217 protein-coding genes, 2 tRNA genes, 2 pseudogenes and 2 riboswitches (2 of these 223 running past the window's edge) are annotated in these 227,845 nt (G+C 70.0%); of the genes and pseudogenes, 84 read left to right on the forward strand and 137 right to left on the reverse strand.

Annotated elements, in window-relative coordinates:
• From ligA to U5K29_10500, 3 genes are all read right to left on the reverse strand, one after another.
• Positions 1–1,955, reverse strand: partial view of an NAD-dependent DNA ligase LigA gene (gene ligA, locus U5K29_10490; GenBank protein MDZ7678967.1) — the 5' portion only. The gene continues 121 nt to the left of window position 1, outside the view; the window shows 1,955 of its 2,076 coding nt (coding positions 1–1,955); the start codon lies at positions 1,953–1,955; the stop codon falls past the left edge of the window.
• 47 nt (positions 1,956–2,002) lie between these two features.
• The gene (locus U5K29_10495) at positions 2,003–2,749 is read right to left on the reverse strand and encodes an FkbM family methyltransferase (protein MDZ7678968.1); all 747 of its coding nucleotides are present in this window, start codon (positions 2,747–2,749) and stop codon (positions 2,003–2,005) included.
• A gap of 102 nt (positions 2,750–2,851) precedes the next feature.
• Positions 2,852–3,880, reverse strand: a complete 1,029-nt coding sequence (locus U5K29_10500; GenBank protein ID MDZ7678969.1) for a hypothetical protein — start codon at positions 3,878–3,880, stop codon at positions 2,852–2,854.
• Between the two features lie 101 nt (positions 3,881–3,981).
• Here U5K29_10500 and U5K29_10505 point away from each other — a divergent pair, with 101 nt between their 5' ends.
• Positions 3,982–4,845: a hypothetical protein gene (locus tag U5K29_10505; protein MDZ7678970.1), complete on the forward strand. Its 864-nt coding sequence runs from the start codon at positions 3,982–3,984 to the stop codon at positions 4,843–4,845.
• A 9-nt stretch (positions 4,846–4,854) separates the two neighbouring features.
• On the opposite strand, the gene mnmA is transcribed toward U5K29_10505, so the two are convergent.
• From mnmA to U5K29_10520, 3 genes are read right to left on the reverse strand one after another with little or no spacing between them, the layout of a single operon-like run.
• Entirely contained in the window at positions 4,855–5,904 is a 1,050-nt protein-coding gene (gene mnmA / locus U5K29_10510) for a tRNA 2-thiouridine(34) synthase MnmA (GenBank protein ID MDZ7678971.1), read from the reverse strand.
• Between the two features lies 1 nt (position 5,905).
• The gene (locus U5K29_10515) at positions 5,906–7,057 is read right to left on the reverse strand and encodes a cysteine desulfurase family protein (protein MDZ7678972.1); all 1,152 of its coding nucleotides are present in this window, start codon (positions 7,055–7,057) and stop codon (positions 5,906–5,908) included.
• A 42-nt stretch (positions 7,058–7,099) separates the two neighbouring features.
• Positions 7,100–7,693, reverse strand: a complete 594-nt coding sequence (locus U5K29_10520) for a superoxide dismutase (GenBank protein MDZ7678973.1) — start codon at positions 7,691–7,693, stop codon at positions 7,100–7,102.
• Positions 7,694–7,777: 84 nt separating this feature from the next.
• Here U5K29_10520 and U5K29_10525 point away from each other — a divergent pair, with 84 nt between their 5' ends.
• A complete protein-coding gene (locus tag U5K29_10525) occupies positions 7,778–8,539 on the forward strand; it encodes a class I SAM-dependent methyltransferase (GenBank protein ID MDZ7678974.1) in 762 nt (253 codons plus the stop codon).
• Positions 8,540–8,564: 25 nt separating this feature from the next.
• Here the strand turns inward: U5K29_10525 and U5K29_10530 are convergent, their stop codons facing one another.
• Positions 8,565–8,846 (reverse strand): hypothetical protein, encoded by a 282-nt coding sequence (locus tag U5K29_10530; GenBank protein MDZ7678975.1) that lies wholly within the window; start codon positions 8,844–8,846, stop codon positions 8,565–8,567.
• Between the two features lie 106 nt (positions 8,847–8,952).
• Between U5K29_10530 and galT the strand changes: the two genes are divergently transcribed.
• Positions 8,953–9,963 (forward strand): galactose-1-phosphate uridylyltransferase, encoded by a 1,011-nt coding sequence (gene galT / locus U5K29_10535; protein ID MDZ7678976.1) that lies wholly within the window; start codon positions 8,953–8,955, stop codon positions 9,961–9,963.
• A gap of 45 nt (positions 9,964–10,008) precedes the next feature.
• On the forward strand, positions 10,009–10,494 hold the full coding sequence (locus U5K29_10540) for an SRPBCC family protein (protein MDZ7678977.1): 486 nt from the start codon (positions 10,009–10,011) through the stop codon (positions 10,492–10,494).
• Here U5K29_10540 and U5K29_10545 read toward each other — a convergent pair.
• Both U5K29_10545 and U5K29_10550 read right to left on the reverse strand, forming a co-directional pair.
• Positions 10,479–11,372, reverse strand: coding sequence for a rhomboid family intramembrane serine protease (locus U5K29_10545; GenBank protein ID MDZ7678978.1), 894 nt, complete (start codon positions 11,370–11,372; stop codon positions 10,479–10,481). The two genes, U5K29_10540 and U5K29_10545, sit on opposite strands and share 16 nt — an antisense overlap.
• 9 nt (positions 11,373–11,381) lie before the next feature.
• Positions 11,382–12,161 carry an enoyl-CoA hydratase-related protein gene (locus U5K29_10550; GenBank protein ID MDZ7678979.1) on the reverse strand — a complete coding sequence of 260 codons (780 nt, stop codon included), beginning with the start codon at positions 12,159–12,161 and terminating at the stop codon, positions 11,382–11,384.
• A gap of 60 nt (positions 12,162–12,221) precedes the next feature.
• Here U5K29_10550 and U5K29_10555 point away from each other — a divergent pair, with 60 nt between their 5' ends.
• Positions 12,222–13,340, forward strand: coding sequence for a hypothetical protein (locus tag U5K29_10555; protein ID MDZ7678980.1), 1,119 nt, complete (start codon positions 12,222–12,224; stop codon positions 13,338–13,340).
• A gap of 150 nt (positions 13,341–13,490) precedes the next feature.
• Here U5K29_10555 and U5K29_10560 read toward each other — a convergent pair whose 3' ends face one another.
• The 6 genes from U5K29_10560 to U5K29_10585 all read right to left on the reverse strand — a co-directional run bounded on the left by U5K29_10560 (position 13,491) and on the right by U5K29_10585 (position 18,298).
• Complete coding sequence (locus U5K29_10560; GenBank protein ID MDZ7678981.1) at positions 13,491–14,624, reverse strand: serine hydrolase domain-containing protein; 1,134 nt, start codon at positions 14,622–14,624, stop codon at positions 13,491–13,493.
• Positions 14,621–15,598, reverse strand: a complete 978-nt coding sequence (meaB, locus tag U5K29_10565; GenBank protein ID MDZ7678982.1) for a methylmalonyl Co-A mutase-associated GTPase MeaB — start codon at positions 15,596–15,598, stop codon at positions 14,621–14,623. The genes U5K29_10560 and meaB overlap by 4 nt, the downstream gene beginning before the upstream one ends.
• A gap of 60 nt (positions 15,599–15,658) precedes the next feature.
• Positions 15,659–15,913: a NifU family protein gene (locus tag U5K29_10570; protein ID MDZ7678983.1), complete on the reverse strand. Its 255-nt coding sequence runs from the start codon at positions 15,911–15,913 to the stop codon at positions 15,659–15,661.
• Between the two features lie 122 nt (positions 15,914–16,035).
• On the reverse strand, positions 16,036–16,599 hold the full coding sequence (locus tag U5K29_10575; protein ID MDZ7678984.1) for an alpha/beta family hydrolase: 564 nt from the start codon (positions 16,597–16,599) through the stop codon (positions 16,036–16,038).
• On the reverse strand, positions 16,596–17,321 hold the full coding sequence (locus tag U5K29_10580; protein MDZ7678985.1) for a hypothetical protein: 726 nt from the start codon (positions 17,319–17,321) through the stop codon (positions 16,596–16,598). The genes U5K29_10575 and U5K29_10580 overlap by 4 nt, the downstream gene beginning before the upstream one ends.
• 95 nt (positions 17,322–17,416) lie before the next feature.
• A complete protein-coding gene (locus tag U5K29_10585) occupies positions 17,417–18,298 on the reverse strand; it encodes a hypothetical protein (GenBank protein MDZ7678986.1) in 882 nt (293 codons plus the stop codon).
• Positions 18,299–18,377: 79 nt separating this feature from the next.
• On the opposite strand from U5K29_10585, the gene glpX reads away from it, so the two are divergent.
• A complete protein-coding gene (glpX, locus tag U5K29_10590; protein ID MDZ7678987.1) occupies positions 18,378–19,388 on the forward strand; it encodes a class II fructose-bisphosphatase in 1,011 nt (336 codons plus the stop codon).
• On the opposite strand, the gene U5K29_10595 is transcribed toward glpX, so the two are convergent.
• Complete coding sequence (locus tag U5K29_10595) at positions 19,364–20,344, reverse strand: GNAT family N-acetyltransferase (GenBank protein MDZ7678988.1); 981 nt, start codon at positions 20,342–20,344, stop codon at positions 19,364–19,366. The two genes, glpX and U5K29_10595, sit on opposite strands and share 25 nt — an antisense overlap.
• Before the next feature lie 62 nt (positions 20,345–20,406).
• Here U5K29_10595 and U5K29_10600 point away from each other — a divergent pair, with 62 nt between their 5' ends.
• Both U5K29_10600 and U5K29_10605 read left to right on the forward strand, forming a co-directional pair.
• Positions 20,407–21,216, forward strand: a complete 810-nt coding sequence (locus U5K29_10600; GenBank protein ID MDZ7678989.1) for a PPK2 family polyphosphate kinase — start codon at positions 20,407–20,409, stop codon at positions 21,214–21,216.
• A 79-nt stretch (positions 21,217–21,295) separates the two neighbouring features.
• Positions 21,296–21,691: a four-helix bundle copper-binding protein gene (locus U5K29_10605; protein MDZ7678990.1), complete on the forward strand. Its 396-nt coding sequence runs from the start codon at positions 21,296–21,298 to the stop codon at positions 21,689–21,691.
• A gap of 12 nt (positions 21,692–21,703) precedes the next feature.
• Here U5K29_10605 and U5K29_10610 read toward each other — a convergent pair whose 3' ends face one another.
• Genes U5K29_10610 through U5K29_10625 form a run of 4 tightly spaced genes read right to left on the reverse strand, consistent with a single transcriptional unit; the run spans position 21,704 to position 27,811 of the window.
• Positions 21,704–22,414, reverse strand: coding sequence for a TetR/AcrR family transcriptional regulator (locus U5K29_10610; GenBank protein MDZ7678991.1), 711 nt, complete (start codon positions 22,412–22,414; stop codon positions 21,704–21,706).
• Positions 22,411–24,171: an acyclic terpene utilization AtuA family protein gene (locus U5K29_10615; GenBank protein MDZ7678992.1), complete on the reverse strand. Its 1,761-nt coding sequence runs from the start codon at positions 24,169–24,171 to the stop codon at positions 22,411–22,413. The genes U5K29_10610 and U5K29_10615 overlap by 4 nt, the downstream gene beginning before the upstream one ends.
• Positions 24,168–26,162, reverse strand: a complete 1,995-nt coding sequence (locus tag U5K29_10620) for a biotin carboxylase N-terminal domain-containing protein (GenBank protein MDZ7678993.1) — start codon at positions 26,160–26,162, stop codon at positions 24,168–24,170. Before U5K29_10620 ends, U5K29_10615 begins: the two co-directional genes overlap by 4 nt.
• Entirely contained in the window at positions 26,159–27,811 is a 1,653-nt protein-coding gene (locus tag U5K29_10625) for a carboxyl transferase domain-containing protein (GenBank protein MDZ7678994.1), read from the reverse strand. Before U5K29_10625 ends, U5K29_10620 begins: the two co-directional genes overlap by 4 nt.
• Before the next feature lie 49 nt (positions 27,812–27,860).
• Between U5K29_10625 and U5K29_10630 the strand changes: the two genes are divergently transcribed.
• From U5K29_10630 to U5K29_10640, 3 genes are read left to right on the forward strand one after another with little or no spacing between them, the layout of a single operon-like run.
• Positions 27,861–28,658: an enoyl-CoA hydratase-related protein gene (locus U5K29_10630; protein MDZ7678995.1), complete on the forward strand. Its 798-nt coding sequence runs from the start codon at positions 27,861–27,863 to the stop codon at positions 28,656–28,658.
• Positions 28,655–29,482, forward strand: a complete 828-nt coding sequence (locus U5K29_10635) for a TIGR03084 family metal-binding protein (protein MDZ7678996.1) — start codon at positions 28,655–28,657, stop codon at positions 29,480–29,482. The genes U5K29_10630 and U5K29_10635 overlap by 4 nt, the downstream gene beginning before the upstream one ends.
• Positions 29,483–29,489: 7 nt before the next feature.
• Positions 29,490–30,638 (forward strand): nitronate monooxygenase, encoded by a 1,149-nt coding sequence (locus U5K29_10640; protein MDZ7678997.1) that lies wholly within the window; start codon positions 29,490–29,492, stop codon positions 30,636–30,638.
• 39 nt (positions 30,639–30,677) lie between these two features.
• Here U5K29_10640 and U5K29_10645 read toward each other — a convergent pair whose 3' ends face one another.
• The 14 genes from U5K29_10645 to rpiB form a co-directional block, all read right to left on the reverse strand.
• Entirely contained in the window at positions 30,678–32,228 is a 1,551-nt protein-coding gene (locus U5K29_10645; protein MDZ7678998.1) for an acetolactate synthase large subunit, read from the reverse strand.
• Positions 32,225–33,457 (reverse strand): FAD-linked oxidase C-terminal domain-containing protein, encoded by a 1,233-nt coding sequence (locus U5K29_10650; GenBank protein MDZ7678999.1) that lies wholly within the window; start codon positions 33,455–33,457, stop codon positions 32,225–32,227. The genes U5K29_10645 and U5K29_10650 overlap by 4 nt, the downstream gene beginning before the upstream one ends.
• 65 nt (positions 33,458–33,522) lie before the next feature.
• Entirely contained in the window at positions 33,523–33,915 is a 393-nt protein-coding gene (gene atpC, locus U5K29_10655) for an ATP synthase F1 subunit epsilon (protein ID MDZ7679000.1), read from the reverse strand.
• Positions 33,916–33,917: 2 nt separating this feature from the next.
• Positions 33,918–35,354, reverse strand: coding sequence for a F0F1 ATP synthase subunit beta (gene atpD / locus U5K29_10660; GenBank protein ID MDZ7679001.1), 1,437 nt, complete (start codon positions 35,352–35,354; stop codon positions 33,918–33,920).
• A gap of 19 nt (positions 35,355–35,373) precedes the next feature.
• Positions 35,374–36,342 carry a F0F1 ATP synthase subunit gamma gene (locus tag U5K29_10665; GenBank protein MDZ7679002.1) on the reverse strand — a complete coding sequence of 323 codons (969 nt, stop codon included), beginning with the start codon at positions 36,340–36,342 and terminating at the stop codon, positions 35,374–35,376.
• A complete protein-coding gene (gene atpA, locus U5K29_10670) occupies positions 36,342–37,979 on the reverse strand; it encodes a F0F1 ATP synthase subunit alpha (GenBank protein ID MDZ7679003.1) in 1,638 nt (545 codons plus the stop codon). The genes U5K29_10665 and atpA overlap by 1 nt, the downstream gene beginning before the upstream one ends.
• Before the next feature lie 27 nt (positions 37,980–38,006).
• A complete protein-coding gene (gene atpH, locus U5K29_10675; protein ID MDZ7679004.1) occupies positions 38,007–38,537 on the reverse strand; it encodes an ATP synthase F1 subunit delta in 531 nt (176 codons plus the stop codon).
• A gap of 37 nt (positions 38,538–38,574) precedes the next feature.
• Entirely contained in the window at positions 38,575–39,273 is a 699-nt protein-coding gene (gene atpF / locus U5K29_10680; GenBank protein ID MDZ7679005.1) for a F0F1 ATP synthase subunit B, read from the reverse strand.
• A gap of 16 nt (positions 39,274–39,289) precedes the next feature.
• Positions 39,290–39,559: an ATP synthase F0 subunit C gene (gene atpE, locus U5K29_10685; GenBank protein MDZ7679006.1), complete on the reverse strand. Its 270-nt coding sequence runs from the start codon at positions 39,557–39,559 to the stop codon at positions 39,290–39,292.
• 111 nt (positions 39,560–39,670) lie between these two features.
• On the reverse strand, positions 39,671–40,438 hold the full coding sequence (atpB, locus tag U5K29_10690; GenBank protein MDZ7679007.1) for a F0F1 ATP synthase subunit A: 768 nt from the start codon (positions 40,436–40,438) through the stop codon (positions 39,671–39,673).
• 8 nt (positions 40,439–40,446) lie between these two features.
• Complete coding sequence (locus U5K29_10695; GenBank protein ID MDZ7679008.1) at positions 40,447–40,896, reverse strand: ATP synthase subunit I; 450 nt, start codon at positions 40,894–40,896, stop codon at positions 40,447–40,449.
• Positions 40,893–41,210: an AtpZ/AtpI family protein gene (locus tag U5K29_10700; GenBank protein ID MDZ7679009.1), complete on the reverse strand. Its 318-nt coding sequence runs from the start codon at positions 41,208–41,210 to the stop codon at positions 40,893–40,895. The genes U5K29_10695 and U5K29_10700 overlap by 4 nt, the downstream gene beginning before the upstream one ends.
• Positions 41,211–41,332: 122 nt before the next feature.
• Positions 41,333–42,526 carry an MraY family glycosyltransferase gene (locus U5K29_10705; protein MDZ7679010.1) on the reverse strand — a complete coding sequence of 398 codons (1,194 nt, stop codon included), beginning with the start codon at positions 42,524–42,526 and terminating at the stop codon, positions 41,333–41,335.
• 7 nt (positions 42,527–42,533) lie between these two features.
• Positions 42,534–42,989: a ribose 5-phosphate isomerase B gene (gene rpiB / locus U5K29_10710; GenBank protein ID MDZ7679011.1), complete on the reverse strand. Its 456-nt coding sequence runs from the start codon at positions 42,987–42,989 to the stop codon at positions 42,534–42,536.
• A gap of 59 nt (positions 42,990–43,048) precedes the next feature.
• Between rpiB and U5K29_10715 the strand changes: the two genes are divergently transcribed.
• Complete coding sequence (locus U5K29_10715; protein MDZ7679012.1) at positions 43,049–44,545, forward strand: acetyl-CoA acetyltransferase; 1,497 nt, start codon at positions 43,049–43,051, stop codon at positions 44,543–44,545.
• 11 nt (positions 44,546–44,556) lie between these two features.
• Here U5K29_10715 and U5K29_10720 read toward each other — a convergent pair whose 3' ends face one another.
• From U5K29_10720 to U5K29_10750, 7 genes are all read right to left on the reverse strand, one after another.
• Entirely contained in the window at positions 44,557–44,967 is a 411-nt protein-coding gene (locus U5K29_10720; GenBank protein ID MDZ7679013.1) for a cyclic nucleotide-binding domain-containing protein, read from the reverse strand.
• A 58-nt stretch (positions 44,968–45,025) separates the two neighbouring features.
• Positions 45,026–45,922, reverse strand: coding sequence for a peptide chain release factor N(5)-glutamine methyltransferase (gene prmC / locus U5K29_10725; protein MDZ7679014.1), 897 nt, complete (start codon positions 45,920–45,922; stop codon positions 45,026–45,028).
• A 4-nt stretch (positions 45,923–45,926) separates the two neighbouring features.
• Entirely contained in the window at positions 45,927–47,000 is a 1,074-nt protein-coding gene (gene prfA, locus U5K29_10730; protein ID MDZ7679015.1) for a peptide chain release factor 1, read from the reverse strand.
• 9 nt (positions 47,001–47,009) lie between these two features.
• Positions 47,010–48,032 (reverse strand): hypothetical protein, encoded by a 1,023-nt coding sequence (locus tag U5K29_10735; protein MDZ7679016.1) that lies wholly within the window; start codon positions 48,030–48,032, stop codon positions 47,010–47,012.
• Between the two features lie 22 nt (positions 48,033–48,054).
• Positions 48,055–48,264, reverse strand: coding sequence for a 50S ribosomal protein L31 (gene rpmE / locus U5K29_10740; protein MDZ7679017.1), 210 nt, complete (start codon positions 48,262–48,264; stop codon positions 48,055–48,057).
• 62 nt (positions 48,265–48,326) lie between these two features.
• Positions 48,327–50,129, reverse strand: a complete 1,803-nt coding sequence (gene rho, locus U5K29_10745) for a transcription termination factor Rho (protein ID MDZ7679018.1) — start codon at positions 50,127–50,129, stop codon at positions 48,327–48,329.
• A gap of 266 nt (positions 50,130–50,395) precedes the next feature.
• Positions 50,396–51,478 (reverse strand): phosphotransferase, encoded by a 1,083-nt coding sequence (locus U5K29_10750; protein ID MDZ7679019.1) that lies wholly within the window; start codon positions 51,476–51,478, stop codon positions 50,396–50,398.
• A 45-nt stretch (positions 51,479–51,523) separates the two neighbouring features.
• On the opposite strand from U5K29_10750, the gene U5K29_10755 reads away from it, so the two are divergent.
• Positions 51,524–52,645 carry a hypothetical protein gene (locus U5K29_10755; protein MDZ7679020.1) on the forward strand — a complete coding sequence of 374 codons (1,122 nt, stop codon included), beginning with the start codon at positions 51,524–51,526 and terminating at the stop codon, positions 52,643–52,645.
• Positions 52,646–52,690: 45 nt separating this feature from the next.
• Here the strand turns inward: U5K29_10755 and thrC are convergent, their stop codons facing one another.
• The 5 genes from thrC to U5K29_10780 all read right to left on the reverse strand — a co-directional run bounded on the left by thrC (position 52,691) and on the right by U5K29_10780 (position 59,138).
• On the reverse strand, positions 52,691–54,076 hold the full coding sequence (gene thrC / locus U5K29_10760; GenBank protein MDZ7679021.1) for a threonine synthase: 1,386 nt from the start codon (positions 54,074–54,076) through the stop codon (positions 52,691–52,693).
• Positions 54,076–55,377, reverse strand: coding sequence for a homoserine dehydrogenase (locus U5K29_10765; GenBank protein MDZ7679022.1), 1,302 nt, complete (start codon positions 55,375–55,377; stop codon positions 54,076–54,078). The genes thrC and U5K29_10765 overlap by 1 nt, the downstream gene beginning before the upstream one ends.
• A 65-nt stretch (positions 55,378–55,442) precedes the next feature.
• A complete protein-coding gene (lysA, locus tag U5K29_10770) occupies positions 55,443–56,765 on the reverse strand; it encodes a diaminopimelate decarboxylase (protein ID MDZ7679023.1) in 1,323 nt (440 codons plus the stop codon).
• Positions 56,762–58,366 (reverse strand): arginine--tRNA ligase, encoded by a 1,605-nt coding sequence (gene argS, locus U5K29_10775; protein ID MDZ7679024.1) that lies wholly within the window; start codon positions 58,364–58,366, stop codon positions 56,762–56,764. The genes lysA and argS overlap by 4 nt, the downstream gene beginning before the upstream one ends.
• 40 nt (positions 58,367–58,406) lie before the next feature.
• Positions 58,407–59,138, reverse strand: coding sequence for a YceH family protein (locus U5K29_10780; protein ID MDZ7679025.1), 732 nt, complete (start codon positions 59,136–59,138; stop codon positions 58,407–58,409).
• Positions 59,139–59,197: 59 nt separating this feature from the next.
• Between U5K29_10780 and U5K29_10785 the strand changes: the two genes are divergently transcribed.
• On the forward strand, positions 59,198–59,932 hold the full coding sequence (locus tag U5K29_10785; GenBank protein MDZ7679026.1) for a DUF5995 family protein: 735 nt from the start codon (positions 59,198–59,200) through the stop codon (positions 59,930–59,932).
• Positions 59,933–59,942: 10 nt separating this feature from the next.
• Here the strand turns inward: U5K29_10785 and U5K29_10790 are convergent, their stop codons facing one another.
• Entirely contained in the window at positions 59,943–60,833 is an 891-nt protein-coding gene (locus U5K29_10790; GenBank protein ID MDZ7679027.1) for a cobalamin-binding protein, read from the reverse strand.
• 73 nt (positions 60,834–60,906) lie between these two features.
• Between U5K29_10790 and U5K29_10795 the strand changes: the two genes are divergently transcribed.
• Positions 60,907–60,978, forward strand: a tRNA-Arg gene (locus U5K29_10795).
• Between the two features lie 84 nt (positions 60,979–61,062).
• On the opposite strand, the gene U5K29_10800 is transcribed toward U5K29_10795, so the two are convergent.
• Positions 61,063–61,482 carry a PPOX class F420-dependent oxidoreductase gene (locus U5K29_10800; protein ID MDZ7679028.1) on the reverse strand — a complete coding sequence of 140 codons (420 nt, stop codon included), beginning with the start codon at positions 61,480–61,482 and terminating at the stop codon, positions 61,063–61,065.
• 108 nt (positions 61,483–61,590) lie between these two features.
• Between U5K29_10800 and U5K29_10805 the strand changes: the two genes are divergently transcribed.
• On the forward strand, positions 61,591–62,382 hold the full coding sequence (locus tag U5K29_10805) for a thioesterase family protein (GenBank protein ID MDZ7679029.1): 792 nt from the start codon (positions 61,591–61,593) through the stop codon (positions 62,380–62,382).
• Between the two features lie 42 nt (positions 62,383–62,424).
• On the opposite strand, the gene U5K29_10810 is transcribed toward U5K29_10805, so the two are convergent.
• On the reverse strand, positions 62,425–63,225 hold the full coding sequence (locus U5K29_10810) for an SDR family NAD(P)-dependent oxidoreductase (GenBank protein ID MDZ7679030.1): 801 nt from the start codon (positions 63,223–63,225) through the stop codon (positions 62,425–62,427).
• Between the two features lie 64 nt (positions 63,226–63,289).
• Between U5K29_10810 and U5K29_10815 the strand changes: the two genes are divergently transcribed.
• A complete protein-coding gene (locus tag U5K29_10815) occupies positions 63,290–63,826 on the forward strand; it encodes a J domain-containing protein (GenBank protein ID MDZ7679031.1) in 537 nt (178 codons plus the stop codon).
• A 19-nt stretch (positions 63,827–63,845) separates the two neighbouring features.
• On the opposite strand, the gene U5K29_10820 is transcribed toward U5K29_10815, so the two are convergent.
• The gene (locus U5K29_10820) at positions 63,846–65,345 is read right to left on the reverse strand and encodes a long-chain-fatty-acid--CoA ligase (protein ID MDZ7679032.1); all 1,500 of its coding nucleotides are present in this window, start codon (positions 65,343–65,345) and stop codon (positions 63,846–63,848) included.
• A 43-nt stretch (positions 65,346–65,388) separates the two neighbouring features.
• Between U5K29_10820 and cobA the strand changes: the two genes are divergently transcribed.
• Positions 65,389–66,102 carry a uroporphyrinogen-III C-methyltransferase gene (gene cobA, locus U5K29_10825; protein MDZ7679033.1) on the forward strand — a complete coding sequence of 238 codons (714 nt, stop codon included), beginning with the start codon at positions 65,389–65,391 and terminating at the stop codon, positions 66,100–66,102.
• Between the two features lie 36 nt (positions 66,103–66,138).
• On the opposite strand, the gene U5K29_10830 is transcribed toward cobA, so the two are convergent.
• Genes U5K29_10830 through U5K29_10840 form a run of 3 tightly spaced genes read right to left on the reverse strand, consistent with a single transcriptional unit; the run spans position 66,139 to position 70,012 of the window.
• Positions 66,139–67,800, reverse strand: coding sequence for a YdiU family protein (locus U5K29_10830; GenBank protein MDZ7679034.1), 1,662 nt, complete (start codon positions 67,798–67,800; stop codon positions 66,139–66,141).
• 50 nt (positions 67,801–67,850) lie between these two features.
• A complete protein-coding gene (locus tag U5K29_10835) occupies positions 67,851–68,582 on the reverse strand; it encodes an SDR family NAD(P)-dependent oxidoreductase (protein ID MDZ7679035.1) in 732 nt (243 codons plus the stop codon).
• Between the two features lie 29 nt (positions 68,583–68,611).
• Positions 68,612–70,012, reverse strand: a complete 1,401-nt coding sequence (locus U5K29_10840; GenBank protein MDZ7679036.1) for an amidase family protein — start codon at positions 70,010–70,012, stop codon at positions 68,612–68,614.
• A gap of 59 nt (positions 70,013–70,071) precedes the next feature.
• Here U5K29_10840 and U5K29_10845 point away from each other — a divergent pair, with 59 nt between their 5' ends.
• Together U5K29_10845 and U5K29_10850 are read left to right on the forward strand one after the other, a co-directional pair.
• The gene (locus U5K29_10845; protein MDZ7679037.1) at positions 70,072–70,662 is read left to right on the forward strand and encodes a rhomboid family intramembrane serine protease; all 591 of its coding nucleotides are present in this window, start codon (positions 70,072–70,074) and stop codon (positions 70,660–70,662) included.
• A 23-nt stretch (positions 70,663–70,685) separates the two neighbouring features.
• Positions 70,686–71,099 (forward strand): DUF1992 domain-containing protein, encoded by a 414-nt coding sequence (locus U5K29_10850; GenBank protein ID MDZ7679038.1) that lies wholly within the window; start codon positions 70,686–70,688, stop codon positions 71,097–71,099.
• Between the two features lies 1 nt (position 71,100).
• On the opposite strand, the gene U5K29_10855 is transcribed toward U5K29_10850, so the two are convergent.
• Both U5K29_10855 and U5K29_10860 read right to left on the reverse strand, forming a co-directional pair.
• Positions 71,101–72,213 carry a hypothetical protein gene (locus U5K29_10855; protein ID MDZ7679039.1) on the reverse strand — a complete coding sequence of 371 codons (1,113 nt, stop codon included), beginning with the start codon at positions 72,211–72,213 and terminating at the stop codon, positions 71,101–71,103.
• Between the two features lie 19 nt (positions 72,214–72,232).
• A complete protein-coding gene (locus tag U5K29_10860; protein ID MDZ7679040.1) occupies positions 72,233–73,942 on the reverse strand; it encodes a phospho-sugar mutase in 1,710 nt (569 codons plus the stop codon).
• A gap of 49 nt (positions 73,943–73,991) precedes the next feature.
• Between U5K29_10860 and U5K29_10865 the strand changes: the two genes are divergently transcribed.
• Positions 73,992–74,972 carry a queuosine salvage family protein gene (locus U5K29_10865; protein ID MDZ7679041.1) on the forward strand — a complete coding sequence of 327 codons (981 nt, stop codon included), beginning with the start codon at positions 73,992–73,994 and terminating at the stop codon, positions 74,970–74,972.
• 19 nt (positions 74,973–74,991) lie between these two features.
• Here U5K29_10865 and U5K29_10870 read toward each other — a convergent pair whose 3' ends face one another.
• Positions 74,992–75,831, reverse strand: a complete 840-nt coding sequence (locus tag U5K29_10870) for a purine-nucleoside phosphorylase (protein MDZ7679042.1) — start codon at positions 75,829–75,831, stop codon at positions 74,992–74,994.
• Positions 75,832–75,835: 4 nt separating this feature from the next.
• Positions 75,836–76,150, reverse strand: a complete 315-nt coding sequence (locus U5K29_10875) for a hypothetical protein (GenBank protein MDZ7679043.1) — start codon at positions 76,148–76,150, stop codon at positions 75,836–75,838.
• A gap of 23 nt (positions 76,151–76,173) precedes the next feature.
• On the opposite strand from U5K29_10875, the gene U5K29_10880 reads away from it, so the two are divergent.
• Positions 76,174–76,827, forward strand: a complete 654-nt coding sequence (locus tag U5K29_10880; GenBank protein MDZ7679044.1) for a hypothetical protein — start codon at positions 76,174–76,176, stop codon at positions 76,825–76,827.
• 5 nt (positions 76,828–76,832) lie between these two features.
• A complete protein-coding gene (locus U5K29_10885) occupies positions 76,833–77,429 on the forward strand; it encodes a hypothetical protein (GenBank protein ID MDZ7679045.1) in 597 nt (198 codons plus the stop codon).
• Between the two features lie 155 nt (positions 77,430–77,584).
• Here U5K29_10885 and U5K29_10890 read toward each other — a convergent pair whose 3' ends face one another.
• Positions 77,585–78,313, reverse strand: coding sequence for an RHS repeat-associated core domain-containing protein (locus U5K29_10890; GenBank protein ID MDZ7679046.1), 729 nt, complete (start codon positions 78,311–78,313; stop codon positions 77,585–77,587).
• Between the two features lie 132 nt (positions 78,314–78,445).
• On the opposite strand from U5K29_10890, the gene istA reads away from it, so the two are divergent.
• The 4 genes from istA (at position 78,446) to U5K29_10910 (ending at position 82,843) form a co-directional block, all read left to right on the forward strand.
• Entirely contained in the window at positions 78,446–79,927 is a 1,482-nt protein-coding gene (istA, locus tag U5K29_10895) for an IS21 family transposase (protein ID MDZ7679047.1), read from the forward strand.
• Positions 79,924–80,166: a hypothetical protein gene (locus U5K29_10900; GenBank protein MDZ7679048.1), complete on the forward strand. Its 243-nt coding sequence runs from the start codon at positions 79,924–79,926 to the stop codon at positions 80,164–80,166. Before istA ends, U5K29_10900 begins: the two co-directional genes overlap by 4 nt.
• On the forward strand, positions 80,163–80,936 hold the full coding sequence (gene istB, locus U5K29_10905) for an IS21-like element helper ATPase IstB (protein ID MDZ7679049.1): 774 nt from the start codon (positions 80,163–80,165) through the stop codon (positions 80,934–80,936). Before U5K29_10900 ends, istB begins: the two co-directional genes overlap by 4 nt.
• 368 nt (positions 80,937–81,304) lie before the next feature.
• Positions 81,305–82,843: an IS1182 family transposase gene (locus U5K29_10910; protein ID MDZ7679050.1), complete on the forward strand. Its 1,539-nt coding sequence runs from the start codon at positions 81,305–81,307 to the stop codon at positions 82,841–82,843.
• Positions 82,844–83,566: 723 nt separating this feature from the next.
• Here U5K29_10910 and U5K29_10915 read toward each other — a convergent pair.
• On the reverse strand, positions 83,567–83,809 hold the full coding sequence (locus tag U5K29_10915) for an Imm27 family immunity protein (GenBank protein MDZ7679051.1): 243 nt from the start codon (positions 83,807–83,809) through the stop codon (positions 83,567–83,569).
• Positions 83,810–84,344: 535 nt separating this feature from the next.
• On the opposite strand from U5K29_10915, the gene U5K29_10920 reads away from it, so the two are divergent.
• Entirely contained in the window at positions 84,345–85,448 is a 1,104-nt protein-coding gene (locus tag U5K29_10920; GenBank protein MDZ7679052.1) for an IS630 family transposase, read from the forward strand.
• 10 nt (positions 85,449–85,458) lie between these two features.
• Here U5K29_10920 and U5K29_10925 read toward each other — a convergent pair whose 3' ends face one another.
• The 11 genes from U5K29_10925 to U5K29_10975 all read right to left on the reverse strand — a co-directional run bounded on the left by U5K29_10925 (position 85,459) and on the right by U5K29_10975 (position 100,777).
• Positions 85,459–86,913, reverse strand: coding sequence for an IS1380 family transposase (locus U5K29_10925; protein MDZ7679053.1), 1,455 nt, complete (start codon positions 86,911–86,913; stop codon positions 85,459–85,461).
• A gap of 6 nt (positions 86,914–86,919) precedes the next feature.
• Positions 86,920–90,318 carry an RHS repeat-associated core domain-containing protein gene (locus tag U5K29_10930; GenBank protein MDZ7679054.1) on the reverse strand — a complete coding sequence of 1,133 codons (3,399 nt, stop codon included), beginning with the start codon at positions 90,316–90,318 and terminating at the stop codon, positions 86,920–86,922.
• A complete protein-coding gene (locus U5K29_10935; protein MDZ7679055.1) occupies positions 90,308–90,541 on the reverse strand; it encodes a hypothetical protein in 234 nt (77 codons plus the stop codon). Before U5K29_10935 ends, U5K29_10930 begins: the two co-directional genes overlap by 11 nt.
• Complete coding sequence (locus U5K29_10940; protein MDZ7679056.1) at positions 90,504–93,494, reverse strand: hypothetical protein; 2,991 nt, start codon at positions 93,492–93,494, stop codon at positions 90,504–90,506. The genes U5K29_10935 and U5K29_10940 overlap by 38 nt, the downstream gene beginning before the upstream one ends.
• A complete protein-coding gene (locus U5K29_10945; GenBank protein MDZ7679057.1) occupies positions 93,439–95,688 on the reverse strand; it encodes a PKD domain-containing protein in 2,250 nt (749 codons plus the stop codon). The genes U5K29_10940 and U5K29_10945 overlap by 56 nt, the downstream gene beginning before the upstream one ends.
• Before the next feature lie 178 nt (positions 95,689–95,866).
• Positions 95,867–96,493: a 2OG-Fe(II) oxygenase gene (locus tag U5K29_10950; GenBank protein ID MDZ7679058.1), complete on the reverse strand. Its 627-nt coding sequence runs from the start codon at positions 96,491–96,493 to the stop codon at positions 95,867–95,869.
• Positions 96,494–96,512: 19 nt separating this feature from the next.
• Positions 96,513–97,649 carry a ferritin-like domain-containing protein gene (locus U5K29_10955; GenBank protein MDZ7679059.1) on the reverse strand — a complete coding sequence of 379 codons (1,137 nt, stop codon included), beginning with the start codon at positions 97,647–97,649 and terminating at the stop codon, positions 96,513–96,515.
• A 33-nt stretch (positions 97,650–97,682) separates the two neighbouring features.
• Positions 97,683–98,177 carry a nitroreductase family protein gene (locus U5K29_10960; GenBank protein MDZ7679060.1) on the reverse strand — a complete coding sequence of 165 codons (495 nt, stop codon included), beginning with the start codon at positions 98,175–98,177 and terminating at the stop codon, positions 97,683–97,685.
• Between the two features lie 38 nt (positions 98,178–98,215).
• Positions 98,216–98,596, reverse strand: a complete 381-nt coding sequence (locus tag U5K29_10965) for an FKBP-type peptidyl-prolyl cis-trans isomerase (GenBank protein ID MDZ7679061.1) — start codon at positions 98,594–98,596, stop codon at positions 98,216–98,218.
• Positions 98,589–99,773, reverse strand: coding sequence for an MFS transporter (locus tag U5K29_10970; protein ID MDZ7679062.1), 1,185 nt, complete (start codon positions 99,771–99,773; stop codon positions 98,589–98,591). Before U5K29_10970 ends, U5K29_10965 begins: the two co-directional genes overlap by 8 nt.
• A gap of 20 nt (positions 99,774–99,793) precedes the next feature.
• Entirely contained in the window at positions 99,794–100,777 is a 984-nt protein-coding gene (locus U5K29_10975; protein ID MDZ7679063.1) for an adenosine kinase, read from the reverse strand.
• Positions 100,778–100,861: 84 nt separating this feature from the next.
• Here U5K29_10975 and U5K29_10980 point away from each other — a divergent pair, with 84 nt between their 5' ends.
• From U5K29_10980 to U5K29_10995, 4 genes are all read left to right on the forward strand, one after another.
• Positions 100,862–103,447, forward strand: coding sequence for a M1 family metallopeptidase (locus tag U5K29_10980; GenBank protein MDZ7679064.1), 2,586 nt, complete (start codon positions 100,862–100,864; stop codon positions 103,445–103,447).
• Between the two features lie 90 nt (positions 103,448–103,537).
• A complete protein-coding gene (locus U5K29_10985) occupies positions 103,538–104,584 on the forward strand; it encodes a metallophosphoesterase (protein MDZ7679065.1) in 1,047 nt (348 codons plus the stop codon).
• 48 nt (positions 104,585–104,632) lie between these two features.
• Complete coding sequence (locus tag U5K29_10990; GenBank protein MDZ7679066.1) at positions 104,633–104,887, forward strand: type II toxin-antitoxin system prevent-host-death family antitoxin; 255 nt, start codon at positions 104,633–104,635, stop codon at positions 104,885–104,887.
• Positions 104,884–105,231 carry a PIN domain-containing protein gene (locus U5K29_10995; protein ID MDZ7679067.1) on the forward strand — a complete coding sequence of 116 codons (348 nt, stop codon included), beginning with the start codon at positions 104,884–104,886 and terminating at the stop codon, positions 105,229–105,231. The genes U5K29_10990 and U5K29_10995 overlap by 4 nt, the downstream gene beginning before the upstream one ends.
• Before the next feature lie 44 nt (positions 105,232–105,275).
• On the opposite strand, the gene U5K29_11000 is transcribed toward U5K29_10995, so the two are convergent.
• The 7 genes from U5K29_11000 to U5K29_11030 form a co-directional block, all read right to left on the reverse strand.
• Complete coding sequence (locus U5K29_11000; protein MDZ7679068.1) at positions 105,276–106,058, reverse strand: SRPBCC domain-containing protein; 783 nt, start codon at positions 106,056–106,058, stop codon at positions 105,276–105,278.
• A gap of 5 nt (positions 106,059–106,063) precedes the next feature.
• Complete coding sequence (locus tag U5K29_11005) at positions 106,064–106,843, reverse strand: PIN domain-containing protein (protein MDZ7679069.1); 780 nt, start codon at positions 106,841–106,843, stop codon at positions 106,064–106,066.
• Positions 106,840–107,094, reverse strand: a complete 255-nt coding sequence (locus U5K29_11010) for a type II toxin-antitoxin system prevent-host-death family antitoxin (GenBank protein MDZ7679070.1) — start codon at positions 107,092–107,094, stop codon at positions 106,840–106,842. The genes U5K29_11005 and U5K29_11010 overlap by 4 nt, the downstream gene beginning before the upstream one ends.
• Positions 107,095–107,328: 234 nt before the next feature.
• Positions 107,329–108,768 (reverse strand): glycine hydroxymethyltransferase, encoded by a 1,440-nt coding sequence (locus U5K29_11015; protein MDZ7679071.1) that lies wholly within the window; start codon positions 108,766–108,768, stop codon positions 107,329–107,331.
• Between the two features lie 22 nt (positions 108,769–108,790).
• A riboswitch (ZMP/ZTP riboswitch) is annotated at positions 108,791–108,893 on the reverse strand.
• 157 nt (positions 108,894–109,050) lie between these two features.
• Positions 109,051–110,247: an FAD-dependent oxidoreductase gene (locus U5K29_11020; protein MDZ7679072.1), complete on the reverse strand. Its 1,197-nt coding sequence runs from the start codon at positions 110,245–110,247 to the stop codon at positions 109,051–109,053.
• A 15-nt stretch (positions 110,248–110,262) separates the two neighbouring features.
• Complete coding sequence (locus U5K29_11025) at positions 110,263–110,463, reverse strand: ferredoxin (protein MDZ7679073.1); 201 nt, start codon at positions 110,461–110,463, stop codon at positions 110,263–110,265.
• Positions 110,464–110,533: 70 nt separating this feature from the next.
• Positions 110,534–111,007 carry a hypothetical protein gene (locus tag U5K29_11030; GenBank protein MDZ7679074.1) on the reverse strand — a complete coding sequence of 158 codons (474 nt, stop codon included), beginning with the start codon at positions 111,005–111,007 and terminating at the stop codon, positions 110,534–110,536.
• 82 nt (positions 111,008–111,089) lie between these two features.
• Between U5K29_11030 and U5K29_11035 the strand changes: the two genes are divergently transcribed.
• Both U5K29_11035 and U5K29_11040 read left to right on the forward strand, forming a co-directional pair.
• The gene (locus tag U5K29_11035; protein MDZ7679075.1) at positions 111,090–112,679 is read left to right on the forward strand and encodes a molybdopterin-dependent oxidoreductase; all 1,590 of its coding nucleotides are present in this window, start codon (positions 111,090–111,092) and stop codon (positions 112,677–112,679) included.
• Positions 112,680–112,699: 20 nt separating this feature from the next.
• Positions 112,700–113,725 (forward strand): glycosyltransferase family 2 protein, encoded by a 1,026-nt coding sequence (locus U5K29_11040; protein MDZ7679076.1) that lies wholly within the window; start codon positions 112,700–112,702, stop codon positions 113,723–113,725.
• On the opposite strand, the gene U5K29_11045 is transcribed toward U5K29_11040, so the two are convergent.
• Positions 113,722–114,894: an amidase gene (locus U5K29_11045; protein MDZ7679077.1), complete on the reverse strand. Its 1,173-nt coding sequence runs from the start codon at positions 114,892–114,894 to the stop codon at positions 113,722–113,724. The genes U5K29_11040 and U5K29_11045 overlap by 4 nt on opposite strands.
• A gap of 339 nt (positions 114,895–115,233) precedes the next feature.
• Between U5K29_11045 and map the strand changes: the two genes are divergently transcribed.
• Positions 115,234–116,160 carry a type I methionyl aminopeptidase gene (gene map / locus U5K29_11050; GenBank protein MDZ7679078.1) on the forward strand — a complete coding sequence of 309 codons (927 nt, stop codon included), beginning with the start codon at positions 115,234–115,236 and terminating at the stop codon, positions 116,158–116,160.
• Between the two features lie 19 nt (positions 116,161–116,179).
• Here map and U5K29_11055 read toward each other — a convergent pair whose 3' ends face one another.
• The 5 genes from U5K29_11055 to moaC all read right to left on the reverse strand — a co-directional run bounded on the left by U5K29_11055 (position 116,180) and on the right by moaC (position 120,429).
• A complete protein-coding gene (locus U5K29_11055) occupies positions 116,180–117,181 on the reverse strand; it encodes an L-threonylcarbamoyladenylate synthase (GenBank protein MDZ7679079.1) in 1,002 nt (333 codons plus the stop codon).
• Positions 117,178–118,971, reverse strand: a complete 1,794-nt coding sequence (locus U5K29_11060) for a glycoside hydrolase family 15 protein (GenBank protein MDZ7679080.1) — start codon at positions 118,969–118,971, stop codon at positions 117,178–117,180. The genes U5K29_11055 and U5K29_11060 overlap by 4 nt, the downstream gene beginning before the upstream one ends.
• Positions 118,972–118,995: 24 nt before the next feature.
• Positions 118,996–119,072 (reverse strand) — tRNA-Ala (locus tag U5K29_11065).
• Positions 119,073–119,167: 95 nt separating this feature from the next.
• Positions 119,168–119,776 (reverse strand): hypothetical protein, encoded by a 609-nt coding sequence (locus U5K29_11070; GenBank protein MDZ7679081.1) that lies wholly within the window; start codon positions 119,774–119,776, stop codon positions 119,168–119,170.
• Positions 119,777–119,925: 149 nt separating this feature from the next.
• Complete coding sequence (gene moaC, locus U5K29_11075; protein ID MDZ7679082.1) at positions 119,926–120,429, reverse strand: cyclic pyranopterin monophosphate synthase MoaC; 504 nt, start codon at positions 120,427–120,429, stop codon at positions 119,926–119,928.
• Positions 120,430–120,604: 175 nt separating this feature from the next.
• Here moaC and U5K29_11080 point away from each other — a divergent pair, with 175 nt between their 5' ends.
• A complete protein-coding gene (locus U5K29_11080; protein MDZ7679083.1) occupies positions 120,605–120,976 on the forward strand; it encodes a hypothetical protein in 372 nt (123 codons plus the stop codon).
• 76 nt (positions 120,977–121,052) lie between these two features.
• Here the strand turns inward: U5K29_11080 and moaA are convergent, their stop codons facing one another.
• From moaA to U5K29_11100, 4 genes are read right to left on the reverse strand one after another with little or no spacing between them, the layout of a single operon-like run.
• Entirely contained in the window at positions 121,053–122,045 is a 993-nt protein-coding gene (gene moaA, locus U5K29_11085) for a GTP 3',8-cyclase MoaA (GenBank protein ID MDZ7679084.1), read from the reverse strand.
• A 54-nt stretch (positions 122,046–122,099) separates the two neighbouring features.
• Positions 122,100–123,338, reverse strand: coding sequence for a gephyrin-like molybdotransferase Glp (glp, locus tag U5K29_11090; protein MDZ7679085.1), 1,239 nt, complete (start codon positions 123,336–123,338; stop codon positions 122,100–122,102).
• The gene (gene galU / locus U5K29_11095) at positions 123,335–124,222 is read right to left on the reverse strand and encodes a UTP--glucose-1-phosphate uridylyltransferase GalU (protein ID MDZ7679086.1); all 888 of its coding nucleotides are present in this window, start codon (positions 124,220–124,222) and stop codon (positions 123,335–123,337) included. The genes glp and galU overlap by 4 nt, the downstream gene beginning before the upstream one ends.
• A complete protein-coding gene (locus U5K29_11100) occupies positions 124,219–124,902 on the reverse strand; it encodes a glycerol-3-phosphate acyltransferase (protein MDZ7679087.1) in 684 nt (227 codons plus the stop codon). Before U5K29_11100 ends, galU begins: the two co-directional genes overlap by 4 nt.
• Before the next feature lie 130 nt (positions 124,903–125,032).
• Here U5K29_11100 and U5K29_11105 point away from each other — a divergent pair.
• Positions 125,033–125,173: pseudogene (locus U5K29_11105) on the forward strand (FmdB family zinc ribbon protein).
• 14 nt (positions 125,174–125,187) lie between these two features.
• On the opposite strand, the gene U5K29_11110 reads toward U5K29_11105, so the two are convergent.
• On the reverse strand, positions 125,188–125,373 hold the full coding sequence (locus tag U5K29_11110; GenBank protein ID MDZ7679088.1) for a hypothetical protein: 186 nt from the start codon (positions 125,371–125,373) through the stop codon (positions 125,188–125,190).
• 206 nt (positions 125,374–125,579) lie between these two features.
• Here U5K29_11110 and U5K29_11115 point away from each other — a divergent pair, with 206 nt between their 5' ends.
• The gene (locus U5K29_11115; GenBank protein ID MDZ7679089.1) at positions 125,580–126,158 is read left to right on the forward strand and encodes an SAF domain-containing protein; all 579 of its coding nucleotides are present in this window, start codon (positions 125,580–125,582) and stop codon (positions 126,156–126,158) included.
• A 16-nt stretch (positions 126,159–126,174) separates the two neighbouring features.
• On the opposite strand, the gene U5K29_11120 is transcribed toward U5K29_11115, so the two are convergent.
• From U5K29_11120 to U5K29_11145, 6 genes are all read right to left on the reverse strand, one after another.
• Complete coding sequence (locus tag U5K29_11120) at positions 126,175–127,017, reverse strand: undecaprenyl-diphosphate phosphatase (protein MDZ7679090.1); 843 nt, start codon at positions 127,015–127,017, stop codon at positions 126,175–126,177.
• A gap of 3 nt (positions 127,018–127,020) precedes the next feature.
• Entirely contained in the window at positions 127,021–127,746 is a 726-nt protein-coding gene (locus U5K29_11125; GenBank protein MDZ7679091.1) for a PHP domain-containing protein, read from the reverse strand.
• A gap of 175 nt (positions 127,747–127,921) precedes the next feature.
• Positions 127,922–128,377 carry a hypothetical protein gene (locus U5K29_11130; GenBank protein ID MDZ7679092.1) on the reverse strand — a complete coding sequence of 152 codons (456 nt, stop codon included), beginning with the start codon at positions 128,375–128,377 and terminating at the stop codon, positions 127,922–127,924.
• A 158-nt stretch (positions 128,378–128,535) separates the two neighbouring features.
• Positions 128,536–129,879: a TldD/PmbA family protein gene (locus U5K29_11135; GenBank protein MDZ7679093.1), complete on the reverse strand. Its 1,344-nt coding sequence runs from the start codon at positions 129,877–129,879 to the stop codon at positions 128,536–128,538.
• Complete coding sequence (locus U5K29_11140; GenBank protein MDZ7679094.1) at positions 129,880–131,226, reverse strand: TldD/PmbA family protein; 1,347 nt, start codon at positions 131,224–131,226, stop codon at positions 129,880–129,882.
• Between the two features lie 11 nt (positions 131,227–131,237).
• A complete protein-coding gene (locus U5K29_11145; GenBank protein MDZ7679095.1) occupies positions 131,238–132,629 on the reverse strand; it encodes a TldD/PmbA family protein in 1,392 nt (463 codons plus the stop codon).
• A gap of 85 nt (positions 132,630–132,714) precedes the next feature.
• Here U5K29_11145 and U5K29_11150 point away from each other — a divergent pair, with 85 nt between their 5' ends.
• Entirely contained in the window at positions 132,715–133,092 is a 378-nt protein-coding gene (locus tag U5K29_11150; protein MDZ7679096.1) for a hotdog domain-containing protein, read from the forward strand.
• Between the two features lie 16 nt (positions 133,093–133,108).
• Here the strand turns inward: U5K29_11150 and yaaA are convergent, their stop codons facing one another.
• From yaaA to sigK, 3 genes are read right to left on the reverse strand one after another with little or no spacing between them, the layout of a single operon-like run.
• A complete protein-coding gene (yaaA, locus tag U5K29_11155) occupies positions 133,109–133,855 on the reverse strand; it encodes a peroxide stress protein YaaA (protein MDZ7679097.1) in 747 nt (248 codons plus the stop codon).
• A gap of 53 nt (positions 133,856–133,908) precedes the next feature.
• Positions 133,909–134,607: an anti-sigma factor gene (locus U5K29_11160; protein ID MDZ7679098.1), complete on the reverse strand. Its 699-nt coding sequence runs from the start codon at positions 134,605–134,607 to the stop codon at positions 133,909–133,911.
• Positions 134,604–135,206 carry an ECF RNA polymerase sigma factor SigK gene (sigK, locus tag U5K29_11165; GenBank protein MDZ7679099.1) on the reverse strand — a complete coding sequence of 201 codons (603 nt, stop codon included), beginning with the start codon at positions 135,204–135,206 and terminating at the stop codon, positions 134,604–134,606. Before sigK ends, U5K29_11160 begins: the two co-directional genes overlap by 4 nt.
• 167 nt (positions 135,207–135,373) lie before the next feature.
• Between sigK and U5K29_11170 the strand changes: the two genes are divergently transcribed.
• From U5K29_11170 to U5K29_11190, 5 genes are all read left to right on the forward strand, one after another.
• The gene (locus U5K29_11170; GenBank protein MDZ7679100.1) at positions 135,374–136,135 is read left to right on the forward strand and encodes a hypothetical protein; all 762 of its coding nucleotides are present in this window, start codon (positions 135,374–135,376) and stop codon (positions 136,133–136,135) included.
• A 111-nt stretch (positions 136,136–136,246) separates the two neighbouring features.
• The gene (locus U5K29_11175; GenBank protein MDZ7679101.1) at positions 136,247–136,639 is read left to right on the forward strand and encodes a cupredoxin domain-containing protein; all 393 of its coding nucleotides are present in this window, start codon (positions 136,247–136,249) and stop codon (positions 136,637–136,639) included.
• A gap of 98 nt (positions 136,640–136,737) precedes the next feature.
• A complete protein-coding gene (locus tag U5K29_11180; GenBank protein MDZ7679102.1) occupies positions 136,738–137,325 on the forward strand; it encodes a DUF1353 domain-containing protein in 588 nt (195 codons plus the stop codon).
• Positions 137,326–137,555: 230 nt separating this feature from the next.
• Positions 137,556–138,491 (forward strand): ABC transporter ATP-binding protein, encoded by a 936-nt coding sequence (locus tag U5K29_11185; protein ID MDZ7679103.1) that lies wholly within the window; start codon positions 137,556–137,558, stop codon positions 138,489–138,491.
• Entirely contained in the window at positions 138,488–140,110 is a 1,623-nt protein-coding gene (locus tag U5K29_11190; protein MDZ7679104.1) for a hypothetical protein, read from the forward strand. The genes U5K29_11185 and U5K29_11190 overlap by 4 nt, the downstream gene beginning before the upstream one ends.
• Before the next feature lie 15 nt (positions 140,111–140,125).
• Here U5K29_11190 and cofH read toward each other — a convergent pair whose 3' ends face one another.
• From cofH to U5K29_11205, 3 genes are read right to left on the reverse strand one after another with little or no spacing between them, the layout of a single operon-like run.
• Positions 140,126–142,477 (reverse strand): 5-amino-6-(D-ribitylamino)uracil--L-tyrosine 4-hydroxyphenyl transferase CofH, encoded by a 2,352-nt coding sequence (gene cofH, locus U5K29_11195; protein MDZ7679105.1) that lies wholly within the window; start codon positions 142,475–142,477, stop codon positions 140,126–140,128.
• Positions 142,474–142,932, reverse strand: coding sequence for a winged helix-turn-helix transcriptional regulator (locus tag U5K29_11200; GenBank protein MDZ7679106.1), 459 nt, complete (start codon positions 142,930–142,932; stop codon positions 142,474–142,476). Before U5K29_11200 ends, cofH begins: the two co-directional genes overlap by 4 nt.
• A 58-nt stretch (positions 142,933–142,990) precedes the next feature.
• Positions 142,991–143,902: a hypothetical protein gene (locus U5K29_11205; protein ID MDZ7679107.1), complete on the reverse strand. Its 912-nt coding sequence runs from the start codon at positions 143,900–143,902 to the stop codon at positions 142,991–142,993.
• A gap of 366 nt (positions 143,903–144,268) precedes the next feature.
• Here U5K29_11205 and U5K29_11210 point away from each other — a divergent pair, with 366 nt between their 5' ends.
• The 5 genes from U5K29_11210 to U5K29_11230 all read left to right on the forward strand — a co-directional run bounded on the left by U5K29_11210 (position 144,269) and on the right by U5K29_11230 (position 149,805).
• Entirely contained in the window at positions 144,269–145,228 is a 960-nt protein-coding gene (locus U5K29_11210) for a lysylphosphatidylglycerol synthase transmembrane domain-containing protein (GenBank protein ID MDZ7679108.1), read from the forward strand.
• Positions 145,225–146,157 carry a phosphatase PAP2 family protein gene (locus U5K29_11215; GenBank protein ID MDZ7679109.1) on the forward strand — a complete coding sequence of 311 codons (933 nt, stop codon included), beginning with the start codon at positions 145,225–145,227 and terminating at the stop codon, positions 146,155–146,157. Before U5K29_11210 ends, U5K29_11215 begins: the two co-directional genes overlap by 4 nt.
• 70 nt (positions 146,158–146,227) lie before the next feature.
• Entirely contained in the window at positions 146,228–148,117 is a 1,890-nt protein-coding gene (dxs, locus tag U5K29_11220) for a 1-deoxy-D-xylulose-5-phosphate synthase (GenBank protein MDZ7679110.1), read from the forward strand.
• A gap of 45 nt (positions 148,118–148,162) precedes the next feature.
• Positions 148,163–149,068: an ABC transporter ATP-binding protein gene (locus tag U5K29_11225; protein MDZ7679111.1), complete on the forward strand. Its 906-nt coding sequence runs from the start codon at positions 148,163–148,165 to the stop codon at positions 149,066–149,068.
• Positions 149,065–149,805: an ABC transporter permease gene (locus U5K29_11230; protein MDZ7679112.1), complete on the forward strand. Its 741-nt coding sequence runs from the start codon at positions 149,065–149,067 to the stop codon at positions 149,803–149,805. The genes U5K29_11225 and U5K29_11230 overlap by 4 nt, the downstream gene beginning before the upstream one ends.
• A gap of 6 nt (positions 149,806–149,811) precedes the next feature.
• On the opposite strand, the gene U5K29_11235 is transcribed toward U5K29_11230, so the two are convergent.
• Entirely contained in the window at positions 149,812–150,477 is a 666-nt protein-coding gene (locus U5K29_11235; protein MDZ7679113.1) for a NifU family protein, read from the reverse strand.
• A gap of 130 nt (positions 150,478–150,607) precedes the next feature.
• Between U5K29_11235 and U5K29_11240 the strand changes: the two genes are divergently transcribed.
• Together U5K29_11240 and U5K29_11245 are read left to right on the forward strand one after the other, a co-directional pair.
• On the forward strand, positions 150,608–151,435 hold the full coding sequence (locus U5K29_11240; protein MDZ7679114.1) for an enoyl-CoA hydratase-related protein: 828 nt from the start codon (positions 150,608–150,610) through the stop codon (positions 151,433–151,435).
• Between the two features lie 55 nt (positions 151,436–151,490).
• Positions 151,491–152,918: an MBOAT family protein gene (locus tag U5K29_11245; GenBank protein ID MDZ7679115.1), complete on the forward strand. Its 1,428-nt coding sequence runs from the start codon at positions 151,491–151,493 to the stop codon at positions 152,916–152,918.
• Positions 152,919–152,941: 23 nt separating this feature from the next.
• Here U5K29_11245 and U5K29_11250 read toward each other — a convergent pair whose 3' ends face one another.
• The 9 genes from U5K29_11250 to U5K29_11290 all read right to left on the reverse strand — a co-directional run bounded on the left by U5K29_11250 (position 152,942) and on the right by U5K29_11290 (position 161,937).
• Positions 152,942–154,012, reverse strand: coding sequence for a DUF459 domain-containing protein (locus U5K29_11250; GenBank protein MDZ7679116.1), 1,071 nt, complete (start codon positions 154,010–154,012; stop codon positions 152,942–152,944).
• 24 nt (positions 154,013–154,036) lie between these two features.
• A complete protein-coding gene (gene mnhG, locus U5K29_11255; protein ID MDZ7679117.1) occupies positions 154,037–154,408 on the reverse strand; it encodes a monovalent cation/H(+) antiporter subunit G in 372 nt (123 codons plus the stop codon).
• Positions 154,405–154,671 (reverse strand): monovalent cation/H+ antiporter complex subunit F, encoded by a 267-nt coding sequence (locus U5K29_11260; GenBank protein MDZ7679118.1) that lies wholly within the window; start codon positions 154,669–154,671, stop codon positions 154,405–154,407. Before U5K29_11260 ends, mnhG begins: the two co-directional genes overlap by 4 nt.
• Complete coding sequence (locus tag U5K29_11265; GenBank protein ID MDZ7679119.1) at positions 154,671–155,204, reverse strand: Na+/H+ antiporter subunit E; 534 nt, start codon at positions 155,202–155,204, stop codon at positions 154,671–154,673. Before U5K29_11265 ends, U5K29_11260 begins: the two co-directional genes overlap by 1 nt.
• Positions 155,201–156,685 (reverse strand): proton-conducting transporter membrane subunit, encoded by a 1,485-nt coding sequence (locus U5K29_11270; GenBank protein MDZ7679120.1) that lies wholly within the window; start codon positions 156,683–156,685, stop codon positions 155,201–155,203. The genes U5K29_11265 and U5K29_11270 overlap by 4 nt, the downstream gene beginning before the upstream one ends.
• On the reverse strand, positions 156,682–157,167 hold the full coding sequence (locus U5K29_11275) for a Na(+)/H(+) antiporter subunit C (GenBank protein MDZ7679121.1): 486 nt from the start codon (positions 157,165–157,167) through the stop codon (positions 156,682–156,684). Before U5K29_11275 ends, U5K29_11270 begins: the two co-directional genes overlap by 4 nt.
• Positions 157,164–157,658, reverse strand: coding sequence for an MnhB domain-containing protein (locus U5K29_11280; protein ID MDZ7679122.1), 495 nt, complete (start codon positions 157,656–157,658; stop codon positions 157,164–157,166). The genes U5K29_11275 and U5K29_11280 overlap by 4 nt, the downstream gene beginning before the upstream one ends.
• Entirely contained in the window at positions 157,655–160,003 is a 2,349-nt protein-coding gene (gene mbhE, locus U5K29_11285) for a hydrogen gas-evolving membrane-bound hydrogenase subunit E (protein ID MDZ7679123.1), read from the reverse strand. The genes U5K29_11280 and mbhE overlap by 4 nt, the downstream gene beginning before the upstream one ends.
• 131 nt (positions 160,004–160,134) lie before the next feature.
• Positions 160,135–161,937 (reverse strand): ABC-F family ATP-binding cassette domain-containing protein, encoded by a 1,803-nt coding sequence (locus U5K29_11290; protein ID MDZ7679124.1) that lies wholly within the window; start codon positions 161,935–161,937, stop codon positions 160,135–160,137.
• A gap of 68 nt (positions 161,938–162,005) precedes the next feature.
• On the opposite strand from U5K29_11290, the gene U5K29_11295 reads away from it, so the two are divergent.
• Complete coding sequence (locus U5K29_11295; GenBank protein MDZ7679125.1) at positions 162,006–162,836, forward strand: DUF3097 family protein; 831 nt, start codon at positions 162,006–162,008, stop codon at positions 162,834–162,836.
• Positions 162,837–162,873: 37 nt separating this feature from the next.
• Here U5K29_11295 and U5K29_11300 read toward each other — a convergent pair whose 3' ends face one another.
• Positions 162,874–164,478 (reverse strand): alpha/beta hydrolase, encoded by a 1,605-nt coding sequence (locus tag U5K29_11300; protein MDZ7679126.1) that lies wholly within the window; start codon positions 164,476–164,478, stop codon positions 162,874–162,876.
• A gap of 142 nt (positions 164,479–164,620) precedes the next feature.
• Here U5K29_11300 and U5K29_11305 point away from each other — a divergent pair, with 142 nt between their 5' ends.
• Entirely contained in the window at positions 164,621–165,811 is a 1,191-nt protein-coding gene (locus U5K29_11305) for a site-2 protease family protein (GenBank protein MDZ7679127.1), read from the forward strand.
• A gap of 30 nt (positions 165,812–165,841) precedes the next feature.
• Positions 165,842–166,543 (forward strand): crotonase/enoyl-CoA hydratase family protein, encoded by a 702-nt coding sequence (locus tag U5K29_11310; protein ID MDZ7679128.1) that lies wholly within the window; start codon positions 165,842–165,844, stop codon positions 166,541–166,543.
• Between the two features lie 22 nt (positions 166,544–166,565).
• On the opposite strand, the gene U5K29_11315 is transcribed toward U5K29_11310, so the two are convergent.
• Positions 166,566–167,183: a phytanoyl-CoA dioxygenase family protein gene (locus U5K29_11315; GenBank protein MDZ7679129.1), complete on the reverse strand. Its 618-nt coding sequence runs from the start codon at positions 167,181–167,183 to the stop codon at positions 166,566–166,568.
• 75 nt (positions 167,184–167,258) lie between these two features.
• Here U5K29_11315 and U5K29_11320 point away from each other — a divergent pair, with 75 nt between their 5' ends.
• Positions 167,259–168,065, forward strand: a complete 807-nt coding sequence (locus tag U5K29_11320; protein MDZ7679130.1) for a maleylpyruvate isomerase family mycothiol-dependent enzyme — start codon at positions 167,259–167,261, stop codon at positions 168,063–168,065.
• A 25-nt stretch (positions 168,066–168,090) separates the two neighbouring features.
• On the opposite strand, the gene U5K29_11325 is transcribed toward U5K29_11320, so the two are convergent.
• A complete protein-coding gene (locus tag U5K29_11325) occupies positions 168,091–171,192 on the reverse strand; it encodes a hypothetical protein (GenBank protein ID MDZ7679131.1) in 3,102 nt (1,033 codons plus the stop codon).
• Positions 171,189–171,575 carry a hypothetical protein gene (locus U5K29_11330; protein ID MDZ7679132.1) on the reverse strand — a complete coding sequence of 129 codons (387 nt, stop codon included), beginning with the start codon at positions 171,573–171,575 and terminating at the stop codon, positions 171,189–171,191. Before U5K29_11330 ends, U5K29_11325 begins: the two co-directional genes overlap by 4 nt.
• Positions 171,576–171,755: 180 nt before the next feature.
• On the opposite strand from U5K29_11330, the gene U5K29_11335 reads away from it, so the two are divergent.
• The 4 genes from U5K29_11335 (at position 171,756) to U5K29_11350 (ending at position 179,739) form a co-directional block, all read left to right on the forward strand.
• Positions 171,756–174,164 (forward strand): DNA topoisomerase (ATP-hydrolyzing), encoded by a 2,409-nt coding sequence (locus tag U5K29_11335; GenBank protein ID MDZ7679133.1) that lies wholly within the window; start codon positions 171,756–171,758, stop codon positions 174,162–174,164.
• Entirely contained in the window at positions 174,165–176,222 is a 2,058-nt protein-coding gene (locus U5K29_11340) for a DNA topoisomerase IV subunit B (GenBank protein ID MDZ7679134.1), read from the forward strand.
• Between the two features lie 11 nt (positions 176,223–176,233).
• Positions 176,234–179,005, forward strand: coding sequence for a phosphoenolpyruvate carboxylase (ppc, locus tag U5K29_11345; protein MDZ7679135.1), 2,772 nt, complete (start codon positions 176,234–176,236; stop codon positions 179,003–179,005).
• 101 nt (positions 179,006–179,106) lie between these two features.
• Positions 179,107–179,739, forward strand: coding sequence for a hypothetical protein (locus U5K29_11350; GenBank protein MDZ7679136.1), 633 nt, complete (start codon positions 179,107–179,109; stop codon positions 179,737–179,739).
• An 85-nt stretch (positions 179,740–179,824) separates the two neighbouring features.
• On the opposite strand, the gene U5K29_11355 is transcribed toward U5K29_11350, so the two are convergent.
• The 8 genes from U5K29_11355 to U5K29_11390 all read right to left on the reverse strand — a co-directional run bounded on the left by U5K29_11355 (position 179,825) and on the right by U5K29_11390 (position 188,128).
• Positions 179,825–180,949 (reverse strand): M15 family metallopeptidase, encoded by a 1,125-nt coding sequence (locus U5K29_11355; protein ID MDZ7679137.1) that lies wholly within the window; start codon positions 180,947–180,949, stop codon positions 179,825–179,827.
• Positions 180,950–181,066: 117 nt separating this feature from the next.
• Complete coding sequence (locus tag U5K29_11360; protein MDZ7679138.1) at positions 181,067–181,864, reverse strand: amino acid ABC transporter ATP-binding protein; 798 nt, start codon at positions 181,862–181,864, stop codon at positions 181,067–181,069.
• Complete coding sequence (locus U5K29_11365) at positions 181,861–183,129, reverse strand: amino acid ABC transporter permease (protein MDZ7679139.1); 1,269 nt, start codon at positions 183,127–183,129, stop codon at positions 181,861–181,863. Before U5K29_11365 ends, U5K29_11360 begins: the two co-directional genes overlap by 4 nt.
• Positions 183,126–184,325, reverse strand: a complete 1,200-nt coding sequence (locus U5K29_11370; protein ID MDZ7679140.1) for an ABC transporter permease subunit — start codon at positions 184,323–184,325, stop codon at positions 183,126–183,128. The genes U5K29_11365 and U5K29_11370 overlap by 4 nt, the downstream gene beginning before the upstream one ends.
• Before the next feature lie 105 nt (positions 184,326–184,430).
• Positions 184,431–185,564, reverse strand: a complete 1,134-nt coding sequence (locus U5K29_11375; protein MDZ7679141.1) for an amino acid ABC transporter substrate-binding protein — start codon at positions 185,562–185,564, stop codon at positions 184,431–184,433.
• A 226-nt stretch (positions 185,565–185,790) separates the two neighbouring features.
• A complete protein-coding gene (locus tag U5K29_11380; GenBank protein ID MDZ7679142.1) occupies positions 185,791–186,150 on the reverse strand; it encodes a CBS domain-containing protein in 360 nt (119 codons plus the stop codon).
• 141 nt (positions 186,151–186,291) lie between these two features.
• Positions 186,292–187,809 (reverse strand): AarF/ABC1/UbiB kinase family protein, encoded by a 1,518-nt coding sequence (locus tag U5K29_11385; GenBank protein ID MDZ7679143.1) that lies wholly within the window; start codon positions 187,807–187,809, stop codon positions 186,292–186,294.
• Between the two features lie 10 nt (positions 187,810–187,819).
• Entirely contained in the window at positions 187,820–188,128 is a 309-nt protein-coding gene (locus U5K29_11390; protein ID MDZ7679144.1) for a WhiB family transcriptional regulator, read from the reverse strand.
• A gap of 139 nt (positions 188,129–188,267) precedes the next feature.
• Here U5K29_11390 and U5K29_11395 point away from each other — a divergent pair, with 139 nt between their 5' ends.
• Complete coding sequence (locus U5K29_11395) at positions 188,268–189,290, forward strand: hypothetical protein (protein MDZ7679145.1); 1,023 nt, start codon at positions 188,268–188,270, stop codon at positions 189,288–189,290.
• 193 nt (positions 189,291–189,483) lie between these two features.
• The gene (locus U5K29_11400; protein MDZ7679146.1) at positions 189,484–190,377 is read left to right on the forward strand and encodes an EAL domain-containing protein; all 894 of its coding nucleotides are present in this window, start codon (positions 189,484–189,486) and stop codon (positions 190,375–190,377) included.
• Positions 190,378–190,681: 304 nt separating this feature from the next.
• On the opposite strand, the gene U5K29_11405 is transcribed toward U5K29_11400, so the two are convergent.
• Together U5K29_11405 and U5K29_11410 are read right to left on the reverse strand one after the other, a co-directional pair.
• Complete coding sequence (locus tag U5K29_11405; GenBank protein ID MDZ7679147.1) at positions 190,682–191,482, reverse strand: ParA family protein; 801 nt, start codon at positions 191,480–191,482, stop codon at positions 190,682–190,684.
• 68 nt (positions 191,483–191,550) lie between these two features.
• The gene (locus U5K29_11410) at positions 191,551–193,194 is read right to left on the reverse strand and encodes a bifunctional diguanylate cyclase/phosphodiesterase (GenBank protein MDZ7679148.1); all 1,644 of its coding nucleotides are present in this window, start codon (positions 193,192–193,194) and stop codon (positions 191,551–191,553) included.
• 133 nt (positions 193,195–193,327) lie between these two features.
• Between U5K29_11410 and U5K29_11415 the strand changes: the two genes are divergently transcribed.
• On the forward strand, positions 193,328–193,849 hold the full coding sequence (locus tag U5K29_11415) for a DinB family protein (protein MDZ7679149.1): 522 nt from the start codon (positions 193,328–193,330) through the stop codon (positions 193,847–193,849).
• Between the two features lie 40 nt (positions 193,850–193,889).
• Here the strand turns inward: U5K29_11415 and U5K29_11420 are convergent, their stop codons facing one another.
• Both U5K29_11420 and U5K29_11425 read right to left on the reverse strand, forming a co-directional pair.
• Complete coding sequence (locus U5K29_11420; GenBank protein MDZ7679150.1) at positions 193,890–197,066, reverse strand: AAA family ATPase; 3,177 nt, start codon at positions 197,064–197,066, stop codon at positions 193,890–193,892.
• Between the two features lie 13 nt (positions 197,067–197,079).
• On the reverse strand, positions 197,080–198,354 hold the full coding sequence (locus U5K29_11425; protein ID MDZ7679151.1) for a DNA repair exonuclease: 1,275 nt from the start codon (positions 198,352–198,354) through the stop codon (positions 197,080–197,082).
• A 67-nt stretch (positions 198,355–198,421) separates the two neighbouring features.
• Between U5K29_11425 and U5K29_11430 the strand changes: the two genes are divergently transcribed.
• Together U5K29_11430 and U5K29_11435 are read left to right on the forward strand one after the other, a co-directional pair.
• Complete coding sequence (locus U5K29_11430) at positions 198,422–199,024, forward strand: isochorismatase family protein (GenBank protein ID MDZ7679152.1); 603 nt, start codon at positions 198,422–198,424, stop codon at positions 199,022–199,024.
• Positions 199,025–199,046: 22 nt separating this feature from the next.
• Complete coding sequence (locus tag U5K29_11435) at positions 199,047–200,405, forward strand: nicotinate phosphoribosyltransferase (GenBank protein ID MDZ7679153.1); 1,359 nt, start codon at positions 199,047–199,049, stop codon at positions 200,403–200,405.
• A 12-nt stretch (positions 200,406–200,417) separates the two neighbouring features.
• On the opposite strand, the gene U5K29_11440 is transcribed toward U5K29_11435, so the two are convergent.
• Positions 200,418–201,191 carry an enoyl-CoA hydratase-related protein gene (locus tag U5K29_11440; GenBank protein ID MDZ7679154.1) on the reverse strand — a complete coding sequence of 258 codons (774 nt, stop codon included), beginning with the start codon at positions 201,189–201,191 and terminating at the stop codon, positions 200,418–200,420.
• An 87-nt stretch (positions 201,192–201,278) separates the two neighbouring features.
• On the opposite strand from U5K29_11440, the gene U5K29_11445 reads away from it, so the two are divergent.
• From U5K29_11445 to U5K29_11465, 5 genes are all read left to right on the forward strand, one after another.
• Positions 201,279–201,620 carry a hypothetical protein gene (locus tag U5K29_11445; GenBank protein MDZ7679155.1) on the forward strand — a complete coding sequence of 114 codons (342 nt, stop codon included), beginning with the start codon at positions 201,279–201,281 and terminating at the stop codon, positions 201,618–201,620.
• On the forward strand, positions 201,620–202,156 hold the full coding sequence (locus tag U5K29_11450; protein MDZ7679156.1) for a hypothetical protein: 537 nt from the start codon (positions 201,620–201,622) through the stop codon (positions 202,154–202,156). The genes U5K29_11445 and U5K29_11450 overlap by 1 nt, the downstream gene beginning before the upstream one ends.
• Positions 202,148–202,305, forward strand: a riboswitch (cobalamin riboswitch). (Overlaps the previous gene by 9 nt.)
• An 80-nt stretch (positions 202,306–202,385) precedes the next feature.
• Positions 202,386–203,414, forward strand: coding sequence for an ABC transporter substrate-binding protein (locus U5K29_11455; protein ID MDZ7679157.1), 1,029 nt, complete (start codon positions 202,386–202,388; stop codon positions 203,412–203,414).
• A gap of 4 nt (positions 203,415–203,418) precedes the next feature.
• Positions 203,419–204,519 carry an iron ABC transporter permease gene (locus tag U5K29_11460; protein ID MDZ7679158.1) on the forward strand — a complete coding sequence of 367 codons (1,101 nt, stop codon included), beginning with the start codon at positions 203,419–203,421 and terminating at the stop codon, positions 204,517–204,519.
• Positions 204,516–205,343, forward strand: a complete 828-nt coding sequence (locus tag U5K29_11465) for an ABC transporter ATP-binding protein (GenBank protein MDZ7679159.1) — start codon at positions 204,516–204,518, stop codon at positions 205,341–205,343. The genes U5K29_11460 and U5K29_11465 overlap by 4 nt, the downstream gene beginning before the upstream one ends.
• A 27-nt stretch (positions 205,344–205,370) precedes the next feature.
• On the opposite strand, the gene U5K29_11470 is transcribed toward U5K29_11465, so the two are convergent.
• Positions 205,371–205,700, reverse strand: coding sequence for a hypothetical protein (locus U5K29_11470; GenBank protein MDZ7679160.1), 330 nt, complete (start codon positions 205,698–205,700; stop codon positions 205,371–205,373).
• Positions 205,701–205,784: 84 nt separating this feature from the next.
• Between U5K29_11470 and U5K29_11475 the strand changes: the two genes are divergently transcribed.
• From U5K29_11475 to U5K29_11485, 3 genes are read left to right on the forward strand one after another with little or no spacing between them, the layout of a single operon-like run.
• Positions 205,785–206,828 (forward strand): ferrochelatase, encoded by a 1,044-nt coding sequence (locus tag U5K29_11475; GenBank protein MDZ7679161.1) that lies wholly within the window; start codon positions 205,785–205,787, stop codon positions 206,826–206,828.
• A 37-nt stretch (positions 206,829–206,865) separates the two neighbouring features.
• Positions 206,866–207,276, forward strand: coding sequence for a universal stress protein (locus U5K29_11480; GenBank protein MDZ7679162.1), 411 nt, complete (start codon positions 206,866–206,868; stop codon positions 207,274–207,276).
• 60 nt (positions 207,277–207,336) lie between these two features.
• Entirely contained in the window at positions 207,337–208,857 is a 1,521-nt protein-coding gene (locus tag U5K29_11485) for an MFS transporter (protein ID MDZ7679163.1), read from the forward strand.
• On the opposite strand, the gene U5K29_11490 is transcribed toward U5K29_11485, so the two are convergent.
• A complete protein-coding gene (locus U5K29_11490) occupies positions 208,843–209,190 on the reverse strand; it encodes a hypothetical protein (protein ID MDZ7679164.1) in 348 nt (115 codons plus the stop codon). The two genes, U5K29_11485 and U5K29_11490, sit on opposite strands and share 15 nt — an antisense overlap.
• A 35-nt stretch (positions 209,191–209,225) precedes the next feature.
• On the opposite strand from U5K29_11490, the gene U5K29_11495 reads away from it, so the two are divergent.
• Entirely contained in the window at positions 209,226–209,498 is a 273-nt protein-coding gene (locus U5K29_11495) for a hypothetical protein (GenBank protein MDZ7679165.1), read from the forward strand.
• Here U5K29_11495 and U5K29_11500 read toward each other — a convergent pair.
• From U5K29_11500 to U5K29_11530, 7 genes and pseudogenes are all read right to left on the reverse strand, one after another.
• Positions 209,471–210,085, reverse strand: a complete 615-nt coding sequence (locus U5K29_11500) for a class I SAM-dependent methyltransferase (GenBank protein ID MDZ7679166.1) — start codon at positions 210,083–210,085, stop codon at positions 209,471–209,473. The genes U5K29_11495 and U5K29_11500 overlap by 28 nt on opposite strands.
• Before the next feature lie 22 nt (positions 210,086–210,107).
• A complete protein-coding gene (locus tag U5K29_11505; GenBank protein ID MDZ7679167.1) occupies positions 210,108–210,731 on the reverse strand; it encodes a VOC family protein in 624 nt (207 codons plus the stop codon).
• 49 nt (positions 210,732–210,780) lie between these two features.
• Positions 210,781–210,981, reverse strand: coding sequence for a DUF3096 domain-containing protein (locus U5K29_11510; protein ID MDZ7679168.1), 201 nt, complete (start codon positions 210,979–210,981; stop codon positions 210,781–210,783).
• Between the two features lie 172 nt (positions 210,982–211,153).
• Positions 211,154–213,205 carry an elongation factor G gene (fusA, locus tag U5K29_11515; GenBank protein MDZ7679169.1) on the reverse strand — a complete coding sequence of 684 codons (2,052 nt, stop codon included), beginning with the start codon at positions 213,203–213,205 and terminating at the stop codon, positions 211,154–211,156.
• Between the two features lie 63 nt (positions 213,206–213,268).
• Positions 213,269–214,930 carry a glucose-6-phosphate isomerase gene (pgi, locus tag U5K29_11520; protein ID MDZ7679170.1) on the reverse strand — a complete coding sequence of 554 codons (1,662 nt, stop codon included), beginning with the start codon at positions 214,928–214,930 and terminating at the stop codon, positions 213,269–213,271.
• Positions 214,931–215,012: 82 nt separating this feature from the next.
• Positions 215,013–216,248: pseudogene (locus U5K29_11525) on the reverse strand (MFS transporter).
• Positions 216,249–216,269: 21 nt separating this feature from the next.
• Positions 216,270–216,716 (reverse strand): MarR family transcriptional regulator, encoded by a 447-nt coding sequence (locus tag U5K29_11530; protein ID MDZ7679171.1) that lies wholly within the window; start codon positions 216,714–216,716, stop codon positions 216,270–216,272.
• 118 nt (positions 216,717–216,834) lie between these two features.
• Here U5K29_11530 and U5K29_11535 point away from each other — a divergent pair, with 118 nt between their 5' ends.
• The 11 genes from U5K29_11535 to U5K29_11585 all read left to right on the forward strand — a co-directional run bounded on the left by U5K29_11535 (position 216,835) and on the right by U5K29_11585 (position 227,212).
• Positions 216,835–217,203: a metallopeptidase family protein gene (locus tag U5K29_11535; protein MDZ7679172.1), complete on the forward strand. Its 369-nt coding sequence runs from the start codon at positions 216,835–216,837 to the stop codon at positions 217,201–217,203.
• 56 nt (positions 217,204–217,259) lie between these two features.
• Positions 217,260–218,012 carry an SDR family oxidoreductase gene (locus U5K29_11540; protein ID MDZ7679173.1) on the forward strand — a complete coding sequence of 251 codons (753 nt, stop codon included), beginning with the start codon at positions 217,260–217,262 and terminating at the stop codon, positions 218,010–218,012.
• A gap of 7 nt (positions 218,013–218,019) precedes the next feature.
• The gene (locus U5K29_11545; GenBank protein ID MDZ7679174.1) at positions 218,020–218,313 is read left to right on the forward strand and encodes a Dabb family protein; all 294 of its coding nucleotides are present in this window, start codon (positions 218,020–218,022) and stop codon (positions 218,311–218,313) included.
• Positions 218,314–218,374: 61 nt separating this feature from the next.
• Entirely contained in the window at positions 218,375–219,289 is a 915-nt protein-coding gene (locus tag U5K29_11550) for a PD-(D/E)XK nuclease family protein (protein ID MDZ7679175.1), read from the forward strand.
• Positions 219,290–219,413: 124 nt separating this feature from the next.
• The gene (locus U5K29_11555) at positions 219,414–220,013 is read left to right on the forward strand and encodes a sigma-70 family RNA polymerase sigma factor (protein MDZ7679176.1); all 600 of its coding nucleotides are present in this window, start codon (positions 219,414–219,416) and stop codon (positions 220,011–220,013) included.
• A gap of 7 nt (positions 220,014–220,020) precedes the next feature.
• A complete protein-coding gene (locus tag U5K29_11560; GenBank protein ID MDZ7679177.1) occupies positions 220,021–220,836 on the forward strand; it encodes a hypothetical protein in 816 nt (271 codons plus the stop codon).
• Positions 220,837–221,157: 321 nt separating this feature from the next.
• Positions 221,158–222,225, forward strand: coding sequence for a M48 family metalloprotease (locus U5K29_11565; protein ID MDZ7679178.1), 1,068 nt, complete (start codon positions 221,158–221,160; stop codon positions 222,223–222,225).
• Between the two features lie 6 nt (positions 222,226–222,231).
• Positions 222,232–223,035 carry a bifunctional DNA-formamidopyrimidine glycosylase/DNA-(apurinic or apyrimidinic site) lyase gene (gene mutM / locus U5K29_11570; protein ID MDZ7679179.1) on the forward strand — a complete coding sequence of 268 codons (804 nt, stop codon included), beginning with the start codon at positions 222,232–222,234 and terminating at the stop codon, positions 223,033–223,035.
• A gap of 63 nt (positions 223,036–223,098) precedes the next feature.
• On the forward strand, positions 223,099–225,693 hold the full coding sequence (locus U5K29_11575; protein ID MDZ7679180.1) for a circularly permuted type 2 ATP-grasp protein: 2,595 nt from the start codon (positions 223,099–223,101) through the stop codon (positions 225,691–225,693).
• Positions 225,690–226,571, forward strand: a complete 882-nt coding sequence (locus tag U5K29_11580) for a transglutaminase family protein (GenBank protein ID MDZ7679181.1) — start codon at positions 225,690–225,692, stop codon at positions 226,569–226,571. Before U5K29_11575 ends, U5K29_11580 begins: the two co-directional genes overlap by 4 nt.
• A complete protein-coding gene (locus U5K29_11585; GenBank protein MDZ7679182.1) occupies positions 226,568–227,212 on the forward strand; it encodes a bifunctional precorrin-2 dehydrogenase/sirohydrochlorin ferrochelatase in 645 nt (214 codons plus the stop codon). Before U5K29_11580 ends, U5K29_11585 begins: the two co-directional genes overlap by 4 nt.
• Before the next feature lie 16 nt (positions 227,213–227,228).
• Here U5K29_11585 and ald read toward each other — a convergent pair whose 3' ends face one another.
• On the reverse strand, positions 227,229–227,845 hold the 3' portion of the coding sequence (gene ald, locus U5K29_11590) for an alanine dehydrogenase (GenBank protein ID MDZ7679183.1). The gene runs 511 nt beyond the window's last position; only the last 617 of its 1,128 coding nucleotides appear in the window; its start codon lies off the right edge, out of view; its stop codon occupies positions 227,229–227,231.

Below are 227,845 nucleotides of genomic sequence, written 5' to 3' on the forward strand. Positions count from 1 at the left end.
CCCGGGCCCTCCCCCACCACCACCGCGTCGGTCTTGTTGGAGACACTTCCGGGCGACTTGCCACCCCGGCTGGTGATGGCCTGTTCGGCCTCGTCGCGGGTGTAGCCGTGGAGAGTGCCGGTGACCACGATGCTCTTGTCGTCGAGGATCGGCGTCACGGCGGGGGTGGCGGGACCCGCCAGGTTGAGCCCCGCAGCGCGCAGCTTGGCCAGCACCGCCTGGTTCCGTTCGGACGCGAAGAACTCGTGCACGCTCTCGGCGATGGTGGGACCGATCCCCTCGATGGCGGCCAGCTCGTCGACCGATGCGGTCTCGATGGCGTCGAGGTGACCCAGCTTGGTGGCGAGCAGCCGCGCCCCGGTGGGTCCGAGGTGGCGGATGTTGAGCCCGACCAACAGGTTGGCGAGGGGACGGTCGCGGCTGGCGTCGATGGCGTCGCGCAGGTTGTCGACCGAGGTCTGCCCGAACCCCTCGAGCTCGCCGATGCGGTCGTAGTCGAGCGAGTAGAGATCGCCGATGTCGTCGAGGAGCCCGAGCTCGACGAACAGCTGCACCCGCTGCTCGCCCAGGCCCTCGATGTCCATCGCCGCCCGCGAGGCGAAGTGCTCGATGCTTCCCGTGCGCTGGGCGGGGCAATCGATGTTGGTGCAGAAGTGGTGGCCCTCGCCCTCGAGGCGCACCAGCGGCCCGCCGCAGCGCGGGCAACGGTCGGGGAACTGCCAGCGGGCCAGACCCTCGGGCCGTTCGGAGAGCACCGGCCCCACGACCTCGGGGATGACGTCGCCCGCCTTGCGCACCACGACGGTGTCGCCCGGACGCACGTCCTTGGCTTCGACCTGGACCTGGTTGTGCAACGTGGCCATGCCGACCGTCGAACCGCCCACGAAGACCGGTTCGAGCACCGCGAAGGGGGTGGCCTTGCCGGTGCGGCCGATGGAGACCTCGATGTCGCGGAGCACGGTGGTGCGCTCCTCGGGCGGGAACTTGTAGGCGATCGCCCATCGGGGAGCCTTGGCGGTGAACCCCAGCGCCTCACGCCGGGCCAGGTCGTCGACCTTGACGACCACGCCGTCGATCTCGTAGTCGAGATCGTGGCGGTGCTGTTGCCAGTACAGACAGAGCTCGGCGACCTCGTCGAGGCCTTCGACGGTGGTGATCTCGGGGTTGACCGGCAATCCCAGCGAGGCGATGTAGTCGAGGGTCTCGGAGTGGCGGGAGAGCTCGGGGCCGCCCTCGACCGCGCCGAGTTGGTAGCACCACAGCGCCAGGCCACGGGTGGCGGTGATGGAGGCGTCCTTCTGGCGCAGCGACCCGGCCGCGGTGTTGCGGGGATTGACGTAGCGGCGGAGCCCGGCCTCTTCCTGCTGGTCGTTGAGCGCCTCGAAGATGCGCACCGGCAGATACACCTCGCCGCGCACCTCGAGCAGGTCGGGTGGCTCGCCGTCGAGGTGTTCGGGGACCTGTTCGAGGGTACGAACGTTGTCGGTCACGTCCTCGCCGACACGACCGTCGCCCCGCGTGGCCGCGCGGGTGTAGCGACCCTGCTCGTAGGTGATGGAGATGGCGACGCCGTCGATCTTGAGCTCGCACACGAACGACACGGGGGGACGATCAGCGCCCTCGAGCTCGGTGAGGCGGCGCTCGAGGCGGGCGCCCCAGGCGACGAGCTCGTCGCGGTCCATGGCGTTGTCGAGCGACATCATGGGGATCAGGTGCTCGACCGGGCTGAAGGCAGCCGATGGCGCACCACCGACGGTCTGGGTGGGGGAATCGGCGGTGACCAGGCTGGGGTGCAGCGCTTCGAGCTCGTTGAGCTGGCGCACCAGCGCGTCGTACTCGGCGTCGGGGATCTCGGGCGCGTCGAGCTGGTGGTAGAGCCGGTTGTGGTGCCCGATCTGGTCTCGGAGCGCCTCGACCTCGGCGACGACCTCGTCAGGGACCTCGTCAGGGATCACGGAGTCGAGCCTACGCAACCCCACCGACACCGAGAACGGGGGTGGGCCTACGAGTGGTGGTCCGCGAGCACCGCCCGCAACGCAGCGGAGCGCTCGTGTGGGACCAGCAGCACGTTGCGGGCGTCGACGGCGGTGGTCGCATCGGACAGGTCGACATAGCCGTGGTGCTCCATCTGGGCCAGGAACTCGTCGCGGGACGACCCGAAGCGCCGGGAGTGGCGGTCCTCGACCTCGCAGAGGATGACGGGTCGGTGCGTGCTCAGCACCTCGTGCCCGCCGGCCATCACCAGCAGTTCGGCCCCCTCGACATCGCACTTCATGAAGTCGACGACCCGGCCCAATCGGACCGCGACCTGATCGAGGGTGGTGGCCCAACACTGCTCGGGCTCGCTCGACCTCAATCCATCGTCGAGCTCCAGGATCGCCGTTCCCGCCACTGCGGGCTGGATGAACGAGCGACCGGGGACGGCGAACCGGCGGCGGGGCACCACCACCGTCATCGGCCCGGCGATGGCTGCCAGCGCGGCCCGACGTACCTGGAGGTGGGCGAGGTTGAGCGCGCGAGCCAGCCAGGCGAGGCGGCGGGCGGCGCTGCGGCGGGGTTCGACCGCCACGACCGAGCCTGCTCGTCCCACCAGGACGGCCAAGGGCAGCGAGTAGATGCCGTTGGAGGCCCCGATGTCGATGACGGTGCCACCCGACTGGACGAGCAGCGGGAGCAGGCGTAGCTCACGCTCGAACCCCGGCAGGACGCTGAGCACCGAGAGGACCCGGGGAAGGATCAGCGACAGCATCGCCACATGCCGAACCGGATCGAGGATGAAGCGGAGCGAGCCACAGAGGTGAGCGTAGCGTGCCGCCGCGTCAGGACTCCCGTCCGAGCCATGCCACGCCCGTCAGGCGCCGACCGACAGCCGCACCCCAAGGGCCTGGTCGTGCACCCGGCTCGCCACCTCGCGCGTGAGCAACAGCACTTGCTCGGCCTGGGGAACACCGTGGGTCGCCAGGCCGCACGCCGGTGTCACCAGCGACTGGAGCCGCAGCGCCACGGGGTCACAACCGCCGCGAACCAGGTCGCACCAGGTTGCCGACAGCTGCCGCCACGACCGGCCCGGCGAGGATCCGATGGGCGCGTCGGTCGGGATCGCACCCCACGCCACGCGACCCCCGTGGTCGAGGAAGCGCCCCAACGCCTCGGGCGCATGCTCGAGCCCCTGACCGAGCGGGGCCGAGATGATCTGGGGTCCAGCCTGCAGGACCAGCTTCCAGTCGGTTGGTCCGCAACAGTGCAAGCCGGTGATCGCTTCGCGTTCGAGCACCGCCAACGCACCCGAGGTGAGATCGATCGCCGCCTCGGGATCGAGTGGGAACTCGGGATGCAAGAGCCCGGTCAGCCCGGGCTCGTCGAGGAAGGCCACCAGCGGTGTGCCCGGCGCCCTCCGCTCGGCCAGGGCCACCAAGCCAGCCGCTCGTGCCCGTACGGCGGTGCCGGCGACAGCGAAGGCCGGGCCCACGTCGGCCCCCGCAGCGTGGAGCGCAAGTCCGAGGGTCACCGGCCCGGTGAGCTGGACCTTGACGGGCTCGGTCCTGCCTCGCACGGCGTCGAGGAAGGTACGAAGCGTGAGGAAGGGCTCACCCTCGAGGTCGGGGTCGGCCAGCGAGCACTGCGGGTCGAGGAGATCGAGGCGCAGGTCGAGCGAGCCGTCGTCGGCGACGACGACACCGGGGACCCCCCAGGCGGCCTGGGCCACCATGGCCTCCAGAGCAGAACGCTGAGGCAGCGATGGGGCCGCAGGAAGCCGGTGCTGGCGGGCGAGCACGAACGCCACCGCCTCATCGGGATCGCGGTGCGGCAGACTTCCGATGGTGGTGTCGGTTCCGGGCGCGAGAACGGCCACGTCGTCGACCAGCGGTGCAGTTGCCACGGTTGCTCCCCCTCTTGCTGCGGTGCTGCGTCCCCCCGGATCGCGGTTCGATCCCCTACTGGAATAGCCAGCGGAGGCTCCCATGAGCAAATCTCGGAGTCGTGGACTTCGCTGGCCCTTGGCCCATCCGTGTGGCGTGGCTGGTCCAGCCCCTCGCCCTGAACCCCGTCCTGGGCGACGCGCTCGACCCGCACAGCACGGCGGTGCAGGCCCTGATGCTCGCCCTCGCGTGGGCAGCCTGGACCACGGGACTGGTCGCGGTGCTGGTGCCGCGAACCGTGGGCCTCACCACCGTGCGGATCCTGGCCCCCACCGGGTTGGCGCTGGCGATGTGGGCCGCGGTCGTCGCCGACGGTGTCACGTGGGGCGCCGTGGCGGTCGTCGCGTCGGCGGTGACCGCCACCATCGCGCTGTCGCCGACGACCGGCGACGTGTTCGTGAACGGTTCCGCCTACGGGGCCGAGCGGCGCTTCGCGCTCCGACCTCCTGCGGTGCTGCTGCTGGGACCGGTGCAGCTCATCTGGGCCTTGGTCGTGGCCGGCACCGTGGCCGGTCCCCTGCTGCTGGCCACCGAGCAGTGGATCGCCGGGGTGGTGCTCACCCTCGTCGGGCTGTCCGTAGCGGCGCTCGGTTGCCGGTCGCTGCACCAGCTGTCGCGCCGCTGGCTGGTCATGGTGCCCGCGGGGGTGGTCATCCATGATCCCGCCGCGGTCGTCTCTCAGCTGTTCCGCAGCCCGACGGTCGTCTCGATCGGTCCCGCCCCCGCCGACTCGGGGGCGCTCGATCTCACCGCCGGAGCCCCCGGCCTGGCCCTCGAGCTCCAGCTGCACGAGGCCGCAACCCTCGAGCTGCGCAAGCGGGGGTCGAAGGCGAAGGTGGTGCACGCCACCGCGGTGATGTTCACACCCTCGAGACCGGGCGAGGTGTTGCGCGAGGCGGCCGATCGGTCGCTGGTCGTGCGCTGAGCAGCCGACTCAGCTCGTGGCGGGGCTGGCGGCGATGGCGCTGCCGACCACCTCGTCGTTCTCGTAGAACACCACAGACTGGCCGGGGGCGACCCGACGCCGGGGTTCGACCCATCGCAGCTCGCGACCGACGACGCGTCCCGGTGAAGGTCGGCCGTGGGCCGAGACCTGGGCCTCGACCGGCCCGGCAACCGGTCCGGCAGCCCACCGAAGGTCGTCGAGTGCCACGGTGGCCGACAAGAGATCGGACTCGTCGCCGATGGTGACCCGTCGACGGGCCACATCGACCGCCACGGCGAAGCGGCGGTCGCCGGAACCCGCGACTCCGAGGCCTCGACGCTGGCCGATGGTGACGAGCTCGACCGCGGGCACCTCGCCCACCGTCTGGCCCGCCCCGTCGACGACCGTTCCCGGATGCAGGTCGATGCGTTCGGCGAGGAACCCGGCTCGACCCGCTCCGGTGGTGATGAAGCACACGTCCTGGCTGTCGGGCTTGGTCGCGGTGCGCAGGCCCAACTCGTCGGCCAGGGTCCGCACGTCGTCCTTGGTGCGGTCGCCGACGGGGAACACGATCCGAGCCAGCTGATCCTGGTCCAGCATGTGCAACACGTAGGACTGGTCCTTCGCCGGATCGGCACCCCGGGCAACCCGGTTGGAGCCGTCGGCCCGGGTGGCGATCCGGGCGTGGTGGCCGGTGGCGACGGCATCGAACCCCAGCGCCAGAGCCCGGTCGAGGAGCCGGTCGAACTTGAGGTGCCGGTTGCACTCGACGCAGGGGTTGGGGGTGCGGCCCGCGGCGTGGTCGGACACGTAGGGCTCGACCACGTGGCGGGTGAAGTCGTCGCCGAAGTTGAACACGTGATGGTCGATGCCGAGCTGCTGAGCGACCCGACGGGCGTCGTCGACGTCGGACACCGAGCAGCAACCGGTGTCGGACTCGCCACCCCACAGCTTGAGGGTGACCCCGACCACCTCGTGTCCGGCGTCGCGCACCAGCGCGGCGGCGACCGAGGAGTCGACGCCGCCCGACATCGCCGCCATCACCTTCACGATCGGCACCTCATCGGTGGCTCCGGAGCCGGTCGACGGCGTGGACGATCGCGTCGACGGCGTGGTCGACCTCGGCGTCGGTGGTGGTGGCCCCGAGTGAGAGCCGCAGCGAACCGCGGGCGCGATCGCGGGGTACCCCGAGCGCGGCGAGCACGTGCGACGGGTCGAGTGCCCCGCTCGAACACGACGAGGCGGCAGAAGCGGCGACGCCCGCCTGGTCGAGCATGAACAGCAGGGCCTCGCTCTCGACGCCGTCGATGCAGACGTGGCAGGACGCCGCCACCTTGTTCGACCGGTCGGGGCGCCCGTCGGGGCCCACCCCGACGGCGGTCTCGACCACGTCGGGGATCCGGGTCGACAGGCCGTCGGCGAGCCGGTCGCGCAGGCGGGCGACTCGTTCGACCGTGGTGGCCCGCTCGGCCACCACGGCGGCAGCGGCCGCAGCCATCGCACCGATGCCCGCGACGTTGTGGGTACCGCTACGCAGGCCGCGCTCCTGACCACCGCCGAGCTGCTGGGGGGCGAGCGGGGTTCGGTTGCGCACGACCAAGGCGCCGACCCCCTGGGGTCCTCCGAACTTGTGGGCGCTGATCGAAACGAGCCGGGCGGGAGCGGCGAAGGTGGCGACGTCGAGCCAGGGGAAGGCCTGGACGGCGTCGGTGTGCAGCACCGCGTGCGGCGCGTGCTCGGCGATCACCGTGGCAACCGCCTCCAGGTCCTGGATGACGCCGATCTCGTTGTTGGCCAGCATCACCGACACCAACCCCACGCTGTCGTCGAGCATCGCGGCGAGGGCGTCGAGGTCGATGCCGGCCCACCGGTCGACCGGCAGGGCGCGCCCACCGAGGGCGACGACGGGATCGAGCACGGCATGGTGCTCGATCGCCGAACACAGCACCGTCGTTCCGGTCGCCTCGACGACCCCCCGCACGGCGAGGTTGTCGGCCTCGGTGCCACCACTGGTGAAAACGACCTCGCCAGGCGCACAACCCAGCGCGGCAGCCATGACGTCGCGCGCCTCGTCGACGACCTTGCGGGCGGCGCGTGCGCCCCGGTGCGAGCCGGTGGGGTTGCCGAGCGGGTCGTCGAGCAACTCGGCCATGGCCGCGCGCGCCTCGGGGCACATCGGCGTGGTGGCCGCGTGGTCGAGGTAGGCGTTCACCCGACCCAGGCTAGGCCCTGGGTCGGGGGGCGCCTCGTGGGATCAGACCTCGGAGAGGTTCTGGGCGACGAAGTCCCAGTTGACGAGCTGGTCGAAGAAGTTGTCGATGAAGCCCGGCCGCGAGTTGCGGAAGTCGAGGTAGTAGGCGTGCTCCCACACGTCGAGGGTGAGCAGCGCCTTGGCCTCGTGGTTGACGGGGGTGTCGGCGTTGAGGGTCTTCATGACCTTGAGACCACCCCCGTCGTGGGCCAACCAGGCCCAGCCCGACCCGAACTGGGTCTTGGCGGCGTTGGTGAACTCGTCGCGGAAAGCCTGGACCGAGCCGAACGCGCTGTTGATCTGCTCGGCCACATCGCCCGAGGGCTCGCCGCCCCCGGTGGGGCTGAGGCAGCTCCAGAAGAATGTGTGGTTCCACACCTGAGCGGCGTTGTTGAACAGACCCGAGTGGGTCTCGGCCTCCTTGATGATCTGCTCGAGGGAGTTGTCGGCGTTCTCGGTTCCCTCGACCAGACCGTTGAGGTTGTTGACATAGGTCTGGTGGTGCTTGCCGTAGTGGTAGTCGAGGGTCTCCTCGCTCATGCCACGGCTGGCCAGGGCGTCCTTGGCAAAGGGAAGGGGCGGCAGTTCGAAGGCCACAGTAGGGGTCCTTTCACGTCGTCGAAGCTCAACAGTTCTGCTCTCGGGAGGCTACCTCCATCTGCTTCGAGCGAAACTTGGGTGATGGACGAACCCACACCGACCCCCGACTACGGGGAGTCCTTCGCTGATGTGTACGACGACTGGTACGGCGAGATCACCGATGTGGGCGCGACCGCCGACCGGGTCGCGGCCCTGGTCGTGGACGCCGGCACCGACCGGGTGCTCGAACTGGGGATCGGCAGCGGTCGCCTGGCGCTGCCGATGGCCGAGCGGGGGCTGCGCGTCGTCGGCATCGATTCGAGCCCGCCGATGCTGGACCGGTTGCGAGCCAAGTCCGGAGCCGACGCCATCGAGGTGCACGAGGGCGACATGGCCGAGGCCGACACCTTGGTCGACGGCCCGTTCGGGGTGGTGCTCATCGCGTTCAACACCCTGTTCAACCTGGCCGGCGAGGACCGCCAGCGGGCGTGTCTGACGGCGGTCTCCTCACTGCTCGACCCCCGGGGATCGCTACTGGTCGAGACCGCGGTGTGGGGCGACCCGCCCGATCGGGTCGAACGAGGGCTGTCCACCACCAGGGTCGATCACGACCGGGTGGTGCTGAGCGCAACCGAGCACGACCCGGCCACCCAGGTCGTGACCGGCCAGCACATCGACATCACCGCCGACGGCACCCGCCTGCGCCCGTGGCGCATCCGCTACCTGACCCCCGATCAGCTCGACACCATGTCCGCCGCAGCGGGCTTGGTGCTGGTCGAACGTCACGCCGACTGGACCGGCGCGCCGCTCACCGCACACGACACGGTCCACGTCTCCCGATACCAGCCAACTACCACCCGGTGAGGCGACAGCGGCGCTCGGCGACCGCTCAGTCCTGCTTGGCGATCCTGGCGCGGATCTCGGCGACGCTGGTGTTGGCCGCGGTCGCGAGCGCTTGGGCGACGCCTCTGACGTCCTCGCGCACCGCTGGGTCCCGAGACGCGTCGCCGAGCGCCGAGATCACCTCCTCCATCGACTCGCGCAGGCGCTCCAGGGTGCCGTCGCCCTCATCGCGCTCGGACGCCTCTTCCTCGACGTGCATCTTCAGCTTGAGGCCAAGGGCCGAGAGACGGTCACCGACCTCGTTCCACGACTCTCTGGTTGTGCTCATGGGCACCAGCATGGACCTGTCACCCCGAACGCGCCACCGTCAAAGGTCCCGACTCACCGGTCCCGGCCTCACCCCCGTCGCGTCCGGCGACCGCTAGCGTCGGGACGTGGCCTCACCGGCGACCCACCAGCTTCGGCGCAATCCGCTCACCGGCCGGTGGGTCACCATCGCCGCGGCCAGAGCCAGCCGCCCCCAGGACTTCCTCACCCGGGTGCTCGAGGTCGAACCGGTCGGCGACCGGCCCTGCCCGTTCTGCCCCGGCAACGAGGAGGCCACTCCCCCGGCGCTGGAGAGCTACGGTCCCGACGGCGGGTGGCTGGTCCGGGTGGTGCCCAACCTCTATCCCGCGTTCGTCGGCACCGAGCCCATGCAGCTCGAACACGTCACCCCGTTGCACGTGCAGGCACCGGCGAGCGGGCTGCACGAGGTGCTCGTCTTCGCCCCGGAGCACGACCTGCGCCTCGACCAGCTCGACTCGCGGCGCATCACGCTGGCGATGGCCGCGCTCAGGGATCGGTTCGAGGATCACTCCCACCACCGCGAGATCGCCTACACCCAGGCGATCGTCAACTACGGCCGCGAGGCCGGTGCCTCGCTCGAACACCCCCACGCCCAGCTCCTGGGCATCCCCTTCGTCCCCGGCGAGATCGACGACGAGTACCGCGGCATCGACGAGCACCCGTCGTCGTGCCTGCTGTGCGACACCACCCGCGTCGAGCTGGCCGAGGGTGAGCGTGTCGTCCTCGCCGACGAGCGCGCGGTGGTGATCGCTCCGTGGTGGAGCGGCGCACCCTATGAGATGCTGATCCTCCCCCGGGCCCACGCCGCTCGGGCCCCCGACGCCGACCCCTTCGATGTGACCGGGGTCGGCAGGGCCTTGCGCGACGCGCTGCGCCGGCTGCGTCACGTGCTCGGTGACGTCGCCTACAACGTCATGGTCCACACCGCTCCCCACCAGGCCCGTGGCACCTACCACTGGCACGTACACCTCCTGCCCCGCACCTCGACCGCCGCCGGCTTCGAACAGGGCACCGGGGTGCTGATCAACACGGTCGCCCCCGAGACGGCGGCCGCCCAGCTCCGCCACCCGGAGGCCGTGGCCAGCGCGGGACGCTGAACCAGAGCCGGTGCGAACGATCGTGCCGCTGCCTAAGGTGAGCCGGTGACCGAGATCCGCACTGCTGTCACCATCGCTGCGCCACCGGCGGCGGTCTGGGCCGACGTGCGCGACATCGCGAGCCACGTCGAGTGGATGGCCGATGCCGTCGAGATCCGCTTCACCTCCGACACCACCGACGGCACCGGCACCACCTTCGAGTGCGACACCAGGGTCGGGCCGTTGCGGTTGACCGACCTCATGGAGATCACCGAGTGGGAGGACGATCGCCGCATGGGCGTTCGCCACGTGGGGCTGGTGACCGGCACCGGCGTCTTCACCCTGGAGCCGCTGGACGAGGTCGCCACGGTGTTCACCTGGACCGAGCGGCTGCAGTTCCCCTGGTGGTTGGGGGGCCCGCTCGGAGCGGCAGCGAGCCGCCCCGTGATGCGCTGGATCTGGAGGCGGAACCTCGCCCGGCTCAAGGCCCGGATCGAGGGCGCGGCCGGGGGCGGCGACCACCCGGTCCAGCACGATCAGCCGAACGCCTGATCCACCCAGTTGCCCGCGGCCCACAGCGAGCCGACGAAGCACGCCACCCCGAAGAGCGCGACCAGGGCGGAGGCCACGATGGTCGCCTGGCGCCGGTCGCCGAGCTTCACCCGCCGCGGCAGCTCGATGAACAGGGCGGCGATGACCGCACCTCCCACAAGGCCGCCCAGGTGCCCGCCGATGGAGATGTTCGGCACGAGGAAGGTGAACACGAGGTTGATCGCGACGAGGCCACCGATGCCGCTCTGCCACGGGTTGACCCCCACCGCCCGCTGGGCGATGAGCAACGCCCCCATCAACCCGAACACCGCGCCCGACGCGCCGACGGTCGGCTGAACGGGATCGAGCAGCAGGACACCGAACGATCCGGCGAGCAGCGAGACGCCGTAGAGCAGCCCGAAGCGCACACGGCCGAGGACCGGCTCGAGCTCGGACCCGAGCAGCCACAGCAGGAACATGTTGAACCCGATGTGCATGAGGTTGGCATGGAGAAACCCGCCGGTGACGATGCGCCACCACTCGCCGGCGTCAACCCCGATGAAGCCCACGTCGCTGAAGATGCGGCCGCCGATGAGCAGACCGTCGATGTACAGCGACCCGCCGGTCTGGCCGAGGCCGCCGCCGCCGAACGAGGTGGCGAGGAACGCCACCACGTTGGCGGCGATGAGCACCTTGGTGACGATCGGGTCGGTACCGGCCCGGATGCTGGCCATGGTGCGCACCTGCTGGCGACCGACCTTGGCGCACTCGGGACAGTGGAAGCCCACCGAGGCGGTGTGCATGCAGTCGGGACAGATCGGCCGACCACAGCGCTGGCACCCCACCCCGGCACGGCGGTCGGGATGAAAGGCACAGGTGCGAGGCGGTGTCGGGTCCACGAGTTGACGCTACCGGCCTTCGAAGGCGGCCTTGCCGGGACCGTGCTCGAGGAACGAGGCCACACCGATGCGGGCGTCGTGGGTGTCGAACGCCTCGACGAAGCGGTGCTGTTCGATGCCCAATCCGGCGGACAGGCTGGTGTCGAGCCCCTGGTCGATCGCCGCCTTGGCCAGTCCCTGAGCCACCACCGCTCCTCGGGCCAGCTCGGCGGCCTTCTCGCGGGTGCGCGCCTCGAGGTCCTCAGGTGCCACCACTTCGTCGACCAGGCCGATCGCCAGGGCCTCGTCGGCCTTCACCTGCCGGCCGGTGAAGACCAGGTCCTTGGCTCTGGCCGGCCCCACCAGGCGGGTCAGGCGCTGGGTGCCGCCGCCACCGGGGATGATGCCCAGCAGGATCTCGGGCTGGCCGAACACGGCCCGCTCCGACGCGATGCGGAAGTCGCAGGCGAGAGCCAGCTCGCACCCTCCCCCGAGCGCGAACCCCGACACCGAGGCGATGGTGGCCCGTGGAATGGCGGCAACGGCGTCGAGCGCGTCGCGGAACGCTCCGCCGACCTCACGAGCCTCGCCGGGCCCGCCGAACTCGGAGATGTCGGCGCCGGCCGCGAAGAGCCGGTCACCACCGGTGACGATGACCGCCCCCGGCGGGTCGACGGTCAGCTCGCCGGCAACGCCCCGCAACTGGGCGAGCAGGCCGGTGGACAGGGCGTTGACCTTGGGGTGGTCGAGGCGCACGACGGCCACACCGTCGTCACCGCGGTCGAGATGGACCAGCGTGGGCTCGGACATGGATGGTCAGGGTAGGGCCCCCGGCGTGCCCCCATCGAAGCGGGGCACCATACTCACGCCGTGACACCTGTCCGCCGACGCCTCGCCATCGCGGCCGCCGTCCTGCTCGCGCTGGTGCTGGTGACCTGGTCCTGCGGCACGGGCGGCGACGAGGAGACGAGCTCCGATGGCGTCACCTCGACCACCGGCGACACGGCGCCGGTCGACGGACCGCCCGCGTTCGTTCCCATCACCGGTGGCACCAGCGACGACGGCCAACCCGAACCGCCGCCGGTGCACGCGGTGTTCTCGGTGGTGGTGAGGGGCGACACCAGCTGGAGCCCCTACGCGGGGTCCGAGCTCACCGGCGTGGACGCCGAGGAGACCGAGGCCATCGCCGGTCGGCTCCGCCGCCTCAGCGACCTGCTGCGCGACGCGGGCGTGCCGGCCAGCGTCGAACTGGCCTACGGACCAGCGGCGGCGTTGTGCGCGCTCGACCCCGGGGTGCTCGACCAGCTCGGGGCGGCCGGCCATCGCCTCGGCATCCATGCCCGGTCCATCGGCGAGGTGTTCCGTGCCCACGACGCGCTCGATGGCTGCGACCGCCGTCCGACGACGGTGTCGGGGCTGACCGCGATGGCGGATCCGCACGGCCCCGACGGTCCGAGTCGCCAGAGCATCGACGACGCGATGGCGGTGTTGAGCGTGCTCGACCTGCATCAGGTCATCGGCCAGGTGTCGCCGGTGTGTGTCGAGGTGGGCCTGGCCGAACCCACCCACGGCTACGGCACCGGTGCGTTCACCGCGCCGTGGCGGTCGGGGTGGACCGAGGGGAACCCCTGCTCGGACCTGCCCGGGGGACGGATCGTGATGATCGACCAGACCCCGTTGGCTCCCGGAGACGGCGCCGAACGCGTCGACTCCGACGCCTTGTCGGTCCTGTCGAGCCGGACCGATCAGGTGCTCGGGTACGCGCTGGATCACCGCTTCGCCGAGCCCGACGAGCTGCCCCACCCCGGCGTGATCAGCTGGGGGGTGACGGTGCGGCTGAGCGACCTGCGCACTCCCGCTCCCGGCGAGGAGGAAGACGGCGAGGAGGATCGAGGCCGCCGGGAACGACGGCGTTGGCGCCGGCACCGAACCCCGGCCGGCGCCCCTCGACGAGGAGGTCCTCGCGCAGATGGCGAACCTGATCGATGAGCAGTGGCGACCGGCGATGGAACGGGATCGCCTGCGATGGATGCTCCCCGACGAGCTGGCCCAGATCCTGCGACCCCTGCCCTGAGAGACCGGGCAGGCCGGCAGCCGCGCGAGGAGCGCCCACCTACCCGCAACGGCACGGTTGGGGGCTCAGAGGCAGGCGTAGAGCGCGTCGACCAGGGCGCGGTTCCGGGGGCTCTGCCACCGGGGGACGACGTGGTTCATCACGTACCCGAAGGCGACCTCGGCGGTCGGATCGGCAAAGCCCAGCGCCCCTCCCGAGCCGTAGTGACCGAAGCCGCCGGGGTTGCGGCCGAAGGGGCGGTGCTCGGTCCACGGCTGCAGGCCGAGCCCGAAGGTGACGTCCTGGCCGAGCACCGGGCACGGGCCCGAGACCTGGGGGGTGATCGCCTCGGCCAACAGGTCGTCGCTGATGAGGCGCCCCGCGAGCAGTTCGGCGTAGAACCGGGCCACGCCCCGGGCCGACATGTGCCCATTGGTGGAGGGGACCTGGGCCCGGCGCCACTCCGGGGTGTTGACCACCCCCATCGACGAGTAGCCCGGGGGGTTGGCATAGCCGAGGGCGAGCATCTGGCGCTCCTCGTCGGCCCCGGTCGACATCGCGTCGGCGGCGGGCGACGACACCAGATCGAAGTGCACCTCGGCGCAGCGCGGATGTTCGGCATCGGGTACCCCGAACCAGAGGTCAGCGCCGATGGGATCGGCCACCGCCCGCAGCCCGGTGCCGGGAAGCTCCCCGGTCACGTGGCGGATGAGCCCACCGATCAGGTGCCCGAAGGTGTTGGTGTGATACACGTGGCGCTCCCCCGGCACGAACCACGGCCGGGTGGCGGCGAGGGCGGCGGTCATGCGGTCGAAGTCCCACAGGTCGTCGTTGGTGAGCGGCTCCCGGATCGCCGGCACCCCGGCCTGATGTGACAAGCCGTGGCGCACCGTCGCCCGTTCCTTGCCGTGCTGGGCGAAGTCGGGCCAGTACCGCGCCACAGGGGCGTCGAGCTCCACCGCTCCCCGATCGACCAGCGCCAGCAACAGGACCGACACGACCGCCTTGCCGACCGAGTAGGCGTTGACGAGCGTGTCCGAACGCCACGGGGCGGTGCGGGCGAGGTCGGAGTGCCCGCCCCAGAGGTCGACCACCGTCTCGCCGCCGACCACCATCGTGGCGGCGGCACCGAGTTCGCCGTGGTCCACGAAGTTCGCCTCGAACGCAGCCCGTACGCGCTCGAAGCCGGCCGCGCAGTACCCGTCGACGGGAACGGTCACCGGTGCCGTTCCGACTCCACGCCGAGCAGCTCGTCGGCGGCCGACCACGGGTCGAGCTCGCCGCGCCGGATCCGGGACTGCACCGCTTCGAAGGCGTCGCCACCGCAGAGCTCGTCGGCGCGGGCCCGGAGCCGTTCGGTCACGATGTGGGCGAGCTCCTCGCGGCGGCGCTCCTCGCGGCGGCGCTCGAGCTCGCCGCTGGCCTCGAGGTAGCTGCGGTGTTCGCCGATGGCGGACCACAGCTCCTCCACCCCATCGCCGTCGACCGCCACGGTGCCAACGATGGGCGGACGCCAGCCGCGCCCCTCGGTGAGCTCGAGCATGGCATCGAGGTCCCGGCGGGTGTCGTCGGCCCCCGGCCGGTCGGCCTTGTTCACCACGAACACGTCGGCGATCTCGAGCAGACCGGCCTTGTTGGCCTGCACGGCGTCGCCCCAGCCGGGATTGACCACCACCACCGTGGTGTCGGCCGCCCCCGCGACCTCGACCTCGACCTGGCCGACACCGACGGTCTCGATCAGCACCCAGGGTCGTCCCGCCGCATGCAGGAGGCGCACGGCTCCGGGCGTGGCCAGACCGAGCCCACCGAGGTGGCCGCGGGTGGCCATCGATCGGATGAACACCCCGTCGTCGAGGGCGTGGTCGGACATCCGCACACGGTCGCCGAGGATGGCACCGCCGGTGAACGGGGACGACGGGTCGACCGCCAGCACCGCCAGCTCGATGTCGTCGCGGCGTATCCGCCGAACCAGGGCGTTGGTGAGGGTCGACTTGCCGGCGCCGGGAGCCCCGGTGATGCCGACCGTGTAGCCGGTACCAGGGGCGGCGCTCGCGGCCGCGACACGAGCCACCGCGTGGGCCTCGGCGCCCCCTCGCTCGACCATGGTGAGCAGCCGAGCCAGCGCGCCGCGCTCGCCGGAGCGTGCGGCATCGAGCAGCCGGGCGGCCTCGGAGTCGGCGAGGGTCTCGGTCATCGCCGCAGGGTAACCCGATCGAGGCGGACCACGGCGAAGGGCCTCAGCACACCGCTGGGATCAGAGCGACACGGCGGTGCCGTCGGACACGGTGAGATCGCGCACCTCGGTCACGCCCTCGACCCGGTCGCGCAGGATCCGCTCGACGCCCGCCTTGAGGGTCTGGGTCGACGCAGGACAGGTCACGCACGCCCCCACCAGCTCGACGGTCACCACGCCCGCCTCCTCGTCGACGTCGTGCAGGACGATGTCGCCGTTGTCGGCTTGGATGGCCGGACGGATCACCTCGATGACCTTCTCGACCTTCTCTCGCACAGCGCTGCTCCTGAACCTGGTGGGTGGATCTGCCCCTCCAGCATGCCCGCTGGAGGACCGTTCTCACACCCCCGACCGGTCACACATCCTGGGCCAGGGTCGTACCGCAAGCCCCGGCGACGCTACAGGCGGTGGAGCCAGTCCCCGACCACCGCCACGATCTCGTCGTCGTGGCCCTTGACCTCGTGGCGGGCACCGTCGATCCAGTGCATCGTCACCGGTGCGGGGATGGCGGCCACGGCCTTCTGGAGCTCATCGGGGGTCCCGAAGGGATCGCGGGTGCCGGACACGAAGAGGCAGGGAACATCGAGGTCGGCAAAGTGGGCGATGCGCAGCTTCTCGGGCTTGCCCGGCGGATGCAGCGGATACGACAACAGCACCAGACCGGCCGCCGCTCGCCCCTCGGCCACCGCCATCGAGCACATCCGGCCACCCATCGACCGTCCTCCCAGCACCAGTGACCCCTGGTCGACCCCCAGCCGTTCGGCAAGGCCGTCGGCCTCGTCGTTCACACAGGCGATCAGCTTGGGCGCCCGGTCGGGGGCCTTGCGGCCCTCGCGCCGGTAGGGGAAGTCGATGCGGGCGACCGGGAGCGGGGCCAGAGCCCCCTCGAGCGCGACCAAGGTCTGGTGATCGGCACCGGATCCGGCGCCCGGGGTCAGCAGCACTCCCTCGGGGGTGCTCATGCCAGGAGGATGCGACGGGCCTCGGCCAGTTCGGCGATGCGACGAGCAGCCTCTTCGCTCGCTCCCCCGTGGTCGGGATGGGCGGCACGGAGCAGCTCGCGGAACCGGCGCTGGACGTCGCGCCGGTCGAGGTCGAACCGATCGAGACGGTCCGGTCCGACGGCGGGGTCGGCGTCGATCCCGAACACCTCGAGCGCCCACTGGAGGGGGTCGCCGGCAAGGCCCGCCAACACCGGGGCCACTGCCCTGTCGGCCAGGTGAGCAAGGAGTTGATCGCCGATCTCACCCCGCCAGTGGGCGCCCCGGCGGACGGTGTCCATCACCGGTCTGCGGTGCGCGGGGGCGAGCGTGGCGACCGCGTACACCGCGCCGAGGACCTGTTGCACCGGTGCACCCCGATCGTCGAGCTCGAGCGCGAGCTGCTGGCCCCTTGCCACCAAGCGGTGCGTGCTGCGCTGCAATCCGACCCGGTCGTGCTGGTAGCGGTGGCGGAGCCGAGGCTGGGAGATCCGGTGACCGGCCTCCACCTGGTGCATCAGCCGGTTCAACTCGTCGTGGAGCTCGGGGGCCACGGCTGCCACGTTGGCCGCCATCAACGCCCCCAGGAGCATCCCGCCAGGACCAGGATGAGGTTCGACCGGCAGGACGGCGTCGCCGAGAGCGACCCGACGCGTCGGAGCGATGGGTCTGGAGTGGAAGACCTCGAGCTCGGCGACGACCATGCCCGAAGGGTAACGGTGAGCCAGCCGGTTCCTGATGTCGGATCGAGAAGATCCAGCCCCGCACCATCCACCCCAACATCCACATCCTGGAGAACTCAGACGTAGTCGCGCAGGGTGCTGCGAAGCTCGGCCGCAGCGTCCTCGACCGCGTCGTCGTCGAGGCCACCGGAGTCGATCTGTTCGGTGAGCGCCCGGGCCTGCCCGAGGATCGCCTCCCACACCTTCGGCGAGAACCCGAACGGCAATCGGTGCTCGTCGGCCCTGGCCTTGGCCGCCACGAGCGAACGGGCAGCGTTGCCGTCGAGCGGGTTCCTGGCCAAGGTGTCCGCGGCGAGAAACATCTCCGAAAGCGTCTCCAGCGCCTCGGGGCCCTCGTCGTCGGCGGCCTCGTCGGCGTCGTCGCCATCCACGCCGTCGCTCAGCCGAGCAAAGATCGAGTCGACGGTCGCCTCGTGGTCGACCGCCACCACCAGGTCTCCGTCTTCGTCCCAGCCGTAGGGAACCTGGTTGCGGGCAAGCAGCTCCTCGAGTCGGTCGAGAGCATCGGCGGGCCAGTCCGACACCTCGTACCCGACCGTCTCCCCGATGGTCGCACCGGCGTCGGCCGCGGCGAGGGTCTCGTCGTCGAGTCCCACGCGCGCGTCGCCCCGGGCGACCACGGCGACCATGTCGTCCACCTGATCGCGCACGGTCCGGGGCGCCACCAGGGACGCACCCTGCCAGCCACGGGGGATCTCGGCACTGGACAGCATGCCGTCGAGCAGACGCCGACCCTCCATGGTCCAGGCGTCGAGCTCCCACACGGCATGGTCGCCGGTGACGCTGCTCGTGGTCGTCGACTCGGGAGCCGCGGTCTCGGCGGGAACCTCGCCCGAGTCGGCATCGTCGACCTCGACGAGGCCGATACCGCAGTCGGCGCACACGTCGACCGCGGCCAGGTACAGGTCGCCGCAGTTCGGGCATCGCTTCACTGCCATGGCCCCATCCTCGCACGCGCCCGACGTCGAGCTCTGATCCACATGGCCTCCTCGTGTGGCGAGTGGGTAGTGTCGGATCATGAGCGACGACTCCAGTGACGACCCCGGAGAGGCTCCGGACCGGAACCTTGCCCTCGAACTGGTACGGGTCACCGAGGCGGCGGCGCTCGCGGCCGCCCGCTGGGTGGGCAGGGGTGAGAAGGAAGGGGCCGACGGAGCGGCGGTGGACGCCATGCGCAAGGTCCTGGCCACGGTTCCGATGGACGGCACCGTCATCATCGGCGAGGGCGAGAAGGACGAAGCGCCGATGCTCTACAACGGCGAGCACATCGGCGACGGCAGCCCTCCCCGCTGCGACATCGCGGTCGACCCGATCGAGGGCACCACCCTCACCGCCAACGGCCAAGGTGGCGCCACCTCGGTCATCGCGGTCTCCGACCACGGGTCGATGTTCGATCCCGGTCCCATCTTCTACATGGACAAGTTGGCGGTCGGACCCGAGGCCAAGGGGCTGGTCGACATCGACCGGCCGGTGATCGACAACCTCAAGGCGGTGGCCAAGGCCAAGGGCAAGTCGGTGCGCGACCTCACGGTGGTGATGCTCGATCGACCCCGCCACGACGACCTCATCGCCCAGGTCCGCGAGGCGGGGGCCCGCATCCGCCTCATCGAGCACGGCGACGCTCCAGCGGCGATCGCCCCGGCCTGGCCCGAGTCGGGCATCGACGTCCTCATCGGCATCGGCGGTTGCGCCGAGGGTGTCATCTCCGCGGCGGCGCTCAAGTGCATGGGCGGCGAGCTCCAGGGACGGCTCCACCCGCGCGACGACGCCGAACGACAGGCGGCGATCGACGCCGGCTACCAGATGGACGAGGTCCTCACCACCGACAGCCTGGTGCGCAGCGAGAACTGCTTCTTCGCCGCCACCGGCATCACCGACGGCGAGCTGTTGCGGGGTGTGCAGTACGACTTCAGGGGTGCAACCACCCAGTCGCTGGTCATGCGATCCAAGTCCGGCACCGTGCGCCAGGTCAACGCCCAGCACCGCCTCGACAAGTTGCGAGACTACGCCTCGATCGAGTTCGACTGACCCAGATCGTCGGGACCCAACGCCCGCCAGAGGCGCGGGCCACCCGGGCCCGGCCGTTCGGTCCACCCACGAGCGGCGAGGGTCCGTGCCCCGGGTTCGTCGAGCGGGGGCAGCGCCTCGAGCACCGCCCCACCGTGGCGGGCCACGTCGTGCTCCACCGCGGCGACGAGGTGACCGGCGAGGCCCGTTCGCCGCGCGGCGGGGGCAACGAAGATGTGGTCGAGCACGGCTGCACGGCCGGCTTGGCGACCCCACGCAACACCCGCGACCGAGCCCTCCATCCGCCCGGCGACCACGATCGACCGCCAGTGACCGGTGGGCAGCGCGACATCGCACCCGTGGTCCACCAGGAACCGTCGGGCTTCGGGGTCGGCCAGCGTCGACACCGAGAGCTCGATCTCGACCCCGCCGGTGCCGATCATCCGGCGTGGCCCGAAGGCCGCATCCGCGGTGGGGACCCAGTGGCGTCCCCGGTCGGGGTCGGCCACCTGGGCCAACAGGTGCAGACGGTCGATCTCCACCTCCCGTTCGTAGCGACCCAGCAGACGCCGCACCGTGGCATCGTCCTCGGGTGAGAGCCCACGCGTCACCGTGACGTGGGGAACGTAGGGCCGTGTCTCGGGACGACCGAAGGGGCCGTCCCAGCAGGCGTCGCGCAGCGCAGTGACATGATCCGGAGACCCGCCGACCGCCAGGTAGATCACCGGGTTGCGGGGCAGGAACGTGTCGAAGGGACCAAGGGTGAGCCTCAACGGGGGGTCGACACCAGCAGCAGCCCGCCGCAGGATCGCCAACGTCTCGGGAACCTCGTCGTCACCGATGTTCACCGGTGGGACGAGGGTGATGTGGGGGGCGATGTAGCTCGGATCGGCTCCGAACGCCCGCCGGAGCCCGTCCACCTCGGGGGCCACCTGCTCGGGCAGGAGCAACGCCACCGCGAGACGAACCCGTGCCACCCGCCGGACGGTAGCACCACGGAGCCGACCACGGATTGCAGCGGTGCGCTAGACACGGGGCGATGGACACCGAGCGATTCCGTGTACGCCCCGGGGCGATCGTCGATCTGGCCGACTTCTCACCCGACTCGACCGACGGCTTCGACGGCGAGAAGGACGACGCCAAGGACTGGAGCGACGACATCTCCGAACGTCTCAGCGAGCTCCAGGTGCTGCTCCACGCGACGAAGGCGGCGCGGCTGTTGATCGTGCTCCAGGGCATGGACACCTCGGGCAAGGACAGCACCACTCGCCGAGTGTTCGACGCCGTCAACCCACTCGGTATCCGGGCAGCCGAGTTCAAGCGTCCGACCGAGGTGGAACTGGCGCGCGACTACCTCTGGCGGGTCAACATGCAGATCCCCAAGGACGGCGAGATCGTCATCTTCAACCGCAGCCACTACGAGGACGTGCTCGTCGTTCGTGTCGAGGATCTCGTTCCCCGTGAGCGATGGGAGAAGCGGTATGGGCACATCGTCGACTTCGAACGACGGCTGACTGACGAGGGCACCATCATCCGCAAGTTCTTCCTGCACATCTCCAAGGACGAGCAGAAGGAGCGTCTGGAGGAGCGGCTCGAGAACCCCACCAAGCACTGGAAGTTCGAGCACGGCGACCTGCGCACTCGCGAGCGGTGGAACGACTACCAGGAGGCCTACCGCGTGATGCTCGAACGGACGAGCACCAACACCGCCCCCTGGTACGTGGTGCCCTCGGACCGCAAGTGGTTCCGCGACCTGTTGGTCGGCCGGGTCCTGGTCGAGACGCTCGAGCACCTGAACATGGATTGGCCCGAACCCATCAAGGACCTGAGCAAGATCACCATCGACTGACTGACCTCGGTCAGCGGGCGATGAGTGAACCGGGCGCGTTCCGGGCAGGTGAGGGTCACGCGACAGAAAGAGGTGCTTCATGGGACTTGCCGACGTGCTCGCCGACCACCCGAACAAGGACACGTTCGATCTGGCCGAGATCACCCGGGCGGTGCAGGCCTGCTTCGAGTGCGCGGCGGGATGCACCGCCTGCGCCGATGCCTGCCTCGCCGGGGACGACGTGGCCGACATGCGCCGCTGCATCAAGCTCGACCTGATCTGTGCCGAGATCTGCGCGGCGACCGGCCGCGTGCTGAGCGGTCCCGGACCTGGCGGCGATTCGTGGCGTCAGCTGGTGGAGGTGTGCGCCCGTGCCTGCGCCGAGTCTGCCGAGGAGTGCGGCTCGCACAGCGACGAGCACTGCCAGCGGTGCGCCGACCTGTGCCGCGAGTGCGAACGGGCCTGCCAACAGCTCCTCGCCGCCGCGTCGGGCTGAGGCGGCCCGCTCTTAAGCCCGTCCGGCGCGGCGCACCGACGACGCCTCGGCGCTCGACGAGTCAGACCGCAGACCCTGAAGGCCTCGAAGGATCACGTCCACCACCTCGTCGGCGGCTTCTTTGGGCGAGGAGCAAAGGGTGGAGATCACTTCGGCTCGTGAAAAGTCGCGACCGACACCAGCCATGACCCTGGCGAGGGCCGCGGTGTCCACCGGGGAGATGTCGCCGCGCTCGATCGCGAGGTCGAGCAGACACCGTGTGATCCCCACGATGTAGTCGGAGTGCGCTTCGTACATGTCCCTGCCGGCGGGGATCGACGCGAGGTCGCGGGTCACTGCCGGAGTCACCGAGACGACGGCGACCGTCGCGGCACGCAGGTACGAACGGATCGCGTCGAGCGGGGCCATGTCCTCGTCGAGGGCACTGGCCGCGCGGCGACCGACCCGCCAGAGGTTGCGGTCGACCACCATCAGGACCAGCTCGTCGCGGCTGGGTGCGAGCTCGTACAGCGTGCGCAGCGAGCAGCTCAACCGCGACGCGATCTCAGCCATCGTCAGGTGGGTGAAGCCGTTCTCGAAGAGGCCTCCGAGCTGGTCGAGGATCTCCCGCTGGCGGCTGGTGAGGGCTCGCTCGCGCTCACGGTCGAGCAACGGGGCAGGCCGGGGGACCGACTGCAGCCGAGCCTGGAGGTCGGCCCTGGTGGTCGGGGTGCCGGTGCTCACCGAATGAGCACAGCAGGCAGGTCGACCACGCGGGCCCGGAGCCACTCGCCGAGGCTCTTGGCCTGGCCGTCCTGGCGGGTCGACGCGGCGACCCCTTCTTCGAGCAGCCCCACGATCACGAAGTTGAGGGACCGCAGGGCGGGCAACCGGTGACGCTGCACCTCCAGCTCGGCGGTTTCTGCCAGCAACAGCTTCAGCCGGTCGACGGTGAGGAACTCGTCGAGCCAGGCCCACGCCTCGTCGCTGCGGACGAACACACCCAGGTTGGCGTTGCCGCCCTTGTCGCCCGAGCGGGCCCCGACCACACGACCGAGTGCGACACTGACCGTCTCCCCCGCGGGGGCTGGCAAGCTCGGGCCGGGTGCGGGCACGACCTCGACCGAGTCCTGCGGAGCTACCGACTCGATCACGGTCGCTCCCCCATCGAGCATCCGGACGTGCTGGGGGACCAGCTCGGCGGGGACGAGTGCCGGTCGGTAGACGCCGTAGGGGCTGCCGGCCGACGGGCCACCACCGACCGCGAAGAACCCGGGGATGTTGGCCAGCGCCAGCTCGATCATTGCGTTGGACACCGCCCGGCCGACCTTCGACTCGTCGGGATCCTTCACGCTGATCCGCCACAGCGCCACGGCCTCCTCGTTCGTGGCCGGGTCGGCCTTGTCGGTGCGGACCAGCCTGGTGGTGACGCTCGCGAAGTCCTCGGGCCCGTAGCGGCAGGCGGCCCAGAACCCGGCCTCGACCACGGCGGCCTTGGCCTCGATGTCGAGCCCGGTGAGCGCGACCCGCAGATCGTTGCGGAACCCCCCGAGCTCGTTCATCGCGACCTTCAGGGTCGTCGGCGGTGGTTCGCCCTTGGTGCTGCTGATGCGTACCCGGTCGGGTCCTGCCTCGCTCAGTTCGATGGTGTCGAACCGGGCGGTCACGTCGGGTCCGAGGTACGCGGGACCGGCGATCTCATAGAGCAGCTGGGAGGTGACCGTCCCGATCGACACCTGACCGCCGGTGCCGTCGTGCTTGCCGATCACCGTCGAACCGTCGGCGGCCACCTCGGCCCACGGGAAGCCTGGCCTGGTGAGGTCGCCGACCTCGGTGAAGAACGAGTAGTTGCCACCGGTTGCCTGCGCGCCGCACTCGATGACGTGGCCGGCGACGACCGCGCCGGCCAGCGCGTCCCAGTCGTCGCGCGCCCAGCCGTGGTGCCACGCGGCCGGTCCGCAGACCACCGCCGCGTCGGTGACCCTGCCGGTGATGACGATGTCGGCCCCCTGGCCGAGGGCGTCGACGATCCCCCAGCAGCCGAGGTAGGCGTTCGCGCTGATGAACCTGGAGGTGTCGCCGACCGGCTCACCCGTGTCGAGGTTCGCGAGGTCGACACCCGCCTCGATCAGCTCGTCGAGGCGCGGGAGCAGGTTGTCGCCGCTCACATAGGCGATCTTCGGGGCCAAGCCGAGCCGGTCGGCGACCTCGGCGACCGCCTCGGCGCAGCCGTCGGGGTCGAGCCCACCGGCGTTGGACACCACCTTGATGCCCCGATCGAGGCAGGTGCGCATGACCTGCTCCATCTGGGTGACGAAGGTCCGAGCGAAGCCACCGCGAGGCCGTCTGGCCTGGGTGCGGGCGAGGATCAGCATGGTCAGCTCGGCGAGCCAGTCGCCGGTGAGCACGTCGATGGGGCCGCCCTCGACCATCTCGGCAGCAGCCGAGAGCCGGTCGCCGTAGAAGCCGGAGCAGTTGGCGATGCGGACCGGATTGGTCACGATCCCTCCTCGGGTTGGTCGTCGGTGGCGGTCGCATCGAGCGGTTCGACGGCAAGCAGCACGTCGCCTCGCTGGACCTGGCTGGCGTCCTGCACGTTGACCTCGGTGACGGTGCTGGCGACAGGCGCGGTGATCGGGTGCTCCATCTTCATCGCTTCGAGCACGACGAGGACCTGGCCGGCCACCACCTCGTCGCCGACTGCGACGCGCACGTCGCGGACCACCCCCGCCATGGGTGCTTCGAGGCCTCCGGCCGTGGCGATCGATTCGGGGGCCGAGAACCGGGGGGAGATGTAGAGGGTGACAGTCCCGGACCGGCACTGGACGTGCAGCCGGTCGTCGATGTGGGTGACCCGGCTGGTGCTGCGATGCCGGTCGACCTCGACGTCGATGGCGTCGAGAGTCCAGCGGTGCACCCGCGCCTCCCCGCCGGAGCCGAGCCGGAACGAGCCGTCGCGCAGGGACTGGTAGGTGATCTCGACCGTCCGGCTGCCCACGGTGAACATCGTCTTTTGCGCCGGCAAGCGAGCGTTGCGCCAGCCGCTGGGCAGCCCGGCGAGGACCGGGGTGTTGGCCCGGTTGAGGCCCTGCAACCACAAGGCGGCGACGGTCGCCGCCTTTTCGAGGCCCTGATCGTCGAGGTCCTCGGGCACCGGGTCGACCCGATCGATGAAGTCGGTCGTGGTGTCACCGGCCAGAAAGGCGGGTTCGCGCAGGGTGGCCGCGAGGAACGACCGGTTCGTGATCATGCCGCCCAGGTGCAGGCGTTCGAGGGCCAGGGCCAGGCGGCCGGCCGCTTCGGCCCGGGACGGGGCGTGGGCGATGACCTTGGCGAGCATCGGGTCGAACTGCACCCCGATCACCGAGCCGGCCTCGACGCCGGTGTCCCAGCGCACCGCAGGTTCGGCCGCGGGTTCGAACGCATCGAGGGTGCCCGCCACCGGCAGGAATCCCGCGGCGACGTCTTCGGCGTAGAGCCGGGCCTCGACGGCATGCCCGGACCAACCGATGTCGTGCTGCTCGTAGCCGAGCGGCTCGCCGGCCGCGATGCAAAGCTGCTCGCGAACGAGGTCGAGCCCGGTCACCGCCTCGGTGACCGGATGCTCGACCTGGAGGCGGGTGTTTACCTCGAGGAAGAAGAACTCGCGGGTGGCTTCGTCGACGAGGAACTCGACGGTGCCTGCCGACTGGTAGCTGAGAGCCCCGGCGAGGGCGAGCGCGGCCTCGCCCATCGCCTGGCGCATGGCCGGGTCGACGACCGGCGACGGCGACTCCTCGATGATCTTCTGGTGGCGGCGCTGGATGGAGCACTCGCGCTCGCCGAGGTGCAACAGGTTGCCGTAGCGGTCGCCGAGAATCTGGATCTCGATGTGGCGGGAACGGGCCACGTAGCGTTCGAGGAAGATCCGGTCGTCGCCGAACGCGCCGGCGGCCTCGCGCTGGGCTGCCGCGACGGCCTCGTCGAGTTGGGCAGGGGCGTGGACGATTCGCATGCCCTTTCCGCCACCACCGGCGGCGGCCTTCACGAGCAGCGGGTAGCCGATGTCGCCAGCGTCGGCCACGACGTCGGAGGAGGGGAGCGTCGGGACCCCTGCTTCGACGGCTGCACGCTTGGCGGCGAGCTTGTCGCCCATCGCGTCGATCGCCACAGGCGACGGTCCGACCCAGAGGAGCCCAGCGTCGATCACCGCTGTGGCAAAGGCACCGCTTTCGGCCAGGAACCCGTAGCCAGGATGGATGGCTCCGGCGCCTGTACTGCGGGCGGCATCGATGATGGCTCGGGCATCGAGGTACCCGCCCGGGAGTCGTACCGCCTCGTCGGCGTCAGCGACGAAGGGTGCGCCGGCGTCGGCGTCGGAGTAGACGGCGATGCAGCGCATGCCCATCGATCGCGCGGTCCGAAAGATCCGCCGGGCGATCTCGCCTCGGTTGGCAACGAGCAGCGCGGTGATGGGTGTGGTGGCCGGTGTGGTGGTCGCTCCCTCGTTCACAGCCGGAACACCCCATAGCTCTCGGTTCCCTCGATCGCCTTGTTGCGCACGACCGAGAGGCAGAGCGCGAGCACCGTGCGTGTGTCGCGTGGGTCGATGATCCCGTCGTCGCTGATCGCACCGGTGGCTCGGAGTGCGAGCGAGCCCTCCTCCTGGATGGCTTCGACCATCTCGGCCACCTTGGTGTCCTCCTCCTCGTCGAAGGGCACACCGTCGCGTGCCGCCTGGCCTCGCCGGACGATCGACATGACCCCGGCGATCTGCTTGGGGCCCATCACCGCGATCTTGGCCGTCGGCCACAGGAACGTGAAGCGGTTGCCGAACGCCCGGCCAGACATGCCGTAGGTGCCGGCGCCATATGACGACCCGATGATGACGGTGAGGTGCGGAACCGTCGAGGCGGTCACCGCGTTGATCATCTGTGAGCCCTTCTTGATGATCCCACCGGCCTCGAAGTCGCGTCCGACGATGTAGCCGGTGACGTTCTGCAGGAAGAGCAGGGGGACGTCGATCTGGTTGCAGAGCTGGATGAAGTGAGCTGCCTTTTCGGCGGACTCGGGGTAGATCACCCCGTTGTTGCCGAGGATCCCGATGGGGTACCCGTGGATCGAGGCCCAGCCGCACACCATCGATCGCCCGTAGCGGGGCTTGAACTCCTCGAAGCGAGAGCCGTCGACGACCCGGGCGATGACGTCGCGCACGTCGACGGGCTGTTTCAGATCGCGGCTGACGATCCCGAGCAGCTCCTCGGGGTCATAGATCGGGGGATCGGGACGAAACGTCGGGTCGGGCCCGGCCTTGCGCCAGTTGAGGTGCTGCACGACCTCGCGGCAGGTGCGCAGCGCGTCGAGCTCGTCGACCGCGTAGTAGTCGCCGAGGCCGGAGACCTCGGCGTGCAGGTCGGCACCCCCGAGCGTCTCGTCGTCGCTCTCCTCGCCGGTGGCCATCTTCACCAGTGGCGGTCCGGCGAGGAAGATCTTGGACTGCTCCTTCACCACGATGACGTAGTCGGAGAGGCCCGGCTGGTAGGCGCCACCCGCGGTGGAGGATCCGAAGACCACGGCGATGGTGGGGATCTCCATCTTGGACAGCTCGATCAGCTCGTAGAAGAAGCGGCCGGTCTCGGCGAAGTGGTCGACCTGAACCCGGCGACCACCTCCATCGCCGCCACCTTCGGTGTTCACCCGCAGGTCGGCTCCGGCGGACTCGACGAAGCTGACATAGGGCATCCGGTTGTCGCGCGCGATCTCGAGCGCACGGCTCCACTTCTTCGCGGCGTAGGGGGTGAGCGCCCCCCCGAGCACCGACGGGTCGTTCGCGAGGATCACGCACTCGGTGCCCGCGATGACGCCGATGCCGATGATCATCCCGCCGCCGATGGTGTACGCCGACTCGTACGCGGCCAGCGGGCTGATCTCAAGGAACGGCGTGTCGGGGTCCAACACGTTGGCGATGCGCTCGCGCACCGGCAGCTTGCCCCTGGACCGCAGCCGCTCCATCCGGCTCGGCCCCCCGCCGGCTTCGGCCTCGTCAAGCAGCTCGTCGATGACCGCGAGCTGTTCCTGCATGTCGGAGCGGTTCTTGGCGAAGTTCTCGCTCGTCGTGTCGAGCGTCGAGCGGATCGGTGCCGCGAGCATCGTCGGGTTCATGAGGAGAAGGTATTGCGGTAATCCGCAAAGGTCAATATTATCCTGTGGGATGATCACCGACACACCCGACCCCTCGCCCGTGCGGGTCGAGGTCGCTGACGGGGTAGCCACCATCACCCTGGCCGACCCCGACAACCGCAACACGCTGACCCAGGCGATGATCGGCGCGCTGCTCGACGGGTTGGAGGACGCGAACGCCGACCCATCGGTGCGGGTCATCGTGGTCACCAACGATGGCCGGGTCTTTTGCGCAGGCGCCAACCTCAGCGAGCAGTCAGGTGCACAGCCTGGCGCGAAGGGTGCACGCGGCTTTCCCGAGCTCCTGGGCGCGATCCAGACCTCGCCGACCCCGGTGGTGGGGCGGCTCGACGGGCACGCGGTCGCCGGTGGGGTCGGGCTCGCCGCAGCGCTCGACATCTCGATCGCCCGCGACGACGTGCTCCTCGGTTTCACCGAGGTTCGCGTCGGGGTGATCCCGGCGATCATCTCGGTGGTCTGTCTTCCCAAGATGCGACGGGGCGATGCGCTCGAAGCGTTCCTTCGGGGTCGGCGCTTCCCGGCGGCCGAGGCAGCCGAGATCGGCCTCATCAACAGGGCCGTCCCTGCGGCCGAGCTCGACGCCGCGGTGGCCGAGGTCGTCGACGACCTGCGGCACGGCGGCCCGAACGCGCTCGCCGGGGCGAAGGCGCTCGTCAACGAGATCCCCTCCTTACCGATCGACGAGGCGTTCCGCGTCACAGCGGCCCGTTCATCCGCGCTGTTCGGCACCAACGAGGCCGCCGAGGGGATGGCGGCCTTCCTGGAGAAGCGACGTCCGTCCTGGGCGCAGGCAGAGGAGGCGACATGACCGTCGATGTGAAGCGCGTGGCCGCGGATCTTGCCGCGGAGCAGGAGGTGCTCGATGCGGTGGTGTCGGCCCTCGACGACGACCAGTGGCGCCTCGACACACCGAGTGCCGGCTGGACCATCGCGGATCAGATCGGCCACCTCACCTACTTCGACGGCGTCGCCGCCCAAGCCATCGAGGACCCGCAAGGCTTCGCCGCCAGTCGCGACGAGCTGATGGCGGCCTCGCTCGACGGCGGCGCGGACGCGGCGGAGGACTTCATGCTCGGCAGGTACCGCGCCATGGCTCCGCCCGAGCTCCTCGCCGCCTGGCGGGACAACCGCAGCCGCCTCGCCCGTGCTGCCGCGGGACTGAGCGACGGCGACCGGATCGAGTGGTACGGCCCGTCGATGGGTGCCAAGTCGTTCCTCACCGCCCGGTTGATGGAGACCTGGGCGCACGGCCAGGACGTTCTCGACGCCGCGAGGAGCGCGGGTGTCCACGCGCGGCGCGAGCCCACCGATCGGCTTCGCCACATCGCGCAGCTCGGTGTGATCACCCGGGCGTGGTCGTACCTCAACCGGGGCCTGGACGTGCCCGAGGACGAGGTGCGCGTCGAGTTGGAGGCCCCGTCCGGTGACACCTGGACCTGGGGTCCTGACAACGCGACCGATGTGGTCCGCGGGCCGGCCGAGGACTTCTGCCTGGTCGTCACCCAGCGCCGCCACCCGCACGACACGCGCCTAGCGGTCCAGGGCGACCTGGCCCGCGACTGGCTCGCTCACGCCCAAGCCTTCGCCGGTCCACCCACCGAAGGCCCCGTCGCCACCTCCCTACCCGAATGAGGACACCATGCGTACCGACGTGACCGACATGCTCGGCATCGAGTTCCCGATCTTCGCCTTCTCGCACTGCCGCGACGTGGTCGCTGCGGTGTCGAAGGCCGGCGGTCTCGGGGTCCTCGGTGCCGTGTCGCACACGCCCGAGCAGCTCGAGATCGACCTCGACTGGATCGAGGCCGAGATCGGCGACCGGCCCTACGGTGTCGACCTCATCGTGCCCGCGAAGTACGCCGGTGACGAGACCGGTGGCTACACCATGGACGACGTCCGCGCGCTGATCCCGCCCGCGCACCAGGAGTTCGTCGAAGACATCCTCCGCCGCTACTCGGTCCCCGACCTGCCCGAGGATGAGGACCCTGGCGGAGCTGGGCTGGACTTCAGCGACAAGGTGCACGTTCCGTTCTCTGCGTCCTCGGCTGGCCCACAGCTCGAGATCACCTTGGCCCATCGTGCCGCGTTCGTCGCCAACGCGCTGGGCCCGCCTCCGCAGTTCCTCATCGACCGGGTGAAGGAGGAGGGTCGGCTCGTCGGTGCCTTGGCCGGTAAGGCGGTTCACGCCGAGCGCCACGTCCAGGCCGGTGTCGATATCATCATCGCCCAGGGTTACGAGGCGGGTGGCCATACCGGAGAGATCGGATCCATGGTCCTCATCCCCGAGGTGGTCGACGCGGTCGCGCCGGTCCCCGTGCTGGGTGCTGGTGGTATCGGTCGGGGCCGCCAGATGGCCGCGGCGATGGCCCTCGGCGCGCAGGGCGTGTGGTGCGGTTCGGTCTGGCTCACCACCGACGAAGCCGAGACTCAGCCAGTGGTGAAGGAGAAGATGCTCGTCGCCACCTCCGACGACACGCTGCGCTCGCGCTCGCTCACCGGCAAGCCCGCCAGGATGCTCAAGTCGGCCTGGACCGAGGAGTGGGAGCGGTCCGACACCCCAGAACCGCTCGGCATGCCGCTCCAGCCGATCCTGGCGTCGCGTGCGCAGCGGCGCATCAGCCGGGGCGCGTTCACCGCTGGTTCGGATGCTGAGAAGCTAGCCAACTACTTCGTCGGACAGATCGTCGGCACCATGAACCAGCGCAAGACCTCGAGCCAGGTGGTGTTCGAGATGCTCGACGAGTTCATCGAGACCGTCGAGCGTCTCGGCCGCCTGCTCGAGAGCTGAGATCGCCGCCGGGGCCCAGTTGGCTGACGCTTGTCTGGTCTACCCGGCCGCGAGGACGGCGTCGATCAGGTGCGGGCCCGGTTCGTTGAACGCCCGGGCCAGCGCGGTGTTGAGCTCGTCGGCCGTGGTAGCGGTGACCGCGTCGACGCCCATGCTGCGAGCCAGTCCCGCGAAGTCGAGGTCGGGGCGGCTGAGGTCGAGCATGTCGAGCGCCTTCGGGCCGCCGGCGCCGGCGCCCACCCGGTTGAGCTCCATGTTCAAGATGGCATAGGCCCGGTTGGTGAAGACGATGGTGGTCACATCGAGCCTCTCACGAGCTTGGGTCCACAACGCCTGGAGCGTGTACATGGCGCTGCCGTCGGCCTCGAGGCACACCACCGGACGATCGGGGCACGCCAGGGCGGCTCCGGTGGCGAGGGGGATGCCGATGCCGATCGAGCCGCCGCAGTTGGTCAGCCAGTCGTGAGGCGGGCAGCCGGCGGTGGCTCCTGCGGTGAACAGGCCCGACGTGTTGGCCTCGTCGGCGACGATGGCCCCTTCGGGCAGCAGCGCCCCGAGGGTGAGCGCGACCGCCTCCGGTGTGAGAGCACCGCCCGGGAGGTCGGGACGGGCAGCGGCGGGCCGGGTGATGTCGTGGCTGGCGCCGAGGCGGTCGGCGAGGTGGGTCAGCGCCTGGATGGCGTCGTCGCCACCTTCGGCGAGCACATGCACCTCACAGCCCTCGGGCACCAGGTCGCTCGGCTTGTCCGGGTAGGCGAAGAACGACACCGGCGAGGGGGCCTCGACGAGGACGAGGTGGCGGGTCCCTTCGAGCTGGGCGAGGGCCATCTCGCCGAGGTAGGGGATGCGATCGACCGCTGGGATCCCCGCACCGCGCTGGAGTCGTGCCGGGAAGGTCTCGGCCATGAGGCGGGCCCCGGTGGCCGCAGCCACCCGCGCCGCGGCGACGAGCCCGTCCTCGCGCGTCGCGCGACCTCCGAGGAGCAGCACGGCAGGCTCACCGCCGCTCAACGCCTTGGCCACTGCCTCGACGGCGTCGTCCCCGACGATGGATCGAGCCGGTGGCGCCTTGGGTGTTGCGGGGGCGGCACCTTCGTTCCACGACACGTCGGCGGGCAGCACCAGCGTGGCCACCTGGCCTGGTGGGGTGGAGGCAGCAGCCACTGCATCGGCCGCATCGGTCGCGAGGTGCTTGGTGCTGGTGCTGCGCCGGTACCAACCCGATACGTTGCGGGCCACTCCCTCGATGTCGGATTGGAGCGGCGCGTCGTAGCGCTCGTGGTAGGTGGCGTGGTCACCCACGATGTTGACCACTGGCGTGTTGGCCCGCCGGGCGTTGTGCAGGTTGGCCAGGCCGTTGCCGAGACCGGGCCCGAGGTGCAGCAGCGTGGCGGCCGGGCGGTCGGCCATGCGGCCGTAGCCGTCGGCGGCGCCGGTGATCGCGCCTTCGAACAGGCCGAGCACCGCCCGCATCTCGGTGACGTCATCGAGGGCGGCGACGAAGTGCATCTCGGAGGTGCCGGGGTTGGTGATGCACACTTCGACCCCGGCGTCGGCGAGGGTGGCGATGAGCGCTCGGGCTCCGTTCATGCTGTCTCCTTCCCACCATCGCCGAGGAGCGTGGCCGGGTTCATGATGCCGGTGGGGTCAAAGGCTGCCTTGATGCGGCGCATGAGCGCGACCTTGGCTGGGTCTTCGAGATCGAGGAAGTAGCTGCGCTTGGCGGTTCCGATGCCGTGCTCTCCGGAGATGGCACCACCGAGCGACAGCCCGATGGAGAACAGCTCGGAGAGGGTGGCCGAGCGCACCTCGGTGTCGGGCTGGAACACCGAGAGGTGGACGTTGCCGTCACCGGCGTGACCGCACCCGGCGATCAAGGTGCCGGTTCGCTCGGCCAGGGCGGTCACCTCGGCCATGAACGTGGCGATCGACGCCCTGGGCACCACCACGTCGATGATGTCGTGGGCGCCCGCGGCCTTGGCGAGCCAGAACGCCTTCTCGCGGGCTTGGATGAGCTGGGTGCCGCTCGCCGGTGGCAGCACGTACACGTCGATGGCGCCGAGGGTGCTCATCAGCTCGGCAACCGACTGCACGTCCTCGTCGAGGCGGTCGGCGTGGTGGTCCTCGAGCATCACGACCAGGTAGGCGAGCGCCGTGTCCTTCACCTCGTCGGAGATGCCCAGGTCCATGCCGGCCCGGGCGCTCATGGCTGCCAGGGTGCCCTTGTCGATGTACTCGAGGATGAGCGGGTCGACGCCGCTGGTGATGACCTTGGGCACTGCGGTCATGACCTCGTCGAGGCTGCGGAACGGTGCGAGCAGCGTGGCGGTGTTGGCGGGGCGGGGGTAGACCCGCAGCGTGGCCTCGGTGACCAGCGCCAGGGTTCCCTCAGAACCGATGATGAGCTGGGTGAGGTCGTAGCCCGTGGAGGACTTCACATAGCGCCCTCCGGTGCGGATGACCTCGCCGCCGGGGAGCACGGCTTCCAGGCCGAGCACCTGGTGGCGGGTGACACCGTACTTCACGGCGCGCATGCCGCCGGCGTTGGTGGCGACGTTGCCGCCGAGGCTGGCGCTGTACTCACCAGGGAACACCGGGTAGATCAACCCGTGCGCGGCGAGCACGGTGTCGAGCTCTTGGAGGGTGACGCCGGGTTGGACCACCGCCACGTGGTTGTCGGTGTCGACCTCCACCACCTCGGCCATGCGTTCGAACGACACCACGATGCCGCCTGCCACCGGGATGGCGGCTCCCGACAACCCTGTGCCGCTGCCCCTGGCGGTGACGGGGATGGTGTGCTCGACGGCAAGGCGGAGCACCTCGGCCAAGCCTCGATCCACCGATCGACCAACGACCGGTGGATGGCCACCTATCCGCGCGAGTCCTAAGCCGAGAGCCCGCCGGCGACCTGCAGGCGAACACGGGCCCGACGCAGCGCCGCTTCGGCGGTGACATCGTCGAGGTGCTCGCGGTTGGCCTCGACCCGCTCCTCGGCTGACCTGGCGCGGGCCACGTCGATCTCGCCGGCCATCTCGGCGGCGTCGGAGAGGATCGTGATCCGGTCATAGGCGCACTCGACGAAGCCCTCGTGCACCGCCACGGACTCTTCCTTGCCGCCGGGGAACACGATGCGCACCGGGTGGATGGCGAGCGTGCCGATGAAGGGGATGTGCCCGGGTTGAAAGGCGATGTCGCCACCGGTGGTGCGGGCGATGACCATCTCGGCTTCGCCCGAGAGGAGGATCTTCTCCGGGGAGACGAGCTCGACCTGGAGCATGATCAGCTCCCGGCGAGCTGGGCCGCCCGGGCCCGAGCGTCGTCGGCGCCGCCGACGTTGAGGAACGCCTGCTCGGGCAGGTCGTCGAGGTCGCCGTTGACCAGCAGCTCGAACGACTCGACGGTCTCGGCGACCGGAGTGGTCACACCGGGCAGACCGGTGAAGGTCTCGGCGACGTACATGGGCTGGGACAAGAAGCGCTGGACCTTGCGGGCCCTGGCCACGGTGATCTTGTCCTCCTCGGAGAGCTCGTCGAGACCCAGGATGGCGATGATGTCCTGCAGCTCCTTGTAGCGCTGCAGCACCTCCTGCACCCTGCGGGCAACGTCGTAGTGGCGTTGGCCCACGACCTCGGGAGAGAGGATCGTCGAGGTCGACGACAGCGGGTCGACCGCCGGGTAGATGCCCAGAGCCGCGATGTCGCGGGAGAGCTCGGTGGTGCCGTCGAAGTGGGTGAAGGAGGTGAACGGCGCCGGGTCGGTGTAGTCGTCGGCGGGGACGTACACCGCCTGCAGCGAGGTGATCGAGCGGCCCCGGGTGGAGGTGATCCGCTCCTGGAGCTGGCCCATCTCGTCGGCGAGGGTCGGCTGGTAGCCCACCGCCGAGGGCATGCGGCCCAGCAGGGTCGACACCTCCATGCCGGCCTGAACGAACCGGAAGATGTTGTCGACGAACAGCAGCACGTCCTGTTGCTGGACGTCGCGGAAGTACTCGGCCATGGTCAGCGCCGACAGGGCGACCCGCAGGCGGACACCCGGCGGCTCGTCCATCTGGCCGAACACCAGCGCCGCCTTCTCGAGCACTCCCGACTCGCCCATCTCGAGCAAGAGGTCGGTGCCTTCACGGGTGCGTTCGCCGACGCCGGCGAACACCGACACACCGCCGTGCTCCTGGGCGACCCGGCGGATCATCTCCTGGATGAGCACGGTCTTGCCGACACCGGCACCGCCGAAGAGGCCGATCTTGCCACCCTGCGCGTAGGGGGCGAGCAGGTCGATGACCTTGATGCCGGTCTCGAACATCTGGGCCTGCGGCTCGAGGCTGTCGAAGTCCGGTGCAGGGCGGTGGATCTCCCAGCGCTCGTCGACCTCGCCGATGTCGTCGGTGTCGAGGGGCTCGCCGATGACGTTGAACACGTGGCCGAGCACCTTGTCGCCGACGGGCACGGTGATGCCCTGGCCGGTGTTGCGCACCGGTGTGCCACGGGTGAGGCCGTCGGTCGGCTTGAGACAGATCGCACGCACACGGTTGTGGCCGATCTGCTGGGCGACCTCGGCGCGGACCTCGATGTCCTGGCCATCGACGGTGATGGTCATCGACAGCGCGGTGTTGATCTCGGGCAGCGCGTCGGCCGGGAACTCGGCATCGACCACCGGGCCGGCGATGCCGACGATGCGGCCTTCCTTGAGCGCGGTGCCGGGGGTGTCGGTGACGGTCATGGGGTGTCTCCTGGGCGGTTCAACGTCGGGTGGAGTGCTCGATGAGGTGATCGGGCAGCAGTTCGGAGGGGAACAGGTGGTCGAGGAGCAGATCGTCGGGGTCGCCCTTGTCGGCGCGAAGCGCTTCGGCGCCGCCGACGATCTCCATGATCTCGGTGGTGATGGCGTCCTGGCGGGCGCGGTTCATCTCGCGGGTGAGCTTGGTGATGAGCTCTTCGGCGTTGTCGGTCGCCGCCTTCATGGCCCGCTGACGGGCGGCGTGCTCGGAGGCGGCCGCGTCGAGCAGCGCGGCGAAGAGCCGGGCTTCGACATAGCGGGGCAGCAGGGCCTCGAGCACGCCCTCGGGCGACGGTTCGAAGTCGAACCCGGCCAGCGCTTCGCCTCCGGACTCACGCTCGCGGGTCCGCAGGGGCAGGAAGCGCCGCACGGCGACCTGCTGAGACGCCATCGACAGGAACCGGGTGTACACCAGCTCGACCTGGTTCACCGCTTCGGAGATGAACAGGTCCGACACGGTGTCGGCCACCCGTCGGGCGTCCTCGAAGTGGGGCGTGTCGCTCATGCCGTGGTACGAGGCGTCGATCTTGTAGCCGCGGAAGCGGAAGTAGCTCTCGGCCTTCTTGCCGATGAGGATCAGCGAGTAGTCGACGCCGTCGGAGCGCAGCGCCATGATCTCGCGCTCGGCGGCGCGGATGATGGCGGTGTTGTAGGCCCCGGCCAGGCCGCGGTCGGAGGTGATGATCACGAACGCCACCTTCTCGACCTGTTCGGCCTTGCGCAGCAGCGGGTGGTCGACATCGGCACCGCCCTCGGCGAGGTCCTGGATGACTCCGGTGATCTGCTCGGCGTAGGGACGCGCCTGGTTCGCCCGATCCTGGGCCTTGACGACCCGGGTGGCGGCGATGAGCTCCATGGCGCGGGTGATCTTCTTGGTCGATTGGACCGAGTTGATCCGGCGCCGGAGGACGCGCTCCTTACCTCCTGCCATCAGTCACCTGCGCCATCGGCTCGCGACACCTCTTCTTCGGGCAGGATGCCTTCGCGACGGCCACCGGCCTGACGTGTCCGGGCTTCGCCCTGCTCTTCGGCCTCGGGCTCCTCGACATCGAGGACCGAGGGCTGGAACTGGTCGACGAAGGCTTCGACGGCGGCGACGAAGGCGTCCTCGTCGGGGACGACGCCGTTGTCACGGACGGCGCTGACGACATCGGCGTGGCGGGACCGGAACCACTCGAGCAGCTCGGACTCGAAGCGCCGGACATCGTCGAGCGGGATCGGGTCGAGATAGCCGCGGGTGCCGGCGAAGATGCTGATGACCTGCTCCTCGACCGCCATGGGCGAGTTGAGCCCCTGCTTGAGCAGCTCGGTGAGGCGGTACCCACGGTCGAGCTGAGCCTGGGACACCGCGTCGAGCTCGGAGCCCAACGAGGCGAACGCCTCGAGCTCGCGGAACTGGGCGAGGTCGCCCTTCATGGTGCCGACGGCGGTCTTCATGGCCTTGATCTGGGCCGCGCCGCCCACCCGTGACACCGACTGGCCGACGTTGATGGCAGGCCGTACACCGGACTTGAACAGGTCGTCCTCGAGGAAGATCTGGCCGTCGGTGATGGAGATGACGTTGGTGGGGATGTAGGCGGCGATGTCGCCGGCCTTGGTCTCGATGATCGGCAGCGCGGTGAGCGACCCGGCACCGAGCTCGTCGGAGAGCTTCGCGGCCCGCTCGAGCAACCGGCTGTGCAGGTAGAACACATCGCCGGGGTAGGCCTCGCGGCCCGGTGGGCGGCGCAGCAGCAGCGACATCTGGCGGTAGGCCTCGGCCTGCTTGGACAGGTCGTCGTAGATGGCGAGGGCGTGGTCGCCGTGGTCCATCCAGTGCTGGCCCATGGCGCATCCGGCGTAGGGGGCCAGGTACTTGAACGGCGCAGGGTCCGAGGCGGCCGCGACGACGACCACCGTGTAGTCCATGGCCCCGTGCTCGTCCAGGGTGGCGACGGTTTGGGCGACGGTGGACGCCTTCTGGCCGATGGCCACGTAGACGCACTTCACACCGAGACCCTTCTGGTTCAGGATCGTGTCGACCGCGACCGAGGTCTTGCCGGTCTTGCGGTCGCCGATGATGAGCTCTCGCTGGCCACGACCGATGGGGATCATGGCGTCGATGGCCTTGATGCCGGTCTGCAGCGGCTCGTGCACGGGCTGGCGGCCCATGATGCCGGGGGCCTGGACCTCCATGCGGCGGGTCTCGGGGTCGGCGAGGGCACCCTTGCCGTCGATGGGTTGCCCGAGGGCGTTCACGACACGTCCGAGCAGCGCGTCGCCGACCGGTACCGACAAGATGTCGCCGGTGGCGCGCACGGTCTGGCCCTCTTGGATCTCGTCGACCTCGCCGAGCACCACCGAACCGATGGAGTCCTCGTCGAGGTTGAGCGCCAGGCCCAAGCTGCCGTTCTCGAACTGCAGCAGCTCGTTGACCGCTGCGTTGGGCAGGCCCGACACGCGGGCGATGCCGTCGCCGACCTCGATGACCCGGCCCACCTGGGTGGACTCGAGCGACGGCGCGAACCCTTCGAGGTTGGACCGCAGTGCGGCGGCGATGTCGGAGGTGTTGATGGTCAAGTCAGCCATAGGATCTCGTAGATCTCCTGCTCGGGCTCAGAATGCTTCGCGAAGCTGGTTGAGGCGGTGACGGATGCTGCCGTCGATGACGGTGTCTCCGATCTGGGTGACGACCCCGCCCAGGACGCTGGGGTCGACGATGACCTTCACGGTGACGTCGCGACCGAGGTTGGAGCTGAGCGCCTCGGCCAGTCGCTGCTGCTGGTCCTCGGTCAGTTCGACCGCCGCCCGCACCATGGCCACCTCGCGGCCGCTCTCGTGGGCGGCGCGCTGGACGAAGGCGTCGATGACGGCGGGGATCTCGTTGGACCGGCCGACGCCGACGAGCAGCGAGATGATGGCGACCGTGGTGGTGTCGGCAGCCGCACCGAGCAGATCTTCGACGATCTGCTGGCGCCGGGCGGCCGGCACCTGCGGGTCGGCGAGGGCACGCTGCAACTCGTCGGAGCCTTCGAGGGCGCGGGCCACACGGAACAGCTCGTCTTCGACGCGCGGGGTGTTGCCCTCGATCACGGTCACGGTGAAGATGGCATCGGCGTAGGCCGAGGTGGTCCGGTCTCCGGCCATCACTGCCTCCCGTCGGGGGTCGGTCGGGAGCGGGTCATCAGTTCCTGGACCCGACCTGGTTGATGTACTCGTCGATGAGACCTCGCTGGGCTTCGGCGTCGAGGCTGTTGCCGACGACCCGCTCAGCGGCCCCGACGGCCAGGGCGGTGACCTCGCTGCGCAGGTCGGCCAGGGCCTGGGCCTTGATCGACTCGGCGTCGGACTGGGCCTTGGCCCGGATGTCGGCCGCCTCGGCATCGGCTGCCGCGGTGCGCTCGGAGCGCAAGGCCTCGGCGGCCGCACGGGCCTCCTCGATGATCCGGTTGGCCTCACCCTTGGCGTCGGCAAGCGAGGCCTGGTAGCTGGCCTGCTCGGCCTGGGCGTCGGTCTTGGCCTTCTCGGCGGCCTCGAGGTCGGTGCGGATGCGCTCGGAGCGGTCCTCCATCGACTTGGCCACGGCCGGGTAGGCGAACTTGAGGCCCAGCACCAACAAGATGGCGAAGGCGATCGAGATCCAGATCAGCTCGTTGAGCTCGGGGAACACCGGGTTGGGTGCCTCGACGCAGGCCTCGGCCTGGCCCTCGAGCTCGTGCACGATGTCGGATTCGCTCATGCCGTCGGCACGGAGCTCTTCGGCCTCGAGGGCGACCTCGGCGACACATGAGCCGATGGACTCGGCGGCGTTTGCGGGGGATGCGAACCCGATGCTCGCAAGCATCAGGACCAGCACCCCCGCGAGGGCGGTACGGATTCGCACGATGTGCTCCTGTGCTCTAGGCGAACTTGAGAAGGATGAAGACCACGAAGCCGATGAGGGCGAGCGCCTCGGCGAAGGCGATGCCGAGGAACATCGTGGTGCGGACCATGCCGGCCGCTTCGGGCTGGCGGGCCATGGCCTGCACGGCCTGGCCGACGAGGTAGCCGATGCCGATGCCGGGGCCGATGGCGGCCAGGCCGTAGGCCACACCGGCGTACAGGGCTTCCTGGCCGGCGATGTAGTCGGCACCGCTGATGTCGAGTGCTTGAGCGAGAACGGACAGCATGGTGGTGTTGGTCTCCTGGGTGATGGGGTGCTACCTGATACGGAGATCTCGGGCCTGCACCGGGGTGCAGGTGAGAACGGGACCCGGAGCCGCACGACCCCGGGGTGTTGGCTAGTGCTCGGGGTGGATGGCGCCACCGATGTAGACGCCGGCGAGCACGACGAAGATGTAGGCCTGCAGGAACGAGGCCAAGGCCTCGAACAGCCACACCCCGACGAGCATGGCGAAGGGGAAGGGGAGGAAGATGGCGTACCACTGCCCGACCCACAGCGAGGCGGACAGCACCGCGAAGGTGGCCAGCAGGATGTGGCCGGCCATCATGTTGGCGAAGAGTCGCACGGCGTGGCTGAAGGGCCGGATGAGGAAGGTCGAGACGAACTCGATGGGGGTGACCAGCACGTAGAGCGCCTTGGGCAGACCCGGCGGGAACAGCGAGTTCTTGAGGTAGCCGCCGAGGCCCTGGTGCTTGACGCCCTGGAAGTTGAAGATCACCCAGATCAGCAACGCCAGCAGCAATGGGGTGGCCATGCGACCGGTGGCGGGCATCAGGATCGGTGGGATGACCTTGGCGATGTTGTTCAAGAAGATGAACAGGAACGTCAGGGTGAGAAACGGCGTCCAGGCGAGACCCGACGGACCCATCGTCTGCAGGACCACGCCGTTGCGGACGAAGTCGACGACCGACTCGGCGAGGTTCTGCGACCCCGTCGGCACCAACGCCTTCTTGCGCCCGGCGTAGAGGAAGAAGCCGAGGATGAGCAGCACCGCACCGAGGTTGATCAGCACGACCTTGTTGATGGCCAGCGGGGTGCCCTCGAAGAAGATCTCGGGCCACTCGAAGAGGTGACTGATCGGCGGGAACGCGACTCCGAACAACACGGTCGTGGTCACTCCTTGGAGGTCTCGAGATCAGGGGCCGGCTTCAGGCCCGGGAACGCCAGCGATGCCGACACGTACTTGGTCTCCCACAGCAACAGGCCGAGGTGGGTGATGATCAGGGTGAGCCCGAGGGGGACGAGCTCGACCCAGGCGAGGTCTTTGATGGCCAGCACCGCCACGGTGATGAGTCCGAGGCGGAACAGGTACCCGAACATGGCGACACCGAGCACGAAGGCCACCGAGATCCGGCCGGCCCAGGTGAGCATCGCCGCCGACGCCAGGAAGTTGACCACGACGAGGGCGACACCGACGCCGGCCGATGCCGCGCCGTCGAGGCCCCAGATGAGCCCGGAGACCGCGACGAGGGTCGGAGCGAGCCACACGGACCGCTTGACGAGGTCGATGGCGACATCGGCTTCGGGTGAGGAGGTGTCGTAGCGTTCGGTGATCGTGCTCATGCGCTCACCTCGGCGTCGGCGGGATCGAGGCTCCGCTCCCAGCGCGGAGGACGGGGGCCGCGCTCGGCGCGCAGGCTGCGACGGTGGTGGTCGTGGCGTTCCATCTCGATGCCGTAGCGCCAGATGGTGAGACCGACGACGGTGGCGAAGGCCGCGCCCGCGAGCAGGAGGACGAACAACGGGGCGGTGCCGAGCCAGCGGTCGAGACCGACGCCCACGAGGCCGAACACCGCGGGGGTGGCGACCAGTTCGAAGGCGATCGACAGACCGTCTCCATAGTTGGTGTTGGGTTGGCTCGGCTGTTCGTGTGTCACCACATGTCCTCTGCAGGACGCGTCCGATCGGCGCGCTTGTGAACGATTGCGCAATCTACGAAGCGGGCACGGGGGGTGCAAATCCGAGCACGGTGTTTCGCCCACTCGATGGACCCGGAACCTTACTCCTCGATGTCGCCGGATTCACCTGTCGCGGTGGCTTCGGCCCGCGCTCGACGCACACCGGGATGGAACAACGTGTAGAGCGCCAGCGCGAGCGCACCGACGGCGAAGGGCACCTCGGCGTTGCCCTGCCCCGTGTAGGCGGGATAGAGGACGAACCCCGACAACAGCGCGGTCCACGTCCACAGGATGGCCACCGCCCGCCACTGGCCGTGCCCGAGGCGAACGAGGCGGTGGTGGAGATGGTCCTTGTCGGCAGCGGTGGGGTCGGACCAACGAACGGCCCGTCTGATGATCGACGCCGCGGTGTCGAGGATGGGCACCCCGAGGATCACCAGTGGGATGAACAGCGGCGCGTAGAAGAAGAAGGCCTGGCCCGAGAACGGATCGTCGGAGCGTCCACCGACCGAGATGGTCGATGCTGCCATCAGCAACCCGAGCATCAGCGCGCCGTTGTCGCCCATGAAGATCTTGGCCGGATGCACGTTCCAGGGCAGGAACCCGATGCACATCCCGGCGACGATCACCGCGACCAGCGGACCCATGTTGGCGCTGGTGATGAGCCCCTCGCCGACCAGCAGGTCCGAGTACAGGAAGAACGCGACGGCGGCGATGGCGACGATGCCCGCTGCCAGCCCGTCGAGCCCGTCGATGAAGTTGATGGCGTTGGCCATGCCGAGCACCCACACCACGGTCAGGAGCGCCGAGAGGTCGGGCGACAGCACGAACAGGTCTCCGACCCCGAGCGCCTCGCCGAAGGGCACCCGGAAGTGCAAGATGGTGACACCGGCCAGTGAGAGGACGCTGGCCGCCAGCACCATCCCCGCCATCTTGGCCGGTGCCGACAATCCGTCGTGGAGGTAGCTCGGCCCACCGATCGACTTGCGGACCTCGTCGACCGCACCCACCGCGTGGATGACCAGCACGGCCACGACGAGCCCGAGCGGCTCGGTGGTGGCGCTGAACACGTCGCCGAACGAGCCCATCGCCCACGCCGTGCCGATCCCGGCGAGAAACCCGGCCAACATGCCGACCCCTCCGAGGGTGGCGGTGGGGACCGCATGGACCCGGCGCTCGTCGGGGGCGTGCAACAGATTGCGACGCAGTGCGACCTGCCGCCACAGACCGGTGACCACCCCGGTGGTGACCACCGTGACGGCGAGGACGACGCCGTACGCGCCGAAGCCGCTCACCGCGACGTCACGAGGGCAGCTCCTCCCGCTCGATCTCGGTGATCTGGTCGACCCGCCGCTGATGGCGACCGCCCTCGAACGGGGTGTCCAGCCAGATCTTCACGATCTCGTCGGCCAACCCGAACCCCACGATGCGCCCGCCAAGCGACAAGACGTTGGCGTCGTTGTGCTCGCGCGACATCCGGGCGGTGAACAGGTCGTTGCAGAGCGCGGCCCGCACCCCGCGAACCTTGTTCGCCGCGATCTGCTCACCCTGTCCGCTCCCACCGATGACGATGCCGCGGTCCGCGCGCCCCGCTACGACCTCGCGTCCCACGTTGGCGCACACCTCGGGGTAGTCGACCGGGTCCTCGTCGTGGTTGCCGAGATCGTTCACCTCCCAGCCCAGCGCGGCGAGGGTGTCGAGCAGGTGGCGCTTGAGCGGGTAGCCGGCGTGGTCGTTTCCGATGGCGACGGTGGGCATGGGGAGATTGTAGTGATGGTCCCCGTGCGCCTTACCATCCCTGCCGGGAGGAGCCGACCATGACCACAGGACCAGACTCGCTCGACCCCCGCACCCCGGTCATCATCGGTGTGGGCCAGATCGATGTGCCCGAAGGCGAGGTCGACCCCACCATCGAACCGATCGACCTCGCCGAGTTGGCGGTGCGCACAGCGGCGCGCGACACCGGCAGCGAAGAGATCCTCGCCCATGCCGACGCGGTGCGGGTGGTGGCGATCCTGTCCTGGCGCTACCCCGACCCTGGTGCGGTCATCGCTGGACGGGTCGGCGCTCCGAGCGCGGCCACCGCCGTGTCGCCGATGGGCGGCAACAGTCCGCAGATGCTGGTGAACCGCTCGGCGCTCGACATCGCCGCCGGACGCCACGATGTGGTGGTGATCGCCGGGGCCGAGGCCTGGCGCACCCGCCAGGCGTTCCGCCGCGACGGCACCAACCCGCCCTGGGCACCCCTGGACGAGTCGACCGCACCGGCGCCCGTGCTCGGCGCGGAGATGGAGATGAGCCATCCCGCCGAGCTGGCACGGGGCATGGCCATGCCGGTGAACGCCTACCCGATCATCGAGACGGCGGTGCGCTCCAACGCCGGGCGCTCCCCGGCCGACCACCTCCACCACATCGGGTCGTTGTGGGCCCGCTTCAGCGATGTGGCTGCCACCAACCCCCATGCCGCCGTGCACGAGCGCTTCTCGGCCGAGCGGCTCATCACCCCCGCCGCGGACAACCGGTGGGTCGGCTACCCCTACACGAAGTGGCTGTGTTCGAACGACCGGGTCGACCAGTCGGCGGCGCTGATCATGTGCTCGGCCGGGCGGGCCGAGGCCCTCGGCGTTCCACGCGAGCGTTGGGTGTTCCCGTGGGCGGGCACCGACACCTCCGAACCAACGATGTCGCTGCGCCAGGACCTGGACCGGTCGCCTGCCATTCGCATCGGCGGACGGCGGGCGCTCGAGATGGCCGACCTCGACATCGACGACGTGGCCCACATCGACCTGTACTCGTGCTTCTCCTCGGCGGTGCAGATCGGCGCGCGCGAGCTGGGAATCGCGCTCGACCGCCAGCTCAGCGTGACAGGGGGGCTCACCTTCGCGGGTGGGCCGCAAAACAACTACGTCACCCACTCGATCGCCACCATGGTCGGGGTGCTTCGCGACGACCCCGGGTCGGTCGGGCTCTGCACCGCCAACGGCGGGCTCATCTCCAAGCACTCGTTCGGGCTCTACTCCACCACCCCGCCTGCTGGCGGGTTCCGCCACGAGTCACCCCAGGCCGAGGTCGACCTCGCACCCCACCGCGACGTGATCACCGACCATCACGGGCCTGCGACCATCGAGGCCTACACGGTGATGCACACCCGCGACGGCGAGCCGGCCACGCTCATGGCCGCGGCCCTCACCCCCGACGGCCACCGGGCCTGGGCCACCAGCGACGACCCCGAGCTGATGGCCCACGCAGTCGCCGAAGAGCTGTGCGGCCGCGAGGCGGCAGTCGAGGACTCCGGTCGGCTGCGGCTGCCCTGAGCAGCGCTCTCTCAGCCCCTGAGGCGGGAGTTGAGCAGCTCGAGCACCCGCTCCTTGGCCTTGGGCATGTCGTCGAGCAGCCGGTGGAACGACTCGCGGTCGAACGCGGCGAGCACCATCGGTGTCTCGGCGACCACGGTGGCGTTGCGCGGAACGTGGCCCACGAGAGCCATCTCGCCCACCATCGAACCCTCGTGGAGCGTGGCCACGTGCTCGCCACTGATGTAGACGCCGGCGTCGCCCTCGACGACGACGTAGCAGACGTCGCCCATCCGCCCCTGCTCCATGAGCTCGGCGTTGCGCTCGGCATCGACCTCCTGAGCCAGTGCCGCGACCCGTGTCAGCTCATCGGCGTCGAAGTCTCTGAAGAAGCCGACACCGGCGAGCCACTCGGCGTCACCCTTGCTCTTCCTGCCGAACATCGTTGATCGTCCCCCTGGTCGACTCCTGGCCACTCGGGCCTGCTGTCCGCACTGTAGATCAGCCCGGGGCACGGGCCACCAACATCCGCAGCCGTCCGCTCAGATCGGGTCGCGCCCTGGCCCCCTCGTAGCCGCTCTCGCGGGCCAGGTCCACGGCGTGGTCGGCCTGGTCGGGGGCCAGCTCGACCACCAGGCTGGCACCGGGCGCCAGCCAGCCGAGGGCCTCGGGGACGAGGTGCTCGATCGCCTCCAATCCGGTCGGTCCGGGGATCAGCGCCTCGACCGGTTCCCAGTCGGCCACCTCGGGCGGCAGCGGGTCGTGGGGGGCCACGTACGGGGGGTTGGCGACGATGACCCCGAACCGGCCCTCGAGGTCGCTCGGCAGCGGTTCGAACCACGAGCCCTCGACGATGCGGACCCGGGTCGCGGCCGTTCCGAGTCCGGCGAGGTTGGCCCGGGCCACCGCGGCTGCGCCGGCCGACCGCTCGACCGCCCAGACCTCGACCTGGTCGCGCTCGGCGGCGAAGGACAGGGCGATCGCCCCCGAGCCGGTCCCCAGGTCGAGCACCGGAGCCGATCGCAGCGACGGATCGGCCACCGTCACCCGGTCGAGCTCGGCCAGCGCCTGCTCGACGACCTCCTCGGTCTCGGGTCGGGGGATGAGGACCCGCCGGTCGACGAACAGATCGAGGGTGCGGAAGCCCCACTGGCCGACCACGTACTGCAACGGCTCACCGATCAGGCGCCGCTCGAGCATGAGATCGAAGAAGCCGACGCCGCGCTCGGTGGAGGGCGCGTCGAGCACGAGGGCGTACTCGGCACCGTTGGTCCCGGTTGCTCGCTCGACGATGCGTCGGGCGTCGACCCCGGGGGACGCGAACCCGGCCTCGGTCAGGCGGTCGGTGGCCTCGGCCAGCAGATCCCGCCACGGCGTGGTGTCACCACCATCAACCACGGGGTCAGCGGCCGGTCTCGTGGTCGCCCAGGCGGCGGGCCCGCTCGTCGGTGATCAGCGCGTCGCTCACGTCGTCGAGCTCGCCCGCCAGGACCTTGTCGAGCTTGTTGAGCGTCAACTTGATGCGGTGATCCGAGACCCGGTTCTCCTTGAAGTTGTAGGTGCGGATCTTCTCGGAGCGACCACCTCCGCCCACCTGGTCGCGTCGTTGTCCCGACAGCTCGGCCTCCTGGCGGTCCTGTTCGGCCTTGAGCAGGCGGGACCGCAGGACCTGCAGCGCCTTGGCCCGGTTCTGGATCTGGCTCTTCTCGTCCTGCATCGCCACGACCACGCCGGTGGGCTTGTGGGTGATCCGCACCGCCGAGTCGGTGGTGTTCACCGACTGACCACCCGGCCCCGACGAGCGGTAGACGTCGACCTGCAGATCGTTGGGGTCGATCTCGACGTCGACCTCCTCGGCTTCTGGCAGGACCGTGACCGTCGCCGACGACGTGTGCACCCGGCCCTGTGACTCGGTGACCGGGACCCGCTGCACCCGGTGCACGCCACCCTCGTGCTTGAGCCGGCTCCACACCCCGTCGCCCTTCACCAACACGGTGACCTCGTTGAACCCGCCCATGTCGGACACGTCGGTGCCGAGCACCTCGAAGGCCCAACCCATCCGCTGGGCGTAGCCCTTGTACATCTCGAACAGGTCGCGGGCGAACAGATTGGCCTCCTCGCCCCCTTCGGCCCCGCGGATCTCGAGGATGACGTTCTTGTCGTCATTGGGATCCTTGGGGAGCATGAGGCCCCGCAGCTCCTCGGTGAGCCGCTCGATCTCGGCTTCGGTGGTCTCGGCCTCCGCTCGCGTCTCCGCGCGATCGTCGCCGGATGCCTCGGTGGCCATCTCCCGCAGGACCGAGAGATCCTCCTGCAACGAACGCAGCGCACGCGCACGGGTGACGACGGCCTCGAGCTCGCGGTAGCGCCGGGTGAGATCGGTGTAGATGCTCTGATCGGCGATGACGGCGGGGTCGGCCAAGCGCGCCTCGAGGTCGTCGAACTCTTGCTCCAGGGACTCCAGACGCTCGAACACCTTCGGAGGCTACCTGGACCACTCGGGGTCGACTTCGACGATCTCGGCCGGGCGGGCGAGCCGGTCGACCAGTTGGCGGGTGACGGGGTGGACGTCGCCGGTGGGGACCACCAGCATCAGGTGAGCGTCGGGCGCGTGCCAGGCCCGGGTGTCGGCCGCGTCGGGGACGGCGTCGAGGTCGACCCCCACCGATGCGGCCACGACGAGGGCTTCGCCGTCGGCCCGGCGCCCGAGGGCGGAGGCGATCGCGGTGTCACGCAGGCCGCCACGGGCCCGGGGCCGCTCGACCGCGTCGAGGCGGGTGGCGCCCACCGTCTCGGGTGCGTCGATGATCTGGTGTCGCAACCACCGCTCGCGCACCAGACGGTTGACCGGGTGGGGCTCGGCCCCGGGGGCCCGCAACGACCGGATCTGGTCGACCACGCGGGCCAGAGCCTCGGGCGGAGAGAGATCTCCGTGCAACAGACCGAACGCCTCACGGTCGAAGCGGCCGACACCGACCTCGAGGTGGGCACCACCGTCGTGAACCACGACCCTGGCCACCTCCAGGCCGCGGATCTCACCGATGACCTCGCCCTGCTCGACCACGACCTCGAGCCCGGCCTGTCGCAGCAGCAGCACCTGCTCGGCCGTGTCCGGCGGGGGCACGACGGGCGGTTCGTGGGGAGCAGGCTCGGCTTCGGTGAGCTGGTCGCCGGCGAGCACCCAGATCCGGGGAGCGGGCGCGAACAGCTGCGCCTGGCGGGCGAGCACCCCAGGGTCGCGGCGGGTGGCCGCATCGGGGTCGACGATGAGATCGCACGAGACCGCTCCGTGCCGGACGGCCCAGACCAGCCCGGCGCCCAACCCGCTGCCGGGGGCGTTGCCCAGGTCGATCACCGCGTGTCGGTCGACCATCGCCGCCGCCCCGTGGTGGGCGAACTCGGCGAACGCCCCCGCATCGACCTCGAGGCCCAGGTGATCGCGGGCGAGCGACGCCGTGCGCGCCGCGACCAACGCCGCGCGGCGGTCGTCGCTCAGCGGCACGGTCACCGCGTGGAGCTCGCTCGGCGGATCAGCGCTGCTTGCGCCGGCCGTAGCGACGCTCGAAGCGGTCGATGCGACCGCCGGTGTCGACCAGCTTCTGCTTGCCTGTGTAGAACGGGTGGCACTCGCTGCACAGCTCGACCTTGAGCGACGTGGCGGTGCTGCGGGTGACGAAGGTGGCACCACACGAGCAGTGCACCTCGACCTCGTTGTACTCGGGGTGGATGTCGGTCTTCACAGGTGCTCTCCAGGGTCACACGGGGGCATGTGAGTCTGCCAGCTGCGGGCGCGAAACGCTACTCAGGAGGTGCCGCCCTTGGCGATCTCGTCGAGGAAGGCGTCGTTGCTCTTGAAGGTGCGCATGCGATCGGTGAGCAGCTCGATGCCGCTGGTGTTGCTGCCGCTGTCGGCGGCCATGCCCGACAGCACCCGACGCAGCTTCCACACCTGCTGGAGCGCCTTCGGGGTGAACAGCAGCTCCTCGTGGCGGGTACCGGAGGAGTCGACGTCGATCGCCGGGTAGATGCGACGCTCGGCCAGGCGCCGATCGAGGCGCAGCTCCATGTTGCCGGTGCCCTTGAACTCCTCGAAGATGACCTCGTCCATCCTGGAGCCGGTCTCGACCAGCGCGGTCGCCAAGATGGTGAGCGAGCCGCCCTCCTCGACGTTGCGGGCCGCACCGAAGAACTTCTTGGGCGGGTACAGCGCGGAGGAGTCGACACCGCCGGACATGACGCGGCCGCTCTGGGGGGCGGCGAGGTTGTACGCCCTGGCCAGGCGGGTGATGCCATCGAGAACGACCACCACGTCGGTACCGCTCTCGACCATGCGCTTGGCCCGCTCGATGACCAGTTCGGCCACCTGGGTGTGCTCTTCGGGAGGACGGTCGAAGGTGGACGCCGCGACCTCGCCGTGCTTGACCCAACGTCGCATGTCGGTGACCTCTTCGGGTCGCTCGTCGACCAGGAGCACGATGAGCTCGGTGTCGGGAGTGTTGGTCTCGATCGAGCGGACGATCTGCTTCATCACATAGGTCTTGCCCGCCTTGGGGGGCGCGACGATGAGGCCGCGCTGACCCTTGCCGATCGGGGCGATCAGATCGATGATCCGGGCGGTCATGTTGTAGGGGTCGCCATCGGTCTCGAGCCCGAGCCGCGAGTCGGGGAACAACGGGGTGAGGTCCTCGAAACGGGGACGCGACCTGACCTGTTCGGGGTCGTGGCCGTTGATGGCGTCGATCCGCATCAGGGCGGGGTTCTTCTCGTTGCGGGAGGCGGGCCGGCTCGCCCCCTTGACGACATCGCCCTTGCGGAGCCCGAACTGCCGGACCTGCTTCACCGACACGTAGACGTCGTCGGGGCTGGGGAGGTAGCTGCTCACCCTCAAGAAGCCGTACCCCTCGTCGCGCAGATCGAGGACACCCTCGACCTCGACCGGCTCACCCTGGAACCCCTCGTCCTGGCCGCCGCGGTCGCGTCCGCGCCGCCGTCGCCGCCGGTTGCCGGGCTCCGGTTCGCCGTCGCCGCCGTCACCTTGCTGGTCCTTCTGGTTCTGCTGGTCCTTCTGGTCCTGCTGGCCCTTCTGCTTGGACTGGTCCTGCTGGCCCTTCTGGTCCTGCTGCTTCTGGTCCTTCTGGTTCTGCTGGTCCTTCTGCTTGGACTGGTCCTGCTGGTCGGATCGACCACGGGACTCGGAACGGCCGCCCCCCTTCCCCTGGTCGCCCGGTTTCTTCGACTCGTCCTTGTCGGCGGGCTCCTTGCCCGCTCGCCCCTTGTCGGACGACTCGTCGGAGCGGTCGCCCTTGGCACCACCGCCGCCCTGGGAGCCGTCACCGGCCGCAGCGTCGTCGCCGGTGGAGGATGCGGGCCCGGGGCCCTGGCCGTCTCCGGTGTTCTGGGCCTCGTCGGCGGCACCGTTCTGGTCGACCTTGGCCTGGTCGGGCTCGGTCGGCACGCCGGCCAACTCCAGGATGAGGTCGATGATGTCGGCCTTCTTGGCTCGCGACCCGGGCTTGCCGCCCATCGCCGTCGCGATCGTCACCAACTCGGCCCGATCCTTCTTCTGGAGGGTCGACCGTTCGAGGGCCTGGGCCTCGTCGCTCACCTGCGTCTCGTTTCTCGTGTTCGGAGGGAGTGGATGGGTGCCGGGTGCGCACCCGACTCAACGATCGACGGCGGGCACACGGTAAAGGTTCAACAGGCGCTGCTGTCGCCGCCACCAGGATCGGCCACGCGCCACCCGGGGACAGGTCGGGGCAGCAGCGCTGTCGTCGTGCGGCGCATCGGGTCCGACCGGTTGGGCCGCAGAACCCGTGTCATCACGACCAGCGCCAGCGTATCGGTCGAGGATCGACGACGCACAACCCGTGCCTAAGGGCCGGTGAGGAACTCCTCGGCGCCGAGTTCGAGCGCCTGGGAGGTGTGACGCTCGGCCATGGTGAGAAACATCGCGTCGCCGCGCTCGTCGGCGCGGACGATCATCGACGCGACCACCGCCATCTGCAGCCCGCTGAAGGCGAACCGTCGGTAGTCGTCCCAGCACTCGTCCCACGAGTAGCCCTCGACCCCGCGTTCGAGCAGCCCCTCGTGGTACCGCCGCACCAGATCCTCCTCCACCGTCCTGCGCAGCTCGGGCACCAGTCCGGCACCCAGGAAGTAGGACAGATCCTCTGGTCCGACACCGACGGCCACGGTCTGCCAGTCGACCACGGTGACCGCTCGGTCCCCGCCGGCCCCCGCCCCGAACAAGATGTTGTCCAGACGGAAGTCGCCGTGGACGAGGGTGAGCGGACCAGCTCCCCGGCGACTCGCCCAGCCCGCCAGGGAGTCACCGAAGCGAGCACCCAGCTCGTGCAGCTCGGTCGACATGCGATCGCCGAAGCGCTCGACGAACCCCGGCCACAGCGCGGAGTACAGCTCGGCGATCCCACGGGCCGAATCGCCACTCGGCGGAGGCAACCACCCGATGTCGGTCAACGCCGGATCGCCCCACAGGGGGGCGTGCAATGCCGGCATCTGATCGACCACCAACACCGCCTCCTCGACCGTGCACCCCGCGATCTGGTCACCCTGTTCGGCGGGAGCGAGATCCTCGAACACCAGGGTCGACAGACGGGTCTCCTCGTCGAGCTCGACCCGGTGGCAGAACGGGATGGCGATGTCGACCGTGCGGGCGAGGTCGCGGTAGAAGCGCGCCTCCTTCTCGTAGGTGCCCACCGCGACACCGGTCGCGCGGCTCTTCTCGTCCGGCGACGGGAACTTGGCGACCACGGTGGTCGGAGCGGTCGGCTCACTGCGGTCATAGGTCAGCGTGAACCGCACGTTGTGGCCCACCTGGCCGGTGCCGACGGGTTCGGCGGTGAACGACACCACCTCGGCGTCGACGACGGCGCCCGAGTCTCGGAGCGCGCCGGTGAGCCAGCTCGCGTCGACTTCCTCCGGTGTGGTGATCATCGGCCCTCCCGGCGGGGAGCGTACCGGCCCCGTACGCTCCAGGGTGTGCTTACTCCACTCGACGACTACCCGTTGCATCAGACACCCGAGCCGGTCGCCAACTACGGGTCGCCCAGCCGCAACGCCTACGACCGCTACTTCTTCAACGGGTACACACCCGACGGCGATCTGTTCTTCGCCGTGGCCATGGGCCTGTACCCCAACCGACAGGTGATCGACGCGTCGATCTCGGTGCTGGCCGACGGGGTGCAACGGTCGTTGCACGCCTCGGGCCGGGCTCCGCTCGACCGGCGCCAGACCGTGGCCGGCCCGATCAGCGTCGAGGTGGTCGAGCCGCTGCGCACCCTCCGCGTCGTGGTCGACGATCCCGAGCGGGGCTTCAGCGCCGATCTGGTGTTCTCGGCCCGCACCCCGATGGTGGAGGAGCCCCGCTTCACCCACCGGCAGGGCCCGATGCTGACCTTCGACTACACCCGGATGTCGCAGTGGGGGTCGTGGTCGGGGGCCCTCACCGTCGACGACCAGACCTGGGTCCTGGGCGACATGCAGGTGTTGGGCACCCGCGACCGCTCGTGGGGCATCCGCCCCGTCGGCGAGCGCGAGGCCGGCGGAGTGCCGGGTCCGGACCCCCAGTTCTTCTGGCTGTGGGCGCCGATCAACTTCGACGACTGTTGCACCCACTTCGACTCCAACGAGTACCCCGACGGACGACCCTGGCATCGGTTCGCGTCGATCGCTCCCCTGCTGGCCACTCCGGGCGCTCCCGCCTCCGGGGCGGAAGAGCCAGCCGAGCCCATGCGCGACGCCAACTGGTCGATCGACTGGGAGCAGGGCACCCGTCGCGCCCGCGCCGCCACCCTCGAGCTGGTCCCCTGGCGGGGCGAGGTCGAACGAATCGAGCTCGAACCGATCGTCACGTTCCAGATGCTCGGCCTCGGCTACCTGCACCCCGAGTGGAACCACGCCAACTGGCACGACGAGCTCGCGGTGGGAGACGAGACCTGGACCGTCGTCGACCTCGACCCGCTCGACCCGCGCCACATCCACGTGCAGCAACTGGTGCGGGCCACCTGGGGAGCGCGCACCGGAATCGGCGTGCTCGAACAGCTCGCCATCGGCCCCCATGAACCCTCGGGTCTCACCGGCCTGTTCGACGGCGCCCCCTGACCCGGCGGCGCGCCAACGAGGCGTCAGGCCCGTCGGGCGCCGATCTCAGTGGCGGGCGGTGAACTCGGCCACGTAGGCCTCGACGGCAGCGAGGTCGTCGGGCAGGTGGTCGAGACGCTCGGGTCGGTCGAACAGGTCGGCCAGGCGGGGCGGGAGGTTGGGGTGCACACCGGTCGCGGCCTCGACGGCTTCGGGGAACTTGGCCGGGTCGGCGGTGCCCAGCACCACCATGGGCACCGAGGGATCGACGCGACCGGCGCGGGCGGCCGCCACACCGATGGCGGTGTGCGGGTCGATCAGCACGCCGGTGGCGTCGAGCACGGCCGAGATCGTCGCCGAGGTCTCGTCGTCGTCGAAGCGGGCGCCACTGAAGGTCTCGGACAACCGGTCGAGCAGCTCGATCGGGAAGGTGACGGTGCCCTCGGCCCGGAACTGGGCCATCAAGTCGGCGAGGGCGGCGCCGTCACGCCCGTTGAGCTCGAACAGGAGCCGCTCGAGGTTGCTCGACACCTGGATGTCCATGGCTGGGCTGATGGTCTCCTCCACCGGTTGCATGGCCATGGTGCCGGTGGCGAAGAAGCGGGTGAGGATGTCGTTGCTGTTCGACCCCACCACCAGCTGGCGGATCGGGAGCCCCATGCGCATGGCCCCGTAGCCCGAGAACACGTTGCCGAAGTTGCCCGTGGGAACCGCGAACGACACCGGTCCGCCGCCGAGGCGTCGTTGGGACGTCACGTAGTAGACGGTCTGGGCCATGATCCGAGCGAAGTTGATGGAGTTCACCGCCGACAGCCGCTGCTGCGAACGGAACGGCTCGTCGGCGAACATCGCCTTGACCAGGTCCTGGCAGTCGTCGAAGGTGCCGTCGATCGAGACGTTGCGGATGTTCGGAGCGTCGACGGTGGTCATGAGCCGTCGCTGGACCTCCGACACCCGGCCCTCGGGGTGGAGGATGACCACGTCGATGGCGTCGCGGTCGCGCAACGCCTCGATGGCCGCCGATCCGGTGTCGCCCGAGGTGGCACCGATGATGGTGACCCGTTCGCCACGCTCGGCCAGCACGTGATCGAACAAGCGACCGACCAGTTGCAGGGCCACGTCCTTGAACGCCAGCGTCGGACCGTGGAACAGCTCGGCGAGGTACAGACCGTCGCCGAGGTCGGTGAGAGGTACCACATCGGGATGGTCGAAGGTGGCGTAGGTGTCGGCGACCATCTGTTCGAAGTCGCCGCGCTCGATGTCGCCCTCGACGAAGGGCCACATCACCGCGACCGCCACGTCGACGTAGCTGGCCGCGTCGGTGGGCACGTCGAGCCTCGGCCACCGGGCGGGGACGTACAAGCCGCCATCGGAGGCCAGGCCGGTGAGCAGGACGTCGGCGAACCCCAGCTCGGGGGCAACGCCTCGGGTGCTGAGGTAGCCGAGCCCCATCAAGACGTCGAACCGGCCACGACCCGAAGGACGCTGGCGACGCGGTCGACGACCTCGAGGTCGCGCAGGGTCTGCAGGGTGGTCTGCACATCGGCCTCGACGGCCTCGTGGGTGATGAAGACCAAGCGCGCCTCGGCGCCGAGGCCTTCCTGCTCCATCGAGCGGATGGACACCCCGTGCTCGCCGAACACTCCGGCGACGGTCGCCAGGGCTCCGGGCCGGTCGGCCACCTCGAGGTTGATGTAGTACTCCGACGTCAGCATGTCGATGGGGCGGATGACCACTTCGGTGCGACGGGCGATGGTGGCCGCCCGCCCCTGGCCGAGGTTGAGCGCGGCGTCGATGACGTCGCCGAGCACGGCGCTGGCGGTGGGGGCACCACCGGCGCCGCGGCCATAGAACATGAGGTCACCGACCGCACCGCCCTCGACGAACACCGCGTTGAACGACTCACGCACCGAGGCCAGCGGATGACTGACCGGCACCATCGCCGGATGGACCCGCACGGCGAGCTCTTGGCCGTCGCCACCGTCGAAACGCTCGACGATGGCGAGCAGCTTCACGACATAGCCCAACCGCTCGGCGAAGGCGAGGTCGGCGGGGGTGATGTCGGAGATCCCCTCGCGGTAGACGTCGCCGGCGACCACGTCGGTGCCGAAGACGATGGAAGCGATGATGGCGGCCTTGGCCCCCGCGTCGTAGCCCTCGATGTCGGCGGTCGGGTCACGCTCGGCGTACCCGAGCTCCTGGGCCTCTGCCACCGCCTCGCCGAAGGTGATCCAGTCCTCGGCCATGCGGCCGAGGATGTAGTTGGTCGTCCCGTTGACGATGCCCATGACCCGGCCGATGTCCTCGCCGGCGAGCGACTCGCGCAAGGGGCGGATGAGCGGGATGCCGCCGGCGACCGCCGCTTCGAACAGCAGGTCGACACCGGAATCGGCCGCGGCCTCGTAGAGCTCGGCACCGAGGTTGGCGAGCAGCTCCTTGTTGGCGGTGATCACCGGCTTTCGGGCCGAGAGTGCGTCGAGGATCAACCCGCGGGCCGGCTCGATGCCGCCGATGAGCTCGACCACCACGTCGACGTCGGGGTCGACCACGACCTCGGCGGAGTCGTGGGTGAGGATCCCGTCGTCGAACTCGACCGAGCGCTCGCGCGACAGGTTGTGGACCGCCACCCGGGCGATCTGGAGGTCGATGCCGTAGCGGGCCTCGATCTCGGGGGCCCGCTCCCTGACCAGCGACACGAAGGCGGCGCCCACGTTGCCGCAACCCAGCAATCCGATTCGTACAGGTCGACTCATGGCCGCCCACGCTACAAGAGCCCCACCCGGGGCCCAGCCACGGGATCCGTCGGGCCGTGGGCGGCTCAGAGATCGAGGCGGAGGAGGTCGTCGTAGGTCTCGCGACGGACGACGAGGCGAGCCTCGCCGTCGCGCACGAACACGACCGGGGGCCGCAGGATCTTGTTGTAGTTCGAGCCCATCGAATGGCCGTAGGCGCCGGTGACCGGGGTGACCAGCAGGTCGCCGACGGCCAGGTCGTCGGGCACGTAGCCCTCGCGCACCAAGACGTCGCCCGACTCGCAGTGCTTGCCGACCAAGCGGATCTCGCGGGGTCGGTCGGCACCGACCGCCCGGGGCAGGAACGTCTCGTAGCCGCTGCCGTAGAGCACCGGACGGGGGTTGTCGCTCATTCCCCCGTCGACCGACACGTAGGTGCGGATTCCGGGCAGCTCCTTGACGGTGCCCACCGTGTAGGCGGTGACCGCCGCCGCGGCCACGATGGAGCGACCCGGCTCCGCGGTGACCGTGGCGGTGATGCCGGCCTCGACGCAGGCCTGGCGCAGCACGGCACCCCACTGGGTGATGGTGGCCGACTCCTCGCCCTCGACGTAGGCGACGCCCAGCCCGCCACCGATCGAGAACTCGGGCAGCCCGAGCGAGTTGACCGTCGGCGCCAGGGTCTCGATGGCCCGGCGGAACGAGTCGACAGCGAACACCTGGCTCCCGATGTGGACGTGGACGCCCACCAGCTTCAGCGCCGGTGACTCGCCCGCCCGTTCGATGGCGCGCAGGGCGTCACCGCTGGCGAGGCCGAACCCGAACTTCGAGTCGTCCTGGCCGGTGCGCACGTACTCGTGGGTGTGGGCCTCGATGCCGGGGGTGATCCGCAACATGACCGCCGGCACCCGCGCCCCTGCGGCGACCAGCGCTTCGATGCGGTCCATCTCATCGAAGGAGTCGACCACGATGCGGCCCACGCCGACCTCGAGGGCCAGCGACAGCTCGGGGTGCGACTTGTTGTTGCCGTGGAACACGAGACGGCTGGCCGGTACCCCGCCTGCGAGGGCCACCCGCATCTCGCCTCCCGTCGCGACGTCGATGCACATGCCCTCGTCGTGCACCAGCTCGGCCATGGCCCGGCACAGGAACGCCTTGGAGGCATAGGCCACCCCGTCGCCGAAGGCGGCGACGGCCTCGCGGGCCCGGTCACGCAGGTGGACCTCGTCGTAGACGAACAGCGGGGTGCCGAACTCGGCGGCCAGGTCGTCGAGGCGGCAGCCGCCGATGGCCAGGTAGCCGTCGGGTTCGACGGTGGCGTGGTCGGGCAGCAGGTGGAGGGGGACGGGGCCACGAGCGCCCATCCACGGGCTGGTGGCTCCCGGACCGGCGGAAGGGGTGGCGGTCACATCTCCTCCGGGGCGGACACACCGAGCAGGTCGAGGGCGACCGCCAAGCCGACCCGCGTCGCCTCGACCAGCCAGAGGCGGGCCTGGGTCAGCTCGGGTGCGACGCTGTCGCTGATGACGTAGCAGTCGTGGTAGAAGCCGTGGAACGCTCCGGCCAGCTCCCGGACCCAGGCTGCGACCCGGTGCGGCGCCCGCTCGTTGGCGGCAACCAGCACCACCTCGGGCAGCTCGGACAGGACCCGTATGATGTCGAGCTCGCGCTCGTGGGTGAGCAGGGCGAGGTCGGTCGCGCCGAGCTCGGCCCGTTCGATCCCCAGCTCGAGGGCCTTGCGGCCGATCGAGTGGATGCGGGCGTGGGCGTACTGCACGTAGTACACGGGGTTCTCGGCCGCCTCGGACTTCACGACCGCGTAGTCGAAGGTCATCTTGGTGTCGGGCGACTGCAGCAGGTAGGTGAGGCGCGCGGCGTCGGCGCCGACCTCGTCGAAGACGTCGCGCAGCTCGATGATGTCGCCGGCGCGCTTGGACAGCTTCACCGGCTCACCGGCGTCGAGGAGGTTGACCAGCTGGGTGATGCGGCACTCGAGCTCGTCGGGGTCGTGGCCGAGCGCCTGCACCGCGGCCTTCATGCGGGGGACATAGCCGTGGTGGTCGGCACCCCACACATCGATGAGGCGGTCGGCCCGAGCGAACTTGTCGCGGTGGTAGGCGATGTCGGGCAGCACATAGGTGTACTCGCCGTCGGACTTGATGAGCGGACGGTCCTTGTCGTCGCCGAACTCGGTCGATCGTAGCCAGGTGGCCCCGTCGTGGTCGTAGGCGGCGTCGCGCGAGCGCAGGTCGGCGAGGGTGGCGTCGATGGCGCCGGCGTCGACCAGGGTGCGCTCGCTGAACCAGGTGTCGAAATGCACGTTCATGCGGGCGAGAGTGTCGCGGTGCTCGGCCAGCGCCCGGGCCTCGCCCCACTCGAGGGGGAGGGCGTCGGCGGGCATCTCGGCCGCCCACTCGCGGATGTACTCGCCCTGGTAGCCGCCCTCGGGCACCTCGACGCCGTCGCGGCGCGCAGCGAGCGACTGGGCGAACTTCTGCATCTGGGTGCCGCGGTCGTTGATGTAGGTCTCGCGTTGCACGGTGTACCCGCAGCGTTCGAGGAGGCGGGCCACCGAGTCGCCGTAGGCGGCACCCCGGCCGTGGCCGGCGTGGAGGGGGCCGGTGGGGTTGGCCGACACGAACTCGACGTTGACGGAGGTGGCGGTGCCGATGTCGTGGCGGGCGTAGTCGGTGGCCCCCGCCTCGAGGACCTCGACCAGCACGTCGTGGAGCCACGAGTCGTGGAGGTGGAAGTTGACGAACCCGGGCCCGGCGATCTCGACGCTGCGCACGTGGTCGGGCGGGTTGGCGTTGAGGACCTCGGCGATCCGGCCGGCCAGATCACGGGGGTTCCATCCCGCCTGCTTGGCGGTGGCGAGGGCGACGTTGGTGGACCAGTCGCCGTGCTCGCGGTTGGCCGGTCGTTCGAGATGGACGCGCTCGGGCAGCGGATCGATCTCGAGCGCTCGCAGCGTGATGCGAACGGCGTCGGCCAAGGCGTCGCGGATCAACAGGGACCTCTCAGACTGGGGCGGGGGCGAGGCCGTGAGTCTAGGGGGCCGATCCCTCAGGGTCCGACCCGGTTCCGACGTCGCCGACGGTGTCGGGGACGTCGATGAGGTCGCCCAGCGCCTCGGTCAGCGCGGCGAGCCGCGCCTCGAGGACATCCACCCGGGCTTCGAGCTCGTCGACACGCCCGCCGCCGCGTCCGCCGGTGTCGGTGCCCGCCGCCGAGCTCGGCCCGGCGGCCGCCGCGGCCCTGGCCTCGGCCCCCACCTCGACCAGCTGCAGCCAGCGCCGCTCCTTCTGCCCGGGCTGGCGTTCGAGCTGGCGGACCATCGGGGGCTCACGTCCGGCGAGGCGTTCGAGGGTGGCCTCGACCTCGGCCGGCGACGCGAACGGGTGCAGACGTTCGGTGCGGGCCTTGAGCTCGGCCACGGTCTGGGCACCGCGCAGCAGGAGCACGCAGAGCACCGCCGACTCGGAATCGTCGAGATGCAGGGCCTCGTGGGCCACGTGGCGGTACTTGGTCACCCGTTCACCGGCACCGGGGTGCACGATCCGGGCCAGGCCCTTGCCCTTCAGGGCCATCAGCGTGGTCTCGACCAGCTGGGGGTCGTAGTCGACGACCGGGTCACGGTTGGTGCTCTGGTTGCAGGCGGTGGTGAGCGCCTTGAGCGTCATCGGATAGCTGTCGGGTGTGGTGACCTGCTTCTCCACGAGCACGCCGAGCACCCGGGCCTGCGGGGCGGTCAGTTCCAAGTCGTCGGGTACCTCGATCACCACCGACAGCGTGCCACAACGACGGCTACCCTCAGGCGATCGACAGGGGGAGTGCGACGATGGGTGCATCCATCTCGGCGACGGCGGCACAGCTGCAACAGATCGCGCTCGAGAGCACCGATGCGCGGGGGTACTTCGCGGCGCTCTACGCCCGGGTGACCAGCCGGATCGGGGCGGCGATCGAGTCCGACCGGTTCACCGACGGCAAGCACATGGAACAGTTCGCCTGCGCCTTCGCCGACTACTACGTACTCGCGCTCGAGGGCGAGGTGGCGCCACCCCGCTGCTGGCGTGCGGCCTGGGAGGTGGCCGATGACCACAAGCTGCTGATCGTGCAGCACCTGCTGCTCGGCATCAACGCCCACGTGAACCACGATCTGGCCCTGGCGGTGGTGGAGGTGGCTGCGCTCCGCGGCGACGTCGGATCCATCCGACCCGACTTCAACGCGGTCAACGAGGTGCTGGCCCAGACCTACGACGAGGTGGTGAGCGACCTCGGCCGGGTGTCGCGGTGGGCCACCGCGGCGTCGGCGATCGGTGGTGGCGACGCCTTCAACTTCTCGCTGCGGGTCGCTCGCGAGCAGGCGTGGCGAGCAGCGATCGAGATGCACACCCTCGACGACAGGGCACTGCGGGAGTACGAGGCCGCGCTCGACACCATGGTGTCGGGCGTCGCGTACCTGATCACCACGCCTGCGCGCCTCGCCCGACCGGTGGTGTGGCTGGCCCGTCGCTTCGAGGAACGTGACCCGGTGGTCGTCACCCACAGGCTGCTCGGCAAGGCCGAGGCCTGATGCCGGTCGCTCAGCGCAGGCGGCGGGCGTTGGCGTCGAGCACGGGGGCGTCGGTGTGGAGGAGCTCGGCGAGGACCTCGACACCATCGACCAGTCTCGGCCCGGGACGGGAGAAGTGGGCGTTGCCGTCGACGGAGTAGAACCGTTCGGCGCCCGCCAGCTCGGGCCGGTCGACCAGCGATGCCGCCTGCTCGGTGGCGCCGTCGAGATCGAACCCGCAAGGGGCGAAGACGACCACGTCGGGGGCGACCGCGGCGATCTCGTCCCAGGACAAGGGGCGGGACCGATCGCCGGGGTCGGCCAGCAGACACTCGCCGCCGGCAGCGGCGACCATGTCCGGCACCCAGTGCCCAGCGCTGAAGGGCGGATCGGACCACTCGAGGACCAGTACCCGTGGCCGGACCAGCGTGGGGGTGCTCCGGCGGACCGCGTCCACCCGCTCACCGAGGTCGGCCATCAGCGCTGCGGCCTCGGCGTCGGTGCCGGTCGCGGCACCGACCAGCCCGATCCCGGCGATGACATCGTCGAGGGTCGACGGGTCGAGGGAGAGCACCTCGGCGGTGCAGCCGACCACATCGAGCGCCGCCGTGACGTCGCCGGACGGCACGGCACAGACCCGGCACAGGTCCTGGGCGAGGATGAGGTCGGGGGCGATCGCCTGGATGCGGTCGCGGTCGAGGGTGTAGATCGACTCGCCCGCGTCGACCATGGAGCCCACCTCCCGATCGATCGCCCCCGCGTCGCCCGAGCCGTTGGTGGTCAGGTTGGTGCCCGACACGATCGGGACCTGGAGGGCCTCGACCGGGTGGTCGCACTCGAAGGTGCGACCCTCGAGCTGGTCGCCGAGACCCAGGGCGAACGCGATCTCGGTGGCCGACGGCAGCAGTGACACGATCTTCATGTGTCCACTATCGCCGACAGCGGGCCCGGACCGGGACCGTGGCGCGAGGTGGCATACTGGCGCGTCCACACCAGCCCTCGTAGCTCAGCGGATAGAGCATCGGCCTCCGGAGCCGTGTGCGCAGGTTCGAGTCCTGCCGAGGGCGCCCCGCACAACCCCCGATGGGGAACCCGTCTGGGGGTTCCTCCGATGTGTGCCCGCACGGGACGGCACGGTGATCGGTGGCTGGTCAGTCCCTCGCCATTCCGTAGATGCGGGTCACGGGCACGCGCACCACGAGTCTCCGGTCGCGCACCATCGACGCCCGGTAGTCGTCCCAGTCGGGGTGCTCGCCCCGCATCGCCCGGTACAGGGCCACCAGCTCCTCGACGGTGTCGTCGGCGGGATCGGCCGCCACCGGGGAGAGCTCGGCGTCGCCCTCGACGACCGCGTAGGACCAGAAGTCGTCGCTGGTCACGTGCAGGCTCGCCCTGGGGTCGCGCCGCAGGTTCTTGGTCTTGGCCCTGCCGTCGGTCACCGAGATGCGGACGACATCGTCGGCCACCGCGTAGATGATGTTGGACAGCTGTGGTCGCCCGTCCCGCTTCAAGGTGACCAGCACCCCCTTCTGGTTCGACTCCAGCAGCCGGCGCAGCGCAGCATCGGACATGTCGCCCTCCTCATGACGGTCCCGACTCGATGCTATGGGGCGCGGACCCAAGAGCGCGGCGACGGATTCGGTGGCATGGGCCCGCCCGTCGCGCTCTACGGTGTCGACGTGAACGATGACGCCCTGTACCTGCCCGACGGCGATCACTTCGTCCCGACCCCGCTCACCACCGGCCCGTGGGACGAGCGGGCCCAGCACGGGGGCGCACCCGCCGCCCTGCTCACCCGCTGCCTCGAGGCGACCGAGACGCCCGGTCCGATGTCGATCGCCCGTCTGACCTTCGAGCTGATGCGTCCGGTGCCCCTCAGCCCGCTGCGGGTCACGACCCAGGTGCTGCGCCCCGGGCGCAAGGTCCAGCTCATCGAGGCGTCGCTGTGGTCCGAGGACACCGAGATGATGCGGGCCACAGCGCTGCGCATCCGCACGGCGGACCTGCCGGTGCCCGAGGACACGGTGCCGACAGACCCGCTCCCGCCGGGGCCCGAGCACGGCGAGGTGCTCGAGTTCCCCGCCCAGCGCCACGAGGGACCCACCTTCCACCGCGACGCCAACGACATCCGCTTCGTCGACGGCGGGTTCGACCGCCCCGGGCCTGCCGCCGCCTGGATCAGGCTCCAGGTCCCGGTCGTGGGCGGCGAGGAGACCCTGCCGACCGCACGACTCGCCGGCGCAGCCGACTTCGGCAACGGGCTCTCCTGGTCGCTCCCCCGCACCGGATGGATCTTCATCAACCCCGACCTCACCGTGCACCTGGTCCGACCGCCGACCGGTGAGTGGGTGTGCCTGAGGTCGATCACCCACCCCGGCCACGACGGCATCGGCCTCGCCGAGAGCGCGCTCTACGACCAGCGGGGCCGCATCGGCCGGTCGGTGCAGAGCCTGCTGCTCGACCGGCTCTGACCGCTGAGGTCCCACCGGCTGACATCGACCCGGGGCGGCGGCTCAGCCCACCTGGGTGTGCTGGGCCCCGTCGACCGGCAGCACCACCCCGCTGATGAAGCGGGCCTCGTCTGACGCGAGGAACAGCGCCGCGTAGGCAACGTCCCAGGCGGTGCCCTGGTGACCCAGCGGCACCCGCCCGGCGCGGGCATCGGCCAGCTGTTCGCGCGGTCGGCCGCTCGCCCGGGCGGCGGCGTCGACCGCCATCGGGGTATCCATCAACCCCGGCATGATCGCGTTGGCGCGGATGCCGTGGCGGGCGTTGCCCGACGCCAGTGACTGGGTCAGCGCGTTCACGCCCGCCTTCGAGATCTTGTAGGCGGTGAGGCTGTTGGCCGCCATGATCGCCGCGGTGGACGAGATGTTGACGATCGAGCCGCCACCCTGCTCGCGCATCACCGGCACCACGTGCTTGCAGGTGAGCCACATGGCCTTGAGGTTCACGTTCATGATCCGGTCCCAGACCTCGGACTCGAGCCGGACCGGGCTGGCGTCGCCCGCGCCGATCCCCACGTTGTTGTGAAGGATGTCGATGCCGCCGAGCCGCTCCCGGGCCTCGCCCACCAGGCGGACACAGGCGTCCTCGGAGCTGATGTCGGCCTCGATCACCTCGGCCCGACCGCCCTCGTCGGTGACCATCTGCGCGGTCTCCTCGGCCGAGTCGGCCCGACGGTCCACCACCGCCACGTGAGCCCCCTCGCGCGCGAACACCAGCGCGGTGGCCCGACCGTTGCCGATGGTCTCGCCCGGGGTCTGCCCCGCCCCGACCACCACTGCCCGCTTGCCGTCGAGACGTCCGGTCACGCCGTCTTCCCCCCTGCTCGATCCGGCGTCACCCTACGGAGCCTGCGGCGGTAGCGTCCAGCGGATGAACGGGGACCGCGACCACGCCCGGCGCCTGCTGGGCGTCGACGCCGAAGCCGATGCCGACGAGCTGCGCCAGGCCTACCGGGCCCTGATGCGCCGGCACCACCCCGACATGGCGTCCGACGACCCGGCGGCGACCTCCCGGGCGGCCGCCCTCGCCAGCGCCTACGCCCTGTTGAGCACGCCCACCACCGAGGCGCCGGCTCCTCCTCCACCACCGGGACCCGACCGCCCGCCGGCGACGAGCGTGCGAGCCGACGGAGCGGTCCTTGTCGAGGCTCCCGGCAACGAGACCTTCCTACGGGTGCTCGACGCGCTCGAGACCATCGGTGACGTCACCTACCGCGACCGCGCCGGCGGCTACCTCCAGGCGATCGTCCAACCGGCCGACGCCCCGCTGTGCACCATGGTGGTGGCCATCGAGCCTCGCAGCATCGACACCATGGTGCTGGTCTCGCTCGACTCGATGGACAGCGAGGCCGCGCCGGAGGTGGACCCGATCCTGCACGAGCTGGCGCGCCGGATCGCCGGAGCCTGAACGGGCGACCACACCCGGTTCATTCCCGTTCGCGGAGGTGGGACTTCTGGATCTTGCCCGTCCCGCCCTTGGGCAGTTCGTCGACGAACATCCAGTGCTTGGGCACCTTGAACCCCGCGAGCCGCTCGCGCACCCACCGGCCGAGCTCGTCCTCCTCGGCGGTCGACCCCGGCCGCAAGGCCACCCATGCCTTCACCGCCTCGCCCCACCGCTGGTCGGGCACGCCCACGACCGCCACCTCGACCACGTCGGGGTGGGCGGCGATGGCCTTCTCGACCTGGACCGATGACACGTTCTCGCCGCCGGAGACGATGATGTCCTTCTTGCGGTCGACGATGGTGAGGTACCCGTCGGGATCGACGGTGGCCACATCCCCGGTGCGCAGCCACCCGCCGCGAAGCGCCTCGGCGGTCTCCTCCGGGCGGTTCCAGTAGCCCTCCATCACGTGGTTCGAGCGGGCGACGATCTCACCGGCGGTCACCCCGTCCCACGGCACCTCCTCGTCGCGCTCGTCGAAGACCCGCACGTCGGCGCCCAGGATCGGCAGGCCGGTGGTGGCCCGCCTCTCGCGGGACGGTGGCTCGCCCGGCTTGTCGAGCGACCGGGTGAGGGTGGGCGACGACTCGGTCATCCCGTAGCCGCTGATGGCGATGCAGCCGAACGCCTCCTCGAGCTCGGCCAGCAGCTCGGGACCCGACGGCGCACCGCCGACCGAGACCTGGTTCACCGACGAGGTGTCGGTGGTCGCCATCGCGGGATGGTCGAGCAGGGTGCGGGCCATGGTCGGGACGAGGAACAGGCGGGTGACCGCCTCGGCCTCGATCAGGTGCAGCACCTGCTCAGGGTCGAAGCGGTGCAGCATGATGTGCACCCCGCCGAGCCCGGTCAGGTAGTGCGGTGTCCCCCATCCGTTGACGTGGAACAGGGGGATCGTGTGCAGCACCACGTCGTCGCCGCCGATGCCGTTGGTGAGCGCCGAGTGGATCGCGTGCAGGTAGAGCGAGCGGTGGGTGAGCAGCACCCCTTTGGGGTCACCGGTGGAACCGGAGGTGTAGAACAGCTCGGCGACGCTCGACTCGTCGGTGACCGGCGAGTCGAGCAACTCGTCGGACTGGCGGGCCAGCAGCGCCTCGTACTCGTCGCCGATCAGGACCGTGGGCACTCGATGGTGCGGATCGACCTGGTCCGGGTGCCGGAACAGGACCACCGCGCCCGAGTCGTCGAGGCAGAACCGCAGTTCGGGTGCCGACATCCGGATGTTGAGCGGCAGCAGGGTTCCCCCGGCGAGCAGCACCCCGAAGTAGGCCTCGAGCAGCTCCGAGGTGTTGCCGCACAGCCATGCGACCCGATCGCCGGGAGCGATCCCGATCTCGTCCCGCAGCGCCCGGCCGAGGCGATGACAGCGCGCAGCGACGTCACGATAGGTGCGGCGAATCTCCCCGTCGACGACACCCACCCGGTCGGGGAACAGGCGCCGGGCGCGTTCGAGCAGGTCGAGGGGCGTGAGAGGGAGCTCCATCCGGCAAGAATGGCAGGATGCAGCCGATGGCCGGGACCACTCGATGATCTACCTCGTTGGCGCCGGCCCGGGTGACCCCGGGCTGCTCACCGTGCGGGGCGCCGATCTGCTCCGCATCTGCGACGCGGTGGTCCACGACCGCCTGGCGGGCAGCGCCATCTTGGACCTGGCGCCGCCCACCGCCGAGCGGATCAACGTGGGGAAGGCGCCAGGCGAGGTGACCGTCGCCCAGGAGGACATCAACGAGCTGCTCGTCGAACGGGGTCGCGCCGGCCAGGACGTCGTGCGCCTCAAGGGCGGTGACCCGTTCGTGTTCGCCCGTGGCGGCGAGGAAGCGATGGCGCTCGCCCGCGCCGGCGTGGCCTTCGAGGTGGTGCCGGGGATCTCGTCGGCGCTGGCCGCGCCCGCTGCTGCGGGGGTTCCGCTCACGCTGCGCCACGAGGTGTTCTCGTTCACCGTCGTCACCGGCCACCAGTCGCCGGGTAGCGCCAGTCCGGTCGACTGGCGTGCCATCGCCGCCGCCGGAGGCACGATCGTGGTGCTCATGGCGGCGGCGCGCATCGCGAGCATCGCCACCGAGCTGATCGAGGGTGGGCTCGCCGCCGACACCCCGGTCACCGCGGTCACCTGGGCCACGACCGACCGGCAGGAGACCACCCGGTCGACCCTTGCCGGGATCGGCGACGCCGGGGTCGCGGCGCCGGCCACCTTCATCATCGGGGCCATGGCCGGTCTCGACATCACCGATCCCGGCTGAGCACTGGCAGGATCACCACCGATGCTGGCGGGCCGGTCACGAGCTGCACGACAGCATCGAGCAGCCGACCTTGGTGCGCGCCCACTCGGGCCGGCGCTGGGAGAACCGCTCGCGACCGGGCTGCTCGTCGTAGGGGTTCCGGAGCGTGTCGTGCAGCTCGTGCAGCAGCGACAGGTCGCCGGCCTCGGCGGCGTCGATCGCCTCCTGGGCGAGGTAGTTGCGGAGCACGAACCGCGGGTTGACCGCGTCCATGCGCCGCCGACGCTCGCTGTCGTCGAGACCGCCGGCGACCACCCGGTCTGACCACTGCCGGAGCCAGTCCACCAGCCCGGTCCGCACCTCGCCGGTGATGGACGCGGGGTCGTACCAGGCATCGGCCAGCGGAGCGAGAAGGTCGTCGTCGCCGACCTCGTCAGGGTCGCCGACCGGCACCTGGGCCAGATCACGGAAGAAGATCACCTGGTCGATCTCGGCCGAGGTGAGCACGCCGAACAGCGACTCGATCAGGGCCACGTCCGCCGCAGGATCGTCGCTCGGTCCGCCCCACCCGAGGCGTTCGGCCATCATCGCGAGGTACCGCTCGTGGTAGCGCTCGGCGAAGCGGTCGAGCCGCTCCTGGAGCGGTTCGGGCTGCTGGGTGAGGGTCACCAGCGCGTTGGCGAACTGCATCAGGTTCCACTGCGCGATCTGGGGTTGCGCGCCGTAGCGATAGCGACGCATCCCGGCGTCGGTGGTGTTGGGGGTCCACGCCGGATCGAAGTCCTCGAGCCACCCGTAGGGGCCGTAGTCGATGGTGAGCCCGAGCACCGACATGTTGTCGGTGTTGAGCACCCCGTGGACGAAGCCGACCCGCATCCAGTCGACGACGAGGCTGGCGGTGCGGTCGGCGACCTCGTCGAACCAGGCCGCCACCCGCTCCTCGAACGAGGCGCCGGTCTCGGCGGCGATGTGGGGAAACTCGAGCTCGAGGGTGGTGTCGATGAGTTGGCGGAGCAGGCTCAGCTCGCCCCGGGAGGCGGGAAGCTCGAAGGTGCCGAGGCGGGTGAACGACGGGCTGACCCGGCACACCACCGCGCCCGGTTCAGGGGCGGGATGTCCGTCATAGAGCACGTCACGAACGACCTGGTCGCCGGTGGCCACGAGCGAAAGCGCACGGGTGGTGGGGATGCCCAGGTGGTGCATGGCCTCGCTGCAGAGGTACTCGCGCAGCGATGAGCGCAGCACGGCCCGGCCGTCGGCGCCACGGGAGTAGGCAGTGGGGCCGGCCCCCTTGAGCTGCAGCGTCTGGTGGTCACCATGGCGGTCGCGGACCTCACCGAGCGAGATGGCGCGGCCGTCGCCGAGCTGGCCGGCCCAGTTGCCGAACTGGTGGCCGCCGTAGGCCTGGGCGTGAGGGTCGGCGCCGGCCGGCACCCGATTGCCGGAGAACACCTGGGCGAAGTCGTCGGAGTCGGCCACGGCCGGATCGAGCCCGAGCAGATCGACGACCTCGGGCGACCAGGCCAGGGTGGTGGGCGCAGCGACCGGTGTGGGGCGAACCCTGGTGTAGGCCGCGCCCGAGACCTGTCGGGGGCGCACCTCGGTGCTGGGATCGGACGGCAGGGCGCGGGTCCAGCGGTTCGTGAACTCCAAGTCGTCGAGGTCGGTGATCGCCTCGTCGACCCCGGTTTCGGGACTGGTCGCACCGGTCGTGGTCATGCACTCGACGGTATCGGCCTCATCCGACCGGACCGACCCCCGCCGAGGGCTCAGCCGAAGACGTCGGGAGGTACCGGATTGTTCTCCTCGGTGGTCTCGGCTTCGACGAGGGCGACCATGGCGTCGACGACCTCGACGGGGTCGCGCTGGTCGGTGGTGACGAAGTCGCGCACCATCTGGAACAGGTCGGTGGTGGGCGCCTGCAGGCTCTTGTCGCCGAACCACTCCCACATGGCCTCGGCCATCCGGTCGTTGAACCCCGTCCCGTAGGGCCCGGGGTTGAGGAGGCAGACGTCGATGCCGAGCGGGGCGAGCTCGGCCCGCATCGTCTTGCCCATGGCCTCGAGCGCGTGCTTGGTCATGGCGTAGGGGCCGGTGGCGGGAGCGGTGATGCGCCCGGCGATGGAAGACACGATGATCACCCGGCCAGCGCCTCGGGGGATCATGCCGGCGAGCACTCGCTGGGTGATGGCGAGCGTGCCGAACACGTTGACCTCGAAGAGGTGGCGAACGATGTCGATCGGCACATCGGCCATCGGCCCGAACTGGCCTGCGCCGGCGTTGTCGATCAGGACGTCGATCTCCCAGCCATCGGCCTTGGCGACGTCGTCGGTGGTGATGTCGACCTTCTCGACCTGGAGCTGGGGGGCCTCGCCACCGAGGGCGTCGGCCTGGTCCTGGGTCTCGGTGGTGGCGATGACGTGGTGGCCACGGTCGGCGAGGGCGAGGGCGGCGCCCTGGCCGAACCCCGACCCTGCGCCGGTGATGAGCACGGTGGACATGGGGAATCTCCTCTCTGCCAGCCGGTCGGCTAGCGGCTCGGCGCCCAGCGGGGCCAGGGTCGGATCGATTCGAGGATACGGGCCAGCCGCAGCACCACCTCGTCGCCATGACGGCGGCCCATGATCTGCAGCCCGATGGGGAGACCCGCGACGGTCGTCCCCGCGGGCACCGAGGCGGCCGGACCGCCGGTGAGGTTGGACAGCATCGTGAACGGGGTGGCCATGGCCGGGTCGACGGCGCGGCCGGCGATCTCGGTCGGGGGAGGACCGTCGGCGGCGAAGGCCGGCACCGCGGTCGTGGGCGTGAGCCACACGTCGACATCGGCGTACATCGCCGCCATGTCGTCCTGGAGCCGCTGGCGGCGCTGCAGGATCCGGGCGTAGCGGGGCAGGGTCATCGACTCGGTGGTCTCCAGCGCCCGACGGGTGAACATGGTGACGTCGTCGGCCACACCCGGCCACATGTCGGGTTCGAGGTCGAGCCACAGGTCGACCGCGCCCGAGGACATCCAGACCCGCACGGGATCGGTGAGCCGTGGCTCGGCGTCCACCCAGCTGAGCCCGGCGGCGTCGGCCAGTGCCATGGCCGCCGCCTCGGTCAGCTCGGCCACCTCGGGGTCGACCACGGCGAACCCCAGGTCCGGCGACCACCCCACCCGCAGGCCGCCGACGTCCAGCGTCTCGATCGACGTCTCGTAACCCACCGTCGGAGCAGGCAACGAGTGCCGGTCGCGGTCGTGGGGCCCGGCCACCACGTCGAGGTGGCGGGCAGCGTCGGCGACGGTCGTCGCGAGGATCCCCAGCACCGAGGTCTCCGATGCCTGAGGGGTGGGGTGCGGCACCCGCCCATAGCTCGACTTCATGCCCACCAGACCCGAGAACGACGCGGGGATCCTGATCGACCCGCCACCGTCGCTCGCGGTCGAGATGGGCAACATGCCCGACGCCACGGCGGCGGCCGATCCACCCGAGGAGCCGCCGGGGGTGCGGCCGGGGTCCCACGGGTTGCTGGTGGTGCCGGTCGCCTTGTTCCGGGTGAGGCTGAGCGTGCCGAACTCGGGTGCGGTGGTCTTGCCGACGGGCACGGCACCGGCGGCCCGCATGCGTGCCACGTGCACCGAGTCGGCGACAGCGGGCGGGTGATCACGGTAGAGCAGCGACCCGTGCCCGGTCGTGTAGCCGGCACAGTCCTCCAGGTCCTTGACCCCGAAGGGCACCCCGGCGAGCGGACCGGGATCTTCGCCTGCCGCCACGGTGGCGTCGACCGCCTGGGCGGCCTGGCGGGCGAGGGACTCGTCGATCCGTACCCAGGCGTTGAGCGGACCGTTCAACGCGTCGATCCGGGCCAGCGCGGCGTCGAGCACCTCGACCGCCGAGCGCGACCCGTGCCTGACCGACTCGGCGATCTCCACCGCGCTCTCGTGTTGCATCGCGTCCCCCTCGGTGACGTTGGTGCCCCGACGGTACCTGCCTGTGCGACGCTGATCCGGTGAACCGGCCCTCCGCACCACCTCGAGCAGCCCGGAGCCGCGCTCCCGGGCCCTTCGCCCTGCTCGCCGTCACGGTCGCCACGATGTGGATCGCCGAGGGGGCCGACCAGGCCGTGTTCGACGAGCAGCTCGACCAGGCCGGCGTCATTCCCCGTGAGCTCGACGGGTTGCCCGGCATCGTGTGGGCTCCGTTCCTCCACTACGGGTTCGCGCACCTCGTCGCCAACACGGTTCCGCTGCTGATCCTCGGCGGTCTCGTGGCGATCAAGGGCGCGACCCGCTTCCTGCAGGTCACCATCGGGGTCATCCTGCTCGGAGGGCTCGGCACCTGGCTGTTCGGCCGCGATGGTGTCCACCTCGGTGCCAGCGGCGTGGTGTTCGGCTACTTCGGCTACCTGGTCGCCGCCGCCCTCCTGGAGCGCAGGCTCCGCTCGATCGTGCTCGGCCTGATCGCGCTGGTGCTCTACGGCGGACTCGTGTGGGGTGTGGTTCCCACCACCGAACCGGTGTCGTGGGAAGGACACCTGTCCGGCCTGCTGGCCGGTGTGTACGTGGCCTGGTCGGTCACCCGACGCGGGCGCCGCCGGTAGCGGGCTCCCAGTAGGCTGGTTCCGTGACCGAGCGCAAGCCGTCCGGCATGACCTGGGAGACCTGGATCGACCGCCAGATCCGCGAGGCCCAGGAGCGGGGCGAGTTCGACGGCCTCAGCACCGCCGGGCAGCCGATCCCCGACCTTCTCGCTCCTCGCGACGAGGACTGGTGGCACAAGAAGCTGCTGCAGCGCGAAGGGGTCGACACACTTCCCAGGACGTTGCAGGTCCGGCGCCAGCTCGACCGGGCGCTGGCCGACATCGCCGCGGCCGACGACGAGGGAGCGGTGCGCGACATCGTCGACACCGTCAACCAGGCCATTCTCGAGGTGAACCGAAAGGCGGCGAGCGGTCCTCCCTCCAACCTGATGCCACTCGACGTCGAGCGGGTCGTCGCCACCTGGGCTGCCGGGCGGGACGAACACCCGGCCCCGTAGCTCAGCCGAACTGGGTCTGGTCCTCGTCGTCCACGTAGCCGACCCCCTCGACCCATCGCGGCGCTCGCTGCGGGGCCGACGGTGGCGACATCGACGACGGCGCCGGTGGCGGTGGCTGCGGTTGGGCGGCCACCTGGGCAGTAGCAGGAGCGGGAGCAGGAGCACGTGCGGGAGCCGGAGCGGGCGCAGGAGGCGCAGACGGGGCAGCGGGTGGCGGCGGGGCCGGCGACCGGGTGGCACCGACCGGTACCGGTTCGTGACGTTGGCGCTCCCGCCTCGGGGCCGGACCGGTGTCTCGGCCGAGCAGCGCACCACCTGCCATCCACAGCAACGACAGGACGACCAGGCCGACACCTGCGATGAGTGCGTTGCGGGACGGTTCGATCATGCCACCGGCGGCGACGCCGACGACCGCGCCGAAGATGGCAGCAGGTCCGGGGAGGAGCAGGTGAGCGAGCTGGGGGAGCACGACCCCCACCAGGAGCCAGAACGCGGCGGCTCCGATCGCCCAGAACCCCACGCGTCGCAGCACGCGTGGGCGGTCGTTGGTGAGCACGAAGGCAGCGACGACCAGCCCGACCGCGACCGCGGCGAGCATGGCCACCGCACCGTTGAGCCAGGCGCGGAACCCTCCCGCGTCGGGCAACCGGTCGGTGGGAAGCGTGACCGGGAGCGACGGCGACTCGGGCACCACGTCGATCAGCTCGGGCCGGAGGTTGACCAGCGCGGTGCGTGAGGCGCTGGCCATCGCCGCGCCGTCGATGACGATGGGCTCGTCGGGATCGGGGTCCTCCCCCAGGAATCGCTGGTGGGCGCGGATGAGCCCACCGACGAGCAGCGCCTCGACCGCCGGGTCGTCGAGGGCACGGTCGGCGGCGGCCACCAGCTCGGATCGGTTGACCGAGACGTTGTCGGGGATGGCCGCCTCGAGGGCATCGGCCATCGACGAGCGCATCTGCGCCCGTACCTCGCGGTCGTGGTAGATGTCGTCGGCGATCGCTTCCGAGCGACCGGGGTCGAGCAAGGTTCGGCTCACCGCATACCCCGTCCACGCCAGGGACGCGGCGATGAGTCCGCACGCCACCAGCACTCCCCCGACGAGACGCCGTCCCATCCCGCCATCTTCGCGCGGGTCAGACCGGATCGAGACCCAATCGAGCGGCAAGGGCCGACCGCAGCGACCCGATGGTGCGTCCCGCCGCGTCGCGGTCGGCGGCCAGGGTCTCGCGGGTCGTCGGGGCCATGACCTCGAGGTAGAGCTTGGCCTTGGGTTCGGTGCCGCTGGGCCGCACGAGCACCCGGGCCCGGTCGCCCAGCTCGAGCAACACGGCATCGGACGGCGGCAGGTCGTCGCCCGAGAGGTAGTCGTGGACCCGGGTGACCGGCATTCCCGCCAGCTCGGTCGGCGCGGCGTGGCGGACGGTCTCCATGACCCCCGCCATCTGGCGGCCGGCATCGGGACCGTCGAAGCGAACCGCCCAGGTGTCGGTCACATGCAGTCCGTGCTCGACAGCCAGGTCGTCGAGGCGGTCGAGCACTGTGCGTCCCTCGTCGGCCAGCATCCCTGCGAGCTCGACGAAGACCACGGCGGCGGTGATGCCGTCCTTGTCGCGAACCTCGGGTGACACCGCGTAGCCGAGGGCCTCCTCGTACCCGAACACCAGGCGGGACGGGGGATCGGCGCCGTCGGCTGCCCGGGCGATCCACTTGAACCCGGTGAGGGTGTCGACGTAGCGGACTCCCGTGGCCGCCGCGAGCCGGGAGAGCAGGCGGGACGAGACGATGGTGGTGGCGACCAGCCGGTCGTCGCCGGCGGTGTTGGTCAGGATGTGGTCGCCGAGCAGCACCCCGATCTCGTTGCCGGTGAGGACCCGCCACACGCCGCGGTCGGGGACCGCGATGCCGAGACGGTCGGCGTCGGGATCGTGGGCGACGACCAGCGCGGAGCCGACCCGCTCGGCCAGGGCCACGGCGTGGTCGAGCGCACCGGGTTCCTCGGGGTTGGGGAAGGCGACGGTGGGGAAGTCGGGATCGGGGTCGACCTGATCGTCCACCTGGACCGGGGACGCGAAGCCCACCCGTTCGAAGGCGGCGACCAGCAGGTCGCGACCGACACCGTGCATCGCGGTGTACACGACCGCCACGCCGGGCGCGTCGGGCACGAGCCGGCACCGGGCCACCGCATCGAGGTAGGCGGCGAGGATGGTGGGCCCGACCTGCACGATCGAGTCGACGTCGGGATCGGCGAGCGGCACCGGTCCACCGGCTGCCACCTCGTCGATGCGGGTGGCGATCTCGGCGTCGACCGGTGGCACGATCTGGGCACCGTCGCCCAGGTACACCTTGTAACCGTTGTCCTGGGGCGGGTTGTGGCTGGCGGTGACCATGACGCCGGCGTCGGCAGCGAGGTGACCGACGGCGAAGGGGACCAGTGGCGTCGGGTTCGGACCGGGGAGCACGAGCGCGGTGCCGCCGGCGGCGGCCACCACCCTGGCCGTGTCGTCGGCGAAGTCGCGAGATCCGTAGCGGGCATCGCGCCCGATCACCACCCTTGCGCCGGGCGGAAGGTGGGCCATGAGACCAGCGGCGGCGTGTCGGACCACGAGCCGGTTCATGCGGTTCGGTCCGGCGCCCAGCGCCCCACGCAGCCCAGCGGTTCCGAACTCCAGGCGGGTCCCGAACCGGTCGACGAGCCCATCGCCATCACCGGCCGCGACCAGTTCGCGGACCTCGGCGCGGGTCACCGGATCGGGATCATCGGCGACCCAGCTCCCGATCCGATCCGCCAGGTGCTCACCCACCAGCGTCGCCGCCTGGCGCCCCACGTTTGCACCGTCGTCCAAACCGATCTCCGTCCTCGCCTGCCGGCCGGGCGCACCCTATGGTGCCGGCATGTCCAACGACTCCCGCTCCGAGGGGATCTGTGACCAGATCCGCGATCGCTGCCGGTGGGTGACCGAACAGGCCGCCCACGTGCACATCGACCACGAGCGACTCGCAGCCTACGCCGCCGAGTTTCCGGTCGACGCCCTGACCGGGCCCGGCGACGACCCCGGGCGTGAACCCCTCGGCGACCTCGAGTCGACCGCATCGTTCGTCGTCAGCCTCGATGCCATCAACTTCGGCTCGGGCTGGTTCCCCACGCTCCGCAAGCGGCCCGGCCTCTCGGGCTATCACACGATCGCCACGGGCCTGCGCGAGCACGTCGAGGCGACCGGGCCCCTCACCCCCGAGCGCCTCACCACCATCGACCGGGCGATGTGCTGTGAGATCTTCGGCCAGGACGACGACGACAGTCCCGCGGCCGAGCTGATGGAGCTGTTCGCGTCGGCCTTCTCGGACCTGGGAGCGTTCCTGCTCGAACGCTACGACGGTTCGTTCCTCGCCATGATCGAAGATGGCGGCCGATCCGCGGAGCAGATGATCGGGGTCCTCGCCCAGATCCCGTTCTTCCACGATGTGAGCGAGTACCACGGCGTCGACGTGCCGTTCTACAAGCGGGCCCAGATCACGCCACTCGACCTGTCGATGGCCTTCGGCGGAACCGGACCCGGCGCGTTCGACGACCTCGACCGGCTGACGATGTTCGCCGACAACCTGGTGCCACACGTCCTGCAGGTCGACGGTGTGCTGGTGTACGAGCCCGAGCTGCTCGACCGCATCGGTCGCGAGGAGCTCATCGCTCCCGGCACCGACCAGGAGATCGAGATCAGGGCCGGCGGGGTACACGCCGTGGAGCTGCTGCGCGAAGCGCTCGCCGCCGAGGGCCACCAGGTGATTTCGGCCCAGCTCGACACCTACCTGTGGAACATCGGGGGCGGTCCCCGCTACAAGGCCCTCCCCCGGCACCGCACCCGTACCGTCTGCTACTGACCGGGTCGATTGAGCCGAGTCAGAGACGTTCGATCAGCTGGCGGATGACCGAGATCATGCGGGGCCCGGCCTCCTTGCCCGCGTCGAGCACCTCCTGGTGGTCGAGCGGCTCGCCGCTGACGCCGGCGGCCAGGTTGGTCACCAGTGACAGCCCGAGCACGTCGGCTCCGAGGTGGCGGGCGGCGATGGCCTCGAGGGCGGTCGACATGCCGGCCAGGTCGGCGCCGAGGGTGCGCAGCATCCTGATCTCGGCCGGGGTCTCGAAGTGTGGGCCACCGAGCGCGGCGTAGACGCCCTCGGCGAGACTGGGGTCGACCTGGCGCGCCAGCTCCCGCAGTCGAGGGGTGTACAGATCGGTGAGATCGACGAAGCGGGAGGCGTAGGGCTCGGGCGGCAGCTCACCGGTGAGCGGCGACCGTCCCGTGAGGTTGATGTGGTCGGAGATGAGGACCCCGGACCCGACCCCGTTGTCGGGGTTGATCGATCCCGCGGCGTTGGTGAGGATCACGGTGCCGCAACCGGCCATGATCGCGCTTCGCACCGCGTGCACGACCGTCGTCGGATCGTGGCCCTCGTAGAGGTGGACCCGTCCGAGGAACAGCAGCACCCGTCGGGACCCGACCCACATCGAGTGGATGGTGCCGCGGTGACCCTCCACCGTGGAGGCGGCGAAGCCTGCGATCTCGGAGGTCAGCATCTGGTTGTCGACCTCGCCCAGCCCGATCGACGCCTCGGCCCAGCCCGACCCGAGGACGACCGCCACGTCGTGGGAGCCTCCCCCGGCGCGCGACTGGATCTCGAGCGCGGCGCCCTCGGCCACACGGAACGGGTCGGACTCGGCGTCGAACATGGCGGTCATCGTCTCAGCCCGGGGCGTGGCGTGCCAGGACCGAGGCCACGCCATGGGCGATGGCGGTCACCGCGGCAGCGGTCTGGTGGTCGATGGCGCCGTTCTCGTAGTTGTTGCGGGCCAGGTCGACCAGCAGGCTCATGTAGGCCAACCCGTGGTAGGTCGCCCACTCGTCGGCCGCCGGGTCGATGCGGTACTCGCCGAGCTGGTCGACCACGAACGACGAGAAGGCGTCGAAGTCGGCTCGGGTCTCGTCATCGACCGTTGCCAGCTCGTCGCGCAGGCGGGCGACGGTGTCACCGGTGAGGGTCCAGTCGGGCGAGCTCATCCCCACAGGGTAGGTTCAGGTCCATGGCCGTGACGCTGACCGAGCTGATCATCGGCGACGAACCCGAGGCGTGGGAAGCGGCGGGGTTCTCGGTCGATGGCGACCGCACCACGCTCGGGTCGGTGCAGGTGCGGTTCGCTCCCGGCCGCGAACGTGGCGTTCACCGATGGACCCTGGCGGGGCTCGACGACGGCTTCACCGGCGATCTCGACGGCCTCGCCACCACCGCGGCGCCCAACCCACCCACCAGCGATCCGGCAATCGTCGAGCACCCGAACGGCACGGTGGCGCTCGACCATCTCGTGGTGGCGACGCCCGACCTCGACCGGTCGATCGGCGCCCTCGAAGCCGCCGGCCTCGAAGCTCGCCGCACCCGCGAGGCGGGAACCGCCGATGCGCCCCGCCGTCAGGTGTTCTTCTGGTTGGGCGAGCCCATCCTCGAACTGGTGGGGCCACCCGAACCCCGCGGTGACGGACCGGCCACCATCTGGGGCCTGGCCTGCACCGTGGCCGACATCGACGCCACCGCAGCCGAGCTCGGCGACCGGGTGGGACGGGTCAAGGACGCGGTCCAATCCGGCCGGCGCATCACCACCCTCCGCCACCGCGACCTCGACATCTCGGTCCCGATCGCGTTCATGTCCGCCCACGTCCCCGCAGGAGCATCCGATGGTTGACCCGCGTGCTTGACCACGTCTTCACCGACGCCATCGGTGCGTTGCGCGACGCCCTGGAACGGGCACTCCTCGAACGCCAGGCCTTCGAGGAGCGGTTCCAAGCCGACGTGCTGCTCGGCGACCTCACCTGGGAGACCTCCTACGGGCTTCCGGGCGAGGGATCGCCACCACGGGTTCGGGCCGATCTCACCCTCGACTGGCCCACCTGGGCCCAGAGCGCCTACCGGTCCTGGTACATCGGCGAGGACATGGACGAAGGACCACGGATCGAGATCGAGATCGTGCTGCGGGTCCAGCGCCTGGCCCACGTCCCATCCCCCGAGGTCGTGCTGGCCGCCCTGCCCAAGCACAGCCCCACGATCGGCGGCGAGCAGCTGATCCGACGCGGGCCCACGGTCGAGACCTCCTACGCCGAAGACCTCGACCAACCCTCGCACGCCATCGAGGTGTCCTACGAGGGGAGCTACGAGCTGGACGAGAACAGCCTCGAGGACGGGTCGATCCTCGACACCCACTTCGGCGCGATGGGCGGCTGGATCTCCTCGACGCTGGTGCGTCTGGGCGACCTCAAGTTCGAGTTCCTCGCCACCGACGACGACTGAGGTCACCCGCCCGAGGCTCTTCAGCGGCAGCGTCATCGACGACGATCATCGCCGGAACATCACCACAACCCATCGACCCCATGAGTTGGTTCACTACCAACCGGATCTCCCGCGTCGAAGTCTGGACCTACCCCGGGTTGATATCTAGATGTCTGTCAACCCGGGGTAGGTCCAAAGCCAGCGGCGGCGGCGGCTTGGTCCGCGCAGTTGCGGTCGCGGGTGGGGTCGGGAACCTCGGGTGGGATCGCTCGGGGATCATCGTCGGAGTCCTCATTGCGTTCAGGGGAGTCACCGCGCAGGTCCTGCAACATGGCGATCAGGACGCCGCCAAAGGCCAATCCTACTGTGATGCCGAGAATCGCGATCTCCCGTTCGGTGAGACGCCGTGGGATCGTCCGGACGAGAGCGTCCTCGACGAGCGTCCCGGTGGGGTCGGTCCAGGTGGTGGGGTTGTTGGCTACGTAGGTGTAGTGGTTGTAGCCACCGGTGCCGGGGGCTCCGGGCTGTATGGGGTCTCGGGTGGTGAATCGTCCGAGTCCGGGGTCGAGTTGGCGGGCTCGGAGGTGGATCAGCCCGGTGGGGTCGTGGATGCCGCCGGTGTAGCCGAAGCTGTCCCAGCCGCTGGTGAGGGCCCCGAAAGCCCGGTAGTCGATGCTCGCGGTGGCGGCGCCGGTAGTGTCGGTGTGGGCTCGGATCGAGCCGAGCGCATCGGCATGGGCCCAGGTGTCGCCGGTGGTGAGCAGTTGGGCGTCGGGTCCCCAGGTGTGGGCTTGGCCGTCGTCGATGAACCGGGCGCTGGCACTCGCCGCGGACCACTTCAGCAGCTGTCGGCGGCCATGAGATCCTGCCCGGAGGCGGCCAGGTAGCTGCCCGGGTGTGGCCACCAGTTCTGCCCACTGGTGGCCAGTGGTTTTGCCCCTTGTTGATGTCGGTTGCCTGTCGGGGTCCGCCCGGTGGGTGCTCCTCCTGGTTCGACTGGTCGGTGCGAACCGAGACCGGCCGACCAGGAGGAGCATGTGAAGTCTTACGAGGAAGTCATGGAGATTCTTGAAGCATTCGATCTGACGCGCAGTTTCCGAGACGCGGCTGAGCTGGTGGGGTGTTCGCATCACACCGTGGCGGAGTGGGTCGCCAAGCGCGACTCGGGTGGGTTGCCGGTGCCGGGTGAGGCGATCGAGCGCCCGAAGTTGATCGATCCGTTCCTGGGCAAGGTCGAGGAGTGGGTGGAACGCTCGGAGGGCAAGATCCGCGCTGATGTGGTGTTCGACCGGCTGGTGGCGGTGGGTTTCGACGGGTCGGCGCGCACGGTGCGCCGAGCGGTCGCGGGGGCCAAGGCCAGCTACAAGCGGGGCAACCGGCGGGTGTATCGGCCCTGGATCCCCGAGCCTGGTATGTGGGCGCAGTGGGACTGGGGGGCGGGCCCAACGATCGGGGGTCGGGCCACGAACTTGTTCTGTGGGTGGTTCGGGTGGTCGCGGTTTCGGGTGGTGATCCCGACCTGGGACCGGACGCTGCCCACTGTGGTCGGTTGTTTGGATCGGGCGATGCGCGCCGCGGGTGGGGCGCCGACCTACTGGCTGACCGACAACGAAAAGACGGTCACGGTCGATCACGTGGCGGGGGTGGCGGTCCGCAACCCGGCGATCGTTGCTGCTGGGCATCATTACGGGGTCACGATCGCGACGTGTGTGCCGTTCGATCCCGAGTCCAAGGGCGGTTCGGAGGCCACGGTTCGGATCGCGAAGGCTGATCTGGTTCCGACCGACGCGAACCTGCGGGCCGAGTACCGGGACTGGGCCGAGCTGGTCGATGCGTGCGACGCGTTCACCGTCGAGGTCAACAACCGGGCGCACCGGGCGACTCGGCGGGCACCGGTCGAGATGCTCGCTGAGGAACAACACCATCTGCACCGGCTGCCCGATGTTGGCTACACCGCGGTGTTCGGCCAGACCCGGCGGGTGTCGTGGTCAGCGACGATCAGCTACGGCGGGGTCACCTACTCGGTTCCACACACCCTTGCCGATGAGACGGTGTGGGTCCGTGTCGACGGCGACGAGTTGGTCGCCACCCACCTCGCGGGGCGTGGCGCGACCGAAGTCGCCCGCCACCGGTTGTCGACCCCGGGGCACCCGATGATCGACGATGCCCACTACCCACCCCGACCCGCCGGGCCCCTGGGTCGTGAACCAAAGCCCACCAACCCTGCCGAGACCGCGTTCTTGGCGCTCGGCGACGGGGCACGGACCTGGCTCATCGAGGCCGGCGCCACCGGCGCGTCGAGAGTCAAGGCCAAGATGGCTGACGCCGTCGAGCTCGCGGCGCTGCACGGGGTCGAACGGGTCGACTGGGCGCTGGGCCAGGCCGCCACCTTCGGGCGTTTCGGCGATGGTGACACCGCTTCGATCCTGGCTGCTCACCCTCCTGGCGACACCCACCGCGCCGGCGACGAGCACTCGCTCCAAGACCGCACCTCGGGATGGGAAGGGTTCGGCCAATGACCACCGCGAACAACAACCCCATCGACGCGGCGGACCTGGTCGAGCTCGGCGAGTTCTGCGGGTTCCTCCACGACTGGATCGCCACCGATCCCGACACCCTCGCCCCGTCGCTTCGACGGTTCAGCTTCGGGCTGTTCAGCCTCGAAGAGATCGCTGGTGACCTCGACCGCTTCGCCTGGCTCCTCAACCCCAACGACCCCGGCGGCCGCAAGACCCTGGCAGAGGAGGACCACCAATGACCGCCCCGTCTGTCCCGGTCGTCGACGAAGTCATCGACCTGTTGCGCCAGCTGCGGTTGCCGCACATGCGCCGCCACGCTCCCGACGTGTTGGCCACCGCCAAGGCGCAGCGCTGGGAACCAGCCGAAGCGATCCGGGCCCTGCTCGCCGAAGAGCTCGCCGGGCGTCAAGCCTCATCTGTGGGAACCCGCCGCAAAGCCGCCGGGTTCCCCACCGGCAAGACCTTCGACGGCTGGGACGAGACCACCTCATCGATCCCCGCGCCGACCCAACGGTCGCTACGCACCCTCGAATGGATCGGCCACCACGAGAACCTCGTCGTGTGCGGCCCATCAGGCACCGGCAAGTCCCACCTCCTCGAAGCGCTCGGCCACCAAGCCGTCGACGCCGGGGCACACGTGCTGTGGTTCTCCCTCGAGAGCCTCGGCGCCCTGTTCCGCCGCCACCGCGCCGATGACACCACCAGCCGGGCCATCCGCAAGATCATGCGCGCCGACCTGATCTGCATCGACGACATCGGACTACTACCGGTCACCACCGAGACCGCCGAAGCGCTCTACCGCGTCGTCGACGCCGCCTACGAACGACGAGCCATCGCCCTGTCATCGAACCTGCACCCCGCCGGGTTCGACGAACTCATGCCCAAAACCATCGCCAACGCCACCGTCGACCGGCTCCTACACCACGCCCACGTCGTGATGACCACCGGCGACTCGATCCGGCTCACCCAAGCCACCACCGGCAAGGGGGTGAAGCCCCTCGCCCCATAACCCCCGGGCAGAACCACTGGCCACCACCGGGCAACTCCGATGGCCACCACCGGGCAGAACCACTGACCACCCCCGGGCAGATCCAACTGGCCATTGACAAGCAGCGAAGGATCTCAACACAAGTCCAAGCCCGGGTGGTAGAACCCGCCATCCCGTCTAGCGCCCAAGACACGAACTGCACCGATCCTGGTGGTGATGCGTCGGGGACAATATCGACATCCTCGACTGGGAACTCAAGCAGGAACGCCCGGTAGCTGCGTAAGGTGTCGACCTCATCCCGCGGGTGAAGACTGCTAGGAGTCTGCTGAGCAATCGGGGGCGAGGGGGCTCGATTCGCGATGTTGGTTCGGATCGGGTGGACTGTGGGGATGCAGGGATCGTCTCGCTTGGATCGTGAGCTGCTGGATGCAGCGGCGCTGTGTTCGCATCTACTCGGTGAGGGGTCGGTGCACGCGTTCTTGGCTGAGCACCGTCACCGGTTGTTCCCCGATGAGATGTTCGTGGACCTGTTCCCGACGAAGCGGGGTCGGCCGTCGGTGCCTGCTGATGTGGTTGCCACGGTGATGGTTCTGCAGGCGTTGGAGGGCCTGTCAGATCGAGAGGCGGTCCGCCAGCTCGAGACGAACATCGCGTGGAAGGCGGCGACAGGGCTGGCGTTGACCGACGAAGCGTTCCACTCGACGGTGCTGGTGTTGTGGCGCAACAAGTTGAACGCGTCGGACCGCCCGAAGCGGATCTTTGAAGCGGTCGCCACCTTGATGGACGAGTCCAGGGTTCTCGCTGGCAAGACCCGCCGGGCGTTGGACTCAACGGTGCTGGATGACGCGGTGGCCCGCCAGGACACGATCACGATGATCGCTACCCAGATCCGTCGGGTCCGCAAGCTGGTTCCCGAACTCGGGTCGGTGTGGGTCCGCGAGCACAACTTGGAGCCGGGCCGGCCGCCGTGTGACTGGGACGACCCCGCCGATCGCGACCGCCTGGTGTCTGAGCTGGTCGATGATGCCAACGAGTTGGTGTGGGCCGCCGAGGACCTCGTCGAAGACGGTCTCGAGCTCACCGAGAAGCAGGCTGATGCGGTGGCGTTGTTGGCCCTGGTCGCGGGCCAAGACGTCGAACCCGGCGACCGGCCCGGTCAGTGGCGCATCACCCGGGGCACCGCCACCGACCGGGTCATCTCGACCGTGGACCCCGAAGCCCGCCACGCGCACAAGACCCGGTCGTCCTACCGCGACGGCTACAAGGCCCACGTCGCCGCCGAGCCCGACACCGGGCTCATCACCGCGTGTGATCTGGGCCCCGGCAACGCCGCCGACACCGACGCCGCCCCCGATCTGGTTGCGGATGAACCAGCAGGCACCGAGGTCCTCGGCGACTCCGCCTACGGATCGGGCGAGTTCCGCGACCACCTCAAGACCCACGACATGACCGCGGTGATCAAGCCCCCACCGCTACGCCCCGCCACCGTGGGCGGCTACACCCTCGACGACTTCACCATCGACCTCGACGCCAGAACCGTGACCTGTCCCGAAGACATCACCGTCACCATCACCACCTCCGGTTCGGCCCGATTCGGCACCCACTGCACCACCTGCCCGGTCCGGGGCCGCTGCACCACCGCCACACGCGGGCGGGTCATCAAACTGCACCCCCATCATCGGCAGCTCGCTGCCGCCCGAGCCCAGGCCGGCACCGACGACTTCGACACCGTCTACCGGCAACACCGGCCGATGATCGAACGCAGCATTGCCTGGCTGGTCAAGAACAACCACCGACGGCTCCGCTACCGAGGGATCCAACGCAACCAGCTCGGCTGGTCACTGCGATGCGCGGCGGTGAACCTCAAACGACTCCTCGCGCTCGGCCTCACCCACAACAGCGGCTGGACCATCGCCCCAACGACCTGAGCGCCGGTCCTGAGCCGCTCCAGGCTCCCAACGCACCCTCGCCGAGCGACCCGCCAGCTCATCGCCCCCCACCACACGGCTCAACCAACCGATCCAGCTCGACACCGCGCCCGAACCCAGCGTCGCTCCCGCCAGCACACCTGCCAAGCGCCGTTGCTCAGCAGACTCCTAGAGCGCCATGTTTCTGCTGCCTTGAGATAGCGCTCCACCTCACTGATGTCCATGAACATGACCGATGCTCGACCAGTCCACTGATCGAGTCCGGCATAGTCCATGATGAAGAATCGACGGACACGGTCGACCTGGTGCTCAACTCGAACCCAAGGGAACTCCACCACGCCTTGGGAGTCCGTGGGACCAACAAGGATGATGTGATGATTCTTCGCGGCCATGTAGAGCCTGACCATCAGCCAAGCCGACTCAACGGGGCGTCCGTCCCCATTCGAAACTGAGAAGGACATCGCCGATGGAGTCGGTGTCATGGTCGGAGCCGATCAACGCGGATCACGCGAAGCTCGTCTGGGGTGAGAAGTTCCACATCAGCGCCATCCTCGATGTTGCCTCCGTAGCACCACTGCCCACCAGTCGGATCGCCGAACAGCTCGGCACCTACCAGCTGGCAGGCATCAGGCTGGGGACACCACCCTTCTCAGTTCAACAGCTGCCGGGGCAGCCTCCATGTGCCTCATCTTGGGACGCGCCGCCTATGCCGAACTGGCAATCTCAGGCCAGATCAAGGTCTGACGGATCAACGAGGAACTCCTGCAGCACCTCTTCCCTCGTGACCGGCTCAAGCAGCGGTGGGCCCCCACCATGCATCTCACTATGAGGGAACGACATCCGCCACAGTTGGCCGGTCTTGTCATCGATGAACACTGTAATCCACCGAAGGTCATCGTTGACAAGCTCGCGTAGGTGCTTGGCCATCTCCTGCGCATCGCGCCCCATTACCGGCTCGATGCTCATGACACTGCCCTTCGAGTGACATTCGAGAGTTCTGACACTCTGTAGTTTGGCACGACATACTCCTGCAAGCCGCCAGCAGTCTGGCCTCCAGGCACGAAGCCAGGATTCTCGCGGAAGACCGGACATGCCAAACCAGGCGGTGTGTCGAACTCGAGCATTTCGAAAGGACCTTCCACAAGCTGACCCGAGGCATCAAGCATTGTCAACGCCACGGCAACATCAGAGGCTGTCGTGAGGTGGGCGAGTTCCGAGGCTGGTGAAACAAACACGTCGGCTGCGCTGGGTCCCCCAAGCGTCGGGCTATTGGAATGCCGGAGTGGACGAACACGAACGAGCCGTTCTGGGAGTTCGAAGCCATCACACTGATTGCTGGGCGGTACCCCTCCGCCGCCACCTCCGCCTCCGCCGGCGCCACCTGGGTCGGTGTCGGGGTAGGGGTTGAGGCCGAGGCAGTAGCTGTCTTGGAAGCCTCCGAGGCAGGCTAGTGGTCCGTCGCTCAAATAGCAAGGCGGGCTAGTCTGGCAGCATGCCGGTGATGACTGCTGCCCCGTTGAAGGTGTCCCGTAAGCAGCGTGGCGAGTTGGAGCGGATGTCGAGGTCGACGTCGTTGCCGCACCGGTGTGTGGTGCAGGCCTCGGCGTTGTTGTTGGCTGCTGAGGGGATGGCGAACGAGGCCATCGCTCGGGAGTGCTCGACTACTCCTGACACTGTTCGGCGGTGGCGGGCCAAGTTCGAAGCGGGCGGGGTCGAGGCGGTGGGCACGATCGCGCCGGGCCGGGGGCGCAAGCCTGAGATCGCCCAGGAGGTGATCGACGCGATTGTCGATGACACGTTGCACACGGTGCCTGACGATGAGTCCTCGCAGTGGTCGACGCGCACGATGGCTGATCGTCATGGTGTCGGCAAGGACACGGTGGCGCGGATCTGGAAGGCTCGGAAGCTGCGGCCGTGGCGGGTCGAGACGTTCAAGTTGTCGAACGATCCCCGGTTCGAAGAGAAGCTCGTCGACGTCGTTGGGCTCTATCTGAACCCACCCGAGCGCGCCGTGGTGTTCAGCTTCGACGAAAAGACCCAGTGCCAGGCGCTGGACCGCACCCAGCCATCGCTGCCGATGAAGAAGGGGCGCGGCCGCACGATGACCCATGACTACAAGCGCAACGGGACGACCGACCTGTTCGCTGCGCTCAACGTCGGCACCGGCGAAGTGCTCCACCAGACCCGCAAGAGCCACAAGGGCACCGACGTTCTGGCCTTCTTCAAGTGGATCGATCTCCACACCCCCCGAGACCTCGAGATCCACGTCGTGTTGGACAACCTCTCCGCCCACAACGCCCCCGAGGTCCGCGAGTGGCTGGCCAAGCCCCGCCAGGCCCGCTGGCACCTGCACTTCACCCCGACGAGCTCATCGTGGCTCAACCTCGTCGAGGGCTGGTTCGCGCAGCTCACCAACAAGCGCCTCCGCACCGGGACCTTCAACAGCATCGACGCGCTCATCGAAGCGATCGACGTGTGGGCCTCACACTGGAACGACGACCCCAAGCCCTTCATCTGGACCAAGACCGCCAACGAGATCATCACCAAGGTCAAACGAGGCCGAGCCGCCCTCACCCACCAGACCAAATCCGCGACGGACCACTAGCCACGATCTTTCATAGGGCTGCTTGAGCGGGCTGGGGCGTGGTCACGGTGAGTGATCGAAAGGCGCGGCGGAGGTGGTCGAGGGCGGAGAGGAGTGTGGTGGTCCAGGGCCAGGTTCGGTCGAGGTCGAGTCGTTGACCGGTTGGGGTGGTGCGGGCGGCGACGTGGAGGAGCCGGTGACGCAGCGTCTTGGGGGTGGCCCGGCGCAGCGGGCCGGTGAGGCTGATCTGTTGTGCCCAGACCAGCAGGTCGTGTGCGGTGAAGCAGAGCTGCATCCAGATCTCGTTGTTGACCACGCAGTCGAACGGGAGGTTGGCGAGGCCGCAGGCTTTGGTGTCGCGGATGACGTTCTCGGCCCGGGCTCGTTGGCGTTGGAACAGCTCGAGAGCGGCGATGTCGTCGCCGGGCTGGTCGGTGATGAACGCGGTGTGGCGCATCCCTTCGACGGTGTCGAACAGGCTGAGCTGGGCGCCGGGATGGGGACGTTCGCGACGCACGATCACCCGGGTCCCTTCGGGCCAGGCACCCAGGTCCATCCAGTGGGTGAGCTCGGCAACCTCGGCGCCGGGACGGGCCCGACCGTTGCCGTCGACCGCGGGGACCCAGGTGTCGTCATCGACACAGACGATCGCGTCGCGAACCGCGCCGGTGATCGCGAACCCGAGCGAGTAGCCGATGTTGCGGTGGCGGCACTCCTCGACCAACCAGTGCGACGTTCCGCCCGCATCGGCGCGGACCACCAGATCCTTGGCGGCGTCGTCGCGATGATCACCAGGGCTGTGCCCGACCCGCCACTCGGCGGGCAGCGCGGCGATCGCGTCGGCGAGCACCACGATGTGGTCCTCGGCGGTGTTGGCCCCGGCGTTGCCCGCTCGCAGCATCCCGGCCAGGACCTCGTTGCAGTCGCCAGCGATGGCCAGCAGTGGATGGTGCCCATAGCTGCGCTTGTAGGTCGGTGCCGCGTCCTGCTTGTCGGCTTTGGTGGCCACGATCGTGGCGTCGATGTCGATCACCAACACCTCGCCATCGGGACCCGCACCCGCGGCCCACGCCCGCTGCCGGGCGGTGCCACGTGCCGCGGCGATGCCCCGCAACTCCGCGGAGGTGACCGCCTCGAAGGTCCGCCACACCGTCGGCTCCGACGCGACCGGTCCGGCCAACCCCGGTTGATTGCGCAACACCGCCAGATCCGACAGGCACGTCGCACCATCAGCCAACGCCAAGATGACCTGGGCCATGGTGCGTCCCGGGTGGTGACGCCGCCACGACGCCCCGGCGAACGCGTCGATGAGCCCACCGGTGAGACCACACAGGTCCGCTGTCTCACCCAGCCACGCGAGCCCAGCACGCGACACCAGCCTCTCCCCGTTGCCCGTCACCGACCGTGGCCGAACCAGCCTGGTAGCGTTGCTCACGAAAGCCCTCCCGATCTTGGGGTTTGATGTGTGTTCCGCGACCCACATCATCCCAGGTCAGGAGGGCTTTTCGCGAGCCAAGACCGGCTCGCTATGAAAGATCGTGGCTAGGACCTGTCCAATGATGCCGATGACCCCCGTTGCCACGACGGCGGCAACTGGCGCCGTACGTCGAGTCGGCTCGAGGGTCTTGGTGTAGCCCGGCACTGACATGCCGGTGGGGTCGGTCCAGGTGGTGGGGTTGTTGGCTACGTAGGTGTAGTGGTTGTAGCCACCGGTGCCGGGGGCTCCGGGCTGTATGGGGTCTCGGGTGGTGAACCGTCCCAGTGCAGGGTCGAGTTGGCGGGCTCGGAGGTGGATCATCCCGGTGGGGTCGTGGATGCCGCCGGTGTAGCCGAAGCTGTCCCAGCCGCTGGTGGGTTGACCGAAGGCCCGGTAGTCGATGCTGATCGTGGCGGTGCCGGTGGTGTCGGTGTGGGCTCGGATCGAGCCGAGCGCATCGGCATGCGCCCACTGGTCGCCGGTGGTGAGCAGCTGGGCGTCGGGTCCCCAGGTGTGGGCTTGGCCGTCGTCGACGAGCATCGGCAGCGACCGGTTGCGGTCCCAGAGCTGGTGCTGGCCGTCCACGCCGACGCGGATCCCGTCGGCGTCGTAGGTGTAGGTGTGGGTGGTCCCGTCGATGGTGGCTTCGGTGAGCTCACCGGCAGTGTCATAGGTGTAGGTGGTGCCGTTGCTGATTCCGGTGAGGCGCCCCACCGGATCATGGGTGTAGGTCAGGTCACCGTCAGGACCGTTTGAGGAGACGAGCTGTCCGGCGGGGTCGTAGGTGTAGGTGGTGGTCCCGTCGGGGCCGGTGTGGCTGGTGCGGTTCCCGGCGGAGTCATAGGCGAAGCTCTCGCTGGTGCCATCCGCGTAGGTCGCGTCGGTGATCCGGTTGAGCTCGTCGAGTGTGTAGGTCTCGGTGCCAGCCAGGGTGTCGACCCCGACCCGGTTCCCCGCCGCATCCAACGTGTAATCGAAGGAGGCGATCGGACCGTCGGGGCCGATGTGGTCGATCCCCACGAGACGGCCAGCGGGGTCGTAGCTGTGGCTGGTGGTGGTGCCGTTGGGGCGGGTGATCGCCCCTTGACGGCCGCCGGGAGTCCAGGTGTAGTTGGTGGTGCCCAAGCTGTTGGTGAGCGTCGCCACCTGCCCGGCTGGGTCATAGGTGTAGGAGACCGACCCCATCGGGCCTGACATGTCGGTGAGCTGCCCGGCAGGGTCGTAGGCGTAGGTGATGGTGCCCGCGGCGCTCGCCACCTCGGTGACACGCCCCACAGGGTCGTGGGACCAGCTGGTGGTCCCAGACGGATCCACCATGTGATCACGCCACCCCTCGGCGCTGTAGCTGTAGGTGATCTCGGCGTCGGGTCGCGATTCGCTGATCAGGCGTCCCGCGGGGTCATGGTCGAAGCTGGTGGTGTTGCCACCGGCGTCGGTGGTCGCCACTCGACGACCAGCCAGGTCATAGCCGTGGGTGGTGACCTGATCAAGGGCGTCGGTCTCGGCGATGACATCCCCGGCGAGGTTGTGTTCGAAGGCGCGGGTGGCGTTGTTGGGGTCGGTGATCGAGACCTGGTTGCCGACCTCGTCATAGCCGAATGTGACCTGTCCGCCCAAGGCGTTGGTCATCGACGTGAGGCGACCCAACGCGTCGTAGTCGTAGCTGGTGGGGTGGTTGTTGGGGTCGGTCTCGGTGATCCGGCGACCGGCTGCGTCGTAGTCGATGCTGGTGGTGTTGCCCAACGCGTCGGTGGTGGCGACCACCAGCCCGCGTGGGTCGTAGGTGTGTTCGACCCAGTCACCATCTGGGCCCGTCGTGCGGGTGAGGCGTCCGGCCAGGTCATAGACATGGCTCGTGGTGCTGCCGGCGGGGTTGGTGACCGAGATGACCCGGCCGGCGGAGTCGAACTCGCGGGTCGTGGTCCGTTCCAGCGGGTCGGTCACCGACACCTGATTGCCATCGCGGTCATACCCGAAGGTCGTCTCCGCGTCGGTGGCGTCGATGATCGAGGTCATCCGCCCCGCCGGGTCATACCCATACGCGGTGACCGAGGTCCCTGGCCCGTCGACCTCGACCAACCGGCCCGCCAGATCGAACACCCAACGGGTCTCACGGCCCGACGGGTCGAGCTGTGACACGAGGCGACCCATCGGATCGAACCCGAAGCTGGTGGTCTCGTCCTCGGCGTTGGTCTCGGCCACCACCCGACCGTTGCCATCCAACCCGAGGGTGGTGGTGCCGCGTTCGGGGGCACTCACCGAGGTCCGCCGCCCCGCCAAGTCATACCCGAACCCGGTCACACCACCGCGAGCGTCGATCTCCTCGACGACCCGACCCGCACCGTCATAGACCCAAGCGGTCTCATGGCCCAACGGATCGACCCGCGACACCAGACGACCCGCCTGGTCGTAGTCGAAGGTGGTCGAGTTCGACAACGCGTCGGTGGTCTCGACCAGGTTGCCGACCGGGTCATGGCGATATGTGGTGGTGTGGCCGGCGGGATCGGTCTCTGCCACCACCCGATCGGCGGGGTCGTAGTCCCAGCTGGTGGTGTTTCCCTCCGGGTCGGTGCGGCCCACCAGGTTGCCGACCCGGTCATAGGCCCACGTCGTGGTCGCACCAGTGGTCTCACCGGTCTCGGTGACCACCCGACCCGCCGCGTCATAGGCCCAACGGGTGACATGGCCCTCACCGGAGGTGCGCGACGCCACCCAGCCCTGAGAGGTGTAGGTCCAGCTCGTCGGGTCACCAGCCGCGTCGATCCGCTCCACCCGGTTGCCGCGGGCGTCGTAGCCGAAGGTGGTCTCACCCTCGACCGCGTCGACCAACCCCACCAGGTTCCCGAACTCGTCGTAGTCGAATCGGGTCACACCACCCGCCGCGTCGACGATCCGGGTCGGGAACCCGAAGCTGTCGTAGTCGATGAGGGTTTCGTGGTCCTCGGCATCGACGAACCGAACGAGGTTGCCGTCGGTGTCGTAGTCGCCGACCCAGGTGTTGCCTTCGGGGTCGGTGCGGCTCGTGATCAGATCCAGCCCGTCGTCGCTGTAGGCGAAGGTGGTGGGGTGTGAGACGCCGTCGGCGATCTCGTCACGCACCAGTTCGTTGCCGCGTTCGTCGAAGCTGGAGATGGTGGTGAGTCGCCCGTCGGGGCTGGTCACCACCTGGGTGCGCTCACCCACATCGGTGGCGATCGCGGTGGTGTTCCCGTTGGCGTCGGTGATCCCGGTCAGCTGGCCGGTGTCGGGGTCATAGTCCAGGCGCCGCCACGGCTCACCGACCGGATCCAGTGTCTCGACCAGGAAATGCTCCTCATAGGCGTGGGTGGTGGTGTTGGTGTTGGGATCGGTCACCTCGACCAGATCCCCCGCGTCGTCATAGCCATAGGCGACCGTCGCCCCATCAGGGCCCACCACCGCGTCGATACGGCCCTCGGGCGTCGCGTTCGAAGGCGATGCCGGGACCCGCGGATGAGACCACACCGTCGGGCGTGACGGTGATGGTGTTGCCGTTGCGGTCGGTCGCTGACACCAGGCCGGTGTCGCGATCCAACACGTACTCGGTCCCATCGGCAGCGGTGAGCACGAACCGTTGCGGGTCATAGACCGGCCCGTCGCCGAACCCGCCGGTGCGCATGTGCCCGTCGGTGCCACGACCCGCCGACGTGTCCCCCGGTGCCGGCGACAACGTCGAGGTCGCCCCCGACCGGGCCGTGTACTCGGGCACCATGGTGGTGGGAAAGAACGTGTTGCCCGTCGGAGCCAGATCGAAGGTCTCGGTGCGCCCATCGGGCCAGGTCACGGTCACAAACCGCGGCGAACCGGGTGTGAAACACAACGGGACGAACACCAGACCCGCGCCACACGATTCGCCGGTCCACGAGCCGAGGCCCGAGGGTGCGGTTGGTCTGGACCCGGAAGTTGGCGAGCTCGAGGTTCCACCCGTACCCGAAGTCGCCTTCGGTGTCGCGGTTGAGGGTGTCGTAGGTGCGCAGCACCTGGATCGGGATGCCCGCCACCGGCACCGAGAGGTCCTCATAGGTCACCGCGTAGCGACCGAGCTTGAGTTGCCCGTCGATGACCAGTCCCGACTCCGCGAACGAGCGCTCCCCCGCCGAATCGACGACCTCGAGACGCACCGTCCAGATGCCATTGGCCCGGGTCGTCGGATCAAAGACCGCCAGCACCGAGTCGGAGGGGTCGCCGGTGCCCTCAGCCAGAACCGTGGCGTCACCGGGGTCGACACCCGCGGGGTAGGTGGTCAGGATCCACTCGGTGATCGACTCCCCATCGGCCGGGGTGATCGTCCCGACCGACACGTCGGTGGGTTCGGTCACCACTCCACCATCGGCAGGCACCAGGCCGACGATCTCCGCCGTGCCACCAGTGGGTAGACCATCGACCCCACCACCGGTGCCTTCGCCGCCCTCGCCGGGATCGACCGCAGCGCCGAGCTCGGTCACCACCGACTCGAGGATCGGGGTGTCGGCCACACCGGTGGCATCGACGGCCCACTCGGCCACCAGTTCGGTGCCCGCAACCAGATCCGCGGCGATCTCCGCCGCGACCCGGACCTCGACGGGTTCGTCGTCGCCCACCTCGCCGACCTCGACGCTCACCTGACCATCAGCGACGGTGACCACGCCGGTGGTCGCGCTGGCATCGACGATGGTGGTGTCGGGGTCCGCGTCGAAGGTCACGACCACGTCGGTCGCCGCGCCGGTGCCGCCGTTGAGCACCTCGGCCACATAACCCACGGTGTCGCCCGAGCTGGCGACCCCGTTGCCATCCGCGTCGACAGCCAGGTGTTCGAAGGCCGTCACATGCAGCACCGGGACCAGCCGCACCAGATGGGTGCGGGTCGGCTGGTCGACCCCGAACCTCGCCGGGTCATCGGTCACCACCGACCCGAGACCCGCCGCGGTGACCGTCGCCTGGGCGTCGAGGAACCGCACCGTGTCGTCGATGCCGGTGGGGATCTGCACCAGCGCGGTGACCACCAGGCTGTCGTCGGGCGCGACGGTGGCGTCGGCGACTGTCACCGTGTCACCGTCGATCTCGGTGACCACACCATCGGTCGCGGTGGCCGAACCCGAGACCAGCACCGACGCGGGATCGACCGGCAACTCGACCGCGACCTCGGTCGCGGGACTGTCGCCACCGTTGACGATGGTGGCCTCATAGCCGATCACATCGCCGGGGCTCGCCAGACCGTTGCCGGTGTTGTCGGTGTGCAGGAACCAGCCCATCGACCCCGACAACGCCCCAGCAGCGGTGACCTCCACGGGGTGGTCGACCGTGACCGGCCCATAGGCGGTGCTGTTGGCGCCTTCCCAGCCGATGGTGACTTCGAGGTCGAGGACCCCGGTGTCGGCATCGGCGGGGACGGTCACCGCCATGGTTGCGGTGTCGATCCCGCCCGCAGCCAGGGTGTCGCCCAGGTCGGTGACCTCGACCGGTTCGCCGCCAACGGTCGCGGTCACATCCAGCGCGTCGGCGGGTGCCGAACCCTGATTGACCAGCCCCACCTCGAAGCTCAGCTCGTCGCCCGCGGTCGCGACCCCGGGACCATCGACGCCGGCCTCCACCACCGGGACCCGCCGGGTCGAGGAATCCGAGGCCATCGGGGCCAACACGCGACCCGGCCCGCCGGTGCCGATGGCGAACGCGCCCCCGGTCAACGACGTGTCATCGAGGGCGGCGAGGCGAGCAACATAGGCCTGCGCCGACTCGGTCTCACCAGGCCCCGCCGGCACCGGGACCGCCACCTCGAAGGCTTCGGTCGCGGTCGCACCCGATCCGAGCTCGGCCAAGCCCGCCACCTCGGCCGGCGTGACCCGCACCGCCTGCCCGTCGGGCAACACGACCAAGGCTTCGGCGTCGGTGATCACCCCGGCGTCGGCGCGGATGTCGTCGACGAGGTCGGGACCGAACCGCACCAGGCGCCGCACCGGCGCCCCCACCGGGTCCAGATCCAGGTCGGTGACGACCCGCACACCGGCCACCTGGTCGGGGTCGACCAGCTGGGCCATGGTGTCGGGATCGATGGTGGCGGTCACCTCGACCGCCCACAGTGCGGTCGACCCCGGATCGACGCTCACCCCGGCGAAGGGGTCCGAACCAACCGGTTCGCCCACTCCGGCCGCGGGCAGCGGACGGGCCGAAACCGCCGCCGGCACCCCGAGGCTCATCCAACCGGTGGCACCCGCGGGCAGATACTCCAACACCACATCACCGCCGGTGACGCCCAGCGAGTCGTCGCCGAGGTTCTCGACCCCCGCGATCGCCGGGGCGACCAGGCGGGCACCGTCGTTGCCGACCGTGACCGTCGCGTCCACCACCCCACCCGGGGTCACCTCACCCGGCGCCTGCGCGTAGTCCACCGACAGCTCGGGCACCACCGTGGGTGCGACCGCGGTGCGATCCGGTGCCGCACAGTCCGCACCCTCGATCACGTTGCCCGAACCGGCGACCCGGATCGAGTCGCCGACCATCCCGCACACGAACCGGTGATCGGCCCCGTTCAGATGGATCTCACCCGCGGCCTGCACCAGACCCACGAACGTCGACCCGGCCCCCGCCACCCGCACCGCGTCGGCACCCGTCGGCGCCGGCGACGAACAACGCCCCGTCGACGAACGGCTCGAAGAACTCACCGCCGGCGCCGGTCACCCGGACCTCGCCCTCGGACGCGATCGTGACCGGACCCGCGAACACGTGCGCGCCGGCGATGTGGACATCACATGGAGCCCAGTACAGGCCCGGCTCCAACACCGTGTCGGGCGACCACGTCGACCCACACACCTGCGACATGTCGTGAAAGTCAGCGCCCGCGGCCACCGCGGCGCGACCACCAGGCCGGTAGTCAGCCAACTCCACCGAAACCGGCGGATCAGCAGGACCGGTCTGCTGGGGCTCAGGGTCGAACTCGTGGTGAGCACCAGCCAGCGACAGCGGACCAGCGTGGGTCAACAACCCATCGAACCCGTGCGAGGACCCCGCCGTGCGCACCCCACCGTTGGCATGGGCACGGCCCCGGATCGTCGAACTCGATCCCGAGATCGAGATGCTGCGCGAATCATCACCGGTGGCCCACACCGCCATCGGTGCCACCACCTCGGCGGTGCCCACCTCGACCGTGCCGACACCACCGTCGTCGTCGGTCACCGACAACGTGACCGCATACGAACCCGGCTCCGCGTAGTCATGGGCGGCATACACCGAACCCCACCCGGTGCCCTGGTTCGACACCTCGACCGGCACCGGCCCCGACCCGTCGCCCCAGTCCACCGTCGCCGAATGCACATCGACCGGCCCCGGGTCACCGAAGGTGCCCGACAACATCGTCACCCCGCCGCCACCGGCACCCGAACCCACCGAGGCCTCCACCACCGGCTCGCCGTTGGTGACGGTGACCCGAGCCCGATCCGTCGAGGTCGCCCGACCATCCGACACCGCCAGCTCCAACACATACTCGCCGTCGTCCAGGGCCAGGAACGACACCTGCGGCTCGGTCACCGACGACAACACCACCGGCGGCCCCGACACCGACACCAACGACCACCCAAACGACAACGGATCCCCATCAGGATCGAACGACCCCGAACCGTCCAGGGTCACCAACGACCCCTCGACCACCACCAGATCCCCACCCGCATCAGCCACCGGCGCCTCGTTGGACACCACCTCGACACAGGTCGTGGCCTCCAGCGCCTCGCCACCGCGCTGGCCCACCGCGGTCACACAGATCTCATCCACCGGGCCGTCCAGGCCCTCGACCAGGTGGGCGAACCCCACCTCGATCGGGCCCCGCACCGGCAACTCGACATCCACCGAGCCCGAGACATCGACCGGTTCACCGCCGTTGACCGACACCTCCAGGCGCTGCAGCTCGGGGCGTGCCAGGCCCTCCAACAGATCGGCCAGGACACCTGGATCCTCGACGAACTCACAGGTCCCATCGGTCAGCTCGGCAATGTCGCGCAAGCGACCCGCGACCACTCGACCCGGTGTCGCAGTCCACGCCCTGTCCCACCGCGAAGGTCTGGAACACCGCATCAGCCGAGTCGGCGCACGGCAGCACGTTCGCCACGCTCGAACCGGTCTGTTCGACTCACCATCAGAGAGAAGCACCACCAGATGGTTCGGATACGACGCCCCCGACAGCGCCGAGCACGCCTGGGCGATCCCTGCTCCGATGTTCGTCGCGGTCGAGGTACGCCCGGTGCGGGTGAACTGGGTGAACCGCCCACCCACACCCATCGAGAAGATCGCCTCCAACACATCAGAGGTGCCCGACTCGTCGTCGTCAGCACCAGCAGCGGTGAACACCTGGACCCCAGACGCCGGATCGACATCGGCGGTCCGAGCCCGCGACCCGAACGCCACCGCCGCGACCTCGCCCACCGACCCCACCTCAGCCGCCGCCTCGACAAAGACCCGCATCGCCTCACGCTCACAGCTCAACATCGAATCCACCGACCCATCGCCGTTGCAGTCCGCAGCATCCCAGCGAGCCGAACCCGAAACATCGAACACCAACACCGCCGAGGTGTCGATGACCACCTCCTCACCGCCAACATGAACCGCACCCTCGACCACGGCGGCCCCGTCGTCCACCTCGCCCACCGGGTCGACATCGACCCTCAACGCCGAACCAGAACCGGCGCCGCCACCAGGATCCTCCTGCGCGTCGACCGGCGACGGCGCGACCGCCAACAGCGACGCCAGCAACGCCCCCACCACCAGCACCACCAGCGACCGACGCGCGCGCCAACCCGCCAACCTCAAAGTCCCACCACTCGCCACCCCGGTCCCCCCGAACCTCACGCCCAGGCACCAGCCGCCCGAACTCCACGCCGACCAGAGACACCCCGTGCGCCCCGCTCGCCACCGCGAGACTCCCACACAAGTTACCGGTCCGCAACCTTTTCCGGTGGCGACGACCTCGACCAGGGAGAGCTCAGCGGAACGGCGGGCCGCTCACCCACACCACCAGCGAGCGCCGGACGCCCGACACCAGCGGTGTCACCCGGTGGTACTCGAACGCGGGGAAGGCGATGACCGTGCCCTGTTGTCGCCGCTCGAGGTTCGAGTCCGCCAGCTCGTCGGCGCTCAGGTCGGCGACCGTGTCGAACAGCTCCAGGTCGGCACCCCGGTAGGTGGCGGGATCCGAGAGCTGGACGACCATGGCCAGCTTCCGGCTGGCCACATCGCCGGTCAGCCCGTCCTGGTGCCAGGTGTAGAACGCCCCCGGCTCGTCATAGACCGTGTACTGGAGGTCCTCGCCGAATCCGGTCAGATCGAAGCCATAGCTGCGGTTGGCCCGTGTGGCCAGCACCGCCAGCTTGTCGTAGAGCCATGCGGTGTCGGGCTCGGGCGGGATCCAGGCCACCCGGGCGAGGCGCAGCGTGGAGTCGATGGGCTCGTCGCTGGCCAGCCGGGCCGCGTCGGCACCGTAGGACTCGCCGAGTGCCACGATCCGCTCGCACTGGCGGGCGGTGAACGCCCTCGGCAGCACCACGTGGCTCGTGTAGGGGCGCGCCGGGCGAGCGGCGAAGACCGGGCGGATGTCGAGAGGGTCGCTCACGCGGAGCGACCGTAGCGGCTCAGCTGCCGGTGGCGGCTTCCCGGTCCTGGCTGACCGCGTCGAACTGCTCGTACTCCTCGCCGGTGTCGACCCAGTCCTCGAACTGGATGACACCGATCTCCTCGAACCGGCGGCGCAGCCAGGCGTCGCCCGCGTCGAGCAGGCCGAGCTTCTTGCAGTTCGGCACGATCTTGGAGAACAGCATCTGCTGGAAGATGTTCTCCTCCTGGGGGATGTCGACGAGTCCCTTGACCAGCGGCTTGACCGGGACGCCCATGCGCTCCCACACCTCCTGCTGGAGGAACCGGTCGCGCATGCGCAGCGCCGCCTCGAAGGCGAACTCCTGACGTTCGCGGATCTCGGCCTCGTCGAGCCCGCCGTAGTACTCCTTCAGCGACAGGACCCCGAACGCCACGTGGCGGGCCTCGTCGGCCATCACATAGCGCAGCAGCTGCTTGAGCAGTGGCTCCTCGGTGAGCTGGTACATGAAACCGAAGGCGGCCAGGGCGAGCCCCTCGACCATGATCTGCATGCCCAGGTAGGTCATGTCCCACCGGCTGTCGGCGATGATGTCGTCGAGCAGCGTCTTGAGGTGGATGTTGATCGGGTAGTGGTCGTGCACCTTGGTGTCGAGGTACTTGGCGAACACCTCGACGTGGCGGGCCTCGTCCATGACCTGGGTGGCGGCGTAGTACTTGGCGTCGATCCACGGGACGGTCTCGACGATCTTGGCGGTGCAGAGCAGCGCGCCCTGCTCGCCGTGGAGGAACTGGCTCATGCGCCAGGTGAGCGACTCGGTGGCCAGCTCGCCCCACTGCTGGTCGTCCCAGTTCTTGACCGGGGAGTTGGGCAGCTGCGCGAGGTACCCGTCGGGACCGAAGCGCGGGTCGACGGTGCCACCGGAGAACCACTTCTCGGGGTCGACCTCGATCGACCAGTCCAGGTCGGTCTCGCCGTTCCACTGGGCGGTCTTGGCCTTCTCGTAGAGCTTGTTGAGCGCGGGGCGTGCGCCCTTCTCGTAGTCCCAGGTGAAGATGGCCGACGCGTTGTCGCGCACGGCGTGGATCGCCTCGGTCACGTCGGTGTTGGTGATGGCCAGGATCTCGTCGATGTCGTTGACATCGGTACGGCGCAGCAGGTCACTCTCACGTGTCATGCGACACACCTTACGCTGTACAGCGAGTGGTTGTCACCACCGTTCGCGATGGACCAGTTCATCGAGCGGGAGCCTGGGCGCCCGCTGCCGGCTTTCGTTCACGGGCCCGGGCCAACCAAGGGCGACCGCCATCGGTCCCTCCATGTCGTCGGGGAGGCCGAGCGCCGGGCGCAGGCGATCCTGGTGGTGGAAGGTGACCGGGCAGGTGGCCAACCCCTCGGCGTTGGCCGCCACCATGAGGTTCTGGGCCATGCGCCCGAGGTCGAACAGCCGCCCCTCCTCCACCGGGGCCACCAGCACGATCACGACCGGCGCCGCATCGATCCACGACGTGAAGTCTCCGCACTCGGTCAGCGCCGTTCTGGTGGCGCCGTCGGTCACCGCCACCAGGCGGGTGAGCTGTGCGTTCTTGGCGCTGCCCGCCATGCGTGCTGCCCGCAGGACCCGGTCGAGCACCTCCGGATCGACGGGCTCGTCGAGATACGAGCGGGTGTCGCGCTTGGTGATGATGGCCTCGTATGCGTCCATCCCGCCAGTGTGGCCGCTGCTCGGCGCTCGATGTGGCGTCAGCGCACGGCGAGCAGGTCGACGACGAAGACGAGGGTCTCGCCGCCCTTGATGACCCCACCCGCTCCCCGTTCGCCGTACCCGAGGTGGGGCGGGATCGTGATGCGCCGGCGACCCCCCACCTTCATCCCGGTGACACCCTGATCCCAGCCGGCGATGACCTGGCCCTGACCCAACCCGAAGGTGAACGGGTCGTTGCGGTCCCACGAGGCGTCGAACTGCTGACCGTCGCTCCAGGCCACCCCCACGTAGTGGACCTCGACCTGCTGTCCCGCCGCGGCTTCGGACCCGTCGCCGACCTGGAGGTCTTCGACCGTGAGCTCGCTGGGGGGTGCCTCGCCGGTGGGAACCTCGACGCGTGGCTTCATGGGCTCAGACATGGGCCGACCTTACCGCCAGCCGGGGACGGAGGTAGCCGTGCAACATGGCGAGCCCGACCACGGAGAAGCAGGACGCGGCGACGAAGGCTCCGGCGTAGGAGGTCTGCGATGCCACCAGCCCGAGCACCGCACCGCCGCCCGCCGTGGCCACCTCGAAGAACATGGTGAAGGTGGCGACCACCGCGGAGCGCTCGTTGTCGGGTGCCGAGTTCACCGCGGCCGCCATCAGGGCCGGGTAGATCAACGCCGATCCGGCGGCCAGGACCACGGTGAACAGGTAGAGCCCGACCGGCGCCTGCCACGCGGCGATCCCGACCAGTCCGACGGCGCCCGCCGCCAGCCCTACCGTGCCGATGACGACCGGACCGTAGACGTCGGGTAGCCGGCTCCCGGCGATGCGAACCACCAACACGACGATGGCGTAGGTCAAGAACACCCCGGCGACGTCGGACATGCCGATCTCCTCGCCATAGAGAGGAACGAAGGTGTTGAACCCGATGAAGCCCACCATGCCGAGGAACAGCACCACCCCCGGGCCGAGACCGTCGGGGTGCAACAGCTTGGCGAACCCGGTCCGTGGCACCGGTGGTGGCGCATCCTGGTCGATCACCGGCAGCGAGCGCGGCAGCAGGAGCCCGAGGAGCGCGGTGACACCCGTCCCGGCCGCGACCGCCAACCACACCACGTCGTAGCTGGTGGCCCGCAACAGCGTCTCGCCGGCGAAGGGACCGAGCCCGAGCCCGGTGTAGATCGCGACCGAGAAGTAGCTCGCCGCCTGCCCACGCCGATCGGGTGGAGCAAGGTCGTTCACCAGGGTGGCTGCCCCGACGAACATGGTGCCCTGACCGGCGCCGACCAGCAGCCGCGCCGCCACGAGGGGCACCACCGACCCCGACGGGACGTGGGCCAGCATGCCGACGCTGACGATCGCCGCCCCGGCGACGATCAGGAACCGCCGACCGCGCTGATCGCCGAGGTATCCGATCAGGGGACGCAGCACGATCGCCGAGACGGCGAAGGACCCGACGACGACGCCCACCGCCAGGTCGCCGCCCTCGAGGGGACCCGCCACATAGCGGGGCAGCACCGGGAGGGTGGCCCCGAAGGACACCATCAAGAAGGCGGCAGCGACCGTGACCAGCACGAAGTCACGCGACAGCAGCGGGCGGGTGGGCATGGAGGGGCGGACCTGGAGGGTCAGTGCAGCATCGGTCGGGCGAGGTCGGCGAGCGAGGTCTCGGGGCGGGCTCCGAGGTGGCTGATCGCCTCGGCCGCGGCGAGCGAGGCCAACCGGCCACAGGTCGCCAGGTCGTAGCCGGCCGACAACCCGTACAGGAACCCGGACGCGTACAGGTCGCCGGCACCGGTGGTGTCGACGACGTCGTCGACCGGGTGCGGATCGATCACGTGGATCTCGCCGTTGGCCGCGATGACCGAGCCCTTCTCGCTGCGGGTGAGGCAGGCGATCTCGCAGTGGCCCCGCACGTGCTGCAGGGCCTCGTCGAAGCTGTCGACCTCGTAGAGCGAGCAGATCTCGACCTCGTTGGCGAACAAGACGTCGACCTTGTGCTCCACCAGGTCGAGGAACTCGTCCCGATGGCGCTCGACACAGAACCCGTCGGAGAGCGCCAGCGCGGTCTTGTTGCCGGCCCGGTGGGCGAGGTCCAGGCCCTTGGTGATGGCCTCCTTGGCCACCTCGACGTCCCAGAGGTAGCCCTCGCAGTAGATGAGGTCGGCCGAGGCCACCAGATCCTCGTCGACGTCGGCGGGCGACAGGTTCCTCGAGATGCCGAGGAAGGTGTTCATCGTCCGCTGGGCGTCGGGGGTGACCGCGATCAGACAGCGAGCGGTGGGATCGCCGTTGGTGCCCGGCGACACCTGGTAGTCGACCCCGGCGGCACGGATGTCGTGGGCGAAGACCTCGCCGAGCTGGTCGTCGCGCACCTTGCCGATGAAGGCGACGTCGCCGCCGAGGCTGGCGATGCCGGCGATCGTGTTGGCCGCCGAACCACCCGACGACTCGATCCCTGGAGGCATGGCGGCATAGAGCCCGGTGGCCTCCTCGGCGTCGATGAGGCGCATGGCGCCCCGATCGAGGCCGTACTGATCGATGAAGTCGTCCTGGACGTGGCTGATCACGTCGACGATCGCATTGCCCATTCCGATGACCGAGTAACTCATGACACTCCTGCAAACGCTCGATATGGCCGGTCGACCCTACCCGGTACGCTCCACGGAACTCACCTTCACCGGAGCTGCCCCCACGTGACTTCCGAGACCGCCTCGACCGAGATCGACCGCTACCGCCTTCCCCGAACGGTCGTGCCCTCGCACTACGCGCTGGTGCTCGAACCCGACCTCGACTCGGCCCGCTTCGCAGGCTCGGTCCAGATCGACCTCGAGGTCATCGAGCCCGCCGACGAGCTGGTGCTCAACGCCCTCGACCTCGACATCACCTCGGCTCGTCTGGTCGGGCCCAACGGCACGACGTTGACCGGCGACATCGCCTATGACCCCGGCACCGAGCGGGCCATGATCGATCTCGATGAGGCCGCCGCGCCCGGCCACTGGCGCCTCGACCTCGACTTCGACGGCGAGCTGAACGACAAGCTGGTCGGCTTCTACCGGAGCACCTTCACCGACGACTCCGGCGAGCCGCGCACGATCGCGGTCACCCAGATGGAGTCCACCCACGCCCGTCGGGCCTTCCCCTGCTGGGACGAGCCCGACTTCAAGGCCACGTTCGCCGTCACCCTCGTCGTGGCCGAGGGGCTCACCGCCATCTCCAACGCAGCCCAGATCGGCGACGAGGAGACCGGTGACGGTCGGCGAAGGGTGCGCTTCGCGACCACGATGGCGATGTCGACCTACCTCGTCGCCTTCATCGTCGGCCCGCTGGAGGTCACCGCCCCGGTCACCACCAAGGGCGGGGTGCCGATCCGCCTCGTCCACCCGCCCGGCAAGGGTCACCTCACCCCCTACGCGCTCGACGCGGCGGTGTTCTGCCTCGACTTCTTCGCCGACTGGTTCGACATCGCCTACCCCGGCGACAAGCTCGACCTCGTGGCGGTGCCCGACTTCGCCTTCGGGGCCATGGAGAACCTGGGCTGTGTCACCTTCCGCGAGGTGCTGTTGCTCATCGACCCCGACTCGGCCACCCAACCCGAGCTCGAGCGGTTGGTCGACGTGGTCGCCCACGAGCTGGCCCACATGTGGTTCGGCGACCTGGTGACCATGGGCTGGTGGGAGGGCATCTGGCTGAACGAGGCCTTCGCCACCTTCATGGAGATGCTGGCCACCGACGCCTACCGGCCCGAGTGGCAGCGCTGGGTCAGCTTCGGGTTGGCGCGCACCGCCGCGTTCGATGTCGATGCGCTGGCCAACACCCGTCCCATCGAGTTTCCGGTGATCTCGCCCGAGGACGCCGAGGGCATGTTCGACATCCTCACCTACGAGAAGGGAGCGGCGGTGCTGCGGATGCTCGAGCAGTACCTCGGCGCCGACGTGTTCCGCGCGGGGATACGCCAGTACCTGCGCACCCACGAGTACGGGAACACCGACACCACCGATCTGTGGGACGCCATCGACTCGGTGTGCGACGAGCCGGTTCGCCGCATCATGGACACTTGGATCTACCAGGGCGGGTTCCCCGCGGTGAGCCTGGACACCGAGGCCGACGGGCGCCGAGTCCGACTCACCCAGGAACGCTTCCGCACCCTCGACCCCGCCGGCGACGGCCACGACCGGGCCCAGTGGGCGGTGCCGGTCACGCTGCGCATCGGCCGCGGCACCACCTCGTCGATCGAACGGGTCCTGCTCGACGGAGACACCGTCACCGTCGAGCTCGACTCGCCGGCCGACTGGGTGCTGGTCAACGCCGACAGCACCGGGTTCTACCGGGCCCACTACGCGCCCGCAGCCCGCGAGGCGCTCATCGAGGCCCGGCGTTCGCTGTCGAACCTCGAGCGGTACAGCCTGGTCGACGACGCCTGGGCAGCGGTCCTGGCGGCCGAGCTCGATGCCCCTGGATTCCTCGACCTGTGCCGCCGGCTCGCCGTGGACGAGGACGATCTCGCCGTGTGGCAGCGGCTGGCCGCCGGGCTTGGTTCGCTCGACCGGATCGTGCCCGACGACGCTCGTGACCCCTGGGCGGCAACGGTCCGCTCGATCGTCGCGCCGGCCCTCGACCGGATGGGTTGGGAACCGACCGGCGACGAGGACGAACGGCATCGCCAGCTGCGGGGGACCTTGGTGCGGACCCTCGCCATCCTCGGCGACGACACCGCCGCGATCGAGCGGGCCCGCTCGATCCACGACCGGGCACTGGCAGGCGAGTCAGGGTTCGATCCCGCGCTCGTTGCCGCCTCGGTCGAGGTCGTGGCCGCCACCGGCACCGCCGAGGACTTCGACCGTTTTGTCGAACACCAGGAGCACGCCGACACCCCCCAGGAACGCCAGCGCTACCTGCACACGCTCGCCGACTTCCCCGGCGAGGCCGAGTTCGTCCGGCTGCTCGACATGAGCTTGACCGACGCCGTACGGACCCAGGACGCGGCCTTCGTGCTCCGCCGGGCGATGCACAACCGCGAGCACGGCCCCCGGGCGTGGGAGTTCGTCCGCGACCGGTGGGACGCGGTCAACGAACGGCTGCCGTCGATGACCATCGTGAGGATGCTCGACGGGGTGCGCTCGATGTCCACGCCGGAGCTGGCCGCCGACGTCGAGGCGTTCTTCGCCGACCATCCGCTCCCCCAGGCCACCAAGACCCTCGCCCAGCACCTCGAGGCGATGCGGGTCAACGTCGGGCTGCGCGAGCGCGAGTCGCGACGGATCGCCGACGCGGTGTCCTGAACCGCGGTGGCGGGATATCCACCTCGAAGCTGGGGCGGTCCACGGGTCGAGCTCTTCGCGATCGAGCCCCGTGCCGTCCAGCTGACGTGGGTGGGCCTCCCCCCGGGCCCGGTCCGGGTGCTGGTCGGCGACCATCAGGTGCTGGCCGACAGCGACGGGGGACCCGGGGGTGTCGTCGTCGAGCCGCTTCGCCCCGGTGCGAGCTACCGCGTCCGGGTCGAGGCGGCCGGGCTGAGCCGCACGCTCACCGCTCGCACCCCGGCTCCGCCCCCGGGCGAGGAGCTGTTCCGCCTGGCCACGGTGAGCGACATCCACATCGGACTCGACCACTTCGGGCTCTCGCGGCGGATGCGCGAACGGCGGCCCGCCGATCACCCCCACGCCTACCGGTGCGGCCGCGCCGCGCTGGCCGAAGCGGCCGCGTGGGGCGCCGAGCACCTGGTGGTGAAGGGTGATCTCGTGGAGCGGAGCCGACCGCACGAGTGGGAGGTGGCCGACCACCTGCTGGCCACGACCGGGCTGCCGACGACGTTGGTGCCAGGGAACCACGAGGTGAAGCCCAACCGGCCCATGAACGCGCCGTCTCCCCTGCCGATGAGCGGCGTCGAGATCGTCGACCACCTGTCGCACCACGACCTCCCGGGCCTGCGCCTCATCTTGGTCAACTCGACGGTCGAGGGGCGGGGCCTCGGAGCGGTCGCCCACCTCGCCGAGGAGGTCGCGGACCTCGCCGCGAGCACCGACCTGCCGGTGCTGATCGCCATGCACCAGCATCCCCAGCGCTTCGAGATGCCGTGGTTCTGGCCGCCGGGGATTCCCGGACGGGAGGCCCGACGGTTCATGACGGCGGTGGGGCGAGCCAACCCACGGGCGCTGTTCACCTCGGGGCACACCCACCGCAACCGGGCCCGTCGCGACGGACCGGTCGTGGCCACCGAGGTCGGCTCGACCAAGGACTTCCCCGGCGTGTGGGCCGGCTACACGGTCTACGAGGGCGGCCTCACCCAGACCGTGCGCCGCACCCTCGCACCAGACGCCATGGGTTGGACCGAGTACTCGCGCCGTGCGGTGCTCGGTGTGTGGGGTCGCTGGTCGCCCGGCACGCTCGCCGACCGCTGCGTGACGATGACCTGGTAGCGCCGAACAGCCCTGCCCTTCGTGTCGCATACTTGCTACACTTGTCGCATGTCCGAGGTGGCCTCTCGCGAGCTGCGCAACTCCACACGGTCGCTGCTCAACCGCGTCGAGTCGGGCGAGACCCTCACGATCACCGTCGACGGCCGGCCCACCGCCGTCCTCGCCCCGATCGGACGCCGACCTCGTTGGGTGCCCCGCGACGAGTTCGCATCGACCGTGCTCCGCCAACAGGCCGATCCCGGTCTCGCCGGCGACCTCCAGGAGCTTGCCGGCGAGATGACCGACGAGCTCCCCCTGTCGTGAGCCGCGGTCTCGCCGACACGTCGATCTTCATCGCCCGCGAGGACGGTCGCCCCTTGGCGGTCGAGGCGCTGCCAGATGAGCTGGCCGTGTCGATCATCACGATCGGCGAGCTTCGGGCCGGTGTCCTGGCAGCCAGCACCGTCGCGGGCCGCGATCGCCGGCTGGCCACCCTGACCGCTGCGTTGCAGTTGAGCCCGGTCCCGATCGACGACTCGATCGCCGCAACGTGGGCTCGCCTGCGCGTGCTGCTGCGCGACAGCGGCCAACGGATGCCGGTCAACGACTCGTGGATCGCCGCGACCGCAATGGCCCTCGACGTTCCCGGTGGTGACTCAGGACGATGACTTTCCCGAGCTCGAGGATCTCGTCGTCACGAGGGTGTGAGGAATCACTCGCCGATGCGTGGTCCGGGCTGGGCGAACTGCCAGTGTCGGCCTTCGCAGTCCTTGGCCGTGTATGAGCGGTAGCCGTGCTCGGTGATCGTCGTGATGATCTCGGCACCCGAGGCCCCGGCGTGTTCAAGGTGGGCATCGAGATCATCGACGAAGACGATCGGCGTGTCGGTCCCTATCGTTCCGCCTCCGCCCCACAGCACGACGAGGCCGTTTCCGATGCGGAACTCGATCCACGTGTACAAGGGGTCGCCCTCGGTCTCGGGGATGTCGCTCGTGCATTCGAGTTGGAACACGTCGGCCAGCCAGCGAGCAGTTGCCGCAGGAGTTGCCGAGCGCAGCCCAAGACCGAGTCGTCCAGGGTGCGGGCGTCTCCGTCCAGCCTCGCGGCGGGCGATGTGGCGAGGAAACCATTGCGGAGCCATCCTCAACATCGACAGCTGCGCAGTGCCGTCGACTCCGTCTGGCACGAGTCCGGTCACGGTGACACGAGTCCCGTCTGCGTGTGGGGCGAAGGTCACCTCGATCGTGACGTCATCGCGCGTGGTCCACGCGAGCCGAGCGCCAGGTTCCCAGACGGTGATCGTGCCCAAGACGCGTTCCTCGTCTCCGTGGTCCTCGACGAGTCGCCCGCCGACCCCGGGCTCGATTCGTCGCTCGACCAGCCGCCACGACTGGTCGGCATCGATCGGGCCGTCGCCCCACCACTGGTCATACTCTTCCGTGAAGGCCACGAAGGCGGCCATGGGATCGACCTCGACGTCGATCCCGGTGGTCATGGCGCTCACTGGTCCTTGGCCTCCACGTGTCGTTTGAACGAGCCGAGTTGGTCGCGCCACTCGGCATGTAGCTGGTCGAGGTACGCCTGGACGGCGACGAGGGAGTCCGGGCGAAGCTTGAACAGCCGCACCCGTGCGTCCTCTGGGATGCGTTCGTCCTCGACGATCGAGGCGTCGAGCAGCAACTTGAGGTGGCGACTGGGGGCCGATGCGGAAGCCCCGACCTCGTCTGCGAGCTCGCCGGCGCGGCGCGGCCCACTGCCGAGGCTGATCACCTGCCGCAGGAGCTGCAGAGCTTCAGTACATCCACCAGAGAGTCGCCGGACTATCGAGGCGAGCCCAACCGCGAGACAGATGGTGCCTGCCCTCGCCGGTGACGGTGGCCGCACTGGGCGCCAAGTCGGTCGAAGGCCATCCGAGAGAGCGAGTCGCCTGGGCCGGTGGACGTCAAGGTGAGCACGGCGGTAGCTGGCCCAGCACGCCGACGATGCAAGAGCGTCGAGCGAGCGGCACAGCGTGACCTCGGCGATCCGTGCCGCTTCGTTGCACGTCGTGGGGTCGAGCCCGACCAGCGCGAACGCGTCGAGATCCCGGGAGAACTGCTCGCGACTGGAGCTGAGTGCCGAGCCGTCGAGCAACCGACTGAGGTTGCGGCGAACCTCGACCTCAGTGAGGCGTGAGGTGACGAGGACCGGGTCCGCCGCCATCAGCCCAACCGCCGCCTCGGAGTCGTGCTCGTCCACGTAACGCTTGAGCAATGCGCTCGAGTCGACGTAGAGCGTCACCCGCGATCCTCGTCGAGGACCTCGAGCGCTCCCATGGGCGACCGATGGCGCTGAGCGGCGGCCAAACCCGTTCGGCGTGGTGCCTCGATCCATCCCTCGTCGATGCCGCGCTCGATCGCGGACTCGGCGGCGAAGGGCACCAGGCGAGCGACCGGTCGTCCACGATCGGTCACCACAACGGACTCGCCGGCCTCGACCTTGCCGAGGTACTCCGACAGCCGAGCCTTCAGCTCGCGAACCCCGATCTCCATGTGACCACACTATCGAAGGTTGTGGTCACATGGCAGGCACGACACACGTCATGGCAGACGGCACGATCGAGCGAACACCCTGAAGCTCAGGGCAGATAGATCTGGCACCATGGCCGTCATCGCTGCACCCGGCACCGGCGAGCACCAGGACCGGCGCGATCACACGAACTCGCATCGCTCACCATCCATCGTCCGCCTCACGGTCCGGCGGTGGGTACCATGCGGGCTCCTCGTTCAGCCGCCCAGGTCGACCTCGGGATAGAGACGGAAGCGGCTGAGCAGCTCGGCGCAACGCGTGCGGGCATCGGCGGCCACCGACTCGTCGAGGGTGTACTTCGCCTTCGACTGGGCGCCGCTCTTGGTGAGGTTGGGCTCGGCCGCCTTGAGCAACGAGGCGATGATGTCGGCCACCTCGTCCATCTCGGCGGTGCCCATGCCCAGGGTGGTGAGCGCGGGCGTGCCCATCCGGATGCCCGACGCGTACCAGGCGCCGTTGGGATCGTTGGGGATGGAGTTGCGGTTGGTGACCACTCCCCCGTCGAGCAGGACCGACTCGGCCTGGCGACCGGTGAGCCCGACGCTAAAGAACACGTCGAGCAACACGATGTGGTTGTCGGTGCCACCCGAGGCGACGGTGATGTCGCGCTTCATCAGCGCATCGGCCAGCGCCTGGGAGTTGGCGACGATCTGCTGGGCGTAGTCGACGAACTCGGGGCGGCGGGCCTCGGCGAAGGCAACCGCCTTGGCCGCCATGACATGTCCCATCGGGCCGCCGAGCACCATCGGACAGCCCTTGTCGACGAACTCGGCGTACTCCTCGGTGCACAGCACCAGACCGCCACGAGGGCCCCGCAGCGACTTGTGGGTGGTGGAGGTGACCACGTGGGCATGGGGCACCGGGTCGAAGTCGCCGGTGAGCACCTTGCCCGCCACCAGTCCGGCGAAGTGGGCCATGTCGACCATGAAGGTGGCCCCGACCTCGTCGGCGATCTCGCGCAGGATCCGGAAGTTGGGGTTGCGGGGGTAGGCCGAGTAGCCGGCGACGAGGATCAACGGCCGGAACTCCTGGGCCTGGGCCCGGATGGCGTCGTAGTCGAGCAGGCCAGTGTGCGGGTCGACGCCGTAGCTGCGCTGGTCGAACATCTTGCCGGAGATGTTGGGCCGGAAGCCGTGGGTGAGGTGCCCGCCGGCGTCGAGCGACAGACCGAGCAAGCGCTGGTTGCCGAGGTCGTGGCGCAGCTGGTCCCAGTCCTCGTCGCTCAGGTCGTTGACGTGGCCGACCCCCAGCTCGGACAACCGTGGCGCCTCGACCCGGGCAGCGAGGATGGCCCAGAAGGCGACCAGGTTGGCGTCGATACCCGAGTGGGGCTGCACATAGGCGTGCTCGGCGCCGAACAGCTCGCGGGCGTGCTCGGCGGCGATGCGCTCGACCTCGTCGACCACCTCGCAACCGGCATAGAAGCGGTGGCCGGGCGTGCCCTCGGCGTACTTGTCGCTCAGCCAGTTGCCCATGGCCAGCAGCACGGCGGGCGAGGCGTAGTTCTCCGACGCGATCAGCTTGAGCTGGCGCCGCTGGTTGTCGAGCTCGGCGCCGATGGCGGCGGCGATGCGGGGCTCGGACGCCTCGACGACCGACAGCGCCGATCGAAAGGCAGTGGTCTCGGGGGTGCTCATGACGGCCTCCAGGATGAAGCGATGTGGTGGCCCAGGCGCACGGCACGACGCGCACCGCAACCTCCGCGGTACGAGGCCGCTCCCCGGTGGTGTGCTCCACCCGAACGCCAGTCACGACCCAGCGTCGATCCTACTGCCAGGGAGGGACCAGATGTATCCGACCGAGCCCGACCCCTCCATCGAAACTGCGCGCCTGCGTCGCGCTCAGCGCGACAGATCCGCGCAATTTGGGCGGGAGGTGGGCGGGAGGTGGGTGCGAAGGTGGGCCGGCCATGGGGCGGGCTACTCGGCGAGCGCGAGCGCCTCGTCCCACGACATCCGTTCGGCGATGCGTGACTGCCAGCGCATCACCGCTGGGGGCCGGTTCATGCCCACCGCCCCGACCAGACGGTCGCCACGGCCGATGATGGCCACGAACCGGCGCTCATCGAGCGAGCCGTCGACCACCTCGACGGCATCGTCCGGCCCCGCCCGGCCCACGAGCTGGAGCTTGGTGTCGTACTGATCGGTCCAGAAGTAGGGCACCGGAGCGAAGGGCTCGCCCGGCCCATCGCCGGCGAGCAGGCGGCGAGCCGCGTGCTGGCCCATGGCCACCGCGTTGTCCCAGTGCTCGATCCGCATGACCTCGTCGAACAGCGGGTTCGGCCACCGGGCCACATCGCCCGCGGCCACGATGCCGGGAGCGGCGAGGGTCGTCTCGTCGCACACCACCCCGTTGTCGAGGGTGAGCCCCGATCCCTCGAGCCACCCGGTGTTCGGGACGACACCGATGCCGACCACCACCACGTCGGCTTCGATCTGCGAGCCGTCGGCGAGCCGCACCGCACGCACCCGGTCGTCGTCGCCCGACTCCAGTCCGTCGACCCCCACGCCCAGTCGCAGGTCGACGCCGTGATCGCGGTGCACCGCGGCGGAGAGCTCACCGATCATCGGGGGCAGGACCCGGGCGAGAGGCAGATCCAACGCCTCCACGAGGGTGACGTCGAGGCCCATACCCCGAGCGGTCGCGGCCACCTCGGCCCCGATGAACCCGGCGCCGATGACCACGACCCGGCTCGGTCGCGACTCGAACGCCTCGCGCAGCGCGAGGGAGTCGTCGAGGGTGCGCAACAGGTGCATGCCGTCGAGGCCGTCGGTGCCCGGCAGCGAGCGGGGCCGGGCGCCGCAGGCGAGGATCACGCCGTCGCTGCTGAGCTCGTCTCCGCCCCCGAGCCGGACCGTGCGCGAGTCGGCGTCGAAACCGACGGCCCGCTCACCCAGGCGCCAGTCGACGTCCAGGTCGTCGCCGTCACGCTCGAGCGCGATGGAATCGGGCTCGGCTGCACCCGACAGCACCTTCTTCGAGAGCGGGGGGCGGTCATAGGGCCGGTGAGGCTCATCGCCCACCAGGGTGACGGTCCCGTCGAACCCGTCACGCCGCAGGGTCTGGGCGGCCCGGTAGCCGGCGAGCGACGCGCCGACGATCGTGATGTTGCGCACAGCCAGATCAGCGCCTCAGCTCTCGACCAGCGAGATCGCCTGCTTGGGGCAGCGGTCGACCGCCTCCTGTGCAGCAGCCTCGTCTCCCGCGTCGACCTCCTCCTGGAGGATGTACAGGAAGTCGTCGTCACGCACCTCGAAGTACTTGGGCGCGACCTGCATGCACACCGCATTGCTCTCGCACCGGTCGAAGTCGACCTCGATCTTGAGCGCCATCGGCTGATTCCCTCCTCGATGAGTCGTCAGACCATCATGCCAGGACCGGTTGCCATCGGAGGACCGCCGTTCACGATTCGGCGCCGGAACCCTTCTCGTCGCGCTTGTCGACATCGCCTCCATCGCCGGGCACCACCGCTTCTTCCTCGTCGTCGTCCCCGGCCTCGGGCTCCCGCTCGCACTCGGCGGCGATGAAGGTCTCGACCTGCTCGCGGGCGGCGAGGTAGTCCTCCCGGAACCGGATCTCGAACTCGAGGGCGATGGCGTCGTCGGACCCGGGCGTCGCCTCCTCCAGCTCCTCCGCCGCCTCTCGGAGCACATCGACCGCGGCATCGACCGCCGGTGGAGCCAGCTCGTCCAGCCGACGCAGCACCACGGCGTCGGCCTCGGCAACCGGCTCGTTCACCCGCGCCAACCGACAGAACGTGTCTTCATCGGGCTCGTCATCATCGCCGCCCGAGCCGCCACAACCTGACAGGGCACCAACCAGCGCAACCAGCATGAGCAAGAGAGCGGCCAGGCGCGGGCGGGTCGGGACGGTCACGTCCGGAGCGTACCCAGCACAGCACCCACCCAAATCCCTGCCGGTGACCCGAACCCGCAACTGCGGGCATAGCCTTCGGTTCATGAGCCTCGAGGGCGACGTAGAGGCGCCACGCCGACCACCCCATCACCTCCATGCCGAGCCCTGGCGAGGCACGGTTGCCGGGGTGGTCGCCGCCGGCACGGCACTGGGGTTCGGGGAGCTCGTCGCCTCGCTCGGCTCGAGCTTGCCGTCGTTGGTCGCAGGCGTCGGTGGCTGGCTCATCGACCGCTCGCCGGGCGATGTGACCCGATCGGCTATCGATGCGCTCGGCACCGCCAACAAGCCGGTGCTGCTCACCGCCATCGTCGTCGTGTCCCTCGTGGTAGGTGGGGCGCTGGGTCGCCGTTCGGTCCAGACCCCCGCAGTCGGGCTCGTCGGCTTCGCCGGCTTCGGGATGCTCGGCGCCGCGGCCGCATCCGGCGAGGTCGCCGCGACCGCGGCCGGATCGCTCACCGTGGCCGTCGCCGCCGCCGGGGTCGGAATCGCGACCCTCTGGTTGCTGCTCACCGCCGGCGACGGACGCATCCCCCTGGGCGCCAACCAGATCGAATCACCCACCGACCCCCACGCCTCGCGTCGGAGCTTCCTGGGGTTCGCCGGCGCCGCGACCGCGTTCGCCGGACTGACCGCATCCGGGGCCGGGGTGGTCGCCGGCCGCTCACCCGCCGAGGTCGCTCGCGAAGCAGTCGAGCTGCCCACCCCGACCAGCACGATCCCACTGGCCGACGCCTCCTTCGCCGACATCGACGGGCTGGCGCCCCTGTACACGCCGAACGACTCGTTCTTCCGGATCGACACCGCGCTGAGGGTTCCCCAGGTCGAACCGGACCGGTGGTCGCTCACCATCGACGGCCTGGTCGAGCGCACCCTGACGTTCACCTTCGACGAGCTGTCGGCCATGTCCCTCGTCGAGACCGACGTCACCCTCGCCTGCGTGTCCAACCGGGTGGGCGGCGACCTGGTCGGCAACGCCCGCTGGCTGGGCGTGCCCCTCACCGACCTGCTCGACCGGGCAGGGATCGCTCCCGAAGCCGAACAGGTCGTCGGTCGATCCGTCGACGGCTTCACCGCCGGGTTCCCCCTGGCGGCGCTCGACGACGGCCGGCCGGCACTGGTGGCCATCGGCATGAACGGCGAGCCGCTCCCCCTGCGCCACGGGTTCCCGGCCCGCCTGGTGGTCTCGGGGCTCTACGGCTACGTGTCGGCCACCAAGTGGCTGGAGTCGATCGAGCTGAGGACCTGGGACGGGTTCGACGGCTACTGGATCCCTCGCGGCTGGTCGAAGGAGGGCCCGGTCCACACCCAGACCCGCATCGACGTCCCCGCCGACGGGTCACAGGTCGCGGCAGGGCCGGTGGCGGTGGCCGGGGTGGCCTGGGCGCCCAGCCGCGGGATCGACCGCGTCGAGGTGCGCGTGGACGACGGGCCGTGGGTCGACGCCGAGCTGTCCGATCCCATCGGCGACCACGCCTGGCGGCAGTGGCTGCACCGCTGGGAGGCAACACCCGGCAGCCACGAGATCCGGGTCCGCTCGACCGACGGCACCGGCGAGGTCCAGACCGCCGAGGAGCAGCCACCGGCCCCCAGCGGTGCCACCGGCCGCCACCACATCCGGGTCGAGGTGGCCTGACGGCCTAGCGTGTGGCGCAGATGAAGCTCGTCATCCAGATCCCCTGCCTGGACGAGGCCGAGACGTTGCCGGCCACCCTCGCCGCGCTGCCGCGCCAGATCGACGGGTTCGACCGCGTCGAGTGGCTGGTCGTCGACGACGGATCGACCGACGACACCGTGGCGGTGGCCCGCGACGGCGGGGTCGACCACCTGGTACGACTCCCCACCCACAAGGGGCTGGCGGTGGCGTTCCAGGCGGGGATCGACGCCTGCCTCAAGCTCGGCGCCGACGTGGTCGTGAACACCGACGCCGACGGCCAGTACGACCCGGCCGACATCCCACGGCTCGTCGCGCCGATCCTCGCCGGAGAGGCCGACCTGGTGGTCGGCGACCGCGGGGTGGGCGACGTGGCCGACTTCTCGTGGACCAAGCGGCGCCTCCAACGGCTGGGCAGTTCGGTGGTGAGCCGGGCGGCGGGGATGCCGGTCCCCGACGCCACCTCGGGGTTCCGGGCCTACAGTCGCGACGCTGCGCTGGGCATCGTGGTGCTGTCCCAGTTCACCTACACCCTCGAGACCCTCATCCAGGCCGGGGCGGGACCTCTCACCGTTGGCCACGTGTCGGTCACGAAGAACCCGGTCGAGCGGCCGTCCCGCCTGTTCCGCTCGAACTGGGACTACATCCGCCGCAGCATCGGCGGCATCCTGCGGGTCGCCACCTTCTACTCACCGCTGCGCACCTTCACCATCGTCGCCGCGCTGCTCGGCCTCGCCGCCCTGGCGTCGTGGTACCCGTTCCTGTCGAGCTGGGTGCAGGGCGACGGCACCGGACGGGTCCAGTCGATCATCCTGGGCGCGATCTTCGCCATCGCCGCCGTCCAGGTCATGGCCGTCGGGGTGCTCGCCGACCTGTTGAGCAAGCAGCGCGGCCTCTCCCAGGAGACCCTCGAACGGGTCCGACGCCTGGAGATGCACATCGGGGTGCCACCATCGCACTACGAGCCGGGCACCCCGCCGGACCACACCTCAGCGCTGTCGGCCCCCGACGAGCGGCCTGCCGGCTAGACGAGCGCGGCGGCGAGGTCGAGCAACAGCTCGTCGTTGCCGGGGCCGGCCATGAGCCCGATCCCGACCGGCAGGCCGTCGAAACCCATGAGCGGCAGCGACACCTCGGGCAGCCCGGCGACCGGAGCGATGGTGGTGAGGGCCATGAGCCGGCGGCGGGTGGCAGCCACCTCGCCGGGATCGGCGTCGAGCAACGGGGCCGGGCCGGGGGCAGAGGGCACGACCAACACGGTGTCGCCGCCCAGCAGCTCCCACGCCCGCTCCGAGAGGAGAGCCGCGAGTCGCTCCGCGGCCTCGTTCTCCTCCGGGGTGACCGCGGCCGCCTCCTCCCACCGGGGGGCGACACGAGGACCGAACCTCGGCTGCAACGTCTCGATCCAGTGGCGGTTGGTCCGCCAGGCATCGAACCGTTGCAGGGTGCGGAACACCGCGGGCCACTCACCACGCTCACCCTCGCCCCAGAACCGCACCGGCTCGACCTCGGCTCCGAGCACCCGACCGATCCCGGCGACGACCCCGTCGATCGTCTCACCGTGCCCTGGGTCGCACTGACCGAACAGGTCGGTCGCCACCACCAGCCGCCCGAGCCCCGGCCGACGACCGGGAGTGTCCAGCAGCGCCCGACCCACCGTGCGGGCGAGCTCGCCGGTGCGGGCGAACCAGCCCACGGTGTCGAAGCGGGGGGCCAGGGGGAACACCCCGTCGAGGGGCACCCTGCCGTGGGTGGGGCGGACGCCGACGATCCCGCAGTACGACGCGGGCACCCGCACCGACCCAGCGGTGTCGCTACCGAGGGCGAAGTCGACCAGGCCTCCGGCGACCGCGACCGCCGACCCGCTCGACGAACCGCCGGGGTCGCGAGCGGGGTCGACCGGGTTGACAGGAGTGCCGTAGTGGTCGTTCACGCCCGAGAGGGCATAGGCGGTCTCGACGGTGTGGGACTTGCCGACACAGGTGGCGCCGGCGGCGAGCAACCTCTCCACCGCGGCGGCGTGGACCCGAGCGGGATGGGCGGCTTCGAGGACCTCGGGGTTCCCGGCACCGGTGCGCTGACCAGCCACATCGAAGAGGTCCTTGACCACGAAGGTTGTGTCGGTGAGGAGCCCGGCGCCCGACGGGTGGGCGATCGGTCCGGGTCCGACGATCAGTGCACCGTGGTGTTCGGTCATGGACGCACAGTACGCTCGACCCGAGTGAACCTCCATCTCTTCCTCGGCGGCTCGAGGGGAGGACAGGTTGGATGGAACGGCGAGTGATGCGAACAGGCCAGGTGGTCGCCACGATCATCGTTGCGGTGCTCCTCGCGAGCGCGTGCAGCGCGGCAGGATCTGCCCCCGCGGACGATGCAGCGGCCGATCCGGTGTCGCTCGCACGTGGCTTCTCTCCCCCCGGCACAGAGGGGGCTGGCTGACCCGCCCCCCGAGGTGGGCAGCCGCAGCCGAGAGACCAGGCGGGGTGCAACCGGGGCCACCTGCTGGTTCAATCAGAGGATGATCGTTCGAACCCCGATGCGGCCCCCCAAGGCCAACGAGCCCTGCTGGTGCGGCAGCGGCACCAAGTTCAAGCGCTGCCACGGCGACTCGTCGCTGCGCCTCCGCCCCGGTGAACAGACCCCCATGCGCGAGGTGCCCGGCCACATCGAACGCCCTCCCTACGCCAACACCGGCAAGGCCGTCCGTCGCCCCGAACCCAGGGTCAAGAGCCCCGAGGTCATCGAGCGCATGCGCCGCACCGGCAAGGCCGCAGCCCAGGTGCTGGCCACCGCCGCCTCACACATCGCTCCTGGCATCACCACCGACGAGCTCGACGCCATCGCCCACGCCGAGTCGGTCGCGCTCGACGCCTACCCCAGCCCGCTCAACTACCAGGGCTTCCCCAAATCGCTGTGCACCTCGGTCAACGAGGTCATCTGCCACGGCATCCCCGACGACCGGGCCCTGCGCGAGGGTGACATCGTCAACCTCGACGTCACCGTGTTCCGAGAAGGCGTGCACGGCGACACCGACGCGACCTTCCTCGTCGGCGAGGTCGACCCCGAGTCCCAGCGGTTGGTCCGGGTCACCCGCGAATCGATGGAGCGGGGCATCGACGCCGTGAAGCCGGGACGGCCCATCTCCGACATCGGCCAGGCGATCCAGGACCACGCCGAAGCCGAGGGCTACGGCGTGGTCCGCGACTTCATCGGCCACGGCATCGGCGAGCAGTTCCACACCGACCTGCAGATCCCCCATTACTACACGCCCCACGCCTCCACGATCATGGAACCGGGCATGACCTTCACCATCGAACCGATGATCACGATGGGTTCCTACCGGTTCCACCTGTGGCCCGACGGGTGGACCGCGGTCACCACCGACGGCCTGCGCACCGCCCAGTTCGAACACACCATCCTCGTCACCGACAACGGCCCCGAGGTGCTGACCGCGCCCGACTGAGAGTGGGCACCTCGTCCGATCAGGGGCGATGGGCGGCACGGGTGAGACGGTCGAGCACCGCCGCTCCGATGCCCTCGGGGCGCGGCGGGACCACCACCAGACAGTCGATACCCCTGGTGTCGGCCTCGCGCAGGCGCGAGTACAGCACCCGGGCATAGCTCACCGCGTCGCCCGCCGGTGCGAGCTGCACGACCGACGGGTCGAGACCGGCCACGTGCTCGGGTGCGAGCACGCCGAAGGTTCCATCGGCCCCGCCGTCGGCGAGCGAACCGATGGCCTGGGCCACCTCCGGCGCGCCCGTCTCGGGATCGAGCACGACCACCCGCGCGTCGGGGGCGTAGTGCGAGGCCAACATGCCCGGTGCGACAGGCGTGGCACCCTGCTCGGCGACCTGGACATGCACCCCGAGCACCGCTTCGATGTCGCCCGCGGAGACCCCGCCCTGCCGCAACACGACGGGGACCCCACCGCTCAGATCGACGATCGTCGACTCCACACCCACCTCGCAAGGGCCACCGTCGAGGACAAGGTCGACACGAGCGCCCAGCTCGGCGACCACGTCGGCGGCGGTGGTGGGGCTGACCCGTCCGAACCGGTTGGCCGAAGGTGCCACCAGACCCCCACCGAATCCCTCCAGGACGGCGTGGGCCAACCGATGGGCGGGCGACCGCAGGGCAACGGTGTCACGCCCACCGGTCACCTCGTCCAACACCCGGGAGGACCGCCGCAACAGCACCGTGAGCGGACCTGGCCACCAGCGATCGACCAGCGCGCGGGCCGTGCCGGGAACGTCTGCCGCCCACCGGTCGAGCTCGTCGGCTCCGGCCACGTGGACGATGAGGGGATGGTCGGACGGACGTCCTTTGGCGGCGAACACCGCCCGGACCGCCTCCGGCCGGGTGGCGTCGGCCGCGAGCCCGTAGACGGTCTCGGTGGGGATGGCGACCAGTCCCCCCGAGCCCAGCACGGCGACCGCCCGCTCGGGGTCGGTGGTGACCTCGGGTCGAGCCCCCGCGGTCACTCCTCGGGCTCCGACGGCGGACCCCACCCGTTGATGGCGTTGATCGCGCTCACCAACCCCAGGTGGGAGAAGGCCTGTGGGAAGTTGCCGAGCATCCTGGCCTCGACGGGGTCGTACTGCTCGGCGAGGAGGCCGACGTCGTTGCTGATCGCGATCAGCCGCCGGGTCAGGTCACGGGCCCGGTCGAGCCTGCCCGCCATCGCGTAGCAGTTCGCGAGCCATGCGGTGCAGAGCAGGAACGCCCCCTCGCCCGGCGGCAGGCCGTCGACCCCGCTGTCGGGGGTCTCGTAGCGCAACAGGAAGTCACCGAAGGCCAGCTGCTGCTCGATCGCCCGGATCGTGGCCTGCACCCGCGGGTCGTCGACAGGAAGGAACCCCACCAAGGGCATGGTGAGCAACGACGCGTCGAGGAGGTCGGAGCCATACGACATGGTGAACGCTCCCACGCGGTCGCTCCACGCCTGCTCGCAGACCTCGTCGTGGATCTGCTGGCGCACCGCACGCCAACGGTCGAGGGGGCCTCGCATCCCGTACCTCTCGATGGTCTTGACCGCGCGATCGAACGCCACCCACGACATCACCTTGGAGTGGGTGTAGTGGCGCCGCTCCGCCCGGGCCTCCCACAATCCGGAGTCGGGCTCGACCCAACGCCGCTCGAGCAGGTCCAGCATGCCCGTCTTGACCGCCCAGACCTCGTCGCCGGGTCCGGCAACCCCCTTCGTCTGGGCCAGGTGGAGCGCGTCGAACACCATGCCCGCGGCGTCGAGCTGAAGCTGGGGGGCAGCCCCATTGCCGATCCGCACCGGGCGCGACCCCTCATGTCCCGGCAGCCAGTCGAGCTCGTGCTCGGGCAGGCGGCGTTCGCCACCGATGCCGTACATGATCTGGAGGTGGTCGGGGTCGCCGCCGACGGCGCGGATCAGCCAGCCGCGCCACGCCTCGGCCTCGGCGCGATGACCGGAGTTGATGAACGCCGACAGCACGAAGGTGGCGTCGCGAAGCCAGCAGTAGCGGTAGTCCCAGTTGCGGACACCGCCGAGGTGCTCGGGTAGCGAGGTGGTGGGGGCGGCGACGCTGCCCCCGGTGGGGGCGTAGGTGAGGGCCTTGAGGGTGATCAGCGACCGCATGGCCTCGTCGCGCCACTCGGCCCCGAGCCGCGACCCCGACGACCAGTCGGTCCAGAACTGCTCGGTGGCGGCGAGATCGGCTTCGCAGTCGAGCCCGCTGGCCGGGGGCTGCTCGTGGGAGGGGAACCAGGTGAGCCGGAACGGGATCCGATCGCCTTCGGAGACCTCGAACTCGCTCACGGTGGTGAGGTGCTCGCCGTGGGTCGGCAGCGGCGTCTCGAGGAGCATCGCGTCGGGCCCACCGAAGGCGAGCAGCCGCCCGTTCATCCGTTCCACCCACGGGACGATGCTGCCGTAGTCGAACCGCAGCACCAGGTCCATGCGCATCGGGACCCGCCCGCGTCGGCCCTCGACGATGCGCAACACGTCGGCTCGACCGTCGCGCACCGGCATCAGATCGATCAGGCGAACCTCGCCATCGGTGGTCTCGAGATCGGTCTCGAGGATGAGCGTGTCGGCGCGGTAGCGGCGGGTGACCCGGCGAACACCGCCTCGGGGCGAGATCTGCCAGTGCCCGTGGTCGGCGGTGCCGAGCAGCCGGGTGAACACCGACGGCGAGTCGAACCTGGGCAGGCACAGCCAGTCGATCGACCCGTCGGTGCCGACCAGCGCCACCGTGTGGGTGTCGCCGATCATGGCGTAGTCCTCGATCCGCAGGCTCACAGTCCTCGACTGTATGGCCGTGAGTGGTGGAGCTGGCGGGATTCGAACCCGCGGCCTCCTCGATGCGACCGAGGCGCTCTAGCCAACTGAGCTACAGCCCCGCTAGGGGTGGGACGGTCGGGCCGGTGCCGGACCGCCAGCGCGCACGAGCGTAGCCGCTCAGAGAGCGTCGCCCGACCGCGGTGATGTCGCTCGATCAGCGAGCGACGAGAGAGACGTGGCGCGCCTCGCCACGCTGGGCGACTGCACCGGGACCAGTCGGGAGGACCGCGACCTTGCGGCCGCGCTCGAGCGCGGCCTGCTGCATCTGCCACAGCAGTGCCGTGTAGGCCGCGAAGGCGACCATCGTGAGCATGAACAGCACCCAGGCGGGACCACCGAACACCACGGCCAGCAGGAAGGTGACCGGCAAGGCGGCCAGCAACCCCGTGAAGATGTTGCGCCGACGGCGCTTGGCGGCGCGGCGACGGGCCACATCGGCACCGTTCGGGCGGGCACGGCGGTGGGCGGCGAGGTCGAGGACCGCGTGGTCGGCACCGTCGCGCAGGTCGATGCCGAAGCCTTCGACCTCGGGCTCGGGCTCAGCCGGACGACCGGCACGGGGACCCGCCGGAGCGGCCGCGACGCCGGCGCCGCGCAACGTGGACGGCGTGGAGCCGGACAGGACCGACATCTTGTTGCGGAACGAGCTGATGGAGTCCGACGGCCGCACCACACCGTTCAGGAGGCGAACAGCGGGAGGGACCAGCACGAACCCCCATGCGATGAGGCAGAACACCAGCAGGGCCGTCAGCGCATAGTTCATTCGGTTGGCTTCTCCTCGGAATCCGGCTGTAGAGCTTCCGCCGAAGCAACACTCCCACCGCTGTGCCGCCACCCCCGGAGAGAAGATGACAGGCTCACGACGATTGTGACGGTTCTACTACGAATCGGCGTCGCGCGCCACAACCGGTCTCAGAGCTGACCGTCGGCTCCGGGCTCGGGTTCACGCCGGTAGGTGCCGGAGCGGCCTCCGGTCTTCTCCCAGAGGGTCACGTCGCCGATGACCATCGACCGGTCGACCGACTTGCACATGTCGTAGATGGTGAGGGCGGCGACCGAACACGCCGTCATGGCCTCCATCTCGACACCGGTGCGATCGAAGGTGTCGACCTGGGCCTCGACCTCGATGTAGTCGTCCTCGATGCGGAAGTTGACCAGCACCGACCCGATCAGCAGCGGATGGCACAGCGGGATGAGGTCGGGTGCCCGCTTGGCGGCCTGGATGCCCGCCACCCGGGCCACCGACAACACATCGCCCTTGGTGAGCGCACCCCGGGCCACCAGCGACGCCGTCTCGGGTTGCATGTGCACCCGGCCTCGGGCCAGCGCCCGGCGGTGGGTGGGGTCCTTGGGGGTGACATCGACCATTCGGGCCCGGCCGAGCGGGTCGAGGTGGGTGAGGTGGTGGTCGGACATCGCCCGAGTCTACCGACCACCGCCGACCCGGCCAGGTGGCGCGACGCTCAACCGCCGACGAGTGCGGCCACCGAGGCCGGGACGCCGACGCCCGGCGCCAGGTCGGGGTCGGGCACCGGCGTGCCGAAGCCACCCACGACCGGAACCAGCCCGGCCCACACCGTCCGGGGACGAGATGCTCGGTGATGACCCGCAACCCGAGCTCGGCTTCGTCGCCGTCAACCCTCACCGCGGTACCGAAGACCACCGCGGACCGGTAGTTCATCGAATGGTGGAACGCCGATCGGGCGAGCACCAGCGCGTCGACATGGGTCACCTCGACACAGACCGGCGCACCCCCACTGAGGTGACGCAGGAGTCGGCTGGCGACCGATCCGTGGAGGTACAGCGCGTCGCCGTCACGGCCATAGAGCATCGGGATGACGACCGGCCGACCATCGGCGACGATGCCCACGTGGCCCAGCGCGCCCGCGTCGAGGACCGCGTTGACCGACTCGGTGTCGTAGGCGGCCCGGGACGGGTTGCGACGGACGCGGCTGAGCTCTGATGGAGGCGGTTCGGCGGCCATGGGCCAGCACTGTAGGAACGATTCGGTGAACCGACCCAGCGGGTTTCGGGCCGGATCAGCCGCCGATCTGGCTCATCGACTTGTTGGGACGGATGAACACGGCGTCGCCGATGTTGTGTCCGGCCCACTTCGACCCCACCGTCGACTCGACTGCAGCGGCCAGCTCGTCGTCGGAGGCGCCGGAGCGCAGCAGATCGCGCAGGCCGGTCTCCTCGAGCGCGAACAGACAGGCGCGCAGCTGTCCCTCGGCGGTGAGGCGCACCCGGTCACACGACGAGCAGAACGACTGGGTGACGCTGGCGATGACGCCGATCTCTCCACCGCCGTCGAGGTAGCGGAAGCGTTCGGCCGGTGCCGACCCGCGCACGGCCTCGCCGAGGGGCTCGAGCGGGAAGACCTCGCCGATCCGCTCGACGATCTCGGCGTGGGTGACCACCTGGTCGTCGGTCCACTCTCCGGTCGCGTCGAGCGGCATGAACTCGATGAAGCGGACGGTGACGCCACGCTCGCGGCCGAAGCGGGCGAAGTCGACCAGCTCGTCGTCGTTGACCCCCCGCATCATCACCGCATTGATCTTCACCGGCGACAGGCCCGCCGCCAGCGCGGCGTCGATGCCGGCGAGGACCGTCTCGAGCTCGTCGCGCCGGGTGATCTCGACGAAGCGGTCGGGGCGCAGCGTGTCGAGCGAGACGTTGATCCGACCCAACCCTGCCCGGACCAGCTCCTCGGCGGAGTGAGCGAGGGTGGACCCGTTGGTGGTGAGCGACAGGTCGACACCGAGGGCGGCGAGCTTGGCGACCAGCACCGGGAGGTGGGCGCGGACCAACGGCTCGCCCCCGGTGAGGCGAATGCTGTCGAACCCGTAGCGCTCGACCAGAAGCCGGGCGATCTGCTCGATCTCCTCGAAGCTCAGCACGTCCGCGCGAGGCAACCAGTCCATCCCCTCGGCCGGCATGCAGTAGGTGCAGCGGAAGTTGCAGCGGTCGGTGACAGAGATGCGCAGGTCGCGGTGCACGCGCCCGTAGCCGTCGACGAGGGACTCGGTCATCGACCACAGCCTACGCCGATCGCGCCGCTTGGCGTCGCTCGCCCAATCGGTCCCTCAGCCCGGCAACGCGCCGGGGAGACCCCGCAGGACGACGACCGGCACGACGCCCAGGGGAGCAACGCCGTCACCGTCGTCGACCACGGCCAGCCCGTCGGCGTCGGCCATGGCCGTGAGCTGGTGCGATCCCTGGCCGCCGGCGGAGGTGGCGACGACCCCGTGGAGCTGGTCGGTCTCGAGACGGACCCGCACGAAGTGGGTCTTGCCATCGGACCGGCGGGGCAGGCCATCGGGCGCGACGGCGGCGATGACCATGCGGCCCCAGTCGGGGTGGCCCATCATCTGGCGCAGCCCCGGCCGGGCGAACAGCTCGAACGACACCATCGACGACACCGGGTTGCCGGGCAGGCCGAAGACCGGTGTTCCCGCAACGGTGCCGAAGGCCAGCGGCTTGGCCGGCTTGATGGCCACCTGCATCCACTCCATGTCGCCGAGCTCGTCGAGGACCGCCTTCACGTAGTCGAAGTCGCCCATGCTCACCCCACCGGAGGTGACCAGGGCGTCGCAGTCGTCGGCGGCCTGCTCGACCGCGGCGCGGATGGCGGCAGCGTCGTCGGCCACGATCCCGAGATCGACCGGCTCGCACCCGAGGTCGGCGAGCAGGCCGAGCAGCGTGTGCCGGTTGCTGTCGCGGATCTGGCCCGGCGCCAGCTCGGCCGGCCCCTCGACCAGCTCGTCGCCGGTGGACATGACCCCGACCCGGGGCCGCTTGGTGACCGCCACCCGGGTGTGACCGAGGCTCGCCAGGACACCGAGGTGACCGGGGCCGAGCGCGGTACCGGCGGGGATCACCTCGTCGCCAGGCTCGAGGTCCTCCCCAGCGGCACGGATGTGGTTGCCGCGAACGACAGCCGTGGCCACCTCGACCCGATTGCCGTCGTCCAGGGGCCGACACCGTTCGACCATCACCACCGCGTCGGCGCCGGGAGGGATGGGTGCACCGGTCATGATCCGGACCGCCTGGCCCCGACCGACGGGCACGTCGCCCGAGGAGCCGGCGGCGGCGGTGCCCACGACCTCCAGGGTCACCGGCTGCTGGTCGCCGGCGCCGGCGGTGTCGGCGGCGACCACCGCGAAGCCGTCCATGCCGGTGTTGGCGAAGGGGGGCACCGGCTCGGTGGCCACCACCGGCTGGGTCGTCACGAGCCCGAGCGCGCCGCGCAGCTCCACCACCTGTTCGGGGAGCCGGACGCAGTCGCGCAGCACCCGGTCGCGGGCATCGGTCAGCGGAATCACACGAGCCCCTCGCGGCGAGCGAACTCGGCCACCACCGACAGCACGTCGTCGCGCAGGTCGGGACGTTCGGCACCCAACTCGAGCACGGTGCGCAGGTAGTCCCGCTTGTTGCCGACGTCGTAGCGCCCGCCCTCGAACACCACACCGTTGACCCCGCTGCTGGCAGCGAGGGTGGCGATGGCGTCGGTGAGCTGGATCTCGCCGCCTCGCCCCGGCGGCGTCCGGTCGATGTGGTCGAAGATCTCGGGGGTGAACACGTAGCGGCCCACGACGGCCAGGTCCGATGGAGCCTCGTCAGCCGGTGGCTTCTCGACCAACCCGGTGACCCGCACCAGTGAGTCCTCGCCGTCGAGGGGTTCGACCGAGGCGGCGCCGTAGAGGGAGATGTCCTCCTGGGGGACCCGCATGAGGGCGATCGTGGAGCGACCGGTCCGTTCGGTGGCCGCGATCATGTCGCGCAACAGGGGCGAGTCGGGGTGCATCATGTCGTCGCCGAGCAGCACCGCGAACGGGTGGTCACCCACGTGGTGGCGGGCCATCCCCACCGCATGACCGAGGCCGAGCGCCTCTCCCTGGCGCACCGAGTGGAGGTCGACCAGGTCGGCCAGGGCCCGCACCTCGGCGAGCTCGGTTGTCTTACCCCCGGCGTCGAGCACCGCCTCCAGCTCCTTGGAGCGGTCGAAGTGGTCCTCGATCGCCTTCTTGTGGGGGCTCACCACGGCCACGACGTCGTCGATCCCCGCGGCCACGGCCTCCTCGACGATGTACTGGATCGCCGGACGGTCGATGAGCGGCAGCATCTCCTTGGGCACCGACTTGGCGAAGGGCAAGAAGCGCGTGCCCCAGCCCGCGGCGGGGATGACGGCCTTGGTGACGGTGGTCATTCGAGAGGTCTCCGGGTTGGGTCGGGGGAAGGGGGCGTGCCCGCAGCCCGATCGGTATCGGCGGCGGTATCGGCGTCGGTGTCGGTGTCGGTGTCGAGGGTGGCCTGCTCCCGGCCGGTGACGAGGCGCCGGATGTTCTCATGGTGGCGGGCGACCACCAGCATCGCCACCCCCGCCGCGACTCCCACCTCGACACCGGGGGCGCCGGTGATGGCCACACCCACCGGCAGCGCGGCGGCGATGACCAGCGACCCCACCGCCGCGATCCGCACGACGACCGCGGCGATCACGAAGATCAGGACCAGCACCACGCTGGGGACGGGCCACAGGACCAGGGCCATGCCACCGGCGGTGGCGACCCCCTTGCCGCCCCGCAGCCTCCGGGTGACGGGAACGACGTGGCCGAGCACCGCGGCCGCTCCCGCGGCCAGTGCCAGCTCGCGACCGCCCAGAGCCATGCCCAGCCCGGCCGCGGCCGCTCCCTTGCCGAGGTCGATGGCCAGCACCGATGCACCGGCCACCCGCCCGGACAGGCGATAGACGTTGGTGGCGCCCGGGTTGCGCGACCCCTCAGCGGTCGGGTCGTGACCAGTGCGCCGCGACACCCGTTGGGCGGCGGGTGCGGTGCCGATCACATAGGCGACGATGATCACCCCGGCAGCCACGATCCACCCGCTCATCACGACCGGCGAGCCTACCGGCCCGGCGATCGACCCCCCGACCGGGCCCGGCGGTGACCGTCAAGGCTCCTCGGCGACTATCATTGGCACTCGACCTGACGGAGTGCTGTCTGCGGAGGCGACGAGTTCGATGCCCATCTACCAGTACCGCTGCCGCGAGTGCGGCGAGGATCTCGAGATCCAGCAGTCGTTCCACGACGACCCGCTGACCACCTGCCCCTCCTGCGAGGGATCGCTGCGCAAGGTGTTCTCGGCGGTGGGCATCAGCTTCAAGGGATCGGGCTTCTACAAGACCGACACCCGAGCTGCCAGCGGCTCGAGCAGCAGCGGTGGCTCGGCCTCGGCCTCCTCCTCATCAGACTCCTCGGACTCGACGTCTTCGTCCTCCTCGTCGACCGATGGCGGCTCGAGCACCTCGGGCTCCGAATCGTCGTCCTCGTCCGAGGGCTCCAGCTCGTCGTCGTCGGACACCAAGGCGGCCAGCACCTCGGCCTGAGCAGGCGGCGCGACCCTCGACGCGGTCGCCCTCGACGGCTACCGTCGTCGCCAGCTTCCCCCTCCCGTCGATGTTCTCCCGGGAGGTTGGCACCGTGGGTGGCCTTGGCCCGCTCCCATCTCGACCGACGCTCGCTTCGCGACCCCGCCGCCGCCTGTCGTCCACGCTTCGGCGTCAGCCGGTGCTGTTCTGGTTCCTCGCCGGGCTGGCGGCGGTGTCCACCTTCGCGGTGGTGAGCTCCGCGCTCAAAGCCACCACCGCGGGGGCCGACGCCTACGGGGACCTGGTCGAGGTGGTGGTGGCCAGCTCCGACCTCGGGTTCGGCCACGTGATCGACACCGGCGACACCGAGCTGGCATCGGTACCGGCCTCGATGGTCCCCACCGGTGCAGTCGATGCCCACCCGGTCGGGCGGACGGTCCGGCACCCGATCCTGGCGGGCGAGGCGGTGGCGTCCGAGCGGCTCGCGCCCGGCGGCTCGGTGGGTGTCGCCGCCCTGCTGGAGCCCGGCGAACGTGCGGTCGCCATCCCGATGCCGGCGCACCGGTCTCCGTTCGAGGTGGGCCAGGTCGTCGATGTGCTCGCCACGACCGATCCCTCCCAGGCAAGGGGGAGGTCGCCGACATCGCTGGTGGCCGACGGCGCCGTGGTGGTGGCCGTCGACGACGCGGGCATCACAGTGGCGACCTCGCAGGCGGGGGCCGAACGGCTCGCGACGGCGCTGTCCTACGCGGTGATCAGCGTGGCGATCCGCGGCTGAGCACCCCAAGTTCGGGTCAGCGCCAGGGTGAGGCCAGCACGGCCAGCACGGCCACCCCGAGCACGACCCGGTAGGCGACGAACATGTCGAAGCTCCGGGTTCGCACGATGCGCAGGGTCGCCCACACCGCCGCCCAGCCGGTCAACGCCGACACGACGAAGCCCGCGGCGAACGCCGATCGAAACGCCGGCGGCACACCGCCGTCACCGAACACGTCGACCGCCGACAGCAGTCCGGCCCCGGCGATCACCGGGATCGACATCAGGAACGACAGCCGCGTGGCCGTGTCGCGACCGAAGCCCATGGCGCGGGCAACGGTGATCGTGGCGCCCGAGCGCGACACACCCGGCTGCAGGGCCATCGCCTGCCCTGCACCCATCAACAGCGCGTCGACCAGGCGGAACCCGGTGGCGTCGCGCCCGCCCCGGCGGCGGTCGGCCCAGCCGAGCACCAGGCCGAACACGATCAGCGCGCCGGCCACCAGCGCGATGTTCGAACCCCCACCTTCGCCGGAGTCGACGAGGAACACACCCACCAGCGCTGCGGGAACGGCGCTGAGGACCAGCAGCCACGCGATACGACCATCGACATCGCCCGCGCGGCGACGGTCGCCGTCGACGACGATGGCCATGCCGGCGGTGGCGTAGCGCACCAGATCACGCCAGAAGTAGGCGATCGCGCCGGTGAGGGTGCCAAGGTGGACCGCCACGTCGAAGGCCAGCTCGAGGTGGGGTTCATCGACGAAGGGGTCCCAGCCGAACAGCCAACGGGCCAGTACCAGGTGGCCGCTGGAGGAGACGGGGAAGAACTCGGTGAGGCCCTGGATGACCGCGAGGACGACCGCCTGGATGATGGACAACGATCAGTCCTGTGACAGCGAGGGAATGATGCGCGGTGTCCACGGCCGCGCACGGTCGAAGTGGTGGCCGACCACCCGACCCTCTGCGAGGGACCGCTTGAACTCCTCGGGACCGTCGAAGTCGGGCATCTCCACATAGACCGCTCCGAGCGCGTCGGGGACGTGCGCATCGCTCCCCGCTCCGGCCAGCAGACCGTGGGAGGCGGCGTACTCCGCGGCATGACGGTTGAGATGGTCGAGGCTGGTCTTGCCGTTGCGGACCTCGATGGCGTCGACCAGCCCCTCGGCCACGAGCTCGTCGATGACCTCGGCTTTGAGGTTGGCCCGCATGGGGTCGAACGGATGGGGGATGTACACCACCCCGCCCTGGTCGCGGATGCGACCTGCGGCCTCGACCGGCGAGATGCCGAAGGGGATGCGCTCGGTCAGGAAGAGTCCGATGATCTCGCCCAGCTGGGTCCGCAGCTCCTCGCCGACGATCACCCGGCACGGCAGGCGCCCCGCCAGCTCGTCGGCGCCGGCGATGGCGTTGTGGTCGGTGATGCAGAGCACGTCGACTCCGCTGTCGACCACGGCGGCTTCGATCTCGTCGGGGGTGGTGGTGGAGTCGCCCGACCACATGGTGTGGCTGTGCATGTCGACCCGAACCCAGCCATCGCGACGGGGTTCGGCGAGGTGTGGGTGCCGGTCGACGGCCCGTTCCGGTTCTGTGCCTTCAGGTGGCGCCACGGGCGACGAGCCTACCGGCCCTCGCCAACCTGACAGCTGAACGCCGCGCCCTGCCTGGCATCCGCTGTCGACGCTCCCTTCCCGCCCATCCTCGCCAGCCCCCAGCGACATTGCGCGGATTCGTCGCGCTCAGCGCGACGAATCCGCGCGATTTGGGTGGGAGCGAGCCGGGGGATCAACCTCCGGGCAGCTCCCAGATGCGTCCCAGGCCGATCACCAGCTCGTCGTCGCGGCGGTCGACCTCGACACGGTCGAACACCTGCCGAGCTTGTTCCAGTAGCCAGGTGTCGACCACCGCGCCGTCGCCGACGGTACGTCCGCTCAGCTCGACGTCGACCTGGCCACTGGCTGCAGCGATGCGCACCGCGATCGGCAGCCCGTCCTGAACCAACCGGTCAAGGTGGCAGGCCACCTCGTGGACCATCCGACGCACCGGGATCAGCTCGACGACGTCCTGAGCGGTGCAGGTCTCGCAGGTCCCGACGAGCAGCTGGGCGATCGAAGCCAGGTACTCGCCTGCCGGGTAGCTGGCAGTGACCACCACCGGTTCGATCGTGGGGGGAACCACCTCTCCCAGGCTTGGCGAGGTGACGTCCGGGCTGCCCGCTCCTGGGGTGTCGGTCGTGGTCATGCTGCGGCACTACCCCGACCGGGTCCGATCGAATCGCGAACCCGCGAGACGGCCACCGACTCCGCGAGGTCCGCTACCGCCGTACGATCTGACACGGGACTGCCGGCACAGAAGGCCCGGTGAGGGCGTTTCGTGCCGGCAGAACGGCGAACCGGACGTCAGCGGCCGCCGAGGGAGACGCCGCCGATGACCAGGCTCGTCATGCCGGTGCCGCCGGGCAGCCACGTGAGGTCGCCACCCACCGCCAAGATGTCGAGCAGCATGCGCTGGAGCGACCCGGCGATGGTGACCTCGCGCACCGGCTCGGCCAGCGCTCCCCCACGGATCATGCGGCCCTCGGCCCCGACCGAGAAGTCGCCCGAGACCGGGTTCACCCCCGAGTGCAGCCCGTTCATCGACCGCAGGGCGAACCCTTCGTCGATGCCGGCCAGCAACTCATCGTGGTCGCCCGATCCAGGCTCGATCACCATGAGCTGCAGCCCCGGCGACGGCAGGCTGCGCGAACCCCGCACCGCCGACGCGGTCGAGGCCCGGCCCGCCCGCCGACCGGTGGTGCCGTCATAGAGGAACCCGGCGAGCACCCCACGGTCGATGAGCACGTTGCGACGGGTGGCCAGTCCCTCGCCGTCGTGGCTGTCGGCGCCGATCGAGCGGGTGTCGGTGGGGTCGTCGACCAGCGTGAGCGATGCGGGTGCGATCTCCTCGCCCGCACGGTCGGCGAAGGGTGACCGGCCCTTCAAGACCACATCGCCGGTGAGGGTGCGGGCGACGATGCCGAGCAGGCTCGCCGCCAGACGTGGCTCGAGCAACAGCGTGACCCGTCGGGACTCGACCGGCTTGCCGCCGAGCAGCTCGGTCGCCCGCTCGACCGCATCGGCCACCACCTGGTCGTCGTCGAGGTCGCCCGGCACCCGCGCCGCGTCGACGCCGGAACCGGTTGCGGTGTCGTCTCCGTCGCCGGCGATGGCCGAGATCGACAACGAGCACGAGGTGGTCCTGGTGGAGAGCCCGAGACCCCGGCTGGATGCGAGCGCGAACTCGGCCGCGCCGTCGGACCACGACGCCGAGCGGACCGACTGCATCCGGGCGTCGCCGGCCAGCACTCGGCGTTCGAGCTCGAGGGTGCGGGCGATCTTGTCCTCGTCGCGGTAGGCGAGCAGCTCGGGGTGCCAGTGATCGATCGGGACCGGTTCGACGCCGTCGGGTTCGACCAGGCCGGCGTGCTCGTCGGGGGTGGCGAAACCGGCGTTGTCGCGGGCATCGGCGAGGGTCTCGTCCAACACGTCGAGGTCGTGGCTCCCAGCGTGGGCGAACCCCTCACGGTGGTCGGAGATGACCCGCACCCCCACCCCGAGCGAGGTGGCCGAGGTGAAGGACTCGACCTCGCCGCCGTGGACCCGGACGCCCGTGCGCCGGCCTCGTCCGATGGTGACCTCGACCTGCTCGTTGGGTCGCGCACGCTCGGCCAGGCGGTTCGCCAGTGCCAGGAGGTCGTCGGCCACTCAGGCTCCCGACACGGTCACGTCGGTCACCGCGAGGGTCACGCCCGAGGCCTTCATCGGCAGCCACTCGACGTCGGATCCCACCGCCACCACGTCTCGGAGCATCTTCTGCAGCGTGGAGGCGATGGTGAACTCGCGCAACGGCTCACCCCGCTGGCCGTCGACCACCCGCACCCCCTGGGCACCGGTGGAGAAGTCGCCCGACACCGGGTTCACACCCGAGTGCAGACCCGAGACCGACTGCACGAGGATGGCATCGCCGACCTCGGCGAGGATCTGGTCCTGGTCGAGCTGGCCGGGTGCGAGCCCGACCGCCCGGCATCCGACGGCGGGCACCGACTTGAACCCGCCTCGCACCGCAGAGCCCGTGGAGGTGGTGCCGGCCCGGCGTGCGGTGAGGGTGTTGTGCACGAAGTGGTCGAGCGCCCCGTGCCGGATCAGGGCGTTGCGGCGACACGCCAGACCTTCGCCGTCGGTCTGGGAGGCACCGAAGGCCCGGATGTCGGTGGGATCGTCGACCAGGGTGATCGACGGCGAACCGATCTCGTCGCCCACCCGGTCGGCGAACAGCGATCTTCCCTTCTGCACAGCGTCGCCGGTGAGGGTTCCCGAGATGATGGAGATCAGCTGGGCGGTCACGAAGGGATCGAGCACGATCGTGACCCGCTGCGATCGTGGTTGGGTGGCACCCAGCATCCGCGTGGCCCGCTCGGCTGCGTCGGCCGCGGCCAGGTCGACGTCGAGCGCCGCGGGATCCCGGCCAACCGAGAAACCGAATCCGAGCTGGGTCTCGCCGTCTCGTTCGGCCAGGACGTTGGCCATCACGTAACAGACACCGTCGCGCGACGACGACCGGACACCGGTGGTGCTGGCGACCACCGACTCGGTCGTCGAGTCGACGTAGTCGGCCGACTCGAGGCCAGTGATCCGGGGGTCGGCCGCCAGCACGGCTCGCTCGAGGTCGGTGGCCAACTGCACCTTGCGTTCGGTCGCGGTGGTCCCGAGAGCAGGGTCGAAGAGCGCGAGGTCGGGCACGGCCACGCCATCGGGCTCGGCCAGGCCGACGTGCTCATCAGCGGTGGCGAAGGCGGCGTTGTCGCGCGCCTCGGCGAGCGCGTCGGCCACCGCCGCGGGGTCGAGCGTGCCGGCGTAGGCGAAGCCCTGCCGGTGGTCGACCACGACTCGGACACCGACACCCTCGGACACCGCCGAGGACAGGGACTCGACCTGGCCGCCATAGACCCGCACCTGGGTGTCGCGGCACCGCTCGACCACGATCTCGGCCGCCTCGCCAGGCTTGGCGTCGGCCAGCACCTGGTCGGCGAGGGAGAACAACTCGTCGCTCATCGTCAGACCGCCTACGCCGCGGTGCCGCCGACGGTGAGGCTGGTGACCCGCAGCGTGGGGGTACCGTCACCGACGGGGACTCCCTGGCCATCCTTGCCGCAGGTGCCGGGATGGCCCATCTCGAAGTCGTTGCCCAACATGTCGATGCGGGTGAGCACCTCGGGGCCGTTGCCGATCAGGTTGCCGTCGCGGATGGGTGAGGTGACCTTGCCGTCCTCGATGAGATAGGCCTCGGTCATGCCGAACACGAAGTCGCCGGTTGCGGTGTTGACCTGTCCTCCACCGAGTTGGGCGACGAACACGCCGTGGTCGGTGGCGGCGATGATCTCGGCCGGGTCGTCGCTGCCGTTGCCCATGTAGGTGTTGGTCATCCGCACCATCGGCAGGTGCTGGTAGCTCTGGCGCCGGCCGTTCCCCGAGCTGGGACGACCCTCCTTGCGGGCCCGCAGATGGTCCCACATGTAGTCGGTGAGCACGCCGTCCTGGATCAACACGTTGCGCTGGGCAGGCCTGCCCTCGTCGTCGATCGAGTAGGCGCCCCACTCCTCGGCCATCGTGCCGTCGTCGACCAGGGTCACCAGCGGGCTGGCCACCTGCTCGCCCTTGCGGCCGGCGAAGACCGATGCCTTCTTGGCCACCAGGTCGGCTTCGAGCCCGTGGCCGCAGGCCTCGTGGAACAGCACCCCACCGCCGCCCTTGCCGATGACCACCGGCATGGATCCGCTGGGCGCGGGCACCGCCTGGAGCTTGGTGATGGCCCGACGCGCCGCGGTGCGGGCGAGGTCCTCGATGTCGTAGATGTCGAACAGCTCGAACCCGACGGTGCGGCCGATCGACTCCCGTCCGGTCTGCATGCCCGTGTCGCCGTTGGCGACACACGAGATGGAGAAGAGCGTGCGGACCTGGTCGTCGTCGGCCAGGAGCCCGTCGCTGTTGGCGACCAGGATGCGGCGCCGGTTATCGCCGTAGCGGACCATGACCTGGCTGATCTCGGACCCCTGGGCCCGAGCCGCCTCGTCGGCGCGGCCCAACAGCTCGACCTTGGTGGCCTTGGCCACGTCCTCGGGCAGGGTGCGCACCGCGTTGGGTCGCGGGGCGCTCTGGCGAGTGAGGTCGACCACCCGGGTGCCGCCCGACCCGCCCTTCGCGGCTGCGGCCGCCGCTTCGGCGGCCTGGCGCAGACCGGCCTCGGTGAGGTCGGCGGTGTGGGCGAAACCGGTCGTGTCACCAACGACGACGCGGATCCCTGCGCCACGGTCGCGACCGGAGCTGAGATCCTCGACCCGACCGTCGTCGAGCACCGCACCGGTGGAACGCCGGTCCTCGACGAACACCTCGGCAAACTCACCACCGGTGCGCATCGCGGTGCCGATCGTGGCTTGGATGACGTCCTCGTCGATCACAGGTCTCCCCAGGGGTCGGGTGCGTGGGTGGGGTTCCGACCTGCTGGGCTGGCCTGACCCCCGATGGGTCCCTAGGGTACCGAGGATGCCTCCACGTCAGGGCTCGTCGGCCACGGTCGAGCACACCGTGTCCGATCCCGACACCGCGATCGCCATGCTGTCCGGCTCGGTGCCGGTCCTCGCCACCCCTCGGCTGGTCGCGCTGTTCGAGGAAGCCGCCATGGCCGCCATCGACGGTCAGCTCGCCCCCACCGAGACCTCGGTCGGGATGCGGGTCCAGATCGACCACCTCGCGCCCACCGAGGTGGGAGGGGAGGTCACCGCCGACGCGACCCTCGACAAGGTGGAGGGTCGCCGGTTGGTGTTCACGGTGTCGGCCAGGGACGCCCGAGGCCTGATCGGCGCGGGGAAGATCACCCGGGTCATCGTCGACGTCGACCGGTTCCTCGACAAGCTGGTCTGATCGCTCGCGACCGACCTCACGGGGCGACGATCTCGATCCGGTCATCGGCCACGGAACGAGCCGACCACCCTTCCCAGGCCAGGTCACCGAGCGCACCCAGGCCCTCGGTGAGCACGGTCCGGGCAGCGATGCCCTTCACCGCCTTGGCGGCGTGGCCCACCGCCCGTGTGCCGGTCCGGGACACGAACCGCACCCGAACCACCGTGGCGGTCGCTGCCACCTCGTCGAGGTCGAGGGCCCGCTGATGCTCGGTGGGGAGCATCTCCACCACCGGTCGACCACCGACCAGATCGATCACCGCCTCGGTGAGCTCGGACCGCCACCATCGGTCGAGGCGGCCGAGTCCGGGCACCGACACGGTGAACGTCAGGCGATGGTCGGGCGTCGGGTCGGCACCGGTCACCGCTCCGAGCAGCGCCGAGGGGACGATGAGCCGCTCGAGACAGGTGTCGTCCAAGGTCGACGGGGCGAGGTGATCCCAGACCACGCCGGTGAAGCGCGCCGCGCCGGGCATGACCGGGGCTCTGCCCGCGACCAGACGCTCGACCGACCCGATCGCTCGGTCCAGCAACGGTCCCTCGGCACCGAAGAGCATGGAGGCCAGGTCGGGGTCATCGCCGAGCACGGCACCGAGGGCGTCGAGCACCTCGCGGCGTTGCGCCGCCAACCCAGCGAACGACCCCGTCCTCGGCCGGAAGCGTCCTCGCCCACCCTCGGCCTTGCCCTGCGAAGGAGGGAGCAGCACGAAGGGGGTGTCGGTCATCTCGCCACCATTGCAGGCGCAGCTCCCGGTGGCTTCACGGGCGCTCGGGCGGATCAGCCCTGGAACAGGATGTCGCCGGTTGGTTGCGGTGAGCCACCCGCTGGTTCGATCGTGACGCCCCAACCGGCATCCGGCTCTGCTGGCAACGCCAGTTGTCGCTGGATCTCGCCCCCGCTGGCGGGCTCGAACACCCCGGCGGACCGGGGGCCCTCGGCCGAGAGCACCCACAGCTCATACACCCGATCGTCGCCGGGCCGAGGCAGATCGGTACCGACCAGCACCGATGCCTGCGAGCTCGGGGACCACACGACGCGCAGCGTGCCCGGCGACCCGGTGCTCTCGAGCGGGACCACCTCGGCATCGGATGCAGCGAGAACGCTCAGCATCTCTTCCGCCTGGTTCCGCTCGACGATGGCGTTGCGGGCGACGACCCCCGCACCGAGGGCGACGAGGACGAACGCCGCGGCAACCAGTGCGGGAAGCAGCCGCGGCGGGCGGCGGGGTTGGGTCCCTCCGGCGCGCGGTGGCTCTTGCGGGGTGGCCGACACCTGGGCCAGCACCTCGTCGCGCAGTCGGTCGGGTGGCGCCTCGGCGGTCGCCTCGGCGAGGTGGCGGGCGGTGTCGCCGAACTCACCCACATCAGCGGCGCAGTCGGCGCACTCACGAAGGTGAGCCTCGAAGCGCTCGCGCTCGGCGGGCTCGAGCGCGTCGAGTGCGTAGGCGGCAGCAAGGTGGTGGAGGTCGTCGTTCACGGGGTCGTCCCCAGGATGTCTCGCAGGCGGATCAGGCCGTCGCGGATACGGGTCTTGACCGTACCTTCGGGCATGTCGAGCAGGGCGGCGACCTGCCGGTAGGTGTGCCCGCCGTAGTAGGCGAGCTCGATCGTCTGGCGCTGAACGGGGGTGAGGTGGTCGAGCGCACGACGTACCCGGTCGCGCTCGAAGTGGTCCTCGACCTCGTCGGCGACCCCGTCGGTGTCGGTCGGTTCGAGCCGTCCGACGCGATCGTCACGGGCCCGGCCCGACTCCTCGGAACGGACCCGGTCGACGGCACGGTGGTGAGCGATAGTCGACACCCAGGACCGGGCGGAGCCCTTCGAGCGCTCATAGCGCGGGGCTCGGCGCCAGACGTCGATGAACACCTCCTGGGCGATCTCCTCGGCCAGGGCCCGGTTGCGGACGACCCGGTTGACGATTCCGAACACCAGGCCGGCAAGCTCGTCGTAGAGGCCGGCGAAGGCCTCTTGGTCGCCCCCGGCGACCCGGGCGAGAAGGATCGAGGCGGGATCGGACGACCCGGAGGCAGCGATGGGCGCGTCGGGGACCGACCGGAGATGGCGGAAGGGGTTCACATCCTCGGAGAGCCTACGGGCCCCGAGCTCGGTTGCTTGGCTCTGCCTTTCGAAGCCCATGTGCATGCTTCGGGGCAGCGGGGCCCGCGGATTGGTCTCGAATCTGACCAATCCGCCCTGGGGTGGCGCTCCGAAGCTGCGTTGAGACCCACCCGAAAGGACCAATCATGAACACCCCCCACTCCACCTCCACGACCCGCCGCCGAGGCACCCGAGTCGCTGCGGCGGTGACCGCCCTTGCGTTGCTGACCGCTGCGTGCGGGAACGACGACGACACGGCGACCCCCGACCCGGTCGGGACCTCCCCCACCACCGAGATGGAGGAGATGGACGAGACCGACCAGACCGACCAGACCGACCAGACGGCGACCGCTGGCGTCGACACCCCCGCCGCCGACCTGCGTGCTGGCTTGACGGCTCTGTTGCAGGAGCACGTCTACCTGGCCGGCATCGCCATCAACCAGGCCGTCGCCGACGGCGGCGACCTCGAGGCCCCCGCCACCGTTGCTGCGGTGGAGACCCTCGACACCAACTCCGTCGCCCTCGCCGACGCCATCGCATCGGTCTACGGCGACGACGCCGGCGACCAGTTCCTCTCGCTGTGGCGCGACCACATCGCCATGTTCGTCGACTACACCCTCGGTGGAGCCACCGGCGACGCCGACATGCAAGCCGCCGCCCTCACCGAGCTCGAAGACTACGCCTCCGAGTTCGGATCGTTCATCGAGTCCGCCACCGGTGGAGAACTCCCCGGCAGCGCCGTGGAGAGCGAGCTCGCCACCCACGTCGAGTCCCTCACCGCCGCGATCGACTCCGTCCTCGCCGGTGACCCCGACGTGTTCGCCAACCTGCGCACCGCAGCCGGCCACATGCCAATGACCGCCCTCGCGCTCTCCGGCGCCATCGCCACCCAGCAGGGCCTGAGCTGACCGATCTCCGGTCCAACCTGACCGACCCGGTCGACCCGTCAACCATTCCCGAGGGGGGTGTCCCAGTGCGCAGGGACACCCCCCTCGTGTCGTCCCAAGGAGACACTCCCCATGACCCCCACCTCCCACCTCCGCCGCCACGTCGGCACGGCCTTCGTCGCTCTCTTGCTCGTGGCCGGATTCGCATCCTGCTCCGACGACTCCACCGAGGAGCGCGCTGAGTCTGCGAGCACCGAGACGGTCACCATCGAGACCTTCATCTTCTCGCCCGATCCGGTCACCGTGCCGGTGGGTACCACTGTGGTCTTCGAGAACCTCGACTCGACGACCCACACCGTCACCGCCGGAACCCGCGAGAGCCCCGACACCGACCTGTTCAACGCCGAGCTGGGTCCCGACGAGACGACCGAGTGGGCCTTCGACGAACCCGGCGCCTACGACTACTTCTGCCGGCTCCACAGCGGCCCGGGCATGACCGGCCAGGTGATCGTCACCGAGGGGTGAGTCCCCTACCGCCCGATGGGCCGACCAGCATTCAGTTGCGCGGATCGGTGGACTGGTGGATCCTGACCAGCACGATGGCGAACCAGGGGGTGGGGGCAATGGCACGTTTCACCAAAGACGTGAAGGTGGTGAACCATCTGGATGGGTCGATCCACGAATGGGAGCTGTGCGAACCGTTCTCCTACCGGATCGTCAACGAGTACGACTCCGAGGTGGCGAACGTGCCGCCGGGCTTCACGACCGACTTCGCGTCGATACCCCGACCGCTGTGGTGGTGGGTGGCGCCATGGGGGCGCCACGGTCGGGCGGCGATCATCCACGACTTCCTCTACCAGCGCGGTGCCATCACCGACGTCGCTCGACAGTCGATGTGGCGCCCGAGCCGCCTCGAATCCGACCGGATCTTCCGCGAGGCGATGGCCGTACTCGACCGGGTCCTGCTCGGACGGAGCCGGTGGGGTCGGCTCCCCAGACCGTTCCTGACGTTGCGGTTGTTCGTCGCCGCCATCCGCCGCTGGCTCATGTGGCTGGCGGTCGTGGTGTTCGGGCACTGGGCCTACGACCGCAAGCAGGCCGAGGGCACGTCCCCCGAACTCGAGCACCGCATGCTCGTCTCGATCGCCGAGGCCATGGAGTCCGGCGAGATCGACCTCACCGAGGAGCCTGCTCACCAGACTTCTGGATGAGCCGATGAGTGAGGCGAAAGGTCTGGTAGCTGACAGTCTCGTCTCCGGCGAGTCCTCGCTCGGCGACATCCAAGGTCTGGCTGGGGCAAACACCCCTCCGGGATCCGCCTCGGCAGCGAGCGGAATCCGCTCGAGGATCCGGAGCGAGGCAGCGGCGACCATGCGCAACCGATCGCGCCGAGCCGGTGCATGGCTAGCGTGGCGCTCACCGCCCACCTGATCGGAGCGCCATGCCCGAGGCCATCGCCGCCAACGACCTGGTCAAGACCTTCGGCCCGACCCGTGCCCTCGACGGACTCGACCTCGAGGTCGCCGAAGGTGAGGTGCACGGATTCCTCGGCCCCAACGGCGCCGGCAAGACCACCGCCATCCGGGTGCTGCTCGGCCTGCTCCGCCACGACTCGGGCGACGTCTCGGTGCTGGGACGCGATCCCTGGCACGATGCCGTCGAGCTCCATCGCCGGCTGGCGTACGTACCTGGCGACGTCAACCTCTGGGCGAACCTGTCGGGCGGCGAGGTCATCGACCTGTTGGGAGATCTCCGGGGTGGGCTCGACCCGCGCCGGCGGGCCGACCTGATCGAGCGGTTCCGGCTCGATCCGACCAAGCGGTGCCGCACCTACTCCAAGGGCAACCGCCAGAAGGTGGCGATCGTCGCCGCGTTCTCCTCCGACGTGGAGCTGCTGCTGCTCGACGAACCCACCAGCGGCCTCGATCCGGTCATGTCGACCATCTTCGAACAGGTCGTGCTCGAGGCCGCCGAGGAGGGCAAGACCGCGCTTCTCTCCAGCCACATCCTCAGCGAGGCCGAGACGCTGTGCGACCGGATCAGCATCATCCGCGAGGGTCGCATCGTCGAGTCGGGGGCGCTCGACCAGCTCCGTCACCTCACCCGCACCTCGGTGACCGCCACGACCCGCCAACCGGTCGAGGGACTCGACACGCTCGACGGCGTGCACGGCCTGGAGGTCGAGGACGGCCACGTGCACTTCCACATCGACTCCGACCGGATCGAACCAGCGCTGGAACGGGTGATGGCAGCGGGGGTGGTGTCGCTCACGAGCACTCCTCCCACCCTCGCCGAGCTGTTCCTCCGCCACTACGGCGACCAGCTCGCCGACAACGACGTCGCCACCGACGACACCGGCGACCACGCTCTCCGATGAGCTCACTGACCGGCACTCCACGGCTGGTGCGCCTCGGAATCCGCCGCGACCGCATCAACCTGGTGGTCTGGATCGTCGGCCTCGGCGCTCTGTCGTTCTTCACCGTGAGCGCGGTGGCCGGGGTAGCCCCCACCGAGGCTGACCGACTCGTCACCGCCACCTTCACCGCCGGCAACCGCCTGGCCCGCGCCTTCGACGGCCCCGCGTCGGGCACGCACCTGGGCGCCATGACCATGACCGAGATGTTCGGGGTCCTCGCGGTCCTCGGCGGCCTGATGAGCATCCTCATCATCACCCGCCTGACCCGCCAGGACGAGGAGACGGGACGGGCCGAGCTGCTGGGCTCGGCCATCGTCGGCCGTCGAGCCCGGCTGACCGCGGCGCTGGTGGTCGCCCTGTTGGCAAACGTTGTGCTGGCCACGGTCACCACCGCCGCCCTGCTCGCCCAGGACCTGCCGCTGGAGGGCTCGGTCGCCGCCGGCGCCGCCGTGGGCGCGGCAGGTGTGTCCTTCGCTGCGATCGCCGCGGTCACCTCCCAACTGGTCGACTCCCAACGGGCCGCCACCGGGTTGGCCAGCACCGCGCTGGGTGGCGCCTTCCTCGTGCGTGCCGTCGGCGACGCCGCGGGCACCGTCGATGGTGAGACCTTCGTGGTGAGCGCCTGGCCCTCGTGGTTGTCGCCCATCGGGTGGGGTCAGCAGGTGCGCGCCTTCAGCCAGGACCAGTGGGACGTCTTTTTGATCTTCGGCGGGTTCATCGCCGTCCTGGTCGGGGTCGCCTATCTGATCGGCGACCGTCGCGACCTGGGTGCCGGGGTGGTCGACGTGCGACCCGGCCCGGCCACTGCCGGTGGTCGCCTCTCCAACCCCCTGAAGCTGGTGTGGCGACTCCAGTGGGCGACGCTCGCCGCGTGGACCATCGGGATCCTGATCCTCGCCGTCGCCTGGGCCTCCCTCGGCGACGGCGCCGACGAGCTGGTCGGCCTCAGCGAGGAGTTCGAGGCGATGTTTCGGTCCATGGTCGGTGAGGGCGGGATGGTCGACGCCTACATCGCCTTCGTCATGAGCTTCACCGCCGTGGCGATCGGAGCCGCGATGGTCCAGGCGTTGCTGCGCACCCGTGCCGAGGAGTCCACCGGCCGCATCGAAGCGGTGCTGGCCGGCTCGGTCGGTCGACGGCGCTGGATCGGAGCCACCGTCTTGGTGGCCGGGGGCTCCATCCTCGCGATCCTGGTGCTGACCGGGGTGTCGTCGGCGCTGGTGTTCGGGGTGATGATCGACGACGTGGGCGAGGGGTTCTCCAGCTTCGGTGGCGCCACCGCTGTGCAGTTGCCGGCGCTCGTGGCGTTGGGCGGAGCGGTCCTGGCGGTGATCGGCCTCGTCCCCCGCTGGTCGGCCGGGCTGGCGTGGGGGCTGCTGGCTGCGACCTTCGTGATGGGCCAGCTCGGCGCCGTCCTCGAGCTGCCCCAGATGGTGATGAACCTGTCGCCGTTCACCCACGTGCCGTCGTTCCCGGCCGAGGGCATCGCCGTGCTCCCCCTGGTCGTCCTCACCGGGGTCGGCGCTGGGCTCGGTGCACTCGGGGTCGAAGCGTTCCGCCGGCGAGACCTGCAGCTCTGAGCGGTTCGGGCTCGGTCAGGCCCCGACGAGGGGAACGGCCGGAGCCTCGCCGTAGAGGGTGGTGCGGAGCCGGAGCGGGCGGCCGAGGGGCTCGACGATGGCGGCGAAGTCGTCGGCTTCGAGACCCTGGCCGTGCTCGGCGCCCGCAGCCCGGGAGATGTTCTCGTCCATGAGGGTGCCACCGAGGTCGTTGCACCCCGCCCGCAGGAGCTGACGCACACCGCCGACGCCGATCTTCACCCAGCTTGCCTGGATGTTGTCGATCAGGCCTCGATAGGCGATGCGGGCCACGGCGTGCACGAGCAGCACCTCGCGGAACGTGGGCCCGCGTCGGGCCTTGCGCTGCAGGTAGATGGGTGAGGCCATGTGCACAAATGGCAGTCCGACGAACTCGGTGAACCCACCGGTCTCGGCCTGGAGGGCGCGGGTCACGAGCATGTGGCGCACCCAGCTCTCGGGCGACTCGACCGCCCCGAACATCATGGTCACGTTGGACCGCAGGCCGACCTCGTGGGCGGTGCGGTGGGCGAACAGCCACTCCTCGGTGTTGATCTTGTCGGGACAGAGCAGCCCGCGCACCGGGTCGTCGAGGATCTCGGCCGCGGTGCCGGGTAGGGTGTGCAACCCGGCGTCCATGAGTCGCCGCAGGTAGTCGGCGAGGGGTTCGCCGAGACGTTTGGCGCCCTCGGTGACCTCGAGCGCAGTGAAGCCGTGGACATGGATCCCGGGCACCGCCTCGGTGACGGCCCTGGTGACGTCGATGTAGTAGTCGCCGTCGAAGTCGGGATGGATGCCGCCCTGGAGGCACACCTCGGTGGCCCCCAGCTCGGCGGCCTCACGCACCCGCTCGGCGATGTCGTCGAGGGTGAGCAGGTACGGGGTGCCGCGCAGGTTGAGCGACAGCGGACCCTTGGAGAACCCGCAGAACCGACACTTGAAGGTGCACACGTTGGTGTAGTTGATGTTGCGGTTGTGGACGTAGGTGACCGAGTCGCCGACCGCCTCGGCTCGCAGCTCGTCGGCGACCTCGGCGACCGCCGCCACCTCGCTGCCCCGGGCCCTGAACAAGGTGAGCAGCTCGTCGAACCCTGGCTGCTGGCCGGCCCGGACGCCGTCGAGGACCTCGGCGACGGGGCCGGCGAGCATCGGCGTCGCCGGAACCAGAGCCGGCGCCTCGACCGCAGCACCGGAGTACCAGGCGGTGCTCTGGTTGGCGACGTCGACGTCGGCACCGGATCCAGCGTGCAACCGGTCGCGGGTCCGTTCCGGCAGGTGCGAGCCGGGGTCGTCACGCCCGAGCCACTCGGCGTCGGACCGGTCGAGGACGGCGAAGTGCAGCTCGGGGTCGAGCCAGCGGTCGGGCTCGGCGGCCCACTCGGGGTGTACGGCCAGCCGCGGCGCGAGCACGCGCCCGGTCGCCTCGGTGGCCTCGCGCAGACGGTCGAGCTCGGGCCAGGGCCGTTCGGGGTTGACGTGGTCGGCGGTGACCGGCGAGACCCCGCCCCAGTCGTCGATGCCCGCATCGATCAATCGGCCGAGGTCGGTAGCCAGGTTGGGGGGTGCCTGTACGTGCACCTCGGGCGGGAGGATCATCCGGGCGAGGGCGACCGCCCGCAGGTGCTGTTCCTCGGGGCAGGGCTCGTGCCGCCACATGGCCGTACCCGCCTTGGGCAGGAAGTTCTGGACGATGACCTCCTGCACGTGGCCGTGTCGACGATGCGACTCGGCGATGGCCTCGAGGGCGGTGACGCGATCGGCCTCGTCGTCGCCGATGCCGACGAGGATGCCGGTGGTGAAGGGGATGGACAGCTCGCCGGCAGCGTCGAGGGTGGCGAGGCGCCGGGCGGGCTCCTTGTCGGGTGAGCCCCGGTGAGCGTCGAGATCGCCGCGGAGCGACTCGATCATCATCCCCTGCGAGGGACTGACCTTGCGCAGTGCCGCCAGCTCCTCGGGGAACAGCGCTCCGGCGTTGGCGTGGGGCAACAGGCCCGTGACCTCGAGCACCACCTGGCACATGTCGGCCAGGTAGTGGACGGTCGACTCGTAGCCGTTGGCGTCGAGCCACTCGGCCGCGACGGCGAACCGCAGCTCGGGCCGCTCGCCGAGGGTGAACAGCGCCTCGTGACAGCCCGCCTGGGCCCCGGCGCGGGCGATGGCGAGCACCTGATCGCGGGTGAGATAGGGGGAGTCGACCCGGGCCGGCGGCTGAGCGAAGGTGCAGTAGCCGCACTGATCGCGACACAACATGGTGAGGGGGATGAACACCTTGGGCGAGAAGGTGGTGCGGTTGCCGAACCGGTCGTCGCGGACGGCACTGGCCGCGCCCATGAGGTCAGCGGTGGGCAGGGTGGTGAGGTCGGTGGTCACGAGTCTCCTGTAGCGACGAGCGAGCCCGGTCCGGGCCGGCTGCGGATGTGGCCGGGCGCCACCGCCTCCTCGCAGCGGGGGCACCGGGGTTGACGTTCGATGGGCGTGCCACAGCGGTCGTGCACCAGCTCGACGGGCGCGCCCGCGTCGGCGTACCAGTGGTCGCCCCAGGCCATGAGCGACACCAGCGCCGGCGACAGGTCGGCGCCCTTGCGGGTGAGCCGGTACTCACAGCGCACGGGCCGCTGCTGGTAGGGAACCTTCTCGACCACGCCGTGGCCGACGAGGCGGTTGAGCCGATCGGTGAGCAGGTTGCGGGCGATGCCGAGGTCGGCCTGGAGCTCGCTGAAGCGCCGCACCCCCCGGAACAGGTCGCGAAGGATGAGCAGGGTCCACCGGTCACCGACCACGTCGAGGGTGGCGGCGATGGAGCACGGTGTCTCGGTCGGTCCCACGCCGCGTGACCCTACGCCGGGTCAGTTTCAAAATGCAACTGACCACGGCGACACGCGACTACCCGGGCGGGCGGATGGCGTCGAGGTCGATCACCGACACCTGATCCGGCGGTGGTGGCTCGATCCGCACCGGGGTGTCGAGATCGAACCAGTCGACCTCGTAGCGCATCACGGGAAGGGCGGCGTCGAGCGCCTGGGGGCCCTCGACGCGCTCGGCGAGATCGAACACCGCCTCGCGGTCGAGCTCGATGACGACCCGACGAGCCACGCCGTCGTCGCCGATCCACGCGTCGAACCTGACGATGCGGTCGAGCAGTCCCGGCGGGAGAGAGTCGGCCATCTGGTCGAGTGCTCCACCGGCACCGTCGGCGGAGAGCTCGGAGAAGCCCTCGGGGTCGATCCAGCCCGAGTACCGCCGGGTGGGTTCACCGTCCAACGGTGGTGCCTCGGTGACCGTCACCTCGTCGCCCACGGACTCGAGGACCTGGAGGAACCGGTCGGGACGAGCGAGCCCGAGCGTGCGACTCGCCTGGGCGGCATCGACCGGGTACAGGACCCACTCACGGTCGGCGGTGCCCACGTAGAGGTACACCGTGCCGTCGACGATCCGAACGATGAGCTCGTCGCCCAGGCCCTCGGACGCGATCGGGCCGGCCTCGGCGGGGAGCTGCGCACGAAGCGAGGCCAGATCGACCACCGTCTCGCTGGCGCCCGCATCGTGGTCGAACACCCCCTCGACCGTCGTGGAGGCAACCATCGCTCCTTCGCGGCCGAGCGAGACCTGCAAGCCGAAGCGGCCGCTCGAGACCCGTTGGGCCCGGTCGGCGGCGGCCACCACCTCGTCTCGAGGACCGACACCGGGGGCACTCGCCTCCCTCACACCCAGGGACCGACCGGGATCGGATCCCTCGCCGGGGCCCACCGCCGCGCAGGCGCCGAGCCCGACAGCGAGACACACCACCAGTGCCATCGCGGCAGGCGACCACCCCCGCGATGCGAGCACTGCACGACCGACGCCATCCATGACGCCCTCCTCACCGGCCGCGATGCGGCCACCCGAGGGGCGCCGACGCGCCCCGTCCACCACGGTGGTCGGCGCATCGCCGACGATCGGGGCACGGCATCCGCCGGTGCGATAGTGCCATGTTGGTCGGCCCCAGCCCCGCCCGCAACCATCGTGGCGGCGACCACGGCAGGATCCGCACCCAGATCCCGCGCGATGGCGGTCCCACGGGACGGTTTCGGTCATAGACTGCCAGGAGGTCTGACGGGCGGGCACGTGGCCGGTTCGGGGAGCGGCATGGAAGCGACGAGCACACAATTCAGGCGCCGAGCGGTGCTGCTCGTCCGCGTCCTGGTGAGCGTCGGCTTCCTGGCGGTGCTGTTCACCCAGGTCGACGACGTCGACCCCGGCTCGCTGACCCCCACGTGGTCGTTCAGCACCATCATGTGGCTCGCCGGGGCCGCCGCGTTCACCTTCATCGGCATCGGCCTCTCCACCATGCGCTGGCAGCAGGTCCTCACCGCCATGGGGATCCACACCCGGTGGCGCCACCTGTTCTCCCACTACCTCGCCGGCCAGTTCATCTCCAACGTGTTGCCCACCACCATCGGAGGCGACGTGGTGCGGGTGTCGCGCCTGTCCCAGGAAAGTGGCCACAGCCCCAGCACCTTCGCCTCGGTGGTGCTCGAACGCCTCAGCGGCTGGCTGGTGCTTCCGCTCATCACCTTCGCCGGTCTCCTGGCGAACCCCGGCCTGCGTCAGCTGGGAGCCGCCACCGCCCTGGCCGCCGCCGTCGCGGCCGCGACCCTCACCGCCCTGGTGCTCGTCGTGGTCCTCGTCGCCGACGTGCGCCTGGGCGGGCGATTCGCACGCCGCGAGGGCTGGTCCCGCTTCGCCGGAGCGGTCCACGAAGGCATGACCCACTTGCGCAAGCAGCCCCTCGCCGCCACCTCGGTCCTCGCTGCCGGCGTCCTCTACCAGCTGGTGATGGTGGTCGCCGCGCTGATGGCGAGCCAGGCCCTCGGCATCAGCGCGCTCGGGCTCACCGCGATGCTCACGTTCCTCCCGGCCGTCCTCGTCATCCAGGTCCTGCCCGTCGGCATCTCGGGCTTGGGTCTGCGCGAGGCCGCCTTCGTGATCTTTCTCGGTCCCCTCGGCGTCCCCACCGAGCAGGCGATCGCGCTCGGGCTCTGCCTCTATCTGCTCAACGTGGTCACCAGCCTCCCCGGCGCTCCGGCGTTCGCCATCGGACCTCGCCGGCACAATCCTGCCGCCAGCGGAGCCTTGGCATGAGCCGCACCGAGGATCCTGGGCTCCCCGCCGACCACCAGTCGGTGAACGCCCCCGACTCGGCGGCGCCCGATGACAACTCGGCAACCCTGGCGCTGGCCGCACAGGAGGTCCACGCCAAGCGGCTGCGCTGGTGGCGTGAGGTCATCTACGTCACCACCTTCTTCCTCATCTACTCATGGACCAGGAACCAGTTCGGCTCGGCGTCGCTCGACAGCCGGCGGGCCTATGAACACGCCAAGCTCATCATCGACATCGAGGCGTTCGTCGGCCTCTACCACGAAGCCACGATCCAGAGCTGGTTCCTCGGCCACACCTGGTTCATCCAGTTCTGGAACGTGTTCTACGGCACCTTCCACTTCGCGGTCACCATCGGCGTGTTCATCTGGCTGTTCGCTCGCCGGCGCTCCTACTACGCGGCCTGGCGCAACACCCTCGCCTTCACCACCGCCCTGGCCCTCATCGGCTTCAGCCTCTTCCCCCTCATGCCTCCACGCCTGCTCTGCGACGACTGCGACTGGGGCGCCGGCCAGGCCGATCCCGCCTTCGACCCCGATGACTACCCCTTCGTCGACACGCTCGACCAGCACGGGGGGCTGTGGTCGTTCAACCAAGGGAACATGTCGCGGGTCTCCAACCAGTACGCGGCCATGCCCAGCCTGCACTTCGCGTGGTCGTCCTGGTGCGCGTTGGCGATCTGGTCGCTGGCCCGGCACCGCTGGGCCCGGGTCCTCGCTGCGCTCTACCCCCCGGCGACGCTGTTCGCGGTGGTCGTCACCGCCAACCACTTCTGGCTCGACGCGGTGGGCGGGGCGCTCGTGCTCGGGGTCGGCTGGCTGCTCGGCACCCGCGTCGCCGCGTGGAACGACCGCCGCATCGCTCGCGAGCTCGTGGTGCCCCAGCCTCGTGACCGGTCCCTGAACTCCGCCTGAACCACGCCTGAACCCCACGGCACCACCCGGTGACGTGGTGCGTCGTATCGTGCAGCGGTACGGTTTGGCTGTGGCTAGCACCGCCGACCCACCAACCGAACCGCCACCGAGACTGCTCGATCACATCGAATCGCCCGCCGATCTCACCCCGCTGACCCATGCCGACCTCGAAGGGCTCGCCGCCGAGATCCGTGAGTTCATCGTCGACGCGGTGAACAGCACCGGAAGCGGACACCTCGGTTCGAACCTGGGGGCGGTCGAGCTCACGCTGGCCCTGCACCGGGTGTTCGACTCGCCCAAGGACATCGTGCTGTTCGACACCGGCCACCAGGCCTATGTCCACAAGGTGCTCACCGGGCGCCGCGACCAGTTCGGCGGACTCCGCCAGGCAGGCGGCCTCTCCGGCTATCCGAGCCGCGACGAGTCCCCCCACGACTGGATCGAGAACAGCCACGCCTCCACGGTCATCAGCTACGCCCACGGGCTGGCCACGGCGCAGCAGTACGAGGGCGGCGACGGTCGCCGGGTCATCGCCGTGATCGGCGACGGTTCGATGACCGGGGGCATGGCCTACGAAGGGCTCAACAACCTGGGCCACAGCGGCCGCGATGCCATCATCGTGCTCAACGACAACGGGCGCTCCTACGCCCCGACGGTGTCCCGACTCGGCGAGTCGCTCAACCGACTGCGAGCCAACCCGTTCTATGTGCGCGAGACCACCCGCATGGAGCGGTTCCTCTGTCGCATCCCCCTGATCGGGAGGCTGCTGCGTCGCGGGTTCAACGCGACCCGCACCGCCGCCCGCGAGTTCTGGACCGAACCGACCACGTTCTTCGAGCAGCTCGGATTGCAGTACTACGGCCCGTTCGACGGCCACGACATCGCCGAGCTCGAGCGGGCGTTCCGCTACGCCGCTGAACTGAGCGGCCCCCAGATCGTCCACGTCATCACCCAGAAGGGCCGGGGCTACCCGCCCGCCGAGAACGACCACGTCAAGAACCTGCACGACATCGGAGGCGTCAAGCCGGGCAGCTACACCGCGGCCTTCGCCGAAGCCATCATCAAAGCCGGCGAGGAGCACCCCAACCTGGTGGCGCTCACCGCGGCGATGCCGGACTCCACCGGGTTGCTCCCCTTCGACGAGCGGTTCCCCGGCCGAATGATCGATGTCGGCATCGCCGAGCAACACGCGGTGACCTCGGCATCGGGCATGGCCATGGGTGGGCTGATCCCTGTCGTCGCGCTCTACTCGACCTTCCTCAGCCGTGCCTTCGACCAGGTGAACCTCGATGTCGCCCTCCACGGCCAGAAGGTCATCTTCTGCATCGACCGGGCCGGCATCACCGGCGACGACGGACCATCCCACCACGGCGTGCTCGACATGGTCCTGCTCTCCAAGGTCCCCGGAATGACCCTGCTCGCACCCTCGTCCTACCAGGAGCTGCAGGCGATGCTCCACGACGCCATCGCCATCGCCGAGGGACCGGTCGCCATCCGCTGGCCCAAGACCGCGGCCCGCAACGTCACCGCCGACGAGGTGGGTGTCGGGTTCCGGGCACGGCAGTGGCGGCGCGGCTCCGACGTGTGCCTCATCGGCGTCGGCAAGATGCTGCAGACGGCGCTGGATGCCGCCGATGCCCTCGCCGACGAGGGCATCGAGGCCACGGTGTGGGACCCGCGAGCCGTCACCCCCCTCGACCCCCAGATGGTCGCGGACGCCGCTGCCCATCCCTTGGTCGTCACCATCGAGGACGGCTACCGCGACGGCGGTGCAGGTTCGCTCATCTCCGACGCGGTCGACACGACCGCCGACGCGGCCGGATCCCTCGTCCCACCGGTGATGGTGCTCGGCGTGCCCACACGGTTCCTTCCCCACGGCAAGCCCGATGCCATCCTCGCCGAACTGGGACTCGACGCCCAAGGTGTGGCCGAACGGGTTCGTCGCCGCCTGTCGAACTGAGCCAGGCACCGCTCGCTCCCCGACCCGGCGCCTAGGGTCGTGGCGATGTCGGTGATCGAGGTGGACGGCCTGACCAAGCGCTACGGAGACATCATCGCGGTCGACCACGTGTCGCTTCGCGTCGAGCAGGGCGAGATCTTCGGCATCCTCGGACCGAACGGAGCGGGCAAGACCACCACCGTCGAATGCCTCCAGGGGCTACGCCGCTACGACAGCGGGCAGGTCCGCGTGCTCGGCCTCGATCCCATGGCCCGTCCTCGTGAGCTGCTCCGCCGCATCGGTTCACAGCTCCAGGAGTCAGCACTGCCCGATCGCATGCGGGTCTGGGAAGCGCTCGATCTCTTCGCGTCGGTCAGCTCCGCCGGCCCCGACTGGCGCGAGCTGCTGACCACCTGGGGACTGTCCGAGCAGTCCCGGCAGAGCTTCGCGTCACTCTCCGGCGGCCAGCGCCAACGCCTCCTCGTGGCGCTGGCGCTGGTGAATGATCCCGAGGTCGTGTTCCTCGACGAGCTCACCCAGGGACTCGACCCGAGCGCCCGGCGGGTGGCGTGGGAACTGATCCGACAGGTGCGCGACCGGGGAGCCACCGTGGTGCTCGTGACCCACCACATGGACGAGGTCGAGCACCTCTGTGATCGGGTGGCGATCATCGACCACGGGCGGGTGATCGCCGACGGGTCCCCGCACCAGCTGGTCGCCGAGGCGGCCCGGACCGTCACCGTGAGGTTCACCACCGATGCCGACGTGGGCTGGCTGGCCGACGGGCAGCACGTGTCCGGGGTGATCAGACACGGTCGGTCGGTGGAGGTCACCGGTTCGGGACCGGTGCTTGCCATCGTGGCGTCGCTTCTCGTCGAACGGGGCCTCGTTCCCGACGACCTGCGGGCCCAGCACCCCTCGCTCGAAGACGTCTACCTCGAGCTCACCGGCGATCCGGGCAGCGGCGCATGACCCGTCTCTTCGTCAAGCTCGTGTGGGTCGAGGCCAAACTGCTGGCTCGCGAACCGATTCTGCTCGTGTTCACCTTCGTGTTCCCGATCGTGGTCATGGTGGTGCTGTTCGGGGTGTTCGGATCACAGCCGACCGCCGAGTTCCGGTTCGCCCGCCCGATCGACTACTACCAGGCGAGCTACCTGGCGGTGGTGATCGCCGCCCTCGGACTCGTCGCGCTTCCCGTCCACGTCGCCACCTATCGCGAGCAGGGGGTGCTCCGACGGTTCCGCGCCTCGTCGGTCCCGGCCAGTGGTGTGCTCGGTGCCCAGCTGGTGGTCACCCTGGGCCTGGCCGCCGTGGGTGGGCTCACCCTGGTCGTCGTCGGCGCCGTGGTCTATGACGCGAACGCACCCGCCTCGACCCTGGGGGCGGTGGCCGGGTTCGCGCTCGGCGCGCTGAGCTTCCTCGCCCTCGGGTTCCTCATCGGCAGCCTGGCCCGCACCGCACGAGCGGCCCAAGCCATCGGCATGCTGGCCTTCTTCCCGATGTGGCTGCTGTCGGGGGCCGGTCCACCTCCCGATGTACTCTCCGACGGCATGCGCCAGGCCAGCGACCTCCTGCCGCTCACCTACGCCGTGCTGGCCATCCAGGACCCATGGCTCGGCCATCCGACATCGACATCGGCGGTCGTGGTGCTCGCCGCGATGCTGGTGATCGCGAGTGCCGGGGCGGTGCGCGTCACCCGCAACGTGTAGCCGGGATCAGCTGTAGTAGGGGTTCTCGCCGGCGTCGTGGTCGGTGACGTCGATGATCTCGGTGACCTCGGGGATGGCGGCCTTGATCTGGGCCTCGATGCCCTGGCGCAGGGTCATGGCGCTGACCGCGCACCCCTGACAGCCGCCCCCCATCGAGAGGTAGACCTTGGTGTCCTCGACGCCGGTGAGGCTGGCGAACCCCCCGTGGGCCGCCAACATGGGGTTGACCGACTGCTCGAGGAGCTGGGTCACCTTCTCGGCGATGTCGCCGTGGAGGTCGAGCTCGACACCGGCCAGCGGATCGGGGCGGTTGGGGTTGCGGATGACCAGACCACCTTGGCCGGCGTTGGCCGGAAGGTCGAGGGTGGCGCCCGCCAGCTTGTCGACGCTGTCGGCGGGCACGATCACGGTGAGTCCACCGTCGGTGACGACCGAATCACCCTCGGCCGCGTCGGCGATGGGCTCGAAGGCCAGGTCATAGGCGTACTCGACGCCGCTGGCCCCCACGACCTCGATGCGCAGTCCCAGCGTGTCGGGATCTTCCTCGGCGCCACGGATCTCGAGCACCTTGTCGCGGGCCTCGTCGGTGACGAGGATCACCGAGTCGGCGGTGCGCTCCTCGGTTCCGGCCTCGGCCTCGGTGGCGGATGCGGTGGAAGTCTCTGATGCCATGGGTCGAATTCTAACGGCCCAGCTCGGTTTTTCGCCCCGCGCGGTCCTCGACGCTCCACCGAGGGGCCGGTAGCGGTGCCGTACGATGCGCGGGGCCCGTGTTCGACGGCCCCGATCGGAGGAGCCCACCGTGACCGACCAACCCGACGCCACCGAGGACGACCCGGTCCTCTACGCGGTGAGCGATCACGTCGCCACCATCACCCTCAACCGACCCGACCGGATGAACGCCATCTCGGTGCCGATGCTGCAGCACCTGGCCACCCGGCTGGCCCAGGCCGACCTCGACGACGAGGTCAGGGTGGTGATCATCACCGGTGCGGGTCGCGCCTTCTGCGCCGGACTCGACATCAAAGACGCCATGGCCGGCACCGGGATCGGCAGCTCCAGTAGCGGAGCGGGCGGGGGCGGGCTTCGGCACCAGACCACCCGCGACCTGCCGACCATCGAGCTGTTCGAGATGGACACACCGGTCATCGGCGCCATCAACGGGGCTGCCGCCGGCTACGGCCTCGATCTCGCGCTCGGGTGCGACATCAGGCTCGTCGCCGAGGATGCCAAGATCATCACCGGCTTCGCCAAGCGGGGCGTGGTCCCCGAGAGCGGCGGCACCTGGTACCTGCCACGGTTGCTCGGTTGGGCCAAGGCCGCCGAGATCGGGTTTCTGGGTCGCGATCTCACCGGGGTCGAAGCAGCCGAGATGGGCCTCGTGAACCGGGCGATCCCAGGCGACCAGGTGATGGCCACAGCACACGAGTGGGCCGGCGCCATCGCGGCCAACGCGCCATTGGCGGTCCAGGCCATGAAGCGCCTGTTCCGCCACGGCCTCACCGAGGACTTCCAGAGTCACAGCCACCACGTGCTGCTGCAGACCATGCTGTTGTTCCAGAGCGACGACTTCACCGAGGGCATCACCAGCTTCGCCGAGGGTCGCCCCCCGAGGTTCTCCGGCCGCTGAACCTCATCGTCGTGCCGCTCCCCCGACACCTCGCCCTCTCCCCCACCTTCGGCTGATGCTGTTCCCCACCGTCGCCTTCGCGGTCTTCTTCGTGGTCGTCTTCACCGCCAACTGGGTGCTGCGACCCCACGAACGGCCGTGGCGGCTGTTCATGTTCGGCGCCAGCCTCTACTTCTACGCCTACTGGGACGTCCGCTTCGTCGCACTCATCGTCTTCTCGATCGTCGCCAACTGGTTGTTCGGCCGGGCAACGGCCGCCTCGCTCGCCCCCGACGACTCCAAGACCGGTCCGAGCCGGGCCCTGGTCGTCATGGCGGTGGCGGTCAACCTGGGGGTGCTGGGCTTCTTCAAGTACTACGGCTTCTTCGTCGAGTCGCTGCTGGCGCTCGGCGACCGGTTCGGTGTCGACCTCTCACCGCCGCTGCTCGACGTGATCCTCCCCGTCGGCATCTCGTTCTTCACCTTCCAGGCGATGAGCTATGTGATCGACATCGGACGGGGCCAGATCCAGACCATGCCCCTGCTCGACTTCGCGGTGTACCTGAGCTTCTTCCCCCAGCTCGTCGCGGGACCGATCGTGCGGGCCTCGGAGTTCGCCCCTCAGCTGGCCGAACGGCCCGATCCGCGACACGTGCGCATGCCCGAGGCGTTCCGGCTGATCTTTCGTGGCCTGTTCAAGAAGATGGTGATCTCGAGCTTCCTCGCTACGAACATCGTCGACCCGGTGTTCGCCAACCCCGGGCAGTTCAGCGCGCTCGAGAACCTGTTCGCCGTCTACGGCTACGCCATCCAGATCTATGCCGACTTCAGCGGCTACACCGACATCGCCATCGGGTGCGCGCTGTTGCTGGGGTTCCGGTTCCCGCAGAACTTCGACAAGCCCTACCGGGCCCTGTCGATCCAGGAGTTCTGGCGCCGCTGGCACATGACCCTGTCGCGCTGGCTGCGGGACTACCTCTACATCCCCCTCGGCGGCAACCGCGGGACGCCGGCGTTCGTGCATCGCAACCTGTTCCTCACCATGCTGCTCGGCGGCCTGTGGCACGGAGCAGCCTGGACCTTCGTGGCCTGGGGTGCGCTCCACGGTGCCTACCTGATCGTGGAGCGGGTGGTGAAGCAGCAGTGGACGCCCCGCGGGTACCCGTTGCCGGTGGTGCGGGCCGGGCAGTGGCTGCTCACCTTCCACCTCGTGTGCTTCGCCTGGGTCTTCTTCCGGGCCGAGACCTTCACCCAGGCCACCGAACTGCTGGGCCGGATCGCCTCCGCCGGTGGCACCGGACCGATGCTGACCCTGCTCGTCGCGGCCACCATCCTGGCCAGCCTGGCCATGCAGTTCGTTCCCGACGAGCTGGCCGTGCGGGCCGAACGGCTCGCGGCGGCGACCCCGCTGGCGGTCTACGCGGTGGCCCTCGCCGTGGGGTTCACGGTGATGGACGCGTTGGGACCCGAGGGCGTCGCCCCGTTCATCTACTTCCAGTTCTGAACCTCGGCGAGGCTCAGCTCAACTCAGCTCAGGCCGGCGTCGGCCTCGACGAGGTCGAGCACGCGGCGCGCCAGCAGATCGCCACCGGCTCGGGACAGGTGGATCCCGTCGCCCTGGCGTAGGTCCTGCACCTGTCCGTCGACGCCCGGGAGGAAGGCCTCGTACTGGCCCGCGTCGTCGGCGAAGAGCGAGTAGGAGTCGACATAGCGCACCCACGGTCGGGTGTCGGCTTCCTCGCGGTAGATGGCGTTGAGCCCGGCCATGCGCTCGGAGAACCCAGCAGAACGCATGATGGGTTGCCCGACCCAGTACACGATCCGCTCGCCATCGGGGTCACGGAGCAGATCCATCGTCCCTGCCACCCGACGCTGGTACTCCTCGATCCAGCCCTCGGTCAGGACACCGAACACCTGGCCGTCGTCGGTCTCGAGCCCTTGGGCGTCGTTGGCGCCGAACATGATGACGACCGCCTCGGGGTCCAGCCGCTCCAGCTCGGCGGCGAGGTGGGCGGGCCAGTTGAAGTAGTCGGGCCGGGTGAGGCCGGTGGAGATCCGGTAGTCGAGCTCGCTGGTGATGAGGTCGGTCTCGCCGACGAAGCCGACGAGCGACTGTCCGAAGACCTGTGACATCGAGTCACCACCGACCCAGAGCCGCAACGGGTCCTCGGCTGTCGGGGTGCGCAGTTCGGGTTCGGGAGGGGGCGGCGGCTCGGTGGTGGTCGTGGACGACGTGGTCGGCGCGGGTTGGTCCGGGGGAGCGGTGGTGGTCGGGGTGGCGGACTCACCGGCATCTGTGGTGGGGGGTGGGAACTCGAAGTCGGCGTCAGCGCGGGTGTCGGCTCGTCCGGTCATCGAGTCGATCCAGTCACGAGGCCGGTTCAGGGACAGGGCGTGGCTGAGGTCCTGCAGCGGGTGCCACACCATCAGCGACAGGTCGCGCGGCCAGCCGAACGGCTTGCGTTCTGCCTGGGCGACGAGGCTGTCGGCGTTGAGGAGCGCACCCAGGATGAGCGCGATCAGCCCGACGACGAGCACCCGCCCCGCGGGAGTGGTCGCGCCCGAGGGAGGAGGGGGATCGTTGACCTCGGTGGACACTGCGGCGATGGTACCGGTGCTGGCTCAGACCCCGGGGTCACGGCCGGGATCGGTCGCGCCGGCCTCGCCCCGTTCGACGGCGTCAGCCAGCTCGTCGACGTCCATGTCGGGCCGGCGCTCGGTGCCGGTGCGGTAGGCCGAGCGAACGACCAGGTGCATTCCGCTCGGAAAGGTGAGACCGAGCAACAGCAGGGCGAGCAGCAACTTGGCTCCGTGACCCGGATCGCCCAGCTCGATGGCGGTGGCGGTGAACACCATCGCCCCACCCAACGGTGCCGCCTTGCCGGCGGCGTGCACGCGGGCGAACACGTCAGCGAAGCGGTGCAGGCCGATCGCGGAGATGAGCGTCAGGAGCGCGCCGGCGAGCACCAGCACCGACATGAGCACCTCGGTCATCGGGCCCCCCTCCGTTCGATGAAGCGAGCCACCGAGACCGTCGCGAGGAACCCGAGCAGCGCGATGACGACCACGACGTCGAGGAACGCAGCGGTCCCCCGGCGTGCCGCATCGGCAACGATGGTGATCATGGCGACGGCCACCAGCAGGTCGAGCGCGACGATGCGGTCGGCCAGGCTCGATGCGGACACCACCCGCACCGCGGCCAGCACCGCGGCCAGCGACAGGATGGCGAAGGCCACGACCAACGACGTGTCGAACATCAGCGGACACCCCCGCCGGGGAGCGCCAACTCGTCGAGCTCGGCCACCGCCTGCCGGGACGCGAAGGCGCGGATGGCCAGGTGTTGCATCTTCATCAGTCCGGCCCGGGCTCGGTCGACGTCGTGGACCTGGAGCAGGTGCACATAGATCACCCGTGGCGTCTCGGTGAGGTCGACGACCATGGTGCCAGGGGTGAGCCCGATGCTGTTGACCAGCAGGGTCAGCACCGTCGGCGAGCACGACGGCACCACAGGGATCGCCAGGATGGCCTCGCGCTCGTGGTTGCGGGGCGTGAGGACCTCCCAGATCACCCGCAGGTTCGAGATGACCAGTTGGCCGAGGAAGTACCCCAGGTACCACAGCGCGGCGACGGGACGGAGAGTCCCGTGGCGTGGATCGCGAGTTGTGGGGAACAGCACCAGCAACACCGTGGCGATGACCGCGCCCGAGATGAGGTTGGCGGCGCTGAAGTCGCCCCACAGGGCGGCCCACACCGCGGTGAGCCAGGCGGCGATGGCCAGGTGGCGGATCATCGGCCCATCACCGCCTCGGCATAGGCCGTCGGGTCGACCAGGTCGACCGCCGCACGTTCGGCCAGGTCGTAGATCGGCCCGGCGAACACGGCGATGGCCAGCGTGAGCCCGACCATGGCGAGGGTGGCGGCGGTCATCAGCTGTGGCGGCCGGAACCGGGTGGCACCCCTCGCGTCGGGCACCGGGGGCTCCTCGTCGGGCGCTCCCCAGAACACGCCCGCCCAGATCTTGGTCATCGACACCATGGTCAGGATCGAGGCGAACAGGGCCACTCCGACGATGATCCAGGCCTCACGCGCCAGCCCCGCCTCGACGAGGGACAGCTTGGCCACGAACCCGGCAAAGGGCGGGACGCCCCCAAGGCTCAGAGCGGGGATGAGGAACGCCGCCGCCACCACCGGCGCGGTGCGCAACATGCCTCCCAGTCGGTGCAGCGTGCCGGTCCCGGTGGTCTCTTCGACCAGACCACCGGCGAGGAACAACACGGTCTTGCCCGGGATCTGGTGCACCACGAAGAAGACCGCCCCCGCCAGCCCCGCCACCGTGAACAGGCCGAGCCCCATGATCATGTAGCCGATCTGGCTGACGATGTGGAAGCTGAGGATGCGCTTGATGTCGTCCTGGGCGATGGCTCCGATCACCCCGATGACCATCGTGATGCCGGCCACGACGAGGATCACGTCGCCGAGCTCGGTCAGCCCGAGCGAGGTCTGGGTGCGGATGATGGCGTAGACCCCCACCTTGGTGAGCAACCCGGCGAACACCGCGGTCACCGCGGTCGGAGCGTTGGGGTAGGAATCGGGGAGCCACCCGAAGACCGGGAAGATCGCCGCCTTCACGCCGAACATCACCAGCAGCGCCAGACCGATGGCGAGCTGCAGGTTGGCCGGGATGGCGGGGAACTTCTGGCTGAGATCGGCGAAGTTGAGGGTGCCGGTCGCCCCGTAGACGAAGGCGACCACGGTGACGAACAAGGTGCTGGCGGTGAGGTTGATGACCACATAGGTCATCCCCGACCGCACCTGGGTGCTGGTGGCGCCGATGGTGATCAGCACGTAGCTGGCGATCAGCATCATCTCGAAGCAGACGAACAGGTTGAACAGGTCGCCCGAGAGGAACGAACCGGCGACGCCGGCGGTGAGCACCAGGTAGCACGGGAGGAACACCGACCGGTTGTCGACCCCTTGGCCGATGGCGAAGAGCAGGACGGTGAGGATGGTGAGCAGCGACACCAGCAGGAACAGCGCGGCCATGAGATCGGCGACCAGGGAGATGCCGACCGGCGCGGCCCAGGCGCCGACCTGGGTCGCGGTCACCCCGTCGGCGTCGACGGTGACGAGGATGGCGATCGCCATGCCAACGCCGGCGACCAGGGTGGCCACGCTCACCACGCGCTGTACCACCCGCGACCGCGAGACCAGCAGGCACAGCGCGGCTCCGATGAGCGGCAACACCACCGACAGCGGCAACAGCGCGGTCACTGGTCGCCCTCCGGCTCGGTGTCGGCGCCAGGTTCGGCATCGATCCCGGTGTCCGGCCAGGACAGCGCCTCGCCGCGGATGTCGCGCCGCTCGCGCGCCGTCGCGGCTTCGGAGCGGGCCAGCTCGGCCTCGACCCGGCGGGCGACGAGGAGGTCCTCGACATCGTCGCGGACCTCGTCGTCCTCGGTGAGCGACCAGCTCCGGTAGGCGAGCGCCAACAGGAACGCGGTGACCCCGAAGCTGATGACGATGGCGGTCAGCGCAAGGGCGTGGGGCAAGGGGTCGACCACCGCGTCCCCGGCGACGTCGGGGCCCATGATGGGCGGGTCCCCCGCCCGACCACCCGCGACCTGCAACAACAGCACCGTGCCGTGACCCATGAGAGCGAGGCCGAGGATGACCCGGGTCAGGGTCCGCTGCAGCAGCAGGTAGGTGCCGCATCCGAACAAGGTGGCGGCGCACACCGCGAGGGCGAGGCTCACCGGGAACCTCCCTGATCGTGGGAGGGATCGAGGGCGTGGGTCTCAGACGTATCGGCCTCCCGACCCAGCGAGTCGACGATGGCCGCGATCAAGCCGACGACCACCAGGTACACCCCGATGTCGAAGGGAAGGGTGCCGGTGAACTTCACGACGCCCAACACCGGCACCTCGCGCTCGAACACCCAGGACTCGAGGAAGCCGAGCCCACCGGCGAGCGCAGCCACGCCCGTGACCGAGCTGATGAGCAGTCCGAGACCGCACAGCGCCTCGTACCCCAGCCCCGGTAGCGCACCTGCGGCCCGGCCGCCGGCGATGAAGCGCAAGAAGATGGCGGCTCCGGCCACCAGACCGCCGCTGAACCCTCCTCCGGGCGCGTTGTGGCCGACGAAGAGGAGGTACACCGACAGCACCAGAACGGTGTGGAAGGCGAGCCTGATCGACTCGTCGAGGATGGGAGAGCGGTCGCCGCCAAAGGGCCTTCCGTCGGTCATGTCGGCTCCTCGAGCCCCGCGCCGGAGCGACCGCGGTCGGGCGGTACCTCGACATCCTCGCGAGGTCGACGAGCGCGGACCAGCGCGACGGTGCCGATCGCCGCGACGGCGATGACGACCAACTCGCCCATGGTGTCGAAGGCGCGGATGTCGGCCAGGATCACGTTGACCGCGTTGCGCCCCTCGCCTTCGCGGTAGGAGAGCTCGGCGGCGACCTCACCCACCGGGACCTCGGTGCGAGCGGCCAGCGAGGTGACCATGATCCCGAAGACCACGGCGGCGACCGCGACCGAGATCGTGACGTGCAGCGCCTTGAGGGCCCGTTCGCGCCGCGACCAGAAGTGCTTGGGCAGCTCCCGCAGCACCAGCAGGAACAGGACCAGCACCACCGTCTCGATGAGCACCTGGGTGAGGGCCAGATCGGGCGCACCCTGCACGACGAAGAGCATGCCGACGCCGTACCCGACGATCCCGAGGGTGACCACCGCGGCGAAGCGGCGACGGGTGATCACCGTGGCCAGCGCACCGGCGATCACGACCGCGGCGACCAGCACCTGGAACGGCGACTCGGCGACGACGACGTCGTCGGGGATGGCGAGATGGCCGACCAGCACCACCGCGGGCAGCACGGTGAACGAGACGATGATCAACGAGATGTAGACCATCTGCGATCCCGGTTGCACGACCCTGGTGATGCGGGCGGCGGCGCGCAGCATCCCCGCGTAGCCCGCGTGGAACACCTGGTCGGCACCGCCACCACGAGCCAGACGGTCCTGCACCGCGGTGATCCCGTCGCGACCCAGGAAGAGCACCAGACCGCCCCCGACCGCGATGGCCGAGAGGACCAGCGGTGTGCCGAGCCCCGGCCAGAGGTGCAGGTGGTACTCGCCGGCGCCCACCGACAGCGCGCGTGCGGCAGGGCGGACGAGACCATCGGCCACACCGGTGAGCAGACCACCCGCAACCGACACCACGGCCAGCAGCGCCGCCGGAGCGACGAACCAACGGCTCGGGCGCGCCACCTCGGCTCCGATGGGGTCTGCCACCTCGGGCTTGGTGCTGAAGGTGCCCCATACGAATCGCAGCGTGTAGGCGGCGGTGAGGACCGACCCGACCACGAGTCCGCCGAGGACCACGCTCGACCAGAGCCCCGGCGCGTCGAGGAACCCGACGAAGCCGGCTTCCTTGGAGACGAACCCCAGAAGCGGTGGGACCCCGGCCATCGACAGCGCGCCGATCGACGCCACGACGAACACACCGGGGAGACGTCGGCCGAGTCCGCTGAGGCGGCGCAGGTCGCGGCTGTGCGCCTGGTGATCGACGATGCCGACGACCATGAACAGCGATGCCTTGAACACGGCGTGGGCGAGCAACATCGCGGTGCCGGCGAACAACAGCTTGGAGGAGCCCCAACCGAACAGGGCGATGAGGAAGCCGAGCTGGCTGATGGTGCCGAAGGCCAACACGAGCTTGAGATCGTGTTGGCGCAGAGCGCGGTAACCGCCCCACACCATGGTGGCGACACCGACGGCCGCGGTGAGCGGTCTCCACAGCCCGACGTCGGCGAAGGCGGGTGAGAAGCGGGCCACCAGGTAGACACCGGCCTTGACCATCGTGGCCGAGTGCAGGTAGGCGCTGACCGGCGTGGGGGCCTCCATCGCACCCGGCAGCCACATGTGGAACGGGACCTGGGCCGACTTGGTGAACGCGCCGGCCAAGATCAGCACCACGGCCCAGGACACGACGGCGCCCTCGGTGGGCGGATCGGCGAGGATCTCGGCGAGCGACCAGGTGCCGGCCTGCTGACCGACCAGCACCAGCCCGGCGAGCAGGGCCAGGCCACCGATGCCGGTGATCATCAGCGCCTGCAAGGCGGCCTTTCGCGAGTTCTCCCTCAGATCCTCGAATCCGATGAGCAGGTAGCTCGTGACCGAGGTGAGCTCCCAGAACACGAACAGCACCAGGATGTTGTCGGCGAGGACGAGGCCGAGCATGGCACCCGAGAAGGCGCAGAGCAGCATGGCGAATCGACCGAGATCGGGGCGCTCGTGGAAGTAGTAGCCCGCATAGGCGAACACCAGGGTTCCGATGCCCGAGACCAGCAGCACCATGAGCGCACCGAAGGCGTCGAGGCGCAGCGCCACCTCGAGCTGCAAGCCGGCCACCCACGTGGTGGTCTCGGCGACCTCGCCGCCGTCGAGCAGGTGACCGAGCTTGGGAGCGAGCCACGCAAGGGTGGCGAGCGGAGCGATGGCGATCCATGCGAAGACGCGCCGACCGAGCACCCGGCCGAGCGCGGGTGCGGCCACAGCGACGAGGGCGTGCAGGAGGATGAGCAGGGTCATGCGAGGGTTCCGGCCACTGGTCGGACTCGGGCACCGGGCGGGGACGCCCGATCCGGGTTGGCGACAGGATACGAGCCGCCAGCGTGCCGCTCGAACCTACGCGGGCGGGCCCACACCGTGCACCTCCGAGATCAACCGGTGGAGTCGAGCTCGTCGGTGAGGTGGAGCCAGCGATCCTCGGCGACCCGACGGGTGTCGTCCAGCTCGGCCAGCGCCTCGCCCAGCAGGGCGAGGCGCTCGTGGTCGCCGCGGACCGCATCGACCTCGGCGGTGAGCTCGTCGTGGCGGGCCTGGATCCGTTCCAGTTCCCGCTCGGCCGACGACAGCTCCTTGCGAACGGCCGAGCGCGAGCGGCCCGACGGTGCGGTGGCCCGAGCCGTCGCTGGTGTGGGCGGTGTGGGCCGATTCGCCTTGGATCTCTTGCCCGCCTTGGCGGCCTTCGGCGATTTGCGAGCCTTGGCCCCACCCGCGTTCTTCGTCGACCGCAGGGCTCTGCGCTCCTCCTCCCAGGCGACGTAGCCACCGGGCCGGCGACCGGCACGTCCTTGGCCGTCGAGGACGACGACGTCGGTGACGGTGCGCTCGAGGAACGCCCGGTCGTGGCTGACCACGACCAGCGCACCCGGCCACTCGTCGAGGAAGTCCTCGAGCACCCGCAGGGTGTCGACGTCGAGGTCGTTGGTCGGTTCGTCGAGGAGCAACACGTTGGGCTTGGCCGCGAGCACGGTCAGCAACTGGAGGCGTCGCCGTTCACCGCCGGAGAGCAGTTCGACGGGGGCCCACTGGGTGTCGGAGTCGAACCAGAACGCCTCGAGCAGACGGGCGTCGGTCCAGTCGGGGTCGCGGTGGGGTCCGGCGACGACCTGGCGGACCCGCGCGGCGGGGTCGAGCTCGCGGGTGAGCTGGTCGTAGTAGCCGAGCGACACGGTGGGGCCGGTCTCGACGGTGCCCTCCGCGGCGTCGATGCGACCAGCGATGATGTCGAGCAGGGTCGACTTGCCGGTGCCGTTGATGCCGACGACACCGAGCCGCTCGCGGCGGTCGAGCGCCAGGTCCACGTCCCGGAACAGCCAGGGGTCGTCCCCGAAGCGGTGGCCGACGCCCGACAGCTCGACCACCTTGTCGCCGAGGCGTGGCGTCCCGAAGTGCAGGTCGAGGTCCCCGGATCGGGCCGGAGCCTGGGCCTTGCCGTCGACGACGGCGGTGGCGGCTTCGATGCGTGCCTTGGGCTTTCGGGTCCGGGCGGGAGCACCGCGCCGCAGCCAGGCCAGCTCGGAGCGGGCCAGGTTCTTGCGCACCGCCTCCGCGGTCGCCGCCCGCTCCTCGCGCTCGGCCTTGGCTTCGAGGTAGCTGGCGTAGCCACCCTCGTGCACGTAGCCGCGGCCGCGATCGAGCTCGAGGATCCGGGTCGTGACCCGGTCGAGCAGATGGCGGTCGTGGGTGACCAGCACCAGACCGCCGCCGAAGCCGAGGAGCCGGTCCTCCAACCAGGCGATGCCGTCGATGTCGAGGTGGTTGGTCGGCTCGTCGAGGATCAACAGGTCGCACTCGGAGACCAGCGCACGGGCCAGCGCGACCCGCTTGCGCTGACCACCGGACAGCTCGGCGATCAGACGGTCGGCGAAGGGTCCCATGCCCAACCGGTCGAGCACGGCTTCGGCTTCCCAGGAGTCGCCCACCGCGGCCAGCGCCGGACCGGCGGGAAGCTCCGCCTCCTGGTCGAGCATCGCCACCCTGGTGCCCCGCCCGCGTCGCACCGTGCCCGACTCGGCTTCGGAGATGCCCGCGAGCACCCGCAGCAGGGTTGACTTGCCGGTGCCGTTCAGCCCGACGATGCCGAGCCGGTCACCGCTCGAGACCGTGACCGACAGGTCCTCGAACAGGGCCCTACCGGGCCGAAAAGCCGAGATCTGCGCGCAGTCGACCAGGATCACGCCTGGCAGGGTAGGTGGTCCGGGCGGTCCACCGACATCGGAACAGCGCCACCTACGATCGACTGCCCATGAGTCGCCCCCGCCACCTCGCCCCAGAGCCGCTCGACGTCGACGGGCCCCGGCGCCGGCCGACCGCCCACCCCAAGGTCGCGGTCACCCCGGGAATGGTCGTCGAGCACCGGCCGTCCGGCGCGGTGGGCGCGGTCGTCGAGGTCGCCACAGGCCGCATCACCATCCGCGACCGCCACGGGCGCGATCGGATGCTCCGTCTCGCCGACGGGGCCTTCCTCGTCGAGGGACGGCCATGCACCCTCGTCGTCGAACCCACCCCAGCATCCGCCGGCGGACCCGGCACCACCGCCTCGGGCTCGATCGCGGTGCCGGACACGCCGGCACGGGTCGCCCGCGCCAGCCGCATCCTCGTCGAGGGGGTCCACGATGCCGAACTGCTCGAGAAGGTCTGGGGTGACGACCTCCGGGTCGAGGGCATCGTGGTCGAACGCCTCGACGGCATGGACGACCTTGCCTCGGTCGTGCGGGGGTTCGGGCCCCGGCCCGGGCGCCGGTTGGGGATCCTGCTCGACCACCTGGTCGACCGCAGCAAGGAGCAACGAGCCGCCTCGGCGATCGACCACCCCGATGTGTGCATCACCGGCCATCCCTATGTCGATGTGTGGGCCGCCATCCGCCCGTCGGTGGTCGGGATCGATGCCTGGCCCGAGGTTCCCATGGGCGAGCCGTGGAAGGAGGGCGTCTGCGCGCGGCTGGGGGTCGACGATGCGCCAGGACGGTTCTGGAAGCAGGTGCTGGGACGGGTGACCAGCTACCGAGACCTCGAGACACCCCTGGTCGGAGCAGTGGAACAACTCATCGACTTCGTCACCGAACCCCAGGGGTGAGCGCCAGAACGCAGCCCCCAGGCCTCGGCGGGGTCGCTCAGGCGGCGCACTCGAACCCGGCGTCGGGCAGATCGAGCTCGACGAGGTAGGTCTCGACGGTGCGATCCACACAGGCGTTTCCCGTTCCGAACGCCGTGTGACCCTCGCCCTCGACCGACAGCAGATGACCGGTGGCCAACTCGTCGGCGAGCGCCACCCCCCACTCGTAGGGGGTGGCGGGATCGCCCGTGGTGGCCACCACCAGGATCGGTGGCGCATCGGGGATCGAGAACGGATCATCGCTGCCATGGGCCTCGACCGGCCAGAACTCACACGGACTCGGCGCCGACACGAACACCGGACCCACCCGCGGTGCGACCTCCAGTGCCGCCTCGATGGCAGCCTGCTCCTCGGCCGGCGTCGGCGCTGGAGAGTCCATGCAGGTGTAGGCGGTGAAGGCGTAGTGCAGCGTGCTGTACTCACCCCCGGGGGATCGCTCGTTGTAGAAGTCGGCGAGCGACAGCAGCCCGCTGCCATCGCCGTCGTCGCGGGCCGTGGCGAGGCCCCGGTCGAGCTGGGGCCACAGCTCGGGTGTGTAGAGCGCCGCGAGCACACCCGTCCAGGCCAGGCCCACGGTCAGCTGACGTCCATCGGGATCGTCGGCGGGCAGCGATCCGGCCCGGATGGTCTCGAAGAGCTGGTCGAACTGCACCGCGGGGTCACCACCGGCAGCGAACGAGCACCGCCGCGGCGTGCACCACTCGAACCAGGCGTCGAGCGAACGTTCGAAGCCCATGGCCTGGCCCTCGCTCTTGTCGGCCATCCCCAGGCTGCGCGGGTACGCACCGTCGAGCACCGCGGCGCGCACACGATCGGGGAACAGCTCCGCGTAGGTCGCGCCGAGCACCGTGCCGTAGGAGAACCCGACATAGCTGATCTCCTCCTCCCCCATCGCGTCCCGGATGAGGTCCATGTCGCGGGCACTCGCCTCGGTGTGCAGGTGGGGAAGCAGCTCGCCGCTGTCGCGCTCGCACGCCTCGGCGAACTCGCGGACGATGGCCTCGACCTCGGCTTCGGCCTCGGGTGTCTGGGGCACGGGATCGGCCGCAACGAACCGATCCATGAGCTCGCCGTCGCCGCAGCGGACCTGGGTGCTGTCGCCCACGCCCCGCGGATCCCAGGTGACGAGGTCGAAGCGGTCACGCAGGTCGCTCGAGAACAACAAGCCGAGAAAGCCCGCCATCTCGACCCCCGATGCCCCGGGCCCGCCGAAGTTGACCAGGATCGCCCCGATGCGATCGTCGGGATCGGCAGCAGGGCGGCGGGCCACGGCCAGCTCGATGGTGCCGGCACCGGGATCGGAGTGGTCGAGGGGAACGTCGAGAGTGCCCTGGTCCAACGAGCCCGAGGTGCTCCAGTCGATCGATCCGGTGGGCTCGCGGGAGTCGGGGTCCTCCTCATCGGTGCCGTCACCGGGATCGGTCGCCGGCGGGCTGGTGTCGGTGGGCCAGGTCCAGGTGCCACCGTCGTCGGACGCGTCGGTCGTCGCGTCGTCGGAGCAGGCCGACGCGAGCATGCCCACCGCGACCAGCGCGGCCAGCGTTCGCGTCCACCGGTGACTGCGGTCGAACGGAGGAGTCGTCGTGGGGTGTGCTCGAGGCATCGCCTCACGATAGGGCGCGACCCGACCACGGATCGGTCACCGGCACCGCCGCCAGCGCCCTGGCCCCCCTCAGGAGGGGACCGGCCCCGGTAGCCTGTGCGGTGTGGGTCGCTGACCCGACGCAGCGCCACGGGAGGAAGCAGTGGAGTCAGCCAGCATCCGACTCGGCAGGATCGCCGGTGTCCCGGTCGGGTTGTCGTGGTCACTACTGATCATCGCAGCCGTCTTCGCGCTGGGTCTGGCCGAGGGCCGGTTCCCCCACTCGAACCCCGGATACGGCATCGGGGCCTACTGGTTGGCTGCTGCGATCACCGTCGCCGTCTTCTTCAGCTCGATCCTGGTCCACGAGCTGTCCCACGCCATCGTGGCCAAGCGCCATGGTCTGCCGGTCGAGGGCATCACCCTGTGGCTGCTCGGAGGGATCGCCAACCTGGGCGGCGAGGCGCCGAGCCCCCGCGCCGAGTTGCGCATCGCCGGGGTCGGTCCCATCTCCAGCGGCGTGCTCGCACTCGGCTTCTGGGGGCTGGCCTGGTCCTCGTCGCAGGTCGGCCTCGACCCACTCGCGGTCGAGGTCCTGGCCTGGCTCGCCCTCATCAACGCCCTGCTGGCCGCGTTCAACGCGCTGCCCGCCGCTCCCCTCGACGGGGGTCGGGTGCTCGCCGCGGTGTGGTGGTGGCGCACCGGCAACCGGACCAAGGGGCTGGTCGGTGCCGCCAACGCCGGTCGCCTGCTCGGCGCCGGGCTCTTCGGGTTCGCCGGGTGGCAGTTCGTCACCGGTGACGGCATGGTGGCGCTCTGGACGGCCCTGATCGGTTGGTTCATCTGGCAGAGCGCGGTGGCCGAGGGGCGTTCGGCGATGGCCAGGGGATCGCTGGCCGGCATCACCGCCGTTGAGGCAGCCCGCCCCGACCCGCCGATCGTCGACGAGTGGCTCACCGTCGACGGTCTCATCGCGGTGCTCGGCGACGGAGGCGACCACACCGCCTTCGTCGTCCGCGAGTCCGACGGCGTCCTGCGCAGCATCGTCACCCTCGACGACATCCGACGGGTACCACCCAACCGCCGGGGCTTCGTGCACCTGGCCGACATCGCGACACCTATCGCCGCGGTCACCACCGCATGGGACACCGAACCGCTCATCCAGGTGTTCGATCGCATCCCGAGCGACGACCGCCCCGAGATCGTCGTGTACGACTCGCGCCTGTGCCTGGTGGGCGTGATCAGTCGCGCCGACCTCAGTCGGCTCATCCACCAGGCCGGCTCCGGACGCGTCCCGACCGCCACACCATCCGCTCCTCCACCCACTCCGCGCACCGGCGCCCATCCGGGCTGACCCCACCACCCGGCGCGGTAGCGTCGGAGAATGAGCACAGACGACGCGCTTTCGGTGAGCATCGACGACGGGGTGGCGGTGCTGCACCTCGACGACGGTCGGGCCAACGCCATCTCCCACGAGGTGCTCGAGGCCATGCACGCCGGACTCGACCAGGCCCTCACCGATGCCCAGTCCGTTGTGATCCAGGGACGACCCGGACGATTCTCCGCCGGGTTCGACCTGTCGGTGATGCAGGCCGGCGACAAGCCGCTGCAGGACCTGGTGCTGGCCGGCGCCGAGTTCTTCCTGCGCCTCTACGGCCACCCTCAGCCGGTGGTCGCCGCATGCACCGGACACGCCCTCGCCGGTGGAGCGCTGCTGTTGCTCAGCGCCGACACCCGCGTCGGTCACGCGGGCGACTTCAAGATCGGGCTCAACGAGGTGGGCATCGGGCTGGCGCTCCCTTCGTTCGCGATCGAGCTGGCTCGCGACCGCCTGTCGTCCGCCCAGCTCACCGCGGCCACCGCCCAGGCCTGCATCTACGCTCCGGACGGGGCGGTCGACGCCGGCTACCTCGACTGGCTCGTCGAACCCGACGAGTTGATCGCCGCAGCGATCGCGGAGGCGCGTCGGCTCGGCGAGCTGCGCCGGGGTGCGGTCGCCGAGACCAAGAAGCGGTTGCGAGACTCGACGCTTCGCCGCGTTCGGTCGACCCTCGAGGACGACATCGCCCAACTCACCTTGGGCTAGGCACTCGGGTGTGGCGGACCGCTCACACCCGGAAGCGGAGCCCGAGCGCAGCCCGGCGGCGACCGGTGCGGTTGGGGCCCGACGCGTGGAACAGAGCGGGGTGATGCACCGACACGTCACCCGGTTCGAGCTCGACGTCGATCGCCGCCGCCTCGTCGACCAGGTCGGGATCGCTCGCCCACCCGAACACGTTGGCAACGTCGACCCTGGTGTGCAGCGGGTGCAGCCCCGTCCGTTGGCTGCCGGGGATGACCCGTAGCCCACCGCTGTCGGGCGTGGCCGGGTCGAGCGCGACCCACAGCGTGAGGGCGTGCTCGATCCCCAACCGCTCTCGCCACGGGTGGCCGTCCTGGTGCCAGAGCACCACCACCGAGGACCGTGGCGGCTTCACCACGTAGGTGAAGCCGAACAGGCGGGGCTCGGCACCGAGCAGACCTGCAGCCAGGCCGGTGAGACCGAGATCGGTCCCGAGCTCGGCGGCGATCGGGTCGTGGTCGGGACTGACCGCCACCAACCCGTTGGGAGGAGACGGGTACCCGACGAGGTGGTCGAGCGCGGTCCGGACGAAGGCGTCGTTCACCGCCGAGCGGACCACGACGTGGCCGTCGCGCCGGTACCGAACAGCGACCAGGTCGTCCATCGAAGTGAGTCTGGCAGCCGGGCGTGCACCTGTGGCGAGTAGGTTCGCCTCGACGGACCACACAGGGAGGGCCCCATGACCGAACCGGTGATCGATCTGCTCGACCAGACCTGGGCGTCCATCGCCGATCTGTTGACCGAGGTCAGCGCAACCGACTGGGAGCTGCCAACCGATCTCCCCGGCTGGACGGTGCGCGACGTCGTGTCCCACATGATCGGCACCGAGCGGATGTTGCTCGGCGAAGATACCCCCGAGCCGCCGCCCGAGCCCGGACCCCACGTGCGCAACGCCATCGGCGAGTTCAACGAGGCCTGGGTCGTCGCCCGCCGGGGGCGCTCCGGGGCAGAGATCCTCGACGAGTTCCGCGACGTCACCGCCCGGCGCCTCGAGCAGCTGCGGGCCCTACCGGCCGAGGCGTGGGACGAGGTGGGGTTCACCCCCGAGGGAGAAGGCCCCTACCGCCGGTTCATGGAGATCCGGGTGTTCGACTGCTGGGAGCATGAACAAGACATCCGCCGAGCGACGGACCGACCAGGCCACCTCGACGGGCCGGTCGCGGCCCACTCCGTTGGAGAGGTGACCAGCAAGCTCGGCTACATCGTCGCCAAGAGGGCGGGCGCACCCGACGGCACCACCGTGACCTTCGACATCACCGGCTCGTTGCCCATGATCCTGCCGGTCTTCGTCGACGGGCGGGCGCGCATCCTCGACCGCGAGCCGTCAGATCCCGACGCGACCATCCACCTCGACACCGAGGCCTACAACGCCCTGGGGTGTGGTCGGTGGAGCGCGCAGCACGCGCTCGACACGGGCCGGGCCGCGCTGAGCGGCGACGTCGATCTGGCCCGCCGCGTCCTCGACAACATGGCCTTCACGATCTGAGTCCCCAAGGCCACCGGTGATGCGATCAGGAGTCGTCGCGGCGGCCGGGAGTCGGCCAGCTGGGACGAGCACGCCGGGCCCAGTCGAGGGTCGAATCGCTGGCGGGTCGGTCATCGCCGGCGCCCGAGGGATCCTGGTCCTCGTCCTCACCGCGGTCGTCGCCGGGATCGGGTGGTGTTGAGGGCTCCGCGACGGGCTGCTGGTCGTCGGGGTCGAGGAACGCGCTGGGGTTGACCCGATCCTCGAACACGATCCCGAACCCGATGTCGACCCCCGAAGGAGCGTCGTCTCCGGAACCGTCGTCGAGGTCCGCGGCCGGCTCCGTCTCGTCATCGTCGGGCGCGTGGCCAACCTCCCGCTCGGACCGGTTCCCGACCTCTCCCGGCACCCTCGACTCCTCGGCCTCGATCTCCTCCCACCGCTCGGCCTCGGCCAGGTGCTCCTCCCCGGCGGTGTCGAGCACCTCCTCGTCTGTCGAGTAGAGCCCGTCCAGATCAGAGAAGTCGTAGGCCTCCTCGCTGCGGGGCAAGGCGCGGTGCGGGGGCACGTCCTCTCGTTCGTCGTCGGCGTGGTCCCGCATTCGCGGAAGGTCGCGAGGCATCGAGGCGTTGACCTCGACGAAGTCGAGCATGTCCTGGGCGCTGCCGCTGTCCTCTCTGCGTGCGGTGCGGACGGTCCGGGCGAGCCGCTGTGCCTGTCGGGGCAGCCCCGAGAGGTCGACAGGCGCAGCATCCAGCGACGAGCGGATGACCACCAAACGGCCGTAGGCGGCGAAGAAGTCGGGCGCCGACGGGTCGCTGGCCGCGTCGCGGGTGGCGTCTGGTTGGAGCACGAAGACCCAGGTGCTCGACAGGCTCATCGGCACCCGGCCCACCACCGTGTCTTCGTCGACGACGGCGCCGCCGCTGGCCACGACAGGGGCGTCGGCGGAGGCGACGGTGCCCACCGGGGGCCGGAGCGGGCTGGCGGCGTTGCGGACCGAGAAGTGCAGGTCGCGCCAGTCGAAGTGCCGCGCTCGCGGGAGATCGGCCGCCTCGCAGAGGTCGTCGCTGAGGATGAGCGGACTGCCATCGGTGTCGACCCGATAGATCGATCCGTCGGACCACACCGCGACCCACACGTCGGTGGCCACCGCCTGCTTCGACGGGCGGAACCGGGCCTTGACCCAGTCGAGGACCCAGAGGGCCAGCAGCGGGATGACGAGCGCGATGAGGCTCATGGCGGCCGCGATCAACGCTCGCCGGGTGGTGTTCACCGGTGCGACGACATCGAGCACGACGTCGACATCGACCGCGTCGAAGGTGTCGCTGCCGCTGACGGACAGGGCGATGACCGAGGAACCGTCGTAGCGCCCCGTCTCGAGCCCGCCGAGGTCGACCCTCAGCGGGATGTCGACGGTCTGGCCGGCAGGCACCACCGCGCACGACAGCGCCGAACGGGCATCGTCGGCGAGGACCAGGGCACTCCCCTCGGGTCCGGTGTCGAGGGCTCCCTGCTGGAGCCACACACACCCATCGACCTCGTCGCCCGCGGTGACGGTCACCACGCCGGTGGCCACGGAACCGGCCTCGCCTCGCAGCGCGACGGCGCCACCCGACAGCGACGGCCACGCCGATAGGTCGAGCACCAGCGCCTGGGTGGTGGTGACGACGTCGGGCAGCGGGCCGAGGCTGCTGTCGGTGCTGAGCACCAGGCGGACGGTGACCGGTTCCAGGTCGCCGTCGACACCGAACGTGTCGGGTAGCTCGACGAGTCCGCGCCACGATCCTGACTCGTTGCTCTGGAGGGGGACGCGCAGCAGCTCGTCGCCGGACGACTCGATCACCGCGACGAGGCCGACCCGGTCGGCGAACGAGGACGGACCCACGAGCCTGCCCTCGTTGTCGGTGACCTCGGCCCCGAGGACCACCTCGCGGCCGGGAACGAGCTGCGGGGACCCGACCACCTGAGGGGTGAGGCCCGGAACGGTCTCGATCACCAGCTGGGCGGCACCGGCGTCGCCGGTCTCCTCCGCCTCCGGGGAGACGGCGGTGAAGGTCCACTCGCCCGGCCAGTCGGTCTCGGTGGGGCTCACCTCGGTCTCGAGGCGCACCACACGGGGCGTGACCCAGGTGGATCGGAGCGTGAACGACCCGGCGCCGATGGGGCCGCCGGCGCGCTCGGAGACGGGGAACTCGATGCCGCGGGGCAGGCCGACGACCAGGTGGGCGGTGTCGTCGGGAAGCACCGCCGTGACCGAGAACCGGCCGAGCACCGGGTCGAGGGTGACCGCTCGGGTCCCCTCGTCGCAGGGCTCACCGCTGCAGACCGCGAGGTCAACGGCGGTGACCAGACCGCCCCGGAGGCGACCGACGAGCTGGGCGAGATCGGCGACGACCGGTCCGACGTCGTCGGTTGGCAGGTACCGACCCGGGGGCTCGGCCGGAGCGGTACCGCACCCGGTGCCAGAGACCACCGCGTCGAGCGTCTCGGCAACACCGTCTCCGAGCTGGTCGGATCCGGGTGAGGTGATCCAGAGCGGGGTGGAGTCCTCGCGGAGGCGATCGACCGGGCCACCCGGCTCGCAGGCTCGTTCACCAGCTCCGGCGGCGAGCTGGCCCGAGCTGAGCACGATCACCACCCGGCACGCGGTCGCGGGGTCATCGAGCTCGCCGATCCGCTCATCGAGGGCGTCGTCCACACCGGCCAGCCCGATGTCGAGCGAGAGCGGTGGCGACGCCTCGTCACCCTCGGAGGGCGCTGCCGCCTCCAGGAAACCCGCCATCCGATCGGCGCTCCCAGCGGTGACGGGCCCCCACGGCGCCACCGTTCGGAGCTCGGGCGAGGCCGCGGCGACCAGGATCTCGACGCGCTCTCGGTCGAGGCCGGCGAGCAGGCGCACCACGTCGACCACCGGTTCGGCCTTGGCCGGATCGGCGTCGTCGGTGAGCACCGCGACGAGCACCGCGGCATCGGCGGGGCACTCAGCGACCGCGTCGAAGAACCCGGTCGGGTCGGGGCGCTGGGCCCCCGCAGGGGTGCCCATGAGGGGGAGCACGACCAGCACCATCGCCACGAACACCCATGACCGGACGAATCGTGCGCGCCAGGTCGAGCGACCCTGTCGGCTGCCCCGCACGTCGATCATCGGGCGACGTCCAGCGCGATGGTCCAGGCCGAGAGCCCGGTGCCGATCAGCGCGAGCACGACGACCGCAGCAGCCGCCCGTCGCGATCGAGCCGATCTGTCGGGCTGGTTGTCGGGGCGGAGGGCGACATCTGCCCGCCGGGCGGCGCCGAGCAGTCCGACAGCGACGACCGACGACAACGTGAACGCGTAGGGAGCGAGGGTGCGCGACATGGTCAGGGCCAGTGCGACGCCCACGACCACCGCTGCGACCGAGCCCGTCGTCAACGGGCCCGCGTGGCCGAGCAGCAACGTGGGGTCGCTGGTTCGGCGGAGCGGACGCCGCCTCCAGGGCAGATGGGCTCCCCAGCCCGTCGTTGCCGGTGCTGTTCGCGCCCTCGCCATCCCTGGCAATGTACACGCGGGGTTTCACACTCACGCGGTGGTGTCCCCGGGTCCGCCGTCGTCGTGCAGGGATCGACCATCCTGGTGGGGTGCGGGTCGCTCCGTGCATCGAACGCCTGTTCGCCAGCTAGCATCGTCGCCGCGACCCGATCCCCTCAGGTTCTCACCGGAGTACTGCCCATGGCCCAGCAGGGAGAGCTCGTTCCCTTCGCCCGCGAGGTGATCGACACCCCCGTCACCGACGAGTTGAGCGAGTCGTTCCTCGCCTACTCGATGTCGGTCATCACCTCGCGCGCGCTTCCCGACGTCCGCGACGGCCTCAAGCCGGTCCAGCGCCGGATCCTCTTCGCCATGTACTCCATGGGCATCCGCCCCGACACCCCCACCCGCAAGAGCGCGCGCGTGGTCGGCGAGACCATGGGCAAGTACCACCCCCACGGCGACGCCGCCATCTACGACGCCCTCACCCGCCTCGGCCAGGACTTCGGCCGCAACGTCACCCTGGTGCAGCCACAGGGCAACTTCGGGTCGCTCGACGATCCGCCGGCCGCCGCCCGCTACACCGAGTGCCGGCTCACCCCTGCGGCCATGGACATGCTCGGCGAGATCGACGAGGAGACCGTCGACTTCCGCACCACCTACGACGGCGAGAACGACGAACCCGTCGCCCTGCCCGCCGTGCTGCCGAACCTGTTGGTCAACGGGGTCTCGGGCATCGCGGTGGGGATGGCCACCAACATGGCACCCCACAACCTCAGTGAGGTGTACGAGGCCATCAAGGTGGTGATGACCAAGCGCCGCCCCAAGCCCACCATCGACGAGCTCATGGAAGCGCTCCCCGCTCCCGACTTTCCCTCGGGCGGCATCGTCATCGACGACGGGTTGCACGAGGCCTACCGGACCGGCCGGGGCAGCGTGCGTATCAGGGCCAGGGCCGAGATCGCCCAGGTCACCGCCCGGCGCCAGGGCATCGAGATCACCGAGCTCCCCTACCTGGTCGGACCCGAACGGGTCATCGCCAAGATCAAGGAGCTGATGCTGACCGGCAAGCTGTCGGGCATCGCCGAGGCGAAGAACCTCACCGACCGCCACCACGGCATGCGCATCCAGATCGAGTGCAAGACCGGGGTCAACCCCCGCGCCGTGCTCACCGAGCTCTACCGCCTCACCCCCATGGAGGAGACCTTCGGCATCAACAACGTGGTGCTGGTGAACGGCGAGCCGAAGACCCTCGGCCTCTACGACCTGTGCTTGGCCTATGTCGACCATCGCCTCGACGTCGTGGTGCGCCGCAGCCGGTTCCGTCTGGGCAAGACTCGGGACCGGTTGCACCTGGTCGAGGGGTTCCTCGTCGCCCTCGACGCCATCGACGAGGTGGTGAGGATCATCCGCGGCTCCCAGGACACCGCCGAGGCCCGATCGGCGTTGATCGAGCGCTTCGGCCTCAGCGAGGTGCAGGCCAACGCCATCCTCGACATGGCGCTGCGCCGTCTCACCGCGCTCGAGAAGCTCAAGCTGGAGGAGGAGCGCGACGAGCTGGTGGCCCGCATCACCGACCTCGAGACCATCCTCGGGTCCGAACAGCGCCGGCGCACCATCGTGCTCCGCGAGCTCGGCGAGCTCGTCGACCGGCTCGGACGACCCCGACGCACCTCGATCCTGGGGCCCGACGACATCGATGACGTGTCTCCCGCCGAGCCCATGCCACTCGAGATCACCGACGATCCCTGCATCGTCACCCTGTCGACATCGGGCCTCATCGGCCGCGAACCCGAGGGAGGGGTCACCAAACCGTCACTCGGTCGCCACGACGTGCTGGTGTCGGCGGTCGAGACCACCAACCACGCCACGGTGTTCGCCGTCACCGACACCGGTCGCGCGCTCGGAGTCACCGCCATGGAGGTCCCCGAGGTGGCGGGACGAAACCGGGGCGCCAACGCGGCCGAGGTCGTCGACCTCAAGCACGGCGAGCGGGTGATCACCCTGCTCGTGCCCGGCGACGACATGGTCCTGTTGGTCACCCGCTCGGGTATCGCCAAGCGCATCACCGCCGCGGAGCTGGCCGGTACCAAGTCGGGCGGTGCCGTCATCGGCCTCAAGGGCGACGACCGCCTGGTCGCCGCCATGCCCGCACCCGACGACGCCGACGTCGTCATGGTCACCGACGACGCCCAGGCCCTCCGCACCGCGGTCGCCGGGGTGAGCGTCCAGGGTCGGGGCGCGAGCGGTGTCGCCGGCATGAAGGTGAAGGCCGGTGCCGCGGTCATCGCCGCGGGCCTCGTTCCCGACGGCGCCATGATCCTCTCGGTCACCGACACGGGCACGGCCAAGCTCACCGACGCCGCCGAGATCCCCGCCAAGGGACGCGGCGCGGGCGGGGTCCGCCTCACCCGGTTCAAGACCGAGAAGCACCTCGCCTTCGCCCGCGTCGGACCGATCGACGACCTGGCCGTGGTCGTCGGCCAGCCCGACGCGCCGACCAAGCCCGACCCGACCCCCGTCGCCCTTCACCTCACCCCGAGCCGTCGCGACACCCAGAGCGCCCCCACCGACGAACGCATCCTCGGCGCGGGAACACGGAGGTTCTAGATGGCCAGGCACCGCACACCCGAGACCACCAGCTACGACGCCTCCCACATCCAGGTCCTCAAGGGACTCGAGGCGGTCCGCAAGCGCCCGGGCATGTACATCGGCGGCACCGGTTCAGACGGGCTGTCACACCTGCTGTGGGAGCTGATCGACAACGCGATCGACGAGGCGGCCGGCGGCCATGCAACCCGCATCGAGGTCACGTTCCACCGCGACGGCTCGGTCGAGGTCACCGACAACGGCCGGGGCATCCCCATCGACGCCAAGGACAAGGGCCGCACCGCGCTCGAGATCGTCTTCACCGAGCTGCACGCCGGCGGCAAGTTCGGCTCGGGCGCCTACACCTCCTCGGGAGGCCTGCACGGCGTGGGTGCATCGGTGGTCAACGCGCTGTCCGCCAAGCTCGTCGCCGAGGTCGATCGCGACGGCCACACGTGGCGCCTCGGCTTCGACGAGCGCCTGCCCGGCCGGTTCAACACCGACGGCACCTTCACGCCCTCCTCCAAGCTCGAGAAGGTCAAGAAGCTCCGCAACACCAACACCACCGGCACCCGGGTCCGGTTCTGGCCCGACACCGAGATCTTCGACCCCGACGCCTCGATCTCCTACCCGAGCGTGCGCGAGCGCCTGGCCCGCATGTCCTTTCTCGTGCCGGGTCTCAAGATCCGCCTCACCGACAAGCGTCCTGGCGCCCGTGGCGAACCCGAGGAGTTCGTCTCCAAGGGCGGCCTGGCCGACTTCGTCGACTACCTCAGCGTCGGCGAGAACCTCACCGAGGTCATCCGGCTCGCCGGCGACGGCACCTTCACCGAGAAGGTCTCCCAGGGTGGCTCGATGGTCGAGATCGAGCGCACCTGCACCGTCGAGCTGGCCATGCGCTGGGTCAAGGGCTTCGACCCCCATGTCGTGAGCTTCGTGAACACCATCCCCACCACCGAGGGCGGAACCCACGTGGCCGGCTTCGAGCGGGCCATGACCCGGGTGGTCAACGAGGTGTTGCTGGCCGATGTCCGCAAGCTGGCCAAGCTGGCCAAGGAGAGCAAGGACAAGGCCACCAAGGACGACGTCCAGGAGGGCCTGGTCGCCGTGCTGAAGGTCACGCTGCCCGAGCCGCAGTTCCGGGGCCAGACCAAGGAGGAGCTGGGCACTCCGGGGGTGTCGAGCATCGTCTACGACGTCGTGAAGTCGGGCTTTTCGGCCTGGATCGGCGGCGACGGAAAGAAGACCCACGTCAACGCGGTGCGCGAGAAGCTCGCCAGCGCCGTCATCAACCGGGTCACCTCCAAGCAGGCGCTGGAGAACAAGCGGAAAGCGGCCAACCTCGGCTCGACCGGCATGCCCGACAAGCTGCGCGACTGCCGGGTGCACGGAATCGACTCCGAGCTCATCATCGTCGAGGGCGACTCCGCAGCCGGGCCCGCGGTGCAGGGCCGTCACTCCGAGACCCAGGCGGTGCTGCCGATCCGCGGCAAGATCGTCAACGCGGGCAAGGCCACCACCAAACAGGTGCTCGACAACACCGAGGCCCAGGCGATCTTCACCACCGTCGGCGCCGGGTCGGGCAAGGAGTTCGACATCGACCTCGCCCGCTACGGACGCATCATCATCCTCTGCGACGCCGACGTCGACGGCAGCCACATCCGCTGCCTGCTGCTCACCCTGTTCCACCGCTACATGCGGCCCATGCTCGACGAGGGACGCATCTTCGCCGCCCAGCCGCCGCTGTACACCACCAAGGTCGGGGGCCAGACCCACCGCGCGTTCACCGACGCCGAGCGCGACGCCATCACCGCCGAGCTGGCCACCGGCAACCGCAAGGCCGAGAACATCCAGTGGAGCCGCTTCAAGGGTCTCGGCGAGATGGAGGTCGCCGAGCTGGCCGAGACCGCGCTCGACTCCGAGACGCGCATCCTCAAGCGCATGACCGTCGCCGACGCCAAGGATGCGGCCAGCGAGGCCGACTTGTTCGAGGTCCTCATGGGCAACGACGTGCCCCGCCGTCGCGACTTCCTGCTCGAGCGGGCCAGCTTCGTCGACCAGGAAGCACTCGACATCTGAGACGAGGTCCGATGTCCGACTCCACGAATCCGACTGATGCACCGATCGACCAGTGGCGCAGCGCGGTCGATGCCGAGCTGCGCGCCGACATCCGCCACCTCGGTGACGAGCTCGGGCGCACCCTGGTCCGCCAGGGAGGCCAGGAACTGCTCGACGAGGTCGAGGAGGTCCGGCGTCTCTCCGGTCTCGCCACCGAAGGCGACGAGACGGCTGCCGACGAGCTGAGGCGTCACCTCGGCACCGTCGACGCCCTTGCGGCCATCCGCCTGTCCCGCGCCTACACCACCTACTTCCACCTGGCGACCGTGGCCGAGCAGAGCCACCGCATCACCGTCCTCGAACAGCCAGAGCAACAGGAGCGGGGCTGGATCTCCATGGCGGTCGACCGTTTGGCCGAAGCCGAGGTTCCCGCTGACGAGATCGCCGACGCCGTCCGACGCCTCGAGGTCCGCCCGGTGGTCACCGCCCATCCGACCGAGGCCTCACGCCGCTCGGTGCTCACCAAGCTGGCCGACATCGCCCAGGCACTGCACCGCTCCCACAACCCGCGCCGCAGCGCCATCGACCGCCGACGCTCCGACCTGCGACTCGGCGAGCTCATCGACCTTCTGTGGGTCACCGACGAGATCCGTGGTGCCCGTCCCCGACCGGTCGACGAGGCCCAGTCGGCGCTGTTCTACGTCGAGGCGCTGCTGTGGGACATCCTCCCCAACCTGACCACGGACCTGCGCCTGGAGCTGGAGCGGATCGGGGTCGAACTGCCCGCCGAGGCGAACCCGGTGCGGTTCGGCACCTGGGTCGGCGGCGACCGGGACGGCAACCCCAACGTCACCCCTGAGGTCACCGCCGAGGTGCTGGCGTGGATGCACGACCGCGGACTCCTCCTCGTCGAGCGGGCCCTGAACGATCTCATCACCGAGCTGTCGCCCTCGTCGAAGGTCGTCGGCACCGATCCGCGCCTGGTCGAGTCCCTGGAACGCGACCGCGAGCAGCTACCGGAGGTGTGGGAGCGCCTCGCCCACCTCAACGCCGAGGAGCCCTACCGGCTCAAACTCTCGTACTGCCGGCAACGGGTGCAGAACACCCGCGAGCGACACCGGGCGGGGCGTTCACACCGGCCCGGCGTCGACTACCGCGACGGCTCGGAGCTGGTCGCCGAGCTCGACCTGCTGCGCGAGGTCCTCGCCGAACAGGCCGGGGAGCTGGTCGCGCTCGGCCGCCTCGACGGGGTCCGGAGGGTCGTCGCCGCCTCGGGATTCCACCTCGCGGTGATGGACGTGCGCGACCACAGCCAGTCGTTCAACACGCTGGTATCGGAGCTGTGCGCCCTGAACGGCTTGGTCTACCCCGACGACGACCTCGGGCGTCAGCACCTGCTCGACCGTGAGCTGTCGGGGGCCCGACCCCTGAGCGGGGTCACCACCACGGTGTCGGCCGCGGCTGCTCGCGTCGCCGAGATGTTCTCGGTGCTGCGGGACTGCATGGATCGCTACGGCGACGGAGTGGTCGAGACCTGCATCGTGTCGATGACCCGAGGTGCCTCCGACGTCCTCGCCGCCGTCGTCGCGGCCCGCGAGTCGGGTCTGGTCGATGTCGGCCAGGGCGTGGCCCGCCTCTCCTTCGTGCCGCTGCTCGAGACCATCGACGAACTCGAGGCCGCGGACCGCATCGTTGGCGATCTGCTCGCCACCCCCAGCTACCGGTCGGTGGTGGCGGCGCGGGGCAACGTGCAGGAGGTGATGCTCGGCTACTCGGACTCCAACAAGGACGGGGGCATCGTGGCCTCCCGATGGGCCATCCAGAAGGCCATCCGCGCGCTGCGCGACACCGCCTCCCGCCACGGTGTGCACCTGCGCCTGTTCCACGGTCGGGGTGGGTCGGTCGGCCGTGGGGGCGGGCCGGCCCACCACGCGATCCTCTCCCAACCTCACGGAGCCGTCGACGCCTCGGTGAAGCTCACCGAGCAGGGCGAGGTCATCTCCGACAAGTACCTGCTGCCGAACCTCGCCCGCCACAACCTCGAGCTCCTGGTGGCCGCCACCCTCGAAGCCACCCTGCTGCACACCACGTCGCGCCAGCACACCGACACGACCGGTCGCTACGACGAGGCGATGGAGACCATGGCGAGGGCGTCGCGGGCCGCCTACCGCCGTCTGGTCGACGATCCGTCACTCGTCGCCTACTTCCTCAGCTCCACCCCGGTACAGGAGCTGGCCCGGCTCAACATCGGCTCACGTCCGGCGTCGAGGCCCGAGGAGGGCAGCGGCTTGGGCGGTCTGCGGGCCATCCCGTGGGTGTTCGGCTGGACCCAGAGCCGCCAGATCGTGCCCGGGTGGTTCGGTCTCGGCACCGCGATCTCGGTCGCACGCGAGGCCGGACACGGCGACGTGCTCCGCGAGATGGCGGGTGAGTGGTGGTTCATGCGCACACTGCTGTCCAACATCGAGATGGCCCTGGCCAAGACCGATCTGGGCATCGCCCGCCTCTACGTCGACACCCTGGTCGAGCCCGAGCACCAGCACCTGTTGGGCACCCTCGAACGCGAGCTCGCGACCACGAGGCAGCAGCTCGCCTGGATGACCCAGGGCGAGGGTCACCTCGAGTCACAACCCGTCCTGCGGCGCACCCTCGCGGTGCGCGACCGCTACCTGCACCCGCTTCACGCCATGCAGGTCGAGCTGCTGGCCAGGGTGCGGGCCGACGACGAGACCGACCCCGACACCGAGCGGGCGCTGCTGCTCACCGTCAACGCCATCGCCGCGGGGCTGCGCAACACCGGCTGAGCCACGAGGTGTAACTGGATCGACCCGAGACCGTCCTGTGCTCGAACCAACGACGACCGTCGATGCCACTCGTGGTGCGGCGCAGAGGAGATGGACCCGACATGCGACGCATCACGATGATCGCGCTCAGTGCCCTGCTCATCGGGGCACTGGCGGCGTGCGGCGACGACACCGACGGCGACGATTCCGCGCTCACCTTCCAGACCGATGCCGAGGGCAACATCACGTCTGACGAGGACCTCGCGGGAGTGCCCGACGATGATCCCGACGATGACATCCCACCCATCGGCGAAGGCTCGAGCGACGACGGCGGGGAGCCCACGAGCGGGAGCGGTGCGGTCGGGACCGTCGCCGTCGACGGGGTCGAGATCGGGCTCGACGAGGTGATCCGGTGCGAAGAGGACAGCTCCGATCTCGAGGACATCGAGCGGCTGCTCGAGGTCTCCTACACCGGCGGTGACTACTTCCTCAGCCTCTACACCAGCGAGGTGGCCAACGTCGGTGTCACCCAGTCGGTCGATTTCGCCAGCCCTGACGGGCGCTTCGGCGGCAGCTCCGTCGAGACTGCCGGCGGGTGGACCGGCGTCAGCGGTCCCTCGGAAACTCCGCCGTACACCGTCGACGGGAACCGCATCACCGGATCGGCGACGCTCACCGGGAGCATGGACCCCGATGCTTCGGTCGAGGTCAGCTTCGACGTGGTGTTCCCCGACGAGACCACCCAGTGCCGCTGAAGACCCAGTGCCGATGTGGCACTGCAGATCAGCCGACGACCAGAGCGCATCCGAAGCTGGCGACGGCGACCCGCCAGGCCACTGCTCAGGAACCGTTCAGGCTCCAGTGCCAAGGTTCGCTCGCCAGGTTGTGCAACCCGTAGATGTCGGCGTTGTCGGCCAGCCACCGAAACGCAGCACTGTTGCGAGAGCTGATCGTCGTCCCGTTGTAGGTGAAGTCGACGGCGAGGCCGATCTCGTGCATCGAGTTGCCGGGGCGTGCCGTTGGCGGTGAGCACTCCGACGACGGCATCTCATAGATGGCCTTCGGCTCCTCGCCGCAGTGGAGGCGCCGGAGCTCGATCTGCTCAGCGTGGGTCCGGAAACCGCCGCCACCGAGGACGATCCCATCGGCCTCGGCCGCAGCCAGCAGCATCTCGAGCTGGCCTGCGATCGACTGGTGCACCCGGATCCCCCGCACGCTGGTGAGGGGCAGCCGGGACTCGGGGCGCGTCGAGGCCTGGGCGACCAGGTGGCGGTTCGACCGGTCGAGCGCGAGCGCGAAGATCTCGGACTCGTAGGTTGCGCCGGCCTGCCGGGCCAGAACCTCGTCGTGGATCACCGCGAACCGTCCCCGTGTCGCGGCAAGGTCCTCCAGGGTCGAGGCGGCCTCGTCGCGGGCAGCCTGGGCCCGCTCTTCGGTGGCTCGGGTTCGTTCCGTGAGCCGGCCGAGCTGTTCACGAGCTTGGCGGAGCTGTTGGACCAGGTCGGTGTCACGCTCGGACTTCACGTCGAGGTACACCGACATCCGGGCGGCGTCGGCAGGGGCGGCAGAGTTCTTCAAGGTCGCGAGATGATCGGCGCTGGGCGGCTGTACGTAGGCGTTGACGGCCATGGTCGCCATCAGGCCCTCGAGGTCGTCGATCTCGGCGGCTTTGGCCTCCTCGGCGGCGGCCGACCGTTCGGCGGCGATGGTGGCCTCGGCCAGAACGGCCTGGGTGTGGTCGACCTCGGCGGTCTGCACGCCGATCCACACATCGAGCGTTTCGAGCGCGTCCGCCAGTTCGTCGTCACTCGCCGCCAGCTCGTCGAGCTCCTCGGCCAACGCCAGCTGGCGCTGCACGATCTCGGTGCGCTCATCGTCACGCCAGTCCGCGCTTGCGCTCGCGGGCCACAGCAGGCCGGCGACCATCACCGCACCTACGACCACGCGCCAACGGGTGAGACTCATCGACACCGATCCTGCACTCGCACTCGCTTCCCGGCGCCGGCCCTCGCCGCGCACCATTCACCATCGGCAGATCGACAAGCCCGCTTGAGCACAACCGCAAGCGCGCTCGACGATCAGCTAGAGGATCTGGGACAGAAACAGCTTGGTGCGTTCCTCCTCGGGATCCTCGAAGAAGTGTTGCGGTGTTCCCACCTCGACGACCTCGCCATCGGACATGAACACCACCCGGTCTGCCACCTCGCGAGCGAAGCCCATCTCGTGGGTGACCACGATCATGGTCATGCCGCTGCGAGCCAGTTCCTTCATGGCGTCGAGCACCTCGGCCACCATCTCGGGATCGAGCGCCGATGTGGGCTCGTCGAACAGCATGGCCTTGGGTCGCATGGCGAGTGCCCGGGCGATGGCGACCCGCTGCTGCTGCCCACCCGACAGCTGGCCGGGGTACTTGTAGGCCTGCTCGGGGATCTTCACCCGCTCGAGGAGCTCCATTGCCAGGGCTTCGGCCTCGGCCTTGGGCTGACGGCGTACCTGGCGAGGGGCCAGGGTGATGTTCTCCATGACCGTGAGATGAGGGAACAGGTTGAACGACTGGAAGACCATGCCGGACTCGCGCCGAATCTCGGAGATGGCCCGCATGTCGTCACTCATCTCGATGCCATCGACTGATATGCGACCGCGGTCGTGCTTCTCGAGGCGGTTGATGCAGCGGATCAGGGTGGACTTGCCCGAACCCGACGGGCCGATCACCACCACCACCTCCTGACGACCGACGACCAGGTCGATGCCCCCCAGGGCGCAGAAGTCGCCGAACCACTTCTCGACCCCCTCCAGCACGATCATCGGCTCACCGGTCCCCCCGGGGAGGGTGGCGGCGTCGGTGAGACCTCGCTGGCCTCCGGTCGTCTGATCGCTCATCGGGTACCAACCCCCAGTCGGGTCTCGAGGCGTCGACTCTCACGAGACATTGAATACGAGATCGCCCAGAAGACGAAGGCCACGAACGGCAAGGTCACCGATTGCAGACCCTGGCCCACGAAGTCCGGCTGGTTCGTGACCCGCTGGCCGACGTTCAACAGCTCGTCGAAGCCGAGGATGAAGAACAGCGTCGTGTCCTGGAACAGGCTGATGAACTGACCGACCATCGCGGGGATGACAGCACGCAGCGCCTGCGGGAGCTGGATGCGCCGGACGACGGCGAGCGGCGACATTCCCAAGGCCTGGCCAGCTTCGATCTGGCCGCGGTCGACGCCCTGGAGTCCCCCACGCACGATCTCGGCGATGTAGGCCGACTCGAAGATCACGATGGCGACGAGCGCCCGAGCCAGCTGGCTCGGCGCATCGATCCAGCCCGGCAGGAAGAACCCGATCATGAACTGGCCCATGAGCAGCAGGGTGATGAGCGGAACACCGCGGAAGAACTCGATGTAGCCGACCGAGACGATCCGGACCGCGGGGAGGGACGACCTCCGGCCCATGGCCAGCAGGAGCCCGAGGGGGAACGCCAGCACGATGCCCGATCCGGTGGCGAAGATGCTGAGGTGCAGACCACCCCACTCGTCCCACCCAACGCCCCCGAACCGGGAGAGCACCACGACGGCCGCGACGAACCCCAGCAGGGCCACCACCCAGATGAAGCGGTTGAGCACGCTCGGGAGGCGGGTACCGACCGATCGGGCGACGACTCCCACCGCGAGGACCAGCAACGCGAGCAGTGTCGGGGCGATGGTGCGCGTGAAGCCGAGCAGGACCACGACGAGCAGGGCCATCGGCCAGAACCGTCGGAGCCGGTCGCGCCAGGTGATCCGGGGCAGCTGACGCCCCTCCTGTTGTGCGATCTGCTCCGCGGTGACCGATCCCGCCCCACCGACCAGGCCAAAGGTGACCGCGAGGATGCCGGTCGCCGCCCACGGCCGCCACAGCTCGGCTCGGTCGAATCGCCCGAGCATGAACGAGGTGAGGTTCCGCTGGACGATCTCCCAGTCGGAGTTCACGAACACCAACAGGGCGAGGCGCACAGCAGCCCAGGCGATGAACGCGCCGAACAGCGCGGTGAGCACCGCGTTCAGCGCCGAGTTGAACAGGTTCTCCCGCATCCATCCGACGGGCCCGACCGAGGTGTCGGGTGGCCCTGCCGCGCGACCGCGCGGGGCCCCGGACGGATGGGTGGCCACGGCGGTCATCGGCTCACCAGCTGGAAGCGACGGTTGACGATGTTGGTGAACAAGGCGATGACCAGCGACAGGAACAGGTAGGCAAACATCAGCAGCAAGATCGACTGCGGCGCCGGGTTCCCGTTGCCGATGACGATGAACGTGACCTGGGTGAGCTCGGCGAAGCCGACGGCGATGGCCAGCGACGAGTTCTTGGTGAGGTTCAGGAACTGGTTGGCGATCGCGGGGACCGCGATGCGAAAGGCCTGGGGCAGGATCACGAACCGCAGCCGCTGGAAGCCCGACAGCGCCAGCGCCAGCGAAGCCTCGGTCTGGCCCTTGTGCACCGCTTGGATGCTGCCGCGGACGATCTCGGCGATGTAGCTGGCGGTGTAGATGACCAACGCGAAGAGCACGGCGGCATAGTTGGCGCTCATCGACCAACCACCCTCGAGCTGGCGTCCGACCACCTCGGGACGATCGATGCCGAGGGGCCGGCCGGTGAGACTCCAGGCGAGGACGACGACGGCGAGGAAGGCGAGGCCCGACAACGCGACCCGATGGTGGGGCTGTCCGGTCCGGGCGTTGTGACGGGTTCGCACGATCCAGACCACGGCGGCCAGCACGAGCGCCGTTACGAGCGCGAGCAGGAATCCTCCCGAGCCCGCGTCGAGCGACGGGGCCGCGATCGAGATGGTGCGATTGGTCCAGATGGCGAGGTCGAACCACTCGGCCGGTGCCTCGATGCGGGGCAACCGCAGGATGACCGCGGTGAACATGAAGACGATGACGATCAGCGGTGGGAGGTTGCGGAGCGTCTCGACATAGACGGTCGCAGCCTTGCGGACCAACCAGTTGCTGGAGAGGCTGGCCACCCCGACGATGATCCCGAGGATCATCGTGAGGACGATGCCGATGACAGCCACCGAAACCGTGTTGGACAAGCCCACCAGGAGCGCGTCGCTCACCGACTGGGCGGCACGGAAGTCCGACCCCAGGATCTGGAACCCCGCGGGCCGGTCGAGGTAGCCGAAATCGGTGCGGATCCCCTGGTCGGTCAGGTTGTTGACCAGGTTCGAGTACAGATAGCTGATCAGCGCCACCACCGCGACGGCGAAGGCCACCTGCAGCACCACCCGGATCACCCGCACATCGCGCCACAACGGTGGTCGGCTGGATCGGGGCGGCTGCCCCGGGGGATCCGGGGCGTCGACCACTGCCGTCATTCGCCTCCTCGATGCTGGCCAGGACCCTGCCCGGGTCAGCCGTCAGAACCGGCAGGTGCCGGGGCGATCCGATCACCACCCCGGCACCGCAACGCCGGGATTGGGCTATCGATAGGGCGGCGGGTAGAGCAGCCCGCCGTTGGTCCACAGGTCGTTCTCGGCTCGCGCGAGACCGAGCGGGGTGTCGGGCCCGACGTGACGCTCGAAGATCTCGCCGTAGTTGCCGACCTGGCTGATGACGTTCACCGCGAAGTCGGGATCGAGTCCGAGTCCGGGATCGGCGACGGTCCCCTCCTCGGGGTCGGGCTCGCCGAGGAACCGCAGGATGTTGGGATCGTCGCTGGTGGTGAAGTCGTCGATGTTCTCCGAGGTGATCCCGAACTCCTCGGCTTGGATGGTGGCGATGACCGCCCAGTTCACCGCATCGAACCACGCCGAGTCGCCATCGCGGACCGCCGGCCCGAGCGGCTCCTTGGAGATGGTCTCGTCGAGGATCGTGAGGGACTCGGGTCCGCCGTCGGCCTCGGGATAGGCCGAACGCACCGCGGCGAGCTGGGACTTGTCGGAGGTCCAGCCGTCGCACTGGCCGGCGATGAAGGCTTCACGCAGGGTGTCGTTGTCCTCGAACGAGAGTGGCGAGTAGTCGAGTCCACGGGCGTTGAACACGGTGGCCAGGTTCAACTCGGTGGTGGTGCCCGAGAGCACACACACCGAGGCGCCGCCCATATCGTCGATCGAACCGATGTCACCATCGGCCCGGACCATCATGCCCTGGCCGTCATAGAACGTCGTCGTGGCGAACGCCGCCCCCTCACCGCCATCGCGCGAGGCGGTCCAGGTGGTGTTGCGAACCAGCACATCGATCTCACCCGACTGCAACGCCGTGAAACGCTGGGCTGCGGTGAGCGGCACGTACTCCACTGCCTCGGCATCGCCGAGGACCGCGGCGGCGATCGCCCGGCAGTAGTCGACGTCGAAACCGGAGAAGTTGCCGTCCTCGTCGACGAAGCCGAACCCCGGTACGGCATCGTTCACGCCGCAGACCACGACACCGGAGTCCTGCACCGACGCAAGCACGCTCTCGCCGTCCTGGACCAGATCGATGGTCTCGGACGGACCGTCGCCGTTGTCTTCGCCGTTGTTGTCGGGTGCATCAGGAGTGTCCGCGGCATCATCGTCGTCGCCGGTGCACGCACCGAGGACGAGGACGAACACTGCGAGCACTGCCAGCCAACGCATCCACCTTCGCTGATTCATGATCAACGCTCCCCTGGATTGATGGTGACCGGGCGTTCGCTCATGTGCAGAGGCCTGCGCGTGGTGCTCGCGACCCAGTCGGTTGTTGTTGGTCGCGACGGTACGCCATCGCATACCACGCGTGCTGGGATTCACAGAAATGGTTGCGAATCGCTCACAGGTGTGAGCACCAGGGGCAACGCTCTCAGACCGCCATGGAGCGGTCCCCTCACACGTCGCCGTCGAGATAGGCACCCAACAGGTCGCGGATCGACACGATGCCGACCGGCCCGCCGGCGTCGACGACGGGCAGATGGCGGATGCCACCGTCGAGCATCGCCCTGGCCACGGCCTCGAGGGCATCGGCGGACCCGACCGACACCACGTCATAGGTCATGACGTCGGCGGCCCGCTCGGCATCGGGGTCCACCCCCTCGGCCAGCGCGGCCACGATGTCGCGCTCGGAGACGATGCCGGCGAGACCCTCGGCACCACGGACCACGACCGCGCCGACCTCCTCGCGAGCCAGCGTCTCGGCGACCTGGCGGATGGTGGTGTCGGGTCGCACGCTGACGGTGCTGCGATGCATGACGTTGGCAATAGGGGCGGAGGTGGCACGCATTTCGGGGCTCCGGTCTCGGTGGCCGGTGGTTTCGGCCGCTGGGTACAGCCTGGCGCCGCGACCGGGGCCGTCACAGGGCCAAAGGTCACAGGCACCAGGGCCAGACGTTCAGTCGATCGGACTGGCGCGCTGGGCCGACCAGGCAGCGATCGCTTCGCCCATCGGGGTCGAGGGCGGTCCCTGCACGAACGGCCACAGCTCCTCGGTGATGCGCCGCCAGTTGGCGGTGGCACCGATCTGGCCGAAGATGGCATAGAGCCCGAGGTTGATGCGCTGGACGACCACGAAGCTCGGGGGAACGTTCACCGCCCGCATGACCGGACCGTGTGGGCCGCCCAGATCGAGCATCTGGCGGATCGTCGCCGCGGCGAACTCGTTGCTGATCGTGTACTCGCCGTCGACTCGGACGAACTCGTAGAAGTGCGAGAAGTAGTCGAACACCTGCTCGTCGCTCACCGGAGCCCCCGGCCTGAGCACACCGAGGCGCTCGACCTCGCCACGAAAACGAGCGGGATCCGGGTCGAGCACCACCGCCCGGATGAGGCGGCCGAACCCCTCGACCTCGTCGGGCGTGAAGTGCTTGACCAGACCGAAGTCGAGGAAGCTGACCCGGCCACCCGGACCGAACAGGTAGTTGCCCGGATGCGGATCGCCGTTGAACATACCGAGGCCGTACAGGCTGCCGAAGGCGAACCGGTAGATGGTCTCGGCCGCCAGGTTGCGCTCCTCGGGCGACCAGGTGAGCATCTCGGCGAAGGTCGCGCCCTCGACCAGCTCGGTGGTGAGGACCCGTGCGGTGCTCAGCTCGGGCACCACCTCGGGCACGTGGATGGTGGGATGGCCCCGGTAGTGGTCGGCGAAGGCGGCCTGGTTGCGGGCCTCGAGGCGGTAGTCGAGCTCTTCGAGCAGCCGGTCGCGGAGCTCGACGACGATCGGTCCCGGGTCGAGTCCGGGGAACAGCTGGGCCAGGCCGGCGAAGATGGCGTCGGCGCTGCCGAGGTCGGCACCGATCGCTTCGTCGACACCCGGATACTGGACCTTGACCGCCACTGCTCGCCCGTCGTGGGTGATCGCCCGGTGCACCTGTCCGATCGATGCCGCGGCGATCGGCACCGGGTCCCAGGTGTCGAACAACGCCGTGGGAAGCTCGCCCAGCTCGGAACCGATGGTGGCGTCGACCAGCTCGGTGCTCATCGGCGGTGCGTCGGCCTGCAGCTGGGCGAGGGCGTCCCGGATGTGATCGGGCATCCCCTGGTCGAGGTAGGAGGCGAGCTGGCCGACCTTCATCAGCGCCCCCTTCAGATGTCCGAGCGTGTCGACCACCTGCTCGACCGTCCGAAGCTCGAAGCTGCGATCCAGCTCCTCCCGCCGACCCGCCGAGGCGAAGACGCGCCGGGCTCGGTGCGCGGCATAGGTCGCTGCGGTGCCACCACCCATGCGGGCCAACGCCGCGTTGCGCGCCGAGCCGGTGGTGCGGGCCAGGCGTCCACGTTGAAGGGCCGATCGGGACCGTCCGAAGCGACGGGCAGCGAGCGCGGCAACACCGACCACCAGGGTGCCGCCGGCCGCTGCGACCGCGCGGCCAGAAGCGTGGAAGCGTCTCGGGTCGAGGGGGAACGGCGCCATGGCCGCTGGTCTAGTCGCCCGACGCCGCGGCACGCACGGCGCGTCGGGTGGTCGAGAAGGGGGCGTAGCCGGCCATGGCCCGCTCCTCCTCGCTCTCGCCTCCCCAGAAGCCGCTCTCACGGTTGAGCCTGGCGTCGGCCCGGCAGGCGAGCATGACCGGGCACTGGAGGCACATGGCCCGAGCCGACGCTTCGCGAAGCGCGCGGGCCTCGGGGCGTTCGCCCAGAGGGGCGAAGAACAGCTCGGTGTGCCCGACGCACCGGGCATGGTCCACCCACGAGCGATCGGTCAGGATCGGTTTCCTCGGTGGTCGGGACATGGCGGCTCCCTCCGAAGCCCTCGAGTGGTCGACACGGCCGCGTGGGCCCTTACCCCACTTCCGTGGCATCCATCGCTCCCGGATGCACCCCGCGACGCCCTCTTCGATCGCGGGCCACCCGGGGTGACACAATCCGGGTGTGCAGATCCACAAGCTGACGACGACCAACGCCTTCATCATCACCGACCTCGACGGGGCCTCCCAGGCGGCAGGGATCGTTCGCGTCGCGCCCAAGGTGCTCCAAGGCAGCGCGCAGGCGTTCGCCCGCACCGCCACCTACACCTTTGCGCTGCGTGAGCTGCAGGTCGGTGGGGCATCGGCGGGCATCAGCGCCGAAGCCGAGGCCCGCGACGAGGCGGTCGCCGCCTTCGTCGCCGAGGTCAAGGCTCGGGTCGACGCCGGCGAGCTCGTGCTCGACCCGGGTACCGGTGTCACCGCAGACGACCTGGCCGATCTCGCCGCGAGCGACCCACGCAGCCCGGTCAGGAACGAAGAAGTCGACGGCCTGTCGCTGCAGCATCATCTCGAGGCCATCGGACCCGTCATCGCCGCCGAGGCAGCCTTGGGCGGTCTCGACGGACACACCGCGGCGATCGAGGCGAACCCGGTCGCGGGCCGCTTGGTGGCAGAGCTGGTCGCCCGCGGTGCCACCGTGGTGGCCTTCGGCAACGCCAAGGGTGCCGCCCTCGACCCCAATGGGCTCGACGCCGACACCCTTGTCGAGGCCGGAGCGTCGGCGCTCGACTCTCTCACCAGCGAGCCAGAGGATGCGTCGGCCCTCTTCGGCGCCGAGGCGTCGGTCCTGTTCTGCGGGTCGCGGCAGGGCATGATCGACGGCGAGGCAGCCGAGGCCACCGGAGCGGGCCTGGTGGTGCCAACCGGCTGCCAGCCGGTCTCGGCCAAGGGCCTGGCGGTCCTGCGCCGCCGGGGGATCGTGGCCCTCGCCGACTTCATCTCCACCTCCGGCCCGACCTACGCGGGATGGCCAGCGGGCGAGGCAACCATCGACGCGGTGCTCGCCGATGCCACCAGCGGTATCACCGAGGCCGTTCGCCGGTCGCTCGACCACGACGAGGGCCCGCTCCTCGGCGCCTGCTACCGGGCAGAGGCGTTCCTCTCCACCTGGCAGGAGGCGCTGCCCTTCGGCCGCCCGCTCGCCTGAGTGCCCCATCGGCTCCACTTTGGTCCGAACGCACTATGGACGATCGGCACCGACCGCGGCCACACTTGGTGATCGAGGGGGAGGCTCTGATCCGTCGGTGAGAACTGGTCGCTGCGCCGGCGGGGAGCCACAGCGAACCCGGCCCCTGTCCCGTCGGTGACCACGTCACCGACACCGCAGACAGGAGAGGCACGTGTGGCCCCCACACCCTCAGCTCCAACCGGCTCCGCAACGACGAGACGGCGTCCCCGCTGATCGGAGCGCCCTCGAACAGGATCTGCGTCTCGCCACCGTGCGCGGTGAGATGGTCGTGCACTACCAGCCGAAGGGCGACCTGCGCCTCGACCGGATCACCGGGGCCGAAGCCCTCCTTCGGTGGAACCACCCCCGCTGGGGCACGCTGCCACCCGACAGCTTCATCCCGCTGGCCGAGGAGTCCGGGGTCATCCGGGAGCTGGGCGAGTGGGTCCTCGAGGAGGCCTGCCGGCAGGCGGTCGAGTGGCAGGATCGGTGCTCAGGCTTCGTGATGGCGGTGAACCTCTCTCCGAGGCAGTTTCAGCTGCAACAGATCGACGAGATGGTGCTCGAGGTGCTCGACCGGACCGGCCTGGCCCCCCACCGCCTCGAGCTCGAGGTCACCGAGAGCCTGGCGCTCGAACAGATCGATCAGGTGACCACCAGCTTGTCGAACTTGCGGACGATGGGTGTTCGCTGCTCCCTGGACGACTTCGGGACCGGATACTGCGGGTTGGGATACCTCGACCAGTACCCGGTCAGCGGGATCAAGATCGACAAGCGGTTCCTGGACGCGGTCCGGACACCCGGTGGCGAGGCCCCGATCGTCCGGGCGATCATCGCCATGGCCAGGGACCTGCAGCTCGATGTGGTCGCCGAAGGGGTCGAGACCACCTGCCAGCTGGAGTTCCTCCGCGACAACGACTGCCACCAGATCCAGGGGTTCCTCCTCAGCAAACCGGTGTCGACCCTGGACTTCGAGATCCTGCTCCTGCTCGATCAGTTGGACGATCCGGGGCCACTCGCCGGCGCGGCGCACTCGCCGCACTGGAGGCGGTCGGCATCCAGCTGACCGACCCGGGCTCGCCCAGGCGCCAGTCAGTCGCTCCGGCGGGTGAGCCACCACACCAACGCCGCCAGGACGGATCCGGCGACCAGCATCGGGGCGAGCTGCACCAACCTCGACGGAGCTCCGCGGTGTGTACCCGCTACCGGTGTGGATGCAGCAGCTGGCGTCGAGCCGTTGCTGGCTGCCGGCTGGGAGTGCACCGGATCGGGACCGAGCAGGGCCTCGACCGGAGCCGCGTTGGCATCCGCGGGGGTCGGGGGGTGGGGACGAGAACGGCGGGGATCGTAGGCAGAGGACATGATGGACATCACTCCGAGGCGGGGGAGGCGGGAACGGGCGCAGACGCCAGCAAGCACCGGAGCAGTGCGGAGAACTCGTCGGCCGCCTCGGGTGCACCCGGGCGGTTGCCGAGCGCGTGCACCGGGAGCGACTGCGCGCCCGCCTCGGTGATCGCCGCCCGCTGGCGGATGGGCGGAAGCGTGAGATCGCCGTGCTCCTGTTCGAGCTGGCGGTACCAGTAGTTGGCGTCGCGGGTGCGGGCCAGGTTGTTCACCACGATGCCCGCAATGGTGAGCCCGTCGGGGCGACGGCGCGACACGCGCTCGATCGTGGTGAGCACCTGCTCGACACCATCGGAGGCCCAAGCGGAGGGAGCGGTGACGACCAGCGCCCGGTCGGCGCCGAACAGCCCGTTGACGGTGAGCAGGCCGAGTGAAGGAGGGCAGTCGATGAGCACGAGGTCGTGGTCGCAGCCCGCCAGCGCGACCCGCAGGCGATCCTGGGCACCGATGGGATCGGTGGCCAGCTGCGGCTCGCGCCGGGCCAGCGCCGGAGAGCTGGGCACGACATCGGGAGGAGTCCCGACCACCGCTGGCCACGCTGATGGCACGGCGACCTCGGCGTAGGCACCCGGACGTTCCTCGGCCAGGAGATGGTCGACGGTGCGCTGGGGTTCCCACACCGCCAGGCCGGTGGTGGCGTTGGCCTGCGGATCGAGGTCGATGACCAGGACGCGGCGGCCCGCCAGCGACGCCGCCGCGGCCAAGCCGAGCGCGACGGTGGTCTTTCCGACCCCGCCCTTCTGGTTCACGACCGTGATGCTCACCATCGCTGTGAACCGTACCAAGCGCACCGGTGCCGGGGGACGATCCGGCCCGACGGGCGCAGCCGACCCGGTCAGAGAAGCTCGGCGAAGGCGTCGGGCGTCAACGGGGGCGAGAACAGATACCCCTGGGCGGCGTCGCACCCCAGCGAGCGCAGCAGGTCGCGCTGAGCCTCGGTCTCGACGCCCACCGCCACCGTCGAGACGCCGAGGCGGCGAGCCATCGTCACCGTCGACTCGACGATGGCCTCGACCTTGCCGTCCCGATCGACGGACTCGACCAGCTCACGATCGATCTTGATGAACTCGATCGGGAAGCGTCGCAGTCCACCCAACGACGACCCGTCGGCACCGAAGTCGTCGAGCCCGAACGCGATCCCCAAGGTCACCAGATCCGCGACGACGAGGTCGACGGTCGGGCTCGCAGCCAGCAGGACGCTCTCGGTGAGCTCGAGGCTGAGCCGGTCGGGAGCGACACGAGCCGCGCCGAGTGCGTGGCCGATGGCGTTGGAGAAGTCTCGGTCGCTGAGCTGGACCGGCGAGACGTTCACCATGACCCGGAACGGCCGCCGACGGCCGAGCCGGGGCTCCCACACCGCGATCTGGCTCGCGGTCTCCTCCAGGACATAGCGACCCAGACGGGCGATCAGGCCGCTGTCCTCGGCGGCGTCGACGAGGTGAGCGGGGCTGAGGGACTGCTGGTCGGCGCTTCCGGCGACCCGCATGAGGGCCTCGGCCGCGACCACCACCCCGGTGTCGAGGGAGAGAACCGGCTGGTAGTGCATCTCGAGAGTGCCGGCCGCGAGCGCGTGCCGGAGCTGGTGGGCGGTGCTGAGCCGCCGTGCCACCCCGGCCTCGAGCCTCCGTCCGAAGACCTGGGCCCGATCGCGCCCCTTGTCCTTGCCCGCGAACAGGGCCGTGTCGGCGTCTCGCAGGAGATGGTCGGGAACCGTTCCGGCGCCCCCGACCGAAAGTCCCACGGTGGCGGTCAACGCCACAGACTCCCCCTCGACCTCGACCGGTTCGGCGATGGCCTGGCGCACCCGCTCGGCCAGTGCCTTGGCCCGGGAAGGATCGTCGATGTGTTCGACGACGACGGCGAACTCGTCACCGCCCAGTGCAGCCGAGTAGGAGCGGCCGGCGGCGACCCGCACCCGTTCGGTCATCATCGCGAGCAGCTCGTTGCCGGCGACCGCACCCAACAGGTCGTTGTGGAGCTTGAAGCGATCGAGATCGACCAACAGGACCGCGACCAAGTGGTCGCCGGCCCGCTCCAGAGCCTCGGCGAGGTGGACGACGAGATCGCCGCGATCGACGATCCCACGCTGGTGACGGGTGTCGACGCCGCTCAGACCATCGGAGCCCAACTCCGCCACCTCGACGGGACGAACCACCGGACCCATGACCTCGTGGGTCACCTCGAAGGAGCGTCGCTCCCAGCCGCCGCCATCCGGCGCCCGCGCCAGCAGCGGCAGCACCACACGGAACCCTGGCCGCTGTGCGGCCAGGTCCACCAGCTGACCCAGCACCGAGGCCTCGTCGGGGTGGACCAGACGGCTGGGATCGTCGTCTCGCCCGGTCGGACCCGTGACACGGGAGTCGGTGACGGGTTCGCCAGGGCCGCCGTCCTCGTCGACGCGGTGGCTTCGCGCGGGCGCGGAGACCGACGCCGCGGTGGCCCGCTCGACGAGGTGGAGGCGTCGCTCCCACTGGTCCATGGATGATCCGCCCTTCGGAGGGACTCACGTGGCAAGTCGTGTACATGAGCCCATCGGCCCATGAACGCCGGTTCTGAAGGTTTCGCGGAGACGTCCCCGAGCCACCCTCACGACGCGGGATACCGTCGGCGCGGTGGATCGCTGCGACCAGTGCGGCTTCGTGTACCGCGACCTGCCGCAAGCCGACATCGCGGGGGCACTGCGCGCGGTGGCCCGCCAGTACCGCTCCCGCCTCGGCGGCGGCGACGATGTGCTGCGCCGCCGCCCCGCGCCAGCGGTGTGGGCACCGCTCGAGTACGCAGCCCACGTCCGCGACGTGCTCAGCGTGCAGCGTGAGCGTGCGGCGCTCGCCCTGCGCGTGCGTGAGCCGACGATCGAGTCCATGCGGCCCGACGAGCGGGCGGTCGAGCTCGGCTACGCGCAGCTCGACCCGGGCCGCGTGGCCGAACAGATCGACCGCGCCGCCGAGGCGCTCGCCGCGCTCTTCGACAGCCTCGGCGACAGCGAGTGGGGCCGCACCGCGATCTACAACTGGCCACAACCGGCCCGCCGCGACCTCACCTGGCTCGGCCGCCACACCGTTCACGAGCTGATCCACCACCTGTTCGACATCGCCCGCGGCGTCGAACCGACCCCGGCCGCGGCCTCGGGGTAGGTCATGCCGCCGACACCGACCCGCTCGAACCGGGCCCGGCTCATTCCCGGGACCGGCGGCTCCGCTTGGGCTTGCCACCATGGCGAGGGAGCTCGATCACCCGGGCGTCGGGGCGGGCCTCGCTCATGGTGCCGATGCTGGCGGGCTGACAGGAGAACAGCAGCACTTGGTGGGATTCGGCCAGCTCGGCGACCACACCGGCCATGGCCTCGGTCCGTTCGGGGTCGAAGTTGACCAGCACGTCGTCCATGACGAACGGCAGCGGGGTGTGCGATGCGAACTCGGCCGCCAGACCGAACCGCACGCAGAGGTAGAGCTGCTCGGCGGTGCCGCGGCTGAGGTCGACGGTCGAGAGCTGGCGGCCGGCGTGGTCGACGACCCGCACCTCGCCGTCGGCGATCACCAGGTTGGGGTAGTGGCCGGCGGTGACACGCTCGAACATGGTCTCGGCCCGGCTGAGCACCGCCGGCTGACGCTCGCGCTCGTAGCGGGCGAGCGTGTCGGCGATGAGGGTTCGGGCCGCGGTCAGGGTCTGCCACTCGGTGACACGGTCGGCGAGGCGGGCCTGGACCGATTCGAGACGCAGCGCGGCATCGGCCACGTCGGCGGACCGCGCCAGTTCGTCGAGCGCTCGGTCGGCGTCGTGGTGGCGACGGATGGCCGCCTCGTGCTCGTCCTCGAGCTCGGGCAACCTGGCGGCGGCGTCGGTCAGCGCAGCATCCCAACCGCCACGATCGCCGAGCTCGAGCTCCGCGAGCAACGGTTCGGCTGCCTGGCCACGCCCCAACGCAGCGTGGATCTGTTCCATCGCCCCCTGTCGCTCGGTCTCGAGCTCGACCCGGCGACGCCGCCGCTCGAGCGCCTGGCGGAACTGGGCGTCGTCATCGGCGCCGACGATCCGGAGCAGGCCGGCGTGCTCGGCGGCTGCCGAGTCGAGGCGCTCCTTGGCCAGATCGGCCCGCTGGTTGGCCTCCTCCCACGCCGCGAGCCGCTCCTCGAGCGAACGCCGGGATGCCTCGTCGGCCTCGATGCGCTCGGCCAGGGTGCGGATGCGGCTGATCAGATCGACGTTGTCGTCGGGGAGGTCGTCGTGCACCCGGTCGAGCACGGCTCGGGCCCGGCTGCGCCAGGCCTCGGCATCGGCTGCGACCTCGTCGCGCTCGCGTTCGATGCCCTGCAGGCTCCGCAGGGTGGACCGGGCCCGTTCGATGGCGGTGAACAGGTCGTTGATCGCTTCGATGCCGAGATCGGGCGGAACCTGGCGCTCCTTCTTCCAGGCCTCCCACTCCTCCTGCTCGCGGGCCACCTTCTGGGAGAGCGACGCGATCTCGGTCTCGAGCTCGTCGAGTCGCTTGGTGGCATCCTTGATGTCGCTGGTCAGCTCGGTGGCACGCGTACGGCGCTGAAGGGCGTCGCGGAGCTCCTGATTGGACTTCTCGATTCGGGCCGCGCACTCCTCGACCTCGATCGCGGTCGGCTCGGCGGTCAACCCCAGCTGCAGCGCGGTGGCCCGAACACTGGTTCGAAGCACCTCGACCTTGTCCTGGGACTCGGCCGCGGCCTGCTCGGCCTCGATGATCTGGCGAGTGATCGCGGCTTCCGACGAGTGCCTGGTGAGCGATCTGCCGCCGACGAAGACGATGCCCGCGATGGCCATCATGGCGACACCGCCGGCTCCCAGCACCCCCGCCACCGGTGTCGACCCACCGATGAGCGCCGCGACACCCAACGCGGCGACCACCGCGCCGAGCACGCCGATGACCACCGCACCGGCGCGACTGCTCTTCCCCGCCGACGCCGACGCCGGCGCGACCGCCTTGAGCCCGGCAAGGGTCCGGTTGGCGCCTTCGAGTCGGGCGCTCTGGGTCCCGAGATCGACCAGGTGGGCACGAAGCTGACGAAGGGCACGAGACTCGCGGGCGGCGTCCTCGGCCGACGGCAACCGCGGCGTGCCCTCGTTCTGTTCCTCGATCGCCGCAAGCTTGGTCTGGGTCTCGGCGCGGGACCGGGCCAGGGCCACCCGCTCGGACTGGAGCCGCTCGAGACGGTGCTCCATGTCCTCGAGGCGATGACCACGACGCCGGACCTCTTCGGCGGCCGGGATCGAAGCATCGAACTGGGCCAGCTGGTGACGATCCCAGTCCGGTCCCAGCGTGGCGAGCTGCTCGTCGAGCAGCTCGCGCTGCGAGTCGATGGCGTGGGCGAGCTCGGCGAGTCGGGTGCGGCGCCCCTCCTCCAGCGCGATCTCACCCAAGAGGGTTCGCACCTCGGGAGCAACCGAGGAGAGCTGGTCGTCGGTCCGGATGGCGTCGCGCTTCTTCTGGGCGGCTCCGGCGGCCACCGTGGCTTCATCGAGTGCCCGTTGTGCGGCGGCGAGCTCGGTGGCGACACGCTCGAACCTGGCCTCGGTGGTGCCGTCGAGGCCGTCGGGGACCTCGAGGGTGTCCAGGTCGGCATCGATGTCGGCGATGCGACTGCGCACCGGCCAGACCTCGAGCAGGGAGCGGAGGCGCTGCTGCTCCTGGCGGCAGCCTTCGACCGCCGCCCGCTTCGCGTCGGCCTCCTCGGCCAAGCGGTCGACGTCGCCACGACGGCGAGCGAGGTCGGCTGCGGCTGCCTGGGCCTGATTCAGCTCGCGGGACACGTTGCGCGCCTGCTCGGTCAGCTCGCGGATCTCGCACTTGCCGCGCGGGCGGGCCAGCGACTGACGACGGGCGTCGAGCGTGCTCAGCGCGTCGCGGGCCGAACGACCGGCACCGACCACCCCGGCGGAGAAGATGCGCTCACGAACCGCGTCGGAGTCGATGAACTCGAACGCGTCGAGCTCGGTGAGTCCGAAGGCGAACACGTTCGCGAACAGGGTCGAATCGGCGCTGCCCAACAGGCGGGCGAGCTCGCCCGGTTCGGCGGTGGAGCCGTCGGGGCGCCGAAGCGTGAAGGTCTTGGGGTCGACGTAGCGCTCGGCGGTCCAGGTGCCGCCGGACTCGTCGACGAGGAACACCGCACCGCCGTGGCGGCCACCGTTGACCGGCTCGTGGCGGCGGGCCCGCATCCGGCCGTCGGGGAAGCCGAACAGGACCCCGCGCAGGAACGCCAGCAGCGTGCTCTTCCCGGCTTCGTTGGGGCCGGTGACCAGGGTGAGCCCTGGCGGAAGATCGTCGACGGTGGCATCGGAGAAGATCCCGAACCCATCGATACGCCAGCCGGCGATCCGCATCTTCCGCCTCCCGCTACGAGCTCTCGTCGCCCGCGACGAGATCGACTGCCAGTTCCTCGGCCGAACGCCAACGTTCGGGGTCGTCGGCGTTCGGCAGCGCCTCCCCCAGCAGGTGGGCCAGATCAGATGGTAGTTCGTCGTCCCAGGTCTGGACCCGCTCGGCGCGGGTGGCATCGTCGTCCAGCAGCGCGGAGGCCTCCTCGACCAGATCGGCGACGAAGTCGTTGCGCCCGAGCAGCTCGTCGAGGTCCTGCACCGGTCGGGTCGACACGTCGATGCGATCCCACCACAGGAACGGTGCTTCGCTGAGCGACTCCCCCCGGAGGGTGTCGAGCAACTCGGCCAGCGCCCCGGGACGGTAGAGGTCGCCGTGGATCGGTCCACGGCCCACCAGCTCGACGCGCAGCAGCACCGAACGTCGGTCGGCCTCGGCCAGGCGCTGGTGCCCGAGGTCGATCAGGCGGTCGCGCAGCGTCGCCAGGTCGGAGATGCCGTCGATGCTGTGCTCGATGCGATCGAACCGGATGCGGTCCAGGGCGACGAACTCGGGCTCGGCGATGACACCCGCGTCGTCGACCTCGACCACGTAGGCCCCCTTCGGTCCCCGCTCGCTGGCCCGGGGACTACGCGCCTGCAGATTGCCGGGATAGACGATCCACGGATCGCGATGGAGGATCTCACGGGTGTGGACGTGACCCAGTGCCCAGTAGTCGATGCCCGATGCCACCAGCTCATCGATCGTGCAGGGGCTGTACGGGTCGTGGTCGGGGTTGCCTCCGACGTTGGCGTGCAGCACCGCGAGGTGAGGCCCCGGTCCGTCGTCGGGGCGGATCCGCTCGGCCAGGTTGTCGGTGACGGCCCGGGTGCCATAGCTGATCCCGTGCACGGTGGCCAACGGGGTGCCGTCGCGCTCGACCACGACCGACGCGGGCTCGTCGGCCGGGAAGATGGTGACCAGCCCCGGCCACTCGCGGATCGCCGACCACCCCTCGTCCACCGGATCGTGGTTGCCCGACACCACGAAGGTGCGGATGCCGCGCTCGGAGAGCTCCCGAAGGCCCCGGTGGAGCTCCAGCTGGGCCCTCACCCCGCGCTCGGCACCGTCGTAGACATCGCCGGAGATGATGACGAAGGCGACGTCGCGTGCGATCGCGAGGCGCACCAGCTGATCGAACGCGGCGAGGCTCGCGTCGCGCAGCGCAGCCGCCACCTCGGGCGCGGTGGCGCTGAGCCCCGAGAAGGGGGTGTCGAGATGGAGATCGGCCGCGTGGAGAAACCGGTAGGACATGTGTCACCGCATCGTAGGCGCGGATCAACCGTCGATAGGCTGGCAACCGGGAGAAAGGAGCGCACCCATGGACCACTACGGACCACACACTGCGCTGATCGTCGTCGACATGCAGAACGATTTCGTTCATCCCGACGGCTCCCTCCACGTGTCCGGAAGCATGGACGCGATCCACCGGGTCAACGCCGAGATCGCCGCCGCCCGGGCCGCGGGTTCCCCGGTCGTCTACACCCAGGACTGGCACCCGCCCGACACCCCCCATTTCGTCGATCAGGGCGGCAACTGGCCGCCCCACTGCGTCCGCGACACCTGGGGTGCCCGGTTGCACGACGACCTCGACGTGCCCCCCGACCCGGTGGTGGTGAAAAAGGGCACCGGCATGGAGGACGGCTACTCGGGGTTCACGGTCTATGACCTCGAGGCCGACGCCGATCAGCCCACCGAGCTCGACCGGATCCTGCGCGACCAGGGCATCGAACGGACCATCGTGGTCGGCGTGGCCACCGATGTCTGCGTCAGGGCCACCGCACTCGATGCCGCGAAGCTGGGCTATGTCACCGAGGTGATCCCCGAGGCCACCGCCGCGGTCGACCAGGAAGAAGGCGACGGCGAGCGCGCGCTCGAGGAGATGGCGGACCACGGAATCGCCATCGTCAGCGCCGCCACCTGAGCCCGGCTGCCATGATGCACCCATGACCAGACCGGGAGAGCTCGTTTTCACCGATCTCTACGAGCTGACCATGGCCGCCGCGTACGAGCACGCGGGCAAGACCGGACGCGCCACCTTCGACCTGTTCGTGCGGTCGCTGCCCGAACCACGCAACTTCCTCGTGGCCGCGGGACTGGCCGAAGCGCTCGACCACCTCGAGGCGTTGCACGTCACCGACACCGAACTCGACCACCTCCGCACCCTCGAATGGGTCGACGACGGCTTCCTCGACCTGCTCGCCAACCTGCGCTTCACCGGCGAGGTGTTCGCCGTGCCCGAGGGCGAGGTCGTGTTCGGCGGCGAACCGATCCTGCGGGTCACCGCACCGCTGATCGAGGCCCAGGTGGTCGAGACCCGCCTGCTCAACCTGGTCGCGTCCCAGACCATGATCGCCAGCAAGGCAGCCCGCATCGCCATCGCCTGCGGCGACCGCCGCTTCGTCGAGTTCGGCTCGCGACGCACACATGGCGGCGACGCCGGGATGCAGGCGGCACGCTCGTCGTGGATCGGCGGGGCGGCGGGCACGTCGCTCGTGTCGGCCGGCGTCGCCTACGACCTGCCCCTGTCGGGGACCATGGCCCACTCGTTCATCATGAGCTTCGACGACGAGGCCGACGCCTACCGCGCCTTCGCCCGGCGCTTCCCCGACGGGGCGGTGCTGCTGATCGACACCTACGACACCGAAGAAGGGGCTCGCCTGGCGGTGCAGGTTGCCCACGAACTGGCCGACGAGGGAGTCCGCATCGGCGGGGTGAGGCTCGACTCGGGCGATCTGGCCCGATTGGCGAAGTCGGTCCGGCGCATCCTCGACGACGGAGGGCTCGAGCATGTGTCGATCTTCGCCTCGGGCGACCTCGACGAGTACCGCATCACCGAGATCCTCGCCACCGGTGCTCCCATCGACGCCTTCGGTGTCGGCACCCAGCTCGGCACCAGCGCCGACGCGCCGTCGCTCGGAGGGGTCTACAAGCTGGTGAACGACGAGTCGGGACCCAAGATCAAGCTGTCAGAGGACAAGGTGACCCTTCCCGGGGTGAAGCAGGTATGGCGCGTGTCCGACGACGTCTCGGACCGCTACGACGTCATCGCCGTCGAGGGCGAGGACATCGCGGTACCGAACGGGTGCCGTTCCCGTCCTCTGCTCGAACCGGTCATGATCGCGGGACGCAGGACCCGACCCGACCCCGGCCTCGACGCGGCCCAGCAGCGCTGCCGCGACTCGGTCGCCGCCCTCCCCAACCGGATGCGGAGTCTGCAACAGCGCGAGCGACCCTTCGAGGTGCGGCGCTCGGACCGGCTGCAGGAGCTGATCGAGACCCTCACCCGCGCCCACAGCCACTGACCGACAGCGCGGTCAGCGGTGCTGCCAGGACGGGGCGCGCTTCTCGACGAAGGCGGCCATCGCCTCCTGGGCGTCGTGGAGCTGGCTGGCCGAGGCCATGACCTCGATGGCGTACTCGTAGGCATCGGCCTGGCTCATCGAGAGCTGGGTGTAGAGCGCGTGCTTGCCGAGCGCCCGCGATGCAGCGCTTCCCCGGGTGGCCCGGGCGAGCAACTCGGCGACGGCATCGTCGAGGTCGGCGTCGGGGACGACCCGGTTGACCAGTCCCCACTCGCAGGCGGTGGCGGCGTCGATCTCGTCGCCGGTGAGCGCCAGCTCGAGGGCACGCTTGCGAGCCACCGAGCGGCCGATGGCCACCATGGGCGTGGTGCAGAACCAGCCACCCTTGCCGCCCGGCGCCGCGAAGCGGGCCGACTCGGACGCCACGGCCAGATCGGTCGCGGCCACCAGCTGAGCGCCCGCTGCGGTGGCGATGCCGTGCACCCGCGCGATCACCACCTGGCCGATCTCCTGCATCGTGTCCATCACCTCGGTGCAGGTGCGGAGCAGGTGCCGCATCTCGCCCAGGTCGGCTCCGGCCATCGCGGCCATGTCGTGGCCGGCCGAGAACACCGGACCGTTGGCGGCCAGCACCACACCGGTGGCGTCACCCTCGCCCGCTGCCCGGAACGCCTCCAGCAGCTCGCCGAGGTGTTCGACCGAGAGGGCGTTGCGTCGCTGGGGCCGGTTCATCGTGATCGTGACGGTCGGACCGTCGCGATCCACCGTGACGTGCTCGTATGCCATCGGTCAGACCTCTCGTGCTGGTGATCGGGTGCTCGCCGGAGGGCGGCGCCGCTTGACACTCTAATTCGCGCCCCCTACACATCGACCATGAACCCGGTTCCGCCTCGCGGTGACACCTCGGGACGGACCCGCCGAACGAGCCTCGAACAGCCACGTTCACGCCGGAACCGGGCCGCGCTCGTCGACGCCGCCGATCGGGCCATCGGGCACCGCACCCTGCACCACACCTTCGCCCGTGCCTTCGACCACGGACGGGACCGGGGCGAGGTCGGCGACGAGCACGACCCCGACGAGCTCGGGGGGCTCCTCGAGTGGACCCTGCTACGAGCCGAGCTCGAATGGGCCACCTCGACCAGCCGGCAACCGGCGCTGCTGAAGCGCCTCTGGGGCTGGGTCGAGATCATCCTCCGGGGAACGAAGGCCACCTGATGTTCCTGTACGTCGACCGCGACGACGCCGGCGAGCTCGCGACGCTGGCGAGTGCCATGGAGTCTCTGGTCGAGACGGGTCAGGGGTGGGTCAACCTGATGCCAGAGGGAGTCGAGCACGCCGAGCTGAGCTCGACCCGGTCGGTGCCCGGCATGATCTTCGGCCGGGTCGGCGGACGTGGCTCCCCGGTGCCCAAGATCACCTGGACCGCGCCTCGCCGCCGGCGCCGCCGCATCGAGGCGGCACACCTCGGCATCGAGCATCCGGCCGGACCGAAGGCCCGCGACCTGCTCGCCGATGCGGGACACCCGATCCCTGCGCACTGGCCGGTGTTGCAGGACCATCCGATCCGCGGGCTCGTCGTGATCCCCACCAGCGAGGTGGAGGGAACGGCGCGCACCGCCGCCGGAGACGACCGATCCCCGACGCTCCCCGATCATGGGGAAACGATCGCGTGGGCCATCGACGCGGCGACGATCCTCGCGGGGGGCGGGTTCGACACCACGTGGCAGGCCCAGGTGTTCGACTCCGGCTGAAGCGGCTAAGGTCGCGCCCGCTCGATCAGAACAACCCGATCGAGCGGCATGGACGCAGCGAAGTCCGGTGCAAGTCCGGCGCTGTCCCGCAACTGTGAAGCCCCTCCGGGGGACGAGCCAGGCCGCCTGCCCCATGTCGACGAACACCGACCCTCGGAGGAAGGGTGGTTCGTCCGGCACCAACACTGCCGGCGGGCTCTCTTCATCCTCCCGAGACCTGGAGGATGCAATGCGACATCGACCCATGACCCTGGCGCTGGCCCTCGTGGCCGCGCTGGCGCTCGCCGCGTGCGGCGACGACACCGACTCAGACGCAGTTCCCCAGTCCGGTGACCGACCGGAGGAGACTGCGGAGGACACCTCGCCCGACAGCTCCGACGAATCGGACGACACCACCACCACCAGCGACGGCGCCGACGGCGGCGCCTTCCCGGTGACGGTGGAGGCGGACAACGGATCGGTCACGATCGAGGCGACCCCGGAGCGGATCATCTCGCTGTCGGCCACCCACACCGAGATGCTGTTCGCGCTGGGAGCGGGCGACCAGGTGGCCGCGGTCGACCTGCAGTCCGACTACCCGCCCGAAGCTCCCGATGGCGAGTTGGATGCCTTCCAGCCCAACGTCGAGGCCATCGCCGGCTACGAGCCCGACCTCGTCGTCCTCTCCTATGACCCCGGTGACGTGGTCGAATCACTCGAGCTGCTCGAGGTCCCCGCACTCCTCCTCGACGCACCCGCCGACTTCGACGGCATCTACCGCCAGGTCGAGGTGCTCGGCGCAGCCACCGGAAACGTCGGCGGTGCCGCCGAGGTCGTTGGCCAGATGCAGACCGACATCGACCAGATCGTGGCCGACCTCCCCGAACACGCCGAGGGGCTCACCTACTTCCACGAGCTCGACGACACCTACTACTCGGTGACCTCCCAGACCTTCATCGGCCAGGTCTACGCCTTGCTGGGTCTGGAGAACATCGCCGACGAGGCCGAGGCCGCCGGCACTGCGGGCGGCTACCCACAGCTGTCGGCAGAGTTCATCATCGAGTCCGACCCCGACCTCATCTTCCTGGCCGACGCCACCTGCTGTGACCAGAGTCCCGAGACCGTCGCCGGCCGCCCGGGCTGGGAAGGGCTCTCGGCGGTGGCCAACGACGCGGTGTTCGTGGTCGACGACGACGTCGCCTCGCGCTGGAGCCCCCGCATCATCGACCTGCTCCGCAACGTGGCCGAGGCCGTCACCACGTTCGAGCCTGCCGGCTGAAGCCGTGAACGACCGACCCACCCGAACCACCGTCGAGGCCATCATCCGGCCCGATGCGCCCGCAGAGCTGGCTCCCAGCCGGGTGCGCCGGCGGTGGTTCGCGGTGGCCGTCGGCTCGCTCGCGGGAGCCATGGCCCTCGGGATCTTCCTCGGGCCCGCCGGCCTCTCGGCGTGGGGGGTGGTCACCGAGGCGGTGTCGACGATCCCCGGCATCGATGCCGGACCGGGCCTCACCGATCGCCAAGCCGACATCCTCTGGAAGATCCGGCTACCCCGAGTCGTGCTCGGTGCCTTGGTCGGGGGCATGCTCGCCCTCTCCGGCGCCGCCTACCAGGGCGTGTTCCGCAACCCCCTCGCCGATCCCTACCTCTTGGGCGTCGCCGCCGGAGCCGGCCTGGGCGCCACCCTCGCCATCGCCTACGGGCCCGATTCGTCGTCCTGGCCGGTCGAGGCCCTGCCGGTGTTCGCCTTCGCCGGCGCGTTCCTGGGAGTCACCGCCGCGTGGAGCCTCGGCCACGCCTCCGGCGCCGGCCGCAACGCGGCCACCCTGATCCTCGCCGGGGTGGCGGTCGCGGCGTTCCTCACCGCGGCCCAGACCTATGTGCAACAGCGCGAGACCGAGACGCTGCGACAGGTGTACTCCTGGATCCTCGGACGGTTGGCCACGTCGGGCTGGCACGAGGTCCTGCTCATCCTCCCCTACGTCGTCGTCAGCAGCGTGGCGGTGCTGTTGCACCGTCGCCTCCTCGATGTGCTGGCCGTGGGCGACGACGAGGCCGACACGCTGGGAGTGCGCACCGAACGAGTGCGACTCGTCGTCGTCGCGGCCGCGACGCTCGGCACCGCGGCGGCGGTCGCGGTCAGTGGCCTGATCGGCTTCGTCGGCATCATCGTCCCCCACGCGGTGCGCCTCGTCGCCGGCACCAGCTACCGGATCGTGCTGCCGCTGTCCCTGCTCGGCGGGGCGGCGTTTCTCATCACCGCCGACGTGGCGGCGAGAACGGTGGCCAGCCCGGCCGAGCTCCCCATCGGCGTGATCACCGCATTCCTGGGGGCGCCGTTCTTCGCGGTGGTCCTCCACACCAGCAAGCGAGCCGTGCAGTGACCGCGCTGCGGATCGACTCGGTCACGGTCGCCTTCGACGAGTTCCGGGCGGTCGATGCGCTGTCTGCCGAGGTGGCCGACGGCGAGTGGCTGGGCCTCATCGGACCGAACGGAGCCGGCAAGAGCAGCCTGCTCCGCGCGGTGGTCGGGCTCGTGGCCCACGAAGGATCGATCGCCATCGACGGCACCGAGCACCAACAACGCTCGCGGCGCCAGCTGTCCCAGCTGGTCGCGATGGTCCCCCAGGTGCCGCAGTGCCCACCCGAGATGCGGGTCGCCGACTATCTGCTGCTCGGACGCAGCCCCTACATCTCCTACCTCGGCACCGAGGGGCGCCACGACCTCGACGTGGTGGCCGGGGTGGCCGACCAGCTCGAGCTGTCCGACTTCCTGGGGCGCACCCTCGGCACCCTCAGCGGTGGAGAGCTGCAACGGGTCGTGCTGGCCAGGGCGCTGGCCCAGGAGGCACCCCTCCTGCTGCTCGACGAACCCACCAGCGCCCTCGATGTGGGTCACCAGCAGCAGGTCCTCGAGCTGGTCACGGGTCTGCGGCGCGACCACGGTCTCACCGTCCTGAGCGCCATGCACGACCTCACGCTGGCGGGCCAGTACTCCGACCGCCTGCTGTTGATGAGCAACGGGCGGGCGGTGGCATCGGGATCGGCCACAGAGGTCCTGACCGAGCACACGATCAGCGAGCACTACGGCGCATCGGTGCGGGTGATCCACGACCCCTCGGGAGGGGTCGTGGTGGTGCCGACCCGCCACCGGGCGGCGTCGGGCTCGCCGACCGCTCCCTCCAGCACCGACACCGCCCCCCGCTGAGCGCGGCGGTCGGGCCCACGAGGGCGGTCAGGTCTGGAGCGTGGCGAGCAAGCGGTCGACGAAGTCCCCGGCACCCTCGGCCAGCCGCTTGCGATGCAGGGCGACCCCACCGAGCACCTCGCCTCCCCGCTCGGCCACGATGTCGCCGAGCTTGGTGAGGGTCTTGCCCGGATCGACCGCATAGGTGCAGAAGACCGCCGCCCGCTTGCCGTCGATCACCGGGAGCTTCCGCAGCCGCCCAGCCCTCCCCGGCCGCTGGCCGACGAAGAACAACCCGTCGACCCAGCTGCCCACCACCACCAGATCGGCCGCGGCGAGCGCGGCGAGGTCGATCGAGTCGATGGCGTTGACTGCCACGTCGACGCCGGCATCGCGCAGCCCGGCGCCGATCAGCGGGGTTCCGTTCGTCGCCGACTCCCCCCGTCCGCGAAGATCGTGGTGATGGACCGACCGACGACGCCGCCCTACGACGCAGTGATCGTGGTGTCCTTCGGCGGTCCCGAAGGCCCCGGCGACGTCATGGCGTTCCTCGAGAACGTGACCCGGGGACGTGACGTGCCCCGTGCCCGACTCGAGGAGGTCGCCCGCCAGTACCTCGAGACCAGCGGAGGCGTGTCGCCGATCAACGCCCAGAACCGGGCACTGGTCGACGCGCTCACCGCCGAACTGGCCGTCCACGGCATCGACCTGGCGATCTACTGGGGGAACCGCAACTGGCACCCGTTGCTCAGCGACACGGTGGCCCAGATGGCCGACGACGGCGTCGAGCGGGCGCTGGCCTTCGTGACCTCGGCCTACAGCTCGTACTCGGGATGCCGCCAGTACCGCGAGGACATCGAAGCGGCTCGAGCCGCGGTGGGTGAACGAGCGCCGTCGATCGACAAGATCCGCCAGTTCTGGAACCACCCGGGGTTCATCGAACCGTTCCGGAACGGGCTGCGAGCCGCGCTCGACACCCTGGAGCCCGAACGGCGGCGGCGGGCGCGGGTGGTGTTCACCGCCCACTCGCTGCCGCTGTCCCTCGCCGCAACCAGCGACTACCAGGCCCAGCTGCACGACGCGGTCGCTCTCGTGGCCGACGATGTCGCCCCCGATCTGGAGCGGGACCTGGTCTGGCAGTCCCGGAGCGGTCCTCCTCAGGTGCCATGGCTCGAGCCCGACATCAACGACCACCTGCGGTCGATCGTCTCCGAAGGCGTCGACACGGCGGTCGTGGTCCCGATCGGATTCGTCTCCGATCACCAGGAGGTCGTCTTCGACCTCGACACCCAGGCGCGGGCCACCGCCGACCAGTTGGGGATGCATCTCGTCCGCGTCCCGACGCCCGGCACCGACCCCACCTTCGTCGCCATGGTTCGTGAGCTGATCGTCGAGCACCTCGACCCCGAAGCACCCCGCAGGGCGCTCGGGCCTCTCGGGGTCCGAGCCGCTCGCTGCGCGCCGGACTGCTGTCCGGCGCCACCGCGACAGCCGGATCGGCCATGATGGCATCGCTCCTGCACGCAACCGGCGGAGGCCGACCATGACCCGCATCGCAGTCGGAGTCGACGAGTCGCCCGGTGGGCACGCCGCGCTCGCCTGGGCACTGGCCGAAGCCCGACGATGGGGGGCCACCCTCGAGATGGTGGTCGCCTGGTCCTACCTGGTCCAGCCGGTCGCGGAGTTCCAGCCGGACTTCGACGACGCCGCGGCGCGCGACCTGCTCGACACGATGCTGGCCGAGCACGACACCTCCGGCGTCGAGATCGAACCGGTCATCATCAACGAGCTCCCCGTCCAGGCCCTGCTCCACGTGGCCGAGGAGGCCGATCTCCTCGTCGTCGGCGCTCGCGGCCTCGGCGGGTTCGCCGGGCTACTGCTCGGGTCGGTCAGCCAGCAGGTCTCCACCCACGCCCCGTGCCCGGTCGTGATCGTCCACCGCGCCCCGGACTGAGGCCGCCCGCGCGCTCAACTGGCCAGCCCGGCTCCTGCCGCCGGTAGACTCCTTCCTCCCGTGCCAGCTACGTCCACCCTCACTGCAGCCCGACAGCGCCTGCGGGGCCGTCTCGAGGCCAAGGGGAGCTACCAGCGCTGGGTGCTGTTCGCCGCTCTGGCGGGCATGTTCGCCACCTCGTTCCCCATCACCATCCTGTCGGTCTCGCTCACCGACATCGCCGACGAGTTCGGCACCTCCACCTCGGTGCTCACCTGGGTGATCTCGGCTCCGATGCTGCTGTCGGCCCTCTCCCTGCCCATCCTCGGCAAGCTCGGCGACCTCCACGGCCACCGCAAGGTGTTCCTCATCGGCTTCACCATCGCCACCACGGTCGCCGCCGTCACCGCCCTGGCCTGGAACGCCACCAGCCTCATCGGCCTGCGATCGCTCGCCCAGATCGTCGGAGGAGCGACCCAACCGACCTCGATGGCGCTGGTGATGCTGGTCTTCGCCCCCAAGGACAGGGTGAAGGCCATCGGCTACTGGTCGCTCGTCGCCGCCGGGGCCCCGGCCATCGGCCTCGCGGCCGGTGGCCCGCTGGTCGACCTCGTCGGCTGGCGGCTCATCTTCGTGCTCCAGGCGGGCCTGGCCGCGACCGCGCTGTGCTTCGCCGCGGTGATCCTGCCCGAGAGCGAGCCGAAGCAAGTCCGCTTCGACGTGCCCGGGGCGGCCGCGCTCACCGTGGTGGTGGGCTGTGCCATGTTGGCCATCGGCCAGGGCGGCACGTGGGGCCTCGACCACCCCGCCATCCTCGCCTCTCTCGCGCTGTTCCCGTTCGCCACCGTGGCGTTCGTGGCGATCGAGCGGCGCTCGGCGCACCCCCTGGTGCCGCTGGAGTTCCTCGGGCGGCGCAACTTCACCTTCACCCTGCTCACCAGCCTGTTCCTGGGCTCGGTGTACATGGGCGGGTTCGTGCTCTCCCCCATCGCCCTGCGCGAAGGGTTCGGCCTCACCGCGACCGCCACCGCAGCGATCATGCTCCTGCGCACCGGTGTCTTCTCGCTCTCCTCGCCCCTCGGGGGCCAGCTCGGCGCACGGGTCGGCACCAGACCGGGCGCGCTGATCGGTACGGGTTTCCTCGTGGTGGCCATGGGGGCGTTCATGTTCGGCAGCGGCCAGGCGCTGCTGCTGGTGTTCTGCGGGGCGCTGCTCGCCCAGGGACTCGGCAACGGGCTGGCACGGCCTCCGATCACCGCCGCGCTGGCCAACTCGGTGCCCGAGACCGATCTGGGACTCGCCACCTCGCTACAGCGGATGACCTACCAGATCGGCAACGCCTTCGGCATCGCGCTGCTCTCGGCGGTCTATGACGACTCGGGCCGGGCCGAGGCCTTCGTCACCCCCTTCGGCGTCGGTGCTGCACTCGGCCTGGTGGCGATGCTCTTCGCCAGCTTCCTCATCCCCGACGAGCACCACGAACCCCGCGAACCCGACGCCAGCGAGCCCAGCGAGTCCGGCGAGTCCGGCGAGTCCGGCGAGTCCGGCGACTCGGCACCAGCTCGGTCGGAGGCCCGGCCGGCACCCTCACCCTCGCGCTGAATGCGCGGCGTGCACCAGGGCGAGCTCGGCCGACCACGCCGCTGATCGGTCCTCGACCGCACGGCCCCGCTCCGCCGCCAGGCGGAAGAAACCGCCCCCGGGAAGTCCGCTCGACTGCCGCACCACCACGGCGGTGAGCAGACCCCGACCGGCCTCGTCCTCGCGGGTCGACACCGAGCGCAGCACCGGAGCCAGGTCGGATTCGGCGAGCACACGCAGGTCCGGGTCGCGCTCGGCCAGGGCATCGAGCAGTTGTCCGTAGGTGATCGTCGTGCCCCGGCGGGCCACGCCGAGGAGGATGCCGGCCACCGCTTCCACCACATCGTCTGCCACGGTCACCGACGATAGGCCCCTCTATGGTTGGCACCATGAGCGCCACCACGATCCTCGGGCACTCGATCGACCGGCGAGAGGACCCCGGTCCGCTCACCGGGTCCACCCCATTTCTGGCCGACCCCCTCGGCGTCAAGGGAATCGGCGAGTCGGGCACCACCGGGTCGATCTCGGCGGTGTGGAACGCGGTCGTCGACGCGCTGGCTCCCTACGGCATCGACCACCTCGACCCGCCGTTCACCCCCGAGAAGGTGTGGCGAGCGCTCCGCTCAGACCCTGATCATGGCCGCACGGCCCGACCGGCGTAGGTGTAGCTCATCGACTTGGGGCCGGCGATGTAGAAGTTGGCCAGGTGCTCGAGCTCGAATCCGGCGTCCTCGACCAGCGCGTCGATGGGCCGGTCGAGGTGGCAACCGCCGGCGATGCGCTGCTGGATGGGGTCGAGGCGCTCCTGCCAGCGGGCGACCTTGGGGTCGGGCGAGTGACCGTGCTCGAGGAAGTGCAGCTGGCCGCCGGGTCTCAACACGCGGATCATCTCGGTGAGTGCGAGCTCGACGTGGGGGATCGTGCACAACGTCCAGGTGGTGAACACCTCGTCGACGCTGGCGTCCTCCAGCGGGAGGTGCTCGCCGTCGAGGCCGATGAACTCGATCGGGACCGTCGCGTCGGCGACGCGCTTCGCGGCGAGTCGCCGCCCGACCTCCGACGGGTCGACGGCGTAGACCTTGGTGACCGCCGGCGGGTAGTGCGGTACGTTCAGGCCCGAGCCGAACCCGACCTCGAGGACCTCGCCGGACAGATCCTGGGCAACACGTGCACGGAGCTTGGCGAAGCCCTTGGTGCCGAGCACCTTGTCGATGACCCTCGGTACCACCTGTCGTTCGTAGAAGCCCATGGGGCCCAGGGTACGGGCGATCTCAGTCCGAGGCGGGCGCGCGGTAGATGTCGCGGGTGACCTCGTCGACCAACTGGGTGCGCGGGGTCCACTCGAGCCGGCCGTCGGTCACCAGCTCGCGCACGGCGGGCACGGGATCGGGATCGGAGAAGAAGCGCTCATCGTCGTAGTCGGTGGGTCGGCCGGTGGCGTCGGCGGTCCACCACGACGCCTCGAGGGCGATGCCGTTGGGATCGGTGAAGTAGATCGACCGCAGGACGCCATGGTCGACCACGTCGGTCACCTCGCAGTCGTGGGCCTTGAGACGGTGACGCAACCGGTCGAGTGCCTCCTCGTCGGCGAGACCGAGCGCCAGGTGGTCGAACTGCGACGCCTGGGGGAACGGCACCCCGGCGGGCTTGGCGTAGGTGTCGACGGGCTGATCTCGGTACTCGAAGAACGCCACGGTCATGCCCGGTGCGAACTCGAAGAAGTAGTGGCGGAACGAGTCGGTGGCCAGGGTCACGACCAAGCGGGCGCCGAGCACGCCGTGCCAGAACCGGGTGGTGGCATCCATGTCGGTGGTGATGAGCGCCAAGTGGTGCACACCTCGCCACTGCACCGGCGGGGTCTCGGGAGGTGAGCTGGTGGAACCGTTGGCAAGCATGGCATCAATCGTACAAACCTGAACGAGCCTCGCCACCGCGAGGACTCGCTCACAGGGTGATGTCGAAGATCTGGATCAGGCCCACCACGATCAGGTAGAAGGCCACGACGTAGTTGAGGACCTTGGGAACCAACAAGATGACCACCCCCGCGATGACAGCGATGATCCCGGGAAGGGTGAGGTTCACCGTCACCTCGTTGATCTCCGCGGTCTCCTGGGCCAGCACGGCAAGGTTGGTCAGCATCGACATGATGCCCTCCTCGGTTCGACACGGGTGAGGCCTTGAACCCTCCCCCGGACCGCACCACCCCAAACACCAATGGCGGGACGGCGTCATCGGCGACCACCTCCGCCGCTACGCACCACAGCTGCTGCAGGAACCACCCGGCTCCGACGCCGGCCGATGACCGCCGAGAGGAGGCTCAGCTCCGGGGTTCGACGCGCTCGGCGAGGTTCGGGGGCATCACGTCGTACTGCACGTGGCGGGCGGTGAAGCGGCCCCTCGCCGCGGTGAGCGACCGGAGGTCGATGGCATAGCGGGTGAGCTCGGCGGTCGGCACCATCGCGGTGATGGCCACGCCGTTGGCACCCGCGGGTTCGGTGCCCGACACCCGTCCCCGGCGCGCCGAGAGATCGCCCATGACGTCGCCCTGCAGCTCGCCGGGCACGACCACGATGACCTCCGACACCGGTTCGAGCAGCACCGGTCCGGCCTGTTCCATCGCCGCCCGGAACCCCAGGCGACCCGCGGCCCGAAAGCTCATCTCCGACGAGTCGACCGCGTGGGCCTTGCCGTCGACGCAGTGCACCCGCACGTCCACCACCGGGTACCCCTTCACCACACCGCCCTCGGCCATCGTGTCGGCGATGCCGCGCTCGACGGCGGGGATGAACTGACGCGGGATCGCACCGCCCACGATGCGGTCGACGAACTCGAAGCCCGAACCGCGCTCGGTGGGTTCGATCTCCACGTTCACCACGCCGAACTGCCCGTGGCCGCCCGACTGCTTCTTGTAGCGGCCCTCGGCAGCCGCGGGCGCGGTGATCGTCTCGCGGTAGGCCACCTGCACCGGTTCGGTGTCGACCCCGACACCGAACTTGCGGGCGAGCCGCTCGAGGGTGACCGACAGGTGGGTGTCGCCGGTGCCCCGGAGCAGGGTCTGGTGGGTCTCGTCGTCGTGGTCGAGCACCAGCACCGGGTCCTCCTGTCGTAGGCGGGCGATGGCACCGGCCAGCTTGTCCTCGTCGGCCTGGGTCCGGGGCGTGAGCGCCACCGAGTGGACCGGCTCGGGCCAGGCGATCCCGGGCACCTGGACCGGCTGATCGCGAGGAGAGAGCGTGTCGTTGGTCTCGGTCCCGCTCAGCTTCGCGACCGCGGCGAGGTCGCCGGCGACGACCGCGGTGACCGGTTCCTGGTGGTCACCGCGAAGCAGGAACAGTCCATGGAGCCGCTCGTCGGTGCCGGTCCGGCGGTTCACGAGGTGGTCGTCGCTGCGGATCGTCCCCGAGAGGACCTTGAACATCGAGATGATCCCCACGTAGGGATCGGCCACGGTCTTGAAGACGAAGGCGAGCGGGTGACCGCCAGGATCGGGGCTGATCTCGACGGTGGTGTCCCCGGCCTCGACCGACACCTGTGGGCGATCGGCCGGCGACGGTGCGATCTCACAGAGGTAGTCGCACAGACGGTCGACACCGATCAATTTGGTGGCCGACCCCTCGAGCACGGGGAACGCCGCACGCTCCACCATCTCGCGCATGAGCGTGCGCTCGAGCTCGCCGAGGGCGGGTTCATCGCCTTCGAGGAACCGTTCGAGCATGGTGTCGTCGCCGACGACGATCGCCTCGACCACCTCGTCGTGGACACGGTGTTCGACCTCGGCCAGCTCGTCGGGGACCGGGCTCTGCTGGGCCGATCCCTCGTCGTAGAGGTAGGCCGTCTCGGTCAGCACGTCGGCGACCCCGTGAAACGCCGACTCCTCCCCGATGGGAAGTTCCAGCGTCTCGATCCGATCGCCGAAGCGCTCCCGCAGCTCCGCCAAGGTCCGGTCGAACGATGCCCGCTCGCGGTCCAGCTTGTTGACAAAGACCATGCGGGGCACGTCGAGCTCGTCGCAGAGCCGCCACGCGTTGTCGGTACCGACCTGGATGCCGTCGACCGCGCTGACGACGATCACCGCGACGTCGGCCACCGCCAGTGCCGCCCTGACCTCGCCCTCGAAGTCGGGATCTCCCGGCGTGTCGATGATGTTGAGCTTGTATCCCTTCCAGTCGAACGGGACGACCGACAGGGCGAGCGAGATCCCGTGGGAGATCTCCTCGGCGTCGGTGTCGGCGAGGGTGGTTCCGTCCTCGACCCGACCGAGCCGGCCGATCAGCCCGGCACGCAGGGCCATGGCCTCGAGCAACGTCGTCTTGCCCGACGCACTGTGGCCGAGGAGGGCGACGTTGCGGATCCGATCGGTGCTGACCATCGTGTCTCCCGGTTCTCCCGCTGGTCCGACCTATCTCATCTGCCGGACAGTACCGGAGCGCGTTCAGCTCTGCCCAGGGTCCGAAGGCCCTGACCGCCAGGGCGATCGCCGGTACCGCTCGACCAGGTTCGCGGTCGACGGATCGTGATCCGCGGGGGCCGAGCCCGATGGATCGAGCTCGGCGACGATGCGGTTGGCCAGCACCTTGCCCAGTTCGACACCCCATTGATCGAAGGCGTTGATCCCCCAGATGGTCGCCTGGGTGAACACCTTGTGCTCGTAGAGCGCGATGAGCGCCCCCAGGGAGTAGGGCGACAGCTCGTCCAGGAGCAACGTGGTGGTGGGACGGTTGCCGTCGAACACCTTGTGGGGCACCAGGTGGTCGGGCACACCCTCGGCGCGCACCTCATCCGGTGTGCGTCCGACGGCCAGGGCCTCGGTCTGGGCGAACAGGTTGGCCATGAGCAGATCGTGCTGGTGATCGAGGCCGTGGTTGGGGGTGACCACACCGATGAAGTCGGCCGGCACCACCTGGGTTCCCTGGTGCAGCAGCTGGAAGAAGGCGTGCTGTCCGTTGGTGCCGGGCTCGCCCCACACGACCGGACCCGTCGCCCACCGGACCGGCTCGCCGTCGAGGGTGATCGATTTGCCGTTGCTCTCCATCTCGAGCTGCTGCAGGTACGCGGGGAACCGGGCAAGCTCTTGCGCGTAGGGAAGGACCGCGTGGGTCGCCGCACCGAAGAAGTTCGTGTACCAGACCCCGAGGAGACCCATGAGCACGGGGAGGTTGCGCTCGAGAGGCGCGGTCCGGACGTGGTCGTCCACCGCGCGGAAACCAGCCAGCAGATCCTGGAACCGTTCGGGGCCGACGGCGAGCATCAGCGACAAGCCGATGGCCGACTCGATCGAGTAGCGCCCCCCGACCCAGTCCCAGAACCCGAACATGTTGGCAGGATCGATGCCGAACGCTTCGACCTCGCCGGTGTTGGTCGAGACGGCGACGAAGTGCCGGGCCACCGCGTCCTCGCCCAGCGACTCGGTCAGCCAGGCCCGAGCGGTGCGGGCGTTGGTGAGGGTCTCGGCGGTGGTGAAGGTCTTGGAGGCGACGATGAAGAGGGTGGTGGCGGGGTCGAGGTCGCGGAGGGCCCAGTCGATGTCGGCACCATCGACGTTGGAGACGAATCGGTGGGTCCGACTCGGGTCGGTGCAGGTGCGCAGGGCTTCGGTGGCCATGGCCGGACCGAGGTCGGATCCGCCGATGCCGATGTTCACCACCGCCCGGATCGAGGCACCGGTCGCGCCCAGCCACTCGCCGGACCGCACGGCGATCGCGAAGCGAGCCATCTCGTCCAGGACGCGGTGCACGTCGGGCACCACGTCGTGGCCGTCGACGGTGACCGAGGTGTCGCGCGGCGCCCGCAGCGCCACGTGCAGCGCCGCCCGGTCCTCGGTGGCGTTGATGTGCTCCCCGGCGAACATGGCCTCGATCTGGCGGGGGACGCCTGCCCGTTCGGCCAGCGCCACGAGCAACCCGACGGTCTCGCCGGTCAACCGGTGCTTGCTGAGATCGGCGTGGAGGCCGGGGAGGTCGAGGGTGAGCTGGTCGAGCCGCCCCGGCTCGTGGAGCAGCTCGCGGAGGTGGCGGTGCTCGATCCGACGATGGTGGTCGACCAGGGCGGCCCATTCGGGTGTGTCGACGATCGGTGTGGGTCGGGAGCGCTCCATGGTGACGCGAGCCTACTGGAGGCCAACGGTCGCCCTGAGTGGGCCCACCCGCATGTTGCCAAACCTCGGTCGCCTCGGCGGCTCAGCTCCAGGTGACCTCGGCCGACCGCTCCGGCGCGTCGGGTTGATCGGGTTCGGTGTGGATCAGACGGGTGGCGATCACCGCGACCACGACGAGCAGGATCCCCACCGCGGTGAATGCGGCGCCGAGCCCGTAGAGATCGGCCATGGTCCCGGCCCCGATGGAACCGATGAGGATCCCGAGACTCATCGACATGTTGAACACGCCCATGGTCGATCCCTGGCCGTAGTGCCGACCCTCCTCGGTGGCCAGCGCACCCAGCGTCGGCCAGACCACCGCCTCACCGATCCCCATCACCGCAAAGATCGCCACCAGGTAGACGAACTGACCGGCGTGGGGGATCGACAGCATCGCCCCGGCCATGATGCAGCTGCCGATCAGCACCAGCCTGCCGCGGTCGAACCGGTCGGCCAACCGCCCGAAGGGGGTCTGCAACGCGGCGTTGGTGAGGGTCCGGGTGGCGATCACGACGCCGATCTGTGACCCCGACGCATCCATGAACTCGTCCATCAGCAGCGGCAGGAACGCCATCGACGGGACCATCACCACCATGGTCGAGGCCCGGGCACTCATGATGCCGACGACCCGCGGACTGTGGATCATTGCCGTGAAGGTCTGCAGGAGCGGAGGGCGGTCGACGACCTTGCGCCCGTGGTCGGCGGGCAGCACGAAGCGGACGAGCAGCAGGGCGATGCCAGCCATGGCGCTCATCGCGTAGAACGCCGACTCCATCCCCAGCCCGTCGAGGAAGACGCCGCCGACGATCGGTCCCGAGCCGATGCCGGCGAAGAGCGCGACGTTGAGCTGGCCCATGAGCCGACCCTCCTCCCCGGCGGGCGCGAGGTCGGCGACATAGGACATCGCGATCGGGATGATCATGGCCGAGCCGACACCCTGCACGATGCGGATGAGCATCAGATCCAGGACCGAGCTGGCCACAACGAACAGGAGGCCGGTGAGGGAGTAGACCGTCAGTCCGACAAGCATGAACCGTCGTCGCCCCCGCCGGTCGGACAGGCCACCGACGATCGGCTGGCAGATCCCACGGCTCACCGAGAAGCCGGCGACCATCAGACCGATCATCGTGCTCGACGCGCCGAGCTCCTCCGCGTAGAGCGGCATGATCGGGATGATGATGCCGAGGCCGAGCAGCGCGACGAACACCGTGGCCAGCAGCGTCAGGAGGATGCGACGGTCCATCAGCAATCCTCTCGATCGGAGGCTCGACCTGGGCCGTTTCCGACACCGATGGCGGTGCTAGCCACGTCCGTCATCGCCGGCCAGCGATTCCAACAGGGGCACCGCGGCGGCGATCGTCTGTCGCTGCGACGCGTCGAGTCGGGACAGACGCTCGGCCAGCCACGCGTTGCACCGGACCCGGCTCGCCTCGATCCACCGATCGCCCGCCTCGCTGACCTGGACACGACAGACCCGTCGATCCCGCTCCTCGGGCATGCGCTCCACCAAGCCGTGATCGACGAGGCTGGTCACGACGCGGCTCACCACCGCCCGTGACAGGCGTTCCTTCTCCGCCAGGGCACCCATGCTGATGGGCTGGTAGCGGTGGATGGCGCCCAGCACCGACAACTGGGTGGGCGTCAGGGAGGTCTCGGCCCCGCGCATCGCCCGACCGAGCGGCACCACACCGGCTCGCAGCAATGCCGCCAGCTCGAGCAACGCGTCCTCATCGGGTTCAACCTCCATCGACCGGACGGTATCGACCGATGCTTGACAAACACAAACATCGTGGAGTCGACGGGCCGAGACAGTGCGCGGTGATCACCGGTAGCAAACCGCCCCGCCACCCGCCACGATGGGGGCGATGCCGGTACAGATCAGCGCCCAGAGGTTCGATGAGTTGGTGGGCGAGGCGATCGACCTCATCCCCGCCGAGCTGGCCGAGAAGATGGACAACGTCGCCATCCTCACCGCCAAGCGACCACCGCCCGACCAGGCCCGCCGAGGCAGGACCTTGCTGGGTCTCTACCAGGGCGTGAGCCTCGACCGGCGATCGCCGGTGTCCTACACCTCGGTGCTTCCCGACCGCATCACCGTGTTCCGTGACGCGCACTGCCGCCTGGCCCGCGACGAGGACGACCTGCGTCTACGAGTCGCCCACACGGTGGCCCACGAGATCGCCCACCACTTCGGGATCTCCGACGACCGCCTGCGCGAGCTCGGCGCGTACTGACACCTTTCCGCAACGCGGTCCGAACCCGCCACCCACAGCCCGCCTAGGGTGCGTCCATGGACTTGGGCATCGACGGCAAGCGCGCAGCGGTGGCGGGAGCCTCGGCGGGCCTCGGCTTCTCGACCGCCAAGGCACTGGCGGCTGCCGGTGTGCAGGTGGCCATCTGCGGACGCGACGAGCAACGGCTGCAGCGGGCCGCCGCCGAGCTCGGTGCGCTCGGCCCGACACCGGTCGCCATCCCCGCCGACGTGAGCACCCCCGAGGGAGCGACCGCCTTCGTCGAGTCGGCCAACGCCGCGCTCGGCGGGATCGACATCCTGGTCCCCAACGCCGGAGGGCCCCCACCGGGGACCTTCGCCTCCACCCCGATCGAGGCGTACGGGCCCGCCCTCGAGCTCAACCTGCTGTCCACCGTCGCCATGTGCCAGCGCGCGGTTCCGGCCATGCAGGAGCAGGGATGGGGTCGCGTGGTGGCCATCACCTCGGCCTCGGTGCGCCAGCCCATCCCCAACCTCATCCTGTCCAACACGGCCCGCGCCGGGGTGACCGGGTTCTTGAAGACCCTCGCCCTCGAGGTCGCCCCCGACGGGGTCACGGTCAACTCGGTCCAGCCCGGCCTGCACTTCACCGACCGCATGCGCTCGCTCGGCGCCGACCCGGAGCAAGCCGCCGCAGGCATCCCGGTGCGCTCGGTCGGCGATCCCGACGACTTCGGCGCGGTCTGCGCCTTCATCTGCTCCCAGCACGCCCGGTTCATCACCGGCGCGGCGATCCCGGTCGATGGCGGCACCGTCCGGGGCCTGCAATAGTGCTGCCGTGATCAGGCACTGCGTCACCTTCCGGTTCGTCGACGGCGCAACCGACGAGGCGATCGCCGCCTTCGAAGCGGGGCTGTCGGCCCTCCCTGCGGCGATCGACGACATCAAGGGCTACTGGTACGGGCGGGATCTCGGGCTCCGCGACACCAACGCCGACTTCGCCGTGATCGCGGACTTCGCCGACGAGGCCGGCTACCGGACCTATGCCGGCCACACCGCCCATCGGGCGGTGATCCGCGATCTGGCCGATCCCATCGTCGCCGAGCGCAACGCGGTGCAGTTCTCGTGGTGAGCGGTTCGCCGCAGCGGTCAGGGTCCCCCTCGTTGTCACACCCCTCGGGTACAACTGGACCATGAACCTCGACGCCCCGGCCACCGGAGCTGCGCCCGATCCCGGCGACGACACGATGGCCGCCGACGCCGCGCTGTTCGAGATCGAGGGGCCAACGGTCTCCACGCCACGGCACCTGTCGCCGTCGTCGGCCACGCTGTTCGCACAGTGCCCCCGACGCTGGCGGTACCGCTACATCGACAAGCTGCCCGAACCGGTGGGAGAGGACGCCCTCATCGGGACCTTCGCCCACCGGGTGCTCGAGCTGTTGCTGGCCGAGCCTCCCCGCCGCCGTACGACCGAGCGCGCTCGCTCCATCGCCCGCACGGTGTGGCCCGAGACCGCTCGTCACCCCGACTTCGCCCACCTCGGCCTCGATGAGGCCGCCTCCCGCGCCTTTCGGTGGAAGGGATGGAGCGCCATCGAAGGCCTCTGGGCGGTCGAGGATCCCACCACCGTCGAGGTCGCCGCCACCGAGCACCGGGTGCGGGCCGAGGTCGGTGGCGTCCCGTTCCTCGGCGTGATCGACCGCCTCGATCGCTGCGACGACGGGCTGGTGGTGACCGACTACAAGTCGGGCCGACCACCGTCGCGCCGGTTCGAAGCCGACAAGCTCACCCAGGTCCTGCTCTACGCGGCGGCGGTCGCCACCGAGGGCGAGGCGCCCGTGCGGGCTCGACTCGTCTACCTCGGGTCGAGGTCGCTCGAGACCCCGGCGACCGACCACGCGGTGGCCGACGCGGTCACCGCGCTTCGGGCGACGTGGGACCAGCTGTGCGAGGCGGTCCGCACCGACACCTTCGATCCCGAGCCCGGCCCGCTGTGCGGCTGGTGTCCCCACGTGGCCCGGTGCCCGGAGGGCCTGGCCGAGATCCAGCGTCGCCACGACGAGGGTCGACTTCGATCCGACGCCCCTGGTGCGGCGCTGGTCGCCTGACCCCGGCGGGGACCTCAGGATTCCACGCCGCACGCTCTCGCACCGTCCACAGACCCGCCCCTGTGCCGATGCTCGCAACGCTGCGAGTGCCTGGTCGGGCCCGCGGTCTGCGACGATACTGGTCATGACCATCGGTGATCGCTTCGAGGAGGTCCTCGCCGCGGCCAAGCGCGGCGAGGACCACGCCTTCGAGGTGATCTACCGCGATCTGGCACCCCTGGTGCTCGCCTACCTCCGGTCGAACGGCGCCCGCGAACCCGAGGATCTCACCAGCGAGGTGTTCGTGGCCGTGGTGCGCAACGTGACCCGGTTCGACGGCGAGGAGATCGCGTTCCGGTCATGGGTGCTCACCATCGCCCACCGGCGCCTCATCGACTCGTTCCGGCACCGTTCACGGCGCCCGGAGGATCCGGCCCTGCCCGATGACGTGCAGGCGCAGATGCCCCCCGACCCCGCCACCGCCGAGACCGAGGCGCTCGACCACTTGGCCACCGCGGATCTCGGCGATGCCCTGAGCGCGCTCACGGCCGATCAACGGGCGGTCATCACCTTGCGCATTCTTGCCGATGTACCGATCAAGGAGGTGGCCGACATCCTCGGCAAACCCGAGACCTCGATCAAGAGCCTGCAACACCGGGCGCTCGCCAGCTTGGCCCGCCACCTCCGCTCGGCCGAGGACAGTGTCGATACCGGCCAGTATCCTCAGAGCGACCGGGGGCGATGACTAGGACATGACCGAGACCAGCGGCGCGCAGCCCCCCGAGGGCCACGACGACCTGACCAGCGAGCTTGCTCAGCTGGTCGGCGACGCCGATCTGGCTCGACGCGCGCTTGAAGGGCTGCGCAGCGACCTCATCGCTCCCCTCGATCCCGCGCTCACCGAACAGCACCTTGCCGCGATGTCGGCGGCGGCGCCCCAGGCGGATGAGCCGGCCGCCGAGGTCGTCGACCTGCGTTCGAGGCGGGTCCGGCGGGCGACCGTCGGCACCGTCGTCGGGTTGATCGCCATCGGCTCCACGGGCGGGTTGGCCGCTGCCGGACACCTGCCCCCGGTGATCCAGGACCCGCTGAGTCGGGTCGCTGGCGTGGTCTCCATCGACCTTCCCCGCTCCACACCCGACGCCACCATCGTGGTACCCCGAACCCCGGGCACAACGGGCGACACACCCGGCGCCACCGTCGACGCGCCGGGCACCAGCAACGGCTCGCCCAGCGACACCGCACCCGGCCAAACCGGTAACACCCCCAGCGACACCGCACCCGGCCAAAGCAGCGACACGCCAGGCGACACCGCACCCGGCCAGGGCGGGTCACCCGTGCAGGCGCCCGGGGTGACACCACCGGGCCAGGGCGGTGACACCCCCAGCGACACCGCACCCGGCCAAACCGGTAACACCCCCAGCGACACCGCACCCGGCCAAACCGGCGACACCCCCGGCGACACCCCCGGCGACACCGCACCCGGCCAGGGCGGGTCACCCGTGCAGGCGCCCGGGGTGACACCACCGGGCCAGGGCGGCCAGGGCCAGGGCGGGTCACCCGGCTGAGATTTCTCGCTCCGGGGCGTATCTCCACTTCCCGCTGGAGCGATCACGATTACAGAGCCCGCGGGAGCGGGATCGAGATCTCTGGATCTCTCGGCTGGACAGGTTTCGACACCCTCGCCGCCTGTTTGCACCGGTTCCGCCGCCGGATCCGGCCGAGATCACCGGGGGTTCGGTACACGTGGCGTACCGAACCCCCGGAAGTCTTCTTCGGCCCGTGCGCCGTCCCGGTGGGAGCGAGACCGCCCTTGTGCGCGGGTACGGTGTCGGGACGATGCAACAGAGTGAGTTCTTGTGTACGAACTGATCGCCCGTAACCGCCGGATGAGCTGGCTGCTCCTCGTCGGCAGCTTCCTCCTGCTCGTCCTCGTCGCGGGCGCGATCAGCTTGAGCCTCCGGGCGGGTGTGGCGGGGGTCGTCATCGGGGTCGTCATCGCCGCGGCCATGACCTTCGGCGCCTACTGGAAGTCCGACACCGTCGCCCTGGCGGCCACCAGGGCCCAACCGGCGTCGGTCGACGAGTACCCGAGACTCCACAACCTGGTCGAGGGCATGGCGCTGGCGGCGGGAATCCCCAAGCCCCGCGTCTACGTCGTCCACGACCCGGCTCCCAACGCCTTTGCCACCGGTCGCGATCACGAGCACGCGGCCATCGCCGTCACCACCGGACTGCTCGAACACCTCACCCGGACCGAGCTCGAGGGCGTCATCGCCCACGAGCTGGCCCACGTGCGCAACTATGACATCCGGGTCACCACGATCGCGGTGGCCACCGCCGGCGCCATCGCCATCATCTGCGACCTGTTCTGGCGACTCCTGTGGTTCGGCGGGGGCCGGAGCCGCAGCAGCAACTCGGGCGGAAGCCCCATCGCGCTCATCGGCATCATCGCGGTGGTCATCCTCGCCCCCATGGCGGCGGCGCTCATCCGGTCCGCGGTCAGTCGACGCCGCGAGGCCCTGGCCGACGCCACCGCGGTCGAGCTGACGCGGTACCCCACCGGGCTCCGCCAGGCCCTCGAGAAGCTGGCGTCGAACACTGCGGTGGTACATCACGCCTCCCACGCCACCGCGCACCTCTGGATCGAGTCTCCGCTCGACACCGAGAAGGGCCATGAACAAGCCAGGCTCAACGGCCTGTTCAACACCCACCCACCCATCTCCGAGCGGATCGACACGCTCCGTGAGCTCGAGGGGCTTCCCCCGTGGGAGGGCCCCGAACGACCGTCGCAGCCGGCAGCACCGCCGCCACCTCCTGCGTCGCCACCAGCCGGATCCCACCAGCACGGCGTCGCCCCGCAGGGACGAGGGTGGTACCCCGACCCCTCCGGCGACCGGAGCCAGGTGCGCTACTGGGACGGTCGAGGTTGGACCACCTGGGTGAAATCCCGCTGAGGCCCCATGCCAGAGCTCCCCGAGGTCGAGACGATCCGGCGCCAACTCGGCCCTGCCATCCTCGGTCGCACGATCCGTGCCAGTGGCTCACACCCGTCGGCCAAGTTCGCTCCCGCCACCGGCGCGGTGGGGGCCACCGTGACCTCGGTGCGCCGGCGCGGCAAGTACCTGTTGATCGGGCTCGAGGACGAGCGCGAGCTGGTGATCCACCTGGGCATGACCGGGCGGCTCCAGCTCCGGGCCGACACCCTCGACGTCGCGGCACCTCACCTCCGGGCCTGGTGGGACCTCGGCGACCGGACCCTCGACCTGCACGACATCCGACGGTTCGGTCGCGTGGCGCTGGTACCCACCGGCCACCACCACACCCTTCCCACCCTGGCCGACCTCGGTCCCGAGCCCTTCAGCGACGACTTCACGCCCGCCTCGCTGTGGAGCGCGCTGCGGGCCAGCAGGACCAGGGTCAAGACGAACCTGCTCAGCCAGCGGCCGGTGGCCGGTGTCGGCAACATCTACGCCGACGAAGCGCTCTGGAGAGCAGCGATCAACCCGGCCAGCCGGCGGGTCAGCCGCGCCGCCGCCGCCCGATTGCACGAGGCGGTGGTCGCGGTGCTGCACGCGGCCGTCGAGCACGGGGGCACCACGTTTCGCGACTACCGGAGCTTCGACGGCGCGACGGGGTCGAACCAGCTGCACCTCGACTGCTACGGACGCGCCGGCGAGCCGTGCCGCCGCTGCGACGAGCCGCTGGTGCGTCGAACCCTCGATGGCCGCAGCACCACGTGGTGTCGAACGTGCCAGGCCCGGTGAACAGGGTCCGCTCCCGCCAGTGCCGACACCGGCACGAGGCCCGACCAGTGCGATGATGTCGTGGTGGCCGACCCGGGAACCCCACCACCTGACCTGCACCGGCCCGTCGCCATCGACGGCTTCGACGAAATGCAGGACGGCACCGGTGAGCTGAGGGACCACTGGCGCTACGTCATGGGCTCGCTGCGGATGCTCGGTCGAGCCGAGCTCATCGAGCGCCAGAGCGAAGTGGCCCACGTGCTGCGTCAGGACGGAGCCATCCACCACGAGAACGCACCGGGTGGTGCCACCGCTTCCGGGGGACTCGACCTGATCCCCTTGCTGGTGTCCAGCGACGACTGGGCCACCGTCGAAGCCGGGCTGGTGCAGCGGGCCGAGCTGTTGGACCTCGTCCTCGAGGATCTCTACGGCGCCCAGGACCTGATCCGCCAGGGGGTCATACCCGTCGAGGTGGTCCACCGCAGCCCCGGGTATCTGCGTCCGGTCGTCGGCAGCACCCCACTCGGCGAGCACCGGCTCGTCCACTACGGCGCCGACCTCGCCCGACGCGACGACGGCCGGTTCATCGTGCTGGCCGACCACACCCGGGTCCCCGCCGGCCTGGGCGACACGCTCGAGCACCGGTTGGTGCTGTCGCGGGTCCTGCCCAGCCTGTTCCGCGACGCCCACGTCCACCGACTGGCCCACTTCTTCCGCGGCGTGCGGCGCGCCGTCGACGCGCTCAACCCCGGCGAACGCGGGGGTCCGGGGATCGTCATCCTCACCCCCGGCCCGGAAGCCCCCGACTACTTCGAGCACAGCTACCTGGCGAGCTACCTCGGCTACCCACTGGTCGAGCCGGGCGACCTCACCGTGCGCAGGGGGCGGGTGTGGCTCCGGTCGCTGGCCGGGCTCCAGCAGGTCGACGTCATACTGCGCTGGGTCAGCGACGAGCTCAGCGATCCCCTGGAGCTGCTGCCGGGTACCGGAACCGGTGTGCCCGGGCTCGTCGAAGCTGCCCGCCGCGGTTCGGTGGCCATCGCCAACCCCATCGGTGCGGCCGTCATCGAGAGTCCGGGGCTGTTGCCGTTCCTCCCCGCCGCGAGCGAGCACCTGCTCGGAGCTCCCTTGTTGCTCGACTCGGTCGACACCTGGTGGTGCGGCAACCCGGCCCACCTGCAGCTGGTGCTCGACGAGATCGGATCCATGGTCCTGCAGCCGATCGATCAGGTCTCGCCGACCATCACCTCGGGAGCGATGCTCGCGGGGGCCGCGCTCGACGACACGGTGCGCCAGGTCAGGTCCGACCCGCAGCGGTGGGTCGCCCAACGTCTGCCTGCCGGTGGGTGGACGCCGACACTGATCGGCGACCAGATCGAAAGCCTGCCGTACTCGATGCGAACACACCTGGTCGCCCGAGAAGGCTCCTATGTCGCCCTGCCCGGCGGGTCGGCCCGGGTGCCGGCTCCCGGGATCCCGATCAAGGTGCCGCACCCGAGCCAACCACCCTCGACCATCACGGCCAAGGACCTGTGGGTGCTGGCATCGGAGCCCGAACGGCCCGGCACCAGTTTGTTGAGCGATGCGGGCACCGATGCCGGTGGTGGCCCGCTGGTGCTGCCGACACCGCCCACGATCGCCGGTTCGCTCCCGAGCCGGGTGGCCGAGAACCTGTACTGGTTCGGCCGCTACAGCGAACGGGCCGAACAGGCGATCCGCTGGGCCCGGGCGGTGATGACCCGCATCATCGACGCCACCGACCAGGGAGAGGTCACCGGAACGTGGCTGCCGGACCTGCTCGACGCGCTGCGCCGGTCGACGGGCGCGGGCCAGGCGGGCGGATCGGCTCACGAGCCGGCGATGATCGACGACCCCACCGTCGACGTGCTCGATGCGCTCTACCCGCCCGATGGTCGACAGGGCGTCGTTGGGGCCGTCAGGAGCCTGAGCAGCGCGGCGCTCACCGTCCGTGAGCTGCTCTCGGACGACACCTGGCAGGTGGTCGACGCGATGCAGGACGAAATCGACCTGATGCTGCGCCAGCGCCCAACCACCGCCGCCGCCGCACAGCAGGGGCTGTCCCACCTGCTCACCTCGCTGTTCGCGTTGAACGGGCTGGCCGCCGAGAGCACCGTCAGGGACCCGGTGTGGTTGTTCCTCGACGCGGGTCAACGCCTCGAACGGGCCCAACTGCTGGTCTCGACATCGCGAGCGACCCTCATCGCCATTCGCGACATCGACGCCGACGCCTTGGTCTATGAGTCCGTGCTGGTCGCCAACGACAGTCTCATCACCTACCGCCGCCGCTACCGCTCGCGGCTCCGCATCGGTTCGGTGCTCGAGCTGCTGATCGGCGATCCGAGCAACCCCCGCAGCCTCATCTACCAGGTCGAGCGCCTGGCCGAGCATGCCGCCAACCTGCCAGCGGAGGACGAGTCCGGGACACCGACCGAGGTCGCGCAGCAGGTGGCCGCCCTGGCCGACATCCTCCATGACGCCGATCTGGCCTCGATCGCCTACCGGGTCGACGGCTCGCGACGCAGCGGGCTCGACGAGCTCCTGGGACGCACCAGTGGGGAGCTCACCTCCCTCGGCGAGGCGCTCGGCCGCCACTTCCTTCACGTCGAGCCGCCCCGCACCCTCGGCACGCTCACCCGCACGGGAACCTCCAGCCCGTGAAGCATCAGGTGACCCACCGCACCTCGTACCGGTACGACAAGCCGGTCTCGCTCGGCTACAACCTGGCACGGCTCACCCCCCGCACCTACCCCGGCCAGGTCTGCCACGACTCGCGGACCGAGATCGATCCCGTCCCCGACGATCTCTCCACCCGGACCGACACGTTCGGCAACGAGATCACCTGGTTCAGCATCGAGCGTCCGCACGATCACCTCGAGGTCACCGCCGTCAGCGAGGTCACCGTCGAGGGCGAGCCGGCTGCGCTGCTGCTCGCCGCCTCCCAGCGCTGGGACGAGGTGCGCGAGACCCTCCGCGGCAACAACGCTCCCGACGTCCTCGAGGCACGGCCCTACGTGCTCCCCTCCCCGCTGGTGCCGGTGATCGACGGACTCGACACCTTCGCCGCCGAGTCGTTTCCTCCCGACCGGCCACTCGTCGACGCGGTGGTCGACCTCATGAGCCGTGTCCACCGCGAGTTCACCTACGACCCGGGGTTCACGTCGGTGGCGACCCCGCTGGCCGACGTGCTCACCCACCGCCGTGGCGTGTGCCAGGACTTCGCCCACCTGGCGATCGCCTGCCTCAGGAGCCAGGGCCTGGCCGCCCGGTACGTGAGCGGCTACCTCGAGACCCGGCCGCCGCCGGGGAAGGAACGGCTCGAGGGTGCCGACGCGAGCCACGCCTGGTTCTCGGTGTTCGTGCCCGCCGTGGGCTGGATCGATCTCGACCCCACCAACGACCAGGCCGTCGGGGAACGCCACATCACCCTCGGATGGGGACGGGACTACCGCGACGTCGCACCCCTGGTGGGCGTGCTCTACGGGTCCGGTGCCGGACAGCGCCTCGACGTCGCCGTCGACGTGGTCCCGTCGACATGACCGCGCCACCACCCGCGCCGTGGCTGTCCGCCCGCCTGCAGATCCACGACCGCCGGTGCCTGGTCGTCGGTGGCGGTCCGGTGGCGGCCCGGCGGGCCCGGCGACTCCTCGATGCAGGAGCGGCGGTCACCGTCGTCGCCCCCGACCTCAGCGAGTCGATGCGCGAACTACCGGTCGACGCGGTCGAGCGGCCCTATCGCTCCGGCGACCTCGACGACGTGGTCCTCGTGGTGACCGCCGCCGGGAGCGAGGCGGTCGACCGCCGAGTGGTCGACGATGCCGTGGGGGCAGGGATACTGGTCAACGACGCCACCGACCCGTCACGAAGCACCGTGGTGTTCCCCGCCGAGGCGGTGGTGGGTCCGGTCACGGTGTCGGTCGACACCGGGGGCCGGAGCCCGGCGTTCGCCTCCTGGCTCCGGCGCCGGATCGAGGACGATCTCGGCGACGGGATCGATGAGGTGGTCGCGCTGCTGGCATCGGCGCGCGACGAGCTGCGGGCCGCGGGTCGACCGACCGAGCACCCGGGCTGGACCGCAGCGCTCGACGGCGGCCTGATCGAGCTGGTCCGCGACGGCCGGTCCGATGACGCTCGACGGTTGCTGCACGAGGCGCTCGGGATGGATCGACCCGGGCGGTGAGGCGGCTTCGACCGGATCACCGGTTCGACAACAGCGCCTCGGGAGCGACATGGGACCGGTCGAGGGCTTCGGCCACCGCGGCGTTGGTCACGCTGCCGTCGTGGACGTTGCAGCCGGCAGCCAACGACGGATCGGCCTCGACCGCCGCCGCGGGACCGAGCCTGGCCAACTCGACGATGTAGGGCAGGGTCGCGTTGGTCAGCGCATGGGTGGAGGTGTTGGGCACGGCACCAGGGATGTTGCCGACCGCGTAGTGCAGCACCCCGTGCTGCTCGTAGACGGGATCGGCGTGGGTGGTCTCGCGGGCGGTCTCGATGCAGCCGCCCTGGTCGATGGCGACGTCGACGATCACCGACCTGGGCTTCATCTGGCGGACCATGTCCTCGGTCACCACCGTCGGGGCCCGTCCACCAGCCACGAGCACCGCGCCGATGACCAGATCGGCCTCCGCCAGGGACCGCTCGACCGCCCCACGGTTCGAGGCGAGGGTGGTGATCCGGCCCTTGTGGATCTGATCGACGAAGCGCAGGCGGTCGAGATCCTTGTCGAAGAGGTGGACCTCGGCCTCGATTCCGGCGGCGAGCCATGCCGCGTTCCACCCCACGTTGCCCGCGCCGAGCACCACGACCCGGG

The sequence above is a fragment of the Acidimicrobiales bacterium genome (genome assembly GCA_034521975.1).
Classification (GTDB): Bacteria; Actinomycetota; Acidimicrobiia; order Acidimicrobiales; family SKKL01; genus SKKL01.

What these genes read in the sequence shown, in the direction of transcription:
- U5K29_10495 (MDZ7678968.1), bottom strand. Translation starts at nt 2,749, where the DNA reads ATGCTGTCGCTGATCCTTCCCCGGGTCCTCTCGGTGCTCAGCGTCCTG.
- U5K29_10525 (MDZ7678974.1), top strand. Translation starts at nt 7,778, where the DNA reads ATGGACGAACCCACACCGACCCCCGACTACGGGGAGTCCTTCGCTGAT.
- U5K29_10530 (MDZ7678975.1), bottom strand. Translation starts at nt 8,846, where the DNA reads ATGAGCACAACCAGAGAGTCGTGGAACGAGGTCGGTGACCGTCTCTCG.
- U5K29_10550 (MDZ7678979.1), bottom strand. Translation starts at nt 12,161, where the DNA reads ATGTCCGAGCCCACGCTGGTCCATCTCGACCGCGGTGACGACGGTGTG.
- meaB (MDZ7678982.1), bottom strand. Translation starts at nt 15,598, where the DNA reads ATGACCGAGACCCTCGCCGACTCCGAGGCCGCCCGGCTGCTCGATGCC.
- U5K29_10575 (MDZ7678984.1), bottom strand. Translation starts at nt 16,599, where the DNA reads ATGAGCACCCCCGAGGGAGTGCTGCTGACCCCGGGCGCCGGATCCGGT.
- U5K29_10580 (MDZ7678985.1), bottom strand. Translation starts at nt 17,321, where the DNA reads ATGGTCGTCGCCGAGCTCGAGGTCTTCCACTCCAGACCCATCGCTCCG.
- U5K29_10585 (MDZ7678986.1), bottom strand. Translation starts at nt 18,298, where the DNA reads ATGGCAGTGAAGCGATGCCCGAACTGCGGCGACCTGTACCTGGCCGCG.
- glpX (MDZ7678987.1), top strand. Translation starts at nt 18,378, where the DNA reads ATGAGCGACGACTCCAGTGACGACCCCGGAGAGGCTCCGGACCGGAAC.
- U5K29_10600 (MDZ7678989.1), top strand. Translation starts at nt 20,407, where the DNA reads ATGGACACCGAGCGATTCCGTGTACGCCCCGGGGCGATCGTCGATCTG.
- U5K29_10605 (MDZ7678990.1), top strand. Translation starts at nt 21,296, where the DNA reads ATGGGACTTGCCGACGTGCTCGCCGACCACCCGAACAAGGACACGTTC.
- U5K29_10625 (MDZ7678994.1), bottom strand. Translation starts at nt 27,811, where the DNA reads ATGAACCCGACGATGCTCGCGGCACCGATCCGCTCGACGCTCGACACG.
- U5K29_10630 (MDZ7678995.1), top strand. Translation starts at nt 27,861, where the DNA reads ATGATCACCGACACACCCGACCCCTCGCCCGTGCGGGTCGAGGTCGCT.
- U5K29_10635 (MDZ7678996.1), top strand. Translation starts at nt 28,655, where the DNA reads ATGACCGTCGATGTGAAGCGCGTGGCCGCGGATCTTGCCGCGGAGCAG.
- U5K29_10640 (MDZ7678997.1), top strand. Translation starts at nt 29,490, where the DNA reads ATGCGTACCGACGTGACCGACATGCTCGGCATCGAGTTCCCGATCTTC.
- U5K29_10645 (MDZ7678998.1), bottom strand. Translation starts at nt 32,228, where the DNA reads ATGAACGGAGCCCGAGCGCTCATCGCCACCCTCGCCGACGCCGGGGTC.
- atpC (MDZ7679000.1), bottom strand. Translation starts at nt 33,915, where the DNA reads ATGCTCCAGGTCGAGCTCGTCTCCCCGGAGAAGATCCTCCTCTCGGGC.
- atpD (MDZ7679001.1), bottom strand. Translation starts at nt 35,354, where the DNA reads ATGACCGTCACCGACACCCCCGGCACCGCGCTCAAGGAAGGCCGCATC.
- U5K29_10665 (MDZ7679002.1), bottom strand. Translation starts at nt 36,342, where the DNA reads ATGGCAGGAGGTAAGGAGCGCGTCCTCCGGCGCCGGATCAACTCGGTC.
- atpA (MDZ7679003.1), bottom strand. Translation starts at nt 37,979, where the DNA reads ATGGCTGACTTGACCATCAACACCTCCGACATCGCCGCCGCACTGCGG.
- atpH (MDZ7679004.1), bottom strand. Translation starts at nt 38,537, where the DNA reads ATGGCCGGAGACCGGACCACCTCGGCCTACGCCGATGCCATCTTCACC.
- atpE (MDZ7679006.1), bottom strand. Translation starts at nt 39,559, where the DNA reads ATGCTGTCCGTTCTCGCTCAAGCACTCGACATCAGCGGTGCCGACTAC.
- U5K29_10695 (MDZ7679008.1), bottom strand. Translation starts at nt 40,896, where the DNA reads ATGAGCACGATCACCGAACGCTACGACACCTCCTCACCCGAAGCCGAT.
- rpiB (MDZ7679011.1), bottom strand. Translation starts at nt 42,989, where the DNA reads ATGCCCACCGTCGCCATCGGAAACGACCACGCCGGCTACCCGCTCAAG.
- U5K29_10715 (MDZ7679012.1), top strand. Translation starts at nt 43,049, where the DNA reads ATGACCACAGGACCAGACTCGCTCGACCCCCGCACCCCGGTCATCATC.
- U5K29_10720 (MDZ7679013.1), bottom strand. Translation starts at nt 44,967, where the DNA reads ATGTTCGGCAGGAAGAGCAAGGGTGACGCCGAGTGGCTCGCCGGTGTC.
- U5K29_10750 (MDZ7679019.1), bottom strand. Translation starts at nt 51,478, where the DNA reads ATGATCACCACACCGGAGGAAGTCGACGCGAGCTGGCTCACCGGCGCG.
- thrC (MDZ7679021.1), bottom strand. Translation starts at nt 54,076, where the DNA reads ATGGGGCTCGGCTACCTCAGCACCCGAGGCGTTGCCCCCGAGCTGGGG.
- U5K29_10765 (MDZ7679022.1), bottom strand. Translation starts at nt 55,377, where the DNA reads ATGAGTCGACCTGTACGAATCGGATTGCTGGGTTGCGGCAACGTGGGC.
- U5K29_10785 (MDZ7679026.1), top strand. Translation starts at nt 59,198, where the DNA reads ATGGGTGCATCCATCTCGGCGACGGCGGCACAGCTGCAACAGATCGCG.
- U5K29_10790 (MDZ7679027.1), bottom strand. Translation starts at nt 60,833, where the DNA reads ATGAAGATCGTGTCACTGCTGCCGTCGGCCACCGAGATCGCGTTCGCC.
- U5K29_10800 (MDZ7679028.1), bottom strand. Translation starts at nt 61,482, where the DNA reads ATGTCCGATGCTGCGCTGCGCCGGCTGCTGGAGTCGAACCAGAAGGGG.
- U5K29_10815 (MDZ7679031.1), top strand. Translation starts at nt 63,290, where the DNA reads ATGAACGGGGACCGCGACCACGCCCGGCGCCTGCTGGGCGTCGACGCC.
- U5K29_10820 (MDZ7679032.1), bottom strand. Translation starts at nt 65,345, where the DNA reads ATGGAGCTCCCTCTCACGCCCCTCGACCTGCTCGAACGCGCCCGGCGC.
- cobA (MDZ7679033.1), top strand. Translation starts at nt 65,389, where the DNA reads ATGATCTACCTCGTTGGCGCCGGCCCGGGTGACCCCGGGCTGCTCACC.
- U5K29_10830 (MDZ7679034.1), bottom strand. Translation starts at nt 67,800, where the DNA reads ATGACCACGACCGGTGCGACCAGTCCCGAAACCGGGGTCGACGAGGCG.
- U5K29_10835 (MDZ7679035.1), bottom strand. Translation starts at nt 68,582, where the DNA reads ATGTCCACCGTGCTCATCACCGGCGCAGGGTCGGGGTTCGGCCAGGGC.
- U5K29_10840 (MDZ7679036.1), bottom strand. Translation starts at nt 70,012, where the DNA reads ATGCAACACGAGAGCGCGGTGGAGATCGCCGAGTCGGTCAGGCACGGG.
- U5K29_10855 (MDZ7679039.1), bottom strand. Translation starts at nt 72,213, where the DNA reads ATGGGACGGCGTCTCGTCGGGGGAGTGCTGGTGGCGTGCGGACTCATC.
- U5K29_10865 (MDZ7679041.1), top strand. Translation starts at nt 73,992, where the DNA reads ATGTCCAACGACTCCCGCTCCGAGGGGATCTGTGACCAGATCCGCGAT.
- U5K29_10870 (MDZ7679042.1), bottom strand. Translation starts at nt 75,831, where the DNA reads ATGACCGCCATGTTCGACGCCGAGTCCGACCCGTTCCGTGTGGCCGAG.
- U5K29_10875 (MDZ7679043.1), bottom strand. Translation starts at nt 76,150, where the DNA reads ATGAGCTCGCCCGACTGGACCCTCACCGGTGACACCGTCGCCCGCCTG.
- U5K29_10880 (MDZ7679044.1), top strand. Translation starts at nt 76,174, where the DNA reads ATGGCCGTGACGCTGACCGAGCTGATCATCGGCGACGAACCCGAGGCG.
- U5K29_10900 (MDZ7679048.1), top strand. Translation starts at nt 79,924, where the DNA reads ATGACCACCGCGAACAACAACCCCATCGACGCGGCGGACCTGGTCGAG.
- istB (MDZ7679049.1), top strand. Translation starts at nt 80,163, where the DNA reads ATGACCGCCCCGTCTGTCCCGGTCGTCGACGAAGTCATCGACCTGTTG.
- U5K29_10910 (MDZ7679050.1), top strand. Translation starts at nt 81,305, where the DNA reads ATGCAGGGATCGTCTCGCTTGGATCGTGAGCTGCTGGATGCAGCGGCG.
- U5K29_10915 (MDZ7679051.1), bottom strand. Translation starts at nt 83,809, where the DNA reads ATGAGCATCGAGCCGGTAATGGGGCGCGATGCGCAGGAGATGGCCAAG.
- U5K29_10920 (MDZ7679052.1), top strand. Translation starts at nt 84,345, where the DNA reads ATGACTGCTGCCCCGTTGAAGGTGTCCCGTAAGCAGCGTGGCGAGTTG.
- U5K29_10925 (MDZ7679053.1), bottom strand. Translation starts at nt 86,913, where the DNA reads ATGATGTGGGTCGCGGAACACACATCAAACCCCAAGATCGGGAGGGCT.
- U5K29_10935 (MDZ7679055.1), bottom strand. Translation starts at nt 90,541, where the DNA reads ATGCGCACCGGCGGGTTCGGCGACGGGCCGGTCTATGACCCGCAACGG.
- U5K29_10955 (MDZ7679059.1), bottom strand. Translation starts at nt 97,649, where the DNA reads ATGACACGTGAGAGTGACCTGCTGCGCCGTACCGATGTCAACGACATC.
- U5K29_10960 (MDZ7679060.1), bottom strand. Translation starts at nt 98,177, where the DNA reads ATGGACGCATACGAGGCCATCATCACCAAGCGCGACACCCGCTCGTAT.
- U5K29_10965 (MDZ7679061.1), bottom strand. Translation starts at nt 98,596, where the DNA reads ATGTCTGAGCCCATGAAGCCACGCGTCGAGGTTCCCACCGGCGAGGCA.
- U5K29_10970 (MDZ7679062.1), bottom strand. Translation starts at nt 99,773, where the DNA reads ATGCCCACCCGCCCGCTGCTGTCGCGTGACTTCGTGCTGGTCACGGTC.
- U5K29_10975 (MDZ7679063.1), bottom strand. Translation starts at nt 100,777, where the DNA reads ATGAGTTACTCGGTCATCGGAATGGGCAATGCGATCGTCGACGTGATC.
- U5K29_10990 (MDZ7679066.1), top strand. Translation starts at nt 104,633, where the DNA reads ATGTCCGAGGTGGCCTCTCGCGAGCTGCGCAACTCCACACGGTCGCTG.
- U5K29_11000 (MDZ7679068.1), bottom strand. Translation starts at nt 106,058, where the DNA reads ATGACCACCGGGATCGACGTCGAGGTCGATCCCATGGCCGCCTTCGTG.
- U5K29_11010 (MDZ7679070.1), bottom strand. Translation starts at nt 107,094, where the DNA reads ATGGAGATCGGGGTTCGCGAGCTGAAGGCTCGGCTGTCGGAGTACCTC.
- U5K29_11015 (MDZ7679071.1), bottom strand. Translation starts at nt 108,768, where the DNA reads ATGAGCACCCCCGAGACCACTGCCTTTCGATCGGCGCTGTCGGTCGTC.
- U5K29_11025 (MDZ7679073.1), bottom strand. Translation starts at nt 110,463, where the DNA reads ATGGCGCTCAAGATCGAGGTCGACTTCGACCGGTGCGAGAGCAATGCG.
- U5K29_11035 (MDZ7679075.1), top strand. Translation starts at nt 111,090, where the DNA reads ATGAGCCTCGAGGGCGACGTAGAGGCGCCACGCCGACCACCCCATCAC.
- U5K29_11040 (MDZ7679076.1), top strand. Translation starts at nt 112,700, where the DNA reads ATGAAGCTCGTCATCCAGATCCCCTGCCTGGACGAGGCCGAGACGTTG.
- U5K29_11045 (MDZ7679077.1), bottom strand. Translation starts at nt 114,894, where the DNA reads ATGACCGAACACCACGGTGCACTGATCGTCGGACCCGGACCGATCGCC.
- map (MDZ7679078.1), top strand. Translation starts at nt 115,234, where the DNA reads ATGCGGCCCCCCAAGGCCAACGAGCCCTGCTGGTGCGGCAGCGGCACC.
- U5K29_11070 (MDZ7679081.1), bottom strand. Translation starts at nt 119,776, where the DNA reads ATGAACTATGCGCTGACGGCCCTGCTGGTGTTCTGCCTCATCGCATGG.
- moaC (MDZ7679082.1), bottom strand. Translation starts at nt 120,429, where the DNA reads ATGTCCGACCACCACCTCACCCACCTCGACCCGCTCGGCCGGGCCCGA.
- U5K29_11080 (MDZ7679083.1), top strand. Translation starts at nt 120,605, where the DNA reads ATGCTCGGTGATGACCCGCAACCCGAGCTCGGCTTCGTCGCCGTCAAC.
- moaA (MDZ7679084.1), bottom strand. Translation starts at nt 122,045, where the DNA reads ATGACCGAGTCCCTCGTCGACGGCTACGGGCGCGTGCACCGCGACCTG.
- galU (MDZ7679086.1), bottom strand. Translation starts at nt 124,222, where the DNA reads ATGACCACCGTCACCAAGGCCGTCATCCCCGCCGCGGGCTGGGGCACG.
- U5K29_11100 (MDZ7679087.1), bottom strand. Translation starts at nt 124,902, where the DNA reads ATGAGCGGGTGGATCGTGGCTGCCGGGGTGATCATCGTCGCCTATGTG.
- U5K29_11130 (MDZ7679092.1), bottom strand. Translation starts at nt 128,377, where the DNA reads ATGACCACGACCGACACCCCAGGAGCGGGCAGCCCGGACGTCACCTCG.
- U5K29_11140 (MDZ7679094.1), bottom strand. Translation starts at nt 131,226, where the DNA reads ATGAGCGACGAGTTGTTCTCCCTCGCCGACCAGGTGCTGGCCGACGCC.
- U5K29_11150 (MDZ7679096.1), top strand. Translation starts at nt 132,715, where the DNA reads ATGCCTCCACGTCAGGGCTCGTCGGCCACGGTCGAGCACACCGTGTCC.
- yaaA (MDZ7679097.1), bottom strand. Translation starts at nt 133,855, where the DNA reads ATGACCGACACCCCCTTCGTGCTGCTCCCTCCTTCGCAGGGCAAGGCC.
- U5K29_11170 (MDZ7679100.1), top strand. Translation starts at nt 135,374, where the DNA reads ATGAACACCCCCCACTCCACCTCCACGACCCGCCGCCGAGGCACCCGA.
- U5K29_11175 (MDZ7679101.1), top strand. Translation starts at nt 136,247, where the DNA reads ATGACCCCCACCTCCCACCTCCGCCGCCACGTCGGCACGGCCTTCGTC.
- U5K29_11180 (MDZ7679102.1), top strand. Translation starts at nt 136,738, where the DNA reads ATGGCACGTTTCACCAAAGACGTGAAGGTGGTGAACCATCTGGATGGG.
- U5K29_11185 (MDZ7679103.1), top strand. Translation starts at nt 137,556, where the DNA reads ATGCCCGAGGCCATCGCCGCCAACGACCTGGTCAAGACCTTCGGCCCG.
- U5K29_11190 (MDZ7679104.1), top strand. Translation starts at nt 138,488, where the DNA reads ATGAGCTCACTGACCGGCACTCCACGGCTGGTGCGCCTCGGAATCCGC.
- U5K29_11205 (MDZ7679107.1), bottom strand. Translation starts at nt 143,902, where the DNA reads ATGGCACTGGTGGTGTGTCTCGCTGTCGGGCTCGGCGCCTGCGCGGCG.
- U5K29_11215 (MDZ7679109.1), top strand. Translation starts at nt 145,225, where the DNA reads ATGAGCCGCACCGAGGATCCTGGGCTCCCCGCCGACCACCAGTCGGTG.
- U5K29_11225 (MDZ7679111.1), top strand. Translation starts at nt 148,163, where the DNA reads ATGTCGGTGATCGAGGTGGACGGCCTGACCAAGCGCTACGGAGACATC.
- U5K29_11230 (MDZ7679112.1), top strand. Translation starts at nt 149,065, where the DNA reads ATGACCCGTCTCTTCGTCAAGCTCGTGTGGGTCGAGGCCAAACTGCTG.
- U5K29_11235 (MDZ7679113.1), bottom strand. Translation starts at nt 150,477, where the DNA reads ATGGCATCAGAGACTTCCACCGCATCCGCCACCGAGGCCGAGGCCGGA.
- U5K29_11245 (MDZ7679115.1), top strand. Translation starts at nt 151,491, where the DNA reads ATGCTGTTCCCCACCGTCGCCTTCGCGGTCTTCTTCGTGGTCGTCTTC.
- mnhG (MDZ7679117.1), bottom strand. Translation starts at nt 154,408, where the DNA reads ATGACCGAGGTGCTCATGTCGGTGCTGGTGCTCGCCGGCGCGCTCCTG.
- U5K29_11260 (MDZ7679118.1), bottom strand. Translation starts at nt 154,671, where the DNA reads ATGTTCGACACGTCGTTGGTCGTGGCCTTCGCCATCCTGTCGCTGGCC.
- U5K29_11265 (MDZ7679119.1), bottom strand. Translation starts at nt 155,204, where the DNA reads ATGATCCGCCACCTGGCCATCGCCGCCTGGCTCACCGCGGTGTGGGCC.
- U5K29_11280 (MDZ7679122.1), bottom strand. Translation starts at nt 157,658, where the DNA reads ATGACCGACGGAAGGCCCTTTGGCGGCGACCGCTCTCCCATCCTCGAC.
- mbhE (MDZ7679123.1), bottom strand. Translation starts at nt 160,003, where the DNA reads ATGACCCTGCTCATCCTCCTGCACGCCCTCGTCGCTGTGGCCGCACCC.
- U5K29_11295 (MDZ7679125.1), top strand. Translation starts at nt 162,006, where the DNA reads ATGAGTCGCCCCCGCCACCTCGCCCCAGAGCCGCTCGACGTCGACGGG.
- U5K29_11300 (MDZ7679126.1), bottom strand. Translation starts at nt 164,478, where the DNA reads ATGCCTCGAGCACACCCCACGACGACTCCTCCGTTCGACCGCAGTCAC.
- U5K29_11310 (MDZ7679128.1), top strand. Translation starts at nt 165,842, where the DNA reads ATGAGCACAGACGACGCGCTTTCGGTGAGCATCGACGACGGGGTGGCG.
- U5K29_11315 (MDZ7679129.1), bottom strand. Translation starts at nt 167,183, where the DNA reads ATGGACGACCTGGTCGCTGTTCGGTACCGGCGCGACGGCCACGTCGTG.
- U5K29_11320 (MDZ7679130.1), top strand. Translation starts at nt 167,259, where the DNA reads ATGACCGAACCGGTGATCGATCTGCTCGACCAGACCTGGGCGTCCATC.
- U5K29_11325 (MDZ7679131.1), bottom strand. Translation starts at nt 171,192, where the DNA reads ATGATCGACGTGCGGGGCAGCCGACAGGGTCGCTCGACCTGGCGCGCA.
- U5K29_11330 (MDZ7679132.1), bottom strand. Translation starts at nt 171,575, where the DNA reads ATGGCGAGGGCGCGAACAGCACCGGCAACGACGGGCTGGGGAGCCCAT.
- U5K29_11335 (MDZ7679133.1), top strand. Translation starts at nt 171,756, where the DNA reads ATGGCCCAGCAGGGAGAGCTCGTTCCCTTCGCCCGCGAGGTGATCGAC.
- U5K29_11340 (MDZ7679134.1), top strand. Translation starts at nt 174,165, where the DNA reads ATGGCCAGGCACCGCACACCCGAGACCACCAGCTACGACGCCTCCCAC.
- ppc (MDZ7679135.1), top strand. Translation starts at nt 176,234, where the DNA reads ATGTCCGACTCCACGAATCCGACTGATGCACCGATCGACCAGTGGCGC.
- U5K29_11350 (MDZ7679136.1), top strand. Translation starts at nt 179,107, where the DNA reads ATGCGACGCATCACGATGATCGCGCTCAGTGCCCTGCTCATCGGGGCA.
- U5K29_11355 (MDZ7679137.1), bottom strand. Translation starts at nt 180,949, where the DNA reads ATGAGTCTCACCCGTTGGCGCGTGGTCGTAGGTGCGGTGATGGTCGCC.
- U5K29_11360 (MDZ7679138.1), bottom strand. Translation starts at nt 181,864, where the DNA reads ATGAGCGATCAGACGACCGGAGGCCAGCGAGGTCTCACCGACGCCGCC.
- U5K29_11365 (MDZ7679139.1), bottom strand. Translation starts at nt 183,129, where the DNA reads ATGACCGCCGTGGCCACCCATCCGTCCGGGGCCCCGCGCGGTCGCGCG.
- U5K29_11370 (MDZ7679140.1), bottom strand. Translation starts at nt 184,325, where the DNA reads ATGACGGCAGTGGTCGACGCCCCGGATCCCCCGGGGCAGCCGCCCCGA.
- U5K29_11375 (MDZ7679141.1), bottom strand. Translation starts at nt 185,564, where the DNA reads ATGCGTTGGCTGGCAGTGCTCGCAGTGTTCGTCCTCGTCCTCGGTGCG.
- U5K29_11380 (MDZ7679142.1), bottom strand. Translation starts at nt 186,150, where the DNA reads ATGCATCGCAGCACCGTCAGCGTGCGACCCGACACCACCATCCGCCAG.
- U5K29_11385 (MDZ7679143.1), bottom strand. Translation starts at nt 187,809, where the DNA reads ATGGCGCCGTTCCCCCTCGACCCGAGACGCTTCCACGCTTCTGGCCGC.
- U5K29_11390 (MDZ7679144.1), bottom strand. Translation starts at nt 188,128, where the DNA reads ATGTCCCGACCACCGAGGAAACCGATCCTGACCGATCGCTCGTGGGTG.
- U5K29_11405 (MDZ7679147.1), bottom strand. Translation starts at nt 191,482, where the DNA reads ATGGTGAGCATCACGGTCGTGAACCAGAAGGGCGGGGTCGGAAAGACC.
- U5K29_11410 (MDZ7679148.1), bottom strand. Translation starts at nt 193,194, where the DNA reads ATGGACCAGTGGGAGCGACGCCTCCACCTCGTCGAGCGGGCCACCGCG.
- U5K29_11420 (MDZ7679150.1), bottom strand. Translation starts at nt 197,066, where the DNA reads ATGCGGATCGCCGGCTGGCGTATCGATGGGTTCGGGATCTTCTCCGAT.
- U5K29_11425 (MDZ7679151.1), bottom strand. Translation starts at nt 198,354, where the DNA reads ATGTCCTACCGGTTTCTCCACGCGGCCGATCTCCATCTCGACACCCCC.
- U5K29_11430 (MDZ7679152.1), top strand. Translation starts at nt 198,422, where the DNA reads ATGGACCACTACGGACCACACACTGCGCTGATCGTCGTCGACATGCAG.
- U5K29_11435 (MDZ7679153.1), top strand. Translation starts at nt 199,047, where the DNA reads ATGACCAGACCGGGAGAGCTCGTTTTCACCGATCTCTACGAGCTGACC.
- U5K29_11440 (MDZ7679154.1), bottom strand. Translation starts at nt 201,191, where the DNA reads ATGGCATACGAGCACGTCACGGTGGATCGCGACGGTCCGACCGTCACG.
- U5K29_11445 (MDZ7679155.1), top strand. Translation starts at nt 201,279, where the DNA reads ATGAACCCGGTTCCGCCTCGCGGTGACACCTCGGGACGGACCCGCCGA.
- U5K29_11450 (MDZ7679156.1), top strand. Translation starts at nt 201,620, where the DNA reads ATGTTCCTGTACGTCGACCGCGACGACGCCGGCGAGCTCGCGACGCTG.
- U5K29_11455 (MDZ7679157.1), top strand. Translation starts at nt 202,386, where the DNA reads ATGCGACATCGACCCATGACCCTGGCGCTGGCCCTCGTGGCCGCGCTG.
- U5K29_11475 (MDZ7679161.1), top strand. Translation starts at nt 205,785, where the DNA reads ATGGACCGACCGACGACGCCGCCCTACGACGCAGTGATCGTGGTGTCC.
- U5K29_11480 (MDZ7679162.1), top strand. Translation starts at nt 206,866, where the DNA reads ATGACCCGCATCGCAGTCGGAGTCGACGAGTCGCCCGGTGGGCACGCC.
- U5K29_11495 (MDZ7679165.1), top strand. Translation starts at nt 209,226, where the DNA reads ATGAGCGCCACCACGATCCTCGGGCACTCGATCGACCGGCGAGAGGAC.
- U5K29_11500 (MDZ7679166.1), bottom strand. Translation starts at nt 210,085, where the DNA reads ATGGGCTTCTACGAACGACAGGTGGTACCGAGGGTCATCGACAAGGTG.
- U5K29_11505 (MDZ7679167.1), bottom strand. Translation starts at nt 210,731, where the DNA reads ATGCTTGCCAACGGTTCCACCAGCTCACCTCCCGAGACCCCGCCGGTG.
- U5K29_11510 (MDZ7679168.1), bottom strand. Translation starts at nt 210,981, where the DNA reads ATGTCGATGCTGACCAACCTTGCCGTGCTGGCCCAGGAGACCGCGGAG.
- fusA (MDZ7679169.1), bottom strand. Translation starts at nt 213,205, where the DNA reads ATGGTCAGCACCGATCGGATCCGCAACGTCGCCCTCCTCGGCCACAGT.
- pgi (MDZ7679170.1), bottom strand. Translation starts at nt 214,930, where the DNA reads ATGGAGCGCTCCCGACCCACACCGATCGTCGACACACCCGAATGGGCC.
- U5K29_11530 (MDZ7679171.1), bottom strand. Translation starts at nt 216,716, where the DNA reads ATGGAGGTTGAACCCGATGAGGACGCGTTGCTCGAGCTGGCGGCATTG.
- U5K29_11535 (MDZ7679172.1), top strand. Translation starts at nt 216,835, where the DNA reads ATGCCGGTACAGATCAGCGCCCAGAGGTTCGATGAGTTGGTGGGCGAG.
- U5K29_11540 (MDZ7679173.1), top strand. Translation starts at nt 217,260, where the DNA reads ATGGACTTGGGCATCGACGGCAAGCGCGCAGCGGTGGCGGGAGCCTCG.
- U5K29_11550 (MDZ7679175.1), top strand. Translation starts at nt 218,375, where the DNA reads ATGAACCTCGACGCCCCGGCCACCGGAGCTGCGCCCGATCCCGGCGAC.
- U5K29_11555 (MDZ7679176.1), top strand. Translation starts at nt 219,414, where the DNA reads ATGACCATCGGTGATCGCTTCGAGGAGGTCCTCGCCGCGGCCAAGCGC.
- U5K29_11560 (MDZ7679177.1), top strand. Translation starts at nt 220,021, where the DNA reads ATGACCGAGACCAGCGGCGCGCAGCCCCCCGAGGGCCACGACGACCTG.
- U5K29_11565 (MDZ7679178.1), top strand. Translation starts at nt 221,158, where the DNA reads ATGAGCTGGCTGCTCCTCGTCGGCAGCTTCCTCCTGCTCGTCCTCGTC.
- mutM (MDZ7679179.1), top strand. Translation starts at nt 222,232, where the DNA reads ATGCCAGAGCTCCCCGAGGTCGAGACGATCCGGCGCCAACTCGGCCCT.
- U5K29_11585 (MDZ7679182.1), top strand. Translation starts at nt 226,568, where the DNA reads ATGACCGCGCCACCACCCGCGCCGTGGCTGTCCGCCCGCCTGCAGATC.